Raw genomic sequence first — 230,686 nt, forward strand, 5'->3', positions numbered from 1 at the left:
TGTAAAGATTAAACATAAATTTATTAAAAATAAAAAAAACTCCTCAATTTCTTGAGGAGTTTTGGGTGGGCCCTGAGGGATTCGAACCCCCGACCCTCTGGGTGTAAACCAGATGCTCTGAACCAACTGAGCTAAGAGCCCGATACCGTGTTTGATTTCTCAAATTTTGGTTCGGCAAATATACAAGTATTTTTTAGGTTTCCAAATTATTTTTTAAAAATTCTCCTACCACAAAGTTACTTCCGCCCACGAAAATCATTTCTTCTTTTTTAAGACGTTGTTTTGCAAAAAGATACGCGGATTGTACAGAAGGAAAAATTTTATAAATTATTTTCGAATTTTTTAATAATTGCTCATATTCTTCTGGATTTCTGCCTCTATTTACATTGGGTTTGGTAAAATAGTAGGTCGCATTTACTGGCAGAATCTGTAAAACTTCTTCTATTTTCTTATCCTCTACAAAACCTAAAATAAGATGTTTGAATTTTGGAATAGACTTGAGCTGTGCAAAAACTTCCGCCAAGCCCGCCTGATTATGCCCAGTATCGCAAATTACAAGCGGATCATTTGAAAACTGAAACCATCGACCTAAAAATTTGGTGTTTTGTTGAACATTTAAAAGTCCATCCTCTATGTTTTGATTACTAATTAAAAGTCCTTGCCCTTTTAGATTTTCAATTAAAGCGATAACCACTTTAATGTTTTTCTTCTGGTAATTTCCTTTTAAATCAGACTCCAAAGTTGTGGAAATTAAAGTGGCGTCAATAAAGGGAGCGTTTTCTGCAAGTCCTTTAGATTGAATGATTTCTCTTGCTACTTTATTATCGTCGCCGCAGATGACAGGTATTCCAGACTTAATAATCCCAGCTTTTTCTGCCGCAATTTCTTCAATTGTATTTCCTAACAAATCCTGGTGATCCAAGGCTACATTAGTGATTGCCGTAACTAAAGGATGGATAATATTGGTAGAATCTAATCTTCCGCCTAATCCAACTTCGATAATGGCATAATCAACTTCCTTTTTCTTAAAGTATTCAAACGCCATAATGGTGGTGAATTCAAAGAAAGAAGGAGTAATATCTGATGATAAATTTTTTAACTTCTGAATGAAATCATACACAAATTGCTGGTCGCAATTTTCTCCGTTTACTTTTATTCTTTCTGTAAATTCTATGAGGTGCGGAGAATTGTAGAGTCCAATTTTGTAGCCAGCTTCCTGTAAAACTGAAGCCAGCATATTGCTCGTGGAGCCTTTGCCATTGGTTCCGCCGATGTGAATCATTTTTAAATCATTCTGGGGATTCCCGAATAGGTTGCAGAGTTTAGTGATATTATCCAAACCTGGTTTATAGGCTTTTTGACCATCGGTCTGGTAACTTGGTATTTGGAGAAATAGCCAATCAATAGCCTGCTGATATTCTATGGAATTCATTCTACAAAAATCACCAAATTTTTTGGTTTGGGAAAGCAAGTTCAACTATAAATGTGGCTTTACAATAGATGTGGAATCTGCGCCCCTGATTGGCTCACTCTTTTATCATCGTTTTTGAATCGCCGAAACTCGTGCCTCGTTTTGAGCGGCGTGTTTGAGCTCTTTTTCTTATTTAAAAGAATAAGAAAAAAACGAGTAGTGAAAGCTGGAATTTGACGCCCGAAAAAGAGAAAAGTATACTAAAAGGTAATTTTGTAAACTCCAGAAGAAGAGGTGTTTGCGCGCTCAGCTTTTACATATTGTTTTACCCAAGAAACTGATTTCGAGGAGACACATGGGTCAGAAATGCCACTCAAGCGCCGCGCAGAAACCACATTCCCCGCTTTATCTACGGTGTAAGAAATGCTGATGGTGCCACTGGCGGAACAATTATGTGCGGGTTGCGCACCACCACGACCCATAGTTCCCGGAATAAATCCAATTAATTGGCGGTCAATACCAATTTTACTGTCGCCATTTCCTTCGCCACCCAGCGGATCGCCATTATTGCCCGTAACGCCGTTTGTTCCTTGCGTTTCTGTTTTTGTACCAAGTCCTTTTATTAAATTTCCGATGGCCGCATTACCTTTTCCATCACCTGATCCTGTTTTAGAATTGGATATGATCGATTTTGCGGGAGTAGATTTGGCAGGTGTTTTAGATGCTTTGGTGGTCTTTTGCGTTTTCGGCGCAGTAACCGTTTTATTAGTACCGGTAATTATTTTTTCTTTAACTACCGTTTTTGAGGGCAGTACTTTCGGCTCTGGTTTAGCTTCGGAAACCTCTTCTTGAAGCGGTTCTGTTGGAGCGACTTCTGTCTGTGCTGCTAAGCTTCCTTCTTGATTGGCTGGCTCTTCTGTTTGAGTACCGTTTTGATTTTCTCCAAAGTTGATGAGCATAGTAGTCATCTGCTCAGGTTTTTCAGTAATTTTGGTAAAAGTGTAAAAGAAAATACTTAAAAAAACCAGAAGCGAAATCACCAAAGTAAGCACGATGCTTTTTGTGCGGTCTTTCTGCTCATTGTTTTTCTGTTGTATTGCGTATTCCATTTTATATATTTCTTTGCCCCAAAATTATGGGGTATCTGATTCTGTAGTGGCAATTGCCAAATTATATTTGTGCGTTTCTGCAATACCCATTACAAAAACTACATCCTTGTGTTTAGTATTTTCATCTGCACGAATAGTGAAGGAAGGATTAGCTTCATCTTTTAATTCATTCACCATATAATTTTCTAAAGCTTCTTTTGTAATTTCTTTATCATTTACAAAATACTTGCCTGCTTCATTAATTGTGACGGTTGTAGGATCTTGCACACTTGCATTGGTTGCGTCGGCGGTAGGTAATTTTACGTCAATGGCGCTTTGGCTGATGGCGGAACTTGTTATCATAAAGAAAATCAACAACAGAAAAATAATATCTGTCATAGATGCCATGCTGAATTCTGCATTGACTCTGTTTCTGCGTTTCAGTTCCATTTAAAGGGGTTTATTTAGGGCATCTAAAAATTCATTTACATGCGTTTGTATTTTTAAAACTAAACGATCAACATTGGTTACCAGAATGTTATAGAAAAAATAAGCCGGAATCCCCACAAACAAACCTACGGCAGTTGTCGCCATGGCTGTGTAAATTCCTGTAGCCAAAAGTTTTGGACTCACCGCGCCAGTAACATTTGATATTTCAAAGAACGCCATAATCATACCGACCACCGTTCCTAAAAATCCAAGCATTGGTGCGGCACCTGAAGCGGAGGCTAAAATATTGAGATTTTTTTCCAGTTTAGAAACCTCTAACTGACCCTGATTTTGCATGGCATTAGAAATATCAGAAATTGGTCTTCCAATTCTTGCTAATCCTTTCTCAATCATTCTGGCTTCGGGGGAATCGATGGTTTTGCAATAGTCCACAGCAGTTTGGATCTTCCCTTCTTGCACGAAATCTTTAATGTTTTCTAAAAAATTCGGAGTTGATTTGGAAGCTCTTTTGATGAAGAAAAATCGTTCCAAGAAAATGTAAAGCGCCAAAATTCCTAAAAGAAAAATAGCTGCCATAATGGTATTTCCAAGAATTCCTCCATTAAAAAGGATTTCCCAAAGGGAGAATACATGTTGCTCTGTGTTGGTGGTGATAACAGGAGTTGGGGTCTGTAAAAACATTTTTTAGTTTTGATTATAGAATTAAACGGCAAAAATACCGTAATATTATAGATGTGAAGGGATGTTTAAGGCTTTTTTTCGAGAGGAAAAAATTAGTCTTCTTCTATCACAATTTCATCTGATTTGAAGTTGCATTTTAATTTAAAGGGAATGTATTCCCCAGAAGCGGTGTAGAAATCATCGATATTTCCTTTCCACATTAATTGTAATTCACCATCTTCATTTTCTTGAAAAGCCAACTCATTATCGCTGAGATAAGCGTCTTCATCATCGTACAATTCAACTTGAGTATAAATTTCCTCTTCGGAATCTGGGAGGTAAACAGTTTTTCCAGAAAGTTCTCCATCTTCCATTAAATAATCGAAAACAGAAAAAGCGATTTGGGGAAAATTGTAGTGCAAAGAATCATCATCTACATGATCTAAAGAGTCATCCGTAACAATTTCTACTTCCAAAAAATGCTTTTCATTGCTGTAGATTGCTTTGCAATACGTATGTTTTATGTTGTATTTAAGAGTTTCTTCAGGATGGTAGATTTTTAAAATCCCTTTCATTGTAGTAGAAAATAGTAGTGGTAAATAAATAGATGATTAACTTCTTGAACAAAGATAAAAATTTGCGTGGTTGAACAATACAATTATATAGAAAATTCAATTACACGGGAAAGGTTAGTGCAATCAGAGAAGTGTGAAACAATTTTTTTTCCGAGCAACAGCAATTTTCCTTTTTGAAAGTCCAAGAAAATGAATAATTTAGCTCATTGAAATTTCATCTATGAAGAACTTATTGTCCTACTTCTCTTTTGCCTTAATTATTGCAACGGCAACACTTTCTTGTAAAAAATCTGATTCTCCTTTAACAAAGGTGACCTCGGCAGATTTGGATTCCATCGCAGCCAATTATTATGAACAATACCTAAAGCTCTATCCGCTTGAAGCTACTGCACAAGGAGATTTGCGTTATAATGATCAATTATCCATCAATATTGACAAAGATTTTATTTCTGGTGAAATATCCTTCTACAACTCGGTGCAAAATCAACTTAAAAAAGTTGATTATAACAATTTAAGTGATGATAAAAAAACAGTTTATGATGTTTTAGATTATACCTTGAAAGATAAAATTGAAAGATATGCTTATCATCCAGAAAAAATTCCTTTTGATCAGTTTAATGGTTTGCCGCTTGCTTTTCCGCTCTTAGGAAGTGGCGAAGGAAGCCAACCTTTTAAAACCGAAAAGGATTATGATGATTGGTTGAAGAGAACAGAACATTTTCCGCAGTGGATGAATACCGCGATAGAAAATTTTAAGTTGGGAATGTCTACTGGATTTGTGTTGCCAAAAAAATTGGTTGTAAAAATGATTCCACAAATGAAAGCGACTGAAATTACGACAAACGACTTCGATCAAAATATTTTTTATGGGCCCATTAAAAGCTTTCCGAAAAGTTTTAGCCCTGCTCAAAAAGAAAAATTTACGAAAGCTTATGAGGAAATGATCGAGACCCGAATTATTCCTTCATACCAAAAAATGGCAAATTTTTTAGAATCAGAATACTTGCCAAAAGCTAGAGATACAGACGGGATTGGTGATTTGCCGAAAGGAAATGAAATCTACGCTTACTACGCAAAAAGCTGGACCACCACGAGCAAAACACCAGATGAAATTAATGAAATTGGCCTGAAAGAAGTGGCAATGCTTCGTGCAGAAATGGAAAAAATTAAACAAGAACTTGGATTTACAGGAACTTTAGAAGAATTTTTAACGTACCTAAAGTCTGACCCGAAAGCGATGCCTTATAAAACCAGCAAAGAAATTCTAAAAGGATTTAACGGCATTCTTGCTAAAATTACTCCTAAATTAAAATCCATGTTTGGCGTAACTCCCATAACAAAATTTGAAATCCGACAGACGGAAAAATTTCGGGAAGCAAGCGCAAGCGCGGAATATATGCCCGGAACTGCTGATGGTAAAAGACCAGGAATTTTTTACATTCCACTTCCAAAACCCGAACAATTTAATGTAACCTCTGGTATGGAATCCCTCTTTTTGCATGAGGCAATTCCGGGCCATCATTATCAAGTTTCCCTTCAACAGGAAAATAAAACAATTCCAAAATTTATGCGCTTCGGATGGTTTGGAGCTTATGGAGAAGGTTGGGCACATTACTGTGAAACTTTGGGTCCAGAATTTGGTTTGTACACAGATCCATACCAAAAAATGGGCTATTTAAGTGATCAAATGTTACGCGCGGTTCGTTTGGTAATAGACAGTGGATTGCACACAGGTCGATTAACAAGAGAAGAAGCGATTGCCTATTTTTTAAGCAATGTTGCTTACGATGAAGGGAGCGCAATTGCAGAAGTAGAGCGCTATATGGCATATCCAGGACAAGCTTTAAGTTACAAAATTGGCTCATTAAAAATCCGGGAATTACGGGATCAATACCAAAAAGAATTAGGTAGTAAATTTAATTTGGCAAAATTTCATGATGAAGTTTTAAATCAAGGTTGTCTTCCTTTAGATGTTTTGGATCGTAAAATGCACAATTGGGCTAAAAAACAATAAATTTTTTACTAAAGATATTCGATAAATCCGCTGATATGTTCAGCGGATTTTTGTGTTGGAGATTTAATTGATAAGTAAAGACCATGTTTTGTTGGTTTTTTAATAATTATTAATTATGAGTAAAAATTCATTTATAAAGCGCAAAAATTATTATTAAAAGATTGTAAAAATTGAGTATTTTTACTTCTTACTAAATAATGAATATGTCATGGATGAAAATGGTCGTTTATCCCTTTTTTACGATAAAGAAAATGTGCTCGGAAACGTTTTGCAAAAAACACCATTTGGCTTTTCGCTGATCAATGAAGATTTTATTTTTGAATTTGCAAACGAGGCTTGGTTAAAGATTGTGCATAAACCCGAAGAACAAGTTCTTGGAAAGAAAATTTTTGATATTTTTCCGGAGACTGAAGAATATCTGCGATCTATTTTCGAAAATGTAAAAAATACAAGGGAACCATTTTATGCGCCGGAACATAATATTAAACTGGAACGAAAAGGTCTGATTGAAGATGTTTTCTTAAATTTTGTATATCAACCCATCTATAATGAATCTGGAGACTTGCAATATTTCGCCACTGTTGTATTAGAAGTTACAGATCTTGTTACCACTAAAAATAAAGTTAAAAACGACGAGGAACGGCTGCGGTTGGCCACAGAAAGTTCGCATACCGCAACCTGGGATCTTAATTTGAAAACCTTTGAGATTATTCATTCCCCTTATTTATCGAAAATTTTTGGTTATGAAGATGGCGAGCAGATTTCGCATGAAACCATGCGAAATCATCTATCAGAATATGACCGTATAAACATCGTGGAAAAAGCTTTTGAAGAAGCTTTAAAGACAGGAATTTATCAATATGAAGCTCGGCAGACTGATAAAAATGGAATTGAAAAATGGATTTCTACCAATGGAAAGATTTTTTTCGGTGAGCTCGGTGAACCCAATAGAATGGTCGGGGTGATGCAGGATATTACGCAAAGAAAAACCAGCGAAATTCTTTTGCAGCAAAGCCATCATCAACTCAATACCGCAATGGATGCCAGTAAATTGGGCAGGTTCGATATGGATTTTGAAACCCAGCAGAAGTATAATTTTTCGCCGCGTTTTTTAGCAATTTTGGGATACGATTCAGGTACGGAACAGATTAGTTCCAAAGTTTTTGAAAAGCATATTCACAAAAATTTTATTAAACAAAGAACAGAGGCATTAAAAGAAGCAAAAAAGACGGGAGATCTTTTTTATCAAACAAAAATTATTCTTCGGGATGGTACCGAAAAATGGATTGAAATCTACGGAAGACTTCTGAAGCCAATTGATGGCTGTAAAGCCTATATTTCCGGGACCATTCGAGACATTACGGAACACAAAAATTATGAAATAAATATAGAAGAAAGCGAAAAAAAATATCGCTTTTTGGCAGATGCAATGCCGCAAATTGTTTGGATTGGAGAGAATGATGGTCGCCTTACCTATTTTAACAAAGCCACCATGGATTATTCGGGTAAAGATTATAATGAATTTTTAGAAGGAGACGGTTTGTTAGAAATTGTACATCCCGACGAGAAAAAAGAAAACATACGCCTTTGGGCGAGAAGTGTTCGCACCAAAAAAGCTTTCTTTTTTGAACACCGCTTTCGAAATAAAGATAACGAATACCGCTGGTTTTTGAGCCGGGCCTTTCCGGAGCTTGATGACGCAGGTAATGTGAAAAAATGGATCGGAACGAGTACAGATATCGACGACATGAAACGCCAGGAAACACAGAAAAATGATTTCATCAAAATGGCGAATCATGAGTTGAAAACTCCCGTGACGACCATTAAAGGATATGTGCAACTTTTAAAAAAAATGCGCGGAGATTCTGAAGATAAATTTCTGGTAAACTCTTTAAATACTATAGAAAATCAGGTAAATAAATTGAATTTACTCATCGGAGATTTGCTCGATATTTCACGTATGGAAGCCGGAAAACTCCCCTTAAATAAAAAAGAATTTTCCCTTTTGGGCTTGGTTACAGAAACCATCGAGGATATCAAAGCTTCTGAACAAAGCCATGAGATTAATTTTGAATTAAAACATCCGGAGGATATTGAAATTTGTGCTGATAAAGACCGGATTACACAGGTTTTAAATAATTTATTAACGAACGCCATTAAATATTCTCCAAGTTCAAAAATCGTGAATGTAGAAATGTTTGTGGATGGCGAATTTGCCGTTGTTTCTGTGGAGGATTTTGGTATTGGTATGGATCACGAGGAATTACACAAAATATTCAAACGTTTTTACCGGGTGTCAGGGGATGATGAAGAAACTTTTCCGGGCTTCGGAATCGGCCTTTTTATCGTAAAAGATATTTTAGAAAGACACGATGGTAAAATTAAAGTGGAAAGTAAAAAAGACGAAGGGAGCAAATTCTGTTTCTTCCTTCCCTTAGAAAAAAATAAAAAAAACACAGTATAATTATGGAAATTTTGGTTGTCGATGATAACAAAGATATTTGTTTACTCATCGAAAATATACTTCTATCTGAAGGTTACGACGTAGAATCATGTTGTACTCCTGTTGAGTTTATGGATTTTATGAAAAATAATAAACCCAAATTGATCATTACAGATTTATTAATGTCAGGTTTTGATGGGCGCACTTTAACAAAAGAAATTAAGGGAAATATAGAAACAGAACACATTAAAATTTTAATGATGTCCGCCCATCCCGATGCTAAAAAATTGAGTGAAACAGCTGGAGTAGATGATTTTATAACAAAACCCTTCGAAATTGATGATCTACTTCAAAAAGTTGCAGCCCTTTTAAAATAATTTCTCTTGTAAAACTCTATTTTTTTCTTTTACGTTACGTCTTATTCTTCCTTCAGTAACAACATTCTAGTTAGATGATCATGATCTTTATTTCCTCTTGCCGGCGAATATTCTCGGCCATACCAAATAATTTGAAGATGTAATTTGTTCCAGGAATTTTCTGGGAAAAGTTTTTTCGCGTCCTTTTCAGTTTCCACCACATTTTTTCCAGAGGTTAATTTCCATTGTGTCATCAAGCGGTGAATGTGCGTATCAACAGGAAAAGCCGGAAATCCAAAAGCCTGACTCATCACCACTGAAGCGGTCTTATGCCCAATTCCAGGGAGCGCTTCTAATTCTTCATAAGTTTGGGGAACAATTCCGTTATGCCTTTCTACAAGGAGTTCTGCCATTCTTTTTAAATTTTTTGCCTTTGTATTTGCTAACCCGATTTCTTTAATTAAAAACTTCAGCTCTTCTACTTCTAAATCCTTCATTTTAAAGGCGTCACCGGCAACTTCAAACAATTTTGGCGAAATCTGATTTACTTTTTTATCCGTAGTTTGGGCAGAAAGCGCAACCGCTACCAAAAGCGTAAAAGGATCAGAATGCTCAAGTGGAACCGGAACGATGGGATAAATTTTTTCCAGCTCTTCTAAGACGATTATTGCTCTTTGCTTTTTAGTCATTTTAAGTTTAAATTTGAATAAAATTATTAAAATATGTTGAAAGTAGGGGACCATTTACCAGATTTCGAAAGTGTAAATCAAGAGGGTGAAACTGTAAATTCTTCTGATCTTAAAGGTAAGAAACTTATTGTTTTCTTTTACCCAAAAGCAAATACACCAGGTTGTACCGCAGAAGCTTGTGACTTAAATGATAATCTCAGCCTTTTACAAAAAGAAGGGTATCAACTTTTAGGCGTTTCTGCTGATTCGGTGAAAGCACAAAAAAAATTCCACGAAAAATTTGGGTTTCAATATCCTTTAATCGCAGATGAAAGTAAAGATGTTGTGGAAAAATTCGGCGTGTGGCAACTGAAAAAATTCATGGGAAGAGAATTTATGGGCATCGTTCGCATTACTTTTATTTTCGATGAAAAAGGAATCTGTATCCGCGTTATCGATAAAGTGAAAACGAAGGAAGCTGCAAGTCAGATTTTAGAAAATTAGTAAAAGCTTAAATTATACTGCCACAAATGCACGAATAATGTAATACGTGCATTCGTGGCAATTTTTATTAAGAAAGCATTCGCTGCGCTTTTTTTACGCCTTCCACCAAAATATCAATCTCTTCAAAAGTATTGTAAACTGCAAAACTCGCCCGAACCGTTCCCGCAATTTTAAAATAATCCATAATGGGCTGCGTACAGTGATGGCCGGTTCTTACTGCAATTCCTAGTTTATCCAGTATCATCCCAACATCTGAAGCGATTCCAATTCCTTCCAAATTAAAGGAGGCAACTCCGGTTCGGTTTGCGTTCTCCCCGTAAATCTTCAAACCTTTAATTTCTAATAATTTCTTCTGAGCGTAATCCAGTAGAGCAGTCTCATGATTTTGAATATTGGCGTGACCAATATTTGCCATAAAATCAATGGCAGCACCTAACGCAATGTTTCCGCCCACATTCGGAGTTCCGGCTTCGAATTTAAAAGGCAAATCGGCATACGTTGTTTTTTCAAATGAACAAACCGCAATCATTTCTCCACCACCATGAAAAGGGTGAATTTTTCTAAGGATTTCTTCTTTTCCATAAAGTATTCCTGTGCCCATCGGAGCATAAATTTTATGCCCAGAAAAAACGAAAAAGTCGCAATCCATTTTCTGAACATCGATTTTGAAATGGGGTACAGATTGAGCGCCATCAATCACAATCATCGCGTTTGAATTCGCTCTGGTTTTTGCTATAATCTCCTCAATGGGGTTAATTACTCCCAATGCATTGGAGACTTGATTTAAGGAAACAATTTTAGTTTTATCGCTTAAATTTTCATCTAAAAAATCGAGTTGAAGAATGCCGTTTTCGTCCATCGGAATCACTTTCAACTTGGCACCCGTTCTTTCACACAGCATTTGCCACGGAACGATGTTGGAGTGGTGTTCCAAATAGGAAATGATAATCTCGTCATCCTTCTTAATAAGATTGGTGATCGCATAAGCGATGAGGTTAATGCCTTCCGTTGTTCCTTTCGTAAAAATAACTTCAAAATCATGTTGAGCATTGATGAATTTCTGAATTTTTCTGCGCGAAAATTCCATTTCTTCGGTCGCCAACTGGCTCAAAGTATGAATTCCACGATGAACGTTAGCATTAATTTCAGAGTAGTATTTTTCCCAACTTGCCATTACGGAAGTTGGTTTCTGTGAAGTAGCGGCGTTATCCAGATAAATCAAGTCTTTACCGTTGACTTTTTGCGAAAGAATTGGAAACTGTGAACGGATATTTTGTAGGTCGAACATAAGCTTATTTAGAATACTTCAAATTTACGGAAATTAAATTTGAATTATCGCAAAGAATATATTGACCGATATAGAAAAAGACTATTTATGAAGCCTTAAATACAAGGGTTGTTTTAACCTGAAGTCGCTCTAAATTTTCTTGTATTACTAATGATTTTCAGATTTTTAATTAAAATTTTCTACCGTTTGATTCACCAAAAATTCCACTTGAGCAGGTCGGCCTTTTGCGTCTTTCGGTTGATCTTTAAACATTCCAGTTCGTACTATAACGGTTTGCTTCTCGGGAATGATGATAATATATTGTCCATGCAACCCCCAAAAATAATAGTGTTTAATGGGCGCATCTTGATTGATCCAAAGCCCCATACCATAAGCCTCCTTAGAAAGTTTGGTAGGAGTTTGCATCTGTTTTAAATGATTTGGATTAATGATTTGCAAATCATCAACTTTTCCCTCATCTAAAAACAATTGTCCCAATTTTGCAAAATCGCGAGCGTTGGAATGAACGCAGCAAAATGATTTTTCCATCCCAAATTCATCTGTGCTCCAATCTGCATTTTGCTCCATTCCAAGTGGTTTCCAAAGTTTTTCTGAAGCATATTCCGCCAAAGTTCTCTGTAGAGATTTCCGAAGGGAAAAACCGAGCATTTGGGTGGCCCCACTTTGATATTCAAATTTTGAACTGGGTTGGTCTTTAAAACCACGCAGCAAAACGGCTTCTTCCAAAGAATTGCCATAATAAGCTTTCGCATTTTGACCGAAGGGATTTTTGTAATCTTCGGTCCAGTTTAGACCTGTTTCCATTTTTGCAAGGTCACCGATGGTTAAATCCTTCCCGAACTCTACTGTATTATAGGTAGGAAAAAAATCAGAAAATTTTTGATTGAGACTTCTGATTTTATTTTCTTCTAGAGCTTTACCGAGCAACATTACCGTAATGCCTTTCGCGATAGAGAATGAATTGCTTTTGGTATTTTGATTAACGCCAACCGCATAGGATTCATGTATAATTTTTCCTTCTTTGATGACGAGGAACGAGGCAGTATTAGATGCTTTCAGGTTTTGACCTAAAGCATTCGTTAAAGCAGTTTTATTGTAAAGACTGTCTTTTATCCAAGGTCTTGCAGTTCCTTTTGCAATAATATTCGACGGAAAATTTTCACCGTCATTAATGGTTGCACCAGTTTCCCCCAGCAAATACGTTTTCCCAACAGCTTTAAATAAATAATTGTAGCCCAATGCGTACGTTATGGCAACTAAGCCTGCTAAAATGACTGCGGTTCCCTGGACTATTTTTTTTACCATCCTTCTTCTTTTTGTAAAATTAGGTTTTATATTATAAAAATAGAAGCAAAAAAAAGTTCCAGATTTCTCCGGAACTTTTCTTGAATAATATTTTTTAAACCTTAAATCTTCGAAAGTAAATTACGGAAATTTGTTTTCTCGTCAATAATTCTTCTTAAATCTGCAACAGCAACTCTTTCCTGTTTCATTGTATCTCTGTCTCTTAAAGTTACGGTATTGTCCGTTAATGAATCGTGATCAATGGTTATACAAAAAGGTGTTCCGATTGCATCTTGACGTCTGTAACGTTTTCCGATACTGTCTTTATCTTCATAAATCATGTTGAAATCATATTTCAAATCATTGAAGATTTTCGCCCCATATTCACCTAAACCATCTTTTTTCATTAATGGTAAAATGGCCGCCTTTACTGGAGCCAAAGCCGGAGGAAGAGAAAGAACTGTTCTTTCAGAACCATCTTCTAAAACTTCATCTTTCAAACAGTTAGAAAAAATTGCCAAAAATAATCGATCTAAACCAACCGAAGTTTCAACAACATAAGGAACGTAGTTTTCATTTCTTTCCGCATCGAAATACTGTAATTTTCGTCCGGAATGTTTTTCATGTGCGCTTAAATCGAAATCAGTTCTAGAGTGAATTCCTTCCAATTCTTTAAATCCAAAAGGAAATTTAAATTCAATATCTGCCGCAGCATTTGCATAATGCGCTAATTTTTCGTGATCGTGGAATTTATAATTTTCTGCACCTAAACCAAGAGCCAAATGCCAATTCAAACGTTTTTCTTTCCATGTTTCATAAAAACCTAATTCCGTTCCTGGAGGTACGAAATACTGCATTTCCATTTGTTCAAATTCACGCATTCTGAAAATAAACTGTCTCGCAACGATCTCATTTCTAAAGGCTTTCCCAATTTGAGCAATTCCGAACGGTAATTTCTGCCGGGAAGTTTTTTGAACATTTAAAAAGTTCACGAAAATTCCCTGCGCCGTTTCTGGTCTTAAATATAAATCGGTCGCCGAATCTGCAGAAGCTCCTAATTTCGTTCCGAACATCAAATTAAATTGCCGAACATCGGTCCAGTTTTTTGAACCAGTATCTGGATCCGCAATTTCCAATTCCTCAATTAATGCCTTCACATCGGCTAAATCTTCTTTTTCAAGAGATTGTGCCATTCTGGAAAGAATCGTTTTCTGTTTTTCTCTATATTCTAAAACGCGCGGATTTGTGCTTTCAAATTCTTTTTTATCAAAAGCATCTCCAAATCTTTTAGCGGCTTTTTCAATTTCTTTATCGGCTTTATCTTCTAATTTTGCACAGTAATCTTCAATTAAGACATCGGCTCTGAAACGTTTTTTACTATCTTTATTATCAATTAAAGGATCATTAAAAGCATCAACGTGACCAGAAGCTTTCCAAATTGTAGGATGCATAAAAATAGCCGTATCAATTCCCACAATATTGTCGTTCAGCTGTACCATTGCTTTCCACCAATACTGTTTGATGTTGTTTTTCAGTTCCGCCCCATTCTGTCCATAATCGTAAATCGCCGAAAGACCGTCATAAATTTCACTCGAAGGAAAAATAAAACCGTATTCTTTTGCGTGCGAAATCAATTTTTTGAAAACATCTTCTTGTTTAGCCATTGTCTTTTAGAATTTGTGCAAAAATAGGGAATTTTATTGTCATTTTTTGGAGCCGTCTCGTCCTTAGACGAGATGCTCTACCCGCTCTATTTTGCTCCACCCAATTCCGCAAAAAGTAGCCGTTTCGATCATGGTAAATTTCGATTCGATTTTAAAAGAAACGTTCTCTCAAAAAAAGAGACGAAAATCTTTTTCCGTCGCTTTTTAAGATCTAAGAGAAAATTTTCTAAAAATGATAGCTCAAAGCCAATCCAGTTCCTGCTGTTTCTATTTTAAAATAGGGTTGAAAAGCTGTTGATTCGCCGTTTTCCAGTTGGACTGCTCTATCTGCATTTTTTTTCGCCGCCAAGGCAAATGGAATTCCAATTCCCACAATTCCGGCGCCAATTCCCACTGCAGTCCAAGCTGTGCTGTTATCTTGTTTGATGACTTGCGGTTGACCATTTATTGTGACGGTTGTTTTGCCACCACTTAACGCTCTAGCTATTCCTACACCCATTACGCCGCCACCAACTCCAGCGAAAATAGCTCCGACGGTATTATTTGTTCGCGCTTTTTTAAAATGCGCAATTGCTTGAGGATTTTTAAAAACATCTTCGTATTCCGACATTTTGTAAGTCTGCCCGTCTTTTTCTAGTTTATTTCCAGAAATGGAAATTTGAGAGAATACGCTCTGATAGCAAATTGATAAACTCAAAAATAGAATTTTTTTCATACTGTAAATTTTTTTTAATGCTCTTTGATAAATTTCTTAATATCCTCATTTTCACCATAAATCACTAAGATGTCCGCACTTTCTAAAACCGTATCAGTCGTTACAACTCCCTGTATTCTATTGACACGCTTAACCTTTCCAAAAATGTTTTTATCGGCCATTTTTTTAATAATGGTGACACATACAAGATTGTAATTATTTCTAAAGCCAACTTCTTCGATGGTTTTTCCCACGAGTTTATCTGGGATCGCAATTTCGGCAATGCTATAATTAATACTCAGCTCAAAGGATTCTACCATTCCTTTTAAAGATAATTTTTTCGCCCATCTTTCCGCAGTTTCTTCCTCGGGATGAATAATGGTTTGCACGTCCATTGCCTCCAAAATTGTTTCATGAATCCCAGAAATTGCACGGCTTATAATGCGGTTTGGATGTAATTTTTTTACCATTGCTGTTGCCATAATATTGGCGCCTGTGTCTTCTCCAATTGCGATAATCACCACGTCTGTATCTTTGAAAGGAAGTCCGTTCATCGTGTATTCATCTGTGGCATCCATACAAATTGCATGAGATATCCTCTCCTTCACTGCTTCCACTTTTGACATACTGTTATCAATACCAATAACTTCATTGCCAAATTTGGTTAGTTTTTCTGCTAATGAAAGGCCGAAGTTTCCTAAACCGATGACGATATATTTCATTTTTTTTTTGAATTTAATTAATTAAGATTTCTTCCTTCGGATACCGATAATTATAATATTTCTCACGCTTCATTACCGCGATTAAAATAGAGAACATACTCACTCTGCCAATAAACATAATTGCAATAATGATCGCTTTTCCTGCTGTTGAAAGCGTTGGCGTGATGTTTAAACTTAAACCTACTGTTGAATAAGCTGAAAAAGCTTCGAAGGCCAAGCTCATCAAATCTTTTTTTGGTTCAACAATTACGAGCAAAAATATTCCAAATCCGACCACAATCAATGATAATGCAATGATAGAGAAAGCTCTTCTTATTGAATGTTCACCAATTTCTCTTCGAAATATTTCAGTTCTTTTTTTTCCTTTTGCCAGACTAAAAATATTAAGAGCAGCAATCGCAAAAGTGCTGGTTTTAATACCACCACCTGTAGAAGCGGGCGAGGCACCAATCCACATTAAGAACATACAGATCATAATTGTAGGAGCTGAAATAGTGGCGACGTCAATCGTATTAAAGCCCGCTGTTCTGTTATTTGCAGAGATAAAAAAAGCTTCGAGCCACGCTCCCTGTGCAGAATGATGTTTCAAGGCGCCATCATGCTCGAAGAAATAGGTAAGAAGCGTTCCAAAAAGAAGCAGGATAAAAGTGGTAGATAAGATAATTCTAGAGTTCAAATTAATGACCCATGGAACATAATGAAATTTTTCTCGGCTGAAAATGGAAAATAAAGTGTTTTTAATCAGGTGTTTTACATATTTATAAACATTGTATACAATAGGAAATCCAAGACCACCGAATATAAATAATGAGGAGATGGTAAGATGTAAACCATAATTAAATTCGTAACCAGATTCAAATAAATTTCCGCTTAGCGTAGAAAATCCAGCATTACAAAAAGCCGAGATGGAGTGGAAGACAGAGAAAAAGATTCCCTTGTTAATCGAGTTATCTAAAAGTGATAAATCTAGGGTTGAAAAAATAAATAAAGCACCGAGAACCTCAATACTCACGGTAATAATTATGATTCGCTTTAAGGTGTTAAAAACATCACCTAACTTATCAGAACTCGTCATTTCTCCCAAACTGATTTGATTTTCATAAGAGGCTCCACCTCGAAAAAAGTAACTGAAATAACTTGCAAATGTCATGATTCCCAAACCGCCAATTTGAATCAGGGTAATGATGATAATTTTGCCGAAAAGCGTGAAATCTTTTGCCGTATCCATTACAATAAGGCCGGTAACACAAACCGCACTGGTTGCAGTAAAAAGCGCATCTAAAGGAGCGATGCCATTAACCGTAGCATTAGGCATCATCAGAAATCCCGTTCCTAGCAAAATAATAGAGAAAAAACTGAGAATAAAGAGTTGGGGCGGATTGATGAACGTTCTCTTAAAGTTGATTGTTAAACTGGAAAAATCCCGAATAAAGCACAGGATAATTAAAAAGTATAAGAGGCGCAAATTAAAAAACCGGAAATTACGGGTCTCGAAAAAGTTATACTCAAAACGCGCCAAATAATAGATAATGATTAAAACAGTGACAATAATTTCCAAGGGCCAAATCTTCTTTAATGCGCCTATTTTTTTGTAAAAATTGTAATAAAATATATTCACAAGGGTGAGGATAAAACTGAAATCATAGAAATATATGAAATGGCTACGATAGAGAAACCCTTTAAAAAAACCAGCCTCGATAATCATAATTCCTACAGCGATAAGACTGGTATAAAAGGAAAATATTTTCAGTTTGTTATTCCACATATTGTACTAATCGGTGCCAGAAGCGTCCCGTAATTTTTATTAACCTGTACGAATGTAAATAATTTTAAGAAAATACAATTCATTGATGCTTGAAATTACAAGAAAAAAGGAGAAGAGTTCTACTTCGCCCTCTAATTTTCCTATTTTTGCACCCAAACATTTTAGCCATGTACAAAACCTTAATTCGCCCTATTTTATTTAAGTTTGATCCAGAAGAAGTTCACTACTATACTTTTTCCATGCTTAAAAAATTTCCTTTTTTGGCTAAAATTTTTCTTCCAAAGCCGATTGAAGATAAACGATTGGAACGAGAGGTTTTCGGGTTGAAATTTAAAAATCCCGTGGGTTTGGCGGCAGGATTTGATAAAGACGCAAAAATGTTCAATGAGCTTTTTGATTTAGGATTTGGGTTTGTAGAAATCGGAACTTTAACGCCAAAAGCGCAAGAGGGAAATCCGAAGAAAAGATTATTCCGATTGCAAGAAGATTCTGCCATCATCAACAGAATGGGATTTAACAATGGAGGTGTAGATGCTGCTGTAAAACGTTTGAGAAAAAATAGAAATGTTCTGATTGGTGGAAATATTGGCAAGAATAAAATCACGACGAATGAAGAGGCTGTGAATGATTACATTATTTGTTTTGAGAAATTATTTCCTGTTGTCGATTATTTTGTGGTCAATGTCAGTTCGCCGAATACCCCAAATCTGCGGGAACTTCAAGACAAAGAACCTTTAACCAAATTGCTCTCAAACTTACAACAGCTTAATATTAAAAAGGAAAAAGCAAAACCGATTCTACTCAAAATCGCTCCAGACTTAACGGATACGCAACTTTTAGATATTATTGATATTGTGAAAGAAACTCAAATTGCAGGAGTGATTGCGACAAATACTACGATTTCCAGAGAAAATTTACTTTCAGAAAATAAAAGCGAAACAGGTGGACTTTCTGGAAAACCTTTAACGAAACGCTCCACAGAAGTCATCAGATTTCTCTCTGAAAAAAGTGGAAAAGCCTTTCCAATTATCGGCGTTGGCGGAATTCACACCGCTGAAGATGCTTTAGAAAAATTGGAAGCTGGCGCAAGTTTAGTTCAACTTTACACGGGTTTTATCTATGAAGGTCCGCAATTAATTCGCGATATCAACCAAAAACTTCTTAAAAATTATAACTGAAACCTAAACCATTTCCCGTAAAATCAAGCTGATAATAATTTTGAGATCTTGGGGAAAATTTATTTTCCGTTTCTACGCCTTTTTTAACTTTATTGCCTCCAACAATTGCAACTGGAATCGCGACTGCAACTAAGCCTATTCCAATTCCGACAAGTGTGTTACCCGGTTTTCTTGTTTTCGTTTTCGAAAAATCTGGATATCCCGGAATAGAATTGATCGTGTAAGTATCTGCAGAAAGTGCATTTGGAAGTCCTGCTCCAATGAGCAAACCGCCGGCAAATCCTAAAATACTTCCGGCAGTTTTGTAACCACGACCTTGCTTCACATAATTTTTTGCGACTGGATTTTTAAATTGGGTTTGATACTCGGAAATTTTATATTTTACGCCATCTTTTTCAAATTTTTTGCCGCTTTTAGATAAAGTTATTTCTTGGGAAAAAGAAAAGCAAAAAAGGAGAAGAGTAAATAAAAGGGAGATTTTTTTCATAGTAAATTTTTAAAAATTTTTAAAAATTAGAGGAAAAAATTGGTAATGGTATAAATAATCAATCCTACCAATCCACCGACGATCGTGCCGTTTACTCGGATAAACTGCAAATCTTTTCCCACTTCCAATTCCATTTTTTCGCTGAGTTGTTTGCCTTCCCAATTTCCGACGGTAGAGCTTATTAATGCCGCAAACTGATGGGTGTTTTTTAAAATATATTTGTATGCTGTAACTCTAATCCAGTGATCAATTTTATGCTGAAATTTCTCATCGGTTTGAAGATTCTGTGCTAGTTCTGCCATGTTTTTTTGCAGATATTTTTTCAGGGCAGATTGATCTTCTTCTAGTTCTTGGGTGAGGGATTTTTTGATAGAAATCCAGATATCCGTCGAATATTGCTCCAGTTTTTCTTCTTTTAAAAAATCATTTTTCAGGGTTTTAAATTCCTCTTCCCATTTCTCTTCCGTTTTTATTTCTTGAGAAAAAGTGTACAATTTCGCGCTAATTTCTTGTCGCAGGTCATGATTTTCATTCAGTTCCACCTCTTGAAAATAATTAGAAAGTCCTTGCGTAATTTTTTCTGCGATATTGTTATCTACAAATTTCGGGATGAGAAAAAAGCTTTCAGTTTTCACACGGTCTCTTACCAAATCTTGATTACTAAGGATGTAATTTTTAATTTGTTTAGAGAGATTGGTGATAAACCGCTGGTGATCATTTTTGTCCAGCACATATTCCAATCCATTACCGATCAATTGATTTACCTTTAAGTCATCTGACATTTCCCGCGCTTTTTTTCCAATGAAAGAAACTACGGCAGCGTCGTCCAGTTTATGCACAATATCTAGCACGATGCTGGAAATTTCTTTCACCAGATTTTCCTGATTTCGGTCTTTTGAAAGCCAATCCCCCACGAAAGTAGAAATCTTCAGCTTTTGAATGTAGGGTCTGATGTTTTTTGGAGAGAGAAAATTTTCTACTACAAAATTCCCCAGATTATCACCGATGCGTTCCTTGCTGTTTTCTATCAAATTGGTATGCGGGATTTTTAATCCGAGCGGATAATTAAAAAGTGCAGTTACTGCAAACCAATCTGCTAAAGCTCCAACCATGGCAGCTTCTGAAAAAGCACGGATATAACCTATCCAATGGGCAGGATTATCTTTTTCTAAAATCGTCATCCCAACAAAAGTAATTGCCATCAAAACAAAAAGTCCAGTGGCAAACATTTTATGGTTTCGCAGTTGTAGTTTTTTTTCCTCGTCGTTCATTGAACCAAATTTAGTGAATTTTAAATTTTAGGCTTGGTTTAATCGGAAGAATTTATCGCAATTTACTTTTGATATTGAATTGAACTTGATTTTAATTATTTGCAAGTATGCATTAAAGACTAATTCAGTGATTCTACGTCTATCTGATGGATTGAGATAATGAATGAAACTCGGCACAATTAAAGATTTGGTGGCAAACCTTTTGTTGGTAAAGGTCGTAGATTAAAGCAGAGAGAAATTGATAAAATGCATCTATAATCAATATAAAAATTCCCCACCATTAATCAAAAAAAAATTATGAAATATGTTCTTTTCATTTTTGCATGCTTTTCTATGCAAATGTGTACACAAGTTAAATCACCAGAAAAATCAACCCCTACACAAAAATTAACTTCAATGGAAAATTCAAATAAAAAAATAGTAAATCCTTATTATTCCAGAACGGATCGAACAAAATTAAATGTACCGAACTCTGAATGGAAAAAAATACTGGATCCAGATGTTTACGCCGTGGCGCGTGAAGCGGGGACAGAAAGACCTGGAACTGGGAAATACAATGTGTATGATGAATTAGGTGAATATTACTGCGCGGTGTGTGGAAATCATCTTTTCCGCTCAGATGCTAAATTCTCTTCCACTTGCGGTTGGCCAAGTTTTTTCGAAGCAGACAAAGAAGGAACTGCTTATAACCGTGATACAACCTACGGAATGGAACGGGTAGAAGTGGTCTGTAAAAGATGTGATTCACATTTAGGACACGTCTTTAATGACGGACCGCCACCTACTGGAAATAGATATTGTATGAATTCTGTGAGTTTGGATTTTGTACCAGACTCGGAGAAAACCGCCAGTAAATAAAAAAATGCAGCGATACCGCTGCATTTTTTTTGTGTCAATTTTCTTGATTAAGTTAAAGGTGCCCCAACTTGTAAATCGCATCGGTGATGAGGTAAACCGTGTGCCGGATTCATTGCGGGTTTTGGTCCAGATGCTTGTGGCGCTGCAACCGGTGCAACGGTAGGTGCAGAAATCGGATTGGTATTAAAACTTTGATTACTGCTCTGCATAGGCGGCGCTGCAACTTGTGGCGCTGCATTTTGTTGCGGTGCACTATCAATTGGTGCGCCTACAGGTATTTCACAGCGGTGAAAAGGTTTACCGTGTTCCGGATTTAAAGCAGGCTTTCCGCTTGTGGGTGCACTTGCTGCACTAGGTAATGTTGCTGCCACAGCATTTCCAGGAGTTGCCGTTTCTACGTTTGCGCTACCATCTTTATAAATAGCCGTGGAACCGGCTACGACAGCCGTTGCCGAATCTGCAGACGAACTTAGAGTGTTTTCTTGTGCAGTAGTTTTCTTGGTTTCACAAGAATAAAGTAGCACAGTACACGCTATAATAAATGATATTTTTTTCATAAATCTAATTTTTTCAAAAGTAGGAAAATTTATTAAAAGGTGACATCAAGGCCCACATAAACATTTGCACCCATTATTGGTGCATAAACCATCCCTGCATCAAAATAATTTCCGAAAGGATTGGTCACATCTACGATAGGATTTTTTTGCATGTAGTTGGTTAAATTTTCTCCGCCCACATACGCGCGAACATTTTTATTGAAATTTCTAGAAATTTGAGCATTCAGTGTTGCGAAACTTTTTGAAACATCTGGTAAACGGTATGCTACAGGATTTGCATTGAGATTTGGTAAAGTTTGCTGACCCACAAGTTGTAGTGTAGTATCAAAATTCCAAAACGCTCCTTTTTCTGAGGCATCTGTGCTGTAAGACGCGTTAAAGAAACCTCTGTTCTTTGCCACGAAAGGAATAGATCTTCTTCCATCTTTAAAATCTGCCTGCACATCATAATATTTGTACGCCAGTCTGAGATCCAAATTTCTCGCCGGAGAAAAATCTACTTGCGTTTGAAAACTGTTCGCAAAAGAATTTCCCTCTAAATTATAGAAAACTATTTTCTGGGGAGAAAGGTCTAAATCTGTCAAGACTTGAGCCTGGAAATCTGTTCGGAAAAAATCTGCAACCAAAGTTGCTTTTCGATTAAATAGTTTGAATTCTTGCTGAAGACTTGCGCCATAATTCCATGCAATTTCTGGTTCTAAATCATAGATTTTTCCACCATTTCCCATAATTTCAATCTGCCTGTTGCTCGCAAAGTACTGCTGACTTTCGGCAAATATATTGGCAGTTCTAAATCCTCTACCCGCTGAAAGGCGAAGAATTGTCTTCGGGGAAATATCATATTTAAAGTTCAATCTGGGTGTAAACTGAGTGCCCGCCAAATTATGGAAATCTGCTCTGGCTCCTGCTACCAAAGTGTATTTTAATCCTGTTAAAGTATATTCAAAAAAGACCCCGGGAACGGTTTCTGTCCGCTGATAATTTTGATTGAGATAATCTTCATCAAATTGGTCATAGAGAAAACCGGCACCGGTTTTAAATTTGTTGTTCGTGTTTCCAATGATGCTTTCAAAAACCAAGTTGGAATAAAAAGTATTTTGATTTCCCCAATAATTTCTATTACCGAAAAAACTGTCTTGCTGATGCGTGCTAAATTGATTCATCCAACCAATACTTTGATAAGGTTTGTCTTTGAAAATATAACCTGTTTTATTCCAGATTTCAAAGCGGGTAAGATCGATGCCAACTCCGTACGCAGTTTGTTGAGAATGATCTATTTTTTTATCAAAAGCCGTTTGTCCGCCAAATCTTTGGTCCTTCACAAAACTAATTCCGAAATGGCTTCCTAATCCAGAATGGTCTAAATCATTATAATTTAAAAGATAAGCCGCATTAATTTGATTCCCAGTAGGTTGATCTAGAAAACCATCATTATTGCTATCTTTTTCCCCAATGGTAGCGTTTCCATGCAATAAAACAGATTGGTTCCAATTTTCGTTCAGTTGATTTGTAGAAGTAATATTGGTTTCAAATCTACCATTTGCGTCCGCGAAAACATTGAGTGCGGTTTCTGGTTTTTCCCCAGCTTTCAAAAGTTCTGTGTTTATTTGTCCTGTAATGCTTTCATAACCGTTCACCACGGTGCTTCCGCCTTTTGTTAATTGAATTCCTCCAATCCATCGTCCTGGAATCAAGTTTAATCCATAAGGTGAAGCTAAACCACGAATTGAGGGCAAAAGTTCTTTCGTGAGGGCGGTATACTTTTGATCCAGTCCTAGCATTTTTAATTGCTTGGTTCCAGTTACTGCATTACTAAAGGAAACATCTACGGTTGCATTGGTTTCGAAACTTTCAGATAGATTACAACATGCCGCTTTTAGCAATTCTTTCTTCCCAATATTAAAAGTAAGGCTCGTTTCTTTTTTACTCAAAGAAGTTGGATCCGTCATTTTTAATAATTGAACCTCTTCGATGGATGTGTTAACGCGATCTGCACGATCAGTCGCCTCACTTTTAGGACTGGACTCTTCTTCATGATGAACAAGATCACTTTTAACTCCAAGCGGCAATTCTCTATCATACAAGCAGCAATCTGGTAAATTTTTGTATACTGCATCATCTGTTGTGAATTTTTCATTATCATGGCCTGCTTCAGCAATTTTTTTCAAAATCATATCTGCTGAAGATTTAACGGGATCAAAAACAAGGGTTACCGTTTGCGTTTCCGCCTCCCAAATGGCAGAATTTGCCCCTGCCGAAGTTGCCGCTTTTTCAATACGGGCTTTGCAGGAGCCGCAATTACCGCGAACAAAATATTGATTTTCTTTTTTTGCAGGTATTACCGCTTTTTCTATTTTTAGAATAGAAGGTGTTCTTTCATAAAGGCAACAATCAGGAAGTTGTCTGTAGGTTTTATCTTCGGCAGTATATTTTTCATTATCATGCCCAACCGCTGCGATATTTTTTAGGATCAAATCTGCAGAAGTTTTTCCTGGATCGAATTCCAAGTTAAGTTTTTGAGTTTCCGCATTCCAAATGGCGGCGGTTGCGCCAGAGTTTTTGGCACTTGTTTCAATTCTTTCTTTGCACATGATACATTCTCCTTTTACCATGAAGGTTGATTTGGTAATGGTTTGTGCAGAAATTAAGGTGGTGAATAGAATGGATAATATCCAGAGACTTTTCAGTAAAATTTTCATTTTTAAAAATAAGTTTATTGACAAAAAGGGGAAGCCAAACGAACATTCCTATGGCTGTATAAATTTTTGTTAACCTATTTTAGGCGGTTGCCAAATGTTTTGAGAATCGGAAGAATAATAAGAATCATTGTAATCGAAGCTTAGTTCCAGCTTAAAGAAATGAGCTCCTATCATTAAATTTGCCGGTGCGGTATAATAATTCAGAACGTAATTTACGGTGCAAGAGTGGCAGTTACTGCAATCATCTCCGCAATTATTTTTATCCGTTGAGTTATTAGATTCGTCTGTATGACAAGTTGAAACTTTTTCTTTTTTACAACAATTATCCTCAGCGGATTTGTGGTCGCAACATTCTACAAGACTTTGGGCATTCATCATCTGTTGAGGAATAATGAAAATTCCTAAACCCAAAATGATAAAAAAGAATGTTAATCTTCTTGACATGCGGTTGCAAAAATACTAAAAATAATTCCAAAGTGAATAGTTGTGTTAAATGTTCCTAAATAAAGTTAAAAATATTTGATATAATTGCTTGAGGTTTAATTAATTGTATTTTTGCACCTTCAAATTTAATTAACATAATATTGAATGTATAAAATTATAATCTCTTTAATCATCGTTTTATTTTTCACAACTTCTTTCTATAAGTTTGAAAATACTAAACAAAATTCAATTCAAAAAAATCTACCGAATAATTTCAAACGTTTAATAGAAACAGAAAGTGACAAAGCGTCGAATACTGCCGAAGAACTTTTTTCCGCAATCTCTTTCGCCAATTTTAATTCACTTCGCCCGGAGGTTTTTTACAAAGCTTTTTTAGGTTTCGAAAATTTGAAAAAAGCTGGGAAACTAGATCAAGATTCCCATCTCTTCACCATTTGCGATTTTTCTCTGTCCTCTACTGAAAAAAGACTTTGGGTGATTGACCTTAATGAAAAGAAAATTGTTTTTAATTCTCTGGTTGCACACGGAAAAAATACAGGAGAAGAATTTGCAACCAATTTTTCAAACACCGAAAGTTCTTTGCAATCCAGCATGGGGTTTTTTATCACGGAAACTACATATAACGGCGCCAATGGCTATTCTTTAAAATTAATTGGAATGGATGAGGGTTTTAACGATGCAGCTTTACAGCGTGCAATTGTGATGCATGGCGCAGATTATGTGAGTGAAGAATTTATAAAAAATCAAAAAAGGTTGGGAAGAAGTTGGGGTTGTCCCGCTGTTCCCAGAGCCTTAGCAGAACCCATCATTAATACCATTAAAGGAAAAAATTGTCTGTTTATTTATTATCCAGACTCTTCCTACTTATCAGGTTCTCAATGGTTGAAAAAGCAAAAAAGTATTTGAAACAGAAGTAGAAATCACAATTAATTTTAAATTAATCATGATTTTCATTATTTCAATTCGATCGGATTATTGTTTTTTCTATTTTCCTCTTTCCTCCTTTCTTCCATCTGTTTTAGCTGATTAGCATCCATCTGTATCCTTGCATTTCTATTTCCCATGGTCGCCATAGCAGCAATTGGATTGTCTTGAAACTGCTTTTGCTGTTTTTCAAAAACGGCACGCTTTACATTAATGGGTGAGCCGCGCTGTTCAAAAGTCGCGATTGATCCAATTTTTTTACTTTCTTTTAAATCAAAACTGTAATCACCTTTGGAATCTTCTACCTTAACAATCAATCCAGGTAATCCAGCAAATTTATAAGGTCCATCTTGCACAGGGACATCTGTAGTAAACCAAGCGCTCCATTTTCTGCCTGCAAAATTAGTTTCTGCTTTTTGTGTTTTGTAGTCTCCGATGGTTGCTGTTTCCGAAAGAATTTTCCAATTCATTGGGCGTTCTTCTTCATAAACGTACTCATCCTGCATAATTCTAGCTTTTAATAATTTCTTATTGGACTTTGCATCCTTCTCTATGATATAATTCATATTAGACCGTAAACTTTGCATTTGAGTTCTGTCAAAGTTGAAATTACCAGTTTGCCTGCCTTTTGCAATTAAAGAATCTCTTTTCACCCTATTTTCTGAATAGAAAACAGAGTTCCCCTGAAAAATATCTAAATAAGCAACTTCTCTTTTCACTGTATTTCTGTCTGTAGAGTCGGTTTTCATGCTCACTTCATAAATAAAACGGTTTGCTTGCGCGAAAACAAGGTTACAGGTAATAACCAGAATTAAGAGTCCAATTTTTTTCATAATTATAATTTGGTATAAGATATAATAAAGGTAAGCTAGTTAAAAGCGCAGCCTATCATGTACATAGACAAATATACACGACCAAATTTGATTTTCATTATATTATTAGTAATTTTGCAATCTAAAATCATTCTAAATAAAAATAATGATAAAAGTAAGCGATCATGCAAAAGAAAAAGCTGTTCAGTTAATGACTGAGGAGGGTTTTAAACCTTTTGAAGATTACATCAGAGTCGGTGTAAAAAGCGGCGGTTGTTCTGGATTAGAATACGTTTTGAAATTTGATAATCAGACGGCAGACTCGGATCAAGTTTTTGAAGATAACGGCATCAAAGTGATTATCGATAAAAAATCTATTCTCTATTTAGCTGGAACTGTGCTGGAATATTCTGGAGGTTTAAATGGAAAAGGTTTCGTATTTAATAATCCGAACGCAAACAGAACCTGTGGTTGTGGAGAAAGTTTCTCCTTATAATCGCCGGTAGAATGTTGAAAATATAAATTTATGGCAACTGTTACAAAATATACTGAAGACGATTTAAGGGTCGATTTAGAAAATAAAAAATACGAATACGGTTTTACAACAGACATTGAGTATGATGATTTTCCGATTGGTTTATCGGAGGAAATTGTACGCATGATTTCTGCAAAAAAAGAGGAACCAGAATGGATGACGGAGTGGAGACTAGAAGCTTTTCGCATTTGGCAAAAAATGGAAGAACCAGATTGGGCCAATGTAAAATATGAAAAGCCAGATTTCCAGGCGATTCGGTATTATGCAGCTCCGAAATCAAAACCGGAATTGGCAAGTCTTGATGAGGTAGATCCAGAATTACTGAAAACTTTTGCAAAACTAGGAATCAACATCGAAGAGCAAAAAAGATTATCTGGCGTTGCCATGGATATTGTGATTGACTCTGTTTCCGTGAAGACTACATTTCAAAAGACACTTAAGGAAAAAGGAATTATTTTTTGCCCCATTTCCGAAGCTGTGCGAGATTACCCAGAATTGGTTCGAAAATATATTGGAAAAGTAGTTCCCCGTGGTGATAATTTCTACGCCGCTTTAAACTCGGCGGTATTCTCAGATGGTAGTTTTTGCTATATTCCGAAAGGAGTAAAATGTCCGATGGAACTTTCTACCTATTTCAGAATCAACCAATCCGGCAGTGGACAGTTCGAAAGAACCTTACTGATAGCGGATGAAGGCAGTTACGTTTCTTACCTAGAAGGATGCACTGCACCTGCAAGAGATGAGAATCAATTGCACGCCGCTGTAGTAGAATTATTTGCCATGGATGATGCAGAAATTAAATATTCAACCGTGCAAAATTGGTATCCTGGAGATGCCGAAGGAAAAGGCGGAGTTTTCAATTTCGTAACAAAACGCGGAATTTGTGAGAAAAATGCAAAAATTTCTTGGACTCAAGTTGAAACCGGTTCTTCAGTAACTTGGAAATATCCAAGTTGTATTTTAAAAGGTGATAATTCGGTGGGAGAATTTTATTCGATCGCAGTGACTAATCATCATCAATATGCCGATACGGGAACCAAAATGATCCACATCGGAAAAAACACTAAATCGACGATTATTTCCAAAGGAATCTCCGCGGGAAAATCCAATAACTCTTATAGGGGTTTAGTGAAAGTAATGCCCACTGCTAAAGGAGCACGTAACTTTTCTCAGTGTGATTCTTTATTAATGGGTAATGAGTGTGGAGCCCATACTTTCCCTTACATAGAGATTAAAGAGCCTACCGCACAATTGGAGCACGAAGCCACTACCTCTAAAATTGGGGAAGATCAAATCTTCTACTGCAACCAAAGGGGAATTAGCACAGAAAAAGCAATTGCATTGATTGTGAATGGTTTCGGGAAAGAAGTCTTAAATAAATTACCCATGGAATTTGCTATAGAAGCACAGAAATTATTAGAAATATCTTTGGAAGGAAGTGTAGGGTAAACCACGAAGTGGTTTAATTTCCTTTGCCCCGTATGAAACTGGGGGATTTCTATTACCAAGAAAATATATCATAACATTAAAAAAACAGGAAGTAATTATCTTTTTTATTAATTAATTACCTCATCTCATATTATGTTAAAAATTAACAACTTACACGCTAGAATCCAAGACGGAGCAGAAATTTTAAGAGGAATTAATCTTCAAATCAATCCAGGTGAAGTACACGCGATTATGGGACCCAACGGTGCCGGAAAATCAACACTCGCTTCAGTTGTTGCTGGAAAAGAAGAATATGAAGTAACCGCAGGTGAAATCTTATTCGAAGGAAAAGATATTTCCGAAGATGCTCCCGAAGAAAGAGCACATGAGGGAATTTTTCTATCTTTCCAATATCCGGTAGAAATTCCCGGCGTAACCGTTACCAACTTTATCAAAGCAGCCATCAATGAAAACCGAAAAGCAAAAGGTTTAGAAAATATGCCTGCAAAAGAAATGTTGGCTTTGGTGAAAGAAAATTCAGAAAAACTCAATATTAAAAGAGAATTTCTTAACCGTTCTTTAAATCAAGGTTTTTCTGGAGGTGAAAAAAAGAGAAATGAAATTTTCCAAATGATGATGCTAAATCCAAAATTGGCGATTCTTGATGAAACCGATTCAGGTTTAGATATTGATGCTTTAAGAATTGTTGCAGACGGCGTCAACTCTTTCCGGAAAGAAGGAAACGCGGTTTTGCTGATTACCCATTACCAAAGACTTTTGGATTATATAGAACCCGATTTTGTTCACGTTTTAGCAGATGGTAAAATTATTAAAACGGGAGATAAATCGTTGGCTCTGGAATTAGAAGACAAAGGATATGATTGGCTTTTGAATTAAATTGAAATTAAAAAATTTCACTTTCTTTCTTAAAATGTTCAATTTCAAATCATTACCATGGCTCTATTAGAAAATATTCAAAATAATCACTCCGCTTTTTTAGATACGCTTCAACATCGATTTCTTGATGAAACCAGGCGTGAAGCTTTAGAAAAGTTTAGTCAGCTCGGAATTCCTACCAAAAAAGACGAGGAATACAAATATACCAACCTAAGAGAAATTTCAGAAAAAGACTATAGTTTTTTCCCGAAAGAAGCACATACAATCTCCAAAGAACAGATTGCAGAATTGCATCTTGGTGAAGAAAATTTTGACTGGATTGTTTTTGTAAACGGTAAACTTCACAAAGAACTTTCAAAAATTACCATCGAGAATGTAGAATTGCTTTCTTTTAATTACGCCTTAAACGACCCGAAGCATAAAGACGTTTTCGATGATTATTTCAATACCATTGCAGACCAAGAATTGGCATTTACCAATCTAAATACGGCGTATTGCAAGATGGGATTTTTTCTTAAAGTTCCAAAAAATGTCGTGATAGAAAAGCCGATTCATATTTTCTACATCTCTCAAAATCAAGACGAGAACACGATTTATAACACGCGTAATCTTTTGATTGCAGAAGAAGGCTCGAAAATAGAAATCATAGAAAGTCATCATAACTTCGATGAAACCTATGTTTTCACCAATTCTGTGACGGAAATATTCACGCACCAAAATGCAAAAGCAGATTGGCACAAAGTTCAGAATGACAGCAATTCTTCTTATTTGGTAGATCACACTTTTGCCAAGCAAGAGCGAGATAGTTTAACTACGGTTAACACCTTTTCTTTCGGTGGTAAATTAGTGCGCAATAATCTGGATTTTATTCATAACGGGGAAAATATAAACTCCTTTATGAACGGAATTACCATTATTGATGAAAACCAACTCGTAGATCATCACACCGCAGTTCATCACAAAACGCCGCATTGTGAAAGTTACCAGAATTACAAAGGAATTTACAAAGGGCAATCGCATGGTGTTTTTAACGGGAAAGTTTTTGTAGATAAAATCGCCCAAAAGACCAATGCATATCAGCAAAATAATAATATTTTATTGAATGAAGGTGCTAAAATTGACACCAAACCGCAATTAGAAATTTTTGCAGATGATGTAAAATGTTCACACGGTTGTACGGTTGGACAGTTAAATGAAGATGCATTGTTTTACCTTCGAGCACGCGGAATTTCCAAAGAAAAAGCACAAGGAATGTTACTTTTTGCTTTCGCTAATGATGCCATGGAAAACATTGACATCGAGCCACTTAAAATTAGAATTTCTAAATTAATTGCAGAAAAACTAGAAGTGGATATGGAATTTGAAGATATTTTTTAGGGCGACAAATTCCGCCTTCCGTTCCCGCTTTTTAAATTGCTGGCTTCTACAAGCTCAGCCACCAATTTAAAAGAGCTCCACTCAAGTCGGGTCGCAACTGGAATTAAAAATAAAATTTGTTTTTTATAAACGAAACCATCAATAAAAACGGGCTTTAGCCCGTTTTTTTATTTGAACCAAGGATTGGCTTTAGCCAAAACCTATATTTTACTAATTTCATTCAGTTAGAAATACCATAAAAACATTTGGTAAATTCGCGCCTTTGCTGAGTGAAACGCCTTTGCGACCGTAATTTATTCAACGCTTATTTGTAATTCCCTTGCGTCTTTGCGTTGAAAAAAGCATTACAAGCACCATCAAATTATATCTTTTATAAATGAATTTAGAACACATCAAAGACCATCTCAACGCTTACAAAGAACACAGCCAGATCTCAGATGCTGCTAATTTTTTGGTTGATAGTTTTGGCTTGGATCATGAGAATTTTGGCGGATTCGGTTTTCGTCCAGAATTGGAACTGAACAAAATATTGTTGACTACAAATGGCGAATTAGGTGCAAGACAATTCATATTAATACCTAAAAATTTATTTGATTTTGATCTACCGTTAGTGATTAATATGGTTGCACATGAAATGTTGCATGTTCGGCAAAAAGCTCTAGTTACTTTGGTCGAAGACAAGAATGAAAGAGAGTTTCAGGCCTATTATGAAATGCTTTTCCATAAAGAATTTCCACTGGTTCCCGATGTTTCCGATTTTCATAAAAAATTCTTCGGAGAAAAAGCGTTGGAATATTATAAAAGAATGGGCGAAAACTCTGACTTGCAACAAAAATATGCAAATCAGAAAAATGAAGTTGAAACCTTAATCAATTCTCTTTAATTAAACTTACATAATAAACAAAAAAGGTAAATCAACTCTGATTTACCTTTTTCTAATTTTATGATCTATAGTCTTTTATCTTTATTCTATAGTCTTTTGGTCTATTTCAAAAATCCTTCTAAAATTTCACACGCGGATTTCGGTAAATTTGTTCCTGGACCAAAAATATAATCGGCTCCATTCTGATAAAGAAAATCATAATCCTGTTTCGGAATTACGCCTCCAACTACAATCGTAATATCTTCAGCTCCCAACTTTTTCAGTTCAGAAACGACTTCTGGAACCAAATATTTATGTCCGGCTGCAAGAGAAGAAACACCCAAAATATGGATATCATTTTCTACGGCTTGTTTAGCAACCTCTTCCGGAGTTTGAAATAATGGAGCCACGTCAACATCAAATCCCATATCTGCAAATGCAGTCGCAACTACTTTTGCACCACGATCGTGACCATCCTGTCCCATTTTTACGACCATGATTCTGGGTCTTCTACCTTCCTTTTCTTCAAATTTTTCACTTAAAATAAGTGCTTTTCCGAAATATTCATTTTTTCCTGCATTCATGGCGTAAACTCCTTGTATGGTTCTGATATTGGCTTTGTAGCGTCCGAAACTTTCTTCCATTGCATCACTCATTTCTCCTAGCGTCACTCTTTGTCGAGCGGCTTCGATGCAGATTTCCAAGAGATTTCCATCCCCTGTTTTTGCAGAATTTTTTAAAATTTCTAAAATTTCTGTGACTTTTTCTGCATTTCGATCGGTTTTAATTTGATTTAATCTTTCGATTTGTTTACGTCGAACTTCAGAATTATCGATATCTAAAATATCCAGTTCCATTTGTTTTTGAGTAGATTTAAAAGAATTGACTCCAATAATGAATTCTTCGCCACTGTCTATTTTTGCTTGTTTTTTTGCAGCAGCTTCTTCAATTCTCATTTTTGGAATTCCCGCTTCAATGGCTTTGGTCATTCCACCTTCTTTTTCCACTTCCTCGATGAATTTCATGGCTTCATCAATCATTTGCTGCGTCAAACTTTCTACCAAATGACTTCCTCCCATTGGATCTACAACATCACAAATTCCACTTTCCTGTTGTAAAATTATTTGCGTATTTCTCGCGATTTTCGCAGAATAATCAGTCGGTAAAGCGATTGCTTCATCCAAAGCATTCGTGTGTAAAGATTGCGTTCCGCCCAAAGCAGCCGATAAAGCTTCAATGGTTGTTCGTGTAATATTGTTGAAAGGTTCTTGCTCGGTTAAACTCCACCCCGATGTTTGAGAATGCGTTCTTAAAGCTAAAGATTTCGGATTTTGAGGATTAAATTGGGTTAAAATATTTGCCCAAATATAACGTGCAGCGCGCATTTTAGCGATTTCCATAAAATGGTTCATTCCAACTGCCCAGAAAAAAGAAAGTCTTGGCGCGAAATCATCGATTTTCATTCCAGCTTTTATTCCGGTCCGCACATATTCTAAACCATCCGCTAACGTATAGGCCATTTCCAAAACCGGCGTTGCTCCAGCTTCCTGCATGTGATATCCGGAAATAGAAATGGAATTAAATTTGGGAATATTTTGAGAGGCATATTCGAAAATATCTGCAATTATTTTCATGGAGGGAGTCGGAGGATATATATAAGTATTCCGAACCATGAACTCTTTTAAAATATCATTTTGAATTGTACCGGAAAGTTTTTCCTGAGAAACTCCCTGTTCTTCTGCCGCAACAATGTAAAATGCCAGAACTGGTAAAACCGCTCCGTTCATCGTCATGGAAACAGAAATTTCACCTAAGGGAATTTCATTAAATAAAATTTTCATGTCCTCTACAGAATCGATGGCAACTCCGGCTTTCCCGACATCACCTTCCACTCTTGGATGATCAGAGTCGTAACCGCGATGCGTTGCTAAATCAAATGCCACGGAAAGACCTTTTTGTCCAGCTGCTAAATTTCTTCTATAAAATGCGTTGGATTCTTCTGCCGTAGAAAAACCAGCATACTGACGAATCGTCCAGGGTTTCTGAACATACATGGTAGAGTATGGTCCACGTAAATAAGGCGTAATTCCGGCAGAATATTGTTTTCCTGTTAAAATTTTAGAATCCTTTTCCGTGTAAGAAGATTTCATTTCTAAACCATCTTTTTCAAAAAAGTAGGGAAGGGTGGCTTCTGATTGTAAGGAAAAGTCTGGATTTAAATTCTGAATTTTTTTGCGCATGATTAGAGGCTTTGTAGAGTGTAAAGTTACAATTTTAATGGTTTTAGAAAAAAAGGATATTTTTATAATACTCAATTTTTGTAAAATAAAAAAACCCGCAAAATTGCGGGTTCATTAAAACAGCGTGTTCTAACTATTTTGTAATATTGCCGTCGCCATCGGTAGCGTCTTTAGCTGCATCTTTTACATCTTCTGCACCTTCTTTAATTGCTGCACCAGTTGCATCAACTGCTCTTTCTGCAGCATTATCTGCTTCATTCACAGTAGAATCAGTGGTAATTGGCATAGAGTCATTATCTACAATTACTACAGATGCAGTAGAATCAACACCTGAATTCATGTCTGTAGTTTCTGTTTTTTTACAAGATACTAATGTTAAGAAGCTTACTGCTCCAAGGATAAAAATTGTCTTTTTCATAACGGGTTTATTTTTAATTAGGAGCAAAGATATTAAAATATTATTATTTACTTAATAACTATCCTCTTCACCTTTCATTTTTTCCGCATTTTCTGCCATAATAACCGCGTCAATCATTTCCTGAAGATCACCATTCATATAAGAATCTAAGTTATACATGGATTTATTGACCCGGTGGTCAGTTACTCTACCTTGCGGATAATTATAGGTTTTTATTTTCGCAGAACGGTCCCCCGTAGAAACCATGGATTTTCTTTGTGCAGCAACATCTCCGACTGCTTTTTGTAATTCGATGTCGTATAATTTTGTTCGAAGCATTTCCATGGCCAATTCCCTGTTAGCCAATTGAGATCTTGCTTGCTGACAGACAACCACCATTCCAGATGGTTTATGGGTCAACTGTACTTTGGTTTCTACTTTATTTACGTTTTGTCCACCTGCACCACCAGATCTAGAAGTTTGCATTTCTATGTCAGCAGGATTAAGTTCAAAATCGACTTCTTCAGCTTCTGGTAAAACTGCCACTGTAATAGCCGAAGTGTGAACTCTCCCTTGAGATTCGGTTTCTGGAACGCGCTGCACGCGGTGAACTCCAGATTCAAATTTCATAATTCCGTAAATTCCGTCAGTTCCTTCTACACGCAAAATAAGTTCTTTATACCCCTTTGATGCATCGCTAGAATCAGTGATTTCATGTTTCCACCCTTTTGTTTTAAAATACATGGCATAAGCACGATAGATATCTTCCACAAAAATAGCAGCTTCATCACCACCTGTACCTGCACGTAGTTCTACGATGACATTTTTATCATCTGTAGGATCTTTTGGAATCAAAAGAACTTTTAATTCCTCTTCAAGTCCAGGTATTTTACCCAAAGCTTCATTTTTTTCCGCCTTGGCCATTTCTACAAATTCTCGGTCAGATCCATCGGCGATAATTTCATCTGATTCTTCAATGCTTGTTAGGGCTTGTTTATACTGATCGAAAACCGCCACGATTTTCCCTAAGTCACTATATTCTTTATTCAGCGTAGAATATTTTTTCTGATCTGTAATGATATCTGGCTGAATAATGAGGTCTGCAACTTCATTGTATCGTTGTTTGATGGCTTCGAGTTTCGGTATAAGGGACTTTGACATGTATGATTTTTTGTGGTTGCAAAGATAAAGAAAAAATGAAGCAAATAAAAAGCTTGTGTTCTACTGTAGAAAGACAAACGAAAAAGTTAATCTAGCCCAGATCGAAACGGCATCCTTTTGCGAAATGGAGTGGAGCAAAAGATAGAGTGGAGAGCTGGTACAACTTTTAAAAGAAATGAAATCTTTCTGCTCCAAATATACTGTTGGCAAAGGAAATGAACTAAAAAAAATCAGTCTCTAAAAATAGAAACTGATTGATATATATATGATTTTGCTCTGTGATTGCTTTTCCCGAAATTAAAGTGGGAAAGCAATGACATCACCTAGTGATGACCGTGATTGTCATGAGTATGAAGAAATGGACCGTGTCCTTTTGGATTGCTGTAAACCAATTCTACACCTTCTTGCTCAGATAATGTTTTTCTTCTAATTTCCTCTGGATCAAAAGGTTTCGTTTTACCAAAATATTCACGCAATCCTGCGGTTAACCACAATGGAATAACGTAGCCGAAAAACATAAAGATACACCAGAATCCAACCAGAAACATCAAAATGAAATAAACCGTCCAAAGGAATTGGTAGAAAGGCCAGAATGCGGATAACATTATCATTGTAATAGATTTTAGGCAAAAATAAGCTAAATTTTGTTTGGTACAAAAGATTTACCGCTGATTTTTATAATTTAAACTGATTTTAAATACGCTTAGTGGGCGATCGAATCGAAAAAGTCATTTCCTTTATCATCTGAAATAATAAAGGCAGGGAAATTTTTAATTTCAATTTTTCGAACGGCTTCCATACCAAGTTCTTCAAAATCAACAACTTCTACGGAAGTGATGTTTTCTTTTGCTAAAATTGCAGCGGGACCGCCGATTGATCCTAAGTAAAATCCACCGTATTTGTGACAGGCATTTGTTACGTCTTTGCTGCGGTTTCCTTTCGCAAGCATAATCATACTTCCGCCATGGGATTGAAATTCGTCCACATAAACATCCATTCTTCCCGCTGTTGTTGGTCCGAAACTTCCAGATGCCATTCCTGTCGGAGTTTTTGCGGGACCTGCGTAATAAATAGGGTGATTTTTAAAATATTCTGGCATCGCTTTTCCGCTGTCCAAAAGTTCTTTGATTTTTGCGTGGGCGATATCTCTGGCTACAATTAAAGTTCCGTTAAGACTTAATCGGGTTTTAATCGGATATTTGGAAAGTTCTGCTAAAATTGCTGGCATCGGTTGATTTAAATCGATGGGCACCGCTGGTTCTAAATGTGGTGGCGTTAAAGGAAGGAACTGTTTTGGATTCACTTCCAGTTGTTCTACAAAAATTCCATCCTTGGTTATTTTTCCTTTGATGTTTCGATCCGCAGAACAGGAAACGCCCATTCCGACCGGACAACTCGCTGCATGACGAGGAAGGCGGATCACGCGTACATCATGAGTTAAATATTTTCCACCAAACTGTGCTCCGATAGAACTTTCTTGGCATATCTTCTGAACTCTTTTTTCCCATTCCAAATCACGGAAAGCTTGACCACCCATATTTCCTTCAGTTGGAAGATGATCGTAATATCCGGCACTCGCTTTTTTGACGGCGGCTAAGTTGGCTTCCGCAGAAGTTCCACCAATTACCAACGCCAAATGATAGGGTGGACAGGCCGCTGTACCCAAATCCATTATTCTTTCACGCACAAAAGCATCAAATGAATTTTCGTTGAGTAGGGATTTTGTTTTTTGATAGAGAAAAGTTTTGTTGGCGGAACCACCACCTTTTGCTAAAAATAGGAATTTGTACTCGTTTCCTATTTCTGCATAAATATCGATTTGAGCCGGAAGATTGGAACCAGAATTTTTTTCCTCGAACATGGTCAATGGAACAATTTGAGAATATCTTAAATTTCTTTTTTGATAGGTGTTGTAGATTCCTTTTGAGATCCATTCGGCGTCAACTGCGCCGGTGTAAACATTTTCCCCTTTTTTTGCGGCGCAGATTGCAGTTCCGGTATCTTGGCAAGATGGCAAAGCTCCTTCTATGGCGACCGCGGCATTTTGTAGAAGATTATAAGCTACAAAACGGTCATTATCTGTAGCTTCCGGATCATCAATGATATTTTTTAATTTCTGTAGATGGGAAGATCTTAGCATGAAAGAAACATCAGCTAATGCATTTTCCGCTAACAATTCTAAACCTTTTGGATCGATAGTCAAGATTTCGCGATCGCCTACCATTTCTGTTTTTACATATTCTGAGGTAATCTTTCTGTATTGCGTATCCTCTTTTAAAATTGGGTAAGGTTCTTGGTAGTGAAAATCCATGGATGTATTTTAGACCCGCAAAATTAAGGAAATTAAAGAGGGTAGGATGTAATAAGGTGACAAAAAAAGAGCGAGAAGTTGGTTAACTTCTCGCTCTTCGTAAGATTCTGAAAAAGAATCGGTTCCAAATTCTTTCTTCATCATTTGAGTAAAACAAAGATAATATATTTAATTGTCAAAATATGTCAACCACCTACGATGGATGATAGGAGTTATTAGAAATCAGCGATTTATCTACATCGTATATTTGTATCATTTCATTATATTTTTCCAGAATAAGTTCTTTTAGTAGATCTGGCTTTAAAACTTTTGCATTAGACATCCACTGAAAAATCCAGCCAATAAGTTCTCGGTTTATGCCACACTTCATCGTCATTAAGAAATTGCCATCTTCTAATTTTTTAAAATGCTGCGATTCATGCCAAAATAATTTAGTCACAAACCTTCCTGTACGCTCACCTAAAATGATTTCAATATCGTAAACTTCGTCATTGATGTTTTGTGTAATTCCAAATCTTTTAGACAAAGCAACTTCTACCTGATTAACATAATCTTTATTTTCAAATAAATCATTGGTTAATTTGTATTGTTCGATTTGATCTAAACCTAACACAATCAATTGACTGTCATCTTGTAAAAAACCAGAAACATGAACCACGCCGCGGTGATAAAGAATCTGCACAGGATAAAAAATCTGTGGAAATGCTACTTTTTTGGATAGAGAAGTATAATCATAGTTGATAGCGATTAATTGCATTTTTCTTTTATTTTGAATACTCCAGATACAGTCATCTAGAATTTTACCATAATTGCCGAAAACTGATCCTTCATAGAAATGGCTTGCTTTGATCTGGGATTTGGCAACATCTACAAAATGCTCAAACTGACTTTTACTGTATTTTTGATAGAAAAGGCGCGTTATTTTTTCCAAAGAATCGCTCCTGGAGGAAACAATAGAAAGCGGCATAAAATTTTGAAAGAGAATATAAGAATTAATATCAAATTCAGTTAAAGGCTTCTCATCATTAATGTATTCAATCTTCCAAGTTTTTCTATTTTTTTCTCCTACTGAGACTACTAGTTTTTCATTGGCAGGGATGATAGAATTTTCTAAATCGGCTAAATCCCGATAAAAACTGCGGGAAGAAATTTGAACTTCATTTTTACTCGCCCAAGAAGAAAGCATTTCAATTGTTACGGGACCAGATTTTAACCGGCTGTAAATCATCATTAATCTTTTTGACTTTTCAGACATTCTCAGAGTATTTATAACAATAAAAATAGTGATTTCAAAAGTGTTATGATCAATCTTTTCAAAATAATCAATGAATTTTTATCATAGCAACTTTTTGCGGTCCCTTTTAAATTCCTTAATTTTAAAAATATAAATTACAAACAATGAATTACAGACTAGAAAAAGATACGATGGGCGATGTACAAGTTCCTGCAGATAAATTTTGGGGTGCACAAACGGAAAGGTCCAGAAATAATTTTAAAATTGGTCCTGAAGGTTCAATGCCGCATGAAATTATAGAAGCTTTTGCCTATTTAAAGAAAGCTGCAGCTTTTACCAACGCTGACCTGGGAGTTCTTACCAATGAAAAGAGAGACATGATTGCAAAAGTTTGCGAGGAAATTTTGGAAGGAAAATTAAATGATCAATTTCCACTTGTGATTTGGCAAACTGGTTCTGGAACACAATCTAATATGAATATGAACGAGGTTATTTCAAATAAAGCACACGTTAATAACGGCGGAACTTTAGGAGAAAAATCTGAAGTTCATCCCAACGATGATGTGAACAAATCCCAAAGTTCAAACGATACATTTCCTACTGCAATGCACATTGCGGCCTATAAAAAAGTGGTAGAACATACCTTGCCCGCTGTAGAAAAGTTGCGAAATACTTTGCATGAAAAAGCAGAAAGTTTTAAATCGGTGGTAAAAATTGGACGAACGCATTTAATGGATGCAACTCCTTTGACTTTGGGTCAGGAATTTTCGGGTTACGTGGCGCAATTGGATTACGCAGTGAAAGCGATCACTCATACTTTTGAACATTTACAGGAAATCGCTTTAGGTGGAACCGCAGTTGGAACGGGTTTAAATACGCCAAAGGGTTACGATGTTTTGGTGGCAAAATATATTTCAGAATTTACCGGACTACCATTTGTTACGGCGCCCAATAAATTTGAAGCGCTCGCTGCGCATGACGCGATGGTAGAAAGTCACGGCGCGTTAAAACAATTGGCGGTTTCTCTTTACAAAATTGCGCAGGATATTCGATTTCTGGCTTCAGGACCGAGATCTGGAATCGGCGAAATTCATATTCCAGAAAATGAACCGGGTTCTTCCATCATGCCAGGGAAAGTAAATCCTACCCAAAATGAAGCAATGACCATGGTTTGTGCGCAAGTTTTAGGGAACGATACCACGATTTCTTTCGCGGGAACGCAAGGAAATTTTGAATTGAATGTTTTTAAACCTGTAATGGCGCATAATTTCTTGCAATCTGCGCAACTTTTGGGCGATGCTTGTATTTCCTTTAATGATCACTGTGCAGTTGGTATTGAGCCGAATAAACCCAGAATTAAAGAACTCGTTGAAAAATCCTTAATGTTGGTGACTGCTCTAAATACGAACATCGGATATGAAAATGCGGCAAAAATTGCAAAAACTGCGCATAAAAACGGAACGACTTTAAAAGAAGAAGCGGTGAATTTGGGTTTGCTCACGGCGGAACAATTTGATGAATGGGTGAAACCGGAAGATATGGTTTAAAAAGACTAATAGATAATAGACAAAAGACCAAAGACTTTCCTCCATTATTTTAAATATAAAAATTCTGGGCGGCTTGCTCGGAATTTTTTTCTTTTTTTAAGCTGATCTGCTAATTTAAACGGTGACTTCATTTTCCACAGAATGTGCGAAGAAATCTTCCAGTTCTTGTAATGTTTCTGGGGTGGTGATGATGTCTTTTACCAGTTCACCTTTATCCAGCAAAACTATTCTGTTGCTCACTTCGGTGGTATGCGCCAAATCATGGCTGGAAATTAAGAAAGTCACCTGTTCATTTTGAGACCAGTTTTTAATAAGTTTTTTCAATTTAATCTGCGTAGAAGGGTCTAGGTTTGCAAATGGTTCATCCAGAACAATAATTTCTGGAGTTCCGATTAAAGCTCCCACAATTCCGACTTTTTTCTGGTTTCCTTTCGATAAATCACGCACGTATTTTTTTGCATCTAAAATTTCGCCATTAAAAAAATCGGCAAATTGTTTTAGAAATTCGTCTACGTTTGCTTTGGTCTGTCCGCGAAGTTCACCCAAAAAGTAGAAATATTCTTCGGGCGTTAAATAACCGATGAGAAAAGTGTCATCGATGAAGGCTGAAACCTTGTTTTTCCAGATTTCATTCTCATGAACTTTGTTGCCATCAATTTCGATAAAACCCGTAGACGATTCTATTAAATCTAAGAGTAAACTGAAAAGCGTGGTTTTTCCAGCACCGTTATTTCCGACCAAACCGAAACTTTCTCCTTTTGGAATAACTAGGTTTTCGATGTGAAGAACTTTTTTCGGCCCGTAAACTTTGGATATATTTTGAATCGTAATCATGTTGTTAATTTTAAAATGAAATTGGTATTATACTTTTTTGAAAGAGTCTAGGGTAGAATATTTTTCGGTCTTGTAAACTTTTACAATCATGTCAAACACTTTATCCCGAAACAAGAAACCGATGATTCCTAAAACACCTAAACTCGCTACTGCAGGATAAATTCCCAGAAAATATTTCACTCCTGCAAAAACAGCCATCGGTAAAAGAAGTTGTGGAATGGTGAGCAAAATTGTTTTCATATTGAAGCTATTGGCTCCACCACCGAAAGATTTACTCTTCGAATTGAGGTCTATCGGTTTTTTATTGAATGCACCTGCCAAAAGAGTGATGTAAGCATTGACCCCCAAATTATACAAACCTGCAGCGAGTACGGTGAGATAAAACTCCCAACTTACCAGCAAATAAAGGGAGGCAATAATGATGGAAACAAAGATGCCGATTACAAGAAGCGCCCATTTTGCCTGCAGGTATTTTTTGTAAGGTACATTTTGCGTCATCATGAGTGGATAATAAGAACTGTCCCAACTTGGAACGCGCTGGCCAAACATGAGCATGAATCCACCCGTCACGAAAATACCTGTGAAAAGCTGCATAAAACTATTGTCATACCCTTTCGTGAACGTTAGGAGGCCATAAAAGAGAAAAAATGAACTTGCGATTAAGGCTGATTTTGCGGCTTTGCTTCTTTTTAATAAACGAATATCATTGTTGATAAAAGTTCCAATGACCCCATATTTATTAAGGAAATCAATGTTTTCCGTTCTGCCCACTTCTTTCTTCAGCTCTAAACCCCGGTCTAAATAAAAGTTGGTGTAAATTTCTTTGTAGGCAAGATAAGCGGCACCTATTGCTAAAATCACAGGAATAAGAAAAAGTCCCGGAACTGCATAAAAACTATAAAATATCTTTTCGGAATAGGCGGAAAGTTGTACAATTCCTAAATATTCTAAGGCCGCGAAAATTGCCATCACTCCAAAAACCGAGTATAAAACGGCATTCTTGCCATTTAGAAAAATATTGAGAAAGTTGTTTACATAGAACACGGCGAAAATCCCAAGGGTAAATAGGAGTACTTGAATCGTGGAGAAACCGCCATCAATAATAAGGAGGCCGGCAAAGGGAATTAGAAAAAGAAGATTTCCCCAATTGAAAAAATTAAATAAAATTTTTAATAGCGTGTATTTTACCAACTTTTTCTTGGTGAGACCTAAGGTTAAAAAAGGTTTAATATTTTGCGTAGGCATCTGCTGAATAAAATAGCGGATGAGCAAATCAAAAGCCCAATAGTAAATAAAGAATTGACAGAAAAGGAGAAGCGGATCAGCAACCATCTTCTTTTTCGCAAAGAAATAAAGTAAAAAAGGCAGCGCCACAAAAATCGCGCTCATGTAGGCCATTCCAAAAAACATCAAAATTTTCATGCCGAGATTAGCGCCAAATTGTGGATTCCGTAGAAAATTTTTCAGTTCAAATTGTAAAAGTCTTATATACATAATCTTCCTTTTCTAGATAAGTCTAAAAGTAAGTAAAATGTTACAAGAAATTTATTTAAATAGAAAAATTATAGATTCCGCAAAAAAGCCAGGACTGCTGAAAAGGGAAAATGTATCACGATAAATTTTTACTTCATCAATTCTTTTGCCTGAGAAACGGCAGCTTCTGTGATTTGTGCACCAGAAAGCAATTGAGCAATTTCTTGCAGTTTTTCTTCTTGGTTTAAAGAAATAATGGTGGTTTGAGTTTTTCCAGAAACTTCTCGCTTGATGACTTTGTAATTGTTATTGCCTTTAGCAGCGACTTGAGCCAAGTGACTGATGACGATGAGTTGCATGTTCTGGGACATTTCTTTCATGACAATTCCAATTTCTTCCGCCACTTTTCCAGAAACTCCAGTATCAATTTCATCCAAAATTAAAGTCGGAAGTTCTGCATTTTCTGCCATTAATTTTTTAATAGAAAGCATCACGCGGGATCGTTCGCCGCCAGAAATTGCGCTTTGGATAGGTTTTAAAGGAAAGCCAGAATTCGCCTGGAAAAGCAATTGAATATTTTGTTTACCAAAATTATTAAATGCTGCATTTTCTGTAAGTTCTACTTCAATCTTCGCTTTTTCTAAACCTAATCTTTTTAGAAGTTCTTCTGTTTTTTTAATGAAAATAGGGGTGGATTTCGCTCTGTTTTTCGCAAGGTCAATCGCCATTTTAGACAGTTGGATTTCGGCATCAGAAATTTTCTTTTCAGTTTTAATGATGACATTTTCCAAATCAGTAAAACTGCCTTGCTTTTCTGCGATCTCATCTCGGATGGTTTTTAATTCATCCACGGAATTGACGTGATGTTTCAGAAAGAGCGCATTAATTTTATTGATCTTCTCATTTAAATCGAACATGTTTTCTGGATTCACTTCCATGTGTTCAGCTTGATTTTGAAGTTCAAAAAGTAAATCTTTAAATTCTACAAAGTTTTCTTCAAATCGCGCAGAAAGTTCCGTGTATTCATGGGAAAGCGCAGCCACTTTCGAAAGTTTGGTTTTAACTTCTAGCAAAGAATCCAAAACGCCCGTTTCTTCTCGGTCTAATTTTTCGAAAATTTGAGAAAGACCTTCAACAATTGATTCCGCATTTTCATGGCGACTTAGCTGATTTTGAAGCTCTTCTAAATTGAATTCATCCAAATTCGCCGCGTCTAATTCCTCCCACAAAAAGATTTGATAATCCTTTTCCCTGTTACCTTCGATCAGTTGTCTTTTGTAAAGTTCCAGTTCTTTTTGAAATTTTTTGTACTCCGAAAATTGCTCTTGGTATTTTACAATATTGATTTTATTCTTAGATAAACCATCGATGATGCTAAATTGATAAACTTCATCAAATAAATTAGAAGTTTCAAATTGGGAATGAATATCAATTAGTTGAGAAGAAATATTTTTTAAAATTTCTAAAGTCACGGGAACATCATTCACAAAAGCTCTGGATTTACCAGTTGGCAAAATTTCTCGGCGAATAATAGTTTGCGCTTCGAAATCCAAATCATTTTCTTCAAAGAAATTTTTGAAATTTTCTTGTAGCGTGAATTCGGCTTCTACAATACTTTTTGAGGCAGAATTTTGGATCGATTTTACATCTGCTCTTTCGCCCAAAATCAGACGCAAGGCGCCGAGAATAATTGATTTTCCAGCACCAGTTTCTCCTGTGATTACCTGTAAACCTTTGTTTAAAGTAATTTCCAAAGAATCAATAAGTGCAAAATTTTGAATGAAAATTTTTGAAAGCATGAGTAAAAAAAACCAATTAATGAATGACGTGGATTTTCATCTTAAAACCCACATTTTAGATGAGCTCTGCAAAAGTACAATTCCGAAAATTAAAAAGAGAATACGTGAGATTATGACGAAGGTGAAATCAGAGACGCTACTTCCACTTATTCCATTTGCTGTCTATATCTTTGGGAGAGAGTGTAATGAAAAGGGTTTTTAAATCTGCCATTTGAATATTAGCATTATTACCCGTCTCGAAAATGTCAAATATTTCCTGCTTTTTCGTGTCGATGAAAATATTCACCGGATAATTGAGCTGAAAATTATTTTCATAATTTTTCAATTGCATCAAAGCGTCTGCTATAATTTTTTTAGAGGAGGTAATATCTTGTTTTCCCATATTATCCAAACCAGCGCGGTGGTAAGTGTAATACATATTTCTGAGAATATTCTGCTCTGGTTTAAGCATGTTGTCAATCAGCGCGGCACGTGTTTTCGGACCTTCAATTAAAGACCAGCCTGCGTAATTTTGATTTTGGGAATTGTTAGAAATTTTTTGTGCTTTCTCAAAATATTGTTGGCCGCCCATCACTTTGAAACTGTCTGCATCATAGCCCAAAATTGTATAAACGTAAAAGCTGACCACATCGATTAAATTTTTGCCTGAGAATTGTCTTTCATTGAAAACTAAATTCTCATTTTCGGTATATTCAAAACCAAAGTTGGTATCATTCAAGTTCAAAAGTGGCGTATCATAAGTGGTATTAAAAACCGGACGAACCGCCTGTACTACAATGCTTCCTTTAAAATTACTGCTTCCTGATCTTTCGGAAATAATAATGGCAAAATTGCATTTGATTTTTTCAAAGTTTTGCAACTTTTTACCAGTCCAACTTGTATTGTTAATGAAATCGCGCAGGTTTTTTTCTAAAGTTTTGAAAACCTGTGTATTACTCCCGCCTAATTGCTGTGCATTCACTTGAACGGTAGCAATCAATTCTTGGGAAAAAGCCAGATTAAAACTTAAGATAAGGAGAAATATGGAAAGGAGTTTCTTCATGTTAAAGGTAAAATTTGAGAACGGAAATTTAGTGATATTATTTTGACATTTGTTCTTCCACGAAGTTTAAAATGTCTTTCGCAACATCTTCCTTAGACTTTAAATCAAAAGATTTTATATCGGATTTGGTGATGATTTTAATTTTATTGGTGTCTTTCTGAAAACCAGCGCCTTCATCTCGCAGAGAATTGAGCACAATCATATCTAAGTTCTTCTTCTCCAGTTTTCCTTTAGCATGCGCTTCTTCATCTTGAGTTTCCAAGGCAAATCCCACTAAAAACTGGTGGGTCTTTTGATCACCCATTGTTTTTAAAATATCTGGATTTTTAATCAGTTCAATGAATAGGGAATCATCGCTTTTTTTAATTTTTTCCACCGCAATTTCTTTGGGTGCATAATCTGCAACTGCGGCACTTGCAATGGCAATGTCCACCTCTTTATAATATTCAAAAACTTTGTCAAACATTTCTTTCGCGGAGGTTACGCGATGAAGCGAAATATTCTCATAATTCGTTTGAAGCGAACTTGGACCCGAAATGAGAATGACTTTTGCACCACGTTTTGCAGCTTCTTCAGCCAAAGAAAAACCCATTTTTCCCGAAGAGTGATTCCCAATAAATCGAACGGGATCGATGGCTTCATGCGTGGGTCCAGCTGTAATGAGTATAGTTTTTCCTGCGAGATTTTTTAGAGCTTGATTTTGGGAGAAAAATGTTTCGATGGCGGCAACAATATGTGCCGGTTCAGCCATTCTTCCTGGTCCATTTAATCCACTTGCCAATTCTCCAGATTCTGCAGGAATAACCACATGTCCAAAATCTTCCGCCATTTCTAAATTTTGCCGTGTTGAAGGATGTTCATACATATCCAAATCCATAGCGGGTGCTATGAAAACTGGACATTTTGCAGAGAGGTACGTCGCAATCACTAAATTATCGCACAAGCCATGAACCATTTTCGATAAGGTATTTGCGGTGCAAGGTGCAACAATCATTAAGTCTGCCCACAAAGCCAAATCCACGTGATTATTCCAAGTGCCATTTTCTGAATAGAATTCAGAATAAACAGGTTTTTTCGAAAGGGTAGAAAGCGTAAGTTTCGAAACAAAATTTTCGGCAGCTGGCGTGAGCAAAACTTGAACTTCTGCACCTTTTTTGATCAGCATTCTAACCAAAAAATTAATTTTGTAAGCGGCAATTCCGCCTGAAACGCTGATGAGAATTCTTTTACCTTCAAGGCTCATGGTAGTGGAGTTTTTAAGTGAAACGAAAATAGGGAATTTTTTCTGAAAGGTTTTTTGAGAAATTCGCGTAATTCTGAAAAATAAAAAATCGCAAAAGGAAATGCTTTTGCGACTGGTATTTTTTGAAAAAAGGAAATTAGTTTCTTTCTTCTGTATGTCTGAAATAGATTTCACCGTCTAACCATTCTTGGATAGCGATAGAAGTTGGTTTCGGAAGTTTTTCGTAATGTTTAGAGATTTCAATTTGCTCTCTGTTTTCAAAAACTTCTTCTAAAGTAGAATTATGCACCGCAAACTCGTCTAACTTACTGTGAAGTTCTGAACGGATTTCTGCGTTGATTTGTTCTGCTCTTTTCCCCATAACTACAATAGCTTCATAGATAGAACCAACGTTTTCTTCAATTTTATCTCTGTCGTATGTAATAGTACTTAATTCTGCTTTGGAATCTTTTACGCTCATTGTCAGTGGATTATTATATTTTAAGTCTGCAAATATACAGTTTATTTTTTGATATTGAAAGTTGCTGCTGGCAATGGAGTAGAAAGTGCAGCGCTGTCTCTTTTGGTTTGATCAGCTTTGATCTCATCTTCAGCTTGCTTTTTCTCTATGCTTTTTTGGGCTTCTAATTTTTGTTGGTCTGCAAATTCTTTTTTTCTAATCTCTACTTTCTTTTCAACTTCTGAGAAATCTGCTTTTTCTTTCATCAATTTATTACGCAAATCAGTGGCCTCTTTCGCTTTATCCGTATTTGGCATTTCGCTTTCTACTTGTTTGGCAAAAGCTATAGCACTTTCAATACGGTCTTTCTTTAAATCATAAATAGAATTTACGGCCAGTTCATATCTAGACTTTAAGATATATTCGTAAATGGCAGGTCTTAATTTTGTACTTGGGAAGTCATTTAAAACATTCTCGAAAGAAACATTTGCGGCCTTGTAATCAGCCATTTTATAATATTGTTTCGCGTTTTCGAAAGATTTAAATTCTAATTTATAGGTCAATTCTTCAATTAAATCATTGATGTTCTTTGACTTTTCAGAATTAGGATAATTATTTAAGAAGTTTTGAAGCTCATTAATCGCTAACTCTGTATTGGTTTGATCTAAATTATAATCCATTGATCCCTCGTAATAGCAAAGCGCAGACATGTAAGAAGCGTCTTCAGCACGTGGATCTTGGGGAAAAGTAACTGCGAAATTTTTAAACTGATGTCCTGCTAATTTGTAATTTTTGTCATAGTAGTTAGCATAGGCAGAATTGTAAACTACATTCGGAGCATCATCTGTACCCGCTACTAAATTAGAAAGTCTTTCATACAGAACCAAGGCATCTGCCCATTTTTTACTCTCGAATTTTTCATTCGCTACCTTTAAAATAAAGCCTTTATCAGCACTTTTCATTGCCATATCTTGGCTTGTCTTACATGCAGACAAAATAAAAAATGCAAGGAGTATCATCAAATATTTTTTCATAAATCAATTCAAGCAGAAAAAGCTTTTTTCTAATTTCTGCGGTTCAGTTTGCAAAAATATCATTTTTTTGTCAATAGATTATTTTTTATGAGTATTTAACTATTAATTAACCGCAATTTTTTGTTTATCACCCAATTAAAATCTTAGTAGGATCAATTAATACGCTTGATACCCCAAAACTGAGAAAACGGTGACTAACAGATTGGCTAAAACTTTTTTTTCTGCTTCTTGAAGATAATTTTCTTCTTTTCCCGAAACGTACAACTCATAAAAATTTTTATTTCTGATGACGAAGAGAGATGAACCCACAATCAGAGTTAAAATGTCTTCTGGTTTTGGCGCATTGGTGAAAATTCCCGTAGTCACCCCTTTTTTAATAACATCATCAATTTTGGTGGTGAAGGTAGTATAGAATTCTAATAAGTCATCTTTTAAATGTTCCGTGTGTCTTAATTCCTGAGTGACAAAACCATGAAAATAATTAAACTTAAATAATTGACTCACCACGAATTTCACCAATTCTTTCATCTGCATTTCCGGTTTTCCCTCTTTAATGATTTCTGCAAATTCCGCAAAACTTTCCCGCGTCTTCTGCACGCGGTAGCGGTAGAGATAAGACATCATCTTTTCTTTGGATCCGAAATAATAGGAAATCATAGCCACGTTAATATTTGCGCTCGTAGAAATGTCGCGGACAGAGGTTCCTTCAAACCCTTTTTTAGCGATAAGCTTTTCGGCAACGTCTAAAATATGGATTTGTTTTTCGGAAAATTTTTTCTTCATGGGTGGTATTTGAAGTAAAGTTAACAAAATTTTAACGGTTTTAAAACAATTGTTTAAGAATTCTCTAATCCTTTTTTTTATTTTTGAAGATGAAATTTTTCAATTTTCACCACCACAATCCTCATGAGAAACATGGTATTTTTAATATTGATTTTGGACAAGATTTGCATAATAGCTCATTTTCAACTGGAATTCATCCAAAGTCTATTCTTCCTGGGTTTGAGGAACAACTGCTTTGGTTGCAAGAAACTGCACAGCTAAAAAATTGTTTGGCGATTGGTGAATGTGGATTGGATGGTCTGATTAATGTCGCGGATCAACTACAGGAAGAAATTTTTTCCCACCACATTTCTTTAGCAAATCAATTACAAAAACCCCTGATTATTCACTGTGTCAAAAGATTTCAGAGAATGATTCAGCTTTGTAAGAAGGCAGAAGTTCCTATGGTGTTGCATGGTTTCAACAAGAAAAAATCTGTAGGATTGGAGTTGATTGCGAATGATTTTTATCTAAGTTTCGGAACATCTGTTTTGGAAAATGTAAATTTGCAGGAATTTTTAAAAGAAGTTCCACTCCAGAAAATATTGCTGGAAACGGATACAACTGATTTTGAGATTGAAAAACTTTATCAGAAAGTCGCAGACTTAAAATGTATTCCATTGAAAGTGCTGGGAGAACAAATTGAAGAAAATTTAAAAACTTTAAAAATTATCGTATAAATGCAAAAAAATTGGCTAGAAAGATCAGAGCTTCTCTTAAAAAAGGAAGGAATGGATTACCTAAAAAATGCGAACCTGCTGATTGTAGGATTGGGCGGAGTAGGTTCATTTGCGGCTGAATTTTTAGCGAGAGCAGGTGTGGGAACGTTAACAATTGTGGATGGTGACATTGTAGATATTACCAACATTAACAGGCAACTTCCTGCGTTGCAATCAACCATTGGGAAGAATAAAGTGGAATTGGTAGCAGAAAGACTTTTAGATATTAATCCAGAATTGAAGCTCACCAAAATTAATGAGTTCCTTACACCCGAACGAATGGTGGAAGTAATTGGTGATCAAAACTTTGACTATGTTTTAGATTGTATTGACAGTGTGTCTCCAAAAGTTTCTTTAATCATCGCGGCACGGAGAAAAAAAGTTAAAATTGTAAGTTGCATGGGTGCGGGTGGAAAAATAAATCCGGCAAAAGTAATGGTGCGGGACATCAGTAAAACCTACAATTGCTTTCTGGCAAAACAGGTACGAAAACGTCTGAAGAAAGAAAAAATTGACAAAGGAATTCGCTGTGTTTTTTCTAATGAAATCCAAGATGAAGAAAGTTTGCAGATGACAGATGGTGCCAATTTTAAGCGGTCATTCTATGGAACAATCAGTTATATGCCGGCAATGTTTGGTTTGTACGCCGCCTCTGAAGTAATTAATTATTTGCTGAAGAAATCTAAAACTGAAGAAACAGCGCTTGCTGAATAATTTTCATTTAATTCCCTATTCTATTTTGACTCAAAAATATCCCACGCAGGAAAAACTCAAACAAAAAAGAGACATCGATTTGCTCTTTGCAAAAGGACGATGGCTTTCTCAGGGGAATCTGCGCATTATCTATTTGGATCTTGCCAAAATTCCGCAAGAAGAGTTTGAGTTCATGAATCAAAAAGTTGGAGTTTCAGTTTCGAAGAAATTTTTTAAAAGAGCCGTTGATAGAAATCGGATTAAACGACTTTTAAGAGAAGCATATCGTCTGAATAAAGAAATGTATTTGGATCATTTTGGGAGTCAATCAATCGCTATGATTTTCTGGATTACTAAAACTCCACCAGAAAGTTATCAGTCTTTAGCTGAAAATTTTCTAACCCTTTGTAAATCAAAAAAATAATTACAAATTTTTCTAAACTTTTTGTAATTTTGATTCAATTCTTCTTTTTAAAAAATATCAAAAATGCTAGATCAAATTCCATTTTTACCCTACGTTATCAGTGCTTTTATTGGAATAGGACTTGCGGCGGCAACAGGTTTTCGGGTTTTTTTACCCATGTTTGCGGTGAGTTTAGCCTCCTTTATGGGCTGGATCCCTATGAGTGAAAATTTTGAGTGGCTTTCTGGAATTCCTACTTTAATCGCAACGGGAATTGCCATGATTTTCGAAATCTTAGCGTACTATATTCCTTTTGTGGATCACTTGTTAGATACTTTATCAATTCCTTTAGCAACCATTGCGGGTTCCATCATGTTTGCAAGTCAGTTTGCGGAAGTAGGAACATTTTCTACGTGGGCTTTGGCGTTAATTGCGGGCGGTGGAACGGCAGCCGCAATAAGTTCTGGTTTTGCGGGAACGCGCGCTGCATCTACAGCAACTACGGGCGGTTTCGGAAATTCTGTAGTAGCAACCACAGAAACGGCGGGTGCCGGAATTATGTCGGTTTTGGCCTTGTCTGCACCGGTGATTGCTTTTATCGTAGCGATTATTTTATTGATCGTTGTATTGGTTTTGGGTAGAAAAATTTGGAGAAAATTCCGGAATTTCAACACCAAAAGCAACGCTACAATTATTGACGTAGAAGCGGTAGAAACAAAAAATATTGAGTAAAAAAATTACGGATTTTTTCGCAACTCTTTAACTTCTAAAATTTTATCGTGAAAATATTCTTTTTTAGCTGGATGTTTATCTGCTAAAAGTTGGTAGGCTTTAATGGCTTTGGAAAAGAGTTTTTGGTTGGTGTACAATTGAGCCAAAGTTTCGGTCATCAAGTGAGAAATGTTTCCATCTCGTTCTTTTACCACAAATTCTGATTCCTCTTTTAATTTAGAAATCCTCGGTTCTTTTTGAATAAATTTTTCGATAACCGTTTCTTTCGTCGGGATCACTTCTTCAACGATAATCTCTGATTTCCCTTCTTTTCTGTCAATTTTCAACCAATTTTGCCATGTATTGAGAAATTTCGGAAAATTACTGTCTCGATCAATATCTTTTTTTACTGGCGAAATATTTTCTTCAACTAATTTTTCTTTAGGTTGAACTTCCTCATTCTTCGCAATAGATTTAAGTTCTGACTCTGGTTTTGAAGGAGTAGCCGTAACATCGGGAGCGAAGAAAGAAACATTAAGTGCAGGTCTTTCTTCCTTGTTTTCCGAAGAAGAATTCTCAGAATTTATTGGTTCTACCATCTCCTTCACAGGTTCTACAACCTTTGTTTGTTTTTCTCCTGCGAAATTCATGGGCTTCCACGTGCTTTCATCGGTTTCAAAAACATCCCTTTTGGATTGTCCTCTTCTAAAAGTTCTTTCTTCAGGTTGATTGGTAGAATTACTGCTTTTCTCAATGAGTTCACTTTTTTCTTCTTCTTCTTCTTCTTCTTCTTCTACTTTTTCCAACTCAAAAGTTTGGGTTTCAGAAAAATTAACATCGGTATTTGTTGTAATTTCTTGCGTAGGTTTTGCTGCTTTTTCTTTTTTTGATGACTTCATTTTCGCCTCTACTTCTGCAATGAGGCGCTGCATTTCTTCTTCGTGTTTGCTTATTTTGGAGGCAGTTGGTGGAGCTTTTCTAATTTCCGTTCTGGAAGGTTCTATTTTAACTTCAGGTAAAAATTCCTGGGTTGCATGGAAACTAATTTGAGAAGAATCTTCCAATGCTTCAGCTTCTATTTCCTTTTTTAAATCTGCCTCTTCTGGGCCGATCTTTTCTTCAGTGCGTTCATCTTTTGCATCAATCTCTTTTTGTGCTTCGGATTGGCTTTCTTGTGGGTCGAATTCTGGAATTTCGTGAAAACTTTTTTCTTCAGAATTTAAAATTACCTTCTTTTCTTCCTCTATATTTTCTCCTTTGATGATAACTTCTGATGTAAAATCGGGAGTTAGATCAGTGTCGTGTAAAACTTCCTCATCAGATTTTTCAAAATTATTTACCACTTGAATCGGCACAACTTCTTTATCAATTTCTTCCTCGGAAATTCGGTTAGGCAATTTTTGTTTGGTCAAAATCCCAGATTCTATAGTTGATTCTAGATCTATAACTTCATGGTCGGTTTCCCAAAAATCTTCTTCGCCTTCAAATAAAATTCGATTAAGAACACCGTCAATTATTACAGGTTTTGGAACTTCTAATTCAGTTTCATCTACGCGAATATAATTCTCGATTTTGGGAGGAGGAGTAATTTCTTGGGGGATTTCTACACTTTCATTTTCAGATTTTACTGGCAATGTTTTTTTATTGATAAACTGATACAATATTTTTTTATCTGTGGTGTAAGCTGCCGTTACAGAAAGTGCTTTTTGATAATTTTCTGGCTGCAACTGATGAACTCCATACAGGTGCAAAGCTCTGATATGCTGTATGTAAGGACTTTTTTTAATTTCCTTTTGGAGCAGGTCTAAATCTTGAAGTTGAATTGCTTCCGGATTTTTTATAAGGTCTATTATTCTTGTATTCATCTTACCAGTTGGCTACAATATCGTTAAAAATTTTATTAATAATTCGCTCATTTACCAATTTTACTTGGGATGCTTCGATGGTATTAATATCTAAATCGCTGCTAAAAACGGCTTCATCAGAATAGGTTTTATCAAAGCTTTTATCGGTTTCTACTTTATTTTCATAATGAACTTTCACCGTGATGGTCAACTTGTTTTGCGCCGCCTGAATCGTTCCACCTGGAGCGTTTACAGCAGTTGAAATGGTAGTTGGCGTAATAGAATAATCAATAATTTCTCCTTCAATCAAAATGTCGGGATTTTCTGCGGCACCTTTCAAAGTAGTACGTTGCAAAAATCTGTTTTGGATATCCGTAGAAAATTGTTGAGACAAATTCGGGTTCATTAAAGCAGAATTATTTGGAAATTCTTTAATCTGAATGGTTTTAGTTTCTGGACTCAAAGAAGAACCCGTGAAACTGTAACAAGAGGAAAAAAGAAAAGAAAAAGCAAAAACCATAGTTAATACTGCAATAAATCGGCTTTTTCTCGATAGAAATTTAAATTTTTTCATGGGGAAATTACTCATTACTCTTCTAAATTATATTGCTTAATTTTTCTGTAAAGCGTGCGCTGAGAAATTCCCAACTCGTCTGCAGCCTTATTTCTACGGCCTTTATGTTTTTCCAAAGCTTTCACAATCAGCTCTCTTTCATTATTTTGGAGGGACAGGGAATCTGCCTTTGTTTCCTCAATTTCAATATCTTCTACATCCTCATAATCATTATCTCCGTGAGACATCATGGGTGGATTTTGAGGCGCATTTTGATTTCCTTTTTCAAAGTACAACAAAGAATTGGGACTTTGATTTGGTGTTTCTGGAGTGAAAACTCTGTTAATCAGATTTTTTTCCTGATGACTGAAGTCATTGTTTCCACGATTTTTGATGAGTTCAGATGTCAATGACTTTAAATCATTCAAATCATTTCGCATATCAAAAAGGATTTTATACATGATTTCTCGCTCCGAATTAAATTCCGAAGAAGAAGTCATAGAACCATTTTTTTGCATCACCGCCGGAAGGTTGGATTGCGCAGGAATATATTCTGCTAATTTTACCGAATTGATGGATCTGTTTTGTTCCACCACGGTCATTTCTTCTACTAAATTCCGCAACTGACGCACATTTCCAGGGAAAGGATGATTTTCTAAATACGCAATGGCGTCATCCGTTAAAACCAATTCTGGCATTCTGTATTTTTCTGCAAAATCAATAGCAAACTTTCGGAAAAGCAAGTGAATATCTCCTTTCCTTTCGCGCAAAGCCGGCATATCAATTTGTACCGTATTTAATCGGTAATATAAATCTTCCCGAAATCTTCCACCGCTTATGGCACTGAGCATATTGACGTTTGTTGCAGCTACAATCCGCACGTTGGTTTTTTGGATTTGAGAGGAACCTACTTTCATAAATTCACCACTTTCTAAAACACGGAGCAAACGAACTTGCGTCTGCAGAGGCAATTCACCCACTTCATCTAAGAATATTGTTCCGCCATCTGCGACTTCGAAATATCCTTTTCTGGTAGATGTTGCACCGGTAAAAGCGCCTTTTTCGTGACCAAAAAGTTCAGAATCAATGGTTCCTTCCGGAATTGCACCACAATTCACTACGATATAAGGTTGATGTTTTCTGCGAGATTCGCCGTGGATTATTTTTGGAATATATTCTTTTCCAACCCCACTTTCGCCCATTACCAATACGGAAATATCGGTCGGAGCAACCTGAATTGCTTTTTGAAGCGCTCTATTGAGAACAGGAAAATTTCCTATAATTCCGAAGCGTGTTTTTATGGATTGTAAGTCTGTCATTTTTTTCTTTCTATAATGTAAAACTGAAAGTAGGATGTTTCACTGATTTTATTTATTGCGCTATCTGCAGCCCAGCTTGAGTGGATTCCGATATTAAATCGGGAGGGAACGGAAGATAGAAAAAGCTGCCCAAAAATATCGTTAAACTGTAGTCCCCAAAAGTGTTCCCTGCGTATTATCATAGACAAAAACAGTCACAATGTCGCCTAATTTTTGACCGTCTAATTTATCAAAGACACAAACTGCGTTTTGAGAATTCCTTCCTTTCCACTGATTTTCATTTTTTCTGGAAGTTCCTTCGATTAAAACTTCATGGTTTCTCCCCACGTAACCCTGCATTCTTTTTCGGCTAAGCTCACCTTGCAATGCAATCACTTCCGCCAATCTTCTTTGTTTAACATCCGCCGGAATATCATCGACTAATTTTTTTGCAGCTGGTGTTCCCGGTCTTTCGGAATAAGAAAACATATAGCCGTAATCGTATCCAACTTCCCGCATGAGGGAAAGGGTCAGTTGATGATCTTCTTCTGTTTCGCCACAAAATCCAATAATCATATCTTGAGAAAAAGATACCTCCGGCATTAATTCTTTCGCCTTGTTAATCAAGGTTAAATACTCTGCACGCGTGTGTTGACGGTTCATTTTTTCCAGCATTACATCACTTCCACTTTGAACGGGAAGGTGAATATATTTGCAGATATTATCGTATTTCGCCATGACTTTGAAAACATCTGTACTCATATCATGCGGATTTGAGGTAGAGAATCGAATCCTCATTTTCGGAACTGCAAGTGCTACCATTTCCATCAATTGCGCAAAATTAATGGCCGTCAATCGTTGCATTTCGGAAGCATTTTTAAAATCTTTTTTCGGACCGCCGCCAAACCAGAGGTAAGAATCTACGTTTTGACCGAGAAGCGTAATTTCTTTGTAACCGCTGTTCCATAATTCTTCACATTCTTTAATGATTGAATGAGGATCGCGACTTCTTTCTCGCCCACGTGTAAAAGGTACCACGCAAAAAGTACACATATTATCGCAACCACGTGTAATGGTCACAAAAGCAGTTACTCCGTTTCCACCGAGACGAACCGGATTGATGTCTGCGTAGGTTTCTTCTTTTGATAAAATAACGTTGATCGCATCTCTACCATCATCCGTTTCTTTCAATAAATTGGGTAAATCACGATATGCATCTGGACCTACAACCAAATCGACGAGTTGTTCTTCCTCTAGAAATTTTGTTTTCAAACGTTCTGCCATGCAGCCTAAAACACCAACCGTTAAACTGGGCTTTTCTTTTTTCAAATTTTTGAATTGAGAAAGTCGCATTCTTACTGTTTGTTCCGCTTTTTCCCGAATAGAACAGGTGTTCAATAAAATTAAATCGGCCTCTTCTGGAAGTAAGGTCGTGTTATAACCTTGATCATTGAGAATAGATGCTACGATTTCGGAATCGGAGAAGTTCATTTGGCAGCCGTAGCTTTCTAGAAATAATTTCTTAGAATTTGTAGGCTTTTCTGCGATTGCAAAAGCTTCGCCTTGCTTGGTTTCGTCTATATATTTTTCTTGCACTTTGCTTTAGATATTAGATTTCAAAGGTTAGATATTGCGCTAACTCCTAAAATGTTGAGAGTGCAAAGATAAGAAATTCTATGACAGAATGGCAGAATTTGGTATTTTTAACAGAGGTTAACGCGGGAGAGAATTATGAGACTTTTCTAGATTAATAGAAACATAAAAGATTGCATAAAATTTTTCAGTCTTAAAAAAAAGGATTGCTTCTATGTTGGTCAAGAAGAGAAAGCCAGTGGAAGCCTAAATCGGTAGCGAACAGGTACGCCATTAATTGTTCCCGGCGACCATTTGTTTTTGATTTTAGAAATAGATTTCACAATCATCTCATCAAATTCTTTCAGTCCACTGGATTTGGCCAATTGTACCGTGCTCATGCTACCGTCTCTTTCAATAATAAAAGTAACTTCTAGCCGAAGGGTGCCGTCAAAAGTATATCTGGTGAGATCAATACTTTGAGCAACTTTTTTCCGGAAGGCATTCACTCCACCGCTGGTTGTTGCCGTTTCCATTTTTCCTACAGAATCGTAATCTTTTGGCAAGGGAGCAAACAAATCTTTTGGAATAATCAAAAAGCTCGTTGCAGCGGCTACTTTTTTACCCGCAATAACGGCAGGATTCCAACCTTTAAGGTATTTTATAACTTCTTTCGTGAGGTCAAAAGTACATTTATATTTTTCTTCATCCGGATCTTTCCCCTTTACATATTTAATGGTATGATCAGGAAAAATGACAATTCCGAAACTTAAGTTCTCTTCTTTATTTTCACACGGTTGCAATTGTTTGTCCAGCAAAATCTGATGAAAATCTTTATAAAATTGAACATTACCACCCACGTAATCAGATTGATTGGGCGGATAAAATTCGTGGATTTCTTGAGAAAAAAGGAGTGTGGACGAAAGAAGAAGGAATAAATATTTTATCATTGAAATTTTTATTAAATATAAAAAAACTTTGCAATTGCTTAGAAAGCCTCCTATTTTTAGATATCGAAATTATCTGTTCGGAAATTTATTTTTTGTCTAATTTTTAATTACTAGGTGCAGTTGTGGATATTTCCATCAGCGTGATTGCAGAAAGTGTCTCTATTTATTTGGGAATTCCTTTTATGTTGGGGATTTTGAGCAGCATAATTTTGGTAAAAATAAAAGGGGAAGAGTGGTATATGGAAAAATTTATTCCCACTATTTCGCCGCTGACTTTGATCGCACTTCTTTTTACCATCATCGTCATGTTCTCGTTGAAAGGAGAATTAATAGTACAGATTCCTTCAGATGTGCTTATTATCGCCATTCCATTTTTGATTTATTTCACCTTAATGTTCATCATCGGATTTTTCGAAACCAAAGCTTCGGGAGCGGAATATGATAAAACTGCAGCGGTTGCATTTACCGCTGCAGGAAATAATTTTGAATTAGCAATTGCAGTGGCAATTGCGGTTTTTGGCTTAAATTCAGGTCAGGTTTTTGCCGGAGTCATCGGTCCACTCGTAGAAGTTCCGGCATTAATTTTACTGGTGCGGGTTTCTTTTTGGCTACGAAAAAAATATTTTCCAAAAGTAACTTCCTGATTTTAAAAGTACAATTTAGAATTACAAAACCTCAATCTGGTTTCTTAGTAAATCATCAAATTCATCACGGCTTCTAATAAGATGCGCTTTTCCGTCTAAGAAAAGAACTTCCGCAGGTTTTAATCTTGAGTTAAAATTAGAACTCATTTCAAATCCATACGCTCCAGCGTTTCTGAACACTAAAATATCGCCTTCTCTGGTTTCCGTAATTTTCCGGTCCCACGCAAAAGTATCAGTCTCGCAGATGTTTCCAACGACTGTGTAAATTCTTTCTGCTCCTTTTGGGTTCGATAAGTTATCGATTATGTGGTAAGAATCATAAAACATAGGTCGAATTAAATGATTAAACCCAGAATTAATTCCGGCAAAAACAGTTGCAGTCGTTTGTTTGATGACATTGGTTTTCACGATAAAATGCCCGCTTTTGCTCACTAGAAATTTCCCCGGTTCAAACCAAAGTTCCATTTTTTTGCCAGAAGTTTGCGCAAATTCCGCGACCGCTTTTTCCACTTTTTTACCTAATACTTTTACATCGGTTTCCAAATCTCCCTCTTGGTAGGCTACTTTAAAGCCGCTTCCCATATCCAAATATTTTAAATTCGGGAAATGTTCTGCCAATTCGAACATGATTTCTAAACCTTGTAGAAAAACATCTGGATCCTTAATTTCACTACCGGTATGCATGTGAAGTCCTTCTACATTAAGGTTTGTAGTTTTCATCACTCTTTCAATATGACGCATTTGATGGATAGAAATTCCAAATTTAGAATCAATATGTCCCGTGGAGATTTTATGATTTCCTCCCGCATAAATGTGTGGATTAATTCGCACGAATATGGGATAAGAATCGCCGTACTTATTTCCAAATTGCTCCAGCGTAGAGATATTGTCGATATTGATATGAACCTTCAAAGCCATGGCTTCTTCAATTTCTGATAAGTCTACACAGTTTGGAGTGAAGAGTATGTTCTTCGCTTCGAAGCCTGCTTTCACGCCCAGCTTTACCTCATTAATGGAAACACAGTCTAAATTCCCGCCTAAGTTTTTTACATATTTTAAGATGTTGATATTCGACAATGCCTTGCATGCGTAGAAAAATCGCGTGGTTTTATGAAAAGAAGAGGTTAATTTTTCATATTGAATTTTAATTGATTCCGCATCGTAAACATAAGTGGGAGTTCCGAATTCAGCGGCGATTTTTAAAAGATCTTTGTCAGTCATAATGGGGTTTTAAATTGAAAAAAGCAGACCCTGAATAGAGCCTGCTTGTAATTATTGTATATAAATTGCAACTCTTAATCCACCAAATTTGCCTTAGAGAAAAATTTTTTTCCCTTAGCAGCGTTCTTTTTGATTGATTTATAAGTGGTCATTATTTTCTCTAAATTTTTGACAAAAATAAATTTTTTAATTTAATTCTGCACTATTTATTTTATGGGTGGCGCTGTAATCTCGAAAGTACCGCGTAACAAAGCCAGTTTCAAATCATTTTCCAGATCTTTGGTAGAAAAATCAATTTCAATTTTTAGATTTTCAATTTTCTTAATTGATTCTATTTGAGAATATAAATCGTAAAAACCGTAGGAAGATAATTTCCCTTCCTGGAAAAAGAGAAATGATTTTTCCCCTAAAGTTCTTCCGGAAGAAAGCCAAAGTTGATCTGTTTCCGGAAGTTTCAACAAGGTTACCAGATTTTGTACTTCTACATATTGGTCCTGAGATTTAATGAATCGAACAGCTTTGGAACCTTGCGTGAAAGATTTAAATTTAACAATTGAAGTGTCTTTTTCTTGGTTAGAGATTTTGTCAACCCAATATTTTCCTTTGTTAAAGTAAAGTCCAAAAGGCAAATTTTCTTTTTTTCGCAGACCTTTCGTTTTCATCATCAATTTGGCAATAACGGTATTTCCTGTAAAATCATACTGAATCTGATCCGTTTCATCCTGTATTTCTCGCCATTTTTTAGATTTCGAATTAAAGAGCAGTATCGCATATTTCTTCAAATCATCTACAAAATCACAGAGGAGAATTTTTCCTTCTCCATTCTGAAAATAAATAATTCCGCGTTCTGAGGGTAAATCTTGGGTGAGGTCCTTAATCTTGTTGAGATAGGTTTTGGCGTTAACCTCTTCATGATGTTGTTGAATGATTTCGGAATCTTTATCCTTCACCATCAAAAGTTTAAACAGTTCGAGCGTTGCACGAGCGTCTCCCGAAGCACGGTGCGCATCAGCAAGGGGAATTCCCAAAGATTTTACCAATTTTCCAAGCGAGTAACTTTCCGCTTGGGGAATTAATTTCTTAGCCAAAGGAATGGTGTCTAACGTATTGATTTTGAAATCATAACCTAGTCTTTTAAACTCTTGACGCAGCATTCTGTAATCAAATTCTATATTGTGCCCAACCAAGGTTGTATCCGAAGTGATTTCCACAACTCTTTTTGCGAGCTCGTGAAATTTTGGGGCAGTTTTCACCATATTTGGAGAAATATTGGTCAATTTCTGCACAAAAGGGGTGATGGAACTTTCGGGGTTCACCAAAGAAATAAATTGGTCCACAATTTCGTGACCGTTATATTTGTAAATGGCAATTTCAATGATGCTTTCTTCTCGGAAACCGGCGCCATTACTTTCTATATCAATAATACTGTACACTGAAAATAAGTCATTATAGGACTTTGGCAAACTGCAAAAGAACCTTTTTTTTTAGTTAATATATAAACTGAATTAGTAGAAACTTACTTTCCACTTTAATCTCACTTTCTGGGCAATAATCATTCCCATCAATAATTACCTCCTTCTTCCGCCTAAACCAAACATTCCCAAAACGAATTTCGCTCCTTCTCTTGCAATGGTGGTGGCAAAAGTTCTTCCTGCTCTAGATTTCATTACGTTTTCAAACATACCTGGTTCCTCTTTTACAGTCCGGGTTTTTTGCTGTGGAGCTGCTTCCTTAACCGCTTGTTCCATTCTGCTTGTCAACATTTCATATGCAGAATCTTTGTTCATGGGTTCTTCATATTTTGCAACCAAAGCTGATCTACTCGTTAAATCTGCAACTTCTGCCTCATTTAAAATATCCATTCTGGATTCTGGAGAAATTAAAAATGTATGAACCAAAGGTGTTGGAATTCCTTTCTCATCTAGAGCCGTAATGAACGCTTCCCCAATTCCTAAATTTTGGATGAGTTCATCTGCTGCATAAAATTCTGTAATGGGATAATTTTCTACCGCTCTAGAAATTTCTTTTCGGTCTTTAGCGGTAAAGCCCCGCAAAGCATGCTGAATTTTCATTCCTAACTGTGACAAAACATTTTCTGGAACATCGCCCGGAATTTGGGTGATGAAGTAAATTCCAACACCTTTCGACCGAATTAATTTCACCATTGTTTCAATTTGTTGCAGCAAAGTTTTTGAAGCTTCTTGGAAAATCAAATGGGCTTCATCAATGAAAAGGACTAATTTTGGTTTTCCTGAATCGCCTTCTTCTGGAAAAGTCATGTAGATTTCTGCAAAAAGAGAGAGCATAAAAGTTGAAAATAGCTGCGGTTTACTTTGGATATTACCCACGCGTAAAATATTTACAACTCCTTTTCCGTCTCTCTGCTTTAATAAATCCAATACATCAAAACTTGGCTCACCGAAAAATTCTGCAGCTCCTTGCTGCTCCATTGCAACAATCGATCGCAAAATCGCGCCTAAAGATGCAGGTGAAATAGAGCCATAATTATTAGATAAGTCAGCTTTTCCTTGTGGGTTATCGGTAACGTATTGCAGGACTTTTTTTAGATCATCTAAGTCAATTAAAGGCAATCCTTTGTCATCGCAATATTTAAAAACAATAGAAATTATGCTGGTTTGCGTATCATTTAAGTCTAAGATTTTAGAGAGCAAAAGCGGACCAAATTCGGTTACCGTGGCTCGAAGTTTTATGCCTTTTTCTCCAGAAATAGTCATTAATTCTACTGGAAAAGCTTGCGGTTCATAGGGGAGTTTGGTTTTGCTATATCGCTCTGTAATGATGGAATTGGCAGTTCCAGGTTGGGCAATTCCAGAAAAATCGCCTTTAATATCCAAAACTAAAGAAGGAATTCCTCTGTGAGAAAGTTGCTCGGCAAACACCTGCAGCGTTTTTGTTTTACCTGTTCCGGTTGCTCCGGCAATCAAACCATGTCTGTTAATTGTTTTCAGGGGAATTGTTACATCAACCTCGGTAATTACTTCTCCGTCTAGCATTCCTTTCCCCAAAGTAATGAAGTCTCCTTTTGGAGTATATCTTGTAGAAAGTTCCTGAATAAATTTCGCTTGGTCTGCCATTTTCATTTTGTTTGAGAGGTTAAAGATAAAAAATAATAGAAGAGTTCTAATTTTTATAGAAGAAAAGTGTGATGAATATCATTTTTAATTAAGAGTAATTTGTCTTATTTTTGATACTTCAATGAAAGCACTAATTTCACTCATATTATCCCTCTTAATTTTTACAGCAAGTTTCCAAAATTCGCTCTTTTTTATTGATTACCAAATTAACAAAGCGTTTTACGAAATCCATTGTATGAATAAGAACAAACCGGAAATCGATTGTCACGGGAAATGCCAGGTGAAAATCGAAAGTGAAAAATCTTCCAATCCATTCAGTCTGGTGAAGTATTCTTTTGAATTTAATATTCTTCCCTCCAAAACGGTGGATTTCACCTTAACACCGGCAAAATATTCTCCGCTAAAAAAAGAAGCGGGTGAGTTCCATGCAGTTTTTTCATTGCTGGGTTTTGCTAAAATCTTTCCACATCCACCACAATTTAGTGTTTCAATTTTTGCATAAATTCAGTTGTATGTCTAGTTACAAGTAGTTTGAAATTAGCGAGTAAAATCTTGTAATTTCCAGAACTTCCTTGTTGCTGTTTTGTTCAGATATTTTCTGAACAGCATTTCCTGAACCTTGCTTGCTCGCTGTGTTCTTCTCAACACACGCTTAAAAACATACTCAATTTTAAAATTAAAAAAATGAAACACATATACAGTACCTTGGTTCTTATTTTTTCTTTGTCTTTCCTGGCAGTTTCCTGCAGAGATTCAGCGGAAATGATTGAAGAAATAAATCAAGTTGAAAATTTATTAAAAATTAAAGAACTCACGAATTCCACTCATATTATAGAATTATACTCCGCAACGGGAACAACCGTTTCGGGATATAATGAGTTGAAAATGAGAATCAAAAATAAAAACACCAATCAATATGAGAAAAATGCTGTTGTTAGTTGGAAACCAGTGATGCATATGACTTCTATGATGCACTCTGGACCAAAATCTGCGATCGTGAAAGACATGAAAGACGTGACTTTGTATTCTGGCTACCTCGTTTTTCAAATGCCCCAAAATGCTACTGAATATTGGGATCTGACCATTGACTACACGATTAGTGGAACCGCTTATACTGCAACATCCATTGTTGATGTCCCCTTATCTTCTAAATCAAAAGTGAGCACCTTTTTAGGCAGTGATAATGTGAAATATATTGTTGCCTACATCGACCCAAAAACTCCGAAAGTTGCTCTAAATGATTTAAAAGTGGGCGTTTGGAAAATGCAGGATATGATGAATTTTCCAGTTGTAGACGGATATACCCTGAAAATTGATCCACGGATGCCTGGAATGGGAAATCATTCTTCACCAAATAATGTTCACGCAACGCAAGCGGGAAGTGGAAATCTTTACAATGGAAAATTATCTTTAACCATGACTGGTTACTGGAAAATTAATTTGCAGATCGTGAAAGCGGATGGAACGGTAGTTAAAGGAGAAAATGTGACCGACACAAATCCTGCAAGTTCTGTTTTTTTCGAAATAGAATTTTAAGCAGAGCAATCAACTTCTCCCTGTAATTTTTGGGAGAAGTTTTTTATACTTAAAGTTTTCACTTTACTAAAATCATGAAAAAATATATTTTACTTTTCCTGCTTTTTGCAGTATTTTCAAAAAGTGTGGCACAGGAACTTCACCGTGACTCGATGAAATCCCAGTCCATTAAAGAAGTGATTATCATCGGGACCAATAAAATTTCCCTTAAAGAAGAGAAACAGCTCGGCTCCATTGATGAATATTTGCAGAAATCCGCAAAAATTGACATGGTAAAAAGAGGAACTTACGCGTGGGAACCGCTCATTAACAGCATGCCCACGGAAAGAACGCTTCTAACCATAGATGGAATGAGAATTTTCGGTGCGTGTACCGATAAAATGGACCCCATCACTTCTTATGTAGAAGTTTCTAATTTGTCTGAAGCGGTAGTAAGTTCTGGTCAGGATGGATCTTGCCACGGCTCAACCATTGGAGGAGCGGTAGATTTGAAAAGAAATTCTTCTAAATTTGGAGCGCAAAAATTAAATGCGACACTTAATTCTGGTTTTGAAAGTGTGAATCTGCAGAAAATATTTGGTGCAGGACTCACTTTTAAAAATGAAAAATTTTACTCCGATGCCAATTTTATGTTGCGAGACGCAGAAAATTACATCGCAGGAAATAATACAGAAATTCCTTTTTCCCAATTTTCAAAATTGAATGTATCTGGGATTACAGGAATAAAAATCGGGGAGAATAAACTTTTGGAAGCCTCTGTTATTTATGACAAGGCATCAGATGTAGGATATCCTGCATTAACCATGGATGTTTCTTTAGCGAAAGCCTTAATCACATCTTTAAAGTTTCAAATTTTGCCAAGTAGTGGCTTCATGAAAGACTGGGAAACTAAAATTTATTACAATACCATCACCCACCGAATGGATGACACGAAACGTTCGAATGTGGCAATTCATATGAATATGCCCGGTTGGAGTGAAACTTTTGGATATTATTCCCATTTAAAAACAAACTTAAAAAACCACGAATTTCTGTTCAATCTTAATGGCTTTTACAATACCTCTACGGCAGAAATGACGATGTACCCAAAAGATCCAAATGAAAGCATCATGTTTATGTACACCTGGCCAAAAGTCCGGACTTTCTTTCAGGGAATTTATGCAGAAGATCAGTTGAAAATAAATGAAAATTCCAGCTTCAAATTTTCACTTTCCGCGGGATATCATAGGAATAGTGTGGAAAGCGAGTTTGGATTAAACAGTTTGCAGATCTTTTATCCCAATCTTCCTGCACAAAAAGACCGCTTTCTAAAAAGTTTCGCAGCGAATTATTTTGACCAAAAAAATAGTTGGGAATATGGTTTTGGAGCGGGATTCGGTGATAGAGCTCCGTCCGTTTCTGAAGGGTATGGCTTTTATTTGTTTAACAGCATGGAAAACTATGATTACATCGGAAATCCCACTTTAAAAAATGAAAGTTCCGTGGAAGGAAATGCTTTTGTAGGTGTTAAAACCAAGAAGATTACTGCAAAATTATCGTCTTCTTATTTTTTTATTTCCAATTATATTGTGGGAGAAATTTTGACTTCGGCGGCACCCATGACCATCGGAGCAAGAGGGGTGAAAATATACAAGGCCTTAGAAAATGCTACTATTTTTAATATAAGTTTGGATACCGAAATTAAATTACTTCCCTCTTTAAAATGGAATTCTCAGTTGGTTTATAGCAGCGGAAAAGATTTCTCCAAAGAAAATTTGCCCTTCATCAGTCCTTTGAGTTACCGATCAGCGTTGAAATTTGACCAAAATAAATTTACGGCAGCGGTTTCTGTGGAAGGCAATTCTAAACACGCCAATTTTGCCCCGAAATTTGGAGAAATTTTCAAAGATGCGTATGTTGTTTCAAATCTTAATTTCGGATATTTATTTAGTTTCAATCAAGTGCGGGTTTTAACGAAAGCAGGAGTCGAAAATATTTTTAATAGCTATTATTCAACCTATTCCGACTGGAATAATATGCCACGTACCGGCAGAAATTTCGTCTTCAATATGAATGCGAGTTTTTAGGCCTGTCTAATTTTAATTGTTAAGCAGCGACCAAATTTAATTTGTTAAATTTGTTTCCACTTAAATAAGAAGTATTATGAAAAGAAAAAATATTGTTACTACAATTATAGAAGAGCAACAAAAAATTATTGCCAATCTTAACCAAAGTGTAAATCGCTACAAAGTTGCCTCGGATTTAGATGAAGAGAGCACGCATGATCCGGAAGATTTCAGCCATCAAACAGAAGCGAAGGACATGCAGCTTCGGTATGAAAAGATGCTTAGAGAAGCAGAATTGGATCTCGTTTCTTTAGAAAAAGAAATCAATACAGATTATACAGAAATAGAGAATGGAAGTATCATCGAGACAGAGGATGCAATCTATTTTATAGGAATTTCTGTGCCCGCTTTTGAATTAGAAAAAAAGGAAATCATTTCATTCTCCGCAGATGCTCCAATTTTCGAAAAAATGAAAGGAAAAAAAGCAGGAGATAAAGTTGAAATTGGACCCAATACCGCGAAAATTATTTCCATTTATTAGATTCGTTTGTAACATCGGTCACTTTCGGATTAGATTTTAAATTATAATTTCGCCTAATATTTATGGAGTTAATAGGATATTTTTCAGCAATTGTAATTGGTCTTGTCATGGGACTTATCGGCGGAGGTGGTAGTATTCTGAGCGTTCCGATTTTTGTCTACGTTTTTGGTTTTGATGCGGTTACTGCTACAGCGCTTTCTCTTTTTGTAGTCGGTGTCACCAGTTCGGTAGGATCGATCGGTTTTATCAGACAAAAACAGATTGATTTTAAAACAGCTTTTACGTTTGGAATTCCCTCCATTTTAGGAGTGATTTTTTCAAGACGATTAATCCTGCCAAATTTACCAGAATACATTATTCACCGATGGGGAATTACCCTAACGAAAGATATGTTCCTCCTTTTGCTTTTTTCTGTTCTTATGCTGATTGCTTCCTTTAAGATGATCAGAAAAATAGAAAGAGTAAGAGTCAGAAGAGATGATGAAACTAATTATACCGTTTTAATTTCTCAAGGTCTCTTGGTGGGAATAATTACGGGGTTAATTGGTGCCGGCGGCGGATTTTTAATCGTTCCTGCCTTAGTTATGCTCTTGGGAATTAGCATGAAGAAAGCGGTTGCAACTTCTCTTTTTATCATATCCATGAATTCAATTTTAGGATTTTTGGTCACCATGAAAATGGTAAAGCATGATTGGAATTTTCTTTTAATTTTTAGTGCGTTATCAATTGTGGGGATATTTATAGGCATCGCGGTTTCTAAAAAAATGGACGGTCGGAAATTAAAACCTCTTTTCGGCTGGATTGTCTTAGGAATGGGAATTTTTATTATCGTGAAAGAGGTTTTCTTAAAACAACAATTTTAACTATGAAAAATATAGCACTACTCGCATTTGCGATTTTAACGATCGTATCTTGTGACAAGAAAACAGAATCTGCCGCCACTGAAAACGGGAAACCAGCTTCTACAGAGGTGAATCAAGTTCAAGAACCTTTAAAAATTAAGAATGATAAAGGAGAAGAAGTGACGGTGGTCTACTTCGGAGAAGGTGATCAGGTTGCCGTAAAAATTCAGAAATCAGATGGCGAAGAGCAGAAATTATCTGCCAGAACGACGAATGGAAGCGGAAACCCCATTTTTGCTAATGATGATTACATGTGGGAGATGACTATGGAAGGAAAAGGAGGGAAGCTTACCTCTAAATCCGGAGAAGTAGAAGAGTACAAATAAGAATTAACTCTGGTTGCTTGCAAATTTTGGTAACACCAGAAAGATTCTTTAAGCAAAAAACAACACAATGAACATAGAACAAATTTATACCGGATGCCTTGCGCAAGGTGCGTATTATATTGTTTCTCAAAATGAAGCTGCCATTATTGATCCGCTTCGGGAAACAAAACCCTACATGGATCGGTTGGAAAAGGATGGAGTTAAGCTCAAATATATTTTTGAAACCCATTTTCACGCTGATTTTGTTTCAGGTCATTTGGATTTGTCAAAAAAAACGGGTGCTCCAATTGTTTATGGACCTACTGCAGAGCCAAATTTCGATGCAATCATTGCAGAAGATGGACAGGTTTTTCAAATTGGGGATATTAAAATTAAAGTTTTGCACACTCCGGGTCACACTATGGAAAGTTCAACTTATCTTTTAATTGATGAAGCTGGGAAAGAAACCGCTATTTTTTCGGGCGATACTTTGTTTTTGGGCGATGTAGGAAGACCAGATTTAGCGCAAAAAGCAGCTCACATGACGCAAGAAGAATTAGCGGGTATTCTCTATGAAAGTTTGCAGACCAAAATTATTCCGCTTGCAGATGATATTACGGTTTATCCTGCACATGGCGCAGGTTCTGCCTGTGGAAAAAATATGCAGAAAGAAACGGTGGACACTTTAGGAAATCAAAAGAAAACCAATTATGCCCTCAATCAACCTAATAAAGAGTCTTTCGTGAAAGAGGTCTTAGATGGATTAACGGCTCCACCAAAATATTTCGGGATGAATGTCGCCTTGAATAAAGGAGGTTATGAGAGTTTCGAAAACATAATGGAAAAAGGCAATAAACCTTTGAAAGTTAAAGAATTTGAAGCAATTGCTGCCGATTTCGATGCGTTACTTTTAGATACGAGAGACGCCGCAGAATTTCAAAAAGGTTTTATTCCGAACTCTATTAATATCGGTCTAAAGGGTGATTTTGCACCTTGGGTTGGATCGATGATTGTAGATGTGCAACAACCGATTTTGTTAATTTCAGATAAAGGTTCAGAAGAAGAAGTAATCACCAGACTTTCTAGAGTTGGGTTTGATCACGTTTTAGGATTTTTAGAAGGTGGATTTGAAACTTGGAAAAATTCCGGAAAAGAAACAGATGAGGTCAACAGAATATCTGCGGAGGATTTTGCTTCGAAATACACAGAAACGGCAAAAGTAATTGATGTAAGAAAAGAAACGGAATATGCAGCAGAACATGTAAATGATGCCTTCAGCAAACCTCTTTCCGAAGTTAACGATTGGGCAGGTACGTTAGATGATCAAGAGCATTTCTTTATTCATTGTGCCGGTGGATACAGAAGCATGATTGCCGCTAGTATTTTAAATTCTCGCGGAATTAGAAATTTTACAGAAGTTGAAGGCGGTTTTAATGCCATCAAAGAAACAACGGTGCCCAAGAGTAATTTTATGTGTCAAAGCAAAACTTTAAAATCCTAGAAATGAAATTTTTAATCAGCTTATTTGCCCTAATTTTTATTATTTCCTGTTCCTCACCAACTTTAAATCCAGAGGAAGCGAAAGAATTAAAAGTTTTGGTGCAAAATCCAGAAACAGTTTTAGTAGATGTTAGAACCCCAAAAGAATTTGAAGCCAATACAGCCTTGAAAGCAGTAAATATTCCCTTGGAACAAGTAGAAAACAACTTAGATTTCTTTCGGGAACAAAAAAACGTAGTTCTTTTTTGTAATACAGGGAATCAATCCAACCAAGCGTTGGAAATTTTAAAAAAGAACGGAATCAGTAATGTTCATAACGCAAAGACGGTGAAAATCGTGAAGCATTTACAAAAATAAGAAACCATGAATATCTTAGAAAATATAGAATTTGCAACAGATAAAGCAAACGTAGTTCATTTAAAGAAAAGTGAAAACCTAAAATACTTTGCGGTTGGTTTGGGGAATGGTGCCGTTTTAAAAAAGCATACGACCGCTGTTCCGGCAACCGTGGTCGTTTTGAAAGGAGAAATCAATATTGTGTTCCCAGATCGAGAATATATTCTTCGGGAGTTTGATGTTTTCGAGATTCCTGTGGATGAGGTGCACGAAGTTCATGGAGTTTTGGCGAGCAATTTATTTACCGTTGCGCAGTCTTTGTAATGCCCATAAATTCAAACGAATTTCCATCTTCTCAATATGATTTAGATGCAAACTATTGGGAAAGAAAATGGCAAAATTCAGAAACGGGTTGGGATTTGGGGCAAAGCTGTCCCGCGATGGAAGCGTACATTGAGCATTATCAAAATCCTGAAGCGAAAATTTTAATTCCAGGATGTGGAAATGCTTATGAAGCGGATTTTCTTTGGAATTTAGGATATAGAAATATTACTGTTTTAGATTTTGCGCCAAAAGCTGTGGATTATCTTCTTGAAAAGTTCAACGGGAAAGAAGGTATTGAAGTGATTTGTGAAAACTTTTTCGACCATTCTGGAAGTTATGATTTAATCTTAGAACAAACATTTTTCTGTGCGCTGCCACCATTAATGCGAAATAATTATGCACACAAAATGCATGATTTGCTCCATCAAAAAGGAAGGTTGGTGGGTGTTTTATTCAATCGGAATTTTGAGCAGAACGGTCCGCCTTTTGGAGGAAGTATATCAGAATATGAATTAATTTTCAAAAATTATTTTCAAATCATAAAGTTGGAAAAGTGTGAAACCAGCCTTCCTGCAAGACAAGAAACGGAAGCATTTATTAACCTGAGAAAATTAGAATTATGAAAAAAAATATGGGCGGTTTGGATCGCATGAGCAGAATTCTAATTGCCATTATCATTGGTTATTTAATGTATATTAATTACTTAACTGGTACTGCTGCGATTATTTTACTCATTTTAGCGGTGGTTTTTACAATAACAAGTTTCATCAATTTCTGTCCGCTCTACAAAGCTTTCGGGATTGATACTTATAAAAAACCAGAAAAAAAATGACTGTATTTTTAAAATCTCACCAATTTAAAATCGTTGGAATTTTGGTCGGCGGAATTTTAGGCTTTGCCTATTACCATTTTATTGGGTGCAATACTGGTTCATGTGCCATCACTTCAAAACCGATGAACTCTAGTGTTTATGGAATGTTGATGGGATATTTAATGTTCTCAGTTTTTGAGAAATCTAATACAAAGAAAGAAAATGATTGATTTTATAAAAAATTTGTTCGGAGGTAACACTGTCAATTTCAAAGAATTGGTAAATAACGGCGCACAGATTATCGATGTAAGAACGCCCGCAGAATTTAGTACAGGGAGCATCAGGAATTCTACAAATATTCCTCTGCAATCCCTTAATGCAGAAATGAAAAAACTGGATTTGAAGAAACCGATAATCACCTGCTGTGCGAGTGGTATGAGAAGTTCCTCGGCAAAATCAATATTGAAGCAAAATGGCTTTGAAACTTATAATGGCGGTGGTTGGATGGCGCTGCAAAATAAATTGAAATAATGAAAAATTTTTTTAAAGACTGGAATCTTAGGAGATTCATTTATTTGTTTGGCGGAATCTTATTCATCTTTATTGCAGTGAATGACAGAACGTGGTGGTTTATACCTTTCGCGATGTATTTTATTGCGATGGCTATTTTTAAATTTGGCTGCGCGTCAGGAAATTGTGAAACCGGAATTCCCACAAATAATCAAAAATAAATACAAGGATTTTAATCCTTGTATCAACTCAAATAATAGAAAATTATGTCTCAGAAATTTCAAGAACTCATTGATTCCGAAAGACCCGTTCTTATTGACTTTTTCGCTACTTGGTGTGGACCGTGCAAAGTACAGTCTTCCGTTTTAAATACGGTGAAAGAAAATATTGGGGATTTGGCGAGAATTGTAAAAATAGATATTGATCAATTTCCGGCAATTGCAGCAGAGTATGGTGTTCGCGGTGTTCCGACTTTGGCCATTTTTAAAAATAAAGAATTGCTTTACAAGCAAAGTGGTGTGCATGATGTTAATACTTTGACCAACCTTTTACAAGACTTCGCGAAGTCTTAACTTATGTAATTTGAAAGGAATCACCGTCTTTTAAAAACTGGAATTGATTTCTAAACAGGGTTAGTTTTTCACAATCTAATTCCGCTTTTACCCAATTTTCCTGTTCGGTTGAAACTTGTGATCCATCTGCAAAGAAACAGTAGGAGCTTTTCGGGTAGGTAATTTCATTGCCATCTTTTCCAATCCTATTCAGTCCGAATACATAACTTTGGTTTTCAATTGCCCGGGCTTTTAGCAGGATATTCCAGGCATCAATTCTTTTTTCAGGCCAGTTTGCAACATAAAATGCGACATCATAATCACCAGTATTTCTAGAGAAGACTGGAAATCTTAAGTCATAGCAAACTTGAAGTAAAATATTCCAACCTTTATAATGTACAATCACTTTTTCTTTTCCAGCGGAATAAATTTCATCTTCAGCAGAGTAGGAAAATAGATGCCTTTTATCGTAATAATCGTATTCACCATCGGGTTTTACAAAATAAAATCGATTGAAGAATTGATTATTTTCTTCGATCGATACACTTCCGCAAACTGCGCTTCCTTTATTTTTTGCAAAATCTTTCATCCAAAGCAGCGTTTCTTCCTCTCGGTCTGCAATTTCTTTTGCATTCATATTAAATCCGGTAGAAAACATTTCTGGAAGCAAAAAAATATCCGCTTTTTCTATATCAAAATATTCCTCAATCTTTCTAAGGTTCAGCCCTTTATTCGTCCAGTTAATGTCTAGATTTAGACCACAGATTGTCAAGTTTTTCATAAATTTTAGTCTTTTTTTAACAGTTTAAGTGATAAATTGTCTTAATTGTGTTAAAATATTCATAACTTGGTCCCATATTTGAAGATGAAAGTACAACTAATTAACAATATTAAAAATTATAACATTATGAAAAAGCTAATTTTAGCATGCTCTCTACTATTTGTAGGACATGTGGCATCTGCACAAGCATGGAATGGAAAAGGCGACCAAAAAATTCAAGTTGGATTTAACGGTTGGGGATATGGAACTGGTATTACAGGTACTTATGACTATGGTTTGTCTAACATTATCTCGATAGGAGCTGGAGCGAATTTCTTTTTTGATCATAATAATGACAAGTACAAAGATGACGATTTTGGAGTTTTTGGACGTTTGAACTTTCACTTACAAGAGCCATTAGGCTTACCAGAAAAATGGGACATTTATCCAGGTGTTGATTTAGGTCTATTGGGTAAAAGCGGAACTTATTTTGGAGCACACGTTGGTGTTAGATATTTCTTCAACCAAAATTTAGGAATTTATATTGAAGCTGGTAACAACGGAAGTTTAGGACTTTCTATCAACCTCTAATATTTTACAATATATCAGACAAAAGGTTCTCAATTTGAGAGCCTTTTTTATTTGGCATGCTTTTGATAATTCGTATCTTCGCGAATTAAAATTTAAACATAGTTAATGGAATTAGCAATACAAATCTTTCAATTTATCTTAAGTATTTCAATCTTGGTCGGCCTGCATGAATTAGGGCACTTTATACCTGCAAAGTTATTTAAAACCAAAGTTGAGAAATTCTATCTTTTCTTTGATCCTTGGTTTTCTATTGCAAAAAAGAAAATTGGCGAAACAGAATACGGTATCGGTTGGTTGCCTTTCGGTGGCTATGTAAAAATCGCCGGAATGGTTGATGAGAGCATGGATACAGAGCAACTTAAAAAGCCTGCAGAACCGTGGGAATTTAGAAGTAAACCCGCATGGCAGCGTTTAATTATTATGCTTGGTGGAGTTACCGTAAACTTTTTTTTAGCGTGGATTATCTACTCTTCCCTAAGTTATTTCAAAGGTGAAACTTTTCACGAAAATGCAAAGTTTGAAAACGGAATTTCTGTAACAGAGCCGGGAAAAATGATGGGCCTGAAAAGTGGTGACGTGATTTTAGCGATTGATGGGAAACCGGCAGATCGGTTGGAAACCTCCACAATCAATATGTTATTTGCGAATGAAGCAACCGTTTTAAGAGATGGAAAAGAAATGACATTTCCCGTAAATGAAGTTGGAGTTGCTGCAGTTTTAGCTGAAAATGAAGCGAAAGCGTATTTCAGTCCTCGATTTGCTACAGTAGTAGACAGTGTAGTTCCAGGTGGTGGTGCAAAGGCGGCTGGACTTTTGAAAGGTGATAGGGTTTTGGCGATTAATGGAAAATCTGTTCAATATTTTGATCAACTTGGAGAGGAGTTGGCAAAATTTAAAAATCAAACCATTTCCCTGCAGATTGATAGAAATAATACAACACAAGTATTACCTGTAAATGTAAATGCAGAAGGTAAATTAGGATTCTCACCAGATGCTCAAGTAGCTTATAGCGCTTTGGAAAAAGCAAGAGTGGTAAAAAATTATACTTTTCTAGAATCTATTCCGAGAGGACTAACAAGAACGATTGATGTTCTTACCATGCAAATTAAGCAGTTCAAGATTGTTTTCAATACAACAACTAAAGGATATGAGAAAGTTTCAGGACCAATCGGGATTGTAAAACAGATGAAAGTGGAGAAATCAGCAGAAGGTAATTTTTCTATCAATTGGGAGTTTTTCTGGAGTTTTACCGCGATGTTTTCAGTATGGTTGGCTTTCCTTAATTTAATTCCAATTCCGGGATTAGATGGTGGACACGTTGTTTTCACTTTGTGGGAAATGATTACGGGTAAACCAGTGCCTCAAAAAGTTTTGGAGAATGCACAAATGATTGGAGTGGTATTCTTACTTGGATTAATGATTTTGATCTTCGGAAATGACATACTCAAACTTTTCCTGGATAAATTTTAAAATATTCAGTAAAATGTTTTGGCAGAATTAAAAAAGTTTTTATATTTGCAAACGCTTACAGCAAAGAGAAACACTCCTCTTTAGCTCAGTTGGTTAGAGCATCTGACTGTTAATCAGAGGGTCCTTGGTTCGAGCCCAAGAAGAGGAGCAAAACCATCACAGAAATGTGGTGGTTTTTTTGTGTTTATACTTCAAAATGTTTGATTTCTAGAGGAGAAGAGGAAAAAGGGGAAACAGATGTTTAGTTTTTCTGTTTTGCTATAGTTTTTGCTTTGCGCTTTGATTACCCACAAAAAAAAACCCTCGCAAAAATGCAACGGCTTTTTCTATAAAGCTCTCACTTTTATTTCCTTTTCACCGCTCTCGCAATGTTTAAAATTACTTTTACGGCTTTCTCCATCGATTCCAGACATACATATTCATATGGTCCATGAAAGTTAATTCCGCCCGCAAAAATGTTTGGACAAGGTAGACCCATATAAGATAATTGAGCGCCGTCTGTTCCACCACGGATGGCTTTGATTTTAGGTTTAATGTTAGCGTCTTTCATCGCTTGTTCTGCAATATCTACAATATGCATTTTCCCCTCAAATTGTTGCTTCATATTGCGGTATTGCTCTTTAATTTCTATCTCTGCAGTTCCTTCACCATGCTTTTTATTAAATTCCGCCACTTTATCAATGATGAATTTTTTTCTTTCTTCAAATAAATCGTGGTCATGATCGCGGATGATGTATTGAATTTTAGCTTCGGAAACATCTGCAGTAATATCCATTAAATGATAAAAACCTTCAAAACCTTTGGTGGTTCCTGGCGTTTCATTTTCTGGGAGCATCTGGATAAATTCTGCTGCTAACAAAGAGGCATTCACCATTTTTCCAATCGCATAACCGGGATGCACACTTAAACCATGGATTTTCACCACTGCTCCAGCTGCGTTAAAATTTTCGTATTCTAATTCTCCAACTTCACTTCCATCCATTGTATAGGCCCATTCTGCCCCAAATTTTTTCACGTCAAAATGGTGTGCTCCTCTTCCAATTTCTTCATCTGGCGTAAAACCGATTGCAATTCTGCTACGCTTAATTTCTGGATGCGCCAATAAAAACTCTGCAGCAGTCACAATTTCTGCAATTCCAGCTTTGTCATCCGCACCGAGAAGCGACGTTCCGTCTGTGGTAATTAAGGTTTTACCGACGTAATCATTTAAACTTTCGAATTTTTTTGGAGATAAAGTGAATCCCGTTTCTGCATTTAAAAGTAAATCTTTGCCGTCATAATCATCCCAGATTTGTGGATTTACATCTTTCCCGTTAAAATCTGGGGAAGTATCATAATGCGAAATAAAGCCAACAACCGGCTCTTCATCTTTTTCTAAATTTGAAGGAATATAGGCGTAGATGTAGCCTTTGTCATCCAGAGAAACATCGCTTAGGCCCAATGTTTTCAATTCCTCGAAAATATATTTTGCAATGTCCCACTGTTGCTCAGTAGAGGGCGTGCTATCACTTTCTGCGTCACTCGTAGAATAGATTTTTACATAATTAATAAATCTGTTTTGTAGTTTAAGTTTCCAGTCCAGATTAAATTCTATCGTTTTCATATTGTACTTTGATTTATAACAAATTTACTGAATTTGACTGAGTTAATTTCTATCTAAGATGCTCAATTTCCACAATAATGGCCTTGTCATAATGAGTCCTTAGATGTCATCCTAGATTTGTAAAATGATTTCAATTTTATTTTTCCTAAAAAATAGTATCTTTGAAAATACCTAAATACTAAAAATGTTTCTTACTGAATGTCCGCGCGACGCAATGCAAGGATGGGGTGATTTTATTCCCACTCAAACCAAAATCGATTATATTAACACTTTGATGGAAGTGGGATTTGATGTGCTGGATTGTGGCAGTTTTGTTTCCCCGAAAGCCATCCCTCAAATGGTAGATTCTGGAATCGTGTTAGACGAAATTGATAAAAGTCTTTCTAATACTAAATTATCGGTGATTGTTGCGAATTTCCGTGGCGCAGAAAAAGCTTTGAAACACGAGCAAGTTGATATTTTAGGATTTCCTTTTTCAATTTCTGAGACTTTTCAGCACAGAAATACCAACAAGAACCAGGAAGAAGCATTTAAAGACATTTTAAAAATTACTCAACTTTTAGAAAAAGATGGAAGAGCTTTGAATGTGTATTTTTCCATGGCTTTTGGAAATCCTTATGGAGAAATTTGGAAATCGAAAGAGGTAGATTTTTGGGCAAATCGGTTTAATGAAATTGGGATCAAAAATATTCTTCTATCAGATACAACTGGTATAGGAACTTTGGAACAGATCAGTCTGCTTTTTGAAAAAATTCCGCAGAAATATCCGGATATAGATTTTGGAGCCCATTTCCATAACCGATATGAAGATTCTTACAGTAAATTAAAGGCCGCATATGATCATGGTTGCCGAAGGTTTGACTCCGCTATTAAAGGAATTGGGGGCTGTCCGATGGCGAAAGATGATTTGGTAGGAAATATGCCGACAGAACAAGTCATTAACTTCATAGCGACAGAAAAAATTGAGCATGGCCTCAACTTACTTAACTTCGAAAGCGCTTACAACAGGGCGAAAAATATTTTTCATTTTTAAAATATGAAATTATTTCTAACATTATTATTCCTCGGCTTTTTCTCCCTGAGTTTTTCTCAAAGCATAAAGAAAGATTTTGAGAATTCAGATTTTGATGAATTGATCAAAAACAAGATTAATGATGATCAGTTAACTGCGGAAGAACTTTACTACGTAGGCTATGCTTTTTTTCGAAAAGAAGATGATAAAACTGCCCTCGAATTTTATGAGAGATCTTTAAACAAAGGATTCGATAATCCTATTATCTATTTTCAAAAAGGTCATTCAGAAATATATTTGAGTAAGTTTGAGGACGCAGTAAAAAGCTATGATATTGCAATTTCTAACTTACCAAAAGCAGAATTTTACATTGAAAAAGGAAGAGCGTACAAATTGTAGAATAAGCAATCAGAAGAAATTAAAACTTATCTGGAAGGATTAGAGAGTTCTCCGAAAGATAAATTTTACATCGAATTAGTAAAGGTTGCCGGAAATTTCTATTATGCTGAGACAAAAGATTTTGACAAAGCTGTGGAAATTTACGAAAGTGGATTAGCAAATTTTCCGACTGAATATAGTTTTTATGAAAAAATAATAAAAGCCTTAAATGCCCAGAACAAATTCACAGAAGCCAATTTATATTTTGACAAAATGAGAGGCTTTTACCGGCAGAATCTTTTGACGGAGGATACGATGAATTTCAAAAATATTGCAGTGGATGAATTCCAATGGAACGGTCAATGGATAAATGTTTTCAAATATTTTGAAGTTCCGAAAGAAACTTTGGAATCTCTTTACACGGTTTACCTTATTGACAAATCTGGAGAAAAAATTGAAAGAAAAATTAATATTGAAAAAACCATTCAAATTAAAAAGGCTGACCCGAAATACGTTATTTGTGAAGAAATAACCAATGGACACAGCACATTTTCGAAAGGATATACAGATGAAAGTTTCAGCCTTAGAGACTTACGAGAATCAATTATAGAAATTTTAAAAAAAAATCAAAAGCCGGCGGCTTCCATAAAACTAAAAAAATGACATCAAAAATAACTTACATTACAGATCTCCGTTGCGAATCAGAACATTTACAATCTGGAACCATCGTCATCACAGATGCGCCTACAGATAATCACGGAAAAGGCGATGCGTTTTCGCCCACTGATTTATGTGCGACTTCTCTTGCGCAATGCATGTTGACCACTATTGCGATTTTAGGTAAAGAAAAAGGAATTGTAATCGATGGGAGTTACGCGAAAGTTCAAAAAAATATGAATCCAAAACCACGTAAAATAGCAGGAATTTTGTGCGATATTTATTTTAGTGGGGATTTTTCTGACGAACAGAAAGAATTCATCCAAGAAACAGCGTATAATTGTCCTGTAGCTTTAAGTCTTCATCCAGATTTGAAAAAGACGGTGAGTTTTAATTACAATTAATCTAAAACATTCCCAGTTCAAAACGAGCTTCCTCACTCATCATATCTTTATTCCAAGAAGGTTCAAAAGTCAATTCTAAATCAACTTCCTTCACTCCTTCTGTTTCCGCTACTTTCTCCCGAACTTCTGCAGGTAAACTTTCTGCAACCGGACAATTGGGAGTAGTTAAAGTCATAATCACTTTTACGGCACCTTCCTCAGAAATCTGCACATCGTAAATTAATCCTAGTTCATAAATATCAACTGGAATCTCTGGATCGTAAACAGTTTTTAAGGATTTGATAATATCTTCGCCAATGGTGGCTATTTGTTCGTCTGTATAATTCATATTAAAAAAGGCGGGAATCATCTTTCGCAAAATATTGAAATCTTAAAATCTTAAAAATTGCTGCAATCTCCCATTATTAGTCACATTTCTCGAGCAAATCCTCCTGACGCATGCGTCGGAAAACGTTGGCCAAAGTTAAGACATCTTTTTCACAATATGTAACTATTCTAAATAAGTCTTTTTCTATGTAGTAGATTGATGCCACCATTGACCCATCAATATCGTCTTTTGGGGTGGGAATCCCAAAGACATGCGCGAGTAATTCCAAAGACACAAATGATTTGTAATCTCCAAATTTCCATAATTCTAGCGTATCTAAATGAGGAATTTCCCAAGGTTTTTTCCCGAACATTTGAAAAGGCAAAGGCGGTTGCATTCCATTGATTAAAAATCGCCGAGCAATCCAGGGAAAATCAAATTCTTTCCCATTGTGGGCGCATAAGATCACGTCTCGCAATTTCGGACGGTTAAAAATATCTCCGAATTCTCGCAAAAGAATTTTTTCATCATCTCCGTAAAAACTTTTGATTTTAAGCTTTTCATTCTTTTCTAAAATTCCTACAGAAATGCAGATTATTTTACCGAATTCTGCCATAATTCCCCCGCGTTCTTTGTAGAATTCTTCAGCCGAAAAATCATCTTTGCGTTGCATTTTTGTTTTTTTGTCCCAAAGTTTCTGGCTCGTGTCATCCACATCTGTCCAATTTCCAAATTCTGGAACAGTTTCAATATCAAGAAATAAAACTTTTTCGATAGGTACGTGCTGGATCATAAAGTAGGTTTTTAATGGTTGTGATTTTTAAGGCTGAAGAATATTTACCCCAAACGAGAGCCGTTTTTTATTTTCATCGTGGGAGTAATCAAGGTCACTTTTTTCTCCTCGTCAAAAAGTCCCAAAACAAGGCATTCACTCATAAAATTCGCAATCTGCTTTTTTGGAAAATTAACCACCGCTAGAATTTGTTTTCCTACCAAATCATCTATTTTATATAAATCCGTAATCTGTGCAGAGGATTTTTTAAGGCCCAAATCTCCGAAATCAATGGTCAGTAGATAAGCCGGCCTTTTAGCCTTTGGGAAATCTGAAACTGAAATAACAGTACCACTTCTGATATCAATTTTTTCAAAATCTGTCCAGGAAATTTCGGGTGAAATCATAATTTTTTAATTTTTTACTGATACTACGTAATCGTAAACAATTTGATGTTGCGCGTCATCTAATTTTGCTTTTGGAGCCATCGAGTTCATAATTCCAACCCACTGTATCGAGGTGTGATCCATTGGATTCGGTAAATCATGGCATTTTCCGCAAGAATTTTCGAAGATCGTTTTACCCTGCGCCAGATATTCCGCGGTGAAAGTTTTTGTGCCCGCAATTGCAGCAGGTTTTTGGGTGCAAGCGGTGATCAAAAATAAACCAATACTCATGGTCATTATATTTGAGATGTTTTTGTTCTTCATATAATTCTTTCTTTCATCCAAAAATAAGGAATTCTCTTTTAAAAAAAGTAGGGACTTAATTAAGCGTAAAATCTAAAAAGAAGAACTAAAAGAATTTTGTATTTTTGAATACATGAAAAATCTCTCTACCACACAATTATTTGAAGGTATCCGCGCAGCAGATAAAAGAATTCTGGGAAAAGCGATTACTTTGGTAGAGAGCAAACTACCAGAACATCGGGAACAGGCGGATGAACTTCTTCAGCAAATCTTGCCGTTTACGGGGAAATCAATTCGGATTGGAATTACTGGGGTTCCTGGCGCCGGAAAATCTACTTTCATTGAAAATTTTGGGAAGTTAGCTTTAAGCCGTGGAAAAAAAGTAGCAGTTTTGGCCATCGATCCAAGTTCGTCTTTGAATAAAGGTTCTATTTTGGGAGATAAAACACGTATGGAAGAACTGTCAAGGGAAGATCATGCCTTCATTCGACCTTCGCCTACGTCTGGATTTTTAGGCGGTGTGGCAAATGCCACCTTTGAATCCATGCTAATTTGTGAAGCCGCAGGTTTTGATTATATTTTGATAGAAACAGTGGGAGTGGGGCAAAGTGAAGTTTTAGTTTCTGATATTACAGATGTTTTTCTATTTCTGAAAATAGTAGGCGGCGGTGATGAACTTCAAGGGATAAAACGAGGAATTATGGAAATGGTAGATCTAATTTTCATTAATAAAGTAGAAGATGATAACCTGATCAAAGCTAAAAACACCAAAGTTGAACTGTTACGAGCCTTGCATTTTTTACCTTCTAAAGAAATGAATTGGACCGTTCCAGTGCTATTGGGTTCAGCTCTGCAAAACAAAGGTGTAGAAGAAGTTTTTGACAAAGTGAACGATTTCATTGATGTTAAAATAAAAAACGAAACTTTCGAAAACGGTCGGAAAAAACAAGCAGAAAAACGTTTTCATTACTGGGTCCAAGAATATATTTTGCAAAAAGCTCGAGAAGAGAATAAGACTGCGGAATTCTACGAGGTGCATAAAAAAAATGCTTCTGACCTGAAATCAAATCCCAGTACAGAAGCAAAATTATTTGTAGAAAAGTTGCTTAAAATTTAATCTACTTTTTTATAACAGCATTCTCCATAATGTATCCATCATAGGAAATGGGCTGTCTGTCATTTCCATCAATATTCAAATACGCCTTACCATTTTTAAAAACTTCTAAAATAATGGCTCTCACATTTTGCAAATCTTTTGGAGTAATGGTATAAATCACACTCCCTTTTTTACCCATCGTTTCATTGATGTTAAAATCTTTTGAAGTGAAGCGGTAAGAGTTTTTTTCATTATCGAAGGTGGGAGAAAACATTCTTCCGAAATAGGGGAGAACTGCTACAACCTCATTCTTCTTCAAAGTTAAGGTATACCCATAATCAAGATTGAGAATTTGAGAGGAACCTCCGCCAGGAAGTGAACTGAGAACATTAATGACATCAAAATTAGTAGGATTGGCTCGTTCTGCCAAAAAAGTAAATTCGCCACTTTGTAACAATGAAGTTACTTTTTGATTGGGTAGTACATTTTGGGAGGTGCAAGAGTTAATGATAATCATCATTAAACTTATCGCTATTATTTTAAATAAATTTTTCATTGGATTTTTCTGGAAAGTATGCAAATATAGTGCAACAAAAAATGTCTTCGTTTGAAATGAAATTTTGAAAGGAACTATTTCTCTTTTAATTGTAGTGCATTTTCCTTCAAATGCCCTTCATAAGAAATGGGTTGTCGGTCACCAGATGCAATCGAAAGGTTTGATTTTCCATTGGCAAAAAACTTTCAGGTACATTTTTTTTGATATCTGTTTGATCATCGAGTGCGACTTCATAGACAGAAGTGCCTTTTTTCTGTGTTACATTTTCAAGGTCAAAATCTGTGGAGGTTAATTGAATATAATGAGGCTCTTGACCTGCTTTCTTAGAAATCCCTGTACCGTAATAAGGTAAAATGATTGCAATTTCTTCTTTTTTGATTGCAACCGTATATCCATCATCTAAGTTTGAAATTTTATTTCCATACATATATTGATTAGACATCGCGGAAAATATTTTCTCAGTATCAAAGGGATTTGATTTTTCAGCTATAAAAGTAAATTCTCTACTTTTTAAAAATGACGATTCATTTTAATTAGATACACTATTTTGTGCGATACATGCACTCATGATCAACAGTATTGTAATCGCAGAAATAGGGGAGATCTGTATTTCATAAGATTTATATTCGTTTAAAGTAAATACAGTTAAAATTTTTAGTTAAAAATTTTGTGGAATAAAAATTGATTACACCCAATTATCTTAATATCAATACTATGAAAAAATTACATAAACTTATTGGAATAGGCGCTCTGGCTTTAACGCTTACTGCTTGTACAACGAACCCGATTACAGGCAGATCTTCTTTGCAACTTGCAAATAATCAAGAAATAGCTGCGATGGCTCTGCAACAGTATAAGGAAACTTTATCTAAGGCAAAAGTTTTAAAAGGAACCACTGCAGCAAAAAGTGTTCAAAATGTAGGCTTAAGAATTAAAAACGCAGCCAACAATTATTACCGCTCAATAGGCAGAGAAGCTGATGTAGCAAGCTATCAATGGGAATTTAATCTAATTGAAGACAAATCAATAAACGCTTGGGCCATGCCGGGCGGAAAAGTAGCAGTTTACACGGGGATTTTACCGATTACCAGAACCGATACAGGTTTAGCAGTAGTGATGGGTCACGAGATTTCTCACGCACTTGCAGGACACGGAAATGAAAGAATTTCTCAAGCAATGGCAGCGCAATATGGTGGAGCAATTTTAGGTGGAGCAATCTCAAATGGGCAAATGGCTTCAATTTTTCAACAAGTCTATCCAATTGGTGCTCAAGTTGCACTTATGAAATATGGCAGAAGTCAAGAGCTAGAAGCTGATGAAATGGGACTTTATTTAATGGCAATGGCGGGATATGATCCAAGACAAGCTACTCCGTTTTGGGAAAGAATGGAAGCTGCGTCGAACGGACAAAGACCTCCAGAATTTTTATCTACTCACCCTAATCCTGAAAACAGACGCGCAGATTTAGATAAGAATATGCCGAAAGCTTTGGAATATTATAAAAAATCAGGCGGAAAACTGTAAATAATAGATTTATAAAATATAACCTTCCTAAAATTTGATTAAATTTGGGAAGGTTTTTTAATTTAAGACACTATGAAAAATTTAACATTTATCGGTTTTCTCCTTCTAGGACTTGCATTTTTACTCTACTATATGATGCCAGAGTTTTCTATGGTAAAACTTTTTGAACCCCTTAATTTAATGGGAATTTTAGCTGGAATTGGCATCGGTTTAATCATTGGTGGAATTGTAGGTTATGCGAGCAAAGGTTCCGCATTACGCGCAGAAGAAAAGAAAAAAGAGCTGAAACAATTGCGTAGAGAAAAAGAAGATCTAGAAAAACAAGCTGCAGAATTGGCACGTCAACAAACTGTAACATATGTTTCTGAGGAGGATAAGAATACACCGACTAACTACTAATCAAGTCAAACATTTAATTGGACATAAGTAGGATCCAAAATAGAAAAAGGTTACCAAATTGGTAACCTTTTTTTTGTTCATCGTTGAAGATTAATTTCGAGGAAATATGATCTAATTAGAATTCATATCCTACACCCACCATAAATAAGCTTGGTCTTGCATCATATCGAATTGTTTCATTCGTAGTATTGCTGATAAAATCTCTTTGATCATCACTAAATGCACCTTCATATTTTGCATTTAGTATGATTTTCTGAAACTGCGCTTGGGCACCAAACTGATATCCTACAGTAAATTCATTTTTTGCATTTTCCGTGAAATCATCAAACTGATTGTCCGTAGATAGATTGTAAGAAGCTACCGGTCCGATAAAAACACCCAAATTGTCTCCTAAAAGTTTGTATCCCAAAAGAACTGGAACATCTACTCGGTTGCTTTTCGCTTCTATGGTCGTTCCTGTTCCTGGAACATCGAAGTCAGTTTTAAAAGTAGTATAATAGATCTCTGGCATCAGGAAAAATGCTGCTGGCAAATTTACTTTTGCAGAAAGTCCTACATTAAAACCCACATTATTCTTACCCGATTCATTGTATGCACTTACCGCACTATTTTTAATATTTTGCCAAGATGGCGAATCGGTTTTGAAGAGTAAATTGGCCTTTCCCGCTAATTTAATCTGGGCAGATCCCATTACACTTGCAGCAACTAATATGATGCTAAATACTTTATTCATTTTTTTGAGGTTTTGTTATTACGTTGTCTATTGAAGTTTTATTAGTCTCTAAGAAATAGTCTCTCAATTCCTTAAATAACTCTGACGAATAAACGAAATCAATGAGGTTTTTATTGCCTGCATTAATCAAGATGTCTTTGTCACCTTCCCACTCTTTTATTCCCAAGCGCAGATACACAATTTTTTGACCAATGGTCATTACAGAGTTCATATCATGCGAATTAATAATGGTGGTGGTATTATATTCTTGAGTAATTTCCAACAATAAATCATCAATAATGTTTGAGGTATATGGATCCAAACCAGAATTGGGTTCATCACAAAACAAATATTTTGGGTTGTTCACAATCGCTCTTGCAATGGCAACTCTCTTTTGCATACCACCCGATATTTCTGAGGGAAATTTTCTGTTGGCTTTCTCCAAGTGCACCCGTCCGATGACATCAAAAACGCGTCTTTTCTTTTCTCGAAAAGTAAGGTTGGTAAACATGTCGAGGGGGAAAGTAATATTCTCTTCTACCGTCATAGAATCAAATAAGGCGCTCCCCTGAAATACCGTTCCGATTTCAGATCTCAATATTTGTTTTTCTTCTCTGGACATTTGGTTAATATCGCGTCCATCGAAAAGAATTTCCCCCGAGGTAGGTTGATACACATTCAAGAGACTTTTAAGAAATACCGTCTTACCAGAACCACTTTGACCAATAATAAGGTTTACTTTACCCGTTTCAAACGTGGTAGAAATTCCTTTCAGAACTTCCACTTCACCGAAGCTCTTTTTTAAATCTTTTACATCTATCATTAGCTTAGGAACATTTGAGTTAATATTAAGTTCATGATGATTATAGAAACAATGGTCCAAACCACAGCTTGCGTACTTGCACGCCCAACTTCCAGTGAACCACCTTTAACATTGTAGCCAAAATAAGCTGGAATGGTCGCAATTAAGAAGGCAAAAGCAGCAGTTTTGAAAAAGGCATACCAAATAAAATGCGAAGGCATATACATTTGAATTCCAGTGATATAATCAGCTTTGCTCCAACTTCCAGTTGCAGATCCTGCCATATAGCCACCCCAAATACCAAAGACAATACTAATTGCAATGAGTAAGGGGTTAAAAATTACACTGGCCAAAATTTTCGGAAGAATTAAAAAATTTGGAGAATTAACACCCATAATATCCAAAGCGTCAATTTGCTCAGTTACCCGCATGGTTCCAATACTGGAGGCAATATATGATCCAACTTTACCTGCTAAAATTACAGAAATAATGGTGGGAGCAAATTCCAGAATCAGTACAACCTTGGTGGCATAACCGATAAAAGAATTGGGGATGGGGAAACTTGATGCACTGAAGTTATTAAACATTTGAATCGCCACTACCGCTCCTACAAAAGTAGAGGTGAAAAGCACCAACCCAAATGAGTTTACTCCTAAATCGTAAACTTCTCTCGTGAAAAGTTTTAGAAAAATCGAAAATTTTTGGGGCCTTCTTAGCGTTTTACCTAAGAGGAGAAAGTAGGCTCCAATTTCGCTTAACAATCTTTTTAACATTCAGCTAAATTAGTCTTTTTATTATTTTTACAATTTTTTAGTTGGCGTTTTTATCTCCACCAATGACTAAAAAAATGGTCTTTATAATGATGATAGAATCCAGACTTACACTCCAGTTTTTTACGTAAAATGCATCTGCCAAGATTCGCTTTTGCATTTTAATCTCCATGTTGCCAATATCGCCACGTAAACCGTTTACTTGCGCAAGTCCTGTAATGCCAGGTTTAACCAAACTTCGTACCGAATACCGTCCAATTTTTAATTTATAAAAATCATCAACTAAAAGCATGTGCGGTCTCGGACCGACGATGGACATATCTCCGATAAAAACATTTAAGAATTGGGGCATTTCGTCTAAACTTGTTTTGCGTAAAAACTTACCAATTTTGGTGATTCTTTTATCATTTTCACTGGTTGTATTCTTAGTACATTGGTCATTCACCAACATGGTCCGGAATTTAAAACAGTTAAAGACTTCATCATGAAAGCCATATCTTTTCTGCAGAAAAAAAACGGGTCCTTTACCATCAAGTTTAATGAGTAAAGCGATAATCGGAAAAAGCCAGGAGCAGACAAATACCAATATAATGGAAGAAAAAAGGATATCAAAAGTTCTTTTAATTAAAATATTGGTGAAATAATCCAAAGGAAATTTGGACCGAAGCAAAACGGGTTGCATTTCAATATAACCCAAGTCAAACTGAAAGAAGTTATTTTTTATAATACTCGGAATCAGGGAAACGCGGACTTTATGAAGTTCTGCCAAACGGTAAATTTCTTGCTCCTCATCCTTTAAAAATTTATTGGTGGCTAAGTACATGGTGTGGATTTGCTTCTCTTTCCAAAATCGGATTAGATTTTCAAAATTAAATTGCTCATCCTCCGCGTATTCATGAATTTTAAAACCGTAATCCTTTCTTTCTGTTAAAATATTTTGTAAAATTTCTGTGGAGGAGTCACCTTTTAAAAACATAATGTTTCTATAGTTCAGTCCCATCGTCCGCAAATACTTCAAAGAGATAAAGACAATGGTTTTTATAATGAAAAGGAGAAAAAATAATCCGGTCGCAATGAGAAAACGATCTTGTTTCAGAAATTCATTGTTGCTGATTTTTGCCAAAAGTACCACGCCGAAAATAAAAATAAAGATGTGCGTAATAAGGCGTTCCAGATAAATAGTATAGGTTAAATTCCTCGCAATAGAGTATAATTTAGTTCTTCCACTTAAAAGAATCCAAAAGAAGACCAAGAGGGAAAGCAAAATAAGATTTTCTTCAAAAACATTTTTCTCAAAATTGAAATCAATATTTCGCATGAAAAAAAACAGGAAAACCCCGATGATTACCAGAACATCCAGGATAATAAATAGCGCTTTGAAATATCTAGAAAATCGAAGTTTCTGCATACTGCCAAATTATAAGAAAAGTAAATTTAAAATAATTTAGGGAATATTCAAGTATTTATGAGTCTGCACAGAGGCTTGCCATTTTGGGTTGGCCAATATAAAATCTGTAATTTTTGGATAGATTTCATCGCGCTTACTCCATTCACTTTGAAGATACAATTTGCAGTTCCCAGAAACTTTTGCGGCCTGCTCTTCTGCGAATTTAAAATCACTGTTGTTAAAAACAATCATTTTCAGTTCGCTGGCTTTGGCATAAATCGCTTCTTTTGGCAAACCCGTTTTTTTCGGAGATAGGGTGATCCAGTCTAGGTTTCCGCTCATTTCATAGGCGCCAGAAGTTTCAATATGGATCTCGCACCCGAGTTCTTTTAATCTGCCTGTAAGAATTTCTAAGTTCCACATCAAAGGTTCACCACCCGTTAAAACGATGGTTTTACAATGTTTTGCGGCCGTTTCTGCTATTTGCAAAGCATCCATTAAAGGATGAAGATTGGGATCCCAACTTTCCTTCACATCACACCAGTGGCAACCTACGTCGCAACCGCCTAACCGGATAAAGTATGCCGCCTTTCCCGTATGTGCACCTTCTCCTTGTAACGTATAAAAATGCTCCATCACGGGGAGCATTTTTCCTAGTTTCATTAAAATATTTTCTTCTTCTTTAATCATTATATACGGAAGTTTTATACGCTAAAAGTGTATTTTTCATTAACATTGCTCTGGTCATTGGTCCTACACCGCCCGGAACAGGAGTAATCCAACCGGCTTTTTCTTTACAACTTTCAAAATCGACATCACCGATTAAACGGTATCCTTTTTCAGAATCATCTTCTACCCTTGTAATTCCCACATCAATGATAATCGCACCTTCTTTAATCATGTCCGCTTTTAGAAAATTTGGATCTCCTAAAGCTGTAATAATGATGTCAGCTTTTTTTGTAAAATCCTCTATATGTGGAGTATAGGAGTGGGTTAATGTTACCGTAGAATTTCCGGGGAAATCTTTTCTGCCCATTAAAATGCTCATCGGTTTTCCTACGATTCTACTTCTACCAATCACCACGCAGTGTTTTCCTTTGGTGTCAATGTGATATCTCTCTAACAGTGTTATAATTCCGAAAGGCGTTGCCGGCAAGAAAGTGGCCATTTCCAAAGCCATTTTTCCAAAATTTTCTGGATGAAATCCATCCACATCTTTTCTTGGATCAATTGCCATGATGATTTTCTCTTGGTCAATTTGCTTTGGTAAAGGGAGTTGTACAATAAATCCATCAACGTCTTTGGATTTATTTAATTCGTCAATGGTCTCTAAAAGTTCCGCTTCAGAAACAGTACTTGGGAAATCAATCATTGTTGATTTAAAGCCAACTTCTTCGCAATCTTTAATTTTATTTTTCACATAAGTCATGCTCGCGCCGTTTTTTCCGACGAGAATCGCTACTAAATGCGGTGGTCTATGTTTTCCGGCTACAATTTTTTCTACTTCTACGCCAATTTCTTTTTTTATCTCCTTGGAAACCTTTAATCCATCAAGAATTTTTGCCATTTCTATTTACTTTAAATTGATTTAAATTTTATTGATGCTTTTTGTAATAATTCATCAAACCATTTGTCGAAGAATCGTGGGATTGGATTTGCTCATCTTCTGTTAATTCTGCCAATATCTTTCCGGCTAAGACTTTTCCGAGTTCTACACCGTACTGATCGAAACTGAAAATGTTCCAAATAGCACCTTGAACAAAAATTTTATGCTCGTATAATGCGATTAATTGTCCTAAGGAAAAAGGAGTTAACTCTTTGTAAAACAAAGAGTTAGTCGGAGTATTTCCGTGAAAAACCTTGTAATTTAATAGTCCCTTCGTCTCTTCTTCCGATTTTCCGGCAGCCAATAATTCTTCTTTTACTTCTACCTCATTCTTCCCAAAAGCTAGAGCTTCAGTTTGAGCAAAAAAGTTGGCGAGCAACTTATCTTGGTGATCAGAAACATCATTGCACGATTGAGCGTAGGCAATAAAATCTGCTGGAATTAATTCCGTTCCTTGATGAATTAATTGATAAAAGGCGTGTTGACCATTAGTTCCAGGTTCTCCCCAAATAATTGGCCCCGTTTCATATTCTACAAAATTTCCATTTCTGTCTACACATTTTCCGTTGCTTTCCATATCACCTTGTTGAAGATAGGCAGCGAAACGATCTAAATATTGGGAGTAAGGCAATACGGCATAAGAACCCGCATCAAAAAAATTACGATACCAAATCCCTAAAAGTCCCATCAGAACAGGAACGTTTTCTGTAAAGTCTGCAGTTTGAAAATGGATATCAGTTTCATGAGCTCCTTTTAATAATTCTTCAAAGTTTTCATAACCCACCGTAAGAACGATGCTTAAACCGATGGCACTCCAAAGGGAATATCGGCCACCGACCCAATCCCAAAACTCGAAAATATTTTCCTCTGCAATTCCGAATTTTTTCACGGAATCTGTATTGGTAGAGAGTGCTACAAAATGTTTTGCAACATCATCTGCTTTTCCACTTTTCAAAAACCAGTCTTTTGCAGAGGCTGCATTGGTCATGGTTTCTTGCGTGGTAAATGTCTTAGACGCAATGATAAATAAAGTTGTTTCTGGATTTAGTTTTTTTAAAACTTCTGCAATATGATTACCGTCTACATTAGAAACGAAATGCACATTTAGTCTTGTTTTAAAGTGTTTCAACGCAGAACAAACCATCACCGGACCTAAATCTGAACCTCCAATTCCGATATTGACAACATCTGTAATTTCTTTGCCTGAAAATCCTTTGTGTTCCCCAGAAATAATTTTCTCCGAAAATGTTTTCATTTGATTTAAAACCTTCTTGATGCCGGGTTTTATATTTTTACCGTCCACCAGAATTTCTTTGTCTGTAAAATCTCTTAACGCAGTATGTAAAACCGCTCTACCTTCAGTTTCATTAATTTTCTCTCCAGAAAACATGGCATCGATGGCTGATTTTAAATCACATTCTGTTGCTAAGTTTTGTAATAACTGAAAAGTTCTTTGATCAATTAAATTTTTGGAATAATCGAAAAGGTAGTTTTCTCGCTGTACAGAAAATTGGTTAAAACGCTCTGCATTATATTGAAAAAGCGTGCGAAGTTCGAAATCGTTTTGGGCAAAATGATCTTGAAGCTCTTTCCAGGCTGTAGTTTGGGTAGGATTTATTTTAGGTAACATGTGCGGAATTTTAGTTTTTTAATCTTAAAATCTTACAATTTTAAAATCGGGGCAAATTTACGGAAAAATAAAACCTCTGAGAAATTACAGAGGTTTAGTTTAGAAGAGATTTACGGAGTTTTATTGATTAACAGATTGTGTGTTCTTCATTTATACACTTACGTTAATGCTTACTCATATTTAATGCTTACTTCAAGTCAATACTCGTAGCCTTCTCAGTAATTTTTCTTTTTTTGAAAAAATATAAAACGATAGCTGCCAAGAGAGCCATTGGCCAAATCGAAAGCAATCCTATGATCAATTTTTGGATTAAATAAAATCCTTGAATCAAAGAATTTTTCACCTCATAGAAGAAATTTGTCCCGTATTTCTGATCGATGTTACTTGTGTTGATCACCCCAATTTCTGCTATTCTCATTTGTGGTTCATTGATCAATAGTTCAACCGTGCTGTATTTTATCTGATCTGAAATTTGAAAAGCAGCGTTCTTCTGATAATTTCCTTCCGATTCATTTTCATTAGCTAGGATCACTTTCACTTTATTGTTTGCAATTTTTTCAATGTTTCCAGCGATTTTTGCATTTCTCTTCGCTTCTAATTCGGCGAGTTTAATATTTGCAGTAACGTCTTCTGCCAAAATATTTCTGGAGTTTAAAAAAAGTTTTAGATTATTAATTTGGGTTAGAAAATCTCCTAACTTTTCGGTGGGAATCCTAACTTGCATCGTGTTTTGGGTTTGAAATTTCCGCACAAGAATCGCATCATTATCTGAGGTGTTATACGTGTTTTCGGAAATAATATTGGAGTTTAACCGGCTGGAAGTCACAAAGCCGCCTAGATTTTTCAAAGTGTTTTCTATCGCAATAGTCGATTCATAAACATCTTTCACTTCCATACTAACTTCTGCAGTTTTGATAAATTGCTTTTCTTTCACTTGTAAAGTTGCAACGGTAGAAACGCTATCCATCATCACAGAAGATTCAGAACTTAGGTCCGCAGATCTATAGGCGGTTTCGGAATTTTCATTTTTATTACATGCAGAAACAGAAAAGAATAGCGTAGAAACTAGTAAGGATTTTACAATAGGATTTTTCATAACTGATAAGTTTTGGGAGTTTGTTCCCTCAAATGTCAGTAGGAATCCTTTGTAAAGTTTGTAAATTGACTTTAAAGTTTTTGTAAACGCAATTGTTATTTTAAACCTTTGATAAATAAGGTTTTGTAAATAAAATATTCTCAAAAAATTTGAAAGTATTTTATTAATATCAATATTTTTGAGGGTAATTTGCTACTCTTTTTCCTCTAAAGTTATCTTTTTAGTGATTTTGTACTTTCTTCGGCGTCTGTTTAATTTGCTTTCTTCGCCCAAAACTTTTCCCCAAGGCTCCATCCCTTCCACTCTTTCAAATATAATTTTTAAGATTGCCAATAAAGGAATGCTCAGGAACATGCCAGAAATTCCCCACAATTGCTCTCCAATCAATAGTCCGATGAACGTAAAAAGCGCGTTGATCTTTACTTTGGAACCAACCACCAAAGGCAAAATGATATTTCCGTCTACAGCATGAATGGCAAAATATCCCAAACCAACCAATAAAGTGTGATTTCCGCCGGTAGCGAATGAAATTAAGCACGCTAAAAGTGCGGAGAAGATAATTCCCACGTAAGGAATGACATTGAGCAAGCCGGTTAAGACTGCTAATAATATTGCATATTTTACCCCTAAAATCGTCAATAAAATTGCTGTTAAAATACTAACAATGATAATTTGTATGACCAATCCAGAAATATATTCTTTGATAATCTTTTGGATTTCTGCAATTCCTTCATTTACTTTTTCGAAATGATTTTCTTTGAAAACGGAAATGATAAAACGGTATAAAACTCTGCGATAATTTAAAATGAAGATGAAAAATAGAGCGCTAAATAAGAAAAACGCCATCGCCGAAGAAAACATAGATACCGTAAATCCTAAAATCAGAGCGGTTGATGCTAAAAGTTTTTCTAAACCTTGATTGATGTAGGTCATCTGACGATTGATCTTCAGGTTAAAAGTTTTAGAAACCCAAATTTGCAGTTCATTAAAAGACTTAAAAACCTGTTCCTTTAACACCGGAAAATCATTTACAAAATCACTCATTTGAGTAGAAAAGAAATAAATGAGTCCATATAGAAAAATGAGCATGACCAAAAGCGAAGAAAAAGTGGAGAAAACTCGGGAGAATCGAAGCTTTTTTTCTAAAAAATTAGTGAAGGGCAAAAATAAAAGTGCCATTAAAACGGCAAAGAAAAGCGGGGCTAAAATTCCCTGTCCAATCATGGCCAAATAGCCCACGGAAAGGATGCTGATTAGAATTAAAGGCAATCTTAAAACAAAGGGTAATTTTATTTCTCTCATGCTGCAAAGTAAAGCAAAAAAGGAACTCGTAAAAAAGGCGTTTCAAAAAAATTGAAACGCCTTTTTATATTTATTTAATCCAAAGCCAATTCGATGACTTCGCTCATCCTCTTAACATAATGAATATTGAGATTTTTCAGATAATCTTTTTTGATTTCTTCTACATCTTTCCGGTTTGCATCACATAAAATAATATCCTTGATTCCAGCTCTCGTGGCGGCGAGGAGTTTCTCTTTGATTCCACCCACAGGCAAAACTTTTCCACGCAAGGTGATTTCTCCTGTCATGGCGAGATGCTCTTTCACTTTTCTATTATGAAAACTAGAAACAATGGAAGTCAACATGGCAATTCCGGCTGAAGGCCCGTCTTTAGGAGTGGCACCTTCGGGAACGTGAACATGAATATTTTTGGTTTTAATGTCTTTCGAAGAAATTCCAAGCTCTTCATGTTTGGCTTTAATATATTCCAAAGCAATCGTAGCAGATTCTTTCATCACATTACCGAGATTTCCCGTCATGGTCAAAATTCCTTTTCCTTCGCTTAAAATACTTTCTATAAAGAGAATATCACCGCCAACTTGCGTCCACGCTAAACCTGTAACCACTCCGGGAACTCCTGTAATTTCGGAAAGACTTTTTGGTCTTGGAACGCCTAAAATTTCATCAATTTTGGCGATGGAAATTTTTGGCTCATATTCTTTTTCCATGGCTGTTTGTAGCGCAACCCATCTTGCCACGGCCGCAATTCTTTTTTCCAAAGCACGAACTCCACTTTCTGAAGTATGTGCATCTACAATATGTTTCAGTTCGGGATGACCGAGTTTAAAAGATTTCGCCTCTAAACCATTCTCGTCCATTTGTTTTTTGATGAGGTGTCTCTTGGCAATTTCTACTTTTTCTTCTAAAGTGTATCCAGCAATTTCGATGATTTCCATTCTGTCTAAAAGCGGTCTTTGTATGGTAGAAAGAGAATTTGCGGTAGCGATGAACATTACTTTGGATAAATCATAACCCAGCTCCAGAAAATTATCGTAGAAGGAATTATTCTGCTCCGGATCCAAAACTTCTAATAAAGCTGAACTTGGATCGCCATGAATTCCCGTGGCAATTTTATCAATTTCGTCTAAAACAATAACAGGATTGGATGTTCCGGCTTTTTTGATAGACTGTAAAATTCGTCCAGCCATCGCACCGATGTATGTTTTTCGGTGTCCACGAATTTCGGATTCATCATGCAATCCTCCTAAAGAAATTCTAATATACTCACGATGCAAAGCATCTGCAACGGATTTTCCTAAAGAAGTTTTTCCAACTCCAGGGGGGCCAACCAAACATAAAATTGGAGATTTCATGTTGTTTTTCAATTTTAAAACCGCCATGTGTTCCAAAATTCTTTTCTTAATATCTTCTAACCCAAAATGGGCTTTGTCTAAAACTTTTTCTGCTTTACTAATATCAAAAACATCCTTGGAATATTTATCCCACGGCAAATCTGTGAAGAAATCAAGATAATTACGTTGCACATTGTAGTCGGGGGAATTGGGATTTTGTCTTTGCAACCGTCCAACTTCTTTCTTAAAATGAGCATCTACTTCCTCATTCCATTTCACTTTTGCAGCTTTTAGTAATAATTCTTCTACATCAGATTCTGGTCCGCCTCCCAATTCTTCTTGAATAGTTCTAATTTGCTGATTGAGAAAATACTCTCTTTGACTTTTATCTAATTCCCGATTTGTCTTTTGATGAATTTGATTGCGCAATTCTAATTTTCGGAAATCATCATGCATCAATTCATAGCATCGAAGGGCGCGGTTCATCAAACTTTTTTCTTCTAAAAGTTTTTGCTTGTCGATGGAAGAAAAACTAGCATTAGTACAAATAAAGTTGAGCAAATCTTCATTATCTGTCATATTTTTGATGGCAAAATTAGCGGCATTTGGTATGTTAGGATCCAGGTCGATAATCTTCAAAGCTAAATCCTTGATGTTTTCTAGAAGTGCATTATACTCCTCAACTTTCCTAGTTGGTACGTCTTTTAGCTTGGTTATTTCCGCTTTGAAATAAGGTTTTGCAGAGGTATAGTTTTTAACTTTAAATCTACCAAAGCCTTTCATAATAGCGGTCACATTACCTTCTGGAAGTTTAATGATTTTGATAATTTTTGCTAAAGTTCCAATCTGATATAAATCTTCTTGCGTTGGTTTCTCTATGGAAGAATTCTTTTGACTAACAATTCCTATAAACTCATTGCTTTTCTGCGCTTCTTCCAAAAGTTGGATGGACATTTCTCTTCCGGCGGTAATAGGAATTACGACTTTTGGAAACATCACCATATTTCTTACCGGCAAAATGGGAAAATTGATTTGATCTTTATTATCCTTCGTCTCTATTACACCGGAAATATCTAATTCTTCTGCAACAATACTAAACCCATCATCCATAATTTCATCAAAACTGATGTCCTCAAATTCTTTCATATCTATTTAATGACATATTGTCATTTTAATTGTTTGGGCGTTCTTTATGCACCCTATTTTGTTTACTATTTTCCCTTATTTAAAAGGCCTCTATATTTTGACAAGCACTATGCCAACAAAAACTTTAGACAAAATTTCCATTTATGATTAATTTATTTCCGTATTAATAGCTAAATATTTTTCTCTATCTCTTAAAAATGTGTATTTTCGCAAACTGATAAAATTATACAAAAAATGGCAGTTTTAGGAGCAATTAGAAACAAACCGTGGCTTTTGATGGGAATCATCGCAGTTGCAATGTTAGCATTTGTAGTGAATCCAGATAGTTTAGAAAAATTATTTGGCCCAGAACCAGGTGTTTACGGGGAAGTTAATGGTGATAAAATAACAAAAGAAGATTTTGATGATCAACTTTTTATTTTGCAGCAACAAGCGCAGCAGCAAGGTCAACCTACAAAAGGTTTGGAGGAGCAAGCGTGGCAAATGGTGGTGCAGTCTAAATTAATTGAGCAGCAATTTGATAAAATGGGACTTACCCTTACGGAGGATATGTTCTGGAACCAACTGCAATTTGATCCTATGTTTGCACAAAATCAAGAAAATTTCGATGCAAAAGGTAATTTCAAAGGGCAAGAAATTAAAAAACAAGTTGAAGAGCTAAAGACTAGTGGTAATGCGGAAATGCTCAACAACTGGAGTAAAACAAGAAAAGCCATTGAGTACAGAATGATGGCCAGACAACTTTTTGCTAATATTTCTACAGGTATTACCGTTGGGAAAAAAGAAGCTGAAGAAATGATGAAGCAAAGAGATCAGGTGGCTGCAATTGATTTCGTGAAGGTGGATTATGATACTTACGCGAAGAAAAACCCAGTTAAGATTACAAGAGAAGATTTAGAAGCTTATATTAAAAGTCATCCGATTCTATTTAAAAGAGATGCAAGTAGAAATATAGGATTGGTTTATTTTCCTGCAGCACCAAGTGCTCAAGATGATGCCGTAGCGAAAACCGAGATTAATAAATTGTTTACAGTAGGTAGTGAGGTGAGTGGCGGAACAGAAAGTTTCCAAAACACAGCAAATGACTCCATGTTTATTGCATTAAATTCCGATTTGCCTTTTAATCCACAGTATTTTTCTGGCGACCAGTTACCTGCCGCAATCAAGGATCAAGTTGGAGGTGCAGCGGTCGGAACAACTTTTGGACCATACAAAGAGCAAAACTATTATGTAGTTTCTAAACTTTTGGATAAAAAACCTTCAGATTCTACACTGTCAAGACACATTTTAGTTTCTTACAAAGGAAATGAAGCTGGCGGAGATGCTACGAGAACAAAAGATGAAGCTAAAAAATTAGCTGATTCTATTGGAGCAGCAGTTAAAGCCAATCCAGCAACATTTACAGAATTCTTAAAATACTCCTCAGATCCAGGATCTGCAGCACAAGGTGGAAGTGTAGGTTGGACAACTCCAGCAACGCCATTTGTTCCCGAGTTTTTAAGCTTCTTAGCAAATAATGGAAAAGGAGCAACAGGAGTAGTAGAGACGCAGTTTGGGTATCACATTATCAATATTGAAGATAAAAAAACTGGCGCGATGTCTTATAAAGTTGCCAATCTAGCGAAAGCGGTTAAACCATCAGACAAAACAGAAAATGAGATCTATACCAAAGCAACCAAGTTTATTCAGCAGGTTCAAGGTAAATCTTTCAATGAATTTTCTAATGTAGCGAAGAAAAACAATTACCAATTCTCTAATCCTACTGAAGTGGGACGTTTCCAAGGAACATTACAAGGTTTGGCCACAGATAAGGATGAAGATGTAATTGCTTGGGCATTTGATAAGAAAAGAGAGAAAGGAGATAGTGAAATTTTCACCGTTGATGGAACGGGAGACCGAATCATTGCCTACGTAAATGGGGTACAAGATGCAGGTCTTGCTGATGCAGAAGCAGTTCGTCCACAAGTAGAGCCCTTGGTAAAAAACAAAATTTTAGCAAAACAGATTTCAGATAAAATTATTGCTGCGAAGGCGACAACTCTTGATCAACTTGCAAAATTATTTACTGTAACTAAGCAATCAGCAGATGTAAATTTGCTAAGCCCACAAGTTGCAGGTGCTATGGAGCCTAGAGTTGCAGGCGCTGCTTTTGGAGTTGCAAAAGGAAAACTATCTAATCCAGTAGAAGGGAGCACGGGAGTTTACGTTGTAGTGAAAAAATCTGAAACTGTGAATAAACAACCTGGTGACATCAAACAAATTACCGAGGCGATTGCAAGTCAAAACGCTCAGCAATTTGGTCAGGCTTTATTGAAAAGTTTACAAGACAATGCGAAGATTGAAGATTATAGAATTGAAGTTTATAACAGTCAAGCTTCTCAACAGCAATAAGAAAGCAAATTAAAATAATTTCAGAAGCGACTTTTTTAAGTCGCTTCTGTTGTTTTTTGCAGCACGGTTTTTGAATGGTGTTCGATTAATTTGTATTATATTTGTTCATCAAAAAATTAAGTTAAGTGAAGTTTTCAAGAGAAGTAAAAGCAGGATTAATCGCACTTTTAGCGATTGTAGGGTTCGTTATTCTGTTTCAGTTTATGAAAGGTAAAAGCCTTTTCACCACCGATAATATATTTTACGCCAAATTTGATAATGTGGAGGGTTTAGCAGCGTCTAATCCGGTATCTATCAATGGTTTAAGAGTTGGTCAAGTCGATCAGATTATCCCTATTACAGATAAAGACGGTAAAATTCATTTCGTAGTTAAAGTGGATATCGATGAAGATTTTGAATTTTCTAAAAGATCAACCTTAGAAATTTTCGAGCCTGGATTAATGTCTGGTAAAGAAATGCGGATCAATTTGCAATATGGGCAACCGATGGCGAAAGATGGCGATACTTTAGTTGGAGCTTATACTTTGTCAATGATGAATAACATTTCGTCACAAGTTGGACCCGTAAAAGATCAGCTACAAATCGTTTTGAAAAGAGTGGATTCATTGACCAATAATGCCAATCAAATCTTAAATGATCAAAACAGAGCAGAAATTCGCGCCTTGCTTTTAAATTTGAATAGAACAGTCTCTGCATTTGAAGGAACGTCTAGACAAACAAATGCTTTGCTGGCAAATAACGATCCTAGAATCCAGAAAGTATTGGATAATGCAAATCTCGCGACCATCAGCGCGAGAACATCTATCGATAAATTCGGACGGGTTGCAGATGAGGTAGATGTACAAAAATTGAATAATACCATAGATAAATTAAGCACCACTTCAGAAAAACTGAATGATGTAATTTCTGGCATTCAAAATGGAGAAGGCAGCTTAGGTAAATTAACCAAAGATGAGCAACTCTACAATAATCTAAATACAGCCTCAGACAATCTGAATAAATTGATTGAAGATCTAAAAGAGAATCCAAAACGCTACCTTAACTTCTCTGTTTTTGGTAAAAACACTAAAGATTAAACCGTCTCAATATGCAATATATTGACAATATTATTTTCCTGATTGCCTTAGTTCTTGGCTTCGGAATCTTCGTCAAAGGATTCAAAGAAATTTATCGCAATATTAAGTTGGGTCGCAAAATTGACCGAACTGACCAACCAGCCGTTCGCTGGAAAACCATGGGAAAGGTCGCCATGGGTCAAAGCAAAATGGTGAAGCGCCCGATCGCGGGAATTTTACACATTATCGTTTATGTTGGTTTTATCATCATCAACTTTGAATTGCTGGAGATTATTATCGATGGTATTTTTGGGACTCACCGATTTTTAGCGGGCATTATAGGGACAGTGGCTTATGGTTATTTCACCGCGACGCTGGAGATTTTAGCGCTACTCGTAACCGTAGCGGTTGTCATTTTCTTTATCCGAAGAAATTTTTTCAGCATCAAAAGGTTTAATATGAAGGAACTTTTTGGGTGGCCAAAGAAAGATGCAAATTGGATTCTGATTATAGAATTCGCTCTGATGATTGCTTTCTTCACGATGAATTCTGCAGACTTGGCGATGCAAAAACGCGGTCTTTTAAATATGCACGGAAGCTTTCCAATATCTGGGAATCTTCTGACACCCGTATTTGAAAATTTTGGAGATACTGCTTTAATGCTCACGGAAAGGGGAGCGTGGTGGTTCCACTTTTTGGGGATTTTATTCTTCATGAATTACCTTTATTACTCAAAACATTTACATATTATCTTAGCTTTTCCAAATACTTGGTTTGCTAATCTAAAACCTAAAGGCCAGTTTACGAACCTGAATTCTGTTACCAAAGAAATCAGATTAATGATGGATCCAAATGCTGATCCTTATGCTGCGGCACCAGAAGATGATCCTAATGAAGTTCCAGAAAAATTTGGCGCAAGTGATATTTTTGATTTGAATCAAGTCCAGTTATTGAATGCTTATTCTTGCACAGAATGTGGTCGCTGTACCGCAGTTTGTCCTGCATCCATTACTGGTAAAAAACTGTCTCCACGTAAAATTATGATGGATACCCGAGATCGAATTGAAGAAGTTGGTCAAAACATCAATAAAAACGGAAAGTTTGTAGATGATGGTAAGAAATTATTAGACGATCATATTTTAAGAGAAGAACTTTGGGCGTGTACAACTTGTAACGCTTGTGTAGAAGCTTGTCCAGTATTAATTGATCCGCTTTCCATTATTGTGGATATGAGGAGATTTTTGGTCATGGAGCAATCTTCGGCACCAAGTGAATTGAACGTAATGATGACCAATGTTGAAAATAATGCAGCGCCATGGGCTTATAATCAAGCCGATCGTTTAAAATGGACAACTGAGTAATACAAAAATCGTAATTGTAACAGTTTAGGCAAGTTCGTAAATGTTACATTGATAAATATAAGAATGGATTTCACTATAAAAACAATGGCAGAATATGCTGCCGAGGGAAAAGCACCAGAAGTGTTGTTTTTCGTAGGTTGCGCCGGGAGTTTTGATGACCGAGCAAAAAAAATCACCAAAGCCCTCTGCAAAATATTAGATAAAGTAGGCGTAGAATTTGGCGTTTTGGGTCAAGAAGAATCATGCAATGGCGATCCCGCAAAACGTGCTGGAAACGAGTTTGTTTTCCAAATGATGGCTTTAACGAATATTGAAGTGATGAATGGATATGGCGTGAAGAAAATTGTTACTGCTTGTCCACATTGTTTTAATACTTTAAAAAATGAATATCCTAGTTTAGGTGGGAATTTTGAAGTAATGCACCACACCCAGTTCCTCAAAAAGTTAATGGAAGAGGGCCGACTGAAAATTGAAGGCGGAACTTTTAAAGGAAAAAAAATCACCTTCCACGATCCCTGTTACTTGGGGAGAGGAAATGGAGAATATGAAGCACCACGGCAGCTTTTGCAAAAATTAGATGCAGAATTGGTAGAAATGAAAAGGTGTAAATCGAATGGTTTATGCTGCGGCGCAGGTGGCGCACAAATGTTTAAAGAACCAGAAAAAGGGGACAAAGACATTAACATAGAGAGAACAGAAGAAGCATTGAGCGAAAATCCAAATATCATCGCGACGGGTTGTCCGTTTTGCAATACCATGATAACAGATGGCATTAAACATTTCAATTCCAACGTAGAAGTGAAAGATATCGCCGAATTATTAGCAGAAGCAGACGATTTATAATGAAAACCAAAGTCCTTTATTTCCTCATGATTGCCGGAGCATTGCTCTTTATCCTTAACATTTGGTCTGCAGATTTTGATACAGAAAAAATTAATTTTTGGAGCGCAGGTGCAAGTTTATTGATGATTGTATTAGGTTATATCGAATTAAAAAAGGTGCCGAAAGATGAAAATTGAAGAATCAACAATTGAGGAAGCTACAGATTACCGCGTGATCATCTATCCCGCTTCTCGAGCTTTTACCCCCAAAGAAAGTAAAGTTATTACTGAAAAACTGTACGACTTTCTTGCAACTTGGGCAGCGCATGGAAAACCACTTTCTTCTTCTTTTAAAGTAGAAAAAAATCAATTCATTATTATTTGTGTAGATGAAGATAAGGAAGCCGCTTCAGGTTGTTCCATTGATGCCTTAGGTAAAGTGATGAAAGAAATGGATCAAGAATTTCAATTGGGATTATTTGACCGCATGAAGGCGACTTATGTAGAAAATGGAATTATCAAAACGCTGAAATTGCAAGATTTTAAGAACGGTATAAAGAATGGTGAAATTTCAAAAGACATTCAAGTCTATGATTTTTCCAAGAGTTCTTATGTTGAATTTCTGGGCCAATTTTTACTTCCTTTAAATAGAAGTTGGGCCGGAATGTATCTGAACTAAAATGTTATTATTTTAATATATCCCTTTTTAACCTTGTGTTGAAAAGGGTTTTTTGTTTTTGAAGGGGAATGATGTATTTTTGTCTTATTAACATTTTACATGCGCTACAAAATTCTTTTTCTTTCTTCCTGGTTTCCCAATAAACTGGAGCCGACCAATGGAAATTTTGTGCAGCGTCATGCAGAATCAGTCTCATTACTACATGATGTCGAAATCTTGCATGCGATTGGAAATCATACTCAACCGAAAAAGTTTGTTTTTGATGATCAGCAGATTAATGGGATTAGGACTTTAATCGTTTATTATAAAAATTCAAATAATCCGTTACAAAACTTTCTTCGCAGAATGATCGCCTATAAAAAAGGATTCTCGATAATGAATCCTCCTGATTTGGTTCACGCCAACGTCATGCAGAAATCAATGCTGTTTGCGGTTTATCTAAAGCTTAAATTAAAAATTCCTTTTGTAGTTACGGAGCATTGGTCGGGCTTTTTGCAAATGAATCGCTTTAAACTTTCTAAATCAGATCTTTTTATTTCGAAAATAATCTCAAAAAATTCCAGTGCAGTTTTGCCAGTCAGCAATTTTTTGAAAAGAGATTTAAATGATAACACTTTAAACACTAAGACGGAAGTTGTCGAAAATGTGGTAGATACAAAACTCTTTAAAGTCAAAGATTCTGAACCTGAAGTTTTCACCTTTCTCCATATTTCTAATTTAATTCAATTAAAAAATCCCGAGAAAATCATCAATGTTGCGGTACTTTTATCTAAGGAGTTCAACAATTTTGAACTTCATATCGGTGGAGATGGCGATGTAGAAAAACTAAATGAATTCATCAGAAAGGCAAAAGCAGAATCATTCATAAAAACTTTTGGAACTCTGGAATTATACGAAGTTGCAGTTAAAATGAGATCGAGTTCCTGTTTCATTCTGTTTAGTGATTACGAAAATTTCCCCTGTGTTTTGCTCGAATCATTGTCCAGCGGAACTCCGGCAATTGCGACAAAGGTGGGCGGAATTCCAGAGATTATCAATGCTTCAAATGGGATTTTAATTTCTAACTCTGACCTTGAATTATATAATGCCATGAAAGACATGTTGCTGCAAAATAGTACTTTTAAGTCACCCGCTGATTTGCATCAATCCGTGGAAGATCGATTTTCTAAGCAAGTTATCGCGGAGAAATTTGATAAAATTTATCAAGAAACCATGCAGGAATTTCAAGCCTCATAAAATTTGCGTAATTTGATTAGCAATTCATTTTCCCTTAAATCAACTTCATGAAAAAAGGATTTTCCATCACCATCAACCCCCAAAACGTAGCGATAAATTCTTTTATCACAAAAGAAAATGATGATATTTATGTGCAGACATCCAGTGTAGATATTTTGTTGGAAGGTGTTCTTTTGAATAAACAAAAATTATTAAATTCCTTTGCCCTAAAGGATTTTGAGTCTTTAATTCAAGAACTGTATTTTCAAAAAAAAGAAGATTTTATTCAATTATTGGTAGGTGAATTTCGAGGTTTTATCTACGATAAAGTCCAGCAAAAATTAATGGTCTTTACAAATGTTACTTCCACTCAACGTGTTTTCTACGGTAAGTTCGGGGAGACTATTTTTATTGATACCAGTTTGGTTCGCTTAAGCGAAATGTTGAAAAGAAGTGATTTTGCTGTTGAACCCGATTTAGAATCGCTTTATCAATTACTTTGTTTTACGAATTTGCCGGAAAGGAAAACGCCAATTCAGCATATTCATAAAATTCTAGATGGGCACTTCTTAAACATTAATGTAATAGAAGTTATTTCAAATGAAGTGGAATATTTTAATTTGTCTGAATACTCTCGATTTAACGGTAATAAGAATGCGGCAATCGACCAAATTCACGAAATATTTCAGGAATCGGTGCTTTTAGAATATGATAAAGACACCGAATTTGGCACTCATCATCTTGCTCTTTTAAGCGGGGGGTTAGACAGCCGAGTAGCCATGATGTATGCCGTGAAAAATAATCGTAAACCAGATAACGCTTTGTGTTTCTCGCAGTCTGATTATTTTGATCATACCATTTCGGAAAAGATTGCGGAAGATTTACATATCCATTATGAGTTTATTCCTTTAGATGGAGGCAAATTTCTGAAAGAAATTGATGCGCTCACCGAAATTTCTGAGGGAATGGTTTTGTACACGGGTGGAATCCATGTGCAACACGCCGTGAAAAACATGCAGTATGAAAATTTCGGATTATTTCACAGCGGTCAAATTGGGGATGGAGTTTTGGGCGGATTCAATACGGAACCGAAAAGGAAAAAACCGACTTCATTTAAAATTGTAGAAAATCTGAAATTTCTACCCCAAGTCCAATCTTCTCTCACAAATATTTTAAAAAATTATGAGTCGGAAGAGCTTTTCCTCTTACGTAATGTTGCTTACAACCGCACAATTTTAGGTGCGCACGTTTTTCAGCAAAAGCGCTATCAAACCTCGCCGTTTATGACGCAGGATTTTTTAAAATTTGCCATTTCACTACCGGAAGAATGGAAGTTTAACCACAGATTTTACATTGAATGGATCAATAAACATTGCAAAGAAGCCACAAATTATCGGTGGGAGAGAACGCTTTTAAAACCAAATGCGCCCTGGAAAACTACTTTTGGAGACCAATTTGTAAAGCGCGGATTTAAGATTTTAAATGAAAAAATTTTAAGAACGCCGCAAAATTCCAGCATGTATCCTTATCAATTTTATTTTCATGGCGACCCACAGATTCAGACTTATTATCAAGAGTATTATGATCACAATATTCATCGTTTAGAAAATTATCCGGAATTATTAAAAGACGTTCAAGAACTTTTCGAAACGAAAGATTTTAATTTGAAATCGAAGGCCATTAATATTTTATCAATATTTAAACTATATTTTTAAGGGTGAAAAGTCTACGAATTTTTATCGCAGAATTTTTTAATAACAAAGGGCAACACGTATTTTTGTCTTTGCTTATTGCAAAAATTTGCGCATTTCTCGGTGCTCTATTCGTTATCCGACTTTTACCGGAAAGTGAATTTGGAACAATCAGCATTGTAGCGTCTGTGTTTGCGATTTTTGCTCCCTTTAGCGGCTTCGGAAGTCAGCAAAGTTTGTTGCGATTTGGATCAGTTTCGGAAGGTTTGCAGGAGAAAAAAGCACTTTCCAAGTATCTTTTGCTGAAAGGTTTCACTTATCAACTTTTGTTGAGTATAATTTTTCTTTTAATCAGTTTTTTTTATGTGTCGAAATATGAAGATATTTTTTATGTTTTTCTCCTGTTTTCTGCGCGTTTGATTGGCTTTTACTTTTTAAACCATCTGCAATCTGAGTTTAGAATTTTTGGAAACAATAGGGGATTTGCCAAGCTAACCAATACCGTAAATATTGCTGGACTTGTATTGCTCTTTTTGCTTACTTATTTTTTTGGTTTAATGGGTTACTTGAGCGCCATTGCAATTACACCCTTTTTAGCTTTTATATATTTCAAAAAACATAATTACAAATCAATTTCTGGTAGTTTTAATTTTACGAAAAAAGAAATCTGGAATTACGGATTTCATGCTTCTGGAACTGCCATGCTTTCGGATTTGCTCTTCTCTGCGGATATTTTAATGCTCAGTTTTTTATTGGATGAATCTGCGGTGGCTAACTATAAAGTAGCTCTTTTAATTCCGGCCAATATTACTTTTTTGGCCTTAACTTTCATGCAGAGTGACTTTCCAATATTGGCGAAGAATTTTCAAAACAAAGTCTATCTCAGGAATTATATCCATAATTATTACAAGATTTTTCTTCCGGTAGCAATTGGTATTTTTATCGTGGGTTCGATTTTCAATGACAAGATTATTCACCTGTTTTTTAGTGCGAGATATGCTGATAATGGTCTTGTTTTCTCCGTTCTTTTAGGTGCATTTTGTTTGAATATGCTACTGCGAAATTTGTATGGAAATTTACTCTCTGCAGTAGGTAAAATGAAAGTAAACACAGGCGTTTCACTAGTTACATTGGCACTTTTAATAGTTTTTGCTGGAGTTCTCGTCAAGAAGTTTGGCGTATTGGGAATGGCCATAAGTTTAAGTTCGAGTATGTTTATCGGGGGACTTTTGCTGATGTTCGCCTTTAATGTCTATTTGAAAAATTTAAAATAAAGTATCTTTGTCGCCATGAAAAATGTGTTTTTTATTGCTGTGATTGGTTTTTTTGGTTTTCTTTCTTGCCGGAATGATGATCTTGTAGTGCAGCAAATTGATCAAGTTTTAAATATCTACATCGATTCCGCTGGTCAGGATATGCTCAATTCAACCCGCGCAAATTCTTATACTACCGTTCAGATGAATGATGTTTTGGGTCTTACAGATAATGCGCCAGTAAGTTTCAATTTGAAGAAAACCGTAGATACAGTTAACTATATGGAATATATTGCGGGTGCACGCAGACTTACAATTGATTCTTTGGGAGATTCTAAAAGGTATGAATCCAGAATTGCTTTGCTCTTGACAAAGAGATTAAATGATTCCGTAACTACGCTCCAAAATGACACCATGATCATTCAATACGAATCTACGCCAGAAATATTTCAGGTTTCGAAGGTATTTTACAATCGCGTTTTACAGTTTACTAAAGTTGGAAACGAGCCCAATATTGTAAAAATTCAAAAATAATTCTTAAGCAAAATACTTTTTAAAAATTGTAAATTTGCGGTACACTTGATTTGAGGTAAAATCTGCCTTAAATCTATACTAATAAATCATTATCAAATGTTACAGGTTAATTTTTTGCGCGATAATAAAGAACGCGTTTTGGAAGGCTTAGAGAAGAGAAATTTTAAACAACCAGAATTGGTAGAGGAAGCTATTTCTGCTGACGATAATCGGAAGAAGTTTCAATTTGAGCTGGATCAAAACCTCTCGGAGATGAATAAAATCTCTAAGGAAATTGGCATGTTGATGGCGCAAGGAAATAAAGAAGGAGCGGAATCTGCTAAATCTAAAACCGCGCAATTCAAAGAGAATTCTCAAACATTGCAGATTCAATTGAAGGAAGCGGAAGCGAGACTGCAAGAAATTCTTTATCTCATTCCCAATATTCCTTATGAAAAAGTAATTGGTGGAAATGGTGCAGATGATAATGAAAATATTTTTCAATCTCATGCTGTAGAAGGTTTAGGCGAAGGTGCAATTCCTCATTGGGACTTGGCGAAAAAATATAATTTAATTGATTTTGAATTAGGGGTTAAGATTGCAGGAGCTGGATTTCCCGTTTATTTTGGAAAAGGAGCCCGATTGCAAAGAGCGCTTGTTCAATATTTTTTAGATAAAAATGTTGAGGCTGGATACTTAGAAGTTAATCCGCCACATGTGGTGAATGAAGCATCTGGATATGGAACAGGTCAATTACCAGATAAAGAAGGTCAAATGTATTATTCGGAAGAAGATAAACTGTATCTCATTCCAACCGCTGAAGTTCCGGTGACCAATCTTTACCGTGACGTTTTACTAGAGGAGAAAGATTTGCCTGTAAAAAATACCGCATTTTCGCAATGTTATCGTAGAGAAGCTGGAAGTTACGGTGCTCACGTGAGAGGTTTAAACCGTCTTCATCAGTTTGAAAAGGTGGAGATTGTTCGCATAGAAAAACCAGAGAATTCTTATGCTGCGTTAGAAGGAATGGTGAAACATGTGGAATCTCTTTTACAAGATTTAGAACTGCCTTATCGAATATTGCGTTTGTGTGGTGGAGATACAAGTTTTGCCGCCGCCATGACTTATGATTTCGAGGTTTGGAGTGCAGCGCAGGAAAAATGGTTAGAGGTTTCTTCCGTTTCTAATTTTGAAACTTTTCAGGCCACAAGATTGAAATGCAGATATAAAACTGAAGGTAAATCCCAGTTTGTTCATACTCTAAATGGGTCAGCGATGGCATTGCCCAGAATTATGGCGGCTTTGCTGGAAAATAATCAGACAGAAGAAGGAATTAGAATTCCGAAAAAAATAGCGGAATATGCAAAATTTGATATGATCAGCTAAAATCGATTTAAAATAGAAAATCCCCTGAAATCTAAAGTTTCAGGGGATTTTATATATAAGAAATTAACTATTCTGTTGTGATGATTAGCTTTTTATCTTTATTCGTCAAGCCTTTTCCGCCGTCTAGTAAATCATTACTTCTCAAACTGATTTGTAGTGTTTTATTATCGATTTGTTTTACAAAATCATGTTTCCCCACAATACTTTTAATAGGTTTCTGAAACTTTATTTTGCTGGAATAATTTACATTAAACATCTTCATCATTCCGATCATTCCCTGCGCCATTTGTTTCCCGTAAACTTCCAAAGAATCACTTTTTGAGTTGGGTTTCGTAGTCGTGCTGTTCGGAGTTTCTTTTGCCATTTCTGCTAAAAATTCTGTATTGTTAAATTTATCAGTGTCAATGGTCAGTGTTTTTCCATTCCAGGTTCCTACATTTTGAAGGGGTAAATTTTTGAGTTGTTTGTTTTGGGACAGAAGACTGGTAATTTCTTTCGGCAACAACTTATCATATTTAAGGGAAAGTCCATAAAGTTCGCCTTTGTCCTTATTGAGTTTGATGAACATTTTTTTCAAGACTTTAGCGGAATCTTGATGTACTGTAATTTTTCCATTCTTTTGAATGTCATATAAACTTTTCCAATCGGTAGTGAGATTGGCCAATTCTTTTGAATCTTTAAAAGTTCCTGTGCCTTTACCCATCATATTCATCATTCCCAAAACACTTTGATCCATTAAGATATTAGATTCCATGATTGTTGCAGAATCATTATAATAAGTGGTTTCCGTATTAACGGAACAAGATTGGAGGGTGAAAATTGCGGCAATAAGCCAAATTCCATACTTTTTAATCATTTCTAAGTTTCATTTGTTCTCGGCTTTGATTAAAATTAAAGGGAAAAGTTAAGAAGATGATTGTCCGAAAAGTTTTTGAAATGTAATTAATGGCAAGATTCCATACTACCATGGTCATGATTTTTGCAATCATCGGCGTGATGAATTTGCAAGGCTTCCTTTTTCGGAGAGATGTAAGGAATACCGATTTCAAGTCCACGGAGAATGAAAAGACCGCCCAAAAGGATCATCATCACTGGAACAAATTTCAAAATTTTTATTCTGAAAGCAGAAGTCATTAAATTTCCGAGGAGCACAATAGCAAACATAAAGGGTAACGTTCCAAGTCCGAAAAGCGCCATAAATGTTGCACTTTGCCAAATTCCACCAGAGGCTAAACTTGCGGTTAGCGCCATATAAACCATTCCACACGGGAGAAATCCATTGAGAATACCCGTACTGAAACGAGATCTATAATCCGCTTTCTGAAGCAAACGACCTAAGTTCATTTTAACTTTGAGTAAAAACTTTGATAGAAAAGGAATTTTGGAGGTGAAATCTTTACCACCGAAAGAAAAAAGCGCCATTACAATTAAAAGAATTCCAACTCCAATCGTTAAATATTGTTGAAATCCAGCCATGGCAAAACCTTGACCCACAATACCCAAAACCGCTCCTAAAAATGAATACGTCACAATTCTACCGAACTGATACGTTAAGTTTTGCAGATAATAATTGGTGGCTTGTTTCTTCGTTAAACCCAAAGATAACGCGATAGGTCCACACATACCGACACAATGGAATCCTGAGGCGAATCCCAATCCAACCGCTGATATAATGAGGGTTAATTCCATTGAACGTCGTAATCCAATTGATAGGGTTTTTTATCGACTTGCCATTTCACTTTTAAAGTATAAGAACCCGCAGAAATAACTTGTTTTGGGATGCTAAAAGATTTTTGACCATCTAGTATGATGTCTTTTTTTACATCCAGGTTACTGTCATTCGTGCGGTACATATCGAAGTGCACTTTGGATTCATCTGGAGAAATACTTGCTGGAAAGTCTATTGTTATGCCACTCGCCAATTGTTTGTAAGCGGGGAGTTCTGTTAAAGTTTCTGCATTTCTTTTTGCGTCTATAACTTCTTGATATTTCAATTCTTCAGAATAATAATCATCTGTCACCATTTCTGCATTTTGCTGTCCGCTGGGGAAAATTAAAATCATAAATAAGATGAAGGCGATAAATGAGCCCAGTCCCAGTACGATTCCGTGTCCCCAATTAAATTTTTTAAACATGTATGTTAGAATTGTAGTTTGAAGGGTCCTTCGAAAAAGGTTTTGAAACTATCCAGCATTTTTCCGTTTTTATCATAAACTCCAATTTCTATGTTTTGTTTAGATAACTCAATTTCTTTTTCTGGAAAACTGATGTTGACCGTTCCTTTAGTGATTTCGCCCTTTTTAATTAATATTTTATCGGTTCCACTCAAGCTGATTTCACCATGTTGTGGTTCCAAGATTTTGATGGTCATTAATTCATCTACATTTCCTTTGTTTAAGAAAGTGTAGCTGTATGTATTGGTGATTTTTCCGTCTCTCACGAAATATGATGAACCTGCAGGCTTTATAAATTTCGCCTCTACTGTTCCTCTGTTATACAATAAAAATCCTAAGAAAGCTACCATTAAAGCCAAGACGAAAGAATACGCTTTCATTCTATTCGTAAATCGGAAAGGGATTTCTTTTTCAATCTCATCTTCCGTTGCATATCTGATCAATCCTGGTGGAAGTCCAGTTTTTACCATGACTTCATCACATGCGTCGATACACGCGGTGCAGTTTACGCATTCTAATTGTTGACCATCGCGGATGTCTATTCCCGTTGGACAAACAACCACACATTGGTTACAATCGATACAATCACCTTTTCCTTCTGCTTTTCGATCTTCTCCTTTTCTCCATTTCGAACGATTTTCACCTCTTTTAAAATCGTAATATACATTGATGGTTTGTTTGTCAATAAGAACACCTTGCAATCTACCGTAAGGACAAACGAGGGTACAAACTTGTTCCCGAAACCAAGCAAACGTAAAATAAAATGCACCAGTGAAAATTACCATCACCAAAAAACTTGCGAAGTTGGTGAACGGTCCTTCTTTGATCATGTCAAAAACTTCTTGATAGCCCACAATGTACATAAACATCCAGTGCGTGATGACTAACGAAATGATCATATAAATTGACCATTTCAAAGATCTTTTCCAGATTTTTTCGGAATTCCATTCTTGGCGGTCCAATTTCATTTGTTTATTACGGTCGCCTTCAATTGCATAATCAATTTTTCGGAATACCATTTCCAAAAAGATGGTCTGCGGACAAATCCATCCACAAAAAATTCGGCCGAAAACCACAGTAAATAATATAATAAATACAATGGATGTGATGGCTCCCAAGGCTAAGATGAAGAAATCTTGAGGATAAAAAGGCTGCCCGAAGACATAAAAATGTCTTTCTACCACATTAATTAGAAGAAAAGGATTTCCATTAATTTTAATGAAAGGCAGCGCGAAAAAAAGACATAAAAGAACGTAAGCGACTAAGGTTCGATAATTGGTGAATTTACCTTTTGGCTTGCGGGGAAAAATCCATCTTCTTTTACCCGTTTCATCCATTGTTCCTACAGAATCACGAAATGTTTCTGCAGCGATTACTTGTCCTTGTCCACCTTGAAATTTGTCATCTATTTTGTCCATGAATATAACCTATAAAAAAAAACATAACTCGAATTCTGGTATATACTGGAATTTCGAGTTATGTTTCAAAAGATATTTTTGTTTTTAATTTATTTCTCCCAGTTCGCTGGAGTTCCCTGCGGAGCAGCAGCTCCATCTGCCGGAGTAAGCGGTTTCAGTTCCTGATTAATGTGATAAATATAAGCAGCTACATTTTGAATATCAAATCCATTAATAATTCCGTTTTTCCCAAAAGCTTGCATTGCTGGATTATTTGGAGATCCATTCTCTACCATTTGGAACACGTTTTTAAATAATGTTTTCTCGGGCTGGTTGATCCAAGAATTATCTGTTAAGTTAGGACCAATTCCACCTTTTCCTCCTTCTCCATGACAAGAAACACAGTTTGTTTTAAAAACTTCTTGTCCTGCTTCTATATTGTCTGCCGAGAAAGCTGCATTCTCAATAGTTGGTGGCGGCGTGTTCTTCATGTACTCTGCAATACTTGCTGTTTGCGCTTTGTACTCTTCATCATATTCTACTTTAGTATCAGCAAAATCCGTGAGGAAGAAAGAGATCATATAAACGATACAGTAAGCAACCCCAAAATAAAATAATCCTAACCACCATTTTGGCAGTTGATTATCTAATTCCATAATACCATCAAAACCGTGATCTATTAAAATGTCTTGCTCGGTAGTAGCGGTCTGCTTCTTAAATGCACTATCATACAACCCTTTAAAATAAGGCTTGTTTTTTTCCTCAACGTACGCTAATTTCTCTACGTCCGTTAGTTTTTTAAACTTATCATTTTCGATTAGATCACCAATGGAGTTGTGGATTAATGTCAGAATTGTACTGATGACAACTGTTCCCCAAAAATAAGGTGACGAAAAGAAAGATGAATTCGGCACGAACATATAATACACAATAAAAAGAATTGCGAGTATAATAGCGATCGTTATGTAAACGGGAGTTCTTGGTTTCATATGAGCTAAATTTTATATAAAATTACAAATTTTTCTGATCAGTGCCATCATCTAAAGGATCATCTAAAGGAGCGTTTGCTACGTCATCGTAATGCCTCTTGGACCGGGAGAACACGTACCACACAATACCTACAAAAAGGAGCAGAAAAAATAACATGGCTAATGTTTGGTAAAAACCAACATTACTTCCATTTGATAAAATATCTTTTACACTTTGCGGTATCATACGTTTTTCTTTTGCGGATTAATTTGTACTGGCAGTTTTAATTTCTGTTGTTTTAATATCCGTACCTAAACGTTGCAAGTAAGCAATTAAAGCAATAATCTCTTTTTTCTCTAATGGAACAAAGTTTTCACCATCTCTCGCTTTCCTTTCTGCGTAAGCTTGTTTCACATCAGCTGCTTCTGCGTAAATATCTTTTACAATTGCGCTTGCCTGATTATCTGCCCAAACATCTGCAGAGTCCACCTGAGCTTGTGTGTAGGGAACATCAAAAACATTTTTCATGAGTTTGATTTTATCTACCATTTGGCTTCTGTCTAAATCTCTTGAGATTAACCAAGGATATCTTGGCATAATAGATCCGGCGGAAGTAACTCTAGGATTCAGCATGTGCTTGTAATGCCATGAACTTGGGTTTTTACCTCCTTCTCTATGCAAATCTGGTCCTGTTCTTTTCGATCCCCAAAGGAATGGTCTATCATAAATAAACTCTCCTGCTTTGGAATACTGTCCATTTTTACCGTTAAATCGAACCACTTCATCCCGGAAAGGTCTAATCATTTGAGAGTGACAAGAGTTACATCCTTCTCTAATGTATAAATCTCTACCTTCTAATTCTAGCGGTGAATAAGGTTTCACTGCTGCTATTGTAGGTACATTTTCTTTAATAGTTAGGGTTGGAATAATCTGTACCATACCTCCAATTGAAACTGCAACGAATGACAAGACCGTTAATAAAAGTGGAGTTCTCTCCAACCAAAGGTGAAATCCTTCTCCTTCTTTTCTTTTCTTTGTAACGTCTGCCAATGGCGGAGCTTCTGCTGGAACTTCTTTCTGGAAAGATCCATTTCGCACCGTTGCTACTACATTCACACACATTAAAATTGCACCTGAAATATAAAGCAATCCACCTACAAATCTCATTTGATAGTAAGGGATAATTGCCGTTACTGTATCTAACCAGTTTTTGTACAATAATGTTCCGTCTGGATTAAATTGTTTCCACATTAACCCTTGTGTAAATCCTGCGATGTACAAAGGAACAGCGTAAAAAATAATTCCTAAAGTTCCTAACCAAAAGTGCCAGTTTGCTAATTTCACAGACCAAATTTTGGTTCTCCACATAATTGGCAGTAAATAATAGATCATACCAAAGGTCATGAAGCCATTCCATCCTAATGCTCCTACGTGAACGTGACCAATTACCCAATCCGTGTAGTGACCAATTTTGTTTAAAGTTTTAGTTGCCAATAATGGACCTTCGAAAGTTGCCATACCATAACAGGTAATTGCCACTACAAAGAATTTCAATACTGGATTTTCTCTCACTTTATCCCAGGCTCCTCTTAAAGTTAATAAACCATTAAGCATTCCACCCCAAGATGGTGCGATTAGCATGATGGAGAAACCTGTTGCTAAAGCTTGAGCCCAACCTGGAATTGCAGTGTACTGCAAGTGGTGTGGTCCCGCCCAAATATAAACGAAGATCAAAGACCAAAAGTGAATAATTGATAATTTATAAGAAAATACTGGACGATTAGCCGCTTTTGGTAGGAAATAATACATCAGACCAAGAACAGGTGTTGTTAAAACAAATGCTACTGCATTATGTCCATACCACCATTGAACCAAAGCATCTTTAACACCAGCGTAAGCGGAGTAAGATTTCCACCCAGTAAATGTTAACGGAACTTCTAAATTGTTGAAAATGTGTAACATTGCGATAGCAACCCAAGTTCCAAGGTAGAACCAAATAGCTACGTACAAATGCCGAACTCTTCTAATCGCAATAGTCCCGATCATATTGATTCCGAAAATAACCCAAATCACCGTGATTAAAATATCAATTGGCCATTCATGTTCTGCGTATTCTTTGGAAGTGTTTATTCCCATTAAGAAGGTAATCACCACCGCTATAATCATTAATTGCCATCCCCAGAAGTGAATCCAAGAAAGGGTGTCGCTGTACATTCTGGTTTTTAAGAGTCTCTGCAAGGAGTAATAGGCTCCTGCAAAAAATCCGTTACATACAAATGCGAAAATTACCGCACTGGTGTGCAGCATTCTGATTCGGCCAAAACCAAAAGCACCATGTGTATTTATTAAACCCTGCAGATTACCACTCTGCAAACTTGCAATAGTAGCATCATCTGTCCCGAAAAGATATTCCGGAAGCTCAGGGTAAAACATCAATAATGCTGCAGTAAGTCCTAATAAAAAACCGATAAGTCCGAAAACTACGGTTGCATAAAGAAATGCACGCACGATATTGTTGTCATAACTAAATTTTTGTGTCTCCATATTACTTATCACTTTTAACTTCTTTATTTTCTTCTAAAATTTCTTTGGTTTGCGGTTGATCTTTTATGATTTCTGAGTCTAAAAGTATCCGTACCGCCGGGGATTCATCATCTTCAAATTGTCCGTTTCTCGCACTTATTATAAAAATGACTAAAAAAACTGCAGCTAATAAAACGCTACACAAAATCATTAAGTATAATATATCCATGAGAATGCAAATTTACCAAATCAGAGCACCAAATTTACTTAAAATTTATGATATTCATCACCTATTGTTAAATTCAGTTAATTTAAATTATTTCTAAATAAGGCCTTTATTTCTAGGTATTCAGTTTAAAATATTTCATGCTTCGCCACCAAGTTGCTATTGAGGTGAAGGCGACCACCGTAATGGAACTTATCGGCATTAAAATCGCAGCAAAAAGCGGAGACATGTGTCCCGTCACGGCAAATCCTAAACCTATGATGTTGTACATAAAACTAATCCCAAAAGTGAGTTTTACAATGGTCATGGCATCCTTGCTGAATTTGATATAATGATCAAAATCCACCAATTTATCTCCAGCCATAATGACATCTGAAGAAGGGGTGAAAGAGTTCGTGTCGTCTGCAATCGCGATTCCTACATTGCTCTGTTTCAGTGCTCCAGCATCATTTAATCCATCTCCGAACATGGCAACTTTTTCCTTCTGATCCTGTAAGTTTTTAATGTAGTTCAGTTTATCCTCTGGACTTTGGTTAAAGGCCATTCCGGTTGCGGATGGAATCATTTTCCGCAAAATATCTTCTTCGGAAGAATTGTCTCCACTCAAAATGTGAACCTTATATCCATCAAGCGTTTTAAATAGAGAATTTAAATCTTCGCGGTATTCATTTTTAAAAGAGAATTTCCCTAGAAATTTTTCATTACTGCTAATATATACGGCAGTTTCCAGGTTTTTGGACTGCTCTCCGACCATTTTGGCCGATCCAATTTTGTAGGTTGTTCCACGAATATTTGCCAAATAACCTTTCCCGGGAATTTCGATAAAATTTTCAACTGGAAACTGCTCGTCATTAATTTTGATGAATTGATATAATGATTTCGACAAAGGATGATTTGAGTTCTTTAATAGATTTTTAATATTTTTTAAATCAAAATCTGCAATTTCAGCACCTTCATAAGTGATATTTGACTTTTTATGATGCGTAATAGTTCCCGTTTTGTCAAAGACCAAAGTGTCAATCTTAGAAATTTTCTCGATGGTCAATGTGTCTTTTACGTAAAATTTATTGCGACCCAAAATCCGCATTACGTGACCGAATGTGAAGGGTGCAGATAATGCCAACGCGCACGGACAAGCAATAATCAAAATGGCAGCAACCACTTGAAACATCTTTTCAAAATCTATTCTTCCCCAATAAATTCCGGCGATTAAAGTTATTCCTAGAATGATAAAGGTGAAATATTTGGAAATTTCATTGGTTAAGGTATCGAGACCTGTTTCATGTTTTTTAAAAGCTTCTTTGTTCCAAAGTTGAGTCAGATAACTTTGATTTACAGTTTTAATCACTTCCAATTCCAGCGCTGACCCCAGTTGTTTGCCACCCGCAAATATTTTATCTCCCGGTTTTTTCGGGATAGAGGCGCTTTCGCCCGTAATAAAACTGTTGTCTATATTTCCTTCACCATTGATTAAGACGGCATCTACAGGAATGATTTCTTGATTACGAACCATTATTCGATCGCCAATATTTAAATCAGAAAGTAAAATATTATCTTGTTTACCATCGAAATCTACTTTTGTAACTGCGATCGGATAGAATGACTTGTAATCTCTGTCGTACGCCAATGCACTATACGTACGTTTTTGGAAAAGTTTACCCATCAACATGAAGAATAAAAGACCACACAAGGTGTCAAAATATCCTCCACCGTAATCGGTCAAGATTTCGTAAATACTTCGACCATAAAGCATTAAAATTCCTAAAACGATGGGGACGTCAATATTTACAATTTTGTTTTTCAGTCCGTACCAAGCTGATGTAAAATAATCTGAAGCGGAATAAAACACCACAGGAGTGGCCAATAAAAACATAATAAACCTGAAAAGATGCTTGTAATTCTCCCAGTAATAATCGCTGGTTCCCATTAAATCCGCCGCATATTCTGGATAGGAAAAAAACATCCCGTTTCCGAAAGAAAATCCAGCAATCGCCAGTTTTACAATTAAAGTTTTGTCCAAAAACTCTTCTTTTTTATCTGCAGTTTCTAAATTGATAACAGGTTTATATCCTAAATTCATGAGGAATTTTGCAAGTTCACTTAACTTTAACTCATTGTGATTAAAGGAAATTTGAACATTTTTTCGCGTGAAATTGACCTGTGAATAATTAATGTTCTTATTGAGTGTATGGAGACTTTCTAATAGCCAGATACAAGAAGAACAGTGAATCACGGGTATTTTGAAGGTAACAAGACTCGTATTGCCTTCCGAAAAATCGGTTACTTTATTGAAGATTTCTGGCGTATCCAAATAATCATACTGCGAAGTATTGTCCACATTTGGCCGAATCCCCGCCTGTTTATTAAGCTCGTAAAAATCACCTAAATTATTAAAGTGTAAAATTTCAAAAACCGATTTACAGCCATTGCAACAAAAAACTTTCTCCTCAAAGGAGATCCGCTCTAGGACAATTGGTTGTCCGCAATGAAAACAGTTTTCTGACACTTTACTCATAATTCAACATGCAAAATTATGACAAATAAACTTGTGTTTAGGGTTCAAATATTCTATTTTTGCTGATAAATGTCATTACAATGTCCTTAGAAAAACAAAACCTGATCGAAGAAAATTTACAGAAAGTGTTCAATGAAGATTTTTTTCGTGAAGCGCTTCCCGAAGTAGATTTTCAAAAATATATGGCTGCAAAACAGCATTTGAAATTTCATAAAGGGGAAACTATTTTCGAGGATGGTGACACTCCAAAAGGGGTGTATTTTGTTCAAAAAGGAACAGCGAAACTTTCTAAACAAGGCGTTTATGGAAAAGAACAAATTCTTAGATTCATCAGAGAAGGAGATTTAATTGGATATCGATCGTTGCTTTGTGGAGAGAATTTACAGGCGAAAGCAGAAGCCATGACGGAATTGGAAACTACTTTTTTACCCTCTGACTTATTTTTGCATTTATTGGAAATTGTGCCGAAATTATCCTTCGTAATGTTACAGAAAATAGCTTTCGAATTGGGAGAATCTTCTAATACTGTGACTTTTCTGGCACAAAAAACAGTTCGCGAGCGTTTAGCCGAGATTTTATTACTTCTGGAACAAAAGTTAGGAACTGATCCTGAAGGTTTTATCAAAATATCTTTGACCAGGGAAGAGATCGCCAACATCATTGGAACCGCTACAGAAAGTGCAATTCGCTTAATTTCTGAATTTAAGCAAGACGAATTGATTGAAGTAGAAGGGAGGAATATTAAAATATTAAACCGCGATAAACTCATAAAGTTAGGTCACGTTATCATGTAACATGCTCATTTGAAAATGTGCTAGAATTAAGCCATTATCATATTTTCTCAGCATCACATTATAAAATCTAATAATCACCACATCACCAAATTATGTCTGTACATTTTGAGATAAAAAAAATCACCACAGAAACTTTGCGAAAAATGAAATTCGACAAAGAGAAAATCACCATGCTTACTGCTTATGATTTTACGACAGCAAAAATGGTGGATGCAGGTGGGATTGACGCCATTTTAGTAGGTGATTCTGCCTCTAATGTGATGGCGGGATTTGAAACAACTTTGCCCATTACTTTGGACCATATGATTTACCATGCTCAATGTGTAGTTCGTGGGGTGGAGCGCGCTTTAGTGGTAGTAGATTTACCTTTCGGAAGTTACCAAAGTAATTCTGAAAAGGCTTTAGAATCTGCGGTGCGAATTATGAAAGAGTCTCAAGCACACGCCATTAAACTTGAAGGTGGAAGTGAGGTAGAAGATTCTATTAAAAAAATTGTGAATGCTGGAATTCCTGTAATGGGCCATTTGGGATTAACCCCACAATCCATCTATCAGTTTGGAACGTATAAAGTTCGGGCCAAAGAAGAAGATGAAGCAGACAAGTTATTAAAAGACGCAAAACTTTTAGAAGAATTAGGCTGTTTTGCAATTGTGCTGGAGAAGATTCCCGCAAAATTGGCAAAAATGGTTTCCGAAAATATATCTATTCCGACCATCGGAATTGGTGCGGGTGCAGATTGCGATGGGCAGGTTTTGGTTTATCACGATATGGTGGGAATGAACAAAGATTTCTCCCCTAAATTTTTAAGAAGATATCTTGATTTATATTCGGAAATTACGGGTGCCGTTTCCCAATATGTAAAGGATGTAAAATCCGCAGAATTTCCCAATGACCAAGAAAGTTATTAAATTTCCTTTTAATCCTCGCACTTTTTTTTTGTATTCAGCTAACTTTTAAATCAAATTCTAGCTTGGCTTTTTACCCAGAAAAATAAAATAAAAAATATGAAAACCAATACCTCTACAATCCAAGGAGTACTCTCCATCGCCGCATTAATTTGCTTGGTGGCAGGATTCTTTAAAATCTTCTCCCCAGAAATTAATGAATTTCTGTACAACCGATTATTTTACCTTTTAATTGGGATGAGCTTCTTTTTTCAAGCGCCTACCTTATCCAACAGAAACTTTCTTTATCCGATGTACGCCGCAGCTGCTTTATGTGTAGTGGGTGCTTTTATGCGTCAAGATTCCCAATTGGAAATGATTAAAACGATTGGTCTTTTTGCAGGGGTAATTCTCTCTATTGTAGGGAAACCAAAAATTACGCGATCGTAACTTTTTTAGAAAATACGCGCTAGTACTTTCCTTCAGCCAAAATCTTTTCGAAGTAATTCACTAACAAAACGCGTTCTGCCTTGGTCAGGTTCGCTTGTGGGTGTTGGGCAATATAACCGGCCATTGGCATAGAATAATCTTTGATGGTGCTTGCAGAGTTTTTCAGCATTCCTTTTTGTAGATCTTTATTTAATGCTCCCCATTCGGAAAAGTTTAAATATTTTCTCCCTTCATTCACATGGTTTTTTATGGACCAAGAAATAGGTGCAACATAGGCATAATCTGGATAAACAGTTTCATTACTGTGACAATCATAACAAGCCTTTCTTAAGATTTGCTGCACATTGGTCGGCGTATTTAAAACCCGCACGAAATCAACTTTCTGATCCACGGGTTTATTAATTCTATCCACTGGAATAAACTGGATCAAGGCGGTCACAATTAGAAACCAATAGACAATTTTAGTAAATATTTTCACTATTTATTTTCTGAAGATGGTGGCTGAATTGGAGTTTTTGAACCTACTGATTGCGCTGGAACGAGTTCGGTTGAAGGCGTAATAATCTCTGGTGTTAAATTCCAAGTTTCCCTAATTTCCCAGAGCGGTCTTACTTCAATTAATTTATCAAACAGATAGACCTGTTCCGCGAAAGAACCCTGCGCGAAATCAGCTCCGTCCCAAACACCGTTTTCGTTTTCATCCACCAATATTCTGAGCCTGTACTTTCCAGGTTTTAAAGAAGTGAAAGTAAGCGGATTATCCATTCCATAGCGGGAGTAAACCACGCTATTGCTTTCACTTAAAAACTGCACCCAAAATTTCTGAGTCGGCGGATTTTCTAAGGTGAGGAGTAGAGAACCGTAGTTTTCTATTTTATCTGCTTCAAAATCAAAACGATAAGATTTAGTAATCATCTCATAAAAGGAAGAGACACTCTCTTTCTGAACCGTGAGCGAATATTTTTTTCCTTCTTTAAAATCACTTTTTACGCGAACCTCAAATGGATTGTCGGTATTAATTTCTGCGGTGAAATCCTGACGAATACTGTCTGAAATCAAAGTCCAGTTTTGCGTATCAATCTTATCTACAAAGTAATTGGAAGTAATTATAAAGTCTTTGTTTGGCGCGAGCAAATTTCCTTTCGTATTAGAAATTGACATTTCATTTTTTACATTGTAGCGGTAAAAGACAGAAACGGTATCTTGTTTAAAACCGTCATCGTAGCTCAATTTAATATTATCGCTACCCGTGATTCCTAAGTTTTGCTTTTTCGCATCAAACCATACGTAGACAGAATCAGATTTTGGCTGTTGCGTTACTTTGTAATCTTGCAGTTTATCCGTAACAGAAAGCACTTTTACCGCCCCTGGATTTCCCTCAAAAGTCATGAGAATTCCACCTGGAACTTCCGCCATTTCTAAGTATTTGGTGGGCTTTCTAGAAGGGTACAAGTTTAAATTTAAACCAGAAATACTTTTGTCCAGCGTTATTTTTTCTTTTTGAAAGGCAACATTTTCCTTTCCATTATCATACACCGAATTGGAATTGCTGTCTTCGAAAGCTACAATTCTATAATCCCCCGGCGACAAATAATTCAGTTCAAAATAGCCATCAGGGTCAGCTTTTGTAATATAATAAGGCTTTTGCCGGTAATCCATGGAATCTTTTTCCTGATACAGTCCGACGACCACCTTGGAATCTTCTGATTGATTTTTGGAACTACTTAAGAAATCTTTCACTTCCCCACTGATGTAGAAGTCATCAATTTTTTCGCCCGTAGAAAAAGCAAAGTTGTAGTATTGCAAAGGATTTGCCTCATTGTTATCTACAATTGCATTTCCAAAATTAAAATTATAAGTCTTATTGGCTTGTAAAGTATCTTCCCATTTGATAAGCAAAAATTTATTAGGAATCCCCGAAGGAAGAATTTTTGTCATTTTTTGCAACGGTGGCGAAATAATAAGTTGCTTATTGATTTCTCGCAGGTTGATATACTCATCAAAATCAATGCGCAGTTCCCTGATATTTCTGGAGACATTCACACGGGAACTGTCTATGTTGCTTCCGATCACCGTGGGTGGAATAGTGTCTTTATCTCCACCGACAGGCGAACCAACCCTTGCACAGGAAAATAGAAGTACGGTAAAAAGGAAAAGCAGAAAAAGCTTCTTCATTAAAAATATTTAGACAAAATTACTAAAAATTATTCGCTGTAGGCATCATTACCTTCTTTCAGGGTGTCTTTTGCTCCAGAATTTGTCAGGGGATCACTCTGATTCATTTCTTTGTTAAATTTTTCAATTTCAGAGGGGAAATTTTCAAAAAGACCAGATAAAGCTAAAGCAGAATAGACACGTCGGGAATATTTATTACCAATCGCAATAATGGTTACATTTGATTTTAAAAGATGCGCAAAAACTGAATTCGTTCCGTGCCACCATCCATTATGATAGGTTAGTTTTTCTCCATTATCAAAAATTTTCATGCGGAAACCGAGTCCATAATTATTCACGCCAGGTCTTTCATTAGAATAGGGCTGAAAAATTTGGTCATGTAAATCTAAAGGCAAAAAGTTTTTAGCATACATCGCTTTGGAAAAATTTAATAAATCGCGGGGTGTGGTGTAGACGTTTTTGTCGCCCACAATTAAATCTAAGCGATCATAGGGATATACTCTGGGACCTTGCTGATAAAAAGATTTCGCTGCCCTTTCCAGATCTTTTTCTTGAAGAATGAAGGAATTTTTCATTTTTAAAGGTTTGAAAATCATTTGATTCATTGCTTTTGGGAAAGGAGTTTTGGTCACTTTTTCGATGAGCAAAGCCAAAAGTGCATAGTTAGTGTTGCAGTACATAAAACCCGTATCAGTCTCTCGGGAAAGTTCTGGTTTGTAACGAATTAAGAGATTTAAAATATCCTGATTAGTCAAGTATTCCTTAGAAAGTTCGGCGGGAGCAGGTTTAATTTTCTCGATGACGTACTCATATTTTGGCAATCCGCTTCTTTGTGATAGTAAAGTGAAAACGGTGACTTTCGGATAGGGAAAACCGGGAAAATATTGAGTTAAATGATCATCCATTTTTATTTTGCCTGCCGCCACCAACTTTAAAGTTGCCATCGCCGTGAGGGATTTAGAAATGGAAGCTACATGCAGCGCGATGGTATCATTAATCGGTTCTTGATTTTGATCTTGTGCATAACCAGAATAGCCTTCATATAATATTTTATCACCTTTCGCGACTAAAAATCCACCCCATAATCCTCCTTTTTCCCAGACGTTTTTATAGTAATTGTCCAGCACAGCAACCAAAGAATCTTTATTCTCCAGCTTATTTTCTTTCCGATGGAAAATATTATCTAAATCTACGTTGCCAAAGTTGGGAAGAGTGGTTGTTGCAGTCTCATCTGAGGATCCTTTTTCCTTGGAACAGGAACTAAAGGCGAAGAGTACTACAAGGGAAAAATAAAAACACTTTAAAAAATTCATTCTACATTTTTTCAACTAAAGTCCCCGCAATATAAGTGATTTTAGAAATAAATAAGTAGAACTACAATCATAAACATTTGTTAAGATTGAGAAAAGGCGGCTAAAATTTTGTCTACGATGACTTGGGCTAACTTTTCTTTGCTTTGAACCGTCCACCCTGCGATGTGTGGCGTGACGACTGTTTTCTCGGAGTGTAAAAGATAACGCAAATCTTCATTTTCTGTCTCCAGCTTTTCGAAGGAAGCTTTTTCATATTCTAATACATCTAAACAAGCGCCTTTTACCTTACCCTTTTTTAACCCATTCACTAAAGCTGAAGTATCCACATTTTTGCCGCGTGCGGTATTGATAAAATAGAAATCTTTTTTCATTTCCGCTATAAATTCTGCATTGATGAGATGATGTGTTTCTGCGGTGATGGGCAGATGTAAACTTAAAATATCGGCTTCTTTTTTTAATATTTCCAAAGAAACCTGTGTTCCAAATTCATCTGATAAATTTGGTTTGATATCGTGAAATAATACTTTCACACCGAAACCACATAATCGTTTCGCTACAGCTCTGCCCATATTCCCATATCCTATGATTCCAAAAGTTTTACCCAAAAGTTCATCTCCCCGATTTTCCTCACGTTTCCAGATTCCATTTTTCACTTCGTGGGAAGCAATGAAAAGTCGGTGCAATAAAATGAGGAGCATTCCCACCACATGTTCAGCGACGGAATCTCGGTTTCCTTCGGGAGAACTGATTAAAGTGATTCCCAGTTTTTCTGCGGCTTCACCGTCAATGTTTTCCATTCCGGCTCCGACTCGCGCGATAAATTTTAGATTTTTTGCGTGGGTCAATAAATTTTGATCCAAAGGAATTCTACTCCTAATGATAATGCCTTGGTACTCGTGAATTTTTTCTAGAACTTCTTGATAAGTAGAAGTGAAATCTTCTTCTATTAAAAACCTGTTTGCAGACAATTGGTCTCTAAGTAAAGAGTGGTTTTTATCTAAAAGGAGGATTTTCATATAAATATTAATGTAGAAAACTGAAATTTTTAGCTACCGAATAATTTTTTCAATTCAATGGAATCTGCGGCTTTCATTCTTCCGGACAATATAAGAGAAAGTTCTTTTCTTCTTAGTGCGGCATCAAATCTTACTTTTTCCAAATCAGTTTCTGGAATCATTTCTGGAATTGGTATCGGACGGTTAAATTCATCTACGGCTACGAAGGTGTAAATTCCTTCATTCGTGTGAATTTTTTTCTGATTGATGGGATCATCTAACCAAACGTCTACATAAATTTCCATTGAAGTAGAAAAAGCTCGGGAAACTTTGGATTCTAAAACCACAATCCCCCCTTCAGGGATAGGATGGTTAAATGAAACATGATTGACAGAAGCAGTTACCACACGTCTTTCACAATGTCTGGCTGCAGAAATTGAGGCGCAACGATCCATTTTTGCCAAAAGTTCTCCACCGAAAAGATTGCGCAAAGAGTTGGTTTCGTTTGGTAAAACGATGTTGGTCATTATCGTTAGGGATTCTGCTGATTTTTTAGCATTTTTCATGTTGAGAGTTACTATTTTTTAGGAGTGCTTTTAAGGGGAATTGAAACCGACTGTAAGGAATCTATTCTCGTGGAATCTAAATTTTTCGCCGATAGGCTTACAGAATCTTGCAGGGCAAGGAGTGTTTTTTCAATTGCAGCGGTATTCGTTTTTTGAGGTACTGGTTTCTCTTCGCGCAAATTTTGAAAAGATTTTTTGCTAAATAGTGTTTCTGGCTGTGTAATTCCAAAATAGGTGAGGGCAGAAATTCCGGCGAAGAGCAAAATAATCCACCAGATAGAAGAAGAAAATCGATATTCTTCTTTCTCTTCTTTTTTCGAAGTAGATTTTCTGGTTTTTTTAATTTCAGCAAGATTGATTTCTTCTAATCCGTAAAAATCAGGGGAGGAATTTTCTACTTTTTTCCCTGTGAAATGCAAGGTGCTTTCTGAAAGGTAAAATGACCCCACATTCTCTAGCGTAACTTCTTTTTCTTTTTCTAAAGTCGTATTCCAAAATGTAACCTGCTTGTCGATCTCCACTTGTGCTTCGGCCAAAGAAATGTTCTTTTGTTGGCTAATAAATTGTAGAAATCCATCTGAGTGATCTTCAGCATTTACATCGAACACAATTTCTTTACCAGGCGGAGAAATACTTTTTATTTCCTGATCTAGAGAAGCGCCGGTGCTCTTAAGCAGAAAAGTTCCGAAACCCCGGAAAGAAACTTGACCATTCGCCTTTAAAAATTCGAGAATGAGAGAGAAAAAATTCATAGGCCACAAATTTATGTTTTTTACGGGATTTAATCAAAACAAAAAAAGACTGCCAAAAAGCAGTCCTAAATCAAATGTGTGTGGAATCTCTATTTTACAAATTTTACTATTTCTTGGGAAGCTCCGTTAGTAATTTTCACTAAGTAAGTGCCTGTTTTAGTTACGTTTAAATCAATTGCGTTTCCAGTAGCAACTGCTTTGAAAGATCTAATTAATTTTCCGCTCATCTCATAAACCTCTAGAGCGATATCTCCTTTTAAGGAGGTACGAAGTTGACCATTTACTACGAATGAACTCTTATTAGCATTAGATAAATTAGTTGTTGCTAATGTAATCGTAGAGTAACCCGTTGCGTGAGCTGGATCAGTAATATTGAAACCAGGAGAACCGCCTGCAGGATTTTGATAGTAACCGCCCGACCCGTCTGGAGAGTTATAGATAAATTTAAAATTGTTGATGGTAGTTCCAGGAGGGAATTGTGTTGATAAATCTACAGAAACAGAGAACGTACCGTTTCCGTTGTCAGTCAGGGCTTTACCCGGCCAGTTTCCTAAAATTTGTACCGTTGCTGGTGACATTGGAGTGGTATCTGTTGGTTCTGCATAAGCATACAAATTTACCGGAGACGAACCCCAATCAGCTCCAGGAATTGGAGTCGTTAATGTGATTGTGTTACCTGCTCTGGTAACAGTTATTTGCGCGTTTAGCATGAAACTACATACCAGCAATGCAAAAGAAAATAATAATTTTTTCATAATGATTTTGTTTATAAATTAGAGGGCAAAAATACCTCAATTTTTCATATAAATGGTGATTCTTTAAAAAATATGCGAATTCCTAATGGATTTCCAATATTTATTATTGAAACTTAAAACTTACTCCAAACATGAAATTTGTTCCTGCCTGGGCGAAATAATACGGAGCTGCCTCTACTACGAAACCATTGTTCACATATTTTTTATCGAAAATATTGTTCACAAGAAGCCTGAAATCAATTTCTGTTCTTTTTAGTTGAAGCTTATATTGAGCGCTAAAATCAGTCAGAAAGTAGTCGTCTAAAAGTAGATTTTCATTCTGCGTGTTATCCAAGTATTGATTGCCGACGTATTGGTTTTGTAAACCGAGACTAAAATTTTTCGTCGGCTGATAATTGAGCAATAGATTTGCAATGGTTTTGGGCGAGAAGGCAATTTCTTTTTTACCAAGATTTTCAATGCTTGCCGAAGTTTTGTTCTGAAAATCCCGGTTTTTGTTTTCACTTAAGGTTAAATTTCCAGACAAATTGAATTGAGAAGATAATTTTGCCAGAATTCCCAGTTCAGTTCCCATTCTGTAGCTGTCTGAATTCACCCGAATAAATTCTCCAATATCATTAATTTGACCATTTAAAACCAATTGATTCACATAATTCATGTAGTATAAATTAGCGGTAAGGGAAACTGGACCTAGCGTTTTTTCCATTCCTGCTTCGAAATCGTAGAGTTTTTCCGCTTCGGTTTCAGGATTGGCAAAAAGATCATCTCTATTCGGTTCACGTTGCGCTACTGCAGCTGAAATGAATAATTTTCCCGCCGGAATTTTATAATTGATTCCCGCTTTTGGATTAAAAAATACCCAATGTTTGCTCAAGTCAAAACCTTCATTATCACCTTGCACAATGATTTTGGTATCATAAGCAATCGACCGCAACTGCAAATCACCGAAAAATTCGAAGCGGTCTTTAGTAAGCAAAATCTTCGCGAATCCGGCAACTTCATTTTTAGTTCCCTCATTTCGATAGTATTCATGCTCGAAAATTTCTGGAATGAACACGCCAGAAACATTTCCGAAATGTTGTCCTTTATATTGATTAGCAACAAGACCAAAATTATAATCTGCGCTATCAAAATTTCCCGAAAAATTGGAAACCGCGCCATAAAAATCATTGTCTAACCATTTTTTCCGTATGAAATCTGTTCGTTTTATCACTTGATTATCAACGATTAAGTTTGGTAAACTATATTTAGAAAATTTTGCATCTTGTTTGTAATTTTCATAATACCCTTTCCCTTTAGTGTAATGAAAAGTGGTTTCTAAATTCCAGCGAGTGCTCAAATTTTGACTCCATAATAATTGAAAATGATTCTGCTTATAATTATCGGTTTCATTATCATAAAAGCCGATAATGTTTTCCCAGTTAGAATCATAGATTGCGCCAGAATAATTAAATTTCGGATTGGTTTCCCACGTCGCTTGATCTACGCCATTCCAGGCTTGGTAGGTTTTTTCTTTTCCCCCAAATGCCATTAATCTAATTTTTGTTTTATTTTCTTCAAAGAGGGCCGTGAGATTATAGGAATTTAAATCAGAAAACGCGCGATCAATGTAACCATCTGAATGAATTTTGGAATATCTTCCCATTACGCTTAAGCGATTTTTCCAAAATTTTCCAGATCCAATTTCTGCGGCATATTTATAGGTATCAAAGGAGCCGTAAGTGTTGTCGGATTTCAGATAAAACTCTTCTTCAGGGTTTTTAGAGATGATATTCACACTTGCCCCAAAGGCTGAAACGCCATTCGTAGAAGTTCCCACACCGCGCTGAATAACGATCTGAGAAGCAGAGCTTGTAAGATCCGGCACATTCACAAAAAAAGTTCCCTGTGATTCAGAATCATTGTAAGGCACGCCGTTCAGCATCACATTAATTCCATTTCCGCCTACGCCCCGAATTCGAAATCCTGTGTACCCAATTCCATTTCCCGCATCCGAAGTAGAGAGTACAGAGATTTGATTTTTAAGCAAAATGGGCAGATCTTGTCCTAGATTTTTGGAGCTCAAGTCTTTTTCTACATTTATGATTTCCTTGGAAAAGGGCAATCTTTTTGTAAAATTAACAGACTCAATGGCTTGTGTTAGTAAGGTGTCTTTTGCAATGTTTTGCGCACCTAGAAATGGACTTCCAATAAGTCCTAAAATAATAAATCCTTTCATTCTTTTAACTTTTTTTAAAGATTAATTGAATAAAAGGGGTGATTATGAAAAATTGATATTTGGAACTATGTGAAGATGCTTTTTAAATTTATCAACGCAAATAGTTTCAATCAAAATTTTCGAACTTCCCTAAACAGCATTATCTGTTCTAGGTTCATTGGGTATAATCTCAGCTTTTTACGGCACCCCTTAAATTTCAGAGGTCGAAATTACAAAATTTATAATTAATAGGCGTTATTTTCTGTATCAACATAATAATAATTTTTGCCGTCTTTGGTTACTTCAAATAACCGCGCCAGTTTCCAGCTGTAATTTCTTTTGACATCCACATACTCAAAGGGAATAATTACCTTTTGATTGATATCGATAACTCCGAATTTATTATTCTTAGTGGCGATGATCAAAGGCTTTTTTAAATCGTCACCTTCTACAATATGCAAGTAATCATATTGTGGGTAAATGGTGTACTGCCGATAATCTCCAGGATTTTCAAATTTAGAATCCTCTATGATACCATAAGCCGAGTTCATGATGTAAGCGTGAAAAAGTTGCGATTTAAATTCCAAATCACACTTGCCTAAATCTTCTTTTTTAAATTGGTAGACTCTTTTACCAAATTGGTTTATTCGATAATCCACATCATTTAAGCGGACCGAAGCATATTTTGAACTGCCATATTTTCTCACTTTTACATTGGGTGAATTGAGCAAATTACAATCTTCAGTAAAGAAGCCCACATTGCTGTACACATTTATAATCATCAATTTTCCGTGCTGATTGATAAACCCGAATAAGCCATCTCGCTTTTGAGGAATTAGGGAAGGAATAGAATCATTAATTTTTTTGAGATCCAAAGAATATGTACTAACCACATTTTTTTTCGGTGCTTTTATAGCCGTCGTTTGCTTGATTTGACTATAAAAAAGAAAAGAAAATGAGAGTAATAAAAGAGTTAATATATTTTTCATTAGGTCTAAATTTGCAAAATTGCTGCCAAAAGATTTTTATCTAAAGATTTCTGCCAATAAAATAAAAAATGACAATGACACCAATGCTGTAAATGGCCTCACTTCCGAAAAGGATTCTCCGAATTTTCGGATATGTATGTTTTAAACCAAACCATTCAAAAAAAATGCCTACTAAAACATAAGGAAGGGCGATGATAAAAAGTGGATTGTAGGAAAATGCCTTCCCAAACTCCCCATGTAAAATGGAATGTAGTGCCCGTTGACTTCCGCATCCAGGACAATCTAAACCCGTAATCATTTTAAAAGGACATTTGATAAGGAAGGAGTATGATTGCGGATCGAAGAAATAATAGAAGAGCAATGCTGCACCTACCAAGATGATGAAAATGAGGACTGAATAATTTTTTTTAAAACCCATAATTATGGATTAACCCGGCAAATACACCCATCATGGCAAGAATAATTATTCCTACAATGGTCAAAACACCAGTTGCAGCACTTATAATGACTAAAGTTTTCGCAGTTGATGAAGCGGATTCAGCACCATAAATGTCTCCTCTGTAAAATTTTGATTCTACGCCCGCTGCATAAATTATACTGATGATGCCTAGAATTTGACAGCAGAAAACGGTAACCAAAATAGATTCGATTAACCATGATTTGGGCGGAATAGTACTTGCAGAATTATTAAAACTCTGGGGTTGATTCTGGTCCATTATTTTTTTTTAAAAGTACAGAAAAAATAGAAAATCGCAATTACTTTCATCTTAATTCTTCACCGCTAAAACACATTTACACTTAAAAAATTCGTAAATTTGACTTTCTATAAATTTTCAATTAAATATACCAGATATGACTTTTGACCTAGACATGATTAAACAAGTGTATGCACGCTATCCTGAGAGAGTTGCAAAAGCACGTGAAGTGGTAGGAAAACCTCTTACCTTATCAGAAAAAATATTATATACTCACCTTTGGGAAGGCAATGCAACTACTGCTCACGAACGCGGAAATTCTTATGTAGATTTCGCGCCGGATCGTGTAGCAATGCAGGATGCAACTGCACAAATGGCACTTTTGCAATTTATGCAGGCAGGCAAAAGTAAAGTTGCAGTTCCTTCTACCGCACATGCGGATCACTTGATTCAAGCAAGAGTTGGAGCAGAACAGGATCTACAGGAAGGCATCAATAAAAATTCAGAGGTATTTAATTTCTTAAGTTCAGTATGTGATAAATATGGAATTGGTTTCTGGAAACCAGGAGCTGGAATTATTCACCAGGTGGTTTTAGAAAATTATGCATTTCCAGGTGGAATGATGATCGGAACTGATTCACATACCGTAAATGCAGGTGGACTGGGAATGGTTGCCATCGGTGTAGGTGGTGCAGATGCAGTAGATGTAATGGCTGGAATGGCTTGGGAATTAAAAATGCCGAAATTAATTGGGATTAAATTAACTGGAAAATTAAGCGGCTGGACTTCTGCAAAAGACGTGATCTTAAAAGTAGCTGGAATTCTCACCGTGAAAGGTGGAACTGGCTGTATCGTAGAATATTTCGGAGAAGGTGCTCGTTCACTTTCGGCAACAGGGAAAGGAACCATTTGTAACATGGGAGCAGAAATTGGAGCTACCACTTCAACTTTTGGGTATGATGATTCTATGCGAAGATATTTAGCTGCAACAGGAAGACAAGATATCGTAGATGCTGCTGATCAAATCGCCGAACATTTAACTGGCGATGATCAGGTTTATGCAAACCCAGAACAATATTTCGATCAGGTCATAGAAATCAATTTATCGGAATTAACGCCGCATTTAAATGGTCCCTTCACCCCAGATTTAGCTACCCCAGTTGGAGAATTTCATGATAAAGCTGTTGCAAACGGATGGCCGATTGAAGTAGAGTGGGCCTTGATTGGTTCTTGTACCAACTCCTCTTATGAGGATTTGTCCAGAGCAGCTTCCATCGTAGAAGATGCATTTGCTAAAGGTGTTCAGCCGAAAGCGATTTTAGGGATTAATCCTGGATCAGAACAGGTTAAATTCACTGCAGAGAGAGATGGTTTTCTTGATTCATTTAGAAAATTTCAGTCTGCCAGAATATTTACCAATGCTTGTGGACCATGTATCGGTCAATGGGATAGAGAAGATGCTGATAAAGGCGAGAAAAATTCTATTATTCACTCTTTCAATAGAAATTTCGCGAAGAGAGCAGATGGAAATCCAAATACCCACGCATTTGTAGCTTCCCCAGAAATGGTAGCTGCAGTTGCAATTTCTGGTCGTTTAGATTTTAATCCAATTACAGATACTTTAACCAATTCTTCTGGTGAGCAAGTAATGCTTGATGAGCCAAAAGGGATGGAATTACCGGAAAGAGGTTTCGCCGTAGAAGATAATGGATATCAAGCGCCCTCTGAAGATGGTTCTTCCGTAGTAATTGATGTAAATCCAAATTCTGACCGTCTTCAACTTTTGCAGCCTTTCGAAAGATGGAACAGTGGAAATATCAGCAATGCTAAAGTTTTAATTAAAGCCTTCGGGAAATGTACCACGGATCATATCTCCATGGCAGGTCCGTGGTTGAAATACCGTGGTCACTTAGATAACATCTCAAATAACATGTTGATTGGAGCAATTAACGCGTATAATATGGAAACCAATACGGTAAAAAATTCTCTTACGGGAGAATATGGTCCGGTTCCAGATGTTGCCAGAGCGTACAAAGCCGCGGGAGTTTCTACAATAGTTGTAGGTGATGAAAATTACGGAGAAGGATCTTCTAGAGAGCACGCCGCCATGGAGCCGAGACATCTTGGAGTAAAAGCAGTATTGGTAAAATCTTTCGCGAGAATTCACGAAACGAACTTGAAAAAACAAGGAATGCTTGGTTTAACGTTTGCCGACAAAGCAGATTACGATAAAATTGAAGAAGATGATGTGGTGAATTTTGTAGATTTATCTGCATTCGCACCAGGAAAACCTTTGACTTTAGAGTTCGTTCATGCAGACGGAAGCAAAGATGTAGTTGTAGCGAACCATACTTACAATGCTCAGCAGATTGATTGGTATACCGCAGGTTCAGCGTTAAACTTAATTGCAGCAGAAGCCGCAAGAAAGGCTTAATTATCATCAAATAATCTTCCTCAAGATTTATTAAATAGTCCCCTTCAAAACGAAGGGGATTTTTTTTGGTCCAATTTTAAGCAAAAGAAGAATTAAATTTGCCTGTAGATGTAACAATTCCTACTTACAGTTGTCTTATTGCTAAGACATCTATTTATGACCACCAAATTACTCTTTGCAACCGCAGCTCTATTTTTTTTTCAATTATCCTTTTCTCAAGAGAAGCAGGCTGAAACAAAAGAGAAAGACATTGAATCAGTTAACCTTATAAAAAGGAAGAAAGCAGTCGAGCAGAAAGCGGATCGAACTATTTTTGATTTTTCCGAGCAACCGCAATTAAATTCTGGCAGTGTGATGGAAGGCATTAACAAACTTCCGGGTCTGATTGCTTCAGATGTCGCTGGAATGCTCTATCAAGGCAAACAATTGGATGTTTATATGGACGGTCGGCCGCTCAATATTTCCAGTAATGAATTGAATTCGTTTTTAGAAGGAATGCCTGCAAATTCGATAGAAAAGATTGAGATCATTACGCAACCCGGCGCCGAATTTCCCGCAACTTCTGGCGGTGCAATCATGAATATTATTACAAATAGAAATTCAAAAAGTTATTTAACCGCAACGTATTCCGCCAATTATAATTTTACGAACTACGATAAATGGCGAGATCGAACCAATAATTCCATCAATTTAAATGCAAGAAATAAATATTTTGGATGGCAAATAAATGCGGGACAAAATTACCGGGAAAGTTTGATGGATTCTAACCAAGACGATTTAGCATTCATCAATACAGATCGAATCAACCGTGGAATATTTGCTAAAAGTGCGGTGACCATTGATTTAGGATTAGACCGTTTGCTTCTTAATTATGACTTTTACAATAATAATCTCGATGCCAATAGTCTAAGTTCAGGAATTTCCGGTGGCAACTTTTATACACAAAATACTTATGTAGACTCTGAAAGTTATAGAAATGAAGCCGTAGCAACTTACCAGAAAAAATTTGCGGATAAGGCAAAAAAGCTCGATTTTAAAGCGTCTTATTCTCAAGCTGATTCTCAATTCTTTCAGCGGAATGAGCAAAGTTCTCAAAACGTTTTAGATAATTCATCGGTTATGAAAGTTTCTAATTTTCGAGTGGATTATTCTCAGCCTTTAAAATTTTTTGATGAAGGCAAGGTAAGTTTTGGTGGGCTTTATGAAAAGCAAAATTATAAAACGGCGAGTTTTAATGAGCTCAATTTGGATTATCAAAAATTAAATGCGGCGACGTATTTAGAATTTCAAACCACCTTAAAGAAGATTGATTTAATTCTAGGAACGCGTGCTGAAAATTATGATATTTCTGGTTTGGCTTACAATTATAAGAACAACCGGTATGAAGATTTGGTAGAATTTAGAAAGTTCAAATTTTTCCCCAATGCTAGTGTTCAGTACAATCTAGCGAGTCAAGTTTACTTTGCTTTAAACTACAACAAGAAAATTTCTTTGCCAAGCATTTCTGTTTTGAACCCAAACAACACCACGTTTCAAGGTCCAAATTCTCAATCTGCCGGAAATCCAAACCTGCAACCAACAATTTATGATAATTTCGAGGCGAAGTTAAGCGCGGTAGATTACGTATTTATAGGCTATAATGTAAGCGTTGCAAAGAATCAGGTGGTGCAAAAAATTAGTAGAGTCGGCGACGTCATTATCAATTCTCAGGATAATGTTTCTGAACTGAAGATCCATAATTTTAATGTAGGTTTTCCGATTCCTTTTGCCATTTTTAATACGCCTTTAAAAGAGTTGATGAAATTTGATATGAATCCAGACAAACTTAATTTCGTTTATATTTATTCTGCCTATCAATTACACCAATTACCGGATATCAGTACAAAGGGTTTCTGGGTTTTTAATTTCATGGCGCAAATTATTTTGCCCAAAGACATCAAATTTGTGGCAAATTATAATTATCTCACTGCCAAAGGGAATTACTATTATTTCGTGGCAGATAAGCCTTTCAATAATTCTTTGAATTTAACTTTTTCGAAAAAATTTATGGATGATCGCTTGAATATTTCACTCTTTGCAGATGATGTTTTTAATACGCAAGAGACGGCGCTGCATTCCATTTCCAGTGTTCCAAATGTTAATCTTTCGAGCAAATATGATTCTAGAAGATTTGGAATATCTCTGAGTTATAAAATTCCGACGAAGAATAAAAATGCAAAAATTGATCAAAATATTTTAGAGAAAAATAAACCGGAAGAAGGAGGATTAATTCCAGCTCAGTAAAAATAGAAATGGGAAACGCAGATGTGTTTCCCTTTTTGTATAAGTTTCTAATTTTACTCTTCGCAAGCTTTCCACACGGGATCATTTTTCGGAACAGGCGCCGTGACGCTTACTTTATGAAGCGTGACTGGATGGAGAAATTCTAATTTCCTCGCATGAAGATGAATTCCACCATCTGGATTAGACCTAGGCGAACCATATTTTAAATCGCCTTTAATCGGCACTCCAATTTTAGATAATTGCGCCCTGATTTGATGGTGTCTTCCCGTTTCTAGATCGATTTCCAATAATTGAAAATTGTCCAAAGTCTTTACTAATTTATAATTGAGAATTGCTTCTTTTGCACCAATGGTTGCTTTTGGGAAAACGGTGGCCTTGTTATTTTTTTCATTTTTTTGAAGGTAATGCACCAACCGCTGTTCATGCGGAATCATTTCTTTCGGAACCACTGCCCAATACGTTTTCTTGATTTCCCGGTTTTTTACCATTTGCGTCAAACGAGAAAGTGCTTTGGATGTTTTCGCATAAATAACCAAGCCAGAAGTTGGCCGATCAATTCTATGAACTAAACCCAAATAGACATTTCCAGGTTTATGCTCTTTAACTTTGATGTAATTTTTGATAGAATCCAAAAGCGATTCGTCGCCAGTTTTATCTCCTTGAACGAGTTGTCCTACTTTTTTATTGATGATCAAGACGTGATTGTCCTCAAAAACGATTTGTGATTCCTCCATTTTCTAATTATGAATGCGCAATTTACGCCAAAAAAATTCGAGTAAATTTAGAAATTACTTAAAATGAGATTGGAGAAAGATTCTTTGGGAATCAAATGCAAGATCATGAAAAGGAATTTGACTTTTATGAATCCAAAGTGTTTCAGAAATTTCAGAAACTTCTAATTGCACCTCAAATTTTTCAGGGACTTTATATTCAAAGAAAAGATCCAAGGTATTGTAGGGAATATTTTTGTACTCGTAAGTATTTGGTAAGCTTCCCAAATACTGAAGTTGGTCACCATCGACATTTATCTCCATTTCTTCAAACAGTTCTCTCACGCAAGTTTCTTCCGCGCTTTCTTTGGGATCAACAAATCCACCTGCCAAATCAAGCTTGCCTTTTTTGGGCTCCTGATTTCTTTTCGTAAATAAAATTTCATCGCCGCAAGTTATCAGAACAGCTACCGCACCGGCAACATTATGGAAAAGTACGTAATCGCAATTTGTACAATTCCATTTTTTTTCGCCGTCCCATTGAAGTTGATCTCTGCCGCAATTAGGGCAGAATTTTAAGTCAATCATTATACTGCAATGGCTTTATTTCTCGGGTGGTAACTTAAAATTACATCCCGCAGCTCTTCATTTTTCAGATGCGTATAAATTTCTGTGGTTGTGATGCTGGAGTGGCCTAACATTTCTTGAATGTACCGTAAATCCGCCCCATTTTGAAGAAGATGGGTTGCAAAAGAATGTCGGAAAGTGTGCGGAGAAATCTTTTTATTGATTCCCGCTTTTTCTGCCAGTTCTTTAATAATGATAAAAACAATAACGCGAGACATGGATGAACCTCTGCTATTGAGAAACAGAATGTCTTCACATTTTTTATTGATTTTATATTTAATTCTCGTGTTTTGAATATAATCTTTGATGAGGTCTGCCGTATATTTCGCGAAGGGAACAAAGCGGGATTTATCTCCTTTTCCGTCCACTTTTAAATAAGATTCTTTGAAGTTGATATTAGAAATTTTAAGATCAATTAATTCTGAAACGCGTAAACCACAACCGTACAGAACTTCAATCATACATTGATTTCTCTTGCCTAAATCATTTGTAGTATCAATCGCACGAATAATTCTATTCACGTCTTCGAAACTTAATGTATCTGGTAAGTACAATCCTAATTTTGGTCCTTCTAATAAGGCGGCTGGATTATCTGTTCTAATTTCATCTTCAAGCAAATACTTAAAGAATGCTTTGATGGAAGAAATCCAGCGCGCATGAGAGCGCTCACTAAATTTTTTCTTCGAAAGCTGAAAAAGATATTCCTGAATTTCTTCATAGGTGATAATGGCAGGATTAGTCTGCTGCAGATCGTCTTGCGCATAATCCCTTAATTTTTTAATATCTCGTAAGTAGGCATCCAAAGTATTATCTGAAAAATTTCTTTCAAATTTTAGATAATTTTCGAAGTCGGCAATTTTTTCATTCCAGGTTAACATTTGTGTGTTTATTTAAATAGGAATTTTTAAAGTTTCAATTCCATGGTTTCTTAAGAAGTCAATTCCGTCATTATCGGAATAATCGTCAATGTAAACTATTTTTTTTATACCCGCCTGCAGAATTAATTTGCTGCATTCTTTGCAGGGAGACAGGGTAAGGTAAAGCGTTGCGTCTTTCGCAGATTGCGTAGATCTGGCTAATTTTAGAATCGCGTTTGCTTCTGCGTGTAGAACGTACCACTGCGTGTTTCCATTTTCATCTTCACAGCAGTTTTCAAATCCAGATGGTGTTCCATTATATCCATCAGAGATGATCATTCTGTCTTTTACAATGAGCGCACCTACTTGTTTTCTTTTACAGTAAGATAGATTTGCCCATTCTTTCGCCATTTTTAAATAGGCAAAATCAAATTTTGTTGGTTCCAATAATTAGGCTTTTAAAAGGAAGGTTTTCTTTTTTTCAGAAATGCTGTCACTCCCTCTTTTTTGTCATCCATTTCGAAAAGCTCCCCAAAATATTTAATTTCAGTTTCAAATCCCATTTCCGTGTCAGATTGATTAACCGCTGAAATGGCTTTTGAAATCCCCATGGGAGAATTACGTGCAATCATTTTTGCCAATTCTTGTGCTTTGGGCAAAAGTTCTTCCAAACTAAATACCTCGTTTACCAAGCCAATTTCTTTCGCTTTTTCCCCACTTATCATTTTTGCAGAAAATATCAATTCATTCGCCCAACCTTTTCCTACGAGTTTGGGCAGCCTTTGTGTTCCGCCATAACCAGGAATCAATCCTAATGTTACTTCTGGTAGACCTAATTTTGCATTTTCAGACGCATATCTGATATGACAAGCCATTGCCAATTCTAATCCACCACCTAAAGCAAAACCATTAATGGCAGCAATAACTGGTTTAGACATGTTTTCAATTTTATTGAATAAAATATTTTGGCCGTTTCTCGCCAAATCTTCCGCAGCTGACGTTCCAAAATCTGAAAATTCTTTGATGTCTGCACCTGCTACGAAAGATTTCTCTCCGCTTCCGGTAAGAATGATAACGCGAACTTCATTGTTGTCATTCAATTCTGAAAAAAGCTGACTGAGTTCCTGAATTGTTTTTGAATTAAGCGCGTTAAGGCTTTCTGGCCTGTTAATAGTAATAACGGCAGTTTTGTTCTCAATATTTGAGAGAATATTTTCGTAAATCATTGTGTTTTGTAAATTTTTTTAAATTCACGATTGCAAATTACGAAAAATAGTCAAATAATCATAGTTTAAATGTTATTTAACTGTTATAAAGTTTTATTTCTAATTAATGTTCAATCGTGTGACTCATCATATTAGAATCAATATTGATCTGAAGTCCCATCGCGATTTTCATTCCCAATTCAATATTTGCGCGAAAGAAATGACATAACTGACGATTGATAATCTCTTCTCTTTTAGGTCCAGAAATATCTTTCATCGATGCAATAATGTTTTGAATTAACGCCTCGCGATTTTCCTGTTTCATCGCTTTCGTGTACAATAAACCAGGTTGAGTGTAATGATCGTCTTCCTCTTGATTTCTATTGAAATACGCAACTCTATTGCTGTCTAAATCATATTCGAAACTTTTGTAGTCTGGGTCGGTAGTAATTTCATCAAAACTATTGGGGTGATAATTGGGTGCGTCTCCATATTGATCAGCATTTGCCAGGGCTCCATCTCGCTGATAATTGGTAACTGCAAAAGGGCAGCGGTTAACTTCTAACTGACTCGCATTTACACCAACTCTATATCGGTGCGCATCTGGATAGGAGAATAAACGTCCCTGCAACATTTTATCTGGAGAAAAACTGATTCCAGAAATGAAGTTGCTCGGCGAGAAGGTGGCTTGCTCCACGTGCGCAAAGAAATTGTCGGGGATTTTATTCAATTCCATTTCTCCCACTTCAATCAAGGGAAATTCTGCTTGAAACCAAACTTTGGTCACGTCAAATGGATTCCAGCGAAATTCTTGCGCTTGCTCATCGGTCATCACCTGAATAAATAAAGTCCATTTTGGAAAATCACCGTTTTCAATGGCATTTACTAAATCATCTTGTGAAAAGTCTGGATTTTCACCTTTCATTTTTGCAGCTTCGTCATCGGTAAAATTTTTAATTCCCTGTTTTGCTTTAAAGTGAAACTTAACCCATACCCTTTCATTTGCAGCATTAATCATGGAAAAAGTGTGAGAGCCAAAACCATGCATGTGTCTATAGCCATAAGGAGTACCTCGATCAGACATCAGGATCAAAACCTGATGTAGAGATTCTGGATTTAAACTCCAAAAATCCCATTTCATGGTCGCACTTTTTAAGTTCGTCTTCGGCAGACGTTTTTGCGTATGAATAAAATCTGGAAATTTTTTAGCGTCTTTAATGAAGAAAACAGGCGTATTATTTCCTACGAGATCCCAATTTCCATCTTCAGTGTAGAACTTTAAGGCAAAACCGCGCGGATCTCTTTCGGTATCAGCACTGCCTTTTTCCCCACCAACAGTAGAAAATCTTGCAAACATTTTGCATTCATTACCTACCGTGGAAAATAATTTGGCTTTGGTATATTTTGAAATGTCATGCGTAACGGTAAATTTTCCGTAAGCACCGCTTCCTTTGGCATGCACCACTCTTTCTGGAATTCTCTCTCGCACAAAATGGGCAAGGTTTTCTTGCAACATAAAATCTTGAAGCAAAACGGGACCTCGCGCACCTACGGTTTGAGAGTCCTGATGTTCAAAATAAGGCGCGCCAGAACTAGAAGTAAGTTTATTGGATGACATGAGATAGGGTTTAGACCACAAATTTAAGAATTTATGTCTGCAAAATGAAGAAGCATTGAAAAAACTCAATTAAACACCTTATCTTTGTAATAGACAATACTTATCAAATGAACATTCAACAATTAGAATATCTTATCGCGGTAGACAAATACAAACATTTTGGGAAAGCTGCCATGTCGTGTTTTATTACGCAACCTACACTTAGCGCAATGATTCAAAAATTTGAAGATGAGCTAGATGTGAAGATTTTTGACCGTACCACGCATCCAATACGTACTACAGATATTGGAATCCAAATTATAGAGGAGGCCACCAAGGTGATTGATGCGATAAATGAGTTGAAGGGAAAAGCAAACCTTCTGAATAACGTTTTAGCCGGTCGTTTAAACTTGGGTATTATTCCTACCGTTTCTAATTTTATTTTGCCAGTACAGATTTTTGAATTTTTGAAAAATAATACGAAGATTGAGCTGAATGTAAAAGAAATGACGACGGAAAATATCATCAAATCTTTGAAATCAGGTGAACTTGATGCTGGAATCATAGCAACCCCTTTTGATGGTGCCAACGATTTTTATCATGATTTCTTATTCAATGAGGAATTGATGTTGTATTCATCTGACCAAGAGAGCAAAAAGGATTCTTTTGTAGTGCCAGAAGAAATCAACTCAGATAAAGTTTGGTTATTGGAAGAAGGAAATTGTTTGAGATCCCAGTTTGAAAATATTTGTCACCTGAAAGAAAACTCTTTGAAACCGAAAAACCTAGAATTTCTTGCCTCAAACATCAATACCTTAATCACGATGGTTGATAAAGTGGGGGGAATTACTATTTTACCTGAATTGGCAATACCACAGCTTTCTGAGCAGCAGAAAGGAAAAATCGCAAGATTCCGTAAACCATTTCCTTATCGGGAGATCACTTTAATTTATTATAAGCCAACTTATAAGCAAAAGATTCTAGATGAGATGACGAGTTCTATTAAAAAATCTTTAGCTGATACTCTGAATTACAATCGTAATCCAGAGGATTTTGTAAGTGTAAAACCACAATAATTTTAATCTTGCTATTAATTTTGTGGTTCGGTAAATAGTCTTTAAATTTGCACCGAAATACTTTCGAGAGGAAAAATTTGAACTGATTGCAACCTCCATAAAAAATGCTAAAACAGATTTTCTATTTTAGTTTCTTTTGTAATCCTTTCTCTTTTTCTTTTTATATAATTATAAAAAAACAAAAGAAATATGTCTTATTTATTCACGTCTGAGTCCGTTTCTGAAGGGCATCCTGATAAAATAGCGGATCAAATATCTGATGCATTAATTGATCATTTTTTGGCTTACGACCCCAATTCCAAAGTTGCTTGTGAGACATTAGTAACAACAGGACAGGTAGTTTTGGCAGGAGAGGTTAAATCCACCGCTTATCTTGATGTACAAGACATTGCCCGAAAAGTAATTAATGACATAGGTTATACCAAAGGAGAATACATGTTTAATGGCGATTCATGCGGTGTAATTTCGGCAATTCATGAGCAGTCTCCAGATATTAATCAAGGAGTTGATCGTGCGAAAGAAGATGCAGATTTTGAAACCAGAGCCAATTCGCAAGGAGCGGGAGATCAAGGAATGATGTTCGGGTACGCCACCAACGAAACAGAAAACTATATGCCACTTGCTTTAGATTTGGCCCATACGATTTTGAAAGAATTGGCAGTACTTAGAAGAGAAAATAACGCCATCACTTACCTTCGTCCTGATGCAAAATCTCAGGTGACCATAGAATATTCAGATGATCATAAACCGGTAAGAATTGATTCCATTGTAGTTTCAACTCAGCATGATGAGTTTGGAAGTGAGGAAGCAATGCTGGCAAAAATTAAAACCGATATTATAGGATTATTAATTCCGAAAGTTAGAGCAACGCAAAGCCGCGCGATTCAGGATTTATTTAATGATCAGATCAAATACCATATCAATCCAACTGGGAAATTTGTAATCGGTGGTCCGCACGGAGATACTGGATTAACAGGAAGAAAAATTATTGTAGATACATACGGGGGGAAAGGCGCTCACGGTGGTGGAGCTTTCTCTGGGAAAGATCCCTCTAAAGTAGATAGAAGTGCAGCGTACGCAACAAGACACATGGCGAAAAACCTTGTGGCAGCAGGGGTTGCAGATGAAATTTTAGTTCAGGTTTCTTACGCTATTGGGGTTCCAGAACCTTGCGGATTATATGTTAATACGTACGGCACGTCTAAACTGGGATTAAATGATGGCGAAATTGCCGAAAGAGTTCAAAAAATATTTGACCTAAGACCTTACGCCATTGAACAAAACTTGAAATTGAGAAACCCAATCTATCTTGAAACCGCTTCTTATGGACACATGGGAAGAGATCATTATATTGCCGATAAATCCTTTAAAGGTGCCAATGGCGAAATAAAAACCATAGAAGCTTTGGAGTTTTTTACGTGGGAAAAACTCGATAAAGTAGAAGAAATTAAAAAAGAGTTTAGCCTCTAAATTACAATAATTAGAAAACTGCTTTGTCTGAGAAGATGAAGCAGTTTTTTTTTAACTTTACCCCAGAAATAATTCTTAATTATGAAGAAAGGTTTTGCCCTTATTATCTTTTTTTTGCTTGCAAATACTGTTTTGACCAAAGCACAATTAACCGTACATAAACTTTTACACGCGGGCTACGTCTACCAAAACCAGAGTTTCGGGGAAATTGGTGGCAGATTACTCTTTTTAAAAACAGATGACGTAATTTATCGGCTTGGCACATCTGCTTTGATGGGCGTTGCAAATAATGAGTTTGCCATTATGCCGAAAGTGCAAGGTGATGTTTTAATTAATTTTGAGAAGAATGTAGATCTCTATCACAGTTATTATTTCTTGGCAGGTGCAGAAGTAACCACTAAATATGTAGCTCCAAAAATTGGTGTTTCTCTTTTTGGATTGTTTGATCTCACGGGTGGTTATGCATTCTCCTTAGACAAAAATGGCATCAATGGGAAGGAATTGAAAGGATTGAACATAAATTTTACTGTTAACCTTCCGCTCGTTTTGTTGCATGATTTGCTAAAAAAATAGCGTTATGTTAAATAGTTTAAAATAATTTAACAAAGTATTAACTTTTTTAGTACATTTACCACTCGAACAAAACCACTACTATCGATTAAAATTTACTTTCTAATAAACTGATCCTGTTAACCTGATAAATCATCGGGTAAGTGGGTGATTACCTAAACAGAAGTGAATTATGAATACACAAGCAGATAGCTGGTTAATTGCGGAGTACCGAAAGGGAAACGAAAAAACCCTCCCTATTCTTATAGATAGACATCAAAAAGATCTTTTTTCTTTCATTTTTTATAAATTAATGGATCATGATCTCGCCAATGATATCTTTCAAGATACCTTCATAAAAATTATCATCACCTTAAAAGAAGGGCGTTATAATGAAGAAGGTAAATTTATTCTTTGGGCAAAGAGAATCGCTCACAATCTAATTATAGATCATTTCCGACTAAAATCAAAGCACATCAAAGTTTCTGAAACTTCTTATGAAAATGAGGAATTCTCTATTTTTGATATTATTTCTGAGCAGGAGGAAAACATAGAGGAGCGTTTAATAAGTCTTCAAATAAAAGATGACTTGCTCAAAATGCTTGTATATTTACCGGCCAATCAGCAAGAAGTAATTAAACTGCGTTTTTTTGATGGCCTTAGTTTCAAAGAAATAGCAGAACAAACAGAGACCAGTATCAATACGACCTTAGGAAGAGTGCGTTATGCTCTAATTAATTTGAGAAAAATAATGGATGAACACCATATTATTTTAACTCGGTAATACTAAAAAAAAAAAAGTTTCGTTTTTAAGTGAAATCCCATATTTGCGTATGAAAAAAAATGACACTTTTAAAGAAAAACTTTTGAAACCAAAAAAGCAAACAATTGATTTTTTACTGAGTTACTCCAAAAGCCTTGCGGTTCTAAAAACCAAAAGTAAAATCCAGATTGTTTCCCAGAATTAATCTTAATTTAATTAAATTTGTGCTGTATGAAAATTCAGCACATTTTTTTTGACCTAGATAATACCCTTTGGGACCACCGCAGAAACGCTTACCTTACTTTAAAGGATCTTTACAAAAGACAAAACGTTCTCGAAAAATACAATATTCCCTTTGAGGAATTTCACAAAGAATACTTTACCATCAATGAAAGATTTTGGGCCCAAATCCGAGATGGAGAAATTGACAAAGAATATTTGCAGAATCATCGTTTCTATGATACTTTTCTTTTTTTCGGGATTGATGATTTTGAGATCGCGCAGGTTTTCGAACACCAGTTTTTAGATGAGATATTAAATTACAATGATTTAGTGCCCGGAGCGTTTGAAATCTTGGAATATCTTTCGGAGAAAGGGTATATTCTTCATATTCTTTCCAATGGTTTCGAAGAAGTAACTCACCGAAAATGTGAACTTTCTGGGATCAAAAATTATTTCCAAACCATTACCAGTGCAGATGAAATCAATATCAGAAAGCCTCATGCCGCGGTTTATGAATACGCATTGAAAAAAGGTAATGCTAAAAAAGAAGAGTCTATGATGATAGGTGATGACTGGATTGCAGACGTAGAAGGCGGAAAAGCATTCGGTTTAGAAGTCGTATTCTTTGATGTATTCAATGATAATTTTGAAGCAGATGGTGTGAAAGTTATCAAAATGCTGAAAGAACTGAAAGAAATTCTATAATTTTTCGATAAGAACATGACCTTAATTAAAAATAACCTTTCGAAAATGAAAGGTTATTTGTTTTTATGAAATTTCGAAACTTAAAGTCCCAAATTGCTTCTCACTTTGCCCAAAGTTTCAGCGGCAATTATTCGCGTTTTTATAGCGCCTTCCAACAGCTTTTCTTCCAGTTCAGGCAGGTTGTTCATATAATACGTAAATAATTCCCTTTCTTTTTCAAATCTTGTAAGGATCAACTGAAGCAGTTCAGTTTTAGCATGACCATACCCAAAGTTTCCCGCAAGATATTTGCCCTTTAATGTTTCGGTTTGCTCTGGAGTTGCAATCAATTGATACAAGGCAAATATTTTATCAGTTTCCGGATCTTTCGGATCTTCTAATGATTTGGAATCTGTTTCAATTGCCATCACCTGCTTTTTAAGTTCTTTTTCCGGCAAGAAAATATTGATGATATTTCCACGGGATTTAGACATTTTTTGACCATCAATTCCCGGAACATACATGGTGCCTTCCTGTATTTCAGCTTTCGGCAGCGTGAAAGTTTCTCCCATTTGGTGATTAAATCGAGCACCCATATCTCTCGCCATTTCCAGATGTTGCAGCTGATCTTTTCCTACAGGAACAATTTCCGCATTATAAAGCAAAATATCTGCAGCCATCAAAACTGGATAAGTGAATAATCCTGCATTTACATCTTCTAAACGATCTGCTTTGTCTTTAAAAGAATGCGCCAAAGTCAATCTTTGGTAAGGAAAAAAACAGGACAGATACCAAGAAAGCTCACAAACTTCCGCGATGTCACTTTGTCTGTAAAAAAAAGTTTTCTCTGTATCTAATCCGCAAGCAAGCCAAGCTGCTGCAATTTCATAGGTATTTTGTTTCAGCTCCGCGCCATTTTTAATTTGGGTCAGGGCGTGCATATTCGCGATAAATAAAAAAGACTCGTTTTCTGCTTTTTTAGAAAGTTCAATCGCAGGAATAATAGCTCCTAATAAATTTCCTAAATGAGGAGTTCCAGTTGACTGGATTCCGGTAAGAATTCTTGGCATTAAGATTCTAAATTTTTAGTTTTTAATTTTAGATTTTCTAAAATTCTATTGGTAAAAAGACAAAAAGATCGAAAGGATTTATCCTAGTTCTTCATTACAATTCAAATCCATCTGGAAAAGCCTTTTTCCGAAAAATAAGCAGTAAAGAAGCTCCAACCGTAATGGCAGCATCTGCAACATTGAAAATATATTTAAAGAATTCGATATGTTTTCCACCGATTAAGGGAATGGTTTCGGGTACATACCAATCTACTAAAGGAAAATGCAGCATATCTACTACGCAACCTTTCATTAAAGAAGAATAACCTTCCCCGAAAGGAACTACTTGAGATATACCACCATAGTCAATCCAGCGTTCCACACTCTCGTCAAAATGGGTTCCGCTATCGAAAATTAATCCGTAGAAAATCCCATCAATCACATTGCCAATTGCACCTGCAAAAATGATGGTCATGGGGATGATGAGGTAGTTGCTTTTCTTTTCTTTTACCCATTTGAGAAACAGATGAATCATAAATCCAATAAGCGCTAATCGAAGAATGACCAGAAAATATTTTCCAATGAGTCCCCCGAAATGAAGTCCATAAGCCATACCTGGATTCTCCACAAAAGTCAATTTAAATCCCGGAATTACATCTATACTTTCTCCTAAATGGAAATGAGTTTTAATGTAAAATTTAGATACTTGGTCAATTAATAAAATGATAAAAGTTATCAGTGCTATTTTCTTCATTATTCGCCGGACTTAGGTTTTTCTTTAAAATTTTTTGCAGGCTTTTTTGCCGGGAAAGAATTTTCATTTTGTCGGGGATCTTTCGTATTTCTGGTATGGAATTTTTCATACCGGATTCCCATTTCTTTCATTACGCTTTTCAGCGCATTCAGTTCCATTTGATTCTTGGGGTGAACTATTAGTGCTTCCATTTTTAATTATTTTTTAGACAGTTCGTCTAGTCGTTTTTTGTCTTCTTTGGATAAATCATTTAATCCATTTTTCCCAATTTTACTCAGGATTTGATCAATCTCTATTTCCCGATCTCTTCTTTTGGAATTAAATTGATCGTCTAATGTGAGATTTTTTTCACGATTGGGTTTAATTTTTTCTTTGATGTCTTTTCGGAAAAAGTAGGCAAAAATAACCGCAACTGCCAATAGAATTAGGACCGTATTCATGACTTTAAAATATAAATGCACAAAGTAATCTGCATAGCGTTATACAATTTACTTTGCGCATTATTGATATAGTAGAGATAGACTTATCGCTGTAGATTTTTCGCTTCTATACTTAAAGTTGCATGAGGAACCGCACGTAAACGGTCTTTACCGATTAATTTACCGGTAACTCTGCAGATTCCGTAGGTCTTATTTTCAATTCTGATCAATGCATTTTTTAGCTCTCTTAAGAATTTCTCTTGTCTGCCTGCCAAAATTGCGTTTTGCTCTTTGCTTAAAGTTTCTGCACCTTCTTCAAAAGCCTTGAAGGTCGGGGAAGTATCATCTGTTCCATTATTCTGGTCATTGATGAAACTTTCTCTCACAAGAATTAAATCTCTCTCTGCTTTTACTATTTTAGATTGGATCAATTCCTTGAATTCAACCAAATCATTGTCACTATATCTTTGTCTTTCTCTTTCTTCTGCCATAACGGTGTGTTTTTTTAATATTTTAATGATCCTGGAGTTTTTTGCCAGCCTTTTATTTCTTTACAATTCCGACTTTGAATCGCTCTTCGTCGATTTCTATTTCCTCAAATGTCGCGAGTGAAATTACAATTTCTATTTCATCTGACAATACTTCTTCGGAAATATAAGAATTATTGTTCATCAATTGCATTTCGAAAGGTGAATTTTGCTCTATTTGAATTGTAATTCGATCCGTTAAATCGAAATTTTTCTCCTTCCGAATATTTTGTACTCTGTTGATGAATTCTCTTGCAACTCCTTCTGCTTTAAGTTCTTCCGTTAAAGTTAAGTCCAAAGCTACAGTTAATTTACCTTCACTAATCACCGTCCAACCCGGAATATCTTTCGTGAAAATTTCTACATCATCCGAAGAAATTTCATAATTACCAATCATCATTTTTCCCTCTTTTTCCAAGGTCGAAATTTGTGCAGCATCTAACTTCGTAATTTCTCCAGCCACCATTTTCATGTCTTTTCCTAGTCTGACGCCCAAAGTTTTAAAATTCGGTTTAATCTGCTTTACAATTAAGTCTGCTGCTTCTTCTGCATTGATCAGTTGAAGTTGTTTTACATTCACTTCTTGCTTAATAAGATCTGAAACTGCCAAGATTTGCTTTTCTGTTTTTGCATCTAAAACCGGAATCATTACCTTTTCTAAAGGTTGGCGAACTTTCATATTTTCCTTTTTTCTCAAAGAAAATACCATCGAGGTAATTTGTTGCGCCAAGTGCGTTTTTTCTACTAAATCTTGATCTATTAAACTTTCATTGGCAATCGGGAAGTCTGTCAAGTGAATTGATTCCGCCGTATTTTTACCCGTAATCGTATTTAAATCGCGGTACAATTGATCCATGAAAAAGGGTGCAATTGGGGCGGCAATTTTAGCCACGGTTTCTAAACACGTATACAATGTTTGATACGCAGAAATCTTGTCGTCAGAATATTCACCTTTCCAGAATCTTCGTCGGCAAAGTCTTACGTACCAGTTGCTTAAGTTGTCATTAACGAAGTTGTTGATGGCTCTTGCCACTTTGGTTGGTTCGTAGTCTTCATAAAAAGAAGTAACCTCTTTGACCAATAAATTGAGTTCAGATAAAATCCAACGGTCAATTTCTGGACGGTTTTCTACCTCTTTTTCAGCGTACGTAAATCCATCTACATTCGCATATAAAATGAAGAAAGTGTAGGTGTTATAAAGGGTACCGAAAAATTTACGACGAACTTCATCTATTCCTTCTAGATCGAATTTGAGATTTTCCCAAGGATTTGCATTGGCAATCATATACCATCGGGTTGCATCTGGACCGTATTTGTCTAAGGTCGTGAATGGATCAACCGCATTGCCTAACCGTTTTGACATCTTTTGGCCGTTTTTATCCAAAACCAAACCGTTCGACATTACATTTTTATAGGCTACAGAATCAAAAACCGCTGTTGCAATGGCGTGCAAAGTATAAAACCAACCTCTCGTTTGATCAACTCCTTCCGCGATAAAATCTGCTGGAAAGGCTTTGTTCGAATCAATCATTTCCTTATTTTCAAAAGGATAATGCAATTGCGCGTAAGGCATGGAACCGGAATCAAACCATACATCGATCAAGTCGGATTCTCTGTTCATTGGCTTTCCGGAAGCTGAAACCAATATAATTTCATCTACAATATTTTTATGCAAATCAATATTCGCATAATTTTCTTCGGACATATTTCCAACCTCGAATTTCGCAAAAGGATTTTCAGACATGAATCCAGCCTCCATTGATTTTTGGATTTCAGTCATTAATTCTTCTACCGATCCGATGATGATTTCTTCTTGTGGTCCTGAGCCTGTCGAAGGATCAGTTCTCCAGATTGGCAAAGGAATTCCCCAATATCTTGAACGCGAAAGATTCCAGTCATTAACGTTAACGAGCCAGTTTGCAAATCGTCCTTCACCCGTAGATTTTGGTTTCCAGTTAATGGTCTCATTCAAAGAAACGAGACGGTCTTTTACCGCCGTCATTTTCACAAACCAAGAATCGAGTGGATAATACAAAACGGGTTTGTCGGTTCTCCAACAATGTGGATAACTGTGAACATATTTTTCTACTTTAAAGGCTTTGTTTTCAGTCTTTAAAAGAATTGCCAAATCTACATCCCAAGATTTTTCGGGTGCAGTTCCGTTCTCATAATATTCGTTTTTAATATATTTTCCCGCAAATAATTCGGGGGTATTTCCGCCTTTTACAAAACGACCTTGCAAATCGACCAAAGGAACAAGATTGTCAATTTCATCTTTAATCAACATGGGTGGAATGCCATTTTCTTTTCCAACCCGCGCATCATCTGCACCAAATGTTGGGGAAATATGAACAATACCAGTTCCATCTTCTGTGGTTACAAAATCTCCAATAATTACGCGGAAAGCTTTGTCTGCATTTTCAGCGGGTAAAAACCAGGGAATTAACTGTTCGTATTCTGTTCCAGCTAAGTCAGCACCAGTGAATTCTTCTATAATTTGGTAGGGAATCGTTTTGTTTTCTGAACTGTAATTGCTAAAATCTTCGTCTGTTACTTCGAAATATTTCTTACCGAAATTCTTTTGTAAAAGTACTTTGGCTAAAATAATATGAATAGGTTCAAAAGTATATTGATTGAAGGTTTTCACCAAAATATACTCAATACCTTTTCCAACTGCTAATGCGGTATTTGAAGGTAAAGTCCAAGGAGTTGTGGTCCAAGCAAGAAAATAGACATTTGCTTTAGATTTCTCAGTATCGAATTCTTCCCAATGTAAAGCTCCGCCACATGTATTTCCTGCGATTACTTCGCTATCAATTGCGGAGTCTGGATACGCGATTGCAGATAATTTTTTCCAAGTTTCACTCGCGTATTCAGGCGCACTTTTCACTTTAAACTGTGCAACTACGGTGGTATCAGTCACATCACGATACGTTCCGGGTTGATTCAATTCGTGAGAAGACAATCCCGTTCCTGCGGCTGGAGAATAAGGCTGAATCGTGTACCCTTTATACATTAAATCTTTGTCGTAAAGTTGCTTTAGAAGCCACCAAACCGTTTCCATGTATTTGGGTTCGTAAGTAATGTAGGGATCTTCTAAATCTACCCAATACCCAATTTTTTCCGTCAGATCATTCCAAACATCTGTGTAGCGCATCACTGCATTTCTACAAGCTTGATTGTATTCTTCTACAGAAATTTTCTTCCCAATATCTTCTTTTGTAATTCCTAATTCTTTTTCTACGCCCAGTTCAATCGGCAATCCATGAGTGTCCCAACCTGCTTTTCGGAAAACTTGTTTTCCATTTTGAGTTTGGTAGCGGCAGAAAATATCTTTCAGCGCTCTGGCCATCACGTGGTGAATTCCGGGCATTCCGTTCGCAGAAGGCGGACCTTCATAAAAAACATATTCAGGTTTTCCTGCACGGTTTTCTACGGATTTTTTAAACGTTTCTTCCTCTTCCCAACGCTGCGCGATGTTTGCAGCAATCTGGGTTAAATCAAGACTTTTATATTCGTTAAACTTCTTCATTTTCAATCAGTTCAAAGTAATTTTTCTTCTTATTTTCAAGTTTGCGAATATAAGGAAAATTCGGTAAAATTTTCGGTGTTTTTGTACTAATATTAAGGAGTGAGACATGAATGAATTGTCCTGAAAATAGATTGGCAAAAAAACTTTAATCCATCATATTCGATTATTATTTCCCCAAAAACTCCCATTTGAAGGGATAATATATAATGAAAGAATAGTGATTAAAAAAAAACTTCTACTTTTGCACAAAATATAGAGGATGGCCAAAAATTTAGTAATCGTAGAATCACCCGCAAAAGCAAAAACCATTCAGAAATATCTGGGGAAGGATTTCGAAGTGAAATCCAGCTTTGGGCATATCCGTGATTTGCCGAAAAAAGGAATGGGTATTAACCTCGAAAATTTTACACCCGATTACGAAGTTTCGGTAGATAAAAAGAAAATCGTAGCAGATTTAAAAGCCTCTGTTAAAAAAGCAGATATCGTGTGGCTGGCTTCGGATGAGGATCGTGAAGGTGAAGCAATCGCATGGCATCTGGCGGAAGAATTAAAGCTAAAAGAAGAAAATACGCGCCGCATCGTTTTCCATGAGATCACCAAGAATGCGATTTTAAAAGCTATTGATAATCCACGACAAATTGATCAAAACTTAGTCAATGCGCAGCAAGCAAGAAGAATCTTAGACCGAATTGTTGGTTTTGAAATGTCTCCAGTTTTGTGGAAAAAAATTAAAACCGGTCTTTCTGCAGGTCGGGTACAATCGGTTGCTGTTCGTTTGGTAGTGGAGCGAGAATTAGAGATTCGCGCTTTTCAATCCAAGTCTGCCTTTCGGGTAGAAGGAACTTTTCTTACCGATAATAACCAAGAGATTTCTGCGAGAATCAAAAAAGATTTTGAAAAAGAAAGTCAAGCTGAAGAATTTTTAACGCAAGTTAAAGCTACAGATTTCAAAGTTTTAAATGTAGAAACGAAACCTGGAACCAGAACTGCTTCTGCACCGTTTACCACCTCAACTCTTCAGCAAGAAGCTAGTAATAGATTAGGATACGGCGTTACGGCGACCATGCGTGTTGCCCAAAGATTATATGAAGAAGGTTTCATCACTTATATGAGAACGGATTCTGTGAATCTCTCTCAGGAAGCCATTAACGGAGCAAAAGCGCAAGTTTTAGCAGAGTATGGCGAATCATATTCTAACCCAAGAAATTATACCACAAAATCTGCATCTGCGCAAGAGGCTCACGAAGCGATACGTCCTACAGACTTTACACTGAAAAGTGTTCCCGATGTACAATTGAATAAATTATACCAGCTGATTTATAAGAGGTCTTTGGCGTCTCAAATGTCCAACGCAAAAATAGAAAAAACAGTTATTGAAATCGGTAATCCCAAATTACCGCAACAATTTGAGGCCAATGGAGAAGTTATTATTTTCGACGGTTTTTTGAAAGTTTACGGAATCACAAAAGCGGAGGATGATGATAGCGACAACAATGAAAAATTATTGCCGAAAGTAAATATTGGTGATGGTTTGGAATACAAAAAAGTGGAAGCCACGGAGAAATTTACTCGGCCAGCTGCAAGATATACGGAAGCGGGACTGGTAAAAAAATTAGAAGAACTTGGTATTGGTCGTCCTTCTACTTACGCGCCAACCATTCAGACTATTCAAAATAGAGAATACGTAGATAAACGGGAGATTCTTCCACAACAACGTGAAATCATGAAGATGATTTTGGATAAAAAAGAATTAAAAAAAGAAATACTCTCCGAGAACTTTGGGGGAGATAAAAATAAATTTGTTCCTACAGATATTGGCGAAGTAGTGAATGAATTCCTTACCAATAATTTTGCAGAAATTCTGGATTATGGATTTACGGCAAAAGTAGAGCAGGATTTTGATGATATTGCCAATGGGGAAGAGAAATGGAAAGAAATGTTGCAAGGTTTCTACAAAGATTTTCACCCGAGAATTGCCAGTGTAGAAGAAAATGCAGAACGTGCAAACGGAGAACGTGCCTTAGGAACGGACCCAAAAACAGGAAAACCAGTACTTGTTAGAATCGGACGATTCGGACCGATGGTTCAGATTGGGGAACAAGATGATGAAGAGAAACCTGTTTTTGCCAGTTTAATGGCTAGCCAAAATATTGCAACCATCACTTTGGAAGATGCTTTGGAACTCTTTAAACTTCCTTTTGAGTTAAATGAAGTTGATGGGCAAACCGTCACCGTGGGCGTTGGTCGATTTGGACCGTATGTAAAATGGGGAGAAGCCTATGTAAGTATTCCACGCGGAGAAGATCCACTTTCTATCACGCAGGAACGCGCGGAAGAAATCATCAAGGAGAAAAAAATTGCGGATGCACCCATCGCAAGTTTCAAAGGTGAATCTGTGACGAAAGGAACAGGTAGATTTGGTCCTTTCATCAAGTATAAATCTATTTTCATTAATGTTCCGAAGCGCTATGATTTTGAAAATTTAAGTCAAAATGACATCAATGAATTGATTGAAGCAAAGTTGGAAAAGGAAGCCAACCGGTACATCCAGCAGTGGGAAGAGGAGAAAATTTCCATTGAAAATGCAAGGTGGGGCCCAATTGTGAAATTCGGAAAAAACATCTTCAAAATTCCTAAAACAAAAGACGACGAAAAATATACTGCAGAAGATTTAGCAGAAGTTTCTCTAGATGAAGTAAAGAAATGGATCACTGCACAAGATAAAAATGCTTTTAAAGTGAAGGCAAAAAAAGCACCCGCCAAGAAAGTAGCAGTTAAGAAAGTACCCGCGAAGAAAGCGGTGGTCAAAAAAGTGCCAGCTAAAAAGACGGCCCTAAAAAAAGCCAATCCACCTGCAGAATAATATTCTGAGAATTCTAAATACAACCTGCTTATTATCAAATAAGCAGGTTTTTTTATTGTTTATTGCTGATAATCAAATTATAACAAGAATTACTTATTCCGCGAACTTTATTCTCTAGTTATAAATATTTAGCGGACAATCAACAATTTTTAAATTTTATATGATTTTTAAAAATATAGTTATATTTTTATGCTTTTGATTAAAATTTAATTCTATATTTGCCAACACACAAATGAATTGATCGCTTAATAGGGTGATGTAAAAAAATTATCAACACAAAAAGATGGAAAAAAATAGTACAATTAATAATTTGTTACCTTTTTTTACCTATGATAAAAATTCATTTACTTGCATGTTGCTTATTGGCAACTATGCTGCACGCGCAAACGGTGAATTACGCAAAAGCACCGAACAGTTACATCTACGATTTAAATTTGGCTCAAGAGCAAAATTACGGAGGTTTAGAAATCCCTGTAAAAAAGGCCTACGAAATGTGGTCAACGTATGAGTATTTAAAAACCAACGGATCCGCTACTCCAATTCCGAGCGGCGTTCAATCTGCCTCTCTCTACTGGGAAGATTTACCCGGTTTAGTAGATAAGGTAGAAATTATTTCCGGCGGTTCACCAGATAATTCTAATATTAAAGTTGCAATAAACAAAGGTTTAGGAAAAGGAAATGCAGTGGTGGCTTTTAAAGTGGATGGTAACATTTACTGGAGTTGGCATATTTGGGTAACAGATAATCCCGAAGATGGTGTTTCTTATGCGCAAGGAACAGAAACTGACATTGATGGAAATTTGATTGATGTGAAATACATGGACAGAAATCTGGGTGCCACAAGCAATAATTTTTTAGGTAATCAATGGCAAAAATCTGGCGGGCTTTTATATGAATGGGGCCGCAAAGATCCCTTTCCATCTTTAGTTCACAAGGATTCTTTTTTCTACTCGATTACAGGAGAAGTTGGTAACTTAAAGCATCCACAGGTTGATCCAGTCAATACAATTCCGGTGCAAGTACGTCCCTTTAATGAAATTGAAAAGAACATAAAATATTCTGTAGCCAATCCAATCACTTACATCACCAATACAGATTCTGGCGGCAACTGGTTTTCTAGCAGCCGATATAGAATTCCAGGGGCAAGTCCAGCCTATTTTACTTGGGATTTATGGTCAGATAATGCTAAAGGTGGAAACAGCAATGGAAACAGTTCCAGCACGGTTTTGAAAAATGAAAGCCGCTCTTATGAATTAAAATCAGAGTTAGATCCCTGTCCAAATGGATGGAGAATTCCTTCATATTATGGTAGAGAAACCCAGAATAACAACTTATCTATTTTTGGTAAGAAATGGGACTGGGGAAATGATGACAACATTGTGGCGAACAGACAACTGTTCCCAACTTCAATTAATCCTAATTTAAATGGTGTAAAAGTTTATCCTGGATTGGGAATGGACTTTACCGAAGCTTTGGGTGGCGGTAGAAATCTTGGGATTATTCCTGCGTCTGGAGCTTATGTTGCCTATCCAAACTCTGCGGCACCTACGGCGCCGGTTGGCGTAAAGTTCCAAGATAATTTTGCCTCAGCAACATTGTGGAGCGCAACTTTCGGGTTTGATGGTGGACGAGCATTTAACATGGTCACTGATCCATTAAGAAACAATACTTCAGTAGGTTTGCACGCAGTTTACAATAATCAAACGCAACCCACCAGAACAGGTAACGCCGTGCGATGCATGAAAGATCCTAATCTTTGGAAAATAGGAAATTTCACTACCAATTATTATGCAACCACAGAAACTAACTTTACTGATGGTTTAGATAATCCTAATTCGTATATTGTCTTAGAGAATAGAGAAATTACAATTCCAGTAAATAAAGCGTTCTCTGTTTACAATCAATTGCTGACTGATCACAAAACCATCAGTGGAAAAGAGATGAAGGCAAAAATCATGTGGACTACAGATGTCCAATTAATTGATGAATTATGGGTAAATCAGCATGAGAGTGTCGCAAGTTCTTCTACCATCACCGTAAAAGTAAATCCGGGAAGATATGGAAATGCGGTAATCTCTCTACATCAAGGTAATGTAGATAATCCAGTTCTTTGGAGTTGGCATATTTGGGTTCCACAAGATGACCCAACCTTAAACCAAACCACCTATATTACGGAGAATACGCTGCCTGTTACCTATAACTTTATTAATCCAACTGCGAGCAAAGTTCCCGCTTTGAAAACGGTTTTCATGGATAGAAATCTTGGAGCAGAAAGCGCTGTGCTTAATTCGGGTTATGAGCATGGTCTTTATTACCAATGGGGAAGAAAAGATCCAATCCCGTCATTTTCTTTGCCTCATTATGAATTAATTTATACCGAAACAGAACTTACCGTTATTTTTAATCCGACAGAATTAGGTAAAACAGATTTTAATTTTGATAGTATTGACCCGAAAATTTACCAGTATACCTACTCAGATTCTTACCAAGAGTATGGCTCCACAGATCCATCTCCGCATAAAAGAGTTCGAGATAACATCAAGTATTCTGTAAATAATCCGATGAGATTTATGTATCAAAGTGGACTCGGGAATTCTTTTGATGGTGGAAATCATTATTCAAATGATTTAAGCCAAGTGCGAGATTGGGTTTCTGATGAAAGAGCACAGGCCGATAACAGATGGGGACACGGTGATAAAAAATCGCCATTTGACCCTTGTCCGGAAGGTTGGCGCGTACCAGACGTTTCTTTCACACATCTTTATACAGGATCAAAAGGAACCTCTCCTTTCTATAATGGCTACCAAAATGATGCTTACGGTAACCCCGGAGTTATCCAGGATCAATGGCATAGTATCTCTACATTTTATAATGGAACCGTAGAAGGAAATCTTGGATGGAAATTTGAAAGTCCTAATTATAATTTGGGAACTTTTGCGAAAGATGGTATCATCGGGGAGCTGGGTGAATTTAAAAGAGAATTTGGACGAACGGGACTTTGGACCGCATCACTTGCTGATTTAAATACTGGATTTGGTCTCGGATTATTATTCGAAGGAAACAGAATGCAAACCGCAACAGGTGTTTATCCGCAAGCAGGAATGGGTGTAAGATGCGCAAAAGATGAAAACAGATTATTGGCAACACCGATGGGAAAAAATCCGAAAAAAATCGAAATTGAAGAAAAATTGGTGAGTCAGGCAGTAGAAAAAAACGCGCAAGGAATTTATCCTAATCCCTTTAATAATGAATTTTTTATACAAAACGCGAATGCTGAGTCTTTTGAACTTTATGAAATGAGTGGTAAATTACTCATGAAGGGGAGAATTACAAACGGCAGAGTAGATGCAGCCAATTTGCTTCCTGGAATTTATCTGGTAAAAATTACCATGAAAGATGGTTCTGTCTTCACGAAAAAACTCCTAAAACAATAAACAATAACCCTATTTTAACCAAAGCACAAATTAATTTTTGTGCTTTTTTTTATTACTTTTGTTTCAATCTGGACCAAATAACATTTTAAGCCATTTTATGAATATTGAAGATCTTCTTTTTCCGCCAAAACACATTAAATCAGAAAAATGGCAATTGGGAAACACCTTTGTTTCAGACATTCCAGAAAATGGAATTGCATTGATTTTTTGCTCAGATTACAGAGGTTTAAATAATGGTTTGGCAGAGCCGCAAGATTTTAATCTCATTCGAAAACAACTGTATCAACTTTCCAAATTAGATTTCGAAACGCCCATTTGTGATCTTGGTGATTTAATCTCCGGAAAATCGCATGCGGATACGCATTTCATCGTGCAAGAAATTCTCTCCCTTTGCCACTATAAAAAAACGATACCAATCCTAATTGGTGGGAGTAATGACTTGGCATTTTCCCTGTTTTCTGCGCTAAACTTCCATGAGAATGATTTGAGTTATACGCAGATTTCCAATATCATTTCTCTTTCTAATGAAAGCAAAGAAATTAATGAAACCAACTTTTTATCTAAAATTTTAAGCTCCAAAACATTCTCGCTAAAAAATTACCATCATTTAGGGTATCAAAAACATTTGAACGCTGTAGATTCTGTGAACTTGATGAAAGAAGTTGAATTTGACATCAGACGCTTGGCTGAAATGATGAATTCCACGGAAAGAACAGAACCTTTTTTCCGTAGAGCAGATTTGGTTACCGTAAATTGTGATGCGGTAGAAAGTTTAGGAGATGGATTCTCCGTAAATCCGCAAGTTAATGGTCTAAACAGACGAGAGATTTGCGCCTACATGAAAGAAATTGGGCTGAGTGAAAATCTGAAATCTGTAGGAATTTTCAATTTTAATGTCCAATCCGCAGAATTTTTAAACCATCAACTTTTGGCGCAAATGATTTGGCATTTGGTAGAGGGAATTAATATCCAGAAATCTCATCCAGTTGAAAGACAGTTTGAAAAATATTGGGTGATGATTGAGGACGATAGTTATGCATTTCAGAGAGATACTTTTTCTGGATTGTGGTATTTTGGAGAAGAAGAAGAGGTTAAAAAATTGCTTCCATGTTCTAGATTAGAGTATGAAGCAGCAAAAAAAGGTCATCTGGACCCAAGACTCCTAAGAAAGTAAAAAATCTTTCGGCAGTTCAATAGATTTTAATTCCTATTTTTACGCTACTAAAAACACCTATGAACAGAATTTTATCCCAATTTTTCAGTTCTCCGTACGTTCTTATTTTAATAACTGTCTTAATCAAAATTCCGATGTTTTTTACGAAAAACATTCAGGAAGATTCTTTTATTACTTGGCGGGTTGCCGGGAATTTATTGGATTATGGAGTAATTGGTTTTAATGGTGAAGAAAAAATTTCTGCTTCTACTACCCATTTGTACGTGTTCATTACCGCATTTTTCCGACTCATTTTTGAGGGATATTTTATTTATCCCTTGCTTACTTTCAGTGCTATACTTTTTGGGATAGGTTCTTGGTGGTTATCTAAAATTCTTTTCCCCATAGATTTCTATAAGCGAGGTTTTTTCGTGCTGCTTCTGAATATGGTTCCGCCCGCGCTCACGGCTTCTGTTTTGGGTATGGAATATGGAATTTTGTTTTTTCTCTATAACGGACTTCTTTATTTCGGGCTTTTTCGGCAAAAGAAATGGGCTTTCCTGATTTTTCCCATTCTTTTAATATGGACTAGGATTGATGCGGTTATATTTTTAGGCGTCATCTTTTGGGCAGATTTCATTTTGAAGAAAAAGCTGAATTACATCTATATTTTGGGTGGAATAATGGGCTTAATGACGGTAGTTGGCTTTAACTATTTGTATTTCGGGGAATGGGTTAATCATACCATTACAGCAAAAAAAATTGCTTACAAAAATCTAATTCAGAATGATAGTCTGGAATATTTCCTTTATCAATGGGCATATTATGGTGGATTGATCAAAAAATATTCGCTCTTTACTTTTGTTCTATTTTTAATATTCTTAGCGTTTTTACTTTTTGCAGCAAAGCGAATTTGGCAAGAAAAGACCTTAATCTCTCGAAAAAGTAAAATCATATTACTCGCCGTCTTCGTTTTTGCACTATTAAAAATTACGGTTTTTGCTTATTTCAAAGCCTATTTCGATTGGTATTATTGGTTACCGAGAGTTTTCCTTTTTGCAGTTGTACTTTATTTCGTTCTCAATTTTATTCCCTGGAAAAGAAAAATTTTGTATCCCCTGATATTTCTTTCCATTTCTGGAACATACGTTTTTCAGTGGATTCAATCTTACACGATCGGTTATATGGAAGAACGACAAAGAATGCAAATTGCCGCAGATATTAATACAGATCAAGTTGGTCTTAAGCAATCCATTTTGCTGGAACCCGCAGGAATTATTCCTTTCTACACCAATCTTTACACGTATGATGAGGTAGGTTTGGTCAATAAAAGAATCAATCAAGAGATGCTGAAAGATGAAAAGTTTTGGTGGATCAATTCCTTAAAAAAATATCAGCCAGATTATATTTTGACCATCGCAGAAAAACCTGGATTAAAGGCGCGATTTTATATAACTTCTGCAGAAGAGGAAAGAATTTTTAATTCAGACTATACTTTGATGAAGTCTTATCCAATTTCAAAAATCCATAATCAGGCGCCTTTGCTTTTAAAATGGATTTATGAGTTGCGGCCCATTGGAAAGGATTATTTTCTCTACAAAATTTCAAAACCATCCACATGATTAAAGTTTCTGTGATTGTTCCGGTTTATAATGTAGAAAAATATTTAAAAAAATGTTTGGATTCTTTGGTGTCTCAAACGCTGAAAGACATAGAAATTATTGTCGTGAATGATGGTAGTACTGATAATTCTCAATTTCTTATTGAAGATTTCTCAAAGAAATTTCCTTTTAAAATTAAAGCTTTTACTAAAGAAAATGGCGGTTTAAGTGACGCCAGAAATCTTGGTTTAAATCACGCTACAGGAGCATACATAGGATTTGTGGACAGTGATGATTGGGTAGAAAAAGAAATGTTTGCGGAAATGTTTGCGCTTGCAGAAAAGCATGAGGCAGAAATGGTTATTTGCAATCTCCAAAAAGTGAATGAAAAGGGGTACATCATTCAAAAACTGACTCAAATTCCAAATCTCCCCGAGAAAATAACGCTTCAAGACCACTTTTCAGTTTTTTCTGATCTCAGTTATTTTGCCTGTAATAAGCTATTTCATCGAAGTTTATTTGAGGAAATACGATTTAAAAAAGGAATTCACTTTGAAGACATTCAGCTTATTCCGCAACTACTTTTAAGATGTAAGGTGATTGCTCAAACTCAAAATTACCATTATCAATATTTAGAGAGAAAAGATTCCATCAGCAAAACGCACACGTCGAAAGGTTTGGATATTTTAAAAGCGGTCGAAGATGTTGGACTTGCTTTTTCTCAATCTCAATATGCTGCGCAGAAAGAAGGATTGAAAAATTTTCAGATTTTAGAAGGAGTCTACACCTACTTGGCTTATTTGGCTTTTGTGAAAGATGAAAAAACTTTTTTGGAGATGGGTGAAGCGCTGGATTTATTTCGAAAAGAGCAAGGAATTTCACTTTTAGAAATTTTAAAGTATAAACGGTTTGGAAAAAATTATCTGTTATCTTTACCACCAAAGAAAAAAATCTATTACCTGCTCTACTTTTTTAATCAGAAAAAGATTCTACGAAAACTTGTCTAAAACACAGTCTTATTGATGCCAATTCTACACCCTATTTTTATCACTATTTTTCTATTTCTTGCGGCCGCAAGTTATTGGGAGGTTTTTGTGTTAAAGAAGAAGCAAAGTATATTTGTGTGGGTTACGGCTATCTTAATCATTATTGCCATTGGCTTTCGGATTAATGTGGGTGCAGATTACCCGGTTTACAAAATGCTTTTTTCTGGTTTCGCAATTTATACTACTTACGGAGATGTTCTAGATAAAGCACTTTTTCGACCCAATAGTGAGGAAATTGAGTGGATCTTCGTGCTGATCAATAAATTAGTTTTTGATTTTGGTTTTCCTTTTTACATCGTCACCTTTGTGATGGCCGTGATTACGGTATCATTGAAGTTTAGTGCCATCTATAAAAATGTAGCTTTTCCTACCTTCGCTTTACTCTTTTATTTTATGCCGATTATGTTTTTCGAAGATTCTGGACAAATGCGTCAGGGTTTGGGAATTGCAGTCTGTGTTGCTTCTTTTAAATTTATTAAAGACCGAAATTTGCCCATGTTTTTGCTCTGCATGTACATAGCACTGGGCTTTCATAAAACGGCTATTGTCTTTCTTCCGGCTTACTGGATTGTAAAAATACCCATGAATAGTTCCAGAATTTTTTGGGTTTTGGTTGTTGCGCTTTTAAGTTCACCTTTTGAATTGTATCGTTTGGGTGGAAGTTTCTTTAGCACTTTGGCGCCAGAAGAAGTTTCTGGTGCATACCTCGGATACATGGACGATAAATATTACGGGACTCAAGTTGAAACTGGATTAAATGATATCGTAAAAATACTGTTCATCTTTGTTCTGGTAAAATATGATCGGCAAGGTTGTAAAAATGTTTGGTGGTATGAATATATGCGTAATTTGGCGGTATTTGGTCTGGCTTTATTCTACTTTTTCCGTTCCAATGAAATTTTTGCAGTGCGGCTTCCGGGAGCGTATATGTTTTTTTTAACCATGTTTTGCCTGTCCAATTTGGTTTACGCCACGAAGGGTAGAACGCGTCAATTTTTATATTTTAGCTTTCTGGCCTATTTCGTCGCGATGTTTTTCTACTTTGGTCAAGGAAATGGAGACAAAGGTCAATTTACTACAGACCGATATGATAATGCACTTTGGTAACCGCTTATGGATATAATTAAAGAATTGTTGGTGGATTGGGGACTTTCCTTTTTTTATCTGAAGTTAATTCTTGGGGTCATTTTCTCATTTGGTCTCACATTTTACTCTATCCCCACAATTGTCAAGATTTCTCGGCGAAAAAACTTGATGGATGAACCCGGTGCGAGAAGTTCTCACCTTCGGAAAATTCCAAACTTAGGTGGAATTGCCATTTTTTATTCCCTTTCTGTGTGCGCTTCTATTTTTGCGTTTGAATTATTTGACGTTTACAAATTTCTTTTCGCCTCTCTCATCATCCTTCTGTACATCGGTGTGATGGATGATATTGTGGTGATGCGTGCTTACAAAAAATTGTTTGTTCAGATTATTGTAACCTTGTTGATGGTAGTGGGTTCAGATGTAAGAATACGCAGTTTCTTTGGGCTTTTTGCCATTTATGAGCTTAATTATTTCGTGAGTGTTTTGGTGAGTATGTTCACTTTTATTGTCTTAATTAATGCCTTTAACCTCATTGATGGAATTGATGGTTTGGCTGGATCTTACTCCTTGATTAGCAGTGCTTTATTTGGCATTAGTTATTTTCGTTTAGGCGAATATAATTATCCACTAGTTGTTTTATCCGGCGTAATCATCGGATCTGTGGTAGGATTTCTCTACTACAATTTAAGCAATTACAGAACGAATAAAGTTTTTATGGGGGACACAGGATCGATGATTTTGGGATTTTTACTTGCTTTTACGGCCATTAATTTCATCGATATTTTCATTGATAAGCAAAATCCCCAAATTCCGCGCTATTATCTTCAGGCTGCACCTGCCATCGCCATCGCTATTTTAATTTTGCCGATTGTAGATACGCTGAATGTTTTTTGCGTTCGGATGTTCACGGGGAAATCACCTTTTACAGCAGATAAAAATCATATTCACCACTCCCTTTTGGATTTGGGATTAACACATAGGCGGTCTACATTTTATATAATTGTGTACTATCTCTTCATTGTTTTAGTGGCATATTATTATAGACATCTCAATGTAAATGTGCTGCTTTCAATCGTTTTAGTACTTGGTTTTTTTGGGGCTTATTTGCCGAAACTAATTTTAAAATACAGAAAGAATCCTAATTAATTATTTGTTATTTTTGCACCTTATATTTATCTGATGAAACTAAATAAATTCCTTCTTTTTCTCCTCTTTTCCTTGTTCTTGCAATCCTGTATTTCTACCAAAGATGTTCGCTATATGCAACCTAGTGAAACTTTAGTGATTAATGAGGAAGGATTAATTCCTTACAACATTCCGGAATATAGAGTGACAAAAAATGATATTTTAAATTTGAATATTGTAACCACACCTAAAGGAGATGCAGCCCAATTTTATAGTAAATTAAATGCAAATGAAATTGCGGAAACTTCTGCAACTACTGCCGTGGGCGGTAATTCTAATTTTTATTTTAATGGTTTAAAGGTAAATAGCAAAGGCGAAGTGCAAATCATGGGCATTGGTTTTGTAAAAGCTGAAGGAAGAACAATAGAAGAAATTTCTGCAGAAATTCAAGAACGTGTGAATGAAAATTTTCTGGATGGTAAATCAGAAGTTCGCTTAAACACCGATGGAATTACCTATTATATACTAGGAGATATAGAAACCATAGAAATAAGTGGCGAAAAAAAAGCGCATAAAAACACTTTAACGCTTACAGAAGCTTTGGCAATCAATGGCGGTTTAAACAGAACAGTAGACCGTACTAATGTGGTGATTCACCGTAAATTACCAGAAGGGATTAAGGTCGCGAGAGTAGATCTTACGAGAGAAGACATTATGAATTCACCTTATTATTGGGTCCAAAATGGAGATGAAATTCTGCTCAATACCCGCGCGAAAAACTTAAACGGTCTGGGTAAGGATCCTATCCAAACACTTACTACAGGAATATCCGTTTTTACTACTGCCATTTCAATTTTCTTAATCCTAACAAGACTCTAATATGATTCCAGGTAAAGAATTGAAAAATCAAACAGGCGATGATATTTCCGAAAAATTTGGAACATTTGCTTTTTTTGACATTGAGCATTTCATCAGAAAACTCCTCCGAAACTGGTACTGGTTTGTATTGATGGCGGTTTTGGGGTATGGAATCTCCTGGTTTTACAGCAAGTATTACGCACAGCGCGTTTATGCCTCTAACTTATCATTAAGCATTTCTAATAATACCGCAAGTTATTTTACCCCCAATCAATCCATTAATTTTATTTGGGGACAAACGGGGAATCAAGACGGAATGTACCTGAAAAAGATGTTGCTTTCTCGTTCCCACAATGAATATTTAGTGAAACAGCTGGATCTTTTTGCGAATTATTCTACCAAAGGTTTGATCAAGCAGACTTACTTGGATAAATATGATTCGCCGGTTTTTTTAGAAATTGACCCCTCTCATTTGCAGCAGGTTGATTATCCGATAACCTTGCTTCCAAAAGGAGGAAATCGCTTTGAAGTGGTGCTTCCAAATGAAGGACAATCTACATCCCTTTACTCTTATAATACGGAGGGTTTTCAAAATATTTCTGCCTATAAGCGTCCGGCGAATAAAGTTATTTCCATTAATGAATGGTATGTTTCCCCTAACCTCAAATTCAAACTGACCAAAAATCCTGTTCCAGGAAATATTATTTTTGAAAATATCATCTTGAATCTTTCTACGGTAAACAATACCGTGAATAGTTTGGTTTCTAGCATTGGGGTAGATTTTGATAAGGAGATCAACACGATTATGGTGATTTCCAAATCGGGATACAACCTAAACGGAACCGTCAACTTTCTAAATATTTCTGTAGATGAACTTCAGAAAAAAAGGTTAATTGATAGAAATACGGTTGATAAGAACACACAAGACTATTTAGTAGAAAACATCCAGAAAATAAGGTTGAAATTAGATTCCAGTGCAGCCGTTCTTAACCGAATGAAAATTACGGAAGGGCTTTTTGATATTAAAGACCGAGACGAGAAAGCCTTGAAAACCATAAAAGATTTAGAAGCCAGAAAAGCAGATATTATCACAAAGGTTAATTCTTTGAATAATATCAGAAACACTTTGTCTTCTCAGAATTTAGACCGAATGATCAGTACCAATGCTGCCGGAATTGAGGATGGAATGTTTACCGCAACAATTTCTGAATTAAAGTCGCTCTATGCAAAGCGCAGAGAATTAGCCTCGATTTATACGCCGAACTCTGAACCGATGAGGGAAATTAACCGACTCATTAGTGAAGCGCGTGGAAGCTCCTCAGGTTCACTTAATACGTATTACAACACGTATCGTACTCAACTGTCTAAGATAGATTATGAAATTGCAAGTGAAAACGGAGGTTTGATTCAATATCCTGAAAAGCAACGACGTTATCTGGATGCAGAACGAGGTTATAACATGATTGAGGCGACCTATAACAGCTTACTCACCAAGCAAAATGAAACGCAAATTAGAGTTGCCACCAATAAATCAGACATCACTGTAATTGATCCCGCAAAAAATTTAGGTCAGGGTCCAATTGCGCCCAATATAAAACAGACTAAGTTTACAATCATTGCTGGTTTATTGCTTCTACCGTTGCTATTTTTAGGATTGTCAGAAGTTTTAGATAGTAGAATTAGAAACATTAAGGAATTACTGCAGGTGACCAGAATTCCGCTTTTAGGAGTCATTGGAAAAAATACACATGATAATAATCTGACGGTTTTGGAGCAGCCAAGATCTTCAATTTCCGAAGCGTTTCGCGGGATTAGAGCCAATCTGCGGTTCCTGCATAAGGAAGATCAAAAATCGAAAGTCATTCTCTTAACCTCCTCTGTAGGTGGTGAAGGAAAAACATACATCTCCATTAATTTATCTTCTGTTCTGGGCTTAAGCGGTAAAAAAACCATCTTATTAGGAATGGATTTACGCAAGCCGAAAATTTTTGGTGATTTTAATATTGATAATAAATATGGAATTTCTAATTATCTGACTGGGGAGGTGACTATGGACCAAATTATTAATAAAACCTCCATCCCTAATTTGCACGTTGCTACGTCTGGACCAATTCCGCCAAATCCTTCAGAGCTTTTAATGAGTGATCGGAATATAGAATTTATCGAGAAATTAAAGGAGCATTATGATTTTATCGTCATCGATTCTCCACCGGTGGGTTTGGTAGCAGATCCGTTTGAATTAATGAAACATGCAGATGCAAGTATTTATGTAGTAAGACATGAATATACAGAAAAGTACATGCTGAAGATGATTACGGAAAAATACCACAGACAAGAAATTAAGAATCTGGGCTTGATTTATAACGATTTTCAGGTAAAACAAGGTTATGGATATGGTTACGGCTATGGATATGGCTACGGTTACGGTTATTTTGACGAGGATAAAAATTACAAAGAGCCCACCTTAATCAGGATTAGAAATAAATTCAGACAGATCTTTAATAAAAACTAGATTTAAAACCCTTTGCAGAGAGGGTTTTATTTTTCAAAAATCATAAAAAGAATTTATTATCGTTTTTAATACTAAAAATTATGCTTTATTGAGGGTATTTAACTATAAATTAAGAATTTCCTTAAAGTAAAATTGTTTTATATTTGCAAAATTATTTATGAAAACTTACTCGCAGCCATACATGCAAAAGAAGTATATTCTCGCTTTTCTCAGCCTCATCTTTATCTCTGTATTCTACAAAGGACAGCGGCATGAAGTCGGGGTTCAGTTAGGCATGAGTAATTTGGTCGGGGATATTGGCCGTACCAATTACATATTGCAAAAACCTATCAATAATATTTCTGATTACGGTATTCCCTTTTATGGCGGAATTTTGTACCGTATGAATTTTAACCCTTATCAAACAGTACGATTTAATTTTGGAGTAAGTACAATTCAGTTTATTGATGCCTTAGCGAAAGAGACGTATCGAAGAAACAGACAACTGTCAGGAACCAACACCATTTTAGAAGCTGATTTAATATTCGAGTATAATTTTTTTCCGGTTAATGATGAGCAAAAGAGTTTGCTCAGCCCCTATATTTTTGGTGGAATTGGCGGTTTGTATGCCAATGTAACGCAGGTGAGCATTGAGAATGACTTTAGAAGAGATGCAGGTGGAGTTGCACAAACGCCGGTGAATGAGGACGATTTTGTGACCACACAAACCTACAATGCGGGAAAAAAAATTACCATGGCCATTCCTTTTGGAGTCGGCTTGAAGTATAAGTTTAATTACAATTGGGCACTTTTTGGCGAGTTTATGTTCCGTCCAACATTCTCGGACTCTATAGATTATAGTATGATTGATGAGAAAGACGCGAAGTTGACCTATAATAAAGATATCCTTTCGGGTACTTCCACCAAATCACTTTTGCAAGAAGAATCCTATGTGAAAGTAGCAGAACAGAGAGCCGCAGATTTTCTGCAAAACCGCCAAATAGGAAATATCAATTCCAAAGACTGGGTAAATTCAGTAACCTTGGGACTCAGTTACTCCTTCGGAAGACCACCTTGTTATTGTGAAAATTAATATGGAATCCTTTAAAGATAAAATAGATTTAGAGCACCTGCCGAAACATGTTGCCATCATTATGGATGGGAATGGAAGGTGGGCGAAATGCCGTGGCGAAGAAAGGACTTTCGGGCACAAAAGTGCGATCACCGCTGTAAGAGAAGCAATTAATGCTTGTAATGAGATCCATATTCCATATCTCACGCTCTACACATTTTCCTCGGAAAACTGGAATAGACCCAATGATGAGGTTGATACATTAATGGGATTAATATCTGAGACTTTACTTTTAGAGGCCGAACAAATATTTACCAAAGGTTTGCGCATGCACGTCATTGGTGATATCGAGAGGTTGCCGACATTGGTCCAGGATCAGTTAAATAATTTAATTGATATTACAAAAGACAATACACGCGGTAATTTAGTTTTAGCTTTAAGTTATGGCTCCCAAAATGAAATTTTGAATGCGGTAAAAAAAATCAGCACCAAAGTAAAAAATGGAGACTTAAAAGAAGAAGATATTACAGAAGAAGTTTTTGAGGATCATCTTTATACCAGAAACTTACCACCTGTTGATTTACTCATCAGAACCAGTGGAGAAGTAAGGATCAGCAATTTCCTTTTGTGGCAAATTGCCTATGCAGAATTGCAGTTTTTAGATGTATTATGGCCAGATTTCGGAAAGGAAAATTTATACGAGTGTATTTATAATTTCCAGAATAAAGAAAGAAGATTTGGCAAAACCAGTGAACAACTGGAAAAAAATTAGTTAAAAAAGAAAAGTTAGCAAGAGAAAAAATGAAGTTTAAATTCTTACCCATCATCATGTTTGTGGCTTCGGCACACTTCTATGGTCAGATTACCCCCGAGCAAAACAATCAGGATTCTAATCCAGTATATGCTCAAAACGAAGCAGGATCTTATATCCTAAAAGATATTGTTGTAGATGGCGTAAAAAAGTACACTCCGGCGCAGATTCTTAGATTTACAGGGCTTAACAAAAACGAAAGTGTTGAGATTCCAGGACAAAAAATAAGCAACGCTATTAAAAAGCTTTGGGAAACAGAGTCTTTTTCTGAAGTAGAAGTTTATATCGAAAGCATTGAAGGAGATCAAATTGTCCTCAGATTTAATCTTCAGGATTTAAAAGAGTTAGGTGAAGTTACTTTCACCGGAAAAGGCATCGGAAAATCCAAAAGTGAGAAATTAGCAAAAGACAATAAGTTGAAACCGGGAACTAAAATTACCCAGAATCTTATTTCTACTCTGAAAACCAATATTCCTAAGGAGTATATTAAAAAAGGTTTTGCAGATGCAAGTGTCACTATTCAGGATAAAGTAAATGCAAAAGATCCTAATTTAGTAGACTGGACCATTGATGTTCAAAAAGGCAAAAAGATTAAAATCAGCCATATAGAATTTGAAGGAAATGATAATGTTACGGATTCTAAATTGCGTAAAAAAGCCTTCAAAGAAACGAAGCAGAAAAGCTTCAGCATCAAAGGAATTTTAAAGACTTCTAAATTTATCGAAGATAAATATGAAGAAGATAAAGTAAGCTTGATTAATTATTACCGGTCCTTAGGTTTCCGTGATGCTAAAATTGTGAATGATTCTGTTTGGAGAAATCCACAAAATCAGTACGAAATTAATGTGAAGTTGAGTGAAGGTAAACAATATTACATTGGTGATGTTAAATTTTTAGGAAACACGGCTTTTACCACAGATTATCTTCAGAAAGTCTTAGGATATAAATCTGGTGATATTTATGATGCGGTAGGTTTTAATAAAAAAGTAGGAGAAGATGGTGGAAAGGAAGATGATTCCGACATCAAATCAATCTACATGAATAATGGATATTTATTTTCTAATGTTACCCCAATTGAGCAGTCTGTAGTAGGTGATTCTATCAACTTAGAAATCAGGATTAATGAAGGCGAAAAAGCGACTTGGAATCGTGTTACTTGGAGTGGAAATACTACAACTCATGATCACGTAGTCCTTAGATCACTTCGTACAAAACCCGGAAGTTTATTCGCGAAAAGTGATATCAAAAGAACTTATTTTGATTTAGCGGGAATGCAGTTTTTTGATCCTCAACAAGTTGGTCAAAGCATTGTTCCAAATCCACAAGATAATACGGTAGATGTTCACTGGACCTTGGTAGAAAAAGGTTCCTCTCAGGTTCAGCTTCAGGCGGGATATGGCGGTGGATCTTTCATCGGAACTTTGGGTTTAACTTTCAATAACTTCTCCCTGAGAAACTTTTTGAAATTTAAAGATTTCAAACCAGTTCCTCAAGGTGATGGACAAACACTTTCAATCCAAGCTCAGGCAGGCCAATTCTTCCAGAATTATGGAATCTCCTTTACAGAGCCTTGGTTATTCGGTACTAAACCGACTGCACTTTCTGTAAGTGTAAACCAATCTTTAGTAAGATATAGAGATGAATTCGGACTTCAGCAAAAACTAAATATTTTCTCTGCAAGTGCAGGATTGAATAGATTATTAAGATGGCCAGATGATTATTTCTCGTTATACACTGGGATCCAATATCAGAGTTATGACTTTGAAAATTATCCATTCCAATTTGGGAATACTACAGAATACAACGGATCTGCAAAAAACTTTAGTTTCAATTTGGGATTAAGTAGAAATTCTGCAGGATTGGATCCAATTTTTCCAACTCAAGGTTCTAATTTAGAAGCGACCGTAAAATTTACACCGCCATATTCCTTATTTCAAGATAAAGATTATTCTACTTTAGCACAGGTTGAAAAGTATAAATTGCTAGAATTTTATAAAGTAAAATTAAAAGCCGATATTTATAACACTGTTGTTGGTAAAATGGTATTAAGAACTTCTGGAGAAATGGGATTCTTAGACGGATACAACCGTCAATTAGGAGCGCCACCATTTGAGAGATTTTATGTGGGTGGAACTGGACTTTTCGGCGGTAGGTATGATGGACGTGAATTAGTTCCATTGCGAGGATATGAAAATGCATCTTCTACAGGTGGATTATTAGATGACGTTACGCCATTTGGTGGAGCTACAATCTACAATCGATTTGCATTAGAATTGAGATATCCAATTTCCATGAACCAAACTGCAAAAATTTATGCGCTTACTTTTTTAGAAGGAGGTAATGCGTGGAATTCTTTCGGAACTTATAATCCTTTCCAATTAAAGCGTTCTGCTGGAGTTGGTCTTAGAGTGTACATGGGTGCATTTGGATTGATCGGATTTGACTTCGCATATGGATTTGATGCAACATCAATGAGTAACGAGCCTGCGGGTTGGAAAACTCACTTCTTAATGAATCAGAATCTCTAATTATTAAAAGAATGAAAAACTTTAAATTATTATCTTTGTTTTTGCTTTTAACTTCCAGCCTTTTTTCTGCTCAAAAGATAGGAGTGGTTGATACGGATTATATTTTAAGCAAAATGCCACAGTATAAGGATGCTGAAAATCGTTTGAATACCCAGATTACCAATTGGCAAATGGAAATTCAAACCTTGCAATCGGATTTGGACAAGAAAAAAACACTTTTAGAAAATGAAAGAGTACTTCTTATCGGCGATCAGTTAAAGCAGCGAGAAAAGGAGGTTGACGACCTGGATAAAAAAGTAAAAGGCATGGTGAATAACCGATTTGGAACTTTGGGCGAAATTAACAACGCCAGATCAAATCTCACCAAACCTTTTCAAGATCAAATTTGGAATGCCATCAAGACGGTATCAGAGAAAAATTCTTTAGGCATCATTCTTGATAAAAGCAATAACATTAGCGTAATTTTCCTTGAGAAAAGGTATGATTATACAGATAAAGTGTTAGATTTACTGCTGAAAAATTCAGCTCCAAAAAAAGGAGAATCAGTGAATTCTAATACCTCTTCTAAACAAAATTCTCGTGGTGCAGCATCTCGGAATATGGTCAAAGAAAGAAGTGGCGACACTAAATAAAATCAGATCAATAGTAATTAAATTTTAGTAATCAATAAAATAATTTAGAACCAATTATGAAAAAGTTAAGTGTAATATTTGCAGCGGTAATGATGTTTGCAACGGTAGGAGTAGCAAGCGCGCAAAAAATGGCATCTATGGATTATGAAGTAGTTTTAGCTGCAATGCCAGAAACGAAAAAAATGACTGCAGATTTAGATACGTTCAGTAAAACCAAAGGTGATGAATTGAACAAACAAGCGGAAGCATTCCAAAAAGAAGTTCAAGCATACCAAGCTGAAGGTGCAAAAATGACAGAAGCCCAAAGAACAGTAAAAGAAGGAGAATTGCAGAAGAAACAACAAAATTTGCAAGCACTTCAGCAAACTGCTCAAAATGATTTGGCACAAAGAAGAGATGCAGCGGTTAAACCAATCATTGACAAGTTAAACAATGCAGTAAGCAAAGTTGCTAAAGCAAACGGTTTTGATTTCGTAATCGACTCTCCCGCGTTAATCTACAAAGCAGGTCCAGATGCGACTCCATTAGTAAGAAAAGAATTAGGTCTTTAAGAAATATATTCTGAAACCAAAGCCATCCCGTTTATTCAGGATGGTTTTTTTAATTTTGTACTATGCAAAAAGAATTATCATCAGTTGTAAGAGTTCGGTTCAGTGATTGTGATCCTATAGGACATTTAAACAATGTAAAATATTTAGAATACATGTTGAACGCGCGGGAAGATCACGTGGAGAACGGTTATGGTTTTACCTATGAAGAGTATACGCGCAAAACAGGGTGCACTTGGATTACCGTTCAAAATGAAATTGCCTATTTAAAAGAAGTTCGATACAATGCGAAGGTTCTGATAAGCAGTAAAACAATTGATTTGGGAGATCGCCTTTCCAAGGTAGAAATCTTAATGAAGAGCGAAGACGGACAAACCATTCACAGTGTTTTGTGGTTAACGGTTATTTATTTCAATATGAAAACCCGAAAATCAGATTCACAACCAGAAGACACCAAAAATCTTTTCCGAAAATTTTTGGTTGATATAGAAGAATCAGATTTTTCCAGTAGAGTTTCTTCTCTTCGTAAACAAAATAAAGCGGCAGCAAAATCATGAAAAAAATATTAATAGTAGGTGCAAATGGACAATTAGGTAACTGCTTTCAAAAAATTGCACCAGATTTTTCAAGTGATTTCGAATTTAATTTTACGGATTCGGAAACACTTGATATTACGAATGAAGATGCAGTTGCAGACTTCTTTGCAGATTTCAAACCTGATTTCTGTATCAATGCTTCGGCCTATACAGCCGTAGATTTGGCGGAGAAGGAAGAAGAAAAAGCATATGCAGTAAATGCAAAAGGAGTGGAAAATTTGGCGGTGGCTTGTAATGAAAATAATACCACTTTTATCCATATCTCTACGGATTATGTTTTTGATGGCGATACCAACATTTCTTACTCCGAAGACGATTTTACGAATCCTCAAAGTGTCTATGGAGCTTCCAAGAGAAAAGGTGAAGAACTGGCTTTAGAAGCTCATCCTAAAACCATTATTTTGCGTACTTCTTGGTTGTATTCTGAGTTCAATAAAAACTTTGTAAAAACCATGTTGAATTTATTCAGTTCCAAAGATGAGTTGGGAATTGTGGCCGATCAATTTGGGCAACCTACCAATGCCAATGATTTAGCGGAAGCCGTGATGAAGATTTTAGAAACTGAACATAAAACTTTTGGGATCTTTCATTTCTCTAATTATCCAGAAACCAGTTGGTTTCACTTTGCTGAAAAAATTGCGGAATTTTCTACTTCAACAATTAAATTGAATGCCATCACCACAGAACAGTTTCCAACCCCTGCGAAAAGACCCATTCGCAGCACGATGTCTTTGGACAAAATAGAAAAAGAGTACCATATTGACCTTAAACACTGGGAGAATTCGTTGGAAGAATGTATAGAAATTTTAAAAGAATCATGAAAAAATATATGATCACGCTCGTTATTTTCCTCGGCCAATTTTTTTTCGCGCAAAATGTTGTGCTTAACAAAGTGGTGAAAATCAACGAAAACACAGATAAAATTTTCTATAAAATTGACACTGCTGCTACGAAAGCAGAATATTTGGGAGAAGTAGAAGTGCAAGGGTTTTCTGATGATGATGCAAAGGTTTTCGGGATGATTTATAAGAAAGCAAAGGAAATTGGCGCTAATGCTTTTTCTTACAAACCTTTGGAAACCATCACGGGAGATATTGCTGAATTTGATCCTATGAATTACCGTCTCAACTTATATTATACCACCGCTGAAAATATTCCAGCAGAAAAGAATTTCGTTTATTTATTAGCTTCGTCTTATAATGATCAAGCTATAGATATCAATAAAAAGAAAGTCACGTTTGAGCCAAGAACTTACACGAAGTTAGAATTAGTTCCAGGAGAAGAATATACCATTTCTACCCGTAAATTTTTAGGATCCGCAATCAAGCTAACGGCCCAAGAAAATCAGCCCGTGCAATACTTTCAATTTTCTGCATTCTCGGTGAATTCAAATAAAAATGGAATGCCTGGAATCAATTTAAAATCAGGAGACATTACGAAACTAGAACGATCTTACGCGGAATTTATCACGACAGTTTATACTGAGTTTAAGTAGTTTTTTTTAAATCTTTAGATTATTAAAAATTGATAAATTTTTGAATTTATATTTTCCGGGAAAAATTATTTTTAAAATTAATTTCTGAATTTTTAGATTAGATTAGATTTGAAGTAAAGTAGATCAAAATAGTAGATCTTAAATATTGGAACGAGGGCTCGCTTCGCTCGCCCCCAAAACTTAACATCCTTAAAAAACTTCATCTTTTTATACCTTTACACCTATGAAAATAGATATTTTAGCCATTGGCGCGCATCCGGATGATGTAGAATTAGGGTGTGGCGGGACAATCGCGAAGCTCATTTCAGCAGGAAAGTCTGTCTCTATTGTAGATCTTACAGAAGGAGAACTTGGATCACGTGGGACTAATATTACCCGAGCGGCAGAGGCCGCCGAAGCGTGCAAAATTTTGGGTATTACGCATCGAGAAAATTTAAAAATGCGAGACGGATTTCTTTCAAATGCAGAAGAGTACCAACTGCAGATTGTGAAGATGATTCGCAAATACCAACCAGAAATTGTGTTTGCCAATTCTATTGATGATCGCCATCCAGACCATGCAAAAGCAGCGAAGCTAGTTTCCGACGCATGTTTTTTAGCAGGGTTGGTAAAAATTGAAACAAACTTAGACGGTGAAAAGCAGGCAATTTGGCGACCAAAGCAAATTTTCAATTACATTCAATGGAAGCATATTACACCAGACTTTGTATTTGACATTTCCGAATTTATGGAAAAGAAAATTGAAGCGTGCTTAGCGTATAAAACGCAGTTTTATGATCCAACCTCTACTGAACCGATGACGCCAATTGCGACAAAAGATTTCTTAGAAAGTCTCACGTACAGAGCGCAAGATTTGGGGAGACTTTCCGGAGTGGACTATGCGGAAGGCTTCACCACAGAAAAATTATTGGCTTTCAAAAATTTTGACGGGATTGTTTGTTAATTTTAGATAAAATACTATATTTGCACTTCTGAAAACGGTGGTTGTAGTTCAGTTGGTTAGAACGTCGGTTTGTGGTACCGAAGGTCGTGGGTTCGAGACCCATCATCCACCCAAAATAAAACGCATTGATTATCAATGCGTTTTTTCTTTTTACTAAACTGCTGTGGAAAGATTATACAAACAGAAACAAAAAAAGCACTCCATCGAGTGCTTTTGTATTTTATAATTCTTCTTCTGATTCTATGGTATAGGAGCGACCTTTGTAATCTTTATCATGTTTTTCGGAGATTACATCTTCTCCTTTTTGGTTGATTATAAATTCGGTAGATTCTGCAAACATCTCCTCGAAATTTTTAAAATCTTCTTTGTACAAATAGATTTTATGCTTTTCAAAACTCGCAGCTCCATTTTCTCCAAAGTTTTTTTTACTTTCTGTAATGGTAAGGTAATAGTCTCCTGCTTTCGTTTCGCGTACATCAAAGAAATACGTTCTTCTTCCTGCTTTTAGCACTTTGGTGAAAATTTCATTCTCATTGCGCTCTTTGTAATCATTCATTTGTGGATGTTTTTTCAAATCTTATTAAACAAATATAAAAGATTTCTTTCAATATCAAAATATATTTTAACGCATTTTTTAATAAAATTGAATTATTGCTACCGATTCTGCATTTATTCTGCGTTAATTACATCTTCTAATGGGGTCAAATTTAATATTTGATTAGCGCGCTTCGCACTGCTTTCCCGATGAGTAATGATGATAGAGGTACTTTTTTGAATTTCGTTCTCAATATTTTGCAGGATATTTTCTTCAGTCTCAGTGTCTAAAGCGGAGAGTGAATCATCAAAAATCAGAACTTTCGGATTTTTAATCAAGGCACGAGCAATACAGATTCGCTGTTTCTGTCCGCCAGAAAGCATTACTCCGCGTTCCCCAACCATCGTTTTGTATTGTTCCTTAAACTCCACGATATTCTTGTGTACGTCTGCTTTTTTTGCGTATTCTGTAACCATTTTTAAATTCGGTTGATCAATGGCAAAACCGATATTATTTTCAATAGTATCTGAAAAAAGAAAACTTTCCTGCGGAATATAGCCGATAAAATTTCGATATAATTCTAAATTATGTTCTTTCAGATTCATTCCGTCGATGAGGATTACACCTTCTGTGGGATCAATTAATCGGCAGAGAAGAAGGGCAATAGTAGATTTTCCGCTTCCCGTTTTTCCCATAATGGCTAAAGATTTCCCTGCATCTATTTTAAAACTCAATTGGTCCAAGGCTTTGATGCCCGTGTTTGGATAAACGTAAGACACATTTCGGAATTCAATATCACCTTTAATTTCATATTGTTCCTGATTGGTATTGATGATGTCTGTTTTCATCTCCAAAAACTCATTAATTCTAGACATGCTGGCTTCTGCGCGCTGGTTTACAGAGGTTACCCAGCCTACCATGGAGAAAGGGAAAATCAATATATTAATGTAAAGAAAGAAATCCGCAATTTTGCCTACAGTCAACTCGTCATTCATATATTTTTGCCCACCAATAAATAGAATAACAACATTAAGCAAACCGATGACAAATAAGATAATAGTGAAAAAATAAGCCTCCGTTTTTGCCAAATCCAGGGCTTTGTCTTGATAATCTTTTACTTTCGTTCCATAATTTTTCTCGATGTATTTTTCTTTGGCAAAAAATTTCACGACTCTAATTCCAGAAAAACTGTCTTGTACGAAAGTTGAAATAGAAGATTGGCTTTTTTGCATAATCTTCGATTTGCTATTGATAATAGAGCTGACTTTATAGATGACAACGGAGAGAATCGGTAGTGGAACCAAAGACCAAATGGTCATAGAAACATCGGTTCGAAGCATGTAAATACTTGTGATGATTAGAAGAATAACCAAGTTTACCACATACATTACGCCTGGACCCAGATACATTCTAACGGCTACCACATCTTCACTTAAGCGATTCATTAAATCCCCAATGGTCGTTTTTTTAAAGTCCGTTAAAGATAATTCCTGATAATGGCTGTAAATTTTATTCTTCAGTTCGTATTCAATTCTTCTAGATGCTACGATGATTGTTTGCCGCATCATAAACGTGAAAAAACCTGTAAGCAAAGAGGAAACTACAATAATCGAAACGTAATATAAAACCTGCTTATTAAATCCTAAGCTCGTTGTATTCGCAATTTCATCTACAGATTTACCGACAAACTGTACTTTGTAAATGCTGAAAAAGTTACTCGCAATGATGAAGAGAAAACCCCACGTTAAGAGTTTGCGGTGTTTCCAAAAAGCGGGATTTAAAGTTTTCAGTGCGTTCATAAAATAGCATGGAGCAAGAAATATTTGCCGCTGCAAAAATAAGGAATTGAAAATAGATTCTGCGTATTTATGAGCGGAGAACAGAATTTAGAAGTCAGGTTTTACAAAAAAATAGTATCTTTGCACGCATAAAAAGTTCTTTGAAATGTTAGGAAGAAGACAAATCCGTGAAAAAGTGGTGGAATCACTGTATTCATACACTCAAAACCCGATAAAGTTTGATGTTTTAGAGAAAAATATGTTCTCTAGCATCGATAAAATCTATCATCTGTACATTTACCAACTTAATTTTCTGGTCGCTCTGAAAGATATGGCTGAAAAGCAAATCGAGATCGGAAAAAACAAGTATATCAAAAGCGCAAATGATATAGATCCCAATCAAAAATTTATTCAAAATCAAATCTTATTAAAGATCGAGGAAAATGGAGAACGACTTTCCTTTACCTCGAAAAATCAAGATTTGAAATGGGAAACTCATGATGATTTATTGGTAAAAACCTTTCAGCGAATGACTGCCGGGAAACGCTACCAAGATTTCATGCAACAGGAAGGACATAGCTTTGAAGATGATCAAAAATTCATTGGTAAATTATTTCTAAGATATATGGCAGAAAATGAAGATTTTCATGACCATTTAGAATCGAAAGAAATGAGTTGGGCAGATGATTTCCATATCTCCAATTCTATGATTCAAAAAACCATTGGATTTTTCAAAGAAGATGAGCCGAGTCACACTTTAATTAAAATGATTAAAGATGAAGATGACAGGGACTTCGCGCGAAAATTGCTTCGAGAAACGCTCAACCATTGGGATGAAATTGAAAAAACTTTGGAAGCGCGATTAGAAAACTGGGATTTAGAACGGGTTTCACTTTTAGATAAAATAATCCTGATTACAGCAATTTGTGAACTTGATTATTTCCCCCTAACTCCAGGGAGAGTAATCATCAATGAGTATATTGAGATTTCTAAAGTCTTTTCCACCGATCGTTCAAACATCTTTATCAATGGTATTTTAGATAAATATACCAAAGATTTTAACCGGAATTAATAAATAATGATATGAAAAATTTAATTAAAATTTTACCGATTGCTGCTTTTTTGAGCATTACGGCATGTGATAAAAATCAAAAAGCTGATCAGCTTGTAACCGAAGAAACTACTATGGAAGCTCCAGTTGCAGAAGCTCCAGTAGCGGCAACACCAGAAGAAATGATGGCAGAAGCACAATCGAAACCTTTAACTACAGTAGCACTTTCTGAAGCAGCTTTCGCTTTCGGGAAAATGAAAAAAGGAGAACAGAAGGAGCACGTTTACGAGGTGACCAATACTGGAAAAAATCCTTTGATTATTTCGCAAGTGAAGCCAGGTTGTGGTTGTACAGTTCCTGATTTTACGAAAGACCCAATTTTGCCAGGTCAAAAAGGGAAAATTACTTTAAAGTTTGATTCTTCAAGTTTTGATGGAATGGTGAGTAAATCAGCAGAAGTTTACGCTAACGTAGAAAAAGCTCCGATGGTGCTTAGTTTTACCGCAGATATTCAGCCTAACTAATTTAATTTTAAAAATAAGCTAATGATTACAATATTTCTACAAACCGCCGGTGCAGAAGGTTCTATGATGCCAACAATGGTAATGATGGGATTAATGTTCGTAGGATTTTATTTCCTGATGATCCGTCCGCAAATGAAAAAGGCGAAACAGGAAAAGAATTTCCAATCTGACATTAAAGTTGGAAGCAGAATAGTTACAACTTCAGGAATGCACGGAAGAATCGCGCAGATCCAAGATGATGGAGTAGTAATTGAAACCCTTTCTGGTAAATTAAAGTTTGAAAAAGCAGCAATTTCTAGAGAATTTACGCAGCAACGTTTCCCAGATACCGCTGTAGAAGAAAAGAAATAATCTTTTTCAATTGATATTTTAAAAGCAACCAATTTTGGTTGCTTTTTTTATTTAACTGAATATTAAAATCAAGAGACTCGCCACAAATATCCTAAAAATGGTAACAAGCGGATAAACCTGTGCGTAACTTTGAATAGGAATGTCTGAATCTAAATAATTCGTGCTGAATGCCAATGCAGCGGGATCCGTGTAACTGCCACTCATAATTCCCGCGAGTTGAAGATAATTAATTTTCATAAAAAATCTACCCACAACAACCATGGTGATGAGCGGAATAAATGTAATTGCGGAACCGTAAAGCAACCACATCCACCCATTATATTTTACGAAATTTTCGTAGAAACCATCGCCGGCATGAATTCCTACCGCCGCAAAAAAGAGGCAGATTCCAAAATCTTTCATAAAGTAAACCGCTCCATTATTCACGTAAGAATGAATAAAAGAAATGCCGCCATATCGGGATATCAAAAGTGCTACGATGAGTGGTCCAGCCGCAAAACCAAGTTTAATAGGAACTGGTAAAGAAGGAATCATGATGGGAATAGATCCTAAAATAATTCCTAAAAGTAAACCGCCAAATAAGGATAGAAAATCTGGCTCTAATAATTTCTTTTCAGAATTACCGATAAGTTCTTCCACTTCAGCGATGGCATCTTTCGAGCCGATTACCCGTAATTTATCGCCATAAAATAATTCTAAAGAAGGTCTTGGTAAAATTTCCTTACCTGCCCGGAAAACGCGCGTCACCTTTAAATCATAGGTATTAAATAAGTCCAATTCTGACAGTTTTTTATGGAAAACTGAGGGTTTGGTTACAAAAATATTTCGCTTATGTATTTCCGTATCCGATTCTATAAATAAATCGCTACTGGGTCTTCCTATTTTTTCAATAAATGCATCTACATCTTTTTCTAAACCGACCAACATCAGCACGTCTCTTTCCCGAAGTTCCATATCTAAAGTTGGCGATTTCACCACTTGATGACCACTGTGTTTCAGTCTGGAAATCACAATTTCTCCTCCGAATTCTTTTAAGATTTGATGTAAAGTTTGTCCATAAAATTTCTCATTTGTCACCCGCATTTTCTTATGAATCAAAGGTAATTCCCGATTAATTTTAGACAGCCGGAAATTTCTCATTTCCTTTTCTGTATTGATTTTCAGAAAAAATTTGGAGAAAATAATCGTACCAATAATTCCAAAAACACCGAGTGGATACGTAATGGCGTATCCAATAGTGGGATCATTAAAGGTTTTGTCGGGGAAGGTGTTTTTTATTTCTTCAATGGTGCTTTTCGCGGCACCTAAACCAGGCGTGTTCGTTACGGAACCACTCATAATTCCTACTAAATCTTCAATTTTAAGTCCGGTGAGTTTGAATATTACAAATGTGATTACTCCCCCAAAAAGAACAGTGGAGACTGCCAAAATATTAAACTTCAAACCTTCATTACGAAAGGAGGAAAAGAACGAGGGACCCACCTGTAAACCAATTCCATACACGAAAAGGATTAAACCAAAATCACGAATAAAATCCAAGATTTCTGCCTGAATTCTATAACCAAAGTGACCCAAAATTAATCCTGTGAACATTACTCCCGCCACACCGAAAGAAATTTTACCTAATTTCAATCTTCCGAAAAACACTCCTGTTCCTATGGCAATCATTAAAACCACGATGGATTGAGTGACTGTGGGGTTTTCTACGGGTAAAAAGAGTGTATTGAGCCAGTCGAACATTTTATTTTATTTCTTACAAAATTATCATTAAAAAGTGCGAAAAGCAATCTTTCTGCGTGAGTTATATCACCGATATAAGCAGCATGTTAATTGGGTTTATTCTGCAGGATTTTAAATCCTATTCCGCAATTAAGACATTTTTTTTGAAGACAGTAATTTTTATAATGATACAGCATCGCTTGCGATTCTGCTGAATTCTCCGCTACAGCTCCTAAAGATTTCCAGCCTTCTATGATGGTATTTTTTTCAGGTAAGATTTGTCTGTAAAAGTTAAGAATCTCATCCACTGCATTTTCATTTGAATTTTTTAGAAAAGTATATTTTAGAGGCAGCACAGCATTAATCAACACCAAATCAATAAATTGGCTGGTTAAAAATTTTTCACCTTCTACGGAAGAAACGGTTCCAAAATTAAAATGCTTGTCCCAATAGGTACTCGCTTTTACTTTTTGAAAAATTAGATGCAGTGCATTTACATCTTTTGCACTCATCACTTTTGAAAATAAATTCTGATGAAGATGATAAAGACTGGCTAATTGTGAAAGTCTAAGCGTTGGAAAATTTGGAGGACGCAATCGGGAGAATTTAGGAATCGTGCGCTGCGGTGTTAATGAAAACTTCACCTGAAGAAATTGAAATTCTCTTTTCCAAATTTTCATTTGCTCATCTTTTGGATTTTCTAACCAATTAGTAGTTCCGAAAAAGAGGGCTTCCAATTGAGTCTCGTTTTGTCTGATTTTATTGATAATTTTAAAGTCAAAACTTTCTGCCAATTGTTTAAATAATGCTGCATTGACTTTTAAACCAAAAGCATAGGCTAAATTGTGAAAAAGAACTGCTTCATAATTATTTTGGTTGTGGCGCAGCGCTTCTTCAATTTCTATAGATTTTTCATCCAATTTTTTAAGCAATGATTCTTCCCAAAATTGAAGCGGAATCTTTTCAACATCGAATATTTTTGCACACGGAATAAACTGATTTTCCTGCAGAAGGGATTCATATTTCCAAAGCAGCGATTCGTCAATATAATTTTTCAGCTCTAAGGTGGGAATGTTTTTGAGTTGAAATTCTTCAATCTCTACATCATTTTGGTAAACAACATGCAAGATTAAATTTTCAAATTCTGGATTAGAAGAGTGCCGGTGAAAAATCCAGTCCGATGCTCTTACATGAAGTTCAATATGTCCGGCTAAAACGAAGCCTTTCGATTTAATTTTACCCAATAGAAAATCTGGTCCAGAATTAAAATTCCACGCCCCAAAATCTATAATTTCGAGTTGATTTCCGTCAACATCAGAAAAATCAAAATTGCTAAAAATTTTGAAATTCCAGAGATATTGAAGCAGTTTTTCATTCACCTTGTTTGCCTTTAATTACAAAGTAACAAAGGAAATCTGAGGAAATTTCGGGTGAAAAAACTATTTATGAAAGTTTTCTAAAGTGTGTGCGTACATTTTCTCGTAAATCGGCAGAATGTTTTTTAGATCAAATCGCATGGCTTGTTCTTTCGCATTTTTCTTCATTTCTGCAAGCAATTGCTCGTCGCTCAGCAATTTGATGGTGTAATTGCTCATGGCTTCTACATTTCCAATTTCTGCCAAAAATCCAGTTTCTCCCTGAATGTTCACTTCGGGTATTCCACCTGCGTTGGAGCTAATCACGGGAGTTTCTGCCGCCATGGCTTCCAAAGCCGCAAGACCAAAACTTTCTTGTTCTGAGGGTAAAAGGAATACATCTGAAAGCTGTAAGATTTTATACAAATCGTTTACTTTTCCGAGCAATCTAACTTTGTTCATCAATTCTGGGTTGTTTTCTAAAAACTCATTGACTATCTCCATGTCTGGACCTTCACCGATGATAATAAGTTTGCTTTTTACCCGAGCTTGAACATTTTTAAAAATTTGCAAGACTTCATCTACTCTTTTTACAGGGCGTAAATTGGAAACATGGATCAAGATTTTCTCGTCTGGATTTGCAAATTGCTTTCGCTGACAAACCGTTTTATTAACAAATTCGGAATTATCGATAAAATTGGTGATGACCTGAATTTCTTTTTTAATATTAAAAAACTGCAGCGTATCCTTTTTCAGGCTTTCAGAAACTGACGTTATCGCATCTGATTGATTGATAGAAAATTCGACGGCATGTTTGTAACTTGGATGTTGTCCCACCAAAGTGATATCTGTTCCGTGAAGCGTTGTGACCAAAGGAATATCTTTGCCTTCCTCTTTCAGCATTTGCTTTGCGGTAAATGCAGCATAAGCATAAGGAATCGCATAATGTGCATGCAATAGATCCAGTTTATACAAATTTACGACGCGGTAAATCATGGAAGACAGGGCAATATCGTACGGCTGATATTGAAATAGGGGATAGGTTTGTACGTTAACCTTATGGAAAAATATGTTAGGATTGGTAATATCTAACCTTGCGGGCAAAGCAGAACTGATAAAATGTACTTCATATCCTTTGTTGGCAAGAGACATCCCAAGTTCTGTTGCTACAATTCCGCTTCCGCCGTAAGTTGGATAGCAGAGAATTCCTATTTTCATATATTTTTTGACTTATTTTAAGAGCGAATATTACTTAGGGAAGCGAAATTATTCCACTTTCTCTGACACGCTTTTTAGTGGTAAATTAGTTTTTGAGGAGGCATTTAAATCCATTCCCATTCCTGCTTTTAGATTGTCATTGACCAAAACGGGCAATCTTCCAGAAATTTTGGTGTTTCCAGAAAGTGCGATGGCAGTTGCTTTCATAGAATCATCATTATTTTCATAAGAAACTAAGACCGTAGATATTTTAGAAATATCTACATCCTTTAAGGCATAAGCAGAACCAAAAACATTGAGAATAACATTTTGATTTTTACTTAAATCCGCCAAAGCTTTTTTACTTTCCGCGGAAATTTTATAAGGTTTGTAAGCCGTAGAATTGTCTTTGTGAAAACCAACGATTACTTTAGAATTTGCAGGAATGCTCTTTATTTCCGAGGATTTTTTAACAATGACCGTCGAGTTAAGATTCAGTTGATTCAAAAATGTTTGGTACGGAGCTTCTTCCAAAGGAACATAGTAATAGGTTTCTCCACAATTTAAAGGAAGCAACTTTTTTTCATCTTTTACTAAAGTTAGAGCATTGCTGTACAGATTTTGAACCAATATTTGGTGGGAAGAATTGTTTAAATCTTCGTTGATGTTTGCTGGATTTTTGGGTTCGTATTTGGTGAGACCTAAATAATATTTCGTCAATAAAATTTTCTTTACACTTTCTTCAATGCGGTTTTGAGATATTTCTTTTTGATCAATGGCAAGCTGAATTAATCTTTTCCCTTCCTTCACTCCATCAGAAAAGAGCATGATATCATTTCCAGCTTTAAAAGCGAGCGCGTCCAATTCTCCAGGTTTGTAGCGTTTTGCAACTGCACCCATATTTAAAGCATCGGTAATAATTAAGCCTTTGTAACCATATTTCTCTTTTAATATTCCTGTAATTATATCACTGGAAACGGAGGCTGGAACTCCTTTTTTGCTTTCTAAAGCTGGAACGTATAAATGTGCGACCATTACACCGCCAATTTCTTTATCCATCAAAGCTTTGAAAGGTGCTAATTCCACATCGGTTAATCTTTTCAAATTATGCGAAACCACGGGTAAATCCAAGTGGGAATCGGTGTCGGTATCTCCATGACCTGGGAAATGTTTGATCGCTGCCAGAATTTTGTTATCCTGGAGACCTTTGGAATAAGCTAAGGCAGAACTTACCACATTCGTTACTTCGGAGCCAAAACTTCTATTTCCGATAATCGGATTTTCTGGATTGGTATTCACATCTACTACTGGTGCGAAATCCCAATTAATTCCCATTCTGTGGCAATCTTCTGCGATTTTTGCCGCCATTTGGGTAATTAGATTTTTATTTTGAATAGCACCTAAAGTCATGGCCCACGGAAATTTGTGTGCGGTTGCGATTCTCTGGAAAACACCCCATTCAGCGTCCATACCAATCATCAAAGGAACTTTTGATTTTGCTTGAAATTCATTGACTAAATTGATTTCCCGTGCGGCATCATCTTGCATTAAAATTAGTCCTCCAATATGTTCACTTTCTACGATGTTTCTAACATTAGATATATAGTCTTCTCCTTTATTGGTATAAAGTGCAATGATAAAAAGTTGGCCTAGTTTTTCATCTTGAGAGAGATTGTTATAGGTTTTGTTGACCCAGTTATTTGCAATTTTCTCCTCAGTCTTGGTCAGGTTAATCGGCTTAAACTGACTGCTTAAATGAATTGAAATAAGAAATATGAGGAGAAGAGTGATTTGCCTTTTATGTATTTTCATAATCGATAATAAGATGCTGAACAAAAATACATTTTTTAAATTTTAAAACGTATCGATAATGGCATGCATCTTGGAATAAAGGGAGAAAACAATCTAAAATTTTATACAATGAAAAAATATTTTACCATATTGCTTCTAGCAATTTTCGGCTTTACCGCAATTACTTGTACGGACAGAAATGATGACGTAATTGTTACGAATGACAATGATACCTATCCTCAGATGAGAGATATAACTGGCTCCCTGAATTCCGCAAATCAGTTTACGATTACTCAAGGAATTAATATTGCGCCAGAGGACGTAGTTTTAGTTTATAGAAATATCAACTCTAATAACGGAAACTCTGCAGTTTGGCAAATGATTCCGAAAACTGAATTTATCGGAGCTTCAAGAGAATTAGATTACAACTTCCTTTTTAATAGCCAAAATGTAGAAATTTTTACAGAGGCTAATTTTGATCAAAATTTATTGACTGCAGCAGAAGCTTCTCAATATTTAACGAACCAAAGATTTAGAATAGTTTTGATCCCTGCATCTTCAACTAAAAATGCCAATGTAAAATATGAAGATTATGAGAGTGTAGTGAAATACTTCAATTTACCGAACAAAGATTAATCATCAATTAATTCAATAAATCACCCGCCAATAAATTGGCGGGTTTTTTATTACTAGGAGGAAAAGCTTATCTTTAATCCCAAATTAAAACAAGATTTATGAGTGTTCATATCGCTGCCGAAAAAGGGCAAATTGCTAAAACAGTTCTACAACCAGGAGATCCATTACGTGCTAAATACATTGCAGATCATTTTTTGACAGATGCAAAACTAGTAAGCCAAACAAGAAATGTTTTATACTATACGGGTTTATATAAAGGCAAAGAAATTTCTGTAGGAGCAAGTGGGATGGGCATTCCAAGTATCGGAATTTATTCTTACGAACTGTTCACGCAATATGAAGTTGACACCATTATCAGAATTGGAACTTGTGGTGCTTATACCTCTGATTTAAAGCTTTTTGATTTGTTAAACGTGGAGAATTCTGCAAGTGAATCTACATATGCCAAATTTGCTTGGGGAATAGAAGGTGATTTAATTGCTCATCAAGGAAATGTTTTCAACGTCATTACTGAAACCGCGCAGAAATTGGGGAAAGAAATTCTAAAAACGAACATTCACACGAGTGATATCTTCTACCGAAACGACCAGAATTTACCTGATGTAGCAACTAAATATAATTGTACTGCCGTAGAAATGGAAGCTTTTGCGCTTTTTGCCAATGCGCAACATTTAGGTAAAAATGCCGCAACCATTCTTACAGTATCAGATATCATTCCGACAGGGGAGCAGATTTCTGCTAATGAGCGTGAAAAAGCCCTGAAAACAATGATAGAATTAGCATTGGAAACAGGGCTTAATTTATAAGTAAGTTTTAATTATTTAAAGAACTTCATCTCGGTTATCTAAGAGGTGACCAAAATAATCTTTCTTCACTTTTAGGTAAGATTTACTATCACTGGTAGCATCAATTTGCAGTGGAATTCTCTTATTCAAGTTAATTTCACTGTTTTCTACACTTTTTATTTTCTCTGGATTATTGGTTAATAAGTTGATGTCTGTAACTTTCAAAATCTTTAAGATTTCTATTGCAACAGCGAAGTCGCGATCGTCTGCGGGAAGACCCAATTCAAGATTTGCCTGAACAGTATCATAACCTTGCTCCTGAAGAGAATAGGCTTTCAGCTTATTAATAATTCCTATGTTTCTACCTTCTTGGCGAAGGTAAACGATGAGTCCGCCATTTTCATGCATAAATTTCATGGAGGCGTCTAATTGCTGACCACATTCACATTTTTCGGAATGAAAAACTTCACCCGTTATGCACTCACTATGAAAGCGAACATTTACCGGCTTTGAAAAGTCTGTATTTTCGGCAATAATTGCCATGTGGGGCATCCAATCGGTCACCTCTTCAGAGATTGCGATCATGCGAAAATTCCCGTAAGATGTCGGGACTTTTGATTCTGCTTGAATTTTTAACATTTAAAGTTAGTTTTTTAATGTAGCGTTAATAGAATCTTTAGGTATGAAGTTATTCAAACGGGACATGTTTGTTTTAATTTTGACCAGATAACGGTTTAATACCTCGTCATCATCGCCATTGAGATTTTTTCTAAGATTCTGTAAATTACGATAGGATTGCTCAAACTTTCTATTTGATCGGGAAATGCCGCTGTTATCATAAGATTCCAGGGCACCGATATAGTCCTTTAAATGTGTTTGTAGGTTTTTAATTTCCAGATTAACAGCGTTATTCCGAAATTTTGGAAAGGTAGATATTAAGTTGGTTATTTCTGAAGAGTAAATGATGAGGTCTTTCTTTTCTCCTAAAGTGTAAGTGGAAGCGACCATGTTTCCCTGTGTAAAAGAGTTCGCAATAGGAGATAAATTGATCTTCTCAGCAGTACAAGAACTTACGATTAAAATTAAACCAATATAACTAATACTTCTCTTCATTATCTTTCACTTTTTGATAAAGGATTGGGTTTAAAGAATCATCGTTGTACATTTTCATTTGTTTGTACACTTTCAACTTAATTCCACCGCTCTCTATATCACTAAGTAATTGATTAATTGCTTCTGATAAGTCCTCTTTTTGTTCGAATAAAACATTAAGCTTCTCTTGGCATTTATCTCTATGTTCTTGATCTGCAGAACTTCTGTTCGCCTCGCAGGACATGTGATAAATCTTCAATGCAAGGATTGAAAAACGGTCTAGAGCCCACGCGGGAGTCTCCGTATTTATTTTTGCATCTTGTGAAGGAACAATTTGCTTATATTTTTGTAGAAAATAACTATCAATAAACTCTACTAAATCTGTTCTTTTCTGATTACTAGCGTCTATTCTTCTTTTGATTTTAAGAGCTTCATTGGGTTCTATATTTTCATCGCGAATTATATCTTCCAAATGCCATTGAACGGTATCGATCCAATTTTTCTCATACAAAAGTTGATCCAAAGTACCATTTTTATGTGGGTTTTTTGGGATTACATCTACATTATCTTCGACGTGGTAGTCAGCAATAACATTTTCAAAAATTGACCAAGCTTTTTTGGTAAAGTTCATCAGTATTTTTCTTAGATCGTAGGTGGAGGGGTAGTGTTGTTATTGACCGTAGGTTCTTCCGCAGATTTCTTATCTTCCTCTTTTACGGCATCTTTAAATTCTTTGATTCCTGATCCTAAACCTCTCATCATTTCCGGTATTTTTCTTCCTCCAAAAAGGACTAAAAGAATAATTGCAACGATAAGAAGGTGCTGCCAAGAAAGCGCTAATATTACGAGTGTTTGCATTTTTTATGTTTTTGTAAAGTTATATTATAAATTTTAATTAATCCAACCTAAAGGGTCTACTGGATTTGTACCGTTCCATATTTGAAAGTCCAACGTATATGTTCCATCAAAATCTGCTCCTACTGTTCCAATAGACGTTCCAGCAGATACTTGCTGATTGGCAGAAACCATTGTGTTTCCTAAGTTTGCATAAATGGTGAAATAATCACCATGTTTCACAAATACCATTTTCGTTCCATCTCCAGATGCTACTACTCGTGATACCGTTCCAGGGGCAACACATTTTGCAACTGTCCCTTTCGCAACAGAGATTTTAATTCCATTATTTTCTTCCACAATATTTTTAAATACTGGATGGGGCTGTCGTCCGAATCTGTGTGTTATGGTTCCATATGCCGGCATTCCCATTTTACCACGATTGGCCGCAAAATTGTTTCCGACCGCAGAATTGACACCAAAATTAGTCATCGCTTTTGATTCTGCCGCTTTTTTATCATCTTCATTTTTCTTCGTCAGTGTAGCTTCAGCTGCACGTGCGTTGGCGGCTTTGTCTGCAGCGGCTTTTGCATTGGCTGCCGCGATTGCTGCATCCTTTGCGGCTGCTGCTCTTCTAGCTTCTGCCCGCTCTGCATCGGCTGCTTTGTTAGCATCTTCAGATTTTTTGGCATCTGCCGCCACTGCTAATATTTCTTTCTCTGCTTCTTCTGCCGCTTTTTTATCTGATATTGCTCTCAGTCGTTTTGCTTCCTCATCAGCTTTCCTTTTCTCTAATGCCAAGGCTTCTAATCTCGCTCTGTTTTCAGTATCAATTCTTGCTTTTTCCTTTTCCGCTGCAATTTTAGCTAATCTAATTTTTTCCGCTTCAGCTTTTTTATTTTCCTCTTCTTTCGCTTTTGCAATTCTAATTTCCTCGGAAATAATCGATCTAATCTGACCTTCAAGCTTTTTAGACTCGGTTTGCTTTTGTTTCAGTTCTGCCGTAAGCTGAGATTCATTCTTCTTAAACTCTTGCAATAAATTCTCTTTCTGCTTTTTCTCCGCTGCAATTGTCAACAAGTCTTTTTGTTGATTGGTCAAAATTGTCTGTTTGTCTTTTACAGAATTTTGTTTCAATCTTACATTCTGCACCAAAAGTTTTGCAGCATCTGAAATCTCTGAAGCTTTTTTATCTTGATAATCAGAATAGTCTTTTAAATATTGAACTCTTCTAAGCGCTTCTCCCAAATTTTTAGAAGAGAGGATAAATGTCACTTTATTTTGTACACCTTTGTTTTTATACGCTTTTACTAAAACTTCTGCATAGTTTTTACGCAAGACTGCTAATTCTCTATTCTGACGATTTATTTCAAGCTGTCTCAGGTAAATATCATCTTCAATCAATCTTTTTTCCTTTTGTGTATTGGTATACACTTTTTCTCGGAGCTGAATTTTCTTATTAACTTCATTTAAATAGGCTACAGATAACTTAGAGTCCTGCTGGGTTTTCGCCAGATTAGAATTAATGGACGCAATTTGTTTTTTAAGTTCTGCATTTTGCTTCTGTAGTTGTTCCTTTTTCTGGGAGAACAGAAGTCCAAACAGAAAGATTCCAATTAAAAAGCTTACTCTTTTTATCATCTAATCTCAGTTTTCGTATAATTATTGGGAACAGAGTACGGAGTCTCTATTTTTGAACTCTCAAATCTCGTGTTTTCCAGTAAAATTTGACTGGTTTTAGCCCCATTTATTGATAATTTAACATTTTTTGGCAAACGCATATTTTCAAAATCTACCCAATTAGAGTAAGTCACCGTTAATTTTTCATTCGTCAATATATTATTTAAATCTACAGTCATTAGATCAAAACCGGTAGAAAAATACATCATTACTGAATATTTCGAGGTTTTACCTTGCGTTTGAAATTCTAATGGTTTTTTCGAAATTACTCGATATCCTTGACTGCTATTCGTAATTACTAAATTTTTGTCATCCAGAGGGATAAATGATTTCCCTAACAATAAATTCTGAAAAGAGGAAAAATCGATGAAGTTCACCTGCAGTAAATTATTCAAATAAGAGAAATCCGATTCTATATACGTTTTATTCCATTTTTCATATCCTTTTATTCCATTAGGAGTAGCAATTCCACGTCCTACATTAAGGAAAACTGCAACGAGGTTCATCCAAACTTTTTGATCTTTTTCCAAGTAAATTGTTGCATCCAATGTTGGAATATAATTACCTGTCTCTACATCTACGCGAGAATTGATCTTTAGGTTTTGAAAATTAGGTTTTTCTTGAATTTTATTCAATAAAACTTTAGTTGAAGCCGATGGCGTTTCTGTAATTGTGGGGTTAGTTGCAGCAGTATTTGTTTTACAAGACACCGCAAAGAAAGAAATTATTATTAAAAGTAGGTACTTAATCATTTTTTGTTATTTGTTCCAGAAGCTTGCAATAGTAACGCCAATTCTAAACATATGTTTTGGGAATTAGACTTACAGTATTTCAAAATTAATTTAAGACGCTGATCCTTTCGATAAAAAATCGAGTACAGAGAAATCACCTAAAGAAATTTCTCTTGCAACCCCAAAATATTCTGCAGAATTCCCAATCATGGAATTGCTTAAATTTCCGTGATCAATCATGGTATTTTCTTGAATTAAAGAATTGTCGATATTAGAATTAATAATTACTGTATTATTTCCCACAGAAACACAAGGTCCTATCTTCGAATTCAATATTTTTACATTTTCGCCAATAAAACAAGGCGGAATAATCATACAATTTTCGATGGTTGCAGAAGCGGGATATTGAGAAACAGTGTCTATTTCATAATGCAAAACCTTTCCGTTTGTTTCTACAGTAGCGTTTTTATTGCCGCAATCCATCCAATCATCAACTTTTCCTAAGGAGAATTTTGCGCCTTTTTGGCGAAGATTTTCTAAAGCAGTAGTTAATTGATATTCTCCACCGAATTTAATATCGTTGTCCATGATGTAATTAATCTCCGCCATTAACTTTTCTGCAGAATTGAAATAATAAATCCCGATAATGGCCAAGTCTGAGACAAAAGTTTGTGGCTTTTCTACAAAATCTGTAATGAAACCGTAGTCATCTAATTTTACCACCCCAAAAGCGGAAGGATCATCTACTTTTTTCACCCAAATAACTCCGTCAGAATTTTTGTCAAGTTCAAAATCTGCTTTGAAAAGGGTATCTGCAAAGGCAACCACCACATTTCCTTGCATGGAAGCTTCTGCACATTTAATCGCATGCGCAGTTCCAAGCGGTTCGTCTTGCGTGTAAACCGTTCCTTTGGCGCCAAGACCTTCTGCAATTTTAATCAAAGATGCTTCTACTTCTGCCCCAAAATCACCAATGATAAAAGCGATTTCATCAATTTTCTCTCCCGCAACTTTCGTAATATCTTCTACCAAACGCTGCACAATGGGCTTTCCTGCAATTGGAATTAAAGGTTTAGGAACAGTTAAAGTATGTGGGCGTAATCTGGAACCTCGTCCAGCCATAGGAACTATTATTTTCATGTAAAATCATTTTTGTTTGCCTACTTTTAGGCTAAATTCATCTTATTTTCTTTTTGCTTAGAATTTTGTTCTCCCGCGAAAATTATTTTGAAGTACTGCCGAAGCCGCCTTCACCTCTCACCGTTTCTTCTAATTCATCCACTTCAATCCAGGTTGGATTTTCATGTTTTGCGATGACCATTTGCGCAATTCTATCTCCATTATTGATGCTAAATTCATCGGCGGACAAATTTACTAAAATCACGCCAATCTCCCCGCGGTAATCCGCATCGATGGTTCCCGGAGAATTGAGCACGGAAATACCATTTTTAATGGCTAACCCACTTCTGGGTCTAACTTGTGCTTCATATCCTGGCGGAAGTTGCATGAAAAGTCCCGTGGGAATCAATTTTCTTTCTAATGATTTTAACGTAATTTTTTCCGAAAGATTAGCGCATAAATCCATTCCAGCGGATTGTTCCGTCTGATATTTAGGCAAAGGATGTTGCGATTTGTTGATGATTTTTATCTTCATGATGAACGTTTCAATATTTTATTTAAAAGGGTTTTCTCTTGATAAATTACAATGAAGAGGAATAGTAAAAACAATATATTTCCAACAATATAATTCGTACGGAAGTAATAAAAAGAAATAAGAGATAGAGTTATTGAAATCCCTAAATAAATTAAAACTTTTTTCGTGTTATAGGGGATTGGATACCAGAGTCTTCCCCATATGTAAGAAATCACCATCATGCTCGTGAAAGTAATCAATGCCGCAAATGCACTTGCCCAATATCCATATTCTGGAATAAAAACAAAGTTAATGATAATGGTTAAGGCGGCCCCTATTAAAGAAATATAGAGTCCAACTTTTGTCTGATCAGAGAGTTTATACCAAATTGATAAATTAAGGTAAATTCCTAAAAACAAAGCGCCTAACATCACAAATGGTATAATTTCTATGCCTTCATAATAATTAGGGTCGCCTAAATATCTCTCAGAAATCCACTGCAAATTAACCATTAAAAACATAAAGATTAAACAGTTGCAAATCACGAAAACGTCCATTAAAACAGCATACGTTTTGTGATTATTTTTATCTTTAAAACTTGAAAAAAAGTAAGGCTCAATGCCCAATTGATAAGCTTGACGAAAAACCGTGATAAACGTTGCAATTTTATAAACGGCGCCATATACTCCAATTTGATGTCTTGCATCTTCTTCGGGCAATAAATATTTTAAGAACTGACGATCTAAGGTTTGATTCACAACGCCGGCAAGACCAGCAATCATTACAGGCCAAGAATAATTCATAATTCTTTTCCAAAGATTGAAATCGAAACTTCTTAAACTAAAATTCAAGAATTCTTTACCTACAATTGCCAAGGTGACAATGCTTTGAATCAAATTAGCGATGAAAACATAACCCACTCCAATTTCTGGATCATATTTTAAACCGAAAATTCCATTCGGCATATTTGGAAACCACTTTAAGAAAAACAGCACCAAAAAGAAATAGACCATTGAGCCTAAAACTTTAGAAAGCATATATAAAACCGGTTTTCCTTCTAATCTTAAAACTGCGGAAGGAATGGTTGCGAAAGCATCAAATGAAAGGATAAAGAGAAATATGACCAGAAAATTAACTTGATCTGGCGTTTGAAAAGCATCTGCCAAAGGTTGCCGAAAAGCGTATCCCAAGATGAGGTAAATCAGACCAAACGATATGATACTCAGAGTGGTTGTAGAAATTAAAGTCTTTTTGCTGAATTCTTTTTCTTGTGCAAATCTGAAAAAAGAAGTTTCCATTCCGTGCGTCAATAAAACTGTAATAACGCCCGCGATAGAATACCAATCCACAAAAGGTGAAGAAGCCGATGGACCAAAAGAATTGGTAACAATAGGCGCTACAATAAAGGGGAAAATCCTAACCAAAACAGAACTTAACCCATAAACCGCGGTTTGTCCCAATAGTTTTTTATACAAAATCCAGAAATTTTTACAAATGTATTGTTTTAATTAAAATCTAGAAATATTTTGCCTTCCCGATTTTTATCTCTTCTAAAAATGTTCGCGCTTTCCTCAGAATTTATCTAATTTTACACGTAATAAACCGATACCAGACCTATGAAAATTCTAATTAAAAATGCCAAAATCGTCAATGAAAACAAAATTTTTGAAAGCGATCTGCTCATTGAAAATGACTTGATCTCTAAAATAGAAAAAAATATTACCGAAGAAAATGTGGATCAAATTATCAATGCAACTGGAAAATATCTATTGCCAGGAATCATTGATGACCAAGTTCATTTTCGTGAACCAGGCTTAACGTGGAAAGGAGATATCGAAAGTGAATCCAAAGCTGCAGTTGCTGGTGGAATTACAAGTTTTATGGAACAGCCAAACACGGTTCCAAATGCGGTAACTCAGGAATTATTGGAAGAAAAATATAAAATTGCCGCCAAAAAATCATTTGCGAATTATTCTTTTTTAATGGGTGGAACGAATAATAATTTGGAAGAACTCTTAAAAACGAATCCGCGAAATGTGGCTGGAATTAAACTTTTTCTCGGTTCTTCCACAGGAAATATGTTGGTTGATAATCCGGAAACTTTAGAAAAGATTTTCCGCAGTACAAAAATGCTCATCGCGGTTCATTGTGAAGATGAAGCAACCATCAGAAAAAATACTGAAATTTTTAAAGAAAAATATGGCGAAGAAATTCCCGTTACCGCGCATCATTTAATTCGAAGCGAAGAAGCTTGTTATATTTCTTCCTCAAAAGCAATAGAATTGGCAAAAAAGACGGGGGCAAGATTGCATGTTTTTCATCTATCGACGGCGAAAGAAATGGAACTTTTTCGAAACGATATTCCTCTAAAAGAAAAAATGATCACCGCAGAAGTTTGTATTCATCATCTCACTTTTACCAACGAAGATTACGAAGAAAAAGGCAATTTAATCAAATGGAATCCTGCCATAAAAATGCAAAATGATAAAGACGGTTTATGGGAAGCTTTGCTCGACGACCGAATTGATGTCATCGCAACGGATCACGCTCCACATACTTTAGAAGAAAAATCTCAAAAATATTTGCAGGCGCCTTCTGGTGGACCATTGGTTCAGCACGCTTTAAATGTGATGCTCGAAAATTTTAAAAATGGTAAAATTTCTTTAGAGAAAATTGTGGATAAAATGTGTCATAATCCCGCAATTCTTTTTCAAATCGAAAAACGGGGCTATGTTAAAGAAGGTTTCAAAGCTGATTTAATTTTGGTCGATTTAAATGAAAGTTATACCGTTTCAAAAGACAATATCTTAGCAAAATGTGGTTGGAGTCCTTTCGAAGGAACTGAATTTCATTCAAAAATTACGCACACTTTCGTGAACGGATTTCTGGCTTATGACAATGGAAAAGTTTCCGGCGAAAAGCACGGAGAAAGATTGCTTTTCGAGAGACAAATTTCTAACCAAATCCAAAAAAGTTGAAGAATATAGGGATTCAAATCCAAAAAAGTTGTAGAATATGTGGATTCAAATCCAAAAAAGTTATAAATTTGATTTTATTAATTTGAATTTATGGTCAAAAGATTTTTGGAAGATGAGCTTCAACAAAAGTTTCATCAGGGAAAAGCCGTCATTTTAATGGGTGCGAGACAAGTCGGTAAAACCACTTTACTAAAAGATATTTTCAAAAATAGAACAGATTATCTCTGGTTGAATGCCGATGAAGCTGATGTAATACAACTTTTCGAAGATCCCAATTCTTTGAGGTTAAAACAATTTTTTGGCGATAAACAATTTGTGATTATCGATGAAGCGCAAAGAATCCCCAATGTTGGTTTAAAATTAAAATTAATCACAGATGAGATTCCAGAAATACAATTAATCGCCACCGGGAGTTCTTCTTTTGAGCTGGCAAATAGCGTGAATGAACCACTAACCGGAAGAAAATGGGAGTATAAAATTTTTCCGATTTCTTTCGGAGAAATGGTGAATCACCATGGTTTGCTTCAAGAAAAAAGAGCTCTGAATCATCGCTTGGTTTATGGATATTATCCTGATGTCATCAATAGCATTGGCAATGAGAAAGAAGTTTTAAAACAACTTTCAGATAGTTTTCTGTTTCGGGATATTTTAATGCTGGATCAAATTAAGAAACCCGAAAAAATCATCAAACTTTTACAAGTTTTAGCCTATCAAGTTGGATCACAAGTTTCCTATAACGAAATTGGAAATATGATTGGTTTAGATTCAAAAACGGTGGAGAAATATATCTTAGTTTTAGAGCAATCTTTCGTTATTTTCCGCTTGGGATCATTCAGCAGAAATCATCGGAACGAATTAAAAAACAGTAAAAAAGTATATTTTTATGATAACGGAATCAGAAATGCTTTAATTGCTAACTTTTCTATTGCAGAAAAGCGGGATGATATCGGAAAATTGTGGGAAAATTTTTTGATTTCAGAAAGGATTAAAAAGATTAATTATCAAAACTTGTGGAAAAATTATTGGTTTTGGAGAACGAAAGAACAAAAAGAAATAGATTGGCTGGAAGAAAGCGACGGAAAATTGGAGGCTTTTGAATTTAAATGGAATACCAAAAGAGAAGCAAAAATCCCGAAACAATTTTCTAATGCGTATCCAGAAGCCAATTTTACAATAATTACTCCCACGAATTATGATCTTTTTCTTCTTTAAAAAATAAATTAACCAGGTAGTGAAACATTTCTTCAAAATATTCGTCTAATCATTAATAAAATATAATCTATGTTTAGAAAACTCTCCTTAACAATTACAGCTTTGCTGATTTCTGTGCTGACTTTTGCGCAGAAAGATTTCCAGTGGAAAGAAGCCTCTGGAAATGGTTACACGTACAAGTATGTAACAAACGATCCCATGAGTGCAAGATTTTACACTTTAAAAAATGGTCTCACTGTTATTTTAAGCCCGACCAAAAAAGATCCTCGAATTCAAGCGTATGTCGCAGTGAAAGCCGGAAGCAAAACCGATCCACGCACAAATACGGGTTTGGCGCATTATCTGGAACACATGGTTTTTAAAGGAACCGATAAATATGGTTCTTTGGATTGGGCAAAAGAAAAACCAGAATTAGATAAAATTGATGCGTTATATGAACAGTATAATAAAACAAAAGATGAAGCTCAGAGAAAAGCAATCTACAAAAAAATTGATTCCGTTTCTGGCGTTGCAAGTAAATTTGCCATCGCCAATGAATATGATAAAATGATGGCTGCAATGGGCGCTCAAGGAACAAATGCGTTCACCAGTTTCGAGCAAACCGTTTATACAGATGATGTTCCGAGCAGTTCTTTGAATAAATATTTAGCCGTTCAGGGAGAAAGATTTAGAAATCCTATTTTAAGAATTTTCCATACCGAACTGGAAGCCGTTTATGAAGAAAAAAATAGAAGTTTAGACAGTGACGGTAGTAAAGTTTTCGAAACTCTTTTTTTAGAACTTTTCAAAAATCATAATTACGGACAGCAAACTACGATTGGAACGGTGCAGGATTTGAAGAATCCATCTTTGGTAGAAATCCGAAAATATTTCAACAATTACTATGTTCCCAATAATATGGGAGTTATTTTATCGGGAGATTTTGATCCGGATGTGGTGATTGCACAAGTTGACAAAACTTTTTCTTACATGAAAAACAAGCCGGTTGCGAAATATACGTTCACCCCAGAAGTTGCGATTGCAGCTCCTGTTGTTAAAGAAATTACGGGTCCAGATGCAGAAAATTTAACCATCGGTTTCAGGTTGCCCGGAAATAAAGACAAAGATGTTTTGATCGCAGATTTGGTTGGACAGGTTTTAACCAACGGAAAAGCAGGTTTGATGGATTTGAACTTGGTGAAAAAACAGAAATTACTACGTGCTTCCGCAGAAACTTTTACCTTAATTGATTATGGCGTTTTGTACATCAGTGCAGCTCCAACAAACGGACAAAGTTTGGATCAAGTAAAAACATTGGTATTGGGTGAAATTGATAATCTGAAAAAAGGAAACTTTGATCAGGAGTTAATTACTTCGATTATCAATAATATTAAAAAGAGCAAAATCTACGGTTCTGAAAATTATGGTGATCGTGCAAGTTCTTTGATGGATGCTTTCACCTCAGAACTCAATTGGAGAGATCAGGTTGCTTACGTAAATGATCTTTCGAAGATTTCTAAAGCTGATATCGTTGCTTTTGCCAATAAATATTTGGGCGAAAATTATGTGGCTGTTTTAAAAAGAAAAGGCGAATCGCCAGCTTCTCAAAAAATTGAAAAACCCCAGATTACTCCAGTTGAAACCAATGCGGACAAACAATCTGCTTTTGTGAAAATGGTGGGTGAAATGCCGAATAACCCTTCGACGCCTGTCTTTTTGGATTACAAAAAAGATATCCAGAAATCAATGTTAGGAAAAGCGGAAGTGCTTTATGTTCCAAACACCGAAAATCAGATCTTCCGTTTGAAATACCGGTATAAAATCGGGTCTTTAAATGATTTGAAGCAACCTCTTGCAGCGCAATATCTACAATTTTTAGGAACGGATAAAATGTCTGCGGAAGAAATTTCTAAAGCATTTTACAAAATCGCCTCTAATTTCACCGTTTCTACAGGTGAAGAATATACCACGGTTTCCATCGAAGGATTACAGGAAAATTTCGATCAGGCCGTGAAATTATATGAAGATCTTATTCAAAACGTAAAAGCAGATGATGCCGCTTTGAAAAGTTTGAAAGAAAGAATGGCAAAAGCCCGTAAAGATGTAAAATCCAATAAAGGCGCGATTCTTCAAGGTTTAACAAGCTATGCTTTGTACGGCGAAAAAAATAAATTCAACAATGTATTGAGCAATGCAGAAATGGAAGCTACCACTTCCAAAGAATTGGTTGATCGAATTAAAAACCTCAATAACTACGAACAAACCGTAATTTATTACGGTCCTGCTTCCTTGAAAGAACTAGATGGCAAATTGAAAACCATGCACCAAGTTCCCGCAAAATTTGCTGTAGCAACTCCAGAAAAAGTTTTTAAACAGACCAAACAAATGAAAAATCAAGTTTTGTTCACCGATTACGATATGGTTCAGGCGGAAACCCGTTGGATTAGAAATACCGATCAATATGACGCCAAAAAGAACACCGTTGTAAAAGTTTTCAATAATTATTTCGGGGGCGGAATGGGTTCCATTGTCTTTCAAACGATCCGTGAAAGTAAGGCTTTGGCGTATTCCACCTACGGAGTTTACGTGCAACCACAGAAAAAAGATCAGGAATATTACATGATGAGTTATGTTGGAAGTCAGGCTGATAAATTTAATGATGCAACCACTGCAATGACAGAGTTATTAACGAAAATGCCCGATTTAGCAGGAAATTTAAACTTGGCAAAAACGCAGGTTAAAAAAGACATTCAGACCGAAAGAATTACGCAGGACAATATTATTTTCAATTATTTGGCGGCGAAAGAATTAGGCTTGTCCGAAGATCCGCGAAAAACGATTTACAGTTCTGTAGATAATGTCAAGATGCAGGATTTAAAGACTTTCCATGAAACTAATTTCTCTGGGAAACCTTACACGTACGCAATCGTAGCCTCAGAAAAGAGAGTTCCAATGAAGGATTTAGAAAAACTGGGCGAAGTGAAGAAAATTTCTTTAGAAGAACTTTTTGGGTACTAAACTTTTTAAAAATAATTGATATTAAAACTGCTCCTAATTGGGGCAGTTTTTTTTATGTCATTGCGAGGAGAGTTTTTGTGTCATTGCGGGGAACGTATTTTTGTCATTGCGAGGAACGAAGCAATCTCATCGTCAAGATCATTAAAAAGCGATGTCGGGAAACTTTGTGCAGCGGTTATAGTTTTTATTTTTTTCCATAGCTTGAAATAGGTGATAGCATCTTGCGATAGGCTTGACGTACTTCACCTAATTCAATTCCTAAATTTATTACTTGTTCATCAGAATATTCATCTGGATTTACCCAGTATTCTGATTTATAATCGCAGAGACTTGCAAGTTGATCGTCAAAATGTCTCATAGGAATAGCTGCAGCAGACCAATATTTTGCTAGTTGACCTTCTCTGTCCATATTTCTTTGGGAACCTTTTCCTAAATCTCTGTAATAAAGATAAGTTTCATCTAGTGCTATGGATATAGCACGCAAAGCACTATCTTTCAATTCTCTTCTGTCCTTGGATAAGGTAGCTACAGGACCCAACAGCTTGATTAATCCTTCGATTACTTGTGATATCATATTTTTTATTTTTTATCTCTGTCTTCAATTCCCTTTACTTTATCTTCTGGTAAAGAGTTATAAATTCCAGTGACTTGATTAGGCAATGAAATCATATACTCAACAATTATATTTATTAACTTGAAAAGTTGTGAAACTGTTTCTGGATTATCGGTGTCAATTTGTCCTGGGTGGACAGCATCATTTCCTGTTACTCGAACAATATCTAATGATTGTTGAACTATAATTGGTAATCCTTTTTTTACTAAGTTTCCAATATCAGTATTTATGTTTTTTCCCTCTTCATTAAGTTCTTTACAAAGCACTTGAACTGCAAGTCGCAATAAAGCTGCTGCACCTCTCGGAGATTTAGAATGAATCGAAGAAGCTTCCAAATATATTTTCAATACTTCATTTGGCATATCTGGATTGGGAAAAGGCGAATTACCAGTATCTGGATAATACATTTTTTCATCAATCCATAAACTATTATTATGGCAATTTTGGCACTTGGCAACCCTTATAGTATATACTTCATTCGCATATCCATTAGGTGAATCTCCTTCCCATCTTTTATGCCACCAATCTTGTTTCGCAATTGCGCCACAATGTGGACAGGTAAAAGAACCTTGATAGACTACTGGTTGAATATATTGCATATGTTGTCTTTTTTGCAGTTTAATAAAATGTTGCATAACTCGTTTACCTGTCTGATAAAGTCATATCCACTCATCCCATTTTGGATTAGTTCTATATAAATTTCCCGCCCGCTAAAATACTCAAAAAACCTCCCCAACCAACCATCTTAAACCTTCTATTTTACGAAATATAGTCAATCGATAGAAAATCTTTAAAAATAATCGAAAGTTTTAACTCATATTTTAACATTTCAGCAATATTTAAAGTAATCTCGATAATTTCTAAATTTTTAATGTGGAAAAAATTGAGATCTATTGCTAATTTAAATTTCTGTAGAAAATTTCAACCGTACAAACCCTTCATGAACTTTTATCAAAATGATCATTTCTAAAAAACCTTTGTGACTTCGTGGTTTAAAAAATCTCCTTCCCGTCTTTAAAATATTATCCCTTCAACGAGGGAGAAATCTCTTCATTTTAATTTAGTATTCAATACATTTTATAAAATTTCTTGAGACGATAAATTAATCTTAAATTTAAATAAAAATTAAAATATGAATCTGTACACCCAACCAATGCTCAAAGAAGGAGCCTTAAAAGATAAAGTAGCCATCGTAACCGGTGGTGGAAGCGGACTTGGAAAAGCCATGACGAAATATTTTCTGCAACTCGGCGCCAAAGTAGTGATCACTTCCCGTAATCTAGAAAAATTGCAAGCCACCGCAAAAGAATTAGAAGAAGAAACTGGTGGAAAAGTTCTCTGTGTTCAATGCGATGTGAGAAATTGGGAGGAGGTTGAAGCCATGAAAGAAGCAACACTAAAAGAATTTGGGCAAATTGATATTTTGCTAAACAACGCCGCCGGAAATTTCATTTCTCCTACTGAAAGACTTTCTCACTCTGCTTTTGATTCCATTTTAGACATCGTTTTGAAAGGAACTAAAAACTGCACGCTTTCCATCGGGAAATATTGGATCGATCATAAAGTTCCGGGAACCGTTTTAAATATTGTGACCACTTATGCCTGGACCGGTTCTGCTTATGTAGTTCCTTCCGCGTGTGCAAAAGCCGGAGTTTTAGCCATGACCAGAAGTTTAGCCGTAGAATGGGCAAAATACAACATTCGTTTTAACGCCATCGCTCCAGGACCATTTCCAACAAAAGGAGCCTGGGAAAGATTATTACCGGGAGATTTAGCAGAGAAATTCGATATGCGAAAAAAAGTTCCCTTGAGAAGAGTTGGCGAACATCAGGAATTGGCGAATCTTGCCGCTTATTTGGTTTCTGATTATTCCGCTTATATGAATGGAGAAGTTGTAACCATCGACGGTGGAGAATGGTTGCAGGGAGCCGGAGAATTTAATATGCTCGAAGAAATTCCGCAGGAAATGTGGGATATGCTGGAGTCAATGATCAAAGCGAAAAAGAAAAGCTAAAAATTCAAAAGCCTTTCAGCCTTTGGAAGGCTGAAAGGCTTTTATTATATCCTAAATTCTAAAATCGATAACTCCATAAGGTGACCAACTTTGGAGGAAGAGCCACTGGCGGTGCAGTTTATCCTGAGCGTAGCCGAAGGGTTCAACAGGCTTTCATTTCTTGTCTTTCAGACAAAAGGAAAGCTTAGTTATTATCTACTGTTTTTTTATTAAATATTCTTGGGGATTCTTCCGAGTTTTATTATTGTTTTTCTATATTTTCTTTTTCTGAAATACAACTTAACATCTTGTATTTTTTTATTCCTACGATATAATTTTGTTGGCGTTTTATCATAGTGACTTACATCATAGATAAAGTCCATATAATCAATTCGCCAATATTTATTTCTATGATCGACAATAAATGCATTTTTAATTTTGTGAATTTCGTCAAAATTTACTTGCTCAAATATTTCAACTGAATCAGCCTCATTCAACGTTTTATTTATCTGCTTATTGTCACTTATTATTGCGTTTAAACTATCCCAAAATTCAAGTCCGCAATATTTTATAAATACAGGTCTCTTACCGATATTAAAAATAGTAATTTTTAAAAACGCCCCTTTGTTTTCTTGTAAAACGATATCACCTTGTATAAATAATTTTCCATTATTTTCTTTATAATTTTGAAACGCTATCGTACCTGTAAAAAAAGAAATTATTAAACCTAAAATTGGTGTTGATAATTTTACGATTTCTTCTATTAATATTGGGTTCATTTTTAAAAATTAGTTGTCAATTATTTTTAGTCATACATTTTTAAAATAGTAGATAACGGCAGTCTGTGAAAAAACCTCCGTTTATTACATTCAAAAATAGCGAATTTATTTCAATAATAAGGGAGTAAATTCGTATATTTAATAATGCAACACATCACCGGAATCGCCCGCAATCAAATGGTTTTTACGAGTTTAGAAGATTCGATTTCTGAAGATAATTCAGTTCGATTTGTAGATGCTTTTGTGGAGAATATCGATTTAAAGGCATTAGGTTTTGTACTGCAAACGCTCAAAACGGAAGGACGACCGAGTTTTAATACGCAAATATTTCTCAAAATCTATTTGTAGGGTTATCTCAATGGACTTCGAAGTTCCCGGAAACTCGAAAGAGAGTGCATGAGAAATATTGAACTGCAATGGCTCTTGTTTGGACTTGTACCCAATTACCACAGTATTTCTGATTTTAGAAAAAACAATTCTGCGGGTTTAAAAAAGCTGTTCAAAGTTTTCGTTTCTTTTTTGAAAGATGCCGATCTAATTGCTGGAGAAACCATCGCCATTGACGGTACTAAAAGCAGAGCCCACAACAGTAAAAAAGCCAATTTTAATCAAAAGAAAATTGATAAACACTTGGCTTATATTGAAGAGAAAACTCAACAATACCTGGATGAACTGGCTCAGAATGATGAGAAAGAAAATAGCACTACAATCACTAATATTCAAGAAAAAATAGAGCGGTTAAACAAGAATAAGCTTCGCTACGAAGTCTTAGAAGAAAAACTAAAAACGAGTGGCGAACCTCAAATCAGTACTACCGATGAAGATTCCAGAGCTTTACTGGTTCAGGGGCAAGTTGTGGAAGTGAGTTATAATATTCAAGCCGCTGTTGATGATAAACACAATTTGGTGGTTGCTACCCATACGATAAATCGTAATGACCGTAATGCTTTGAGTGCTATTGCAATTGAAGCGAAGAAGAATTTGGGAGTTGAAACATTCACTGCTTTAGTCGATAAAGGTTATCACAATGGTCGGGAACTCACCCAATGTAAAGAGGAAAATATTATTACGATTGTTGCGCATCCCGAACAAGGAAAGAGCAATGAAAATGGGACTCAGCCAGATTATTTTGTTTCCAAATTCATTTACAATAAAGAAGATGACACCTATATTTGTCCAGAAAATCAGGTTTTAAAAACGACAGGACGGTGGCACAAGAAAACGCGCGATCGAGACAGCTACGAATTTAAAAAATACCGAACTCCCGCTTGCAAAGAATGCGCGGTAAAATCACTTTGTACAAGCAGGACAGGCGGCAGAGAATTAAGCGAAGCGAATCACGAATACAATTAAAAAAAATATAAATAAATGCGTAAATAGACCGAAGTGAATATGCCGATGCTGTTGCAGAAAATAATGAACGTTACCAGGCGAACGCACAATTGTACCGCAAGAGGCAGGAGATCAATGAGCATATTTTTGGAACTATTAAGCGACAATGGGGTTACAACCATACGAATTTAACGGGATTGGAGAAAGTAAATGGCGAACATAGTTTGATAATGTTGGTGTACAACATCAAACGCGCGATGAATATTCTGGGCGTTGCGGAATTAATTGCCAAATTGAAGAACTGGAAATCACCTTACAAAGCGAAGGTGTGTTTTGTTTTTAAGGTGACGTATTTTAAGCATTATATCGCCACTTTAGAAACTGGATTATCAATTGCAGCCTAAAAAACAGCTGGTCTTAAAACGTGTTTATTGAGGATTAGAAGACTGATTTTCTTAGAAAAATATTGAGAAGTTGAGTTTTTTCACAGCCTGACGGTTTGCGGCTTTGCGATGGTGCGGCTTAATATCTAAAATCTTTCTATTATAAACTAAACTTCGGAAAATCTAAAATTTTCAAACTTGCGAAAATCCCGCACTATTGCAAAACCGCTGTTGTCTGATGTACCTTTTCTACAATTTAATCTTGTTTGTCAAGTCAGCGAGAATTTTTCCGTCGTTAATATTTGTTAGAACATTAAACATATAACTTTTTTGATTTTTAAGAAAGGTAATTGTAGTTGTATAAATAACTTGTCCTTGATAATTCATTGTGCCTTTACTTTTTAATGCCTTAATTGAAGGTGAAAGATTAATGAATGTTGTCGTTTCATTGTTTGCTTCAGAATTATTTTTGACTACAGTAAAATAGGTATCTTTAAATGTTTTTAATTCGCTAACAGAAAGATTTTGCATTCTTGAAGTCATATTTTCTGCAGTTACTGAATAATTAATAATTTTATCTCCATCTTTTTGAATTGTGCAACTATAATTATTGAGTCCTTTTGAACTTCTTGTAAATTCCATTTTACAAGGTGTGTTTAAAATTACTCCTTCAATATTGTTGTCAGTTTGAGCGAAAAATAGTGTTGTTAAAAACAACGGAATAAGTACAATTTTTTTCATATTTTTATTTTAAGAATTACAGGTTTTAAAGAATAAAAAACTAACAACAATTACAATGATTTGATAAAATACATATCTTAAACTTCCTTTAACTCCTTCCTTTGCAATATTTTTAAAATCTTTGATTGCTTGTTGCGCTAAATCTACAGATTGCTTTTTAGCAGTATTCATCCATTTTTCGAGAACTTCATCTTTAAATTGATATTCATCTTCAAAATTGGTGTCATTTTCTAAATCACCTTCATTTATGTTAATATCGTTATCATTTAAATATTCTTTGTGAATCTCCCATTCAATATCATATTTATTTCTCGCTTCAACATCTTTTAATATCAAATATGCTTCGTTAATTAACTGCATATTTTCTGTTGTATCAAAATTTAAATTTTTATCTGGATGCCATTTCACACATTGCTTACGAAATGACGATTTTATTTCTTGCGATGTTGCAGTATTGTTAATTTCTAAAATTTTATAATAATCAACAAACATTTTTAAGTAGTTTTATCTAGAAAATGTTGGTCATTGTCATTTTTATCTTCGCTTTCATCTGTTGGTTTGTATTTCCAAATCGCAATTAAACCTCCAACAAGACCTGCCAAAACAAGAAGTTTTAAAGTTGGATTTTCGTTTCCCATCGCTGACAAAGGAATACAAATAACAAATAAAACAATAGACAAAACTATTTTTATAATTACTCTCATTTAATTTTTTTTATATTTAAGATTGATTTTTTCATCGTGTAATTTAGGTTTAAACCTAATGAAAAAGAATGTATTTCTAAAAATTCATTATTTATTTTAACTGCTGAATAAGTTTCGTATGAATATACTGGATAACCACCAATATAATCGCTGTTATTGTACTTATACGTTTCTATAATATACTGCTTATTTAGAGTGTCGCCTTTTTTAGATTCTAATAGAGTATATTTATCAGGTTTTGATTCGAACTCCTTATTTTTCAAATCTTCTAAAACAGAATTTAACTCAGTCTTATCACTTTTATTAATATCTATTGTTGCGATTTTTTTTCCATCATTAAACATCCAATTATTAGGTTTATTTTCAACAAATGTTGTAGGTAAATCAAACTTTATATTTTCAACTTCAATTGTACGAGTTTTTAGTTGCAGTTTTTGTTCTTTTTTTTGACACGATATTAGCAAAAATGCGAAACTTATAATTGTTAAAATTATTTTTATTTTCATAGCGTTATTTTGGTATAGCACATAACGTCAGTCTGTGAAAAAACCTCCGTTTATTACTTTCAAAAATAGCGAATTTATTTCAATAATAAGGGAGTAAATTCGTATCTTTAATAATGCAACACATCACCGGAATCGCCCGCAATCAGATGGTTTTTACGAGTTTAGAAGATTCGGTTTCTGAAGATAATTCAGTTCGATTTGTAGATGCTTTTGTGGAGAATATCGATTTAAAAGCATTAGGTTTTGAACTGCAAACTCTCAAAACGGAAGGACGCCCGAGTTTCAATACGCAAATATTTCTCAAAATCTATTTGTATGGTTACCTCAATGGTCTTCGAAGTTCGCGGAAACTTGAAAAAGAGTGCGTGCGAAATATTGAACTTCAATGGCTTTTATTTGGACTTGTACCCAATTACCACAGCATTTCTGATTTTAGAAAAAACAATCCTGCGGGCTTAAAAATGCTGTTCAAAGTTTTCGTTTCTTTTTTGAAAGATGCCGATCTAATTGCTGGAGAAACCATCGCCATTGACGGTACTAAAAGCAGAGCACACAACAGTAAAAAAGCCAATTTTAATCAAAAGAAAATTGATAAACACCTAGCTTACATTGAAGAAAAATCACAGCAATATTTAGATGAATTAGCACAAAATGACGCTGAAGAAAATAGCACTACAATCACTAATATTCAAGAAAAAATAAAACGTTTAAAGAAGAATAAACTTCGCTACGAAGTCTTGGAAGAAAAATTAAAAGCGAGTGGCGAACCTCAAATCAGCACTACTGATGAAGATTCCAGAGCACTTTTGGTTCAGGGACAAGTGGTGGAAGTGAGTTATAATATTCAGGCAGCTGTTGATGATAAACACAATTTGGTGGTTGCTACACATACGATAAATCGTAATGACAGAAATGCTTTGAGCGCCATTGCAATTGAAGCTAAGAAGAATTTGGGCGTTGAAACATTCACTGCTTTAGTAGACAAAGGTTATCACAATGGTCGGGAAATTACCCAATGTAAAGAGGAAAATATTATTACGATTGTTGCGCATCCCGAACAAGGAAAGAGCAATGAAAACGGGACTCAGCCAGATTATTTTGTTTCCAAATTCATTTACAATAAAGAAGATGACACCTATATTTGTCCAGAAAATCAGGTTTTAAAAACGACAGGACGGTGGCACAAGAAAACGCGCGATAGAGACAGTTATGAGTTCAAAAAATACCGAACTCCCGCTTGCAAAGAATGTCTTGTAAAATCACTTTGTACAAGCAGAACAGGCGGCAGAGAAATAGACCGAAGCCAGTATGCCGATGCTGTTGCAGAGAACAACCAGCGCTACCAAGCCAATGCGCAATTGTATCGAAAACGACAGGAGATCAACGAGCATATTTTTGGAACTATTAAGCGACAATGGGGTTATAATCACACTAATTTAATTGGACTTGAGAAAGTAAATGGCGAACATAGTTTGATAATGTTGGTTTACAACATCAAACGTGCGATGAACATTCTGGGCGTTCAGGAATTAATTGCCAAATTGAAGAACTGGAAGTCGCCTTACAAAGCGAAGGTGTGTTTTGTTTTTAAAGTGACGTATTTTAAGCATTATATCGCCACTTTAGAAACTAGATTATCAATTGCAGCCTAAAAAACAGCTGGTCTTAAAACGTGTTTATTGAGGGTTGGAAGACTGATTTTCTTAGAAAAATATTGAGAAGTTGAGTTTTTTCACAGCCTGACGGTTTGGCGCTTGGCGAAGGTGGCGATTTTTACCACAAATATTGATGCGGAGAACCAAATTTTGATTAACCACAAATGTGTCTGCGGAGCACTGAACCGCCACTTTTGCCAAACGCCTGTTACCAGCCGTATTTTTTTCTGTTGTCAATATTTTGTCGTTACGCTATTTGAAAAACTACCTGCGTTATTCTTGTTTTTGTAATTTATCTGAACGCTGTATTGTTTGTCTTTGTGAAAGTTTTCAGAGCGAACTACAAAGGAGTTTAATCCTTTTTTTGCTTTTGATTTCAAAATTCCTACCACTTTGTCACTTTCATAGTCTTGAATTTCAATTTCAACTTCTGCTTTGTCCACAAAGTAGATTGTTACTTCAACTTCGTTCTTTGACTTGCTGATTATATCTCTAATGTTGTTTTTGTCTGTGATATATGCTCTTTCTCGCTTTTTACCTTTTTCAATTCCTTTAATTTTTGTGTAAGTAATTATTCCTTGAACATTACCAAATTCAATAAACGGCATTGGGAAGAAAGGCAAAATGTAATATCTGTATGGGTCGCTTTTAGCTTGAACGATTTTTTGATATGCAAATCCGTCAACTGTGTCAACTGTAACTCCTTGCAAAAACAAGTCTTTCCCTTTTTCAGCTTCAACTATTTTTAGTTCCGTTTTGTAGTCTTGAAAAGGCACAAATTGATAACCTACATAATAACCGCTGTCTGTAACTGTTACTAAAAGTTCTTGCGGACTATCATAAGAACCACTTAAATAATTGTAGCCTTCCACTTCAAATTTCAACGCCTTTGTATTGTTAACAATTGTGTCGCTTAAATACTTGAAATTTTTGAATTGTTTGTCTTCGTATTCGGCAAGATTGGTCGTATCATCATACCATTTTCTGCGATAGAATAATTGAATTTCATCACCTTTTTGTATGTCGAACTTTGTTGAAGCAGTAAAGTTGTTCTTAAAACCGTTCGTTATGTCATTATAATTGTCGCCCATTAACTGTTTGGTGTAAAACTGTCCATTGCTCGAAACAACAAGTGATTGTAGGTCGGGAATAATAACAAGATAAATTTCTGAATTGTCTTTTTGGTAATACTTTCTTGGTGTTTTTTTTGTCGCAACTAAACTGTCTCTTGGGTAGCTGTTTCGAGTGTCAATAAATTCAAGTAAGATATTTGATTGTTTGCCGAAGATTGTACCAGTTTGTTCTTTGTCGGATTGGTAGCTGATTTTGTGTACTACTTTTTTGCTGTTGTCAAGTAAAGAATAAACACCATTTACAAATGTTTCGTAGAAAGTTTTTGTTTCTCTCTTGTCGGAATAGTTGATAAAGTCTGATGTTTGAAATTTGCGGTATTTTACGTTGTCTATAATTGTGTCAGCTAAGTCAGTTCTTGTTTGCAGTCCGATATATTCGTTTTTTTTGTCAAAGTAAGTCGCTCTAATATAAATTTTAGAGTTCGCAAGTTCACTTCGGGAAGATTGTCCAAAAGCTATATAGCTGAATAAAAGTAAAAATATTGTCAATGTTTGTTTCATATGCTCGGTCGTTCTAATATGGCTGGTAACTTGTATATATGTATCACTCAGTCATACATATCCACCCAACAGTGGTTGTATATGTATCATAAACGTGATACTTATTTCTTTTTCAAATATATAAAAAACATCCTCAAAAGAAATTCAAACCAAATAAAAAATGCTCATTTGCAATCGTTCCCCAATTACTCCCCCTCAATCATCCGCCGGAGTGCCACTTGCGCCGCTTCCATTTGGGTGGGGTTCAGATCCCGAAACTCTTGCAGCGCAAAAGCGGTGGGGTGTTTGCTCCAGTCTTTTAAAGCATGGTTTTCTAAACCGGTAAAGTCGGGTGCAACTTCTACCCGCAGCAATTCTTTGGGAGTGCGGGTCATAAAGTGCAGTAATAACAAGCTTCTCATCAACTTGTAATAAGTTTACTAAAAAGTGCGGTACGTTTTTCCCAACCGTTCGAGTAACATTAATTTTATGGTAACTATTTTTTCAGAAGCTTACAAAAAGTTCCTATTGTAGAAGTAAAATCATCAAAATCAACACACTATCAAAACTACGAACCCATTCCAACACCTCTCTCTCTCTCTCAAAGGATTTTAATGAACTTTAATTTCTTAATGTTTTAAGTAAAAAGAATAGTTCACGAGCATCATTTTTTATCCTATCCTCTATTTTTAAAACCCCACCCTGTCCGCTTCCCTTTAGAAGAAGGCGTTCATCAGTATTTTGGTCATCTTTTCATTTTATTATTAATGCAGTCCTTTTGTAACATACTTAGCTCACTTCCCTACTTATCATCAAAATATCCCTATGAATTTTAAATTTTTCAAACCTCTGTTAGCTTTAGCAATTGCATTTTTTGTGCAATTTTCAGCTCAGACAGATGCGCCAAAGTATAGTTATACGGAAGCGTTCAAACCATTTTTTTACCAAAATAACGGAACGGAAACCCGTTCTGCAAGCGGCCAACCGGGACACAATTACTGGCAAAACAGTGCAGACTATATTTTGATCGCAACTTTAGATGATGCTAAAAATGAGATTTCGGGTTCTGCAGAAATTACCTACACCAATAATAGTTTCGATGATCTAAGTTTTCTCTGGCTTCAATTGGATCAAAATTTATTTAAAAAGGATTCCCGCGGAAATGCCATAGTTCCAACCTCTGGAAGCAGAAACGGTGCTCACGGACAAGAATTTGATGGCGGTTATACCATAAAATCGGTGGAAATTCTTTCAGCCAATGGAAAAAATTTGAAGGTAAATCCAAAATATAGTATTTCAGATACGAGAATGCAGATTGATCTTCCGCAAGATTTAAAAGCAAAGGGAGGCATTGTAAAATTTATTATTAATTATTCTTTCGTTTCTCCAAATTATGGATCGGATAGAATGGGTGTAGAACCTACGAAAAATGGAAAAATTTTCACCATCGCGCAGTGGTTTCCCAGAATGAGCGTTTATGATGACCAGATGGGTTGGAACACTTTGCCTTATTTAGGTGCGGGTGAATTTTATTTGGAATATGGGGATGTTACCGCGAATATTACGGTGCCTGCCAATCATTATGTAGTAGCTTCCGGAGAATTGTTAAATCCGAAAGAGGTCTACACGAATGATCAAAATAAAAAATGGGATGCCGCCAGAAATAGCGAAAAGACGGTAATCGTGCGGTCCGCAGCGGAAGCAAATGCAACAGCAAAATCTTCAGCTTCCACTAAAACATGGAAATTCAAAATGGTAAATACGCGCGATTTCGCGTGGGCTTCTTCTTCTGCCTTTATCATTGATGCTGCCAGAATTAATTTACCGAGTGGCAAAAAATCTTTGGCTGTTTCTGCTTATCCGGTAGAAAGTGATGGCGATGCAGCCTGGGCGAGATCTACAGAATATACCAAAACTTCCATTGAACATTATTCGAAGAAATGGTATGAATATACTTATCCCACTGCAGTAAATGTGGCCGGTAATGAAGGCGGAATGGAATATCCGGGAATTGTATTTTGCCATATGGATTCTAAAGGTGCAGATTTATGGGGAGTTACCGATCATGAATTTGGGCACAACTGGTTCCCCATGATCGTGGGCTCCAATGAAAGAATGTACGCCTGGATGGATGAAGGATTTAATACTTTTATCAATGGTATTTCTGAGAAGGAATTTAACAAGGGAGAATATCATCAACCCAGACCACTGCAGAGTATGGCTCCAGCTTTTAACAGCGATCAAATGGAAGCGGTAATGACGCCACCAGATAATTTGAAAGAGAGAAATCTCGGTTTTTTAGGATATTACAAACCGGGAGCAGGATTACAAATGTTGCGTGATAACATATTGGGAGAGGAGCGTTTTGATAAAGCTTTTCGGGAATATATAAAAAGATGGGCCTTTAAACATCCTACTCCGGATGATTTTTTCCGCACCATGGAAAATGTTTCGGGGGAGGAATTAAACTGGTTTTGGAGAGGTTGGTTTGCTAACAAGTGGAAAATTGATCAAGCCGTGAAAAATGTAAAATATAAAAATGGAGATTTTACGAAAGGTGCAGTGATCCAGCTCGAAAACATCGGTCAGTTGCCAATGCCTGTAAATATGGAAATTAAGTTTAAAGATGGAACCACGCAGAATATGAAACTGCCGGTAGAAATTTGGAAGAGAAATACGGAATGGACTTTTGAGGTTCCTACCAAAAAAGAAATTATCTCGGTTCAGTTAGATCCAAAAGGAACATTACCCGATGCAAATGTGATGGATAACATTTTTAAAATTGAGGCCAGTAGTATTACAGACAAAGTTGATTTAAAAGAATTTGTGGGAAGTTTTTCCAGCAAGCAAATCCCCCTAAAGATTGTTAACTCCATTAAGAATGATCAACTTATGGCGCAGGCAACTGGACAGATGGCATTAGCCTTAGAATATGAAGGATCGGATAAGTTTACTTTTGCAATGGCGGGGATTGAACTTCAATTTTCCAAAAACCGTAAAAGTTTTACCTTGAATCAAGGGGGGCAACAATATGAATTCACAAAGGATTAAGGCATAAAGTTTAAATAATGATTCAAATTTAATTTTTAGAATGATGAAAGTCCAGTTTTATACTGGACTTTCGCTTGTGTTTTAAAATTCACTTTTCGTAATGAAAATCGAAAAGTCAGATGTTCAAATGCATCTGAAGTGTGAAAGTTCTCATTGTCATTAAGACTTATTTTGGTAAAGGCGGCGGACTTAACCGCTGGGTTTTGGAACTTAAAGTTTCTAAAAAAGATTCCAAAGCTTCCATTTCCCCTTTTGTTAAGTTTAGCGGTTTTAGAAGTTTTGATTTTTGAGATACCAAGCCAATTCCATTATGAACTGTTGATCTTTTTTTAGAAGGTTCTGGATTACCAACGTTGTAGAATGTTAGAACATCTATTAATGGCATAAATGCACCATTATGCATCCACGGTCCGGTGCGTGTAATCTCTCTTAAAGTTGGAACGCGAAATTTGCCTACATCTTCTGGTTTCAGCGTGACTAAATATCTTCCCAGGTCTTGCTGTTTGCTTCCTAATAATGCTGTACCATCATTTTCAAATTGGTTATTAGAGAAATATCCGGTGTTATGGCAATTGATGCACTGCGCTTTTGTTCGGAATAAATGAAGTCCTGTAACTTCCTGATCAGAATAAACTTCCTCGTCACCATCAATGAATCGGTCGAATTTAGTAGATCCGCTTTTAATAGACCGTTCGAAGGTGGCAATTGCTTTTCCTATTTTTTCTTTAGAGACCTCTTTGGTTCCGAAAGCTTCTATAAAGAGTTTTTCATACCCTTTGATCGCACTAATTTTTCCTACTGCAAGATTTAAATGTTCATTCATTTCTCTTGGATCTTCTACCGGCATTTGTGCCTGTTCTTCCAAAGAATTTGCACGTCCGTCCCAAAAGGGCTTATTGATGTGGGCAGAATTGATGATCGTCATTGCATTTCTGGCGCCCAATTGTCGGTCATGCCCAAAAGACAGTGTTTTATTATCCGTCCAGGCTAAATCTGGATCGTGGCAAGAAGCGCAGGCGATTTGTTTGGAACTTGATAAACGTGGATCGAAAAAAAGAGTCTTGCCCAGTTTTTCTTTTTCTTTAGAATATAAATTATCTTCCGGATAAATAGTTGCAGGGAGATGTCCTATGTCTTCAAAATTATTTTTCACAGTCTCATCTAAATCTGCTATTGGCCAGTTTGCCTGACCAGATGAGTATAGTTTTTTTAGTTCCGCGGCTGTGTACTGAGTAGATTTTATAGGTTGGTGGACTGCAGTGCCTGAGCAGGAATATACGATCACAAATAGAAATAGAATCAGAGGTAAAATATATGTCTTCATGCCTGTTGTTTTGAATTAATAGAGCAGTACAATATTATAACTTTTATAGATTTTTAGCTATATTTGTTTGATAAAATTAATCAAACACCAAAAATTATGAAAATAAATTATTTTTTAGTATTGAGTTTGTTCTTTGTAACATTAAACGCTCAATATGATGGTTTTACAAGAACTGGTGCGCTTACCGGGGCAGATAATTGGGCCAGTCACAGCGGAACAGCGGGGCAGATTCTCATGCTTACCACGCCGTCTGATCTTGGGAACAGTTTAAATTATGCTGGTGCCACTACACCTACCGGTAACAGAATTGGAATGTCTACACTTTATACAGAAGATGCCAATAAAAAATTTACTACATCGCAAACTGCTGCTGCTTTTGTTTCCTTCTTTATGAAAGTAACGGATGAATCCTCTTTTTCTGCAAATACATTAGCAACGCCACCGGGATATCCTGCACATTTTTCTCCAACTTCTGGCGGGGACATTGGGAGTTCAGGTTTTGTTGCGAGATTATCTTTGCGAAAAGGAGCTTCTGCCGGTAAATTCAATATCGGAATATTGAATACGACAGGGGGTAGCGCCGGACTTACGGACATTTACGGGTCAGCAACTCCTGCAGAATATAATATTAATACTACTTATTTTGTGGTCATCAAATATGATATGACTGGAGCAACCGGTGTTTCTTCCCTCTGGATCAATCCTGCAATTTCTTCTGAAGGTAGTCCTACGGTGAGCAGTGCATTTGGTACGAGTGCGAAACAAAGCCAAATTGAAAGTTTTGCCCTGAGAAATTCCACAAATACTGGAATTTGGGAATTGGATGAATTAAGAATGGGATCAACGTGGGCCGAGGTAGTTGGAGCTACGCTGAAGGTGACTGATGTAAAAGGTGATTCTAAAATTCTATCAAATACCAAAGTTAATGATCAGTTCAGAGTTCTGGCAAAAGGAACCTCTGGTGTAGAAATTTTCAATAGCGCAGGTCAGTTGGTAAAAAAATTGAGTGCAGAAAATAACCAGCCGATTTTTGTAGGTGAATTAACAAAAGGGATTTACTTTGTGAAAGTGCAAAACAACGGAAAGATTTCTTCTGCAAAAATAATTAAAGAGTAGTCTAATAAGATTAACGTAAAATAAGAAAGACCTCGCAGGAGGTCTTTTTCGTTTTTAATATCCAGGATTCTGAATCATGTTATTATTAATTTCAATGGACTGTTGCGGAATGGGAACTACAAATTTATTATTCGGATAAGCTAGGTTACACTGCGTAGAAATACAACCCAAGTTGCGCAATACATTTTTCTGATTTCTCATCAAATCCCAAAAATATTTATTTTCATGAGTAAATTCTTTGCGCTTTTCCAGCAAAAGATCATCGATGGTCAGAATCTCCAGAGGTTGAAGGCCTGCTCTTGCTCTGATCTTATTGATGTCTGCCTTTGCCAGATCATTTTTACCGGATTTTAAGTATGCTTCACCTCGAATAAAGTAAAGTTCTGTAAGTCGATAAATGAGTCCAGATATATTTTTGTACTTAGTGGTGAAGGTGTATAATTTTGATCGGATGGTCTTCGTTTCCAAAATATTTTTTCGGGCATCGTTTGTTTCTAATAATTGCGTGTAATCACCAGATACAGCATATTTGGAGTACTGAGAATTGCTGGTAAAATTGTATAGGGAGCCGAGCATATTATCATTTTCGTCTGTCCTTGGTAAATCCCATATTTTTTCAGATTGTGCCCAATTCGTGGAAAGTTCTGCAGTTGGGGTTAATGTTTTACCAGGATTGTTAATGACTTCATCACTCCATTTGATTGCTTTTTGCCAATCGTTTTTCCAGAGTGCTATTTCTGCTGCTAAAGATTTGGCCGCATTTACATTCAGAAACTGATATTCGAAACCTGCAGGGATTGCTTTACCCGAAGTATAAAGTGGAATGGCGCTTTCTATATCGTTTGTTAAAAGCTCCAAGGATCTAAAAGCTGTTTCCCGTGCTGGATAATCAATTCCTACTTTTAGAGGACGGGTGTTGTAGACGATGCCTAAATGGTTGCTATCTGCGGTGAAAGTATGATTCTGCGCGTAAATTTTGTATAAATTAAAATGAATAAATGCCCGCAGCGCTAAACATTCTGCTTTAATTTGGTTTTTCTCTCCGCTGGTTGCATCTGCTATTTGATCTAAATTTTCTAAAATTAGATTAAGGTTATTAATGATTTCATAGCTTCCGGAGTAGAAAGATGCGAGATCACTATCGCTTTTCTCATCTGCAAAATTATAAATCTGATTTACAAATGGTGGAATAGAAATAGTTCCATTAGATGTACTTGGAGTGAAAGTTATATTTCCGCCTAAGAGATCGGCATAAGCAAAAAATGAATCAGTCAGTAAGGTCGTTCTCGTTTTGTAGTAAGCGCCATTTAAAGCAACCAAAGCTCCATTTTTTGTAGAAAGCTGGGTGTTAATTGAGATCTGTTCTACGGGCTCCACATTTAAAAAATCTTTGCATCCTAGAAAAGACAGGAGCAATGTTAAATAAAGAAGTTTTTTCATTGGTTCATCTTTTAAAAATTCATTCGAAAGCCTAGGCTTACGGTTCGCATCTCCGGATAGAGGTACCGAAATTCCCGGATGCCATTTTTCCCAGCAGGAGATTTTTGTTTATACCAATAGCCTAAATTGGTAGCATCTAAAAAAATACTGGCTTCTTTAATGACATATGATTTCACGGGTCTGAATGGTAAACGATAAGACAAATTCACGTTCTGAAATTTAATAAAGGTGTTGTCATACAGAAATTTTGTACTGTTCGGGACAATTCTATTATTATTTTTAGGAATGTGATTACTTGCGTTAGGATTAGTTGGAGACCAGTAATCGTAAGCATTTACACTCATATTTCGGTTAGACAAAATCCGATGCTGGTCAATTAATTCGCCTAATATCAATTGATCACCGCCCCATTCGAAATTAAATAAAAATGAGAGGTTGAAGTTTCTGTAAGTCAAACTGTTGCGTAAGCCGCCAATGGCATCTGGCTGTGAATTACCTATTATTTTCCAGTTTGCAGTAGAAAGTGTAATTTTATTTGCGTCTGTAGGAACGCCATCTATTAAAAAAGAATCCTGTCCGTTTTCCGGATTTACGCCAAGCCACTCGTATCCCCAAATTGCTGAAGTAGAAGTTCCTATTTTCTGACTTCTTGCGTTCGAAGCAATAGAATAGGGTGTACCGAATCCAAGAAGATCCGTTACCTTATTTTCAACGGTAGAAATATTGAAATTGGTGGTCCAGATAAAGTTTTTCTTCTTAAACCAATTAATTTTTGTAGAAAATTCTATGCCCTGATTGTACATTGCTGCACCATTTATTTGTGCAGACGTATAGCCTATTTCTAGGGGAACTTCTCTACTGACAATCATATCAGACAAATTATTTCTAAATAACTCGACCGTAATTTCTATCTTTTTAAAGAAATTTAAATCCAGTCCAGTATTGTATTTTTCATTTTTTTCCCAGCCCAATTCTGCATTTCTGGGGGAGCCGGAATCTGGATAACCGTAATCAAAATCATATTCAAATCCATTTTGATAAATATTGTACAATCCCGAAGAACGATAAGAACCAATTCTGGAATTTCCTGTAATTCCCCAGGATGATCTTAACCTTAAAAAATCAATCCAGGTCTGGGACTTTATCCATTTTTCATTAGAAATAACCCATGATAAACCAGCACCGCCGTTAAATGCGGCATTGATGTCATTTCCAAAAGCAGAACTTTCGTCCCTTCTAACGGTACCGGAGAAAAAATACTTCTTAGCATAGTCATAATTGACCTGCAAAAAATAACTTCTACCTCTGTTTTTAGAAGTCAATTTTTTAGTGGTATAGCCGTAAATTAAAACATCATCATTGGGATCATTTAAATTATTAAAATCAATGTATTGGGCAGCTTGAGAGGGCAATTGGTATTGTGAGAAGTTGATAAAGTTTCGGCCACTTTCATAATTCTTGTCGTCTTCGTCAGCGCGGGTCTCGATTCCTAAAATACCATCCAAGGAATGTTTTTCTCCGAAACTCTTTTGGTAACTCGCTTGCGCACTCCAGTTCCATTTAAAGTATTTTGAATTTTTTAGAATACTGGTTCCATTATTTGGATAGGCGACATTATCAATTATAAAATTCCCATTGCGCTGTCCACTTTCGTTTAGACCGGATCGCCAGTTAACATCATTTTTTTTAGAATAATCTACACCAAAAATGGAGCTTATTCTGAAATTTGTAAAGACTTCATAACCAACATTAATACTGGAAAGTAGCGAATTGCTTTTGGTGTTGCTTATATTTTGATTTGCTGCTGCCAAAGGATTTGGAATACCCTTCGTGCCAGTTAAAGAATAATTTCTTTCACTGTTATATATAGGGAAATTAGGAGCTAAAATGAAATTAAAAAATTGATTAGGCGCCTCTTTTTCCAGTTCACTATATTGCGTGTAAAGAGAAATATTCAATTTTTTCCAGTCAAAACCTATTGTAGCATCAATTCCTTTTTTCTCTAGATTATTAATAAGTTTAGCTTCGTTGTTTTTGGAATAATCAAGGCCGAAGCGGTAGGTAAAATTGTTTTTACCGCCATTTACGCCAAAGTTGGTTTTGTAGTAATCACCAGGTTGATTCATCACCTCAAACCAATCCACATCTACACCGTTATTTAAAATGGAAGATTGCCCATTATTTTTTCTGTACGCGCTGTAAAGTTCTGTGTATTGTTGAGCATTTAGATATTTTACTTTATTGATTGGAGCAGAAACTCCAAATTGTGAAGTATAACTGTATTTTGGTTTTCCTTTCTTTCCTTTTTTAGTCGTAATAATGATGACCCCGTTTGCCGCATCAGCTCCGTAAAGTGCAACGGCAGCTGCATCTTTTAAAATGCTGATATTTTCAATATTGTCTGTTGAAACCCGAGCGAGGGAATTGAAATTAAGTTCAGAATCACCGACTCCGTTAAAAAACTGCGCGTCAAAAGGTTTATCCTCTTTAATGATAATGCCATCGATGATGATTAAGGGTTGTGTAGAAGTTCCCAGATTATTTCCGTTTAAACCGACCAAACTACCAAGTCCTCTGATGTTAATTGCAACAGGTTTCCCTAATTCTGAACCTCCGGATATTTGAACACCTGGTGTTAAACCAATAATCATTTTGTCAATACTTTCATAGGCCTGAGAAGTATTAATTTCTCTCGCGTTGATGCTGACAATTGAACCTACAACCTCTTCTTTCAGTTTCTTCGTACCATAAGATGAAGTAATCACCACTTCTTTTATGGCAATTTCTCCGATTGTATCCTTCTTTGTAGTCTGTTGAGAAAAAAAAAGACCAGGCACCAGTAGGAGAAATGAATGTTTTCGCATTATTTTTTAATTATAATAGGGAAAGTAGTTTTTAATCCTTCGGATTCCAGAAGCATCAAATAACTTCCTGCGGGCAATTGTAGCGATAATGTAGTGGAATTTCGGAGTACTCCACTTTTAATTAAGGCAGCGGCATAAGAATAAATTTGGTAAGATCCGGAGATTTTTCGGTTCAAATTTATAGTACCGTTTGACGGGTTAGGAAATATGGTGAGCTTTTCTTTGGGAATATTCTTCACCCCAAGCGTGCTTCCGGAAATGGTGTATAATTCTTTTCCTGTAGTGCCATTGTCGGCTGCTAGATAAATGCTTCCATTAAAAGAAATTTGATCTGAAGGTGAAGCATTACCAACTCCTGGATTGATATCTAAAAACAAAGTGGTGTTCGCTGCAGTTCCGTCTGTTCTCCATAATTCTGAGCCAGAAGTTCCATCATTTGCAGAGAAATATAAGAAATTGTTAAAGGTGAGAAAATTAGAAGGCAGGGAATTTCCGGTAGGGTTGATGTCTTTTACCAAAGTTTTAGTTACTCCATCTGTACTCCATAATTCTATATTTCCCGTAGATGCAGCTGCCTGAAAATAAACTTTGCCATTATGTTCATAAAAATCTGAAGGATTGCTGTCTCCAGTAGGGTTGATATCAGCAACCATCATTGTTCCTGCAGTCGTTCCGTCTGTAACCCAAACTTCTTTTCCATCTGTTCCATTCGTGGCTTCGAAAAAAGTTTTGTTTAAAGTAGGCGCTGTATAGAGATTGCTTACGGTAGCACTTCCAGTTGGATTTATTGTTTTCACCAAGGAAATAGTGGTGCCATCGGTTCTGTAAAGCTGTGTGTTTCCGGCAATGTTTCCACCTGAAAATAAAAGTTGAGCGCCTAAAACTGCAGCAGAAGTTCCTACTAAGTTCGTATTATCTAGTACAGAATAAGTATTACTTGGGGTTAATTTATACAATCGGTAAAGGGTACTGGTCGCTTCCTGCGCTCGGAAATAGAGATTTCCGTTAAAAGACACTATAAATCCAGGTGAGGAGGAAGCGCTTCCAGGTTTAATGTCTGCGGCGATAGAAATTACACTGCCGTCATAGCTGTAAATTTCGCTACCATTTAAAGCGGTTAAAGCAGAAAAATAAAGTTTTCCATTAAAAATAGTCAAATTTGAGGGGTTAAAACTGGACGATCCCGGATTAGAATCTGCGACCAATACTGTTCCAGAGTTTGTGCCGTCGCTCTTCCATAATTCCGAGCCGTTAACCCCATCAGTAGCTTTAAAATAGAGCTGACCTTGATACTCCACAAATCCCGAAAGCAACGAGCTGGTGGTACCACTTCTAATATCTTTCACCAAATTAATCTGAGAAAAGCATAATTGAGAAATGATTACAAAGAAAATATAGATGTGTTTCATGATGTAAAATGTTAATTAAAATATTGTTTCTATAGTAAAAGTAAAAAAAATCTCACGGAAAGATTAATTTTTATGGATAAATTTAAACCTTAATTATAGAAAATCTTTGAAATTTATGAGAGTAGGATTGATGTAAGTTTGGTGTAATTAATCGAAAACTCATTGCTATTTAAATTGATCCTCACGTGTTTAAAAGGTTATTTGTTACAGTCGCACTCGTATTTTCGATACAATGATATAAAACGAATTCTGCTTTAAACAAAGATAACGCTTTGAAAATCAAAGCGTTATCGAATAAATAGTAGACCCACAGGGATTAAAGTTAAACAACACTACGGCATCATAAACAATCATTTATTTGATTTTAAGCGTTTTACAAAATTTTAAACAACACTACATATCCCTAAAGCATCCTAAACAACACTTAATTTAGTCCCCGATTTTTGAAGCGGGGGACTAAAAGTATAAGCTCATAAATGGTATTGATGTTGCGAACTTTTGAATATTTTAAAAAGAGTTCTTTGATCTAAAAGTTGTTCATGTAATAATTTGATAATAAAAAAACCTATAATGGCCATTATGTAAAACATAATGCACATTTCCTCCTATCTTTTAAAAATCCACTCTTATCTGAAAAATCTAAATACCTAACACTCAAAATATAACAATTAATTATTTTACATTATTCAAAATTTATGAATATTTTAATAAAAAATGCTGATTTTAATTGCGAAATTATATTTAGATTTGAGAATCACAAATGAATTGAATAATTAAAAATTTATCTCGTAAAATAAAACACACTAATCATTTCTCGAAAATCAATTGGGCTTTAATTTTGAACAAAAAATTATAAAGTCTTCTAATAATTTTTATTGCGCTGCTTTACTTTTAACTTTTTGATATTTATTTGAGTAACTACCACTTAAAAAAGAAATAGTTTATGTCAGAAGCAACGATGAATACACTTCATACAACATCAGACCCAACAGGAACAAGCATCCGTCCTGAATTGATAGCGGAATCTTTTTTCTTTATAGACAAGTCGGGTACTTATTCCCAAGAAACCGACGGGAAATTTGGTAGTGTAGATTCTGGAAATTTCTTTAGAACCACAAGCAAAATCAGTTATTCTGGAAAAGTATTTGCTATTTGCTCCGGACAAGTGCTTCTGCAACCGAACAGCCAAGACAACACCAAAGTGAATCTTATTTTGCGACCGTTTCGCCAACCAATTAATGGTCTCGCAATTAAATACATTATTTATCGTGGGCTTAAAAAAACTGATTTTCTTACAACAAATGAAAAGGAAATTCTTCCCAAAGGAACTTCTGCAACTGGTTTTGTAAACAATATACGGGAAGAATTCGAACATTTTATTTCCCAAAATTCAACCGAAACTATTCCTTTATTTTCTAAATATATTGGTTATCCTAATTCAGACGCAGAAGGTGAAGAAATACAAATGGAAACGGATTCTATTGACCAATATTTCTTCAAAATTTCTCTCCCAAAAGAAGAAAATGGCGAACCAACCGCACAAGAACTTAACGCATTTGAATTGCCAATGATCGCACAAGGAACTTATCTTGGCAATGCCGATATGAATTTAGGAATTGATATTGTTCTGAATGAAGGCGATTTTACCATAGAGATCGATTCTAATCCTTTTAAATTAAACCTCGCATTTGCGCGATCTGCAGATCATAAACTTGATCCTGCGGGTGCAAATTCTGATTTTGAGAAAAAACTCATTCGGGAATCTGCCACTCAATTCTTAGATGTTGCTTCCTTTTACGGACTTCATGCACAAGGAAAGGGAAAAGTTTTCGTCAATTCACAAACCGATCCTTTAACGAGCGAGGATAGTGTTTATAATCTCATTAACAAATTCTCAACTAAAAATACCACCTATCTCTGCATCCAAAGTAGCAGACAAAGATCTTATAATTTCTATGGAAATTATGACATAGAAAGAGAAAATAATAACACGGTTGATATCAAATTGAGCACAGACGGAACTAATTTCATAGAAGAAAAATTTAATGAAAACTGGCCAGTTCGGGAATTCCCCAATCAGCCACCACTTGCATTACAACTAAGCACAGATAATTACGCTGGAGCGGGACTTTATGTAAAGCAAGGTATTCTTAATACTTCTGTTACCAGCCACGAAGATTATTTTATTAGAGATAAAAACCTTTTAGTGGAAGCAGATTCTGGAAATACGACTGAATTTATCAAACCGATCGCTTTTGATTTTATAAAATCTGGAAACAATATTATTTCGTCTTTCATCCAACTAATTTACGAAGGCAAACAAATATCCGTGACTTCTGAATCTACAGATCCGAACGTTCCCGCCCAGTTATTTTACATGAAAGATATTGACGATGTTTTTGGGCTCATAAATACTAAACCTTTGTTGCAACCTCAAAATACCCACCAACTGGCATATGTTGTAGATCAGAATCTTTTGCTCATTAATTTTGAAAACAAAACAGGTGGAAAAGATATTGCTACTGTTACCACAAAAAGAGTAGAAGATAAAGTAATGAAAGATAAGGATCAAAGTTTAGTACGAGTGACCTATGAAACTTTGCTCAACAATATCCGTCAAAATACAGGCTCATTCTTCCAAAGCGGGTCCGCTTATCTGGATAACAGCAACAGTGGTATGATTTCTTACAGCAAAAATCTGAACAATTTCTACAAACCAGAATCTCCTTACTATTTGCAAACCGAAGTTTTTACGGGAACTGACGGTAACACCATTACAGGCTTATCGCTGCATGTGGAAGACGGCAGTTTACCCAGTAAAAAACTTTTGGGCATTACAGAACCAGAAAACACCATCTTCAAAGAACTTATAGAAACAAACGCTTTGAATAATCCTAAGTTCTTTTTTAAGAACGAATTGGAAGATGAAGAAAGTTATTTTACATCATCTGAAGGAGTTGCTTACAGAAGATACAGTCTTTGTATTAATGGGGAAGATCAATCAGGATATCTTAAATTTTTTGAACCGCAAACCAAAGTCTTAGTAATCACCATTGATAATATGGTTTTTGCAAGTGAGCAGTATAGCAAGTGGATGCCGAGACTAGTAAGAGATGGATTAGTAATGTTAAAATTAAAACTTTAAACTATGAAAGAAGCTGTTGTTTTAATGAACGGTTATATTACCTATTTAGATACAATAACTGGTTCTCCAACATATAATGCAGATGTTCCTATCGTATTTAATAGAGATGGTCGAGTATTAATGTTTACGAAAGAGAATATTACATATATTGCCCTACACAACTCAAAAACAAATGAATTTCTTTATTATGCTAAAGCAAAAGATTTTTGGCAGAATGCAATACCTACAAAAGATACTTTTTTTGCTGATACCTATTATTCTCCTCTTGGAAGTAATGTTTTTAAAGCTGATAATGTTCCTGTACATTTAGATCCAGCAAATATATATGGTAATGGAGTTTCAACAGGAAAAGGTATAGAAAACGGAACTCCTGTCATTTTAGTAACAGAAAAAATTATCTATGAATCGAATAATGGTTATTATACTATAGAAAAAAGAAGTTTTACGTTTGATGAAAAGGTAAAATGTAATGAAAGTGGTACAATAGTGAAAGGAAACTTATGTAGCAATCAGAACTTCGACTCAGGAATACAGCATTTAAAAGATTATAAATCTGAGAATTTTCTCAAAATTTCCATAGATTCTGAAGAACAAATTAAGAACTATCGTTCCAGAGTTGCTGATAAAAAATATAGAAACGAAAAAACGGGGGAATTTTATTTTGATTTCACACAAGACGCTCCTATTATTGAAGATATTTCCTACATGTTTTTTAAAATTTTAAAAAACAGTAAACTAGTAAATTATCTAAAAAGTTCAGACATAAATCTCTTTCAGTTATTTGAAATTCATTTTAATATTATCAATTATCAGGACTCCGAAAGTACGTTACCGGGAAATGCCCAGACATTTTATCATAAATCCTATAATGAAAGATATTTTAATCTATTATATGTGAGATTAATAGAATTTTACTACTGGGCAAAAGGAGTGGAAAATAATTTCTATTCTATAGAAAAGATGGATGTGCGGATCAGAGTATTAAGCCTCTTTACCGAGAATGAAATTGCCGAACTCTCGTATGATTATAAAATAAAACTCTTAGAAGACATACTAAAGACAGAATTAATTATTAGTGGGAAATGGAGCATTTATAACGGGACCAATCTTACCGAAGAAGAATTAATTATAAAAATCATACGGTCTTTTTACAGAGAAGATACAATTGGCAATCCTGTATATAATGAAATTAATAATTTTCTTGATTATCTAGTTTCCCAACCGAGATATTATGCAGACTCATCAAAAACACTTTTTGAGGTCTTATATAGAAAAATAGATGATACTTTATTTTTTGGTGATGATGAAATGGGTGCGCGAGGAAAATATGTTCAAGCAGTTTACGATCTTTGGTCGGAAAGCAAATATAATCCTAATCACGAGCTGCCATTAGTGGCAGCAAACGCACTGAAATTATTTACTTATACACCTTATCAGGCTATTGCAACCCCCCAAGGTGGAGATCTTGCAGCAACAAGAATCATTAATTATGAATCTACAAAAACTGCGTTGGGGTATATTGACAATTATGATTTTGATTTTTATAACCTTTATGGTCTTCATAAGATAAAATCTATAGAAAAAGTTCCCGCATCACCAGGCAGCGAAGCAATAAGAGGCTATTACCACATTTACCAGCCTGTAACCATAAAACAAACCAATGCAGATGATACCATTGTAAGCGTACCCAAAGAAAACGGAGCTACGCCAATTTTCTATCTGATGTATGCAGACAGCAAAGGTGATAACAGTGATATAAAGACTGGGCTTGGATTGGGGCTGGATATCGCATTATCTTTCTTGGGAATTAGTGAATACAAAGCTATAAGCTATCTTACAAAAGCAGGGGAATTTAGAAAATATCTTGCCGGTGGTCTTACTGCAGCAGAAGAAGTAGCCTTTATTGCAAATGTAGCCAAAGGATTTGCAGCAGCGCAATCTGTATTATTTGCTTCGCATTTTATCTTTAATTTTGCGACTAATAATTGTGCAATTTTTAGGGACGAAGAAGCTCCACCAGAAAATGATCCAGACTATAATCTCTGTCAGGAAATAGATCATTGGCTTTTTGCTGTAGAGATGCTTACATTTTCTGCTGATTTATTGGCGCAACGTGCTTTTAAAAGAGCAACGAGAAGATTACGGCAAGCAATACCAAATGGAACGGAATACAATGGGATTAGAAATGCTATAAATGGGATTGATGACGTTATTGAAGAATTTAACCAATTTAAGCAATTTTTACTACAAAATAATTACAATAAAGTTTACACAAAAGTAGAAGCATTTGCCAATGAAGAAGATAAATTTGCTTTTATGTTTGATTTTAAAGGGAAGAATAGTTATCTCACAGAATTGGAAAATGAAATAAATATAATTGATGATTGGTTAGAAGTATCTTATTTAAAACTATATAGAAAAAATATAAAATTTTTAAAGTCATATAATTTTATTATAAAAGATGCCAGATGTGCAAGATTAAGGCAGCATATTCTTGAAGGACATCATAATAATACTGGAACATCTGTTAGTGGATGGCATCATATTTTTGGAAATACAAACCAAAATGAATTTGGTCGTGTAATTGAAAACACCATTAACAATTACGATCCTAGGGGCTATTATAGTGCACAAGTTGAAATAAAAAATCAATTTGGAGTTTATATTCCTAAAACTGCAAATGGTGGAATAAATGATATGTTCCCATTAAAATGGCAGGATAAAGAAGTATTAGAAAATATAACACTTGCTTTTACAACCAATGTTTTTAGAAGTGGAAATCAATTTTGGGGAAATATGAGTGATGGGAAAATCCTGGTAATCTGTATTAATGGGAATAGTAAAAATATTGATGCTACAACAATAATCGCCACAGTTTGGCCAAGAAGATAAATACTAAAAATCAAAAAAATGAACGCACTAGAAAAATATCAGGTAAGCTTTTACATACATAATCCTTTAGGGAAAAGTATAAAAACGATTAACGATTGGCTTTCTCTATATATTGGGGATCATTATTACCCCACTATTGCTAATCTACTAGTTAATGAAGTTAATTCAGTATTTACCGGAGAAAAAAGTTATGGTGGTTGGGATACACAAAGTCTTTATCTAGCGAAGATTACAAAGACAACCACAAAAATATATAAAGATTTATATCATTGGGAAGAAAACAATAATATTGCCCCCGATTTTGAACTATCAACCTCTGATTTTAAAGTTATTGTAGAAGCTTGGCGGGATTTTTTGGCAAAGTAAAATTATAGAAATAATTTATTTCATGGGTACATCAATAACGATATGTTCCGGCAGGATTGGACAAAAGAAGAATTGTTAGATAATATTGCATTGGCATATGTAACAAAAACGTTATGTTTCTGGTAACAAATATGTTGGACAAATGAGTGATGCAAAGCTGATAACAATTTGTGTAAAAGAGGGGAATAATAATATGAACGTTGATTTTATTAATGAAATAATAACGGCTTGGCCAAATAACTAGAATATGAGTACTATATCAAAATACAAAATACAATTTGGTATTAAGAATATTTTTAATACTGATCATAAATTTATGAGTTTTACAAATACATTTTTAGATAATTTTATTACTGATTTTTACGATGTTAGTGGCTCCACTCAGTTATTAAATGCTATTAAGGATGTAATAAATAAACCTCTAGAGGGAGATATGTTTTTTCCATCACAAGGTTTACAATTAGCAATAATTACTACTCAAATTACAAAAATTTATGACGAACAGGATAAGTTTTATGAAAATGAAAATTCTTCGCCAGATTTCCAATTACCAACCTCCGATTTTAAAGTCATTGTAGAAGTTTGGCGAGATTTTTTGGCAAAGTAAAATTATACGTATAAAATTTATACAAGAGTTGTTGTTCTTTGAAATTGATGTTAATTTTTTTGAAATCACTGGCTTTCTATCTTAGAGCTGCTTACTTTTTCAGGCGATCTTTTAGCAAAAAGAGCCTTGAAAAGAGCTACAAGACACTTGAGGCAGAATATACCTTCAGGGTCGGAATACAATGATTTAAGAAATGCTTTAAATGGTATAGACGATTTATTGCAGGATTTGAATAACTTTATCAACGATATTAGAATTTCTCATCCATCTGTACATAGTGAAGTAATTCTGATGTCTGAAAAGAACCAATTAGATTTTATGTTTGATTTTGAAGGCAACAAAATTATGCTAGATCAGTTACAGACAAATCCTTATCTGATACAGGAAAGCTGGGAAATAATTGTAGATGACTTAAAGAATCTAAGAAAAGATATTAATTTTCTCAAAAATCATAATAAAATTATACATAATTTAGAATTAATAAATCATATTCATACAGGTGATGTGAAGCTTATTTTAAATAATTCAGGTCCAACAGGTGTTGAAATTACTGGTTATCATAATGCAATTGTATTAAAAAGTTCTCCTAATGCAGGAGAAATTGGTTGGAAAAATCCTCCACCTAAATATAGTAATCCTAATAATCAAAATGATAGTTATTTACGAGGAAAAATTAGAATAAATATGATTGAAATAGATCCAAAAACTGGTGAGAAGTGGAAAGTGGCTAATTCTAGTCCTCCTAATCACTTTAAGACAAAAAAATCAGATAATGTTTTTTGGCCTCTTTCTTATCGTACAGATAGAATTAATCAAGAAATGGCTTACGTTATTGGACAATTAAAAACTCCACCTATTTTGGGGATTGTTAAAGGGATTGATAAAAAAGGGAAAATAACAATAATATATGAATGTCGTGCTACAGATGGTCATCCCATAGAAGTA

217 protein-coding genes, 3 tRNA genes and 2 pseudogenes (1 of these 222 cut by a window edge) are annotated in these 230,686 nt (G+C 35.8%); 103 read left to right on the forward strand and 119 right to left on the reverse strand.

What is annotated here, in order from left to right; genetic code table 11:
- Window positions 1-66: 66 nt before the first annotated feature.
- The 6 genes from RCH13_RS05705 to RCH13_RS05730 form a co-directional block, all read right to left on the reverse strand.
- Window positions 67-141, reverse strand: a tRNA-Val gene (locus RCH13_RS05705).
- 52 nt (window positions 142-193) lie between these two features.
- On the reverse strand, window positions 194-1,432 hold the full coding sequence (locus tag RCH13_RS05710; RefSeq protein ID WP_326986273.1) for a bifunctional folylpolyglutamate synthase/dihydrofolate synthase: 1,239 nt from the start codon (window positions 1,430-1,432) through the stop codon (window positions 194-196).
- Between the two features lie 239 nt (window positions 1,433-1,671).
- Window positions 1,672-2,520, reverse strand: a complete 849-nt coding sequence (locus RCH13_RS05715) for a ferric siderophore ABC transporter substrate-binding protein (protein ID WP_326986274.1) — start codon at window positions 2,518-2,520, stop codon at window positions 1,672-1,674.
- 24 nt (window positions 2,521-2,544) lie between these two features.
- Window positions 2,545-2,949, reverse strand: coding sequence for an ExbD/TolR family protein (locus tag RCH13_RS05720; protein WP_326986275.1), 405 nt, complete (start codon window positions 2,947-2,949; stop codon window positions 2,545-2,547).
- Complete coding sequence (locus RCH13_RS05725; RefSeq protein ID WP_326986276.1) at window positions 2,950-3,630, reverse strand: MotA/TolQ/ExbB proton channel family protein; 681 nt, start codon at window positions 3,628-3,630, stop codon at window positions 2,950-2,952. It abuts the gene before it with no gap.
- Between the two features lie 92 nt (window positions 3,631-3,722).
- Window positions 3,723-4,184 carry a hypothetical protein gene (locus RCH13_RS05730; RefSeq protein WP_326986277.1) on the reverse strand — a complete coding sequence of 154 codons (462 nt, stop codon included), beginning with the start codon at window positions 4,182-4,184 and terminating at the stop codon, window positions 3,723-3,725.
- Between the two features lie 220 nt (window positions 4,185-4,404).
- On the opposite strand from RCH13_RS05730, the gene RCH13_RS05735 reads away from it, so the two are divergent.
- The 3 genes from RCH13_RS05735 (at window position 4,405) to RCH13_RS05745 (ending at window position 9,018) form a co-directional block, all read left to right on the forward strand.
- Window positions 4,405-6,198 carry a DUF885 domain-containing protein gene (locus tag RCH13_RS05735; RefSeq protein WP_326986278.1) on the forward strand — a complete coding sequence of 598 codons (1,794 nt, stop codon included), beginning with the start codon at window positions 4,405-4,407 and terminating at the stop codon, window positions 6,196-6,198.
- 208 nt (window positions 6,199-6,406) lie between these two features.
- Entirely contained in the window at window positions 6,407-8,662 is a 2,256-nt protein-coding gene (locus RCH13_RS05740; RefSeq protein WP_326986279.1) for a PAS domain-containing sensor histidine kinase, read from the forward strand.
- Between the two features lie 2 nt (window positions 8,663-8,664).
- The gene (locus tag RCH13_RS05745) at window positions 8,665-9,018 is read left to right on the forward strand and encodes a response regulator (RefSeq protein WP_326986280.1); all 354 of its coding nucleotides are present in this window, start codon (window positions 8,665-8,667) and stop codon (window positions 9,016-9,018) included.
- Window positions 9,019-9,059: 41 nt separating this feature from the next.
- Here the strand turns inward: RCH13_RS05745 and RCH13_RS05750 are convergent, their stop codons facing one another.
- Complete coding sequence (locus tag RCH13_RS05750) at window positions 9,060-9,686, reverse strand: endonuclease III domain-containing protein (protein ID WP_326986281.1); 627 nt, start codon at window positions 9,684-9,686, stop codon at window positions 9,060-9,062.
- Window positions 9,687-9,719: 33 nt separating this feature from the next.
- On the opposite strand from RCH13_RS05750, the gene bcp reads away from it, so the two are divergent.
- Window positions 9,720-10,169, forward strand: coding sequence for a thioredoxin-dependent thiol peroxidase (bcp, locus tag RCH13_RS05755; RefSeq protein WP_326986282.1), 450 nt, complete (start codon window positions 9,720-9,722; stop codon window positions 10,167-10,169).
- A gap of 67 nt (window positions 10,170-10,236) precedes the next feature.
- Here bcp and RCH13_RS05760 read toward each other — a convergent pair whose 3' ends face one another.
- From RCH13_RS05760 to RCH13_RS05785, 6 genes are all read right to left on the reverse strand, one after another.
- Window positions 10,237-11,457 (reverse strand): aminotransferase class V-fold PLP-dependent enzyme, encoded by a 1,221-nt coding sequence (locus RCH13_RS05760; RefSeq protein ID WP_326986283.1) that lies wholly within the window; start codon window positions 11,455-11,457, stop codon window positions 10,237-10,239.
- A 165-nt stretch (window positions 11,458-11,622) separates the two neighbouring features.
- Window positions 11,623-12,762 carry a serine hydrolase domain-containing protein gene (locus tag RCH13_RS05765; protein WP_326986284.1) on the reverse strand — a complete coding sequence of 380 codons (1,140 nt, stop codon included), beginning with the start codon at window positions 12,760-12,762 and terminating at the stop codon, window positions 11,623-11,625.
- A 101-nt stretch (window positions 12,763-12,863) separates the two neighbouring features.
- Entirely contained in the window at window positions 12,864-14,405 is a 1,542-nt protein-coding gene (locus RCH13_RS05770; protein WP_326986285.1) for a glycine--tRNA ligase, read from the reverse strand.
- Between the two features lie 226 nt (window positions 14,406-14,631).
- Entirely contained in the window at window positions 14,632-15,120 is a 489-nt protein-coding gene (locus tag RCH13_RS05775) for a hypothetical protein (protein ID WP_326986286.1), read from the reverse strand.
- 14 nt (window positions 15,121-15,134) lie between these two features.
- Window positions 15,135-15,821 carry a potassium channel family protein gene (locus RCH13_RS05780; protein ID WP_326986287.1) on the reverse strand — a complete coding sequence of 229 codons (687 nt, stop codon included), beginning with the start codon at window positions 15,819-15,821 and terminating at the stop codon, window positions 15,135-15,137.
- A gap of 13 nt (window positions 15,822-15,834) precedes the next feature.
- The gene (locus tag RCH13_RS05785) at window positions 15,835-17,586 is read right to left on the reverse strand and encodes a TrkH family potassium uptake protein (protein ID WP_326986288.1); all 1,752 of its coding nucleotides are present in this window, start codon (window positions 17,584-17,586) and stop codon (window positions 15,835-15,837) included.
- Window positions 17,587-17,753: 167 nt separating this feature from the next.
- On the opposite strand from RCH13_RS05785, the gene RCH13_RS05790 reads away from it, so the two are divergent.
- On the forward strand, window positions 17,754-18,764 hold the full coding sequence (locus RCH13_RS05790; protein ID WP_326986289.1) for a quinone-dependent dihydroorotate dehydrogenase: 1,011 nt from the start codon (window positions 17,754-17,756) through the stop codon (window positions 18,762-18,764).
- Here RCH13_RS05790 and RCH13_RS05795 read toward each other — a convergent pair.
- Together RCH13_RS05795 and RCH13_RS05800 are read right to left on the reverse strand one after the other, a co-directional pair.
- Window positions 18,748-19,251, reverse strand: coding sequence for a hypothetical protein (locus RCH13_RS05795; protein WP_326986290.1), 504 nt, complete (start codon window positions 19,249-19,251; stop codon window positions 18,748-18,750). The two genes, RCH13_RS05790 and RCH13_RS05795, sit on opposite strands and share 17 nt — an antisense overlap.
- Before the next feature lie 26 nt (window positions 19,252-19,277).
- Window positions 19,278-20,522, reverse strand: coding sequence for a DUF445 domain-containing protein (locus RCH13_RS05800; protein WP_326986291.1), 1,245 nt, complete (start codon window positions 20,520-20,522; stop codon window positions 19,278-19,280).
- A gap of 339 nt (window positions 20,523-20,861) precedes the next feature.
- On the opposite strand from RCH13_RS05800, the gene msrB reads away from it, so the two are divergent.
- Window positions 20,862-21,380 (forward strand): peptide-methionine (R)-S-oxide reductase MsrB, encoded by a 519-nt coding sequence (gene msrB, locus RCH13_RS05805; RefSeq protein WP_442784619.1) that lies wholly within the window; start codon window positions 20,862-20,864, stop codon window positions 21,378-21,380.
- A 47-nt stretch (window positions 21,381-21,427) separates the two neighbouring features.
- Here msrB and RCH13_RS05810 read toward each other — a convergent pair whose 3' ends face one another.
- From RCH13_RS05810 to RCH13_RS05820, 3 genes are all read right to left on the reverse strand, one after another.
- Window positions 21,428-21,937 carry a hypothetical protein gene (locus tag RCH13_RS05810; protein ID WP_326986293.1) on the reverse strand — a complete coding sequence of 170 codons (510 nt, stop codon included), beginning with the start codon at window positions 21,935-21,937 and terminating at the stop codon, window positions 21,428-21,430.
- A 32-nt stretch (window positions 21,938-21,969) separates the two neighbouring features.
- The gene (locus RCH13_RS05815) at window positions 21,970-24,636 is read right to left on the reverse strand and encodes a TonB-dependent receptor domain-containing protein (RefSeq protein WP_326986294.1); all 2,667 of its coding nucleotides are present in this window, start codon (window positions 24,634-24,636) and stop codon (window positions 21,970-21,972) included.
- A 69-nt stretch (window positions 24,637-24,705) separates the two neighbouring features.
- The gene (locus RCH13_RS05820) at window positions 24,706-25,080 is read right to left on the reverse strand and encodes a hypothetical protein (protein WP_326986295.1); all 375 of its coding nucleotides are present in this window, start codon (window positions 25,078-25,080) and stop codon (window positions 24,706-24,708) included.
- A gap of 144 nt (window positions 25,081-25,224) precedes the next feature.
- Between RCH13_RS05820 and RCH13_RS05825 the strand changes: the two genes are divergently transcribed.
- The gene (locus RCH13_RS05825; RefSeq protein WP_326986296.1) at window positions 25,225-25,986 is read left to right on the forward strand and encodes a murein L,D-transpeptidase catalytic domain family protein; all 762 of its coding nucleotides are present in this window, start codon (window positions 25,225-25,227) and stop codon (window positions 25,984-25,986) included.
- A gap of 47 nt (window positions 25,987-26,033) precedes the next feature.
- Here the strand turns inward: RCH13_RS05825 and RCH13_RS05830 are convergent, their stop codons facing one another.
- Entirely contained in the window at window positions 26,034-26,837 is an 804-nt protein-coding gene (locus RCH13_RS05830) for a GLPGLI family protein (RefSeq protein ID WP_326986297.1), read from the reverse strand.
- 145 nt (window positions 26,838-26,982) lie between these two features.
- Between RCH13_RS05830 and RCH13_RS05835 the strand changes: the two genes are divergently transcribed.
- From RCH13_RS05835 to RCH13_RS05855, 5 genes are all read left to right on the forward strand, one after another.
- A complete protein-coding gene (locus RCH13_RS05835) occupies window positions 26,983-27,312 on the forward strand; it encodes a HesB/IscA family protein (RefSeq protein ID WP_326986298.1) in 330 nt (109 codons plus the stop codon).
- Window positions 27,313-27,342: 30 nt separating this feature from the next.
- Window positions 27,343-28,800 (forward strand): Fe-S cluster assembly protein SufB, encoded by a 1,458-nt coding sequence (gene sufB / locus RCH13_RS05840; protein WP_326986299.1) that lies wholly within the window; start codon window positions 27,343-27,345, stop codon window positions 28,798-28,800.
- Window positions 28,801-28,932: 132 nt separating this feature from the next.
- On the forward strand, window positions 28,933-29,676 hold the full coding sequence (gene sufC / locus RCH13_RS05845) for a Fe-S cluster assembly ATPase SufC (protein WP_326986300.1): 744 nt from the start codon (window positions 28,933-28,935) through the stop codon (window positions 29,674-29,676).
- Window positions 29,677-29,733: 57 nt separating this feature from the next.
- The gene (gene sufD, locus RCH13_RS05850) at window positions 29,734-31,053 is read left to right on the forward strand and encodes a Fe-S cluster assembly protein SufD (RefSeq protein ID WP_326986301.1); all 1,320 of its coding nucleotides are present in this window, start codon (window positions 29,734-29,736) and stop codon (window positions 31,051-31,053) included.
- Window positions 31,054-31,429: 376 nt separating this feature from the next.
- Window positions 31,430-31,936 (forward strand): hypothetical protein, encoded by a 507-nt coding sequence (locus RCH13_RS05855; protein ID WP_326986302.1) that lies wholly within the window; start codon window positions 31,430-31,432, stop codon window positions 31,934-31,936.
- A gap of 101 nt (window positions 31,937-32,037) precedes the next feature.
- On the opposite strand, the gene scpA is transcribed toward RCH13_RS05855, so the two are convergent.
- From scpA to RCH13_RS05885, 6 genes are all read right to left on the reverse strand, one after another.
- Window positions 32,038-34,155, reverse strand: coding sequence for a methylmalonyl-CoA mutase (gene scpA, locus RCH13_RS05860; protein WP_326986303.1), 2,118 nt, complete (start codon window positions 34,153-34,155; stop codon window positions 32,038-32,040).
- A gap of 133 nt (window positions 34,156-34,288) precedes the next feature.
- Window positions 34,289-34,573: a hypothetical protein gene (locus RCH13_RS05865; protein WP_326986304.1), complete on the reverse strand. Its 285-nt coding sequence runs from the start codon at window positions 34,571-34,573 to the stop codon at window positions 34,289-34,291.
- Window positions 34,574-34,624: 51 nt separating this feature from the next.
- Window positions 34,625-35,713: a peptide chain release factor 1 gene (gene prfA, locus RCH13_RS05870; protein ID WP_326986305.1), complete on the reverse strand. Its 1,089-nt coding sequence runs from the start codon at window positions 35,711-35,713 to the stop codon at window positions 34,625-34,627.
- 323 nt (window positions 35,714-36,036) lie between these two features.
- Window positions 36,037-36,324 carry a hypothetical protein gene (locus RCH13_RS05875; RefSeq protein ID WP_326986306.1) on the reverse strand — a complete coding sequence of 96 codons (288 nt, stop codon included), beginning with the start codon at window positions 36,322-36,324 and terminating at the stop codon, window positions 36,037-36,039.
- 92 nt (window positions 36,325-36,416) lie between these two features.
- Window positions 36,417-38,024, reverse strand: coding sequence for a fumarate hydratase (locus RCH13_RS05880; protein WP_326986307.1), 1,608 nt, complete (start codon window positions 38,022-38,024; stop codon window positions 36,417-36,419).
- Window positions 38,025-38,217: 193 nt separating this feature from the next.
- Entirely contained in the window at window positions 38,218-39,279 is a 1,062-nt protein-coding gene (locus RCH13_RS05885) for a helix-turn-helix transcriptional regulator (protein ID WP_326986308.1), read from the reverse strand.
- A 143-nt stretch (window positions 39,280-39,422) separates the two neighbouring features.
- On the opposite strand from RCH13_RS05885, the gene fumC reads away from it, so the two are divergent.
- Window positions 39,423-40,805, forward strand: a complete 1,383-nt coding sequence (gene fumC / locus RCH13_RS05890) for a class II fumarate hydratase (protein WP_326986309.1) — start codon at window positions 39,423-39,425, stop codon at window positions 40,803-40,805.
- A 114-nt stretch (window positions 40,806-40,919) separates the two neighbouring features.
- Here the strand turns inward: fumC and RCH13_RS05895 are convergent, their stop codons facing one another.
- The 8 genes from RCH13_RS05895 to RCH13_RS05930 all read right to left on the reverse strand — a co-directional run bounded on the left by RCH13_RS05895 (window position 40,920) and on the right by RCH13_RS05930 (window position 49,452).
- Complete coding sequence (locus RCH13_RS05895) at window positions 40,920-41,639, reverse strand: ABC transporter ATP-binding protein (protein WP_326986310.1); 720 nt, start codon at window positions 41,637-41,639, stop codon at window positions 40,920-40,922.
- Window positions 41,640-41,666: 27 nt separating this feature from the next.
- Window positions 41,667-43,133 carry a DUF5687 family protein gene (locus RCH13_RS05900; protein WP_326986311.1) on the reverse strand — a complete coding sequence of 489 codons (1,467 nt, stop codon included), beginning with the start codon at window positions 43,131-43,133 and terminating at the stop codon, window positions 41,667-41,669.
- 128 nt (window positions 43,134-43,261) lie between these two features.
- Window positions 43,262-44,911, reverse strand: coding sequence for a DNA repair protein RecN (locus RCH13_RS05905; RefSeq protein ID WP_326986312.1), 1,650 nt, complete (start codon window positions 44,909-44,911; stop codon window positions 43,262-43,264).
- 136 nt (window positions 44,912-45,047) lie between these two features.
- Window positions 45,048-45,953: a type IX secretion system protein PorD gene (gene porD, locus RCH13_RS05910; RefSeq protein WP_326986313.1), complete on the reverse strand. Its 906-nt coding sequence runs from the start codon at window positions 45,951-45,953 to the stop codon at window positions 45,048-45,050.
- A 37-nt stretch (window positions 45,954-45,990) separates the two neighbouring features.
- Window positions 45,991-47,196: a bifunctional phosphopantothenoylcysteine decarboxylase/phosphopantothenate--cysteine ligase CoaBC gene (gene coaBC / locus RCH13_RS05915; RefSeq protein ID WP_326986314.1), complete on the reverse strand. Its 1,206-nt coding sequence runs from the start codon at window positions 47,194-47,196 to the stop codon at window positions 45,991-45,993.
- A 136-nt stretch (window positions 47,197-47,332) separates the two neighbouring features.
- Window positions 47,333-47,656 carry a DNA-directed RNA polymerase subunit omega gene (locus RCH13_RS05920; RefSeq protein WP_326986315.1) on the reverse strand — a complete coding sequence of 108 codons (324 nt, stop codon included), beginning with the start codon at window positions 47,654-47,656 and terminating at the stop codon, window positions 47,333-47,335.
- A gap of 41 nt (window positions 47,657-47,697) precedes the next feature.
- Window positions 47,698-48,669, reverse strand: coding sequence for an outer membrane protein assembly factor BamD (locus RCH13_RS05925; RefSeq protein WP_326986316.1), 972 nt, complete (start codon window positions 48,667-48,669; stop codon window positions 47,698-47,700).
- Window positions 48,670-48,825: 156 nt separating this feature from the next.
- A complete protein-coding gene (locus RCH13_RS05930; protein ID WP_326986317.1) occupies window positions 48,826-49,452 on the reverse strand; it encodes a TetR/AcrR family transcriptional regulator in 627 nt (208 codons plus the stop codon).
- A gap of 89 nt (window positions 49,453-49,541) precedes the next feature.
- Here RCH13_RS05930 and RCH13_RS05935 point away from each other — a divergent pair, with 89 nt between their 5' ends.
- From RCH13_RS05935 to RCH13_RS05950, 4 genes are all read left to right on the forward strand, one after another.
- Window positions 49,542-50,171 (forward strand): TatD family hydrolase, encoded by a 630-nt coding sequence (locus RCH13_RS05935; protein WP_326986318.1) that lies wholly within the window; start codon window positions 49,542-49,544, stop codon window positions 50,169-50,171.
- Window positions 50,172-50,924, forward strand: a complete 753-nt coding sequence (locus RCH13_RS05940) for a tRNA threonylcarbamoyladenosine dehydratase (protein ID WP_326986319.1) — start codon at window positions 50,172-50,174, stop codon at window positions 50,922-50,924.
- Window positions 50,914-51,327 (forward strand): ribonuclease P protein component, encoded by a 414-nt coding sequence (gene rnpA, locus RCH13_RS05945; RefSeq protein WP_326986320.1) that lies wholly within the window; start codon window positions 50,914-50,916, stop codon window positions 51,325-51,327. Before RCH13_RS05940 ends, rnpA begins: the two co-directional genes overlap by 11 nt.
- Window positions 51,328-51,390: 63 nt before the next feature.
- Window positions 51,391-52,038 carry a DUF4126 domain-containing protein gene (locus RCH13_RS05950; protein WP_326986321.1) on the forward strand — a complete coding sequence of 216 codons (648 nt, stop codon included), beginning with the start codon at window positions 51,391-51,393 and terminating at the stop codon, window positions 52,036-52,038.
- Window positions 52,039-52,043: 5 nt separating this feature from the next.
- Here the strand turns inward: RCH13_RS05950 and RCH13_RS05955 are convergent, their stop codons facing one another.
- The 5 genes from RCH13_RS05955 to RCH13_RS05975 form a co-directional block, all read right to left on the reverse strand.
- Window positions 52,044-53,882 carry a hypothetical protein gene (locus tag RCH13_RS05955; protein ID WP_326986322.1) on the reverse strand — a complete coding sequence of 613 codons (1,839 nt, stop codon included), beginning with the start codon at window positions 53,880-53,882 and terminating at the stop codon, window positions 52,044-52,046.
- A gap of 1 nt (window position 53,883) precedes the next feature.
- The gene (locus tag RCH13_RS05960) at window positions 53,884-54,381 is read right to left on the reverse strand and encodes an LptE family protein (protein ID WP_326986488.1); all 498 of its coding nucleotides are present in this window, start codon (window positions 54,379-54,381) and stop codon (window positions 53,884-53,886) included.
- 68 nt (window positions 54,382-54,449) lie between these two features.
- Window positions 54,450-55,733 carry a sigma-54 interaction domain-containing protein gene (locus tag RCH13_RS05965; protein ID WP_326986323.1) on the reverse strand — a complete coding sequence of 428 codons (1,284 nt, stop codon included), beginning with the start codon at window positions 55,731-55,733 and terminating at the stop codon, window positions 54,450-54,452.
- Window positions 55,734-55,874: 141 nt separating this feature from the next.
- On the reverse strand, window positions 55,875-57,308 hold the full coding sequence (gene miaB, locus RCH13_RS05970; RefSeq protein WP_326986324.1) for a tRNA (N6-isopentenyl adenosine(37)-C2)-methylthiotransferase MiaB: 1,434 nt from the start codon (window positions 57,306-57,308) through the stop codon (window positions 55,875-55,877).
- A gap of 218 nt (window positions 57,309-57,526) precedes the next feature.
- The gene (locus RCH13_RS05975) at window positions 57,527-58,234 is read right to left on the reverse strand and encodes an energy transducer TonB (RefSeq protein WP_326986325.1); all 708 of its coding nucleotides are present in this window, start codon (window positions 58,232-58,234) and stop codon (window positions 57,527-57,529) included.
- A gap of 113 nt (window positions 58,235-58,347) precedes the next feature.
- On the opposite strand from RCH13_RS05975, the pseudogene RCH13_RS05980 reads away from it, so the two are divergent.
- Window positions 58,348-58,878, forward strand: a pseudogene (locus RCH13_RS05980) (arsenic resistance protein); the annotation flags it as partial.
- A 21-nt stretch (window positions 58,879-58,899) separates the two neighbouring features.
- On the opposite strand, the gene lysA reads toward RCH13_RS05980, so the two are convergent.
- The 3 genes from lysA to RCH13_RS05995 form a co-directional block, all read right to left on the reverse strand.
- Window positions 58,900-60,099: a diaminopimelate decarboxylase gene (gene lysA, locus RCH13_RS05985; RefSeq protein ID WP_326986326.1), complete on the reverse strand. Its 1,200-nt coding sequence runs from the start codon at window positions 60,097-60,099 to the stop codon at window positions 58,900-58,902.
- 206 nt (window positions 60,100-60,305) lie between these two features.
- On the reverse strand, window positions 60,306-61,532 hold the full coding sequence (locus tag RCH13_RS05990; protein WP_326986489.1) for a 3'-5' exonuclease: 1,227 nt from the start codon (window positions 61,530-61,532) through the stop codon (window positions 60,306-60,308).
- Window positions 61,533-61,667: 135 nt separating this feature from the next.
- The gene (locus RCH13_RS05995) at window positions 61,668-63,194 is read right to left on the reverse strand and encodes a helicase HerA-like domain-containing protein (RefSeq protein WP_326986327.1); all 1,527 of its coding nucleotides are present in this window, start codon (window positions 63,192-63,194) and stop codon (window positions 61,668-61,670) included.
- Between the two features lie 235 nt (window positions 63,195-63,429).
- On the opposite strand from RCH13_RS05995, the gene RCH13_RS06000 reads away from it, so the two are divergent.
- From RCH13_RS06000 to RCH13_RS06070, 15 genes are all read left to right on the forward strand, one after another.
- Entirely contained in the window at window positions 63,430-63,696 is a 267-nt protein-coding gene (locus tag RCH13_RS06000) for a hypothetical protein (RefSeq protein ID WP_326986328.1), read from the forward strand.
- 182 nt (window positions 63,697-63,878) lie between these two features.
- A complete protein-coding gene (locus RCH13_RS06005) occupies window positions 63,879-64,730 on the forward strand; it encodes a hypothetical protein (RefSeq protein WP_326986329.1) in 852 nt (283 codons plus the stop codon).
- Window positions 64,731-64,804: 74 nt separating this feature from the next.
- On the forward strand, window positions 64,805-66,796 hold the full coding sequence (locus RCH13_RS06010; RefSeq protein WP_326986330.1) for a TonB-dependent receptor: 1,992 nt from the start codon (window positions 64,805-64,807) through the stop codon (window positions 66,794-66,796).
- A gap of 76 nt (window positions 66,797-66,872) precedes the next feature.
- Entirely contained in the window at window positions 66,873-67,316 is a 444-nt protein-coding gene (locus tag RCH13_RS06015; protein ID WP_326986331.1) for a hypothetical protein, read from the forward strand.
- Window positions 67,317-67,378: 62 nt separating this feature from the next.
- Window positions 67,379-68,179, forward strand: a complete 801-nt coding sequence (locus tag RCH13_RS06020; protein WP_326986332.1) for a sulfite exporter TauE/SafE family protein — start codon at window positions 67,379-67,381, stop codon at window positions 68,177-68,179.
- 2 nt (window positions 68,180-68,181) lie between these two features.
- Window positions 68,182-68,544, forward strand: coding sequence for a hypothetical protein (locus tag RCH13_RS06025; RefSeq protein ID WP_326986333.1), 363 nt, complete (start codon window positions 68,182-68,184; stop codon window positions 68,542-68,544).
- A gap of 67 nt (window positions 68,545-68,611) precedes the next feature.
- Window positions 68,612-70,024 (forward strand): MBL fold metallo-hydrolase, encoded by a 1,413-nt coding sequence (locus RCH13_RS06030; RefSeq protein ID WP_326986334.1) that lies wholly within the window; start codon window positions 68,612-68,614, stop codon window positions 70,022-70,024.
- Between the two features lie 2 nt (window positions 70,025-70,026).
- The gene (locus RCH13_RS06035; protein WP_326986335.1) at window positions 70,027-70,380 is read left to right on the forward strand and encodes a rhodanese-like domain-containing protein; all 354 of its coding nucleotides are present in this window, start codon (window positions 70,027-70,029) and stop codon (window positions 70,378-70,380) included.
- A gap of 6 nt (window positions 70,381-70,386) precedes the next feature.
- Window positions 70,387-70,683 carry a hypothetical protein gene (locus RCH13_RS06040; RefSeq protein ID WP_326986336.1) on the forward strand — a complete coding sequence of 99 codons (297 nt, stop codon included), beginning with the start codon at window positions 70,387-70,389 and terminating at the stop codon, window positions 70,681-70,683.
- Complete coding sequence (locus RCH13_RS06045; RefSeq protein WP_326986337.1) at window positions 70,683-71,306, forward strand: methyltransferase domain-containing protein; 624 nt, start codon at window positions 70,683-70,685, stop codon at window positions 71,304-71,306. Before RCH13_RS06040 ends, RCH13_RS06045 begins: the two co-directional genes overlap by 1 nt.
- Complete coding sequence (locus RCH13_RS06050; protein ID WP_326986338.1) at window positions 71,303-71,515, forward strand: YgaP family membrane protein; 213 nt, start codon at window positions 71,303-71,305, stop codon at window positions 71,513-71,515. The genes RCH13_RS06045 and RCH13_RS06050 overlap by 4 nt, the downstream gene beginning before the upstream one ends.
- Window positions 71,512-71,724 carry a DUF6132 family protein gene (locus tag RCH13_RS06055; protein WP_326986339.1) on the forward strand — a complete coding sequence of 71 codons (213 nt, stop codon included), beginning with the start codon at window positions 71,512-71,514 and terminating at the stop codon, window positions 71,722-71,724. The genes RCH13_RS06050 and RCH13_RS06055 overlap by 4 nt, the downstream gene beginning before the upstream one ends.
- Window positions 71,717-72,025: a rhodanese-like domain-containing protein gene (locus tag RCH13_RS06060; RefSeq protein ID WP_326986340.1), complete on the forward strand. Its 309-nt coding sequence runs from the start codon at window positions 71,717-71,719 to the stop codon at window positions 72,023-72,025. The genes RCH13_RS06055 and RCH13_RS06060 overlap by 8 nt, the downstream gene beginning before the upstream one ends.
- A complete protein-coding gene (locus tag RCH13_RS06065; RefSeq protein WP_326986341.1) occupies window positions 72,025-72,225 on the forward strand; it encodes a hypothetical protein in 201 nt (66 codons plus the stop codon). Before RCH13_RS06060 ends, RCH13_RS06065 begins: the two co-directional genes overlap by 1 nt.
- Before the next feature lie 45 nt (window positions 72,226-72,270).
- Window positions 72,271-72,576, forward strand: a complete 306-nt coding sequence (locus RCH13_RS06070) for a thioredoxin family protein (RefSeq protein ID WP_326986342.1) — start codon at window positions 72,271-72,273, stop codon at window positions 72,574-72,576.
- A gap of 1 nt (window position 72,577) precedes the next feature.
- Here the strand turns inward: RCH13_RS06070 and RCH13_RS06075 are convergent, their stop codons facing one another.
- Window positions 72,578-73,336, reverse strand: coding sequence for an amidohydrolase (locus RCH13_RS06075; RefSeq protein WP_326986343.1), 759 nt, complete (start codon window positions 73,334-73,336; stop codon window positions 72,578-72,580).
- A 126-nt stretch (window positions 73,337-73,462) separates the two neighbouring features.
- Between RCH13_RS06075 and RCH13_RS06080 the strand changes: the two genes are divergently transcribed.
- The 3 genes from RCH13_RS06080 to RCH13_RS06090 all read left to right on the forward strand — a co-directional run bounded on the left by RCH13_RS06080 (window position 73,463) and on the right by RCH13_RS06090 (window position 75,524).
- A complete protein-coding gene (locus RCH13_RS06080) occupies window positions 73,463-73,906 on the forward strand; it encodes a DUF6646 family protein (RefSeq protein ID WP_326986344.1) in 444 nt (147 codons plus the stop codon).
- A 105-nt stretch (window positions 73,907-74,011) separates the two neighbouring features.
- Entirely contained in the window at window positions 74,012-75,376 is a 1,365-nt protein-coding gene (gene rseP, locus RCH13_RS06085; protein ID WP_326986345.1) for an RIP metalloprotease RseP, read from the forward strand.
- A gap of 74 nt (window positions 75,377-75,450) precedes the next feature.
- Window positions 75,451-75,524, forward strand: a tRNA-Asn gene (locus RCH13_RS06090).
- A gap of 195 nt (window positions 75,525-75,719) precedes the next feature.
- Here the strand turns inward: RCH13_RS06090 and pepT are convergent.
- Window positions 75,720-76,979: a peptidase T gene (gene pepT / locus RCH13_RS06095; RefSeq protein WP_326986346.1), complete on the reverse strand. Its 1,260-nt coding sequence runs from the start codon at window positions 76,977-76,979 to the stop codon at window positions 75,720-75,722.
- 184 nt (window positions 76,980-77,163) lie between these two features.
- Between pepT and RCH13_RS06100 the strand changes: the two genes are divergently transcribed.
- The 4 genes from RCH13_RS06100 (at window position 77,164) to RCH13_RS06115 (ending at window position 79,430) form a co-directional block, all read left to right on the forward strand.
- The gene (locus tag RCH13_RS06100; RefSeq protein ID WP_326986347.1) at window positions 77,164-78,012 is read left to right on the forward strand and encodes a hydroxymethylglutaryl-CoA lyase; all 849 of its coding nucleotides are present in this window, start codon (window positions 77,164-77,166) and stop codon (window positions 78,010-78,012) included.
- Between the two features lie 3 nt (window positions 78,013-78,015).
- Entirely contained in the window at window positions 78,016-78,390 is a 375-nt protein-coding gene (locus tag RCH13_RS06105) for a hypothetical protein (protein ID WP_326986348.1), read from the forward strand.
- Between the two features lie 132 nt (window positions 78,391-78,522).
- Entirely contained in the window at window positions 78,523-79,032 is a 510-nt protein-coding gene (locus RCH13_RS06110; protein WP_326986349.1) for a hypothetical protein, read from the forward strand.
- Window positions 79,029-79,430, forward strand: coding sequence for an OsmC family protein (locus RCH13_RS06115; RefSeq protein ID WP_326986350.1), 402 nt, complete (start codon window positions 79,029-79,031; stop codon window positions 79,428-79,430). Before RCH13_RS06110 ends, RCH13_RS06115 begins: the two co-directional genes overlap by 4 nt.
- 1 nt (window position 79,431) lies before the next feature.
- Here the strand turns inward: RCH13_RS06115 and RCH13_RS06120 are convergent, their stop codons facing one another.
- The 4 genes from RCH13_RS06120 to RCH13_RS06135 all read right to left on the reverse strand — a co-directional run bounded on the left by RCH13_RS06120 (window position 79,432) and on the right by RCH13_RS06135 (window position 81,219).
- Entirely contained in the window at window positions 79,432-79,758 is a 327-nt protein-coding gene (locus RCH13_RS06120) for an SUF system Fe-S cluster assembly protein (protein ID WP_326986351.1), read from the reverse strand.
- Window positions 79,759-79,834: 76 nt separating this feature from the next.
- Entirely contained in the window at window positions 79,835-80,530 is a 696-nt protein-coding gene (locus tag RCH13_RS06125) for a 3'-5' exonuclease (RefSeq protein WP_326986352.1), read from the reverse strand.
- A 44-nt stretch (window positions 80,531-80,574) separates the two neighbouring features.
- Window positions 80,575-80,916 carry a tRNA-binding protein gene (locus RCH13_RS06130; protein ID WP_442784618.1) on the reverse strand — a complete coding sequence of 114 codons (342 nt, stop codon included), beginning with the start codon at window positions 80,914-80,916 and terminating at the stop codon, window positions 80,575-80,577.
- Window positions 80,917-80,922: 6 nt separating this feature from the next.
- Complete coding sequence (locus RCH13_RS06135; RefSeq protein WP_326986353.1) at window positions 80,923-81,219, reverse strand: c-type cytochrome; 297 nt, start codon at window positions 81,217-81,219, stop codon at window positions 80,923-80,925.
- 112 nt (window positions 81,220-81,331) lie between these two features.
- Between RCH13_RS06135 and meaB the strand changes: the two genes are divergently transcribed.
- Window positions 81,332-82,315 carry a methylmalonyl Co-A mutase-associated GTPase MeaB gene (gene meaB / locus RCH13_RS06140; protein ID WP_326986354.1) on the forward strand — a complete coding sequence of 328 codons (984 nt, stop codon included), beginning with the start codon at window positions 81,332-81,334 and terminating at the stop codon, window positions 82,313-82,315.
- A 1-nt stretch (window position 82,316) separates the two neighbouring features.
- Here meaB and RCH13_RS06145 read toward each other — a convergent pair whose 3' ends face one another.
- Both RCH13_RS06145 and RCH13_RS06150 read right to left on the reverse strand, forming a co-directional pair.
- A complete protein-coding gene (locus RCH13_RS06145; protein ID WP_326986355.1) occupies window positions 82,317-82,850 on the reverse strand; it encodes a DUF4251 domain-containing protein in 534 nt (177 codons plus the stop codon).
- A 106-nt stretch (window positions 82,851-82,956) separates the two neighbouring features.
- Window positions 82,957-83,358: pseudogene (locus tag RCH13_RS06150) on the reverse strand (hypothetical protein); the annotation flags it as partial.
- Window positions 83,359-83,564: 206 nt separating this feature from the next.
- On the opposite strand from RCH13_RS06150, the gene RCH13_RS06155 reads away from it, so the two are divergent.
- Both RCH13_RS06155 and RCH13_RS06160 read left to right on the forward strand, forming a co-directional pair.
- Window positions 83,565-84,374: a M48 family metallopeptidase gene (locus RCH13_RS06155; RefSeq protein ID WP_326986357.1), complete on the forward strand. Its 810-nt coding sequence runs from the start codon at window positions 83,565-83,567 to the stop codon at window positions 84,372-84,374.
- Window positions 84,375-84,446: 72 nt separating this feature from the next.
- Window positions 84,447-84,773 carry a hypothetical protein gene (locus RCH13_RS06160; protein ID WP_326986358.1) on the forward strand — a complete coding sequence of 109 codons (327 nt, stop codon included), beginning with the start codon at window positions 84,447-84,449 and terminating at the stop codon, window positions 84,771-84,773.
- A gap of 115 nt (window positions 84,774-84,888) precedes the next feature.
- Here the strand turns inward: RCH13_RS06160 and RCH13_RS06165 are convergent, their stop codons facing one another.
- The 10 genes from RCH13_RS06165 to lon all read right to left on the reverse strand — a co-directional run bounded on the left by RCH13_RS06165 (window position 84,889) and on the right by lon (window position 96,555).
- A complete protein-coding gene (locus RCH13_RS06165; protein WP_326986359.1) occupies window positions 84,889-85,506 on the reverse strand; it encodes an outer membrane beta-barrel protein in 618 nt (205 codons plus the stop codon).
- Window positions 85,499-86,308 (reverse strand): ABC transporter ATP-binding protein, encoded by an 810-nt coding sequence (locus RCH13_RS06170; protein ID WP_326986360.1) that lies wholly within the window; start codon window positions 86,306-86,308, stop codon window positions 85,499-85,501. Before RCH13_RS06170 ends, RCH13_RS06165 begins: the two co-directional genes overlap by 8 nt.
- A complete protein-coding gene (locus RCH13_RS06175; RefSeq protein WP_326986361.1) occupies window positions 86,308-87,060 on the reverse strand; it encodes an MlaE family ABC transporter permease in 753 nt (250 codons plus the stop codon). Before RCH13_RS06175 ends, RCH13_RS06170 begins: the two co-directional genes overlap by 1 nt.
- A 37-nt stretch (window positions 87,061-87,097) precedes the next feature.
- On the reverse strand, window positions 87,098-88,465 hold the full coding sequence (locus RCH13_RS06180; RefSeq protein WP_326986362.1) for an exopolysaccharide biosynthesis polyprenyl glycosylphosphotransferase: 1,368 nt from the start codon (window positions 88,463-88,465) through the stop codon (window positions 87,098-87,100).
- Window positions 88,466-88,501: 36 nt separating this feature from the next.
- The gene (locus tag RCH13_RS06185; protein ID WP_326986363.1) at window positions 88,502-89,134 is read right to left on the reverse strand and encodes a 7-carboxy-7-deazaguanine synthase QueE; all 633 of its coding nucleotides are present in this window, start codon (window positions 89,132-89,134) and stop codon (window positions 88,502-88,504) included.
- The gene (locus tag RCH13_RS06190) at window positions 89,127-90,011 is read right to left on the reverse strand and encodes a bifunctional 5,10-methylenetetrahydrofolate dehydrogenase/5,10-methenyltetrahydrofolate cyclohydrolase (RefSeq protein WP_326986364.1); all 885 of its coding nucleotides are present in this window, start codon (window positions 90,009-90,011) and stop codon (window positions 89,127-89,129) included. The genes RCH13_RS06185 and RCH13_RS06190 overlap by 8 nt, the downstream gene beginning before the upstream one ends.
- Before the next feature lie 28 nt (window positions 90,012-90,039).
- Complete coding sequence (gene pgi, locus RCH13_RS06195; protein WP_326986365.1) at window positions 90,040-91,680, reverse strand: glucose-6-phosphate isomerase; 1,641 nt, start codon at window positions 91,678-91,680, stop codon at window positions 90,040-90,042.
- 187 nt (window positions 91,681-91,867) lie between these two features.
- A complete protein-coding gene (locus tag RCH13_RS06200) occupies window positions 91,868-92,776 on the reverse strand; it encodes a DUF4349 domain-containing protein (RefSeq protein WP_326986366.1) in 909 nt (302 codons plus the stop codon).
- Between the two features lie 192 nt (window positions 92,777-92,968).
- The gene (locus RCH13_RS06205; RefSeq protein WP_326986367.1) at window positions 92,969-94,078 is read right to left on the reverse strand and encodes an AI-2E family transporter; all 1,110 of its coding nucleotides are present in this window, start codon (window positions 94,076-94,078) and stop codon (window positions 92,969-92,971) included.
- A gap of 74 nt (window positions 94,079-94,152) precedes the next feature.
- Window positions 94,153-96,555, reverse strand: a complete 2,403-nt coding sequence (gene lon / locus RCH13_RS06210) for an endopeptidase La (protein WP_326986368.1) — start codon at window positions 96,553-96,555, stop codon at window positions 94,153-94,155.
- Between the two features lie 234 nt (window positions 96,556-96,789).
- Here lon and RCH13_RS06215 point away from each other — a divergent pair, with 234 nt between their 5' ends.
- The 11 genes from RCH13_RS06215 (at window position 96,790) to serS (ending at window position 108,920) form a co-directional block, all read left to right on the forward strand.
- Window positions 96,790-98,946: a peptidylprolyl isomerase gene (locus RCH13_RS06215; RefSeq protein ID WP_326986369.1), complete on the forward strand. Its 2,157-nt coding sequence runs from the start codon at window positions 96,790-96,792 to the stop codon at window positions 98,944-98,946.
- 125 nt (window positions 98,947-99,071) lie between these two features.
- Window positions 99,072-100,022, forward strand: a complete 951-nt coding sequence (locus RCH13_RS06220) for an MlaD family protein (protein ID WP_326986370.1) — start codon at window positions 99,072-99,074, stop codon at window positions 100,020-100,022.
- An 11-nt stretch (window positions 100,023-100,033) separates the two neighbouring features.
- Entirely contained in the window at window positions 100,034-101,362 is a 1,329-nt protein-coding gene (locus RCH13_RS06225; RefSeq protein WP_326986371.1) for a 4Fe-4S dicluster domain-containing protein, read from the forward strand.
- Between the two features lie 63 nt (window positions 101,363-101,425).
- On the forward strand, window positions 101,426-102,205 hold the full coding sequence (locus RCH13_RS06230; protein ID WP_326986372.1) for a (Fe-S)-binding protein: 780 nt from the start codon (window positions 101,426-101,428) through the stop codon (window positions 102,203-102,205).
- Window positions 102,205-102,381, forward strand: a complete 177-nt coding sequence (locus RCH13_RS06235) for a hypothetical protein (RefSeq protein ID WP_326986373.1) — start codon at window positions 102,205-102,207, stop codon at window positions 102,379-102,381. Before RCH13_RS06230 ends, RCH13_RS06235 begins: the two co-directional genes overlap by 1 nt.
- Window positions 102,371-102,862, forward strand: coding sequence for a hypothetical protein (locus RCH13_RS06240; RefSeq protein WP_326986374.1), 492 nt, complete (start codon window positions 102,371-102,373; stop codon window positions 102,860-102,862). Before RCH13_RS06235 ends, RCH13_RS06240 begins: the two co-directional genes overlap by 11 nt.
- A 99-nt stretch (window positions 102,863-102,961) precedes the next feature.
- Window positions 102,962-104,098 carry a glycosyltransferase family 4 protein gene (locus RCH13_RS06245; protein WP_326986375.1) on the forward strand — a complete coding sequence of 379 codons (1,137 nt, stop codon included), beginning with the start codon at window positions 102,962-102,964 and terminating at the stop codon, window positions 104,096-104,098.
- Between the two features lie 47 nt (window positions 104,099-104,145).
- Window positions 104,146-105,792, forward strand: a complete 1,647-nt coding sequence (locus RCH13_RS06250) for an asparagine synthase-related protein (protein ID WP_326986376.1) — start codon at window positions 104,146-104,148, stop codon at window positions 105,790-105,792.
- A gap of 2 nt (window positions 105,793-105,794) precedes the next feature.
- The gene (locus RCH13_RS06255; RefSeq protein WP_326986377.1) at window positions 105,795-107,042 is read left to right on the forward strand and encodes an oligosaccharide flippase family protein; all 1,248 of its coding nucleotides are present in this window, start codon (window positions 105,795-105,797) and stop codon (window positions 107,040-107,042) included.
- A gap of 15 nt (window positions 107,043-107,057) precedes the next feature.
- Window positions 107,058-107,555, forward strand: coding sequence for a hypothetical protein (locus RCH13_RS06260; protein WP_326986378.1), 498 nt, complete (start codon window positions 107,058-107,060; stop codon window positions 107,553-107,555).
- Between the two features lie 96 nt (window positions 107,556-107,651).
- Window positions 107,652-108,920: a serine--tRNA ligase gene (serS, locus tag RCH13_RS06265; protein ID WP_326986379.1), complete on the forward strand. Its 1,269-nt coding sequence runs from the start codon at window positions 107,652-107,654 to the stop codon at window positions 108,918-108,920.
- Between the two features lie 67 nt (window positions 108,921-108,987).
- On the opposite strand, the gene RCH13_RS06270 is transcribed toward serS, so the two are convergent.
- The 9 genes from RCH13_RS06270 to RCH13_RS06310 all read right to left on the reverse strand — a co-directional run bounded on the left by RCH13_RS06270 (window position 108,988) and on the right by RCH13_RS06310 (window position 118,715).
- A complete protein-coding gene (locus RCH13_RS06270; protein WP_326986380.1) occupies window positions 108,988-109,776 on the reverse strand; it encodes a hypothetical protein in 789 nt (262 codons plus the stop codon).
- Window positions 109,777-109,862: 86 nt separating this feature from the next.
- Window positions 109,863-110,609 carry a sulfite exporter TauE/SafE family protein gene (locus RCH13_RS06275; protein WP_326986381.1) on the reverse strand — a complete coding sequence of 249 codons (747 nt, stop codon included), beginning with the start codon at window positions 110,607-110,609 and terminating at the stop codon, window positions 109,863-109,865.
- Entirely contained in the window at window positions 110,600-111,055 is a 456-nt protein-coding gene (locus tag RCH13_RS06280) for a FixH family protein (RefSeq protein WP_326986382.1), read from the reverse strand. Before RCH13_RS06280 ends, RCH13_RS06275 begins: the two co-directional genes overlap by 10 nt.
- A 5-nt stretch (window positions 111,056-111,060) precedes the next feature.
- The gene (ccoG, locus tag RCH13_RS06285; RefSeq protein ID WP_326986383.1) at window positions 111,061-112,512 is read right to left on the reverse strand and encodes a cytochrome c oxidase accessory protein CcoG; all 1,452 of its coding nucleotides are present in this window, start codon (window positions 112,510-112,512) and stop codon (window positions 111,061-111,063) included.
- 89 nt (window positions 112,513-112,601) lie between these two features.
- Window positions 112,602-113,480, reverse strand: coding sequence for a c-type cytochrome (locus tag RCH13_RS06290; RefSeq protein WP_326986384.1), 879 nt, complete (start codon window positions 113,478-113,480; stop codon window positions 112,602-112,604).
- Window positions 113,481-113,502: 22 nt separating this feature from the next.
- Window positions 113,503-113,706: a cbb3-type cytochrome oxidase subunit 3 gene (locus RCH13_RS06295; RefSeq protein WP_326986385.1), complete on the reverse strand. Its 204-nt coding sequence runs from the start codon at window positions 113,704-113,706 to the stop codon at window positions 113,503-113,505.
- Between the two features lie 18 nt (window positions 113,707-113,724).
- Window positions 113,725-116,004 carry a cytochrome-c oxidase, cbb3-type subunit I gene (ccoN, locus tag RCH13_RS06300; protein ID WP_326986386.1) on the reverse strand — a complete coding sequence of 760 codons (2,280 nt, stop codon included), beginning with the start codon at window positions 116,002-116,004 and terminating at the stop codon, window positions 113,725-113,727.
- 1 nt (window position 116,005) lies between these two features.
- Window positions 116,006-116,212: a cbb3-type cytochrome oxidase assembly protein CcoS gene (ccoS, locus tag RCH13_RS06305; RefSeq protein ID WP_326986387.1), complete on the reverse strand. Its 207-nt coding sequence runs from the start codon at window positions 116,210-116,212 to the stop codon at window positions 116,006-116,008.
- A gap of 112 nt (window positions 116,213-116,324) precedes the next feature.
- Window positions 116,325-118,715 carry a heavy metal translocating P-type ATPase gene (locus RCH13_RS06310; protein ID WP_326986491.1) on the reverse strand — a complete coding sequence of 797 codons (2,391 nt, stop codon included), beginning with the start codon at window positions 118,713-118,715 and terminating at the stop codon, window positions 116,325-116,327.
- Window positions 118,716-118,804: 89 nt separating this feature from the next.
- Between RCH13_RS06310 and RCH13_RS06315 the strand changes: the two genes are divergently transcribed.
- The 3 genes from RCH13_RS06315 (at window position 118,805) to RCH13_RS06325 (ending at window position 120,852) form a co-directional block, all read left to right on the forward strand.
- The gene (locus tag RCH13_RS06315; protein WP_326986388.1) at window positions 118,805-119,518 is read left to right on the forward strand and encodes a Crp/Fnr family transcriptional regulator; all 714 of its coding nucleotides are present in this window, start codon (window positions 118,805-118,807) and stop codon (window positions 119,516-119,518) included.
- 92 nt (window positions 119,519-119,610) lie between these two features.
- The gene (gene panB / locus RCH13_RS06320) at window positions 119,611-120,426 is read left to right on the forward strand and encodes a 3-methyl-2-oxobutanoate hydroxymethyltransferase (protein ID WP_326986389.1); all 816 of its coding nucleotides are present in this window, start codon (window positions 119,611-119,613) and stop codon (window positions 120,424-120,426) included.
- A 96-nt stretch (window positions 120,427-120,522) separates the two neighbouring features.
- Window positions 120,523-120,852 carry a hypothetical protein gene (locus RCH13_RS06325; RefSeq protein ID WP_326986390.1) on the forward strand — a complete coding sequence of 110 codons (330 nt, stop codon included), beginning with the start codon at window positions 120,523-120,525 and terminating at the stop codon, window positions 120,850-120,852.
- 19 nt (window positions 120,853-120,871) lie between these two features.
- On the opposite strand, the gene RCH13_RS06330 is transcribed toward RCH13_RS06325, so the two are convergent.
- The 11 genes from RCH13_RS06330 to RCH13_RS06380 form a co-directional block, all read right to left on the reverse strand.
- The gene (locus tag RCH13_RS06330) at window positions 120,872-121,330 is read right to left on the reverse strand and encodes a heme-binding domain-containing protein (RefSeq protein ID WP_326986391.1); all 459 of its coding nucleotides are present in this window, start codon (window positions 121,328-121,330) and stop codon (window positions 120,872-120,874) included.
- Window positions 121,330-123,027, reverse strand: coding sequence for an Ig-like domain-containing domain (locus RCH13_RS06335; protein ID WP_326986392.1), 1,698 nt, complete (start codon window positions 123,025-123,027; stop codon window positions 121,330-121,332). Before RCH13_RS06335 ends, RCH13_RS06330 begins: the two co-directional genes overlap by 1 nt.
- A 29-nt stretch (window positions 123,028-123,056) precedes the next feature.
- Window positions 123,057-124,340 carry a serine hydrolase domain-containing protein gene (locus RCH13_RS06340; protein WP_326986393.1) on the reverse strand — a complete coding sequence of 428 codons (1,284 nt, stop codon included), beginning with the start codon at window positions 124,338-124,340 and terminating at the stop codon, window positions 123,057-123,059.
- 80 nt (window positions 124,341-124,420) lie between these two features.
- Window positions 124,421-125,356, reverse strand: a complete 936-nt coding sequence (locus tag RCH13_RS06345; protein WP_326986394.1) for a 2-hydroxyacid dehydrogenase — start codon at window positions 125,354-125,356, stop codon at window positions 124,421-124,423.
- A 29-nt stretch (window positions 125,357-125,385) separates the two neighbouring features.
- The gene (locus tag RCH13_RS06350; RefSeq protein ID WP_326986395.1) at window positions 125,386-125,901 is read right to left on the reverse strand and encodes an acyl-CoA thioesterase; all 516 of its coding nucleotides are present in this window, start codon (window positions 125,899-125,901) and stop codon (window positions 125,386-125,388) included.
- A gap of 11 nt (window positions 125,902-125,912) precedes the next feature.
- On the reverse strand, window positions 125,913-126,653 hold the full coding sequence (locus tag RCH13_RS06355) for a hypothetical protein (RefSeq protein ID WP_326986396.1): 741 nt from the start codon (window positions 126,651-126,653) through the stop codon (window positions 125,913-125,915).
- An 89-nt stretch (window positions 126,654-126,742) separates the two neighbouring features.
- Window positions 126,743-127,408, reverse strand: coding sequence for a T9SS type A sorting domain-containing protein (locus tag RCH13_RS06360; protein WP_326986397.1), 666 nt, complete (start codon window positions 127,406-127,408; stop codon window positions 126,743-126,745).
- A 103-nt stretch (window positions 127,409-127,511) separates the two neighbouring features.
- Complete coding sequence (locus tag RCH13_RS06365) at window positions 127,512-129,626, reverse strand: TonB-dependent receptor (RefSeq protein WP_326986398.1); 2,115 nt, start codon at window positions 129,624-129,626, stop codon at window positions 127,512-127,514.
- 224 nt (window positions 129,627-129,850) lie between these two features.
- Window positions 129,851-130,594, reverse strand: coding sequence for a WG repeat-containing protein (locus RCH13_RS06370; protein WP_326986399.1), 744 nt, complete (start codon window positions 130,592-130,594; stop codon window positions 129,851-129,853).
- 40 nt (window positions 130,595-130,634) lie between these two features.
- Window positions 130,635-131,012, reverse strand: coding sequence for a DUF2752 domain-containing protein (locus RCH13_RS06375; protein ID WP_326986400.1), 378 nt, complete (start codon window positions 131,010-131,012; stop codon window positions 130,635-130,637).
- Entirely contained in the window at window positions 131,002-131,310 is a 309-nt protein-coding gene (locus RCH13_RS06380) for a CD225/dispanin family protein (protein WP_326986401.1), read from the reverse strand. The genes RCH13_RS06375 and RCH13_RS06380 overlap by 11 nt, the downstream gene beginning before the upstream one ends.
- 136 nt (window positions 131,311-131,446) lie before the next feature.
- Here RCH13_RS06380 and RCH13_RS06385 point away from each other — a divergent pair, with 136 nt between their 5' ends.
- Window positions 131,447-133,723 carry an aconitate hydratase gene (locus RCH13_RS06385; RefSeq protein ID WP_326986402.1) on the forward strand — a complete coding sequence of 759 codons (2,277 nt, stop codon included), beginning with the start codon at window positions 131,447-131,449 and terminating at the stop codon, window positions 133,721-133,723.
- A 156-nt stretch (window positions 133,724-133,879) separates the two neighbouring features.
- Window positions 133,880-136,006 carry an outer membrane beta-barrel protein gene (locus tag RCH13_RS06390; protein WP_326986403.1) on the forward strand — a complete coding sequence of 709 codons (2,127 nt, stop codon included), beginning with the start codon at window positions 133,880-133,882 and terminating at the stop codon, window positions 136,004-136,006.
- A 53-nt stretch (window positions 136,007-136,059) separates the two neighbouring features.
- Here RCH13_RS06390 and RCH13_RS06395 read toward each other — a convergent pair whose 3' ends face one another.
- The 6 genes from RCH13_RS06395 to RCH13_RS06420 all read right to left on the reverse strand — a co-directional run bounded on the left by RCH13_RS06395 (window position 136,060) and on the right by RCH13_RS06420 (window position 141,023).
- Window positions 136,060-136,740 (reverse strand): RluA family pseudouridine synthase, encoded by a 681-nt coding sequence (locus RCH13_RS06395; protein WP_326986404.1) that lies wholly within the window; start codon window positions 136,738-136,740, stop codon window positions 136,060-136,062.
- Window positions 136,741-136,794: 54 nt separating this feature from the next.
- Window positions 136,795-137,304 carry an NUDIX hydrolase gene (locus RCH13_RS06400; RefSeq protein ID WP_326986405.1) on the reverse strand — a complete coding sequence of 170 codons (510 nt, stop codon included), beginning with the start codon at window positions 137,302-137,304 and terminating at the stop codon, window positions 136,795-136,797.
- Window positions 137,304-138,221 carry a site-specific tyrosine recombinase XerD gene (gene xerD, locus RCH13_RS06405; RefSeq protein WP_326986406.1) on the reverse strand — a complete coding sequence of 306 codons (918 nt, stop codon included), beginning with the start codon at window positions 138,219-138,221 and terminating at the stop codon, window positions 137,304-137,306. Before xerD ends, RCH13_RS06400 begins: the two co-directional genes overlap by 1 nt.
- 12 nt (window positions 138,222-138,233) lie before the next feature.
- Window positions 138,234-138,647, reverse strand: coding sequence for a deoxycytidylate deaminase (locus RCH13_RS06410; protein ID WP_326986407.1), 414 nt, complete (start codon window positions 138,645-138,647; stop codon window positions 138,234-138,236).
- 11 nt (window positions 138,648-138,658) lie between these two features.
- The gene (locus RCH13_RS06415) at window positions 138,659-139,426 is read right to left on the reverse strand and encodes an enoyl-CoA hydratase-related protein (protein WP_326986408.1); all 768 of its coding nucleotides are present in this window, start codon (window positions 139,424-139,426) and stop codon (window positions 138,659-138,661) included.
- A gap of 103 nt (window positions 139,427-139,529) precedes the next feature.
- Window positions 139,530-141,023, reverse strand: coding sequence for a catalase (locus RCH13_RS06420; RefSeq protein WP_326986409.1), 1,494 nt, complete (start codon window positions 141,021-141,023; stop codon window positions 139,530-139,532).
- Between the two features lie 107 nt (window positions 141,024-141,130).
- Between RCH13_RS06420 and RCH13_RS06425 the strand changes: the two genes are divergently transcribed.
- The 5 genes from RCH13_RS06425 (at window position 141,131) to RCH13_RS06445 (ending at window position 145,787) form a co-directional block, all read left to right on the forward strand.
- On the forward strand, window positions 141,131-142,078 hold the full coding sequence (locus RCH13_RS06425; RefSeq protein ID WP_326986410.1) for a LysR substrate-binding domain-containing protein: 948 nt from the start codon (window positions 141,131-141,133) through the stop codon (window positions 142,076-142,078).
- Window positions 142,079-142,267: 189 nt separating this feature from the next.
- Window positions 142,268-143,548, forward strand: coding sequence for a methionine adenosyltransferase (gene metK, locus RCH13_RS06430; RefSeq protein WP_326986411.1), 1,281 nt, complete (start codon window positions 142,268-142,270; stop codon window positions 143,546-143,548).
- An 81-nt stretch (window positions 143,549-143,629) separates the two neighbouring features.
- Window positions 143,630-144,121, forward strand: coding sequence for a hypothetical protein (locus RCH13_RS06435; protein WP_326986412.1), 492 nt, complete (start codon window positions 143,630-143,632; stop codon window positions 144,119-144,121).
- Between the two features lie 169 nt (window positions 144,122-144,290).
- Window positions 144,291-144,881 (forward strand): sigma-70 family RNA polymerase sigma factor, encoded by a 591-nt coding sequence (locus RCH13_RS06440; protein WP_326986413.1) that lies wholly within the window; start codon window positions 144,291-144,293, stop codon window positions 144,879-144,881.
- Window positions 144,882-145,091: 210 nt separating this feature from the next.
- A complete protein-coding gene (locus tag RCH13_RS06445) occupies window positions 145,092-145,787 on the forward strand; it encodes a YjjG family noncanonical pyrimidine nucleotidase (protein ID WP_326986414.1) in 696 nt (231 codons plus the stop codon).
- Window positions 145,788-145,867: 80 nt separating this feature from the next.
- On the opposite strand, the gene trpS is transcribed toward RCH13_RS06445, so the two are convergent.
- The 6 genes from trpS to ileS form a co-directional block, all read right to left on the reverse strand.
- Window positions 145,868-146,836: a tryptophan--tRNA ligase gene (trpS, locus tag RCH13_RS06450; protein ID WP_326986415.1), complete on the reverse strand. Its 969-nt coding sequence runs from the start codon at window positions 146,834-146,836 to the stop codon at window positions 145,868-145,870.
- 94 nt (window positions 146,837-146,930) lie between these two features.
- The gene (locus RCH13_RS06455; RefSeq protein ID WP_326986416.1) at window positions 146,931-147,569 is read right to left on the reverse strand and encodes a lipoprotein signal peptidase; all 639 of its coding nucleotides are present in this window, start codon (window positions 147,567-147,569) and stop codon (window positions 146,931-146,933) included.
- Entirely contained in the window at window positions 147,569-147,760 is a 192-nt protein-coding gene (locus RCH13_RS06460) for a DUF2683 family protein (RefSeq protein ID WP_326986417.1), read from the reverse strand. Before RCH13_RS06460 ends, RCH13_RS06455 begins: the two co-directional genes overlap by 1 nt.
- A 6-nt stretch (window positions 147,761-147,766) precedes the next feature.
- Complete coding sequence (locus RCH13_RS06465; protein ID WP_326986418.1) at window positions 147,767-148,009, reverse strand: DUF6576 domain-containing protein; 243 nt, start codon at window positions 148,007-148,009, stop codon at window positions 147,767-147,769.
- Between the two features lie 83 nt (window positions 148,010-148,092).
- Window positions 148,093-148,479 (reverse strand): TraR/DksA family transcriptional regulator, encoded by a 387-nt coding sequence (locus RCH13_RS06470; protein ID WP_326986419.1) that lies wholly within the window; start codon window positions 148,477-148,479, stop codon window positions 148,093-148,095.
- A 52-nt stretch (window positions 148,480-148,531) separates the two neighbouring features.
- Window positions 148,532-152,047, reverse strand: a complete 3,516-nt coding sequence (gene ileS, locus RCH13_RS06475) for an isoleucine--tRNA ligase (protein WP_326986420.1) — start codon at window positions 152,045-152,047, stop codon at window positions 148,532-148,534.
- Between the two features lie 259 nt (window positions 152,048-152,306).
- Between ileS and topA the strand changes: the two genes are divergently transcribed.
- The 19 genes from topA to RCH13_RS06570 all read left to right on the forward strand — a co-directional run bounded on the left by topA (window position 152,307) and on the right by RCH13_RS06570 (window position 176,440).
- On the forward strand, window positions 152,307-154,910 hold the full coding sequence (gene topA / locus RCH13_RS06480; protein WP_326986421.1) for a type I DNA topoisomerase: 2,604 nt from the start codon (window positions 152,307-152,309) through the stop codon (window positions 154,908-154,910).
- Window positions 154,911-155,281: 371 nt separating this feature from the next.
- Window positions 155,282-158,344 carry a T9SS type A sorting domain-containing protein gene (locus RCH13_RS06485; RefSeq protein WP_326986422.1) on the forward strand — a complete coding sequence of 1,021 codons (3,063 nt, stop codon included), beginning with the start codon at window positions 155,282-155,284 and terminating at the stop codon, window positions 158,342-158,344.
- A gap of 97 nt (window positions 158,345-158,441) precedes the next feature.
- Window positions 158,442-159,518 (forward strand): formimidoylglutamase, encoded by a 1,077-nt coding sequence (locus RCH13_RS06490; RefSeq protein WP_326986423.1) that lies wholly within the window; start codon window positions 158,442-158,444, stop codon window positions 159,516-159,518.
- A 59-nt stretch (window positions 159,519-159,577) separates the two neighbouring features.
- Window positions 159,578-161,119 carry a hypothetical protein gene (locus tag RCH13_RS06495; protein ID WP_326986424.1) on the forward strand — a complete coding sequence of 514 codons (1,542 nt, stop codon included), beginning with the start codon at window positions 159,578-159,580 and terminating at the stop codon, window positions 161,117-161,119.
- Window positions 161,116-162,105: a glycosyltransferase family 2 protein gene (locus RCH13_RS06500; RefSeq protein ID WP_326986425.1), complete on the forward strand. Its 990-nt coding sequence runs from the start codon at window positions 161,116-161,118 to the stop codon at window positions 162,103-162,105. Before RCH13_RS06495 ends, RCH13_RS06500 begins: the two co-directional genes overlap by 4 nt.
- Window positions 162,106-162,120: 15 nt before the next feature.
- Window positions 162,121-163,251, forward strand: a complete 1,131-nt coding sequence (locus RCH13_RS06505) for an EpsG family protein (protein ID WP_326986426.1) — start codon at window positions 162,121-162,123, stop codon at window positions 163,249-163,251.
- A 6-nt stretch (window positions 163,252-163,257) separates the two neighbouring features.
- Window positions 163,258-164,376: a glycosyltransferase family 4 protein gene (locus RCH13_RS06510; protein ID WP_326986427.1), complete on the forward strand. Its 1,119-nt coding sequence runs from the start codon at window positions 163,258-163,260 to the stop codon at window positions 164,374-164,376.
- Between the two features lie 33 nt (window positions 164,377-164,409).
- The gene (locus RCH13_RS06515; protein ID WP_326986428.1) at window positions 164,410-165,234 is read left to right on the forward strand and encodes a polysaccharide biosynthesis/export family protein; all 825 of its coding nucleotides are present in this window, start codon (window positions 164,410-164,412) and stop codon (window positions 165,232-165,234) included.
- Window position 165,235: 1 nt separating this feature from the next.
- Window positions 165,236-167,725: an exopolysaccharide transport family protein gene (locus RCH13_RS06520; RefSeq protein WP_326986429.1), complete on the forward strand. Its 2,490-nt coding sequence runs from the start codon at window positions 165,236-165,238 to the stop codon at window positions 167,723-167,725.
- A 157-nt stretch (window positions 167,726-167,882) separates the two neighbouring features.
- Window positions 167,883-168,797, forward strand: a complete 915-nt coding sequence (gene porG, locus RCH13_RS06525) for a type IX secretion system protein PorG (protein WP_326986430.1) — start codon at window positions 167,883-167,885, stop codon at window positions 168,795-168,797.
- Window position 168,798: 1 nt separating this feature from the next.
- The gene (uppS, locus tag RCH13_RS06530) at window positions 168,799-169,548 is read left to right on the forward strand and encodes a polyprenyl diphosphate synthase (protein ID WP_326986431.1); all 750 of its coding nucleotides are present in this window, start codon (window positions 168,799-168,801) and stop codon (window positions 169,546-169,548) included.
- A gap of 29 nt (window positions 169,549-169,577) precedes the next feature.
- Window positions 169,578-172,115 carry a BamA/OMP85 family outer membrane protein gene (locus RCH13_RS06535; protein ID WP_326986432.1) on the forward strand — a complete coding sequence of 846 codons (2,538 nt, stop codon included), beginning with the start codon at window positions 169,578-169,580 and terminating at the stop codon, window positions 172,113-172,115.
- An 11-nt stretch (window positions 172,116-172,126) separates the two neighbouring features.
- The gene (locus tag RCH13_RS06540) at window positions 172,127-172,747 is read left to right on the forward strand and encodes an OmpH family outer membrane protein (protein WP_326986433.1); all 621 of its coding nucleotides are present in this window, start codon (window positions 172,127-172,129) and stop codon (window positions 172,745-172,747) included.
- A 56-nt stretch (window positions 172,748-172,803) separates the two neighbouring features.
- Complete coding sequence (locus RCH13_RS06545; RefSeq protein WP_326986434.1) at window positions 172,804-173,298, forward strand: OmpH family outer membrane protein; 495 nt, start codon at window positions 172,804-172,806, stop codon at window positions 173,296-173,298.
- Between the two features lie 62 nt (window positions 173,299-173,360).
- Window positions 173,361-173,852, forward strand: coding sequence for an acyl-CoA thioesterase (locus tag RCH13_RS06550; RefSeq protein WP_326986435.1), 492 nt, complete (start codon window positions 173,361-173,363; stop codon window positions 173,850-173,852).
- Window positions 173,849-174,712: a dTDP-4-dehydrorhamnose reductase gene (rfbD, locus tag RCH13_RS06555; RefSeq protein WP_326986436.1), complete on the forward strand. Its 864-nt coding sequence runs from the start codon at window positions 173,849-173,851 to the stop codon at window positions 174,710-174,712. Before RCH13_RS06550 ends, rfbD begins: the two co-directional genes overlap by 4 nt.
- A complete protein-coding gene (locus tag RCH13_RS06560; RefSeq protein WP_326986437.1) occupies window positions 174,709-175,386 on the forward strand; it encodes a hypothetical protein in 678 nt (225 codons plus the stop codon). Before rfbD ends, RCH13_RS06560 begins: the two co-directional genes overlap by 4 nt.
- Window positions 175,387-175,609: 223 nt before the next feature.
- A complete protein-coding gene (gene bshB1 / locus RCH13_RS06565) occupies window positions 175,610-176,329 on the forward strand; it encodes a bacillithiol biosynthesis deacetylase BshB1 (protein ID WP_326986438.1) in 720 nt (239 codons plus the stop codon).
- 37 nt (window positions 176,330-176,366) lie between these two features.
- A tRNA-His gene (locus RCH13_RS06570) sits at window positions 176,367-176,440 on the forward strand.
- Window positions 176,441-176,549: 109 nt separating this feature from the next.
- Here the strand turns inward: RCH13_RS06570 and RCH13_RS06575 are convergent.
- Window positions 176,550-176,885 (reverse strand): DUF3276 family protein, encoded by a 336-nt coding sequence (locus tag RCH13_RS06575; protein ID WP_326986439.1) that lies wholly within the window; start codon window positions 176,883-176,885, stop codon window positions 176,550-176,552.
- A 113-nt stretch (window positions 176,886-176,998) separates the two neighbouring features.
- Window positions 176,999-178,663 (reverse strand): ABC transporter ATP-binding protein, encoded by a 1,665-nt coding sequence (locus tag RCH13_RS06580; protein WP_326986440.1) that lies wholly within the window; start codon window positions 178,661-178,663, stop codon window positions 176,999-177,001.
- A 145-nt stretch (window positions 178,664-178,808) separates the two neighbouring features.
- Here RCH13_RS06580 and nusB point away from each other — a divergent pair, with 145 nt between their 5' ends.
- From nusB to yajC, 3 genes are read left to right on the forward strand one after another with little or no spacing between them, the layout of a single operon-like run.
- The gene (nusB, locus tag RCH13_RS06585; RefSeq protein ID WP_326986441.1) at window positions 178,809-179,714 is read left to right on the forward strand and encodes a transcription antitermination factor NusB; all 906 of its coding nucleotides are present in this window, start codon (window positions 178,809-178,811) and stop codon (window positions 179,712-179,714) included.
- Window positions 179,715-179,725: 11 nt separating this feature from the next.
- Entirely contained in the window at window positions 179,726-180,217 is a 492-nt protein-coding gene (locus RCH13_RS06590) for a DUF1573 domain-containing protein (RefSeq protein WP_326986442.1), read from the forward strand.
- Window positions 180,218-180,238: 21 nt separating this feature from the next.
- A complete protein-coding gene (gene yajC / locus RCH13_RS06595) occupies window positions 180,239-180,568 on the forward strand; it encodes a preprotein translocase subunit YajC (protein WP_326986443.1) in 330 nt (109 codons plus the stop codon).
- 51 nt (window positions 180,569-180,619) lie between these two features.
- Here yajC and RCH13_RS06600 read toward each other — a convergent pair whose 3' ends face one another.
- The 4 genes from RCH13_RS06600 to RCH13_RS06615 all read right to left on the reverse strand — a co-directional run bounded on the left by RCH13_RS06600 (window position 180,620) and on the right by RCH13_RS06615 (window position 186,651).
- Window positions 180,620-182,308 (reverse strand): putative transporter, encoded by a 1,689-nt coding sequence (locus RCH13_RS06600; RefSeq protein WP_326986444.1) that lies wholly within the window; start codon window positions 182,306-182,308, stop codon window positions 180,620-180,622.
- A gap of 86 nt (window positions 182,309-182,394) precedes the next feature.
- A complete protein-coding gene (locus tag RCH13_RS06605) occupies window positions 182,395-183,666 on the reverse strand; it encodes a DUF2851 family protein (RefSeq protein WP_326986445.1) in 1,272 nt (423 codons plus the stop codon).
- Between the two features lie 60 nt (window positions 183,667-183,726).
- Complete coding sequence (bshA, locus tag RCH13_RS06610; RefSeq protein ID WP_326986446.1) at window positions 183,727-184,860, reverse strand: N-acetyl-alpha-D-glucosaminyl L-malate synthase BshA; 1,134 nt, start codon at window positions 184,858-184,860, stop codon at window positions 183,727-183,729.
- A gap of 48 nt (window positions 184,861-184,908) precedes the next feature.
- Window positions 184,909-186,651: a glycoside hydrolase family 3 protein gene (locus RCH13_RS06615; RefSeq protein ID WP_326986447.1), complete on the reverse strand. Its 1,743-nt coding sequence runs from the start codon at window positions 186,649-186,651 to the stop codon at window positions 184,909-184,911.
- Window positions 186,652-186,759: 108 nt separating this feature from the next.
- Here RCH13_RS06615 and RCH13_RS06620 point away from each other — a divergent pair, with 108 nt between their 5' ends.
- Together RCH13_RS06620 and deoD are read left to right on the forward strand one after the other, a co-directional pair.
- Window positions 186,760-187,266: a hypothetical protein gene (locus tag RCH13_RS06620; protein WP_326986448.1), complete on the forward strand. Its 507-nt coding sequence runs from the start codon at window positions 186,760-186,762 to the stop codon at window positions 187,264-187,266.
- 98 nt (window positions 187,267-187,364) lie between these two features.
- Window positions 187,365-188,072 carry a purine-nucleoside phosphorylase gene (deoD, locus tag RCH13_RS06625; RefSeq protein ID WP_326986449.1) on the forward strand — a complete coding sequence of 236 codons (708 nt, stop codon included), beginning with the start codon at window positions 187,365-187,367 and terminating at the stop codon, window positions 188,070-188,072.
- Between the two features lie 15 nt (window positions 188,073-188,087).
- Here deoD and ribA read toward each other — a convergent pair whose 3' ends face one another.
- The 9 genes from ribA to RCH13_RS06670 form a co-directional block, all read right to left on the reverse strand.
- The gene (gene ribA / locus RCH13_RS06630; protein ID WP_326986450.1) at window positions 188,088-188,690 is read right to left on the reverse strand and encodes a GTP cyclohydrolase II; all 603 of its coding nucleotides are present in this window, start codon (window positions 188,688-188,690) and stop codon (window positions 188,088-188,090) included.
- A gap of 6 nt (window positions 188,691-188,696) precedes the next feature.
- A complete protein-coding gene (locus RCH13_RS06635; protein ID WP_326986451.1) occupies window positions 188,697-189,164 on the reverse strand; it encodes a hypothetical protein in 468 nt (155 codons plus the stop codon).
- Complete coding sequence (locus tag RCH13_RS06640; RefSeq protein WP_326986452.1) at window positions 189,148-189,774, reverse strand: DUF4254 domain-containing protein; 627 nt, start codon at window positions 189,772-189,774, stop codon at window positions 189,148-189,150. The genes RCH13_RS06635 and RCH13_RS06640 overlap by 17 nt, the downstream gene beginning before the upstream one ends.
- Before the next feature lie 11 nt (window positions 189,775-189,785).
- Window positions 189,786-190,001 carry a Sec-independent protein translocase subunit TatA/TatB gene (locus tag RCH13_RS06645; RefSeq protein ID WP_326986453.1) on the reverse strand — a complete coding sequence of 72 codons (216 nt, stop codon included), beginning with the start codon at window positions 189,999-190,001 and terminating at the stop codon, window positions 189,786-189,788.
- A gap of 33 nt (window positions 190,002-190,034) precedes the next feature.
- Window positions 190,035-191,618 carry a murein hydrolase activator EnvC family protein gene (locus tag RCH13_RS06650; protein ID WP_326986454.1) on the reverse strand — a complete coding sequence of 528 codons (1,584 nt, stop codon included), beginning with the start codon at window positions 191,616-191,618 and terminating at the stop codon, window positions 190,035-190,037.
- On the reverse strand, window positions 191,615-192,409 hold the full coding sequence (locus RCH13_RS06655; protein ID WP_326986455.1) for a DUF4292 domain-containing protein: 795 nt from the start codon (window positions 192,407-192,409) through the stop codon (window positions 191,615-191,617). Before RCH13_RS06655 ends, RCH13_RS06650 begins: the two co-directional genes overlap by 4 nt.
- 90 nt (window positions 192,410-192,499) lie before the next feature.
- On the reverse strand, window positions 192,500-193,528 hold the full coding sequence (locus tag RCH13_RS06660; RefSeq protein WP_326986456.1) for a sugar phosphate nucleotidyltransferase: 1,029 nt from the start codon (window positions 193,526-193,528) through the stop codon (window positions 192,500-192,502).
- Between the two features lie 82 nt (window positions 193,529-193,610).
- Window positions 193,611-194,042 (reverse strand): dUTP diphosphatase, encoded by a 432-nt coding sequence (gene dut / locus RCH13_RS06665; RefSeq protein ID WP_326986457.1) that lies wholly within the window; start codon window positions 194,040-194,042, stop codon window positions 193,611-193,613.
- The gene (locus RCH13_RS06670) at window positions 194,039-195,496 is read right to left on the reverse strand and encodes a lipopolysaccharide biosynthesis protein (protein ID WP_326986458.1); all 1,458 of its coding nucleotides are present in this window, start codon (window positions 195,494-195,496) and stop codon (window positions 194,039-194,041) included. The genes dut and RCH13_RS06670 overlap by 4 nt, the downstream gene beginning before the upstream one ends.
- Window positions 195,497-195,637: 141 nt before the next feature.
- Between RCH13_RS06670 and RCH13_RS06675 the strand changes: the two genes are divergently transcribed.
- The 3 genes from RCH13_RS06675 (at window position 195,638) to RCH13_RS06685 (ending at window position 201,208) form a co-directional block, all read left to right on the forward strand.
- A complete protein-coding gene (locus tag RCH13_RS06675) occupies window positions 195,638-196,999 on the forward strand; it encodes a dihydroorotase (protein ID WP_326986459.1) in 1,362 nt (453 codons plus the stop codon).
- A gap of 90 nt (window positions 197,000-197,089) precedes the next feature.
- The gene (locus RCH13_RS06680; protein WP_326986460.1) at window positions 197,090-198,211 is read left to right on the forward strand and encodes an ATP-binding protein; all 1,122 of its coding nucleotides are present in this window, start codon (window positions 197,090-197,092) and stop codon (window positions 198,209-198,211) included.
- Window positions 198,212-198,280: 69 nt separating this feature from the next.
- Window positions 198,281-201,208: a M16 family metallopeptidase gene (locus RCH13_RS06685; RefSeq protein WP_326986461.1), complete on the forward strand. Its 2,928-nt coding sequence runs from the start codon at window positions 198,281-198,283 to the stop codon at window positions 201,206-201,208.
- A gap of 184 nt (window positions 201,209-201,392) precedes the next feature.
- Here RCH13_RS06685 and RCH13_RS06690 read toward each other — a convergent pair whose 3' ends face one another.
- Window positions 201,393-201,782, reverse strand: a complete 390-nt coding sequence (locus RCH13_RS06690) for a hypothetical protein (protein WP_326986462.1) — start codon at window positions 201,780-201,782, stop codon at window positions 201,393-201,395.
- A 5-nt stretch (window positions 201,783-201,787) separates the two neighbouring features.
- Complete coding sequence (locus RCH13_RS06695; protein WP_326986463.1) at window positions 201,788-202,420, reverse strand: DUF4145 domain-containing protein; 633 nt, start codon at window positions 202,418-202,420, stop codon at window positions 201,788-201,790.
- A 533-nt stretch (window positions 202,421-202,953) separates the two neighbouring features.
- Between RCH13_RS06695 and RCH13_RS06700 the strand changes: the two genes are divergently transcribed.
- A complete protein-coding gene (locus RCH13_RS06700) occupies window positions 202,954-203,835 on the forward strand; it encodes an SDR family oxidoreductase (RefSeq protein ID WP_326986464.1) in 882 nt (293 codons plus the stop codon).
- A 209-nt stretch (window positions 203,836-204,044) separates the two neighbouring features.
- Here the strand turns inward: RCH13_RS06700 and RCH13_RS06705 are convergent, their stop codons facing one another.
- Window positions 204,045-204,593: a hypothetical protein gene (locus tag RCH13_RS06705; RefSeq protein ID WP_326986465.1), complete on the reverse strand. Its 549-nt coding sequence runs from the start codon at window positions 204,591-204,593 to the stop codon at window positions 204,045-204,047.
- Between the two features lie 144 nt (window positions 204,594-204,737).
- Between RCH13_RS06705 and RCH13_RS06710 the strand changes: the two genes are divergently transcribed.
- The 3 genes from RCH13_RS06710 (at window position 204,738) to RCH13_RS06720 (ending at window position 206,329) form a co-directional block, all read left to right on the forward strand.
- Window positions 204,738-204,941, forward strand: coding sequence for a hypothetical protein (locus RCH13_RS06710; protein WP_326986466.1), 204 nt, complete (start codon window positions 204,738-204,740; stop codon window positions 204,939-204,941).
- Between the two features lie 48 nt (window positions 204,942-204,989).
- Window positions 204,990-205,946 (forward strand): transposase, encoded by a 957-nt coding sequence (locus tag RCH13_RS06715; protein WP_326986467.1) that lies wholly within the window; start codon window positions 204,990-204,992, stop codon window positions 205,944-205,946.
- An 89-nt stretch (window positions 205,947-206,035) separates the two neighbouring features.
- Window positions 206,036-206,329, forward strand: a complete 294-nt coding sequence (locus RCH13_RS06720; protein WP_326986468.1) for a transposase — start codon at window positions 206,036-206,038, stop codon at window positions 206,327-206,329.
- A 228-nt stretch (window positions 206,330-206,557) separates the two neighbouring features.
- Here RCH13_RS06720 and RCH13_RS06725 read toward each other — a convergent pair whose 3' ends face one another.
- From RCH13_RS06725 to RCH13_RS06740, 4 genes are read right to left on the reverse strand one after another with little or no spacing between them, the layout of a single operon-like run.
- The gene (locus RCH13_RS06725; protein ID WP_326986469.1) at window positions 206,558-207,049 is read right to left on the reverse strand and encodes a hypothetical protein; all 492 of its coding nucleotides are present in this window, start codon (window positions 207,047-207,049) and stop codon (window positions 206,558-206,560) included.
- A 9-nt stretch (window positions 207,050-207,058) separates the two neighbouring features.
- Window positions 207,059-207,541 carry a DnaJ domain-containing protein gene (locus tag RCH13_RS06730; RefSeq protein ID WP_326986470.1) on the reverse strand — a complete coding sequence of 161 codons (483 nt, stop codon included), beginning with the start codon at window positions 207,539-207,541 and terminating at the stop codon, window positions 207,059-207,061.
- 2 nt (window positions 207,542-207,543) lie between these two features.
- Window positions 207,544-207,753, reverse strand: a complete 210-nt coding sequence (locus tag RCH13_RS06735; protein ID WP_326986471.1) for a hypothetical protein — start codon at window positions 207,751-207,753, stop codon at window positions 207,544-207,546.
- Window positions 207,750-208,259, reverse strand: coding sequence for a hypothetical protein (locus tag RCH13_RS06740; protein ID WP_326986472.1), 510 nt, complete (start codon window positions 208,257-208,259; stop codon window positions 207,750-207,752). Before RCH13_RS06740 ends, RCH13_RS06735 begins: the two co-directional genes overlap by 4 nt.
- A 113-nt stretch (window positions 208,260-208,372) precedes the next feature.
- Between RCH13_RS06740 and RCH13_RS06745 the strand changes: the two genes are divergently transcribed.
- A complete protein-coding gene (locus tag RCH13_RS06745; protein ID WP_326986473.1) occupies window positions 208,373-209,911 on the forward strand; it encodes an IS1182 family transposase in 1,539 nt (512 codons plus the stop codon).
- Window positions 209,912-210,147: 236 nt separating this feature from the next.
- On the opposite strand, the gene RCH13_RS06750 is transcribed toward RCH13_RS06745, so the two are convergent.
- Together RCH13_RS06750 and RCH13_RS06755 are read right to left on the reverse strand one after the other, a co-directional pair.
- Window positions 210,148-211,536 carry a hypothetical protein gene (locus tag RCH13_RS06750; protein WP_326986474.1) on the reverse strand — a complete coding sequence of 463 codons (1,389 nt, stop codon included), beginning with the start codon at window positions 211,534-211,536 and terminating at the stop codon, window positions 210,148-210,150.
- 197 nt (window positions 211,537-211,733) lie between these two features.
- Entirely contained in the window at window positions 211,734-211,922 is a 189-nt protein-coding gene (locus tag RCH13_RS06755; RefSeq protein WP_326986475.1) for a hypothetical protein, read from the reverse strand.
- Between the two features lie 430 nt (window positions 211,923-212,352).
- Here RCH13_RS06755 and RCH13_RS06760 point away from each other — a divergent pair, with 430 nt between their 5' ends.
- Window positions 212,353-214,578, forward strand: coding sequence for a M1 family metallopeptidase (locus RCH13_RS06760; protein WP_326986476.1), 2,226 nt, complete (start codon window positions 212,353-212,355; stop codon window positions 214,576-214,578).
- 166 nt (window positions 214,579-214,744) lie between these two features.
- On the opposite strand, the gene RCH13_RS06765 is transcribed toward RCH13_RS06760, so the two are convergent.
- Window positions 214,745-215,902: a cytochrome-c peroxidase gene (locus RCH13_RS06765; RefSeq protein ID WP_326986477.1), complete on the reverse strand. Its 1,158-nt coding sequence runs from the start codon at window positions 215,900-215,902 to the stop codon at window positions 214,745-214,747.
- A 96-nt stretch (window positions 215,903-215,998) separates the two neighbouring features.
- On the opposite strand from RCH13_RS06765, the gene RCH13_RS06770 reads away from it, so the two are divergent.
- On the forward strand, window positions 215,999-217,018 hold the full coding sequence (locus RCH13_RS06770) for a T9SS type A sorting domain-containing protein (RefSeq protein ID WP_326986478.1): 1,020 nt from the start codon (window positions 215,999-216,001) through the stop codon (window positions 217,016-217,018).
- 54 nt (window positions 217,019-217,072) lie between these two features.
- On the opposite strand, the gene RCH13_RS06775 is transcribed toward RCH13_RS06770, so the two are convergent.
- Genes RCH13_RS06775 through RCH13_RS06785 form a run of 3 tightly spaced genes read right to left on the reverse strand, consistent with a single transcriptional unit; the run spans window position 217,073 to window position 222,731 of the window.
- Window positions 217,073-218,458, reverse strand: a complete 1,386-nt coding sequence (locus RCH13_RS06775; protein WP_326986479.1) for a RagB/SusD family nutrient uptake outer membrane protein — start codon at window positions 218,456-218,458, stop codon at window positions 217,073-217,075.
- A gap of 11 nt (window positions 218,459-218,469) precedes the next feature.
- On the reverse strand, window positions 218,470-221,322 hold the full coding sequence (locus RCH13_RS06780; protein WP_326986480.1) for a SusC/RagA family TonB-linked outer membrane protein: 2,853 nt from the start codon (window positions 221,320-221,322) through the stop codon (window positions 218,470-218,472).
- Window positions 221,322-222,731: an ELWxxDGT repeat protein gene (locus RCH13_RS06785; RefSeq protein WP_326986481.1), complete on the reverse strand. Its 1,410-nt coding sequence runs from the start codon at window positions 222,729-222,731 to the stop codon at window positions 221,322-221,324. The genes RCH13_RS06780 and RCH13_RS06785 overlap by 1 nt, the downstream gene beginning before the upstream one ends.
- A gap of 943 nt (window positions 222,732-223,674) precedes the next feature.
- Between RCH13_RS06785 and RCH13_RS06790 the strand changes: the two genes are divergently transcribed.
- From RCH13_RS06790 to RCH13_RS06810, 5 genes are all read left to right on the forward strand, one after another.
- Complete coding sequence (locus tag RCH13_RS06790) at window positions 223,675-225,876, forward strand: hypothetical protein (protein ID WP_326986482.1); 2,202 nt, start codon at window positions 223,675-223,677, stop codon at window positions 225,874-225,876.
- Between the two features lie 3 nt (window positions 225,877-225,879).
- Window positions 225,880-228,768 carry an EndoU domain-containing protein gene (locus RCH13_RS06795; protein WP_326986483.1) on the forward strand — a complete coding sequence of 963 codons (2,889 nt, stop codon included), beginning with the start codon at window positions 225,880-225,882 and terminating at the stop codon, window positions 228,766-228,768.
- 18 nt (window positions 228,769-228,786) lie between these two features.
- Window positions 228,787-229,134, forward strand: a complete 348-nt coding sequence (locus RCH13_RS06800; RefSeq protein ID WP_326986484.1) for a hypothetical protein — start codon at window positions 228,787-228,789, stop codon at window positions 229,132-229,134.
- A 247-nt stretch (window positions 229,135-229,381) separates the two neighbouring features.
- Complete coding sequence (locus RCH13_RS06805) at window positions 229,382-229,741, forward strand: hypothetical protein (RefSeq protein WP_326986485.1); 360 nt, start codon at window positions 229,382-229,384, stop codon at window positions 229,739-229,741.
- A 126-nt stretch (window positions 229,742-229,867) separates the two neighbouring features.
- Window positions 229,868-230,686: the 5' portion of a hypothetical protein gene (locus tag RCH13_RS06810; RefSeq protein ID WP_326986486.1), read on the forward strand. 63 nt of this gene lie beyond the right edge of the window; the window shows 819 of its 882 coding nt (coding positions 1-819); it begins with the start codon at window positions 229,868-229,870; its stop codon lies off the right edge, out of view.

Origin of the sequence: Chryseobacterium sp. MP_3.2, from assembly GCF_035984805.1 — a bacterium.
Lineage (GTDB): Bacteria > Bacteroidota > Bacteroidia > Flavobacteriales > Weeksellaceae > Kaistella.

Coding starts and splice junctions, on each gene's coding strand:
- RCH13_RS05710 (WP_326986273.1), bottom strand. CDS start 1,432: ATGAATTCCATAGAATATCAGCAGGCTATTGATTGGCTATTTCTCCAA.
- RCH13_RS05715 (WP_326986274.1), bottom strand. CDS start 2,520: ATGGAATACGCAATACAACAGAAAAACAATGAGCAGAAAGACCGCACA.
- RCH13_RS05720 (WP_326986275.1), bottom strand. CDS start 2,949: ATGGAACTGAAACGCAGAAACAGAGTCAATGCAGAATTCAGCATGGCA.
- RCH13_RS05725 (WP_326986276.1), bottom strand. CDS start 3,630: ATGTTTTTACAGACCCCAACTCCTGTTATCACCACCAACACAGAGCAA.
- RCH13_RS05730 (WP_326986277.1), bottom strand. CDS start 4,184: ATGAAAGGGATTTTAAAAATCTACCATCCTGAAGAAACTCTTAAATAC.
- RCH13_RS05735 (WP_326986278.1), top strand. CDS start 4,405: ATGAAGAACTTATTGTCCTACTTCTCTTTTGCCTTAATTATTGCAACG.
- RCH13_RS05740 (WP_326986279.1), top strand. CDS start 6,407: ATGGATGAAAATGGTCGTTTATCCCTTTTTTACGATAAAGAAAATGTG.
- RCH13_RS05745 (WP_326986280.1), top strand. CDS start 8,665: ATGGAAATTTTGGTTGTCGATGATAACAAAGATATTTGTTTACTCATC.
- RCH13_RS05750 (WP_326986281.1), bottom strand. CDS start 9,686: ATGACTAAAAAGCAAAGAGCAATAATCGTCTTAGAAGAGCTGGAAAAA.
- bcp (WP_326986282.1), top strand. CDS start 9,720: ATGTTGAAAGTAGGGGACCATTTACCAGATTTCGAAAGTGTAAATCAA.
- RCH13_RS05760 (WP_326986283.1), bottom strand. CDS start 11,457: ATGTTCGACCTACAAAATATCCGTTCACAGTTTCCAATTCTTTCGCAA.
- RCH13_RS05765 (WP_326986284.1), bottom strand. CDS start 12,762: ATGGTAAAAAAAATAGTCCAGGGAACCGCAGTCATTTTAGCAGGCTTA.
- RCH13_RS05770 (WP_326986285.1), bottom strand. CDS start 14,405: ATGGCTAAACAAGAAGATGTTTTCAAAAAATTGATTTCGCACGCAAAA.
- RCH13_RS05775 (WP_326986286.1), bottom strand. CDS start 15,120: ATGAAAAAAATTCTATTTTTGAGTTTATCAATTTGCTATCAGAGCGTA.
- RCH13_RS05780 (WP_326986287.1), bottom strand. CDS start 15,821: ATGAAATATATCGTCATCGGTTTAGGAAACTTCGGCCTTTCATTAGCA.
- RCH13_RS05785 (WP_326986288.1), bottom strand. CDS start 17,586: ATGTGGAATAACAAACTGAAAATATTTTCCTTTTATACCAGTCTTATC.
- RCH13_RS05790 (WP_326986289.1), top strand. CDS start 17,754: ATGTACAAAACCTTAATTCGCCCTATTTTATTTAAGTTTGATCCAGAA.
- RCH13_RS05795 (WP_326986290.1), bottom strand. CDS start 19,251: ATGAAAAAAATCTCCCTTTTATTTACTCTTCTCCTTTTTTGCTTTTCT.
- RCH13_RS05800 (WP_326986291.1), bottom strand. CDS start 20,522: ATGAACGACGAGGAAAAAAAACTACAACTGCGAAACCATAAAATGTTT.
- msrB (WP_442784619.1), top strand. CDS start 20,862: ATGTGTACACAAGTTAAATCACCAGAAAAATCAACCCCTACACAAAAA.
- RCH13_RS05810 (WP_326986293.1), bottom strand. CDS start 21,937: ATGAAAAAAATATCATTTATTATAGCGTGTACTGTGCTACTTTATTCT.
- RCH13_RS05815 (WP_326986294.1), bottom strand. CDS start 24,636: ATGAAAATTTTACTGAAAAGTCTCTGGATATTATCCATTCTATTCACC.
- RCH13_RS05820 (WP_326986295.1), bottom strand. CDS start 25,080: ATGTCAAGAAGATTAACATTCTTTTTTATCATTTTGGGTTTAGGAATT.
- RCH13_RS05825 (WP_326986296.1), top strand. CDS start 25,225: ATGTATAAAATTATAATCTCTTTAATCATCGTTTTATTTTTCACAACT.
- RCH13_RS05830 (WP_326986297.1), bottom strand. CDS start 26,837: ATGAAAAAAATTGGACTCTTAATTCTGGTTATTACCTGTAACCTTGTT.
- RCH13_RS05835 (WP_326986298.1), top strand. CDS start 26,983: ATGATAAAAGTAAGCGATCATGCAAAAGAAAAAGCTGTTCAGTTAATG.
- sufB (WP_326986299.1), top strand. CDS start 27,343: ATGGCAACTGTTACAAAATATACTGAAGACGATTTAAGGGTCGATTTA.
- sufC (WP_326986300.1), top strand. CDS start 28,933: ATGTTAAAAATTAACAACTTACACGCTAGAATCCAAGACGGAGCAGAA.
- sufD (WP_326986301.1), top strand. CDS start 29,734: ATGGCTCTATTAGAAAATATTCAAAATAATCACTCCGCTTTTTTAGAT.
- RCH13_RS05855 (WP_326986302.1), top strand. CDS start 31,430: ATGAATTTAGAACACATCAAAGACCATCTCAACGCTTACAAAGAACAC.
- scpA (WP_326986303.1), bottom strand. CDS start 34,155: ATGCGCAAAAAAATTCAGAATTTAAATCCAGACTTTTCCTTACAATCA.
- RCH13_RS05865 (WP_326986304.1), bottom strand. CDS start 34,573: ATGAAAAAGACAATTTTTATCCTTGGAGCAGTAAGCTTCTTAACATTA.
- prfA (WP_326986305.1), bottom strand. CDS start 35,713: ATGTCAAAGTCCCTTATACCGAAACTCGAAGCCATCAAACAACGATAC.
- RCH13_RS05875 (WP_326986306.1), bottom strand. CDS start 36,324: ATGATAATGTTATCCGCATTCTGGCCTTTCTACCAATTCCTTTGGACG.
- RCH13_RS05880 (WP_326986307.1), bottom strand. CDS start 38,024: ATGGATTTTCACTACCAAGAACCTTACCCAATTTTAAAAGAGGATACG.
- RCH13_RS05885 (WP_326986308.1), bottom strand. CDS start 39,279: ATGTCTGAAAAGTCAAAAAGATTAATGATGATTTACAGCCGGTTAAAA.
- fumC (WP_326986309.1), top strand. CDS start 39,423: ATGAATTACAGACTAGAAAAAGATACGATGGGCGATGTACAAGTTCCT.
- RCH13_RS05895 (WP_326986310.1), bottom strand. CDS start 41,639: ATGATTACGATTCAAAATATATCCAAAGTTTACGGGCCGAAAAAAGTT.
- RCH13_RS05900 (WP_326986311.1), bottom strand. CDS start 43,133: ATGTATATAAGACTTTTACAATTTGAACTGAAAAATTTTCTACGGAAT.
- RCH13_RS05905 (WP_326986312.1), bottom strand. CDS start 44,911: ATGCTTTCAAAAATTTTCATTCAAAATTTTGCACTTATTGATTCTTTG.
- porD (WP_326986313.1), bottom strand. CDS start 45,953: ATGAAGAAACTCCTTTCCATATTTCTCCTTATCTTAAGTTTTAATCTG.
- coaBC (WP_326986314.1), bottom strand. CDS start 47,196: ATGAGCCTTGAAGGTAAAAGAATTCTCATCAGCGTTTCAGGCGGAATT.
- RCH13_RS05920 (WP_326986315.1), bottom strand. CDS start 47,656: ATGAGCGTAAAAGATTCCAAAGCAGAATTAAGTACTATTACATACGAC.
- RCH13_RS05925 (WP_326986316.1), bottom strand. CDS start 48,669: ATGAAAAAATATTTGATGATACTCCTTGCATTTTTTATTTTGTCTGCA.
- RCH13_RS05930 (WP_326986317.1), bottom strand. CDS start 49,452: ATGAAGAAAAAATTTTCCGAAAAACAAATCCATATTTTAGACGTTGCC.
- RCH13_RS05935 (WP_326986318.1), top strand. CDS start 49,542: ATGAAATTTTTCAATTTTCACCACCACAATCCTCATGAGAAACATGGT.
- RCH13_RS05940 (WP_326986319.1), top strand. CDS start 50,172: ATGCAAAAAAATTGGCTAGAAAGATCAGAGCTTCTCTTAAAAAAGGAA.
- RCH13_RS05950 (WP_326986321.1), top strand. CDS start 51,391: ATGCTAGATCAAATTCCATTTTTACCCTACGTTATCAGTGCTTTTATT.
- RCH13_RS05955 (WP_326986322.1), bottom strand. CDS start 53,882: ATGAATACAAGAATAATAGACCTTATAAAAAATCCGGAAGCAATTCAA.
- RCH13_RS05960 (WP_326986488.1), bottom strand. CDS start 54,381: ATGGTTTTTGCTTTTTCTTTTCTTTTTTCCTCTTGTTACAGTTTCACG.
- RCH13_RS05965 (WP_326986323.1), bottom strand. CDS start 55,733: ATGACAGACTTACAATCCATAAAAACACGCTTCGGAATTATAGGAAAT.
- RCH13_RS05975 (WP_326986325.1), bottom strand. CDS start 58,234: ATGATAAAATATTTATTCCTTCTTCTTTCGTCCACACTCCTTTTTTCT.
- lysA (WP_326986326.1), bottom strand. CDS start 60,099: ATGACTGACAAAGATCTTTTAAAAATCGCCGCTGAATTCGGAACTCCC.
- RCH13_RS05995 (WP_326986327.1), bottom strand. CDS start 63,194: ATGGCAGACCAAGCGAAATTTATTCAGGAACTTTCTACAAGATATACT.
- RCH13_RS06000 (WP_326986328.1), top strand. CDS start 63,430: ATGAATAAGAACAAACCGGAAATCGATTGTCACGGGAAATGCCAGGTG.
- RCH13_RS06005 (WP_326986329.1), top strand. CDS start 63,879: ATGAAACACATATACAGTACCTTGGTTCTTATTTTTTCTTTGTCTTTC.
- RCH13_RS06010 (WP_326986330.1), top strand. CDS start 64,805: ATGAAAAAATATATTTTACTTTTCCTGCTTTTTGCAGTATTTTCAAAA.
- RCH13_RS06015 (WP_326986331.1), top strand. CDS start 66,873: ATGAAAAGAAAAAATATTGTTACTACAATTATAGAAGAGCAACAAAAA.
- RCH13_RS06020 (WP_326986332.1), top strand. CDS start 67,379: ATGGAGTTAATAGGATATTTTTCAGCAATTGTAATTGGTCTTGTCATG.
- RCH13_RS06025 (WP_326986333.1), top strand. CDS start 68,182: ATGAAAAATATAGCACTACTCGCATTTGCGATTTTAACGATCGTATCT.
- RCH13_RS06030 (WP_326986334.1), top strand. CDS start 68,612: ATGAACATAGAACAAATTTATACCGGATGCCTTGCGCAAGGTGCGTAT.
- RCH13_RS06035 (WP_326986335.1), top strand. CDS start 70,027: ATGAAATTTTTAATCAGCTTATTTGCCCTAATTTTTATTATTTCCTGT.
- RCH13_RS06040 (WP_326986336.1), top strand. CDS start 70,387: ATGAATATCTTAGAAAATATAGAATTTGCAACAGATAAAGCAAACGTA.
- RCH13_RS06045 (WP_326986337.1), top strand. CDS start 70,683: ATGCCCATAAATTCAAACGAATTTCCATCTTCTCAATATGATTTAGAT.
- RCH13_RS06050 (WP_326986338.1), top strand. CDS start 71,303: ATGAAAAAAAATATGGGCGGTTTGGATCGCATGAGCAGAATTCTAATT.
- RCH13_RS06055 (WP_326986339.1), top strand. CDS start 71,512: ATGACTGTATTTTTAAAATCTCACCAATTTAAAATCGTTGGAATTTTG.
- RCH13_RS06060 (WP_326986340.1), top strand. CDS start 71,717: ATGATTGATTTTATAAAAAATTTGTTCGGAGGTAACACTGTCAATTTC.
- RCH13_RS06065 (WP_326986341.1), top strand. CDS start 72,025: ATGAAAAATTTTTTTAAAGACTGGAATCTTAGGAGATTCATTTATTTG.
- RCH13_RS06070 (WP_326986342.1), top strand. CDS start 72,271: ATGTCTCAGAAATTTCAAGAACTCATTGATTCCGAAAGACCCGTTCTT.
- RCH13_RS06075 (WP_326986343.1), bottom strand. CDS start 73,336: ATGAAAAACTTGACAATCTGTGGTCTAAATCTAGACATTAACTGGACG.
- RCH13_RS06080 (WP_326986344.1), top strand. CDS start 73,463: ATGAAAAAGCTAATTTTAGCATGCTCTCTACTATTTGTAGGACATGTG.
- rseP (WP_326986345.1), top strand. CDS start 74,012: ATGGAATTAGCAATACAAATCTTTCAATTTATCTTAAGTATTTCAATC.
- pepT (WP_326986346.1), bottom strand. CDS start 76,979: ATGAAAACGATAGAATTTAATCTGGACTGGAAACTTAAACTACAAAAC.
- RCH13_RS06100 (WP_326986347.1), top strand. CDS start 77,164: ATGTTTCTTACTGAATGTCCGCGCGACGCAATGCAAGGATGGGGTGAT.
- RCH13_RS06105 (WP_326986348.1), top strand. CDS start 78,016: ATGAAATTATTTCTAACATTATTATTCCTCGGCTTTTTCTCCCTGAGT.
- RCH13_RS06115 (WP_326986350.1), top strand. CDS start 79,029: ATGACATCAAAAATAACTTACATTACAGATCTCCGTTGCGAATCAGAA.
- RCH13_RS06120 (WP_326986351.1), bottom strand. CDS start 79,758: ATGAATTATACAGACGAACAAATAGCCACCATTGGCGAAGATATTATC.
- RCH13_RS06125 (WP_326986352.1), bottom strand. CDS start 80,530: ATGATCCAGCACGTACCTATCGAAAAAGTTTTATTTCTTGATATTGAA.
- RCH13_RS06130 (WP_442784618.1), bottom strand. CDS start 80,916: ATGATTTCACCCGAAATTTCCTGGACAGATTTTGAAAAAATTGATATC.
- RCH13_RS06135 (WP_326986353.1), bottom strand. CDS start 81,219: ATGAAGAACAAAAACATCTCAAATATAATGACCATGAGTATTGGTTTA.
- meaB (WP_326986354.1), top strand. CDS start 81,332: ATGAAAAATCTCTCTACCACACAATTATTTGAAGGTATCCGCGCAGCA.
- RCH13_RS06145 (WP_326986355.1), bottom strand. CDS start 82,850: ATGAAAAATTTATTTAAAATAATAGCGATAAGTTTAATGATGATTATC.
- RCH13_RS06155 (WP_326986357.1), top strand. CDS start 83,565: ATGAAAAAATTACATAAACTTATTGGAATAGGCGCTCTGGCTTTAACG.
- RCH13_RS06160 (WP_326986358.1), top strand. CDS start 84,447: ATGAAAAATTTAACATTTATCGGTTTTCTCCTTCTAGGACTTGCATTT.
- RCH13_RS06165 (WP_326986359.1), bottom strand. CDS start 85,506: ATGAATAAAGTATTTAGCATCATATTAGTTGCTGCAAGTGTAATGGGA.
- RCH13_RS06170 (WP_326986360.1), bottom strand. CDS start 86,308: ATGATAGATGTAAAAGATTTAAAAAAGAGCTTCGGTGAAGTGGAAGTT.
- RCH13_RS06175 (WP_326986361.1), bottom strand. CDS start 87,060: ATGTTAAAAAGATTGTTAAGCGAAATTGGAGCCTACTTTCTCCTCTTA.
- RCH13_RS06180 (WP_326986362.1), bottom strand. CDS start 88,465: ATGCAGAAACTTCGATTTTCTAGATATTTCAAAGCGCTATTTATTATC.
- RCH13_RS06185 (WP_326986363.1), bottom strand. CDS start 89,134: ATGATTAAAGAAGAAGAAAATATTTTAATGAAACTAGGAAAAATGCTC.
- RCH13_RS06190 (WP_326986364.1), bottom strand. CDS start 90,011: ATGGCAAAAATTCTTGATGGATTAAAGGTTTCCAAGGAGATAAAAAAA.
- pgi (WP_326986365.1), bottom strand. CDS start 91,680: ATGTTACCTAAAATAAATCCTACCCAAACTACAGCCTGGAAAGAGCTT.
- RCH13_RS06200 (WP_326986366.1), bottom strand. CDS start 92,776: ATGAAAAATCCTATTGTAAAATCCTTACTAGTTTCTACGCTATTCTTT.
- RCH13_RS06205 (WP_326986367.1), bottom strand. CDS start 94,078: ATGAGAGAAATAAAATTACCCTTTGTTTTAAGATTGCCTTTAATTCTA.
- lon (WP_326986368.1), bottom strand. CDS start 96,555: ATGAAAGAATTTGAGGACATCAGTTTTGATGAAATTATGGATGATGGG.
- RCH13_RS06215 (WP_326986369.1), top strand. CDS start 96,790: ATGGCAGTTTTAGGAGCAATTAGAAACAAACCGTGGCTTTTGATGGGA.
- RCH13_RS06225 (WP_326986371.1), top strand. CDS start 100,034: ATGCAATATATTGACAATATTATTTTCCTGATTGCCTTAGTTCTTGGC.
- RCH13_RS06230 (WP_326986372.1), top strand. CDS start 101,426: ATGGATTTCACTATAAAAACAATGGCAGAATATGCTGCCGAGGGAAAA.
- RCH13_RS06235 (WP_326986373.1), top strand. CDS start 102,205: ATGAAAACCAAAGTCCTTTATTTCCTCATGATTGCCGGAGCATTGCTC.
- RCH13_RS06240 (WP_326986374.1), top strand. CDS start 102,371: ATGAAAATTGAAGAATCAACAATTGAGGAAGCTACAGATTACCGCGTG.
- RCH13_RS06245 (WP_326986375.1), top strand. CDS start 102,962: ATGCGCTACAAAATTCTTTTTCTTTCTTCCTGGTTTCCCAATAAACTG.
- RCH13_RS06250 (WP_326986376.1), top strand. CDS start 104,146: ATGAAAAAAGGATTTTCCATCACCATCAACCCCCAAAACGTAGCGATA.
- RCH13_RS06260 (WP_326986378.1), top strand. CDS start 107,058: ATGAAAAATGTGTTTTTTATTGCTGTGATTGGTTTTTTTGGTTTTCTT.
- serS (WP_326986379.1), top strand. CDS start 107,652: ATGTTACAGGTTAATTTTTTGCGCGATAATAAAGAACGCGTTTTGGAA.
- RCH13_RS06270 (WP_326986380.1), bottom strand. CDS start 109,776: ATGATTAAAAAGTATGGAATTTGGCTTATTGCCGCAATTTTCACCCTC.
- RCH13_RS06275 (WP_326986381.1), bottom strand. CDS start 110,609: ATGGAATTAACCCTCATTATATCAGCGGTTGGATTGGGATTCGCCTCA.
- RCH13_RS06280 (WP_326986382.1), bottom strand. CDS start 111,055: ATGTTTAAAAAATTTAATTGGGGACACGGAATCGTACTGGGACTGGGC.
- ccoG (WP_326986383.1), bottom strand. CDS start 112,512: ATGGACAAAATAGATGACAAATTTCAAGGTGGACAAGGACAAGTAATC.
- RCH13_RS06290 (WP_326986384.1), bottom strand. CDS start 113,480: ATGAAACCAAGAACTCCCGTTTACATAACGATCGCTATTATACTCGCA.
- RCH13_RS06295 (WP_326986385.1), bottom strand. CDS start 113,706: ATGATACCGCAAAGTGTAAAAGATATTTTATCAAATGGAAGTAATGTT.
- ccoN (WP_326986386.1), bottom strand. CDS start 116,004: ATGGAGACACAAAAATTTAGTTATGACAACAATATCGTGCGTGCATTT.
- ccoS (WP_326986387.1), bottom strand. CDS start 116,212: ATGGATATATTATACTTAATGATTTTGTGTAGCGTTTTATTAGCTGCA.
- RCH13_RS06315 (WP_326986388.1), top strand. CDS start 118,805: ATGTCCTTAGAAAAACAAAACCTGATCGAAGAAAATTTACAGAAAGTG.
- panB (WP_326986389.1), top strand. CDS start 119,611: ATGTCTGTACATTTTGAGATAAAAAAAATCACCACAGAAACTTTGCGA.
- RCH13_RS06325 (WP_326986390.1), top strand. CDS start 120,523: ATGAAAACCAATACCTCTACAATCCAAGGAGTACTCTCCATCGCCGCA.
- RCH13_RS06335 (WP_326986392.1), bottom strand. CDS start 123,027: ATGAAGAAGCTTTTTCTGCTTTTCCTTTTTACCGTACTTCTATTTTCC.
- RCH13_RS06340 (WP_326986393.1), bottom strand. CDS start 124,340: ATGAATTTTTTAAAGTGTTTTTATTTTTCCCTTGTAGTACTCTTCGCC.
- RCH13_RS06345 (WP_326986394.1), bottom strand. CDS start 125,356: ATGAAAATCCTCCTTTTAGATAAAAACCACTCTTTACTTAGAGACCAA.
- RCH13_RS06350 (WP_326986395.1), bottom strand. CDS start 125,901: ATGAAAAATGCTAAAAAATCAGCAGAATCCCTAACGATAATGACCAAC.
- RCH13_RS06355 (WP_326986396.1), bottom strand. CDS start 126,653: ATGAATTTTTTCTCTCTCATTCTCGAATTTTTAAAGGCGAATGGTCAA.
- RCH13_RS06360 (WP_326986397.1), bottom strand. CDS start 127,408: ATGAAAAAATTATTATTTTCTTTTGCATTGCTGGTATGTAGTTTCATG.
- RCH13_RS06365 (WP_326986398.1), bottom strand. CDS start 129,626: ATGAAAGGATTTATTATTTTAGGACTTATTGGAAGTCCATTTCTAGGT.
- RCH13_RS06370 (WP_326986399.1), bottom strand. CDS start 130,594: ATGAAAAATATATTAACTCTTTTATTACTCTCATTTTCTTTTCTTTTT.
- RCH13_RS06375 (WP_326986400.1), bottom strand. CDS start 131,012: ATGGGTTTTAAAAAAAATTATTCAGTCCTCATTTTCATCATCTTGGTA.
- RCH13_RS06380 (WP_326986401.1), bottom strand. CDS start 131,310: ATGGACCAGAATCAACCCCAGAGTTTTAATAATTCTGCAAGTACTATT.
- RCH13_RS06385 (WP_326986402.1), top strand. CDS start 131,447: ATGACTTTTGACCTAGACATGATTAAACAAGTGTATGCACGCTATCCT.
- RCH13_RS06390 (WP_326986403.1), top strand. CDS start 133,880: ATGACCACCAAATTACTCTTTGCAACCGCAGCTCTATTTTTTTTTCAA.
- RCH13_RS06395 (WP_326986404.1), bottom strand. CDS start 136,740: ATGGAGGAATCACAAATCGTTTTTGAGGACAATCACGTCTTGATCATC.
- RCH13_RS06400 (WP_326986405.1), bottom strand. CDS start 137,304: ATGATTGACTTAAAATTCTGCCCTAATTGCGGCAGAGATCAACTTCAA.
- xerD (WP_326986406.1), bottom strand. CDS start 138,221: ATGTTAACCTGGAATGAAAAAATTGCCGACTTCGAAAATTATCTAAAA.
- RCH13_RS06415 (WP_326986408.1), bottom strand. CDS start 139,426: ATGATTTACGAAAATATTCTCTCAAATATTGAGAACAAAACTGCCGTT.
- RCH13_RS06420 (WP_326986409.1), bottom strand. CDS start 141,023: ATGTCATCCAATAAACTTACTTCTAGTTCTGGCGCGCCTTATTTTGAA.
- RCH13_RS06425 (WP_326986410.1), top strand. CDS start 141,131: ATGAACATTCAACAATTAGAATATCTTATCGCGGTAGACAAATACAAA.
- metK (WP_326986411.1), top strand. CDS start 142,268: ATGTCTTATTTATTCACGTCTGAGTCCGTTTCTGAAGGGCATCCTGAT.
- RCH13_RS06435 (WP_326986412.1), top strand. CDS start 143,630: ATGAAGAAAGGTTTTGCCCTTATTATCTTTTTTTTGCTTGCAAATACT.
- RCH13_RS06440 (WP_326986413.1), top strand. CDS start 144,291: ATGAATACACAAGCAGATAGCTGGTTAATTGCGGAGTACCGAAAGGGA.
- RCH13_RS06445 (WP_326986414.1), top strand. CDS start 145,092: ATGAAAATTCAGCACATTTTTTTTGACCTAGATAATACCCTTTGGGAC.
- trpS (WP_326986415.1), bottom strand. CDS start 146,836: ATGCCAAGAATTCTTACCGGAATCCAGTCAACTGGAACTCCTCATTTA.
- RCH13_RS06455 (WP_326986416.1), bottom strand. CDS start 147,569: ATGAAGAAAATAGCACTGATAACTTTTATCATTTTATTAATTGACCAA.
- RCH13_RS06460 (WP_326986417.1), bottom strand. CDS start 147,760: ATGGAAGCACTAATAGTTCACCCCAAGAATCAAATGGAACTGAATGCG.
- RCH13_RS06465 (WP_326986418.1), bottom strand. CDS start 148,009: ATGAATACGGTCCTAATTCTATTGGCAGTTGCGGTTATTTTTGCCTAC.
- RCH13_RS06470 (WP_326986419.1), bottom strand. CDS start 148,479: ATGGCAGAAGAAAGAGAAAGACAAAGATATAGTGACAATGATTTGGTT.
- ileS (WP_326986420.1), bottom strand. CDS start 152,047: ATGAAGAAGTTTAACGAATATAAAAGTCTTGATTTAACCCAGATTGCT.
- topA (WP_326986421.1), top strand. CDS start 152,307: ATGGCCAAAAATTTAGTAATCGTAGAATCACCCGCAAAAGCAAAAACC.
- RCH13_RS06485 (WP_326986422.1), top strand. CDS start 155,282: ATGCTGCACGCGCAAACGGTGAATTACGCAAAAGCACCGAACAGTTAC.
- RCH13_RS06490 (WP_326986423.1), top strand. CDS start 158,442: ATGAATATTGAAGATCTTCTTTTTCCGCCAAAACACATTAAATCAGAA.
- RCH13_RS06495 (WP_326986424.1), top strand. CDS start 159,578: ATGAACAGAATTTTATCCCAATTTTTCAGTTCTCCGTACGTTCTTATT.
- RCH13_RS06500 (WP_326986425.1), top strand. CDS start 161,116: ATGATTAAAGTTTCTGTGATTGTTCCGGTTTATAATGTAGAAAAATAT.
- RCH13_RS06505 (WP_326986426.1), top strand. CDS start 162,121: ATGCCAATTCTACACCCTATTTTTATCACTATTTTTCTATTTCTTGCG.
- RCH13_RS06510 (WP_326986427.1), top strand. CDS start 163,258: ATGGATATAATTAAAGAATTGTTGGTGGATTGGGGACTTTCCTTTTTT.
- RCH13_RS06515 (WP_326986428.1), top strand. CDS start 164,410: ATGAAACTAAATAAATTCCTTCTTTTTCTCCTCTTTTCCTTGTTCTTG.
- RCH13_RS06520 (WP_326986429.1), top strand. CDS start 165,236: ATGATTCCAGGTAAAGAATTGAAAAATCAAACAGGCGATGATATTTCC.
- porG (WP_326986430.1), top strand. CDS start 167,883: ATGAAAACTTACTCGCAGCCATACATGCAAAAGAAGTATATTCTCGCT.
- uppS (WP_326986431.1), top strand. CDS start 168,799: ATGGAATCCTTTAAAGATAAAATAGATTTAGAGCACCTGCCGAAACAT.
- RCH13_RS06535 (WP_326986432.1), top strand. CDS start 169,578: ATGAAGTTTAAATTCTTACCCATCATCATGTTTGTGGCTTCGGCACAC.
- RCH13_RS06540 (WP_326986433.1), top strand. CDS start 172,127: ATGAAAAACTTTAAATTATTATCTTTGTTTTTGCTTTTAACTTCCAGC.
- RCH13_RS06545 (WP_326986434.1), top strand. CDS start 172,804: ATGAAAAAGTTAAGTGTAATATTTGCAGCGGTAATGATGTTTGCAACG.
- RCH13_RS06550 (WP_326986435.1), top strand. CDS start 173,361: ATGCAAAAAGAATTATCATCAGTTGTAAGAGTTCGGTTCAGTGATTGT.
- rfbD (WP_326986436.1), top strand. CDS start 173,849: ATGAAAAAAATATTAATAGTAGGTGCAAATGGACAATTAGGTAACTGC.
- RCH13_RS06560 (WP_326986437.1), top strand. CDS start 174,709: ATGAAAAAATATATGATCACGCTCGTTATTTTCCTCGGCCAATTTTTT.
- bshB1 (WP_326986438.1), top strand. CDS start 175,610: ATGAAAATAGATATTTTAGCCATTGGCGCGCATCCGGATGATGTAGAA.
- RCH13_RS06575 (WP_326986439.1), bottom strand. CDS start 176,885: ATGAATGATTACAAAGAGCGCAATGAGAATGAAATTTTCACCAAAGTG.
- RCH13_RS06580 (WP_326986440.1), bottom strand. CDS start 178,663: ATGAACGCACTGAAAACTTTAAATCCCGCTTTTTGGAAACACCGCAAA.
- nusB (WP_326986441.1), top strand. CDS start 178,809: ATGTTAGGAAGAAGACAAATCCGTGAAAAAGTGGTGGAATCACTGTAT.
- RCH13_RS06590 (WP_326986442.1), top strand. CDS start 179,726: ATGAAAAATTTAATTAAAATTTTACCGATTGCTGCTTTTTTGAGCATT.
- yajC (WP_326986443.1), top strand. CDS start 180,239: ATGATTACAATATTTCTACAAACCGCCGGTGCAGAAGGTTCTATGATG.
- RCH13_RS06600 (WP_326986444.1), bottom strand. CDS start 182,308: ATGTTCGACTGGCTCAATACACTCTTTTTACCCGTAGAAAACCCCACA.
- bshA (WP_326986446.1), bottom strand. CDS start 184,860: ATGAAAATAGGAATTCTCTGCTATCCAACTTACGGCGGAAGCGGAATT.
- RCH13_RS06615 (WP_326986447.1), bottom strand. CDS start 186,651: ATGAAAATACATAAAAGGCAAATCACTCTTCTCCTCATATTTCTTATT.
- RCH13_RS06620 (WP_326986448.1), top strand. CDS start 186,760: ATGAAAAAATATTTTACCATATTGCTTCTAGCAATTTTCGGCTTTACC.
- deoD (WP_326986449.1), top strand. CDS start 187,365: ATGAGTGTTCATATCGCTGCCGAAAAAGGGCAAATTGCTAAAACAGTT.
- ribA (WP_326986450.1), bottom strand. CDS start 188,690: ATGTTAAAAATTCAAGCAGAATCAAAAGTCCCGACATCTTACGGGAAT.
- RCH13_RS06635 (WP_326986451.1), bottom strand. CDS start 189,164: ATGAAGAGAAGTATTAGTTATATTGGTTTAATTTTAATCGTAAGTTCT.
- RCH13_RS06640 (WP_326986452.1), bottom strand. CDS start 189,774: ATGAACTTTACCAAAAAAGCTTGGTCAATTTTTGAAAATGTTATTGCT.
- RCH13_RS06645 (WP_326986453.1), bottom strand. CDS start 190,001: ATGCAAACACTCGTAATATTAGCGCTTTCTTGGCAGCACCTTCTTATC.
- RCH13_RS06650 (WP_326986454.1), bottom strand. CDS start 191,618: ATGATAAAAAGAGTAAGCTTTTTAATTGGAATCTTTCTGTTTGGACTT.
- RCH13_RS06655 (WP_326986455.1), bottom strand. CDS start 192,409: ATGATTAAGTACCTACTTTTAATAATAATTTCTTTCTTTGCGGTGTCT.
- RCH13_RS06660 (WP_326986456.1), bottom strand. CDS start 193,528: ATGAAAATAATAGTTCCTATGGCTGGACGAGGTTCCAGATTACGCCCA.
- dut (WP_326986457.1), bottom strand. CDS start 194,042: ATGAAGATAAAAATCATCAACAAATCGCAACATCCTTTGCCTAAATAT.
- RCH13_RS06675 (WP_326986459.1), top strand. CDS start 195,638: ATGAAAATTCTAATTAAAAATGCCAAAATCGTCAATGAAAACAAAATT.
- RCH13_RS06680 (WP_326986460.1), top strand. CDS start 197,090: ATGGTCAAAAGATTTTTGGAAGATGAGCTTCAACAAAAGTTTCATCAG.
- RCH13_RS06685 (WP_326986461.1), top strand. CDS start 198,281: ATGTTTAGAAAACTCTCCTTAACAATTACAGCTTTGCTGATTTCTGTG.
- RCH13_RS06690 (WP_326986462.1), bottom strand. CDS start 201,782: ATGATATCACAAGTAATCGAAGGATTAATCAAGCTGTTGGGTCCTGTA.
- RCH13_RS06695 (WP_326986463.1), bottom strand. CDS start 202,420: ATGCAATATATTCAACCAGTAGTCTATCAAGGTTCTTTTACCTGTCCA.
- RCH13_RS06700 (WP_326986464.1), top strand. CDS start 202,954: ATGAATCTGTACACCCAACCAATGCTCAAAGAAGGAGCCTTAAAAGAT.
- RCH13_RS06705 (WP_326986465.1), bottom strand. CDS start 204,593: ATGAACCCAATATTAATAGAAGAAATCGTAAAATTATCAACACCAATT.
- RCH13_RS06710 (WP_326986466.1), top strand. CDS start 204,738: ATGCAACACATCACCGGAATCGCCCGCAATCAAATGGTTTTTACGAGT.
- RCH13_RS06715 (WP_326986467.1), top strand. CDS start 204,990: ATGAGAAATATTGAACTGCAATGGCTCTTGTTTGGACTTGTACCCAAT.
- RCH13_RS06725 (WP_326986469.1), bottom strand. CDS start 207,049: ATGAAAAAAATTGTACTTATTCCGTTGTTTTTAACAACACTATTTTTC.
- RCH13_RS06730 (WP_326986470.1), bottom strand. CDS start 207,541: ATGTTTGTTGATTATTATAAAATTTTAGAAATTAACAATACTGCAACA.
- RCH13_RS06735 (WP_326986471.1), bottom strand. CDS start 207,753: ATGAGAGTAATTATAAAAATAGTTTTGTCTATTGTTTTATTTGTTATT.
- RCH13_RS06740 (WP_326986472.1), bottom strand. CDS start 208,259: ATGAAAATAAAAATAATTTTAACAATTATAAGTTTCGCATTTTTGCTA.
- RCH13_RS06745 (WP_326986473.1), top strand. CDS start 208,373: ATGCAACACATCACCGGAATCGCCCGCAATCAGATGGTTTTTACGAGT.
- RCH13_RS06755 (WP_326986475.1), bottom strand. CDS start 211,922: ATGACCCGCACTCCCAAAGAATTGCTGCGGGTAGAAGTTGCACCCGAC.
- RCH13_RS06760 (WP_326986476.1), top strand. CDS start 212,353: ATGAATTTTAAATTTTTCAAACCTCTGTTAGCTTTAGCAATTGCATTT.
- RCH13_RS06765 (WP_326986477.1), bottom strand. CDS start 215,902: ATGAAGACATATATTTTACCTCTGATTCTATTTCTATTTGTGATCGTA.
- RCH13_RS06770 (WP_326986478.1), top strand. CDS start 215,999: ATGAAAATAAATTATTTTTTAGTATTGAGTTTGTTCTTTGTAACATTA.
- RCH13_RS06775 (WP_326986479.1), bottom strand. CDS start 218,458: ATGAAAAAACTTCTTTATTTAACATTGCTCCTGTCTTTTCTAGGATGC.
- RCH13_RS06780 (WP_326986480.1), bottom strand. CDS start 221,322: ATGCGAAAACATTCATTTCTCCTACTGGTGCCTGGTCTTTTTTTTTCT.
- RCH13_RS06785 (WP_326986481.1), bottom strand. CDS start 222,731: ATGAAACACATCTATATTTTCTTTGTAATCATTTCTCAATTATGCTTT.
- RCH13_RS06790 (WP_326986482.1), top strand. CDS start 223,675: ATGTCAGAAGCAACGATGAATACACTTCATACAACATCAGACCCAACA.
- RCH13_RS06795 (WP_326986483.1), top strand. CDS start 225,880: ATGAAAGAAGCTGTTGTTTTAATGAACGGTTATATTACCTATTTAGAT.
- RCH13_RS06800 (WP_326986484.1), top strand. CDS start 228,787: ATGAACGCACTAGAAAAATATCAGGTAAGCTTTTACATACATAATCCT.
- RCH13_RS06805 (WP_326986485.1), top strand. CDS start 229,382: ATGAGTACTATATCAAAATACAAAATACAATTTGGTATTAAGAATATT.